At 68.6% G+C, this 227654-nt stretch carries 209 protein-coding genes, 3 tRNA genes and 14 pseudogenes (1 of these 226 cut by a window edge); 112 read left to right on the forward strand and 114 right to left on the reverse strand.

The features are described 5' to 3' along the window. Both SALPAC4_RS28265 and SALPAC4_RS0106475 read left to right on the forward strand, forming a co-directional pair. Window positions 1-422: pseudogene (locus SALPAC4_RS28265) on the forward strand (hypothetical protein); the annotation flags it as partial. 197 nt (window positions 423-619) lie between these two features. Continuing rightward, window positions 620-2005 carry a DEAD/DEAH box helicase gene (locus SALPAC4_RS0106475; protein ID WP_019869624.1) on the forward strand — a complete coding sequence of 462 codons (1386 nt, stop codon included), beginning with the start codon at window positions 620-622 and terminating at the stop codon, window positions 2003-2005. A gap of 37 nt (window positions 2006-2042) precedes the next feature. On the opposite strand, the gene SALPAC4_RS0106480 is transcribed toward SALPAC4_RS0106475, so the two are convergent. Continuing rightward, window positions 2043-3143 (reverse strand): L-cysteine desulfhydrase Cds1, encoded by a 1101-nt coding sequence (locus tag SALPAC4_RS0106480; protein WP_018741137.1) that lies wholly within the window; start codon window positions 3141-3143, stop codon window positions 2043-2045. 178 nt (window positions 3144-3321) lie between these two features. Further along, window positions 3322-3780: an Lrp/AsnC family transcriptional regulator gene (locus tag SALPAC4_RS0106485; RefSeq protein ID WP_018217205.1), complete on the reverse strand. Its 459-nt coding sequence runs from the start codon at window positions 3778-3780 to the stop codon at window positions 3322-3324. 270 nt (window positions 3781-4050) lie between these two features. Between SALPAC4_RS0106485 and SALPAC4_RS0106490 the strand changes: the two genes are divergently transcribed. Continuing rightward, window positions 4051-4323, forward strand: coding sequence for a BldC family transcriptional regulator (locus SALPAC4_RS0106490; RefSeq protein ID WP_019869625.1), 273 nt, complete (start codon window positions 4051-4053; stop codon window positions 4321-4323). Between the two features lie 50 nt (window positions 4324-4373). On the opposite strand, the gene SALPAC4_RS0106495 is transcribed toward SALPAC4_RS0106490, so the two are convergent. From SALPAC4_RS0106495 to SALPAC4_RS0106510, 4 genes are all read right to left on the reverse strand, one after another. Further along, window positions 4374-5003 carry a UbiX family flavin prenyltransferase gene (locus SALPAC4_RS0106495; protein ID WP_018734939.1) on the reverse strand — a complete coding sequence of 210 codons (630 nt, stop codon included), beginning with the start codon at window positions 5001-5003 and terminating at the stop codon, window positions 4374-4376. A gap of 54 nt (window positions 5004-5057) precedes the next feature. After that, window positions 5058-6008 carry a menaquinone biosynthesis prenyltransferase MqnP gene (gene mqnP / locus SALPAC4_RS0106500; protein ID WP_019869626.1) on the reverse strand — a complete coding sequence of 317 codons (951 nt, stop codon included), beginning with the start codon at window positions 6006-6008 and terminating at the stop codon, window positions 5058-5060. Further along, window positions 6008-7468 (reverse strand): menaquinone biosynthesis decarboxylase, encoded by a 1461-nt coding sequence (locus tag SALPAC4_RS0106505; protein WP_019869627.1) that lies wholly within the window; start codon window positions 7466-7468, stop codon window positions 6008-6010. The genes mqnP and SALPAC4_RS0106505 overlap by 1 nt, the downstream gene beginning before the upstream one ends. 81 nt (window positions 7469-7549) lie before the next feature. Further along, the gene (locus SALPAC4_RS0106510; RefSeq protein WP_019869628.1) at window positions 7550-8110 is read right to left on the reverse strand and encodes a carboxymuconolactone decarboxylase family protein; all 561 of its coding nucleotides are present in this window, start codon (window positions 8108-8110) and stop codon (window positions 7550-7552) included. Window positions 8111-8173: 63 nt separating this feature from the next. On the opposite strand from SALPAC4_RS0106510, the gene SALPAC4_RS0106515 reads away from it, so the two are divergent. Further along, window positions 8174-8650 carry a MarR family winged helix-turn-helix transcriptional regulator gene (locus SALPAC4_RS0106515; RefSeq protein WP_019869629.1) on the forward strand — a complete coding sequence of 159 codons (477 nt, stop codon included), beginning with the start codon at window positions 8174-8176 and terminating at the stop codon, window positions 8648-8650. 35 nt (window positions 8651-8685) lie between these two features. On the opposite strand, the gene ccsB is transcribed toward SALPAC4_RS0106515, so the two are convergent. From ccsB to hemL, 6 genes are read right to left on the reverse strand one after another with little or no spacing between them, the layout of a single operon-like run. Continuing rightward, window positions 8686-9678 carry a c-type cytochrome biogenesis protein CcsB gene (ccsB, locus tag SALPAC4_RS0106520; RefSeq protein ID WP_019869630.1) on the reverse strand — a complete coding sequence of 331 codons (993 nt, stop codon included), beginning with the start codon at window positions 9676-9678 and terminating at the stop codon, window positions 8686-8688. Then, window positions 9678-11315 (reverse strand): cytochrome c biogenesis protein ResB, encoded by a 1638-nt coding sequence (gene resB, locus SALPAC4_RS0106525; protein WP_019869631.1) that lies wholly within the window; start codon window positions 11313-11315, stop codon window positions 9678-9680. Before resB ends, ccsB begins: the two co-directional genes overlap by 1 nt. Then, window positions 11315-12172 carry a cytochrome c biogenesis CcdA family protein gene (locus SALPAC4_RS0106530; protein ID WP_018731197.1) on the reverse strand — a complete coding sequence of 286 codons (858 nt, stop codon included), beginning with the start codon at window positions 12170-12172 and terminating at the stop codon, window positions 11315-11317. Before SALPAC4_RS0106530 ends, resB begins: the two co-directional genes overlap by 1 nt. After that, the gene (locus tag SALPAC4_RS0106535; protein ID WP_019869632.1) at window positions 12172-12747 is read right to left on the reverse strand and encodes a TlpA family protein disulfide reductase; all 576 of its coding nucleotides are present in this window, start codon (window positions 12745-12747) and stop codon (window positions 12172-12174) included. The genes SALPAC4_RS0106530 and SALPAC4_RS0106535 overlap by 1 nt, the downstream gene beginning before the upstream one ends. Beyond that, entirely contained in the window at window positions 12747-13400 is a 654-nt protein-coding gene (locus SALPAC4_RS0106540; protein WP_019869633.1) for a histidine phosphatase family protein, read from the reverse strand. Before SALPAC4_RS0106540 ends, SALPAC4_RS0106535 begins: the two co-directional genes overlap by 1 nt. Continuing rightward, on the reverse strand, window positions 13400-14737 hold the full coding sequence (hemL, locus tag SALPAC4_RS0106545) for a glutamate-1-semialdehyde 2,1-aminomutase (protein ID WP_018731194.1): 1338 nt from the start codon (window positions 14735-14737) through the stop codon (window positions 13400-13402). Before hemL ends, SALPAC4_RS0106540 begins: the two co-directional genes overlap by 1 nt. 138 nt (window positions 14738-14875) lie before the next feature. Here hemL and SALPAC4_RS0106550 point away from each other — a divergent pair, with 138 nt between their 5' ends. Continuing rightward, the gene (locus SALPAC4_RS0106550) at window positions 14876-15199 is read left to right on the forward strand and encodes an STAS domain-containing protein (protein WP_018738185.1); all 324 of its coding nucleotides are present in this window, start codon (window positions 14876-14878) and stop codon (window positions 15197-15199) included. 3 nt (window positions 15200-15202) lie between these two features. On the opposite strand, the gene SALPAC4_RS0106555 is transcribed toward SALPAC4_RS0106550, so the two are convergent. Together SALPAC4_RS0106555 and SALPAC4_RS0106560 are read right to left on the reverse strand one after the other, a co-directional pair. Beyond that, window positions 15203-15760, reverse strand: coding sequence for a response regulator (locus tag SALPAC4_RS0106555; RefSeq protein WP_019869634.1), 558 nt, complete (start codon window positions 15758-15760; stop codon window positions 15203-15205). Then, window positions 15757-19299: a HAMP domain-containing protein gene (locus SALPAC4_RS0106560; protein ID WP_020113466.1), complete on the reverse strand. Its 3543-nt coding sequence runs from the start codon at window positions 19297-19299 to the stop codon at window positions 15757-15759. The genes SALPAC4_RS0106555 and SALPAC4_RS0106560 overlap by 4 nt, the downstream gene beginning before the upstream one ends. Window positions 19300-19499: 200 nt before the next feature. Here SALPAC4_RS0106560 and SALPAC4_RS0106565 point away from each other — a divergent pair, with 200 nt between their 5' ends. Both SALPAC4_RS0106565 and SALPAC4_RS0106570 read left to right on the forward strand, forming a co-directional pair. Continuing rightward, window positions 19500-21599: a SpoIIE family protein phosphatase gene (locus SALPAC4_RS0106565; protein ID WP_019869636.1), complete on the forward strand. Its 2100-nt coding sequence runs from the start codon at window positions 19500-19502 to the stop codon at window positions 21597-21599. Window positions 21600-21654: 55 nt separating this feature from the next. Further along, complete coding sequence (locus tag SALPAC4_RS0106570) at window positions 21655-23757, forward strand: S9 family peptidase (protein WP_019869637.1); 2103 nt, start codon at window positions 21655-21657, stop codon at window positions 23755-23757. Here SALPAC4_RS0106570 and SALPAC4_RS0106575 read toward each other — a convergent pair. Beyond that, window positions 23754-24698 (reverse strand): threonine ammonia-lyase, encoded by a 945-nt coding sequence (locus tag SALPAC4_RS0106575; RefSeq protein ID WP_019869638.1) that lies wholly within the window; start codon window positions 24696-24698, stop codon window positions 23754-23756. The two genes, SALPAC4_RS0106570 and SALPAC4_RS0106575, sit on opposite strands and share 4 nt — an antisense overlap. A 44-nt stretch (window positions 24699-24742) precedes the next feature. On the opposite strand from SALPAC4_RS0106575, the gene SALPAC4_RS0106580 reads away from it, so the two are divergent. Next, window positions 24743-24943 (forward strand): hypothetical protein, encoded by a 201-nt coding sequence (locus SALPAC4_RS0106580; protein ID WP_019869639.1) that lies wholly within the window; start codon window positions 24743-24745, stop codon window positions 24941-24943. Between the two features lie 92 nt (window positions 24944-25035). Further along, window positions 25036-25386 carry an STAS domain-containing protein gene (locus SALPAC4_RS0106585; RefSeq protein ID WP_019869640.1) on the forward strand — a complete coding sequence of 117 codons (351 nt, stop codon included), beginning with the start codon at window positions 25036-25038 and terminating at the stop codon, window positions 25384-25386. Window positions 25387-25439: 53 nt separating this feature from the next. Here the strand turns inward: SALPAC4_RS0106585 and SALPAC4_RS0106590 are convergent, their stop codons facing one another. Then, window positions 25440-26705, reverse strand: coding sequence for an MFS transporter (locus tag SALPAC4_RS0106590; RefSeq protein WP_188116864.1), 1266 nt, complete (start codon window positions 26703-26705; stop codon window positions 25440-25442). 182 nt (window positions 26706-26887) lie between these two features. Between SALPAC4_RS0106590 and SALPAC4_RS0106595 the strand changes: the two genes are divergently transcribed. The 4 genes from SALPAC4_RS0106595 (at window position 26888) to SALPAC4_RS0106610 (ending at window position 29083) form a co-directional block, all read left to right on the forward strand. Beyond that, complete coding sequence (locus SALPAC4_RS0106595) at window positions 26888-27571, forward strand: FadR/GntR family transcriptional regulator (protein WP_019869642.1); 684 nt, start codon at window positions 26888-26890, stop codon at window positions 27569-27571. A gap of 82 nt (window positions 27572-27653) precedes the next feature. Further along, window positions 27654-27899, forward strand: coding sequence for a hypothetical protein (locus SALPAC4_RS0106600; protein WP_019869643.1), 246 nt, complete (start codon window positions 27654-27656; stop codon window positions 27897-27899). Window positions 27900-27928: 29 nt separating this feature from the next. Further along, window positions 27929-28285 carry a hypothetical protein gene (locus SALPAC4_RS0106605; protein WP_018731182.1) on the forward strand — a complete coding sequence of 119 codons (357 nt, stop codon included), beginning with the start codon at window positions 27929-27931 and terminating at the stop codon, window positions 28283-28285. Window positions 28286-28363: 78 nt separating this feature from the next. After that, on the forward strand, window positions 28364-29083 hold the full coding sequence (locus SALPAC4_RS0106610; protein ID WP_019869644.1) for a PP2C family protein-serine/threonine phosphatase: 720 nt from the start codon (window positions 28364-28366) through the stop codon (window positions 29081-29083). A 57-nt stretch (window positions 29084-29140) separates the two neighbouring features. Here SALPAC4_RS0106610 and SALPAC4_RS0106615 read toward each other — a convergent pair whose 3' ends face one another. Together SALPAC4_RS0106615 and SALPAC4_RS0106620 are read right to left on the reverse strand one after the other, a co-directional pair. Continuing rightward, the gene (locus SALPAC4_RS0106615) at window positions 29141-30517 is read right to left on the reverse strand and encodes an MFS transporter (RefSeq protein ID WP_019869645.1); all 1377 of its coding nucleotides are present in this window, start codon (window positions 30515-30517) and stop codon (window positions 29141-29143) included. A 198-nt stretch (window positions 30518-30715) separates the two neighbouring features. After that, window positions 30716-32194 carry an FAD-binding oxidoreductase gene (locus tag SALPAC4_RS0106620; RefSeq protein WP_027645106.1) on the reverse strand — a complete coding sequence of 493 codons (1479 nt, stop codon included), beginning with the start codon at window positions 32192-32194 and terminating at the stop codon, window positions 30716-30718. Window positions 32195-32751: 557 nt separating this feature from the next. On the opposite strand from SALPAC4_RS0106620, the gene SALPAC4_RS0106625 reads away from it, so the two are divergent. After that, entirely contained in the window at window positions 32752-33285 is a 534-nt protein-coding gene (locus tag SALPAC4_RS0106625) for a YbhB/YbcL family Raf kinase inhibitor-like protein (RefSeq protein ID WP_019869647.1), read from the forward strand. 97 nt (window positions 33286-33382) lie between these two features. Here the strand turns inward: SALPAC4_RS0106625 and SALPAC4_RS0106630 are convergent, their stop codons facing one another. Beyond that, the gene (locus tag SALPAC4_RS0106630; RefSeq protein WP_019869648.1) at window positions 33383-34096 is read right to left on the reverse strand and encodes a class I SAM-dependent methyltransferase; all 714 of its coding nucleotides are present in this window, start codon (window positions 34094-34096) and stop codon (window positions 33383-33385) included. A 208-nt stretch (window positions 34097-34304) separates the two neighbouring features. Here SALPAC4_RS0106630 and SALPAC4_RS0106635 point away from each other — a divergent pair, with 208 nt between their 5' ends. Beyond that, window positions 34305-36116, forward strand: coding sequence for a hypothetical protein (locus SALPAC4_RS0106635; RefSeq protein ID WP_019869649.1), 1812 nt, complete (start codon window positions 34305-34307; stop codon window positions 36114-36116). Window positions 36117-36165: 49 nt separating this feature from the next. On the opposite strand, the gene SALPAC4_RS0106640 is transcribed toward SALPAC4_RS0106635, so the two are convergent. Next, window positions 36166-36945: a (2Fe-2S)-binding protein gene (locus tag SALPAC4_RS0106640; protein WP_019869650.1), complete on the reverse strand. Its 780-nt coding sequence runs from the start codon at window positions 36943-36945 to the stop codon at window positions 36166-36168. 253 nt (window positions 36946-37198) lie between these two features. Between SALPAC4_RS0106640 and SALPAC4_RS0106645 the strand changes: the two genes are divergently transcribed. Next, complete coding sequence (locus tag SALPAC4_RS0106645) at window positions 37199-38719, forward strand: peptide deformylase (RefSeq protein ID WP_019869651.1); 1521 nt, start codon at window positions 37199-37201, stop codon at window positions 38717-38719. Between the two features lie 94 nt (window positions 38720-38813). On the opposite strand, the gene SALPAC4_RS0106650 is transcribed toward SALPAC4_RS0106645, so the two are convergent. Then, on the reverse strand, window positions 38814-39932 hold the full coding sequence (locus SALPAC4_RS0106650) for a globin domain-containing protein (protein WP_019869652.1): 1119 nt from the start codon (window positions 39930-39932) through the stop codon (window positions 38814-38816). A gap of 143 nt (window positions 39933-40075) precedes the next feature. On the opposite strand from SALPAC4_RS0106650, the gene SALPAC4_RS0106655 reads away from it, so the two are divergent. From SALPAC4_RS0106655 to SALPAC4_RS0106680, 6 genes are all read left to right on the forward strand, one after another. Beyond that, complete coding sequence (locus tag SALPAC4_RS0106655) at window positions 40076-40846, forward strand: CPBP family intramembrane glutamic endopeptidase (protein WP_019869653.1); 771 nt, start codon at window positions 40076-40078, stop codon at window positions 40844-40846. A 103-nt stretch (window positions 40847-40949) separates the two neighbouring features. Then, window positions 40950-41040: transfer RNA gene (locus SALPAC4_RS0106660), tRNA-Ser, on the forward strand. Window positions 41041-41075: 35 nt separating this feature from the next. Further along, window positions 41076-41148 (forward strand) — tRNA-Arg (locus SALPAC4_RS0106665). Window positions 41149-41554: 406 nt separating this feature from the next. Next, on the forward strand, window positions 41555-41956 hold the full coding sequence (locus SALPAC4_RS28270; RefSeq protein WP_223874854.1) for a helix-turn-helix transcriptional regulator: 402 nt from the start codon (window positions 41555-41557) through the stop codon (window positions 41954-41956). Window positions 41957-42325: 369 nt separating this feature from the next. Continuing rightward, the gene (locus SALPAC4_RS26145) at window positions 42326-43060 is read left to right on the forward strand and encodes a DddA-like double-stranded DNA deaminase toxin (RefSeq protein ID WP_080640965.1); all 735 of its coding nucleotides are present in this window, start codon (window positions 42326-42328) and stop codon (window positions 43058-43060) included. Further along, a complete protein-coding gene (locus SALPAC4_RS0106680) occupies window positions 43060-43491 on the forward strand; it encodes an Imm1 family immunity protein (protein ID WP_019869655.1) in 432 nt (143 codons plus the stop codon). The genes SALPAC4_RS26145 and SALPAC4_RS0106680 overlap by 1 nt, the downstream gene beginning before the upstream one ends. Window positions 43492-43737: 246 nt before the next feature. Here SALPAC4_RS0106680 and SALPAC4_RS0106685 read toward each other — a convergent pair. Next, window positions 43738-44238, reverse strand: a pseudogene (locus SALPAC4_RS0106685) (tetratricopeptide repeat protein); the annotation flags it as partial. 3 nt (window positions 44239-44241) lie between these two features. Between SALPAC4_RS0106685 and SALPAC4_RS0106690 the strand changes: the two are divergent. The 4 genes and pseudogenes from SALPAC4_RS0106690 to SALPAC4_RS29100 form a co-directional block, all read left to right on the forward strand. Beyond that, on the forward strand, window positions 44242-45819 hold the full coding sequence (locus SALPAC4_RS0106690) for an ATP-grasp domain-containing protein (protein WP_018741797.1): 1578 nt from the start codon (window positions 44242-44244) through the stop codon (window positions 45817-45819). A 412-nt stretch (window positions 45820-46231) separates the two neighbouring features. Next, window positions 46232-47164 (forward strand): NADP-dependent oxidoreductase, encoded by a 933-nt coding sequence (locus SALPAC4_RS0106695; RefSeq protein ID WP_018728798.1) that lies wholly within the window; start codon window positions 46232-46234, stop codon window positions 47162-47164. Between the two features lie 47 nt (window positions 47165-47211). Next, window positions 47212-47589, forward strand: a complete 378-nt coding sequence (locus SALPAC4_RS0106700; RefSeq protein ID WP_019869657.1) for a glycosyltransferase family protein — start codon at window positions 47212-47214, stop codon at window positions 47587-47589. Between the two features lie 192 nt (window positions 47590-47781). After that, window positions 47782-48234 (forward strand): annotated as a pseudogene (locus tag SALPAC4_RS29100) (glycosyltransferase); the annotation flags it as partial. On the opposite strand, the gene SALPAC4_RS0106705 reads toward SALPAC4_RS29100, so the two are convergent. Then, complete coding sequence (locus SALPAC4_RS0106705; protein WP_019869658.1) at window positions 48232-49581, reverse strand: MFS transporter; 1350 nt, start codon at window positions 49579-49581, stop codon at window positions 48232-48234. The pseudogene SALPAC4_RS29100 and the gene SALPAC4_RS0106705 sit on opposite strands and share 3 nt — an antisense overlap. An 83-nt stretch (window positions 49582-49664) precedes the next feature. Here SALPAC4_RS0106705 and SALPAC4_RS0106710 point away from each other — a divergent pair, with 83 nt between their 5' ends. From SALPAC4_RS0106710 to SALPAC4_RS0106735, 6 genes are all read left to right on the forward strand, one after another. Continuing rightward, window positions 49665-50321, forward strand: coding sequence for a TetR/AcrR family transcriptional regulator (locus SALPAC4_RS0106710; protein WP_223874695.1), 657 nt, complete (start codon window positions 49665-49667; stop codon window positions 50319-50321). A gap of 70 nt (window positions 50322-50391) precedes the next feature. After that, window positions 50392-51096, forward strand: coding sequence for a class I SAM-dependent DNA methyltransferase (locus SALPAC4_RS0106715; protein WP_019869659.1), 705 nt, complete (start codon window positions 50392-50394; stop codon window positions 51094-51096). A 13-nt stretch (window positions 51097-51109) separates the two neighbouring features. Then, complete coding sequence (locus SALPAC4_RS0106720) at window positions 51110-51742, forward strand: aromatase/cyclase (RefSeq protein WP_018728792.1); 633 nt, start codon at window positions 51110-51112, stop codon at window positions 51740-51742. Between the two features lie 5 nt (window positions 51743-51747). Continuing rightward, window positions 51748-52137, forward strand: coding sequence for an ATP-binding cassette domain-containing protein (locus SALPAC4_RS0106725; RefSeq protein WP_239061310.1), 390 nt, complete (start codon window positions 51748-51750; stop codon window positions 52135-52137). Beyond that, the gene (locus SALPAC4_RS0106730; RefSeq protein WP_018728790.1) at window positions 52134-52901 is read left to right on the forward strand and encodes a hypothetical protein; all 768 of its coding nucleotides are present in this window, start codon (window positions 52134-52136) and stop codon (window positions 52899-52901) included. Before SALPAC4_RS0106725 ends, SALPAC4_RS0106730 begins: the two co-directional genes overlap by 4 nt. After that, window positions 52898-53194, forward strand: coding sequence for a hypothetical protein (locus tag SALPAC4_RS0106735; RefSeq protein ID WP_018218312.1), 297 nt, complete (start codon window positions 52898-52900; stop codon window positions 53192-53194). Before SALPAC4_RS0106730 ends, SALPAC4_RS0106735 begins: the two co-directional genes overlap by 4 nt. A 30-nt stretch (window positions 53195-53224) precedes the next feature. Here the strand turns inward: SALPAC4_RS0106735 and SALPAC4_RS0106740 are convergent, their stop codons facing one another. From SALPAC4_RS0106740 to SALPAC4_RS0106780, 5 genes are all read right to left on the reverse strand, one after another. Then, entirely contained in the window at window positions 53225-53857 is a 633-nt protein-coding gene (locus tag SALPAC4_RS0106740) for a DUF3995 domain-containing protein (protein ID WP_223874696.1), read from the reverse strand. A gap of 42 nt (window positions 53858-53899) precedes the next feature. After that, window positions 53900-55663 (reverse strand): S41 family peptidase, encoded by a 1764-nt coding sequence (locus tag SALPAC4_RS0106745; RefSeq protein WP_019869662.1) that lies wholly within the window; start codon window positions 55661-55663, stop codon window positions 53900-53902. A 1335-nt stretch (window positions 55664-56998) separates the two neighbouring features. Further along, complete coding sequence (locus tag SALPAC4_RS0106765; protein ID WP_223874697.1) at window positions 56999-57688, reverse strand: flavoprotein; 690 nt, start codon at window positions 57686-57688, stop codon at window positions 56999-57001. After that, on the reverse strand, window positions 57681-58430 hold the full coding sequence (locus SALPAC4_RS0106770; RefSeq protein WP_223874121.1) for a GNAT family N-acetyltransferase: 750 nt from the start codon (window positions 58428-58430) through the stop codon (window positions 57681-57683). Before SALPAC4_RS0106770 ends, SALPAC4_RS0106765 begins: the two co-directional genes overlap by 8 nt. A gap of 255 nt (window positions 58431-58685) precedes the next feature. Then, on the reverse strand, window positions 58686-59444 hold the full coding sequence (locus tag SALPAC4_RS0106780; protein WP_223874698.1) for a lanthionine synthetase LanC family protein: 759 nt from the start codon (window positions 59442-59444) through the stop codon (window positions 58686-58688). Here SALPAC4_RS0106780 and SALPAC4_RS27330 point away from each other — a divergent pair. Continuing rightward, window positions 59445-59615, forward strand: a pseudogene (locus SALPAC4_RS27330) (IS256 family transposase); the annotation flags it as partial. A gap of 107 nt (window positions 59616-59722) precedes the next feature. Here the strand turns inward: SALPAC4_RS27330 and SALPAC4_RS0106785 are convergent. Both SALPAC4_RS0106785 and SALPAC4_RS28275 read right to left on the reverse strand, forming a co-directional pair. Next, window positions 59723-59977: a hypothetical protein gene (locus tag SALPAC4_RS0106785; protein WP_223874699.1), complete on the reverse strand. Its 255-nt coding sequence runs from the start codon at window positions 59975-59977 to the stop codon at window positions 59723-59725. A 799-nt stretch (window positions 59978-60776) separates the two neighbouring features. Further along, window positions 60777-61928, reverse strand: coding sequence for an acyltransferase domain-containing protein (locus tag SALPAC4_RS28275; protein ID WP_223874700.1), 1152 nt, complete (start codon window positions 61926-61928; stop codon window positions 60777-60779). Between SALPAC4_RS28275 and SALPAC4_RS28280 the strand changes: the two genes are divergently transcribed. The 6 genes from SALPAC4_RS28280 (at window position 61860) to SALPAC4_RS0106825 (ending at window position 69192) form a co-directional block, all read left to right on the forward strand. Next, window positions 61860-62315, forward strand: coding sequence for a 3-oxoacyl-[acyl-carrier-protein] synthase III C-terminal domain-containing protein (locus SALPAC4_RS28280; RefSeq protein ID WP_223874701.1), 456 nt, complete (start codon window positions 61860-61862; stop codon window positions 62313-62315). The genes SALPAC4_RS28275 and SALPAC4_RS28280 overlap by 69 nt on opposite strands. A 56-nt stretch (window positions 62316-62371) precedes the next feature. Beyond that, window positions 62372-65536, forward strand: coding sequence for an ATP-binding protein (locus SALPAC4_RS0106805; RefSeq protein WP_027645108.1), 3165 nt, complete (start codon window positions 62372-62374; stop codon window positions 65534-65536). 212 nt (window positions 65537-65748) lie between these two features. Continuing rightward, the gene (locus SALPAC4_RS0106810; RefSeq protein WP_018741501.1) at window positions 65749-66735 is read left to right on the forward strand and encodes a daunorubicin resistance protein DrrA family ABC transporter ATP-binding protein; all 987 of its coding nucleotides are present in this window, start codon (window positions 65749-65751) and stop codon (window positions 66733-66735) included. After that, complete coding sequence (locus tag SALPAC4_RS0106815; RefSeq protein ID WP_019869668.1) at window positions 66732-67589, forward strand: ABC transporter permease; 858 nt, start codon at window positions 66732-66734, stop codon at window positions 67587-67589. Before SALPAC4_RS0106810 ends, SALPAC4_RS0106815 begins: the two co-directional genes overlap by 4 nt. A gap of 134 nt (window positions 67590-67723) precedes the next feature. Beyond that, window positions 67724-68374: a P-loop NTPase family protein gene (locus SALPAC4_RS0106820; RefSeq protein WP_027645109.1), complete on the forward strand. Its 651-nt coding sequence runs from the start codon at window positions 67724-67726 to the stop codon at window positions 68372-68374. Then, a complete protein-coding gene (locus SALPAC4_RS0106825) occupies window positions 68371-69192 on the forward strand; it encodes an NAD(P)H-binding protein (protein WP_018216016.1) in 822 nt (273 codons plus the stop codon). Before SALPAC4_RS0106820 ends, SALPAC4_RS0106825 begins: the two co-directional genes overlap by 4 nt. Here the strand turns inward: SALPAC4_RS0106825 and SALPAC4_RS25115 are convergent. Then, window positions 69096-69623, reverse strand: coding sequence for a hypothetical protein (locus tag SALPAC4_RS25115; RefSeq protein WP_223874702.1), 528 nt, complete (start codon window positions 69621-69623; stop codon window positions 69096-69098). The two genes, SALPAC4_RS0106825 and SALPAC4_RS25115, sit on opposite strands and share 97 nt — an antisense overlap. 25 nt (window positions 69624-69648) lie before the next feature. Here SALPAC4_RS25115 and SALPAC4_RS0106835 point away from each other — a divergent pair, with 25 nt between their 5' ends. Together SALPAC4_RS0106835 and SALPAC4_RS0106840 are read left to right on the forward strand one after the other, a co-directional pair. Further along, the gene (locus SALPAC4_RS0106835; RefSeq protein ID WP_019869670.1) at window positions 69649-69885 is read left to right on the forward strand and encodes an IS3 family transposase; all 237 of its coding nucleotides are present in this window, start codon (window positions 69649-69651) and stop codon (window positions 69883-69885) included. 32 nt (window positions 69886-69917) lie between these two features. Beyond that, the gene (locus SALPAC4_RS0106840; protein ID WP_223874703.1) at window positions 69918-70793 is read left to right on the forward strand and encodes a nucleotide disphospho-sugar-binding domain-containing protein; all 876 of its coding nucleotides are present in this window, start codon (window positions 69918-69920) and stop codon (window positions 70791-70793) included. Window positions 70794-70850: 57 nt separating this feature from the next. Here SALPAC4_RS0106840 and SALPAC4_RS0106845 read toward each other — a convergent pair whose 3' ends face one another. From SALPAC4_RS0106845 to SALPAC4_RS25120, 3 genes are all read right to left on the reverse strand, one after another. Further along, complete coding sequence (locus SALPAC4_RS0106845) at window positions 70851-71696, reverse strand: ABC transporter permease (protein WP_019869672.1); 846 nt, start codon at window positions 71694-71696, stop codon at window positions 70851-70853. After that, entirely contained in the window at window positions 71693-72667 is a 975-nt protein-coding gene (locus SALPAC4_RS0106850) for a daunorubicin resistance protein DrrA family ABC transporter ATP-binding protein (RefSeq protein WP_027645110.1), read from the reverse strand. Before SALPAC4_RS0106850 ends, SALPAC4_RS0106845 begins: the two co-directional genes overlap by 4 nt. A gap of 203 nt (window positions 72668-72870) precedes the next feature. Further along, the gene (locus SALPAC4_RS25120; protein WP_050564970.1) at window positions 72871-73401 is read right to left on the reverse strand and encodes a Gfo/Idh/MocA family protein; all 531 of its coding nucleotides are present in this window, start codon (window positions 73399-73401) and stop codon (window positions 72871-72873) included. Between the two features lie 275 nt (window positions 73402-73676). Between SALPAC4_RS25120 and SALPAC4_RS25125 the strand changes: the two are divergent. From SALPAC4_RS25125 to SALPAC4_RS26170, 4 genes and pseudogenes are all read left to right on the forward strand, one after another. Continuing rightward, window positions 73677-74809 (forward strand): annotated as a pseudogene (locus tag SALPAC4_RS25125) (DegT/DnrJ/EryC1/StrS family aminotransferase). Between the two features lie 2 nt (window positions 74810-74811). Further along, window positions 74812-75072, forward strand: coding sequence for a cytochrome P450 (locus SALPAC4_RS0106875; protein WP_223874704.1), 261 nt, complete (start codon window positions 74812-74814; stop codon window positions 75070-75072). Next, window positions 75069-77174: an activator-dependent family glycosyltransferase gene (locus SALPAC4_RS28905; protein WP_019869675.1), complete on the forward strand. Its 2106-nt coding sequence runs from the start codon at window positions 75069-75071 to the stop codon at window positions 77172-77174. Before SALPAC4_RS0106875 ends, SALPAC4_RS28905 begins: the two co-directional genes overlap by 4 nt. 41 nt (window positions 77175-77215) lie before the next feature. Further along, window positions 77216-77527 carry an MTH1187 family thiamine-binding protein gene (locus SALPAC4_RS26170; protein ID WP_029127496.1) on the forward strand — a complete coding sequence of 104 codons (312 nt, stop codon included), beginning with the start codon at window positions 77216-77218 and terminating at the stop codon, window positions 77525-77527. A 502-nt stretch (window positions 77528-78029) separates the two neighbouring features. Here SALPAC4_RS26170 and SALPAC4_RS0106895 read toward each other — a convergent pair. Together SALPAC4_RS0106895 and SALPAC4_RS0106900 are read right to left on the reverse strand one after the other, a co-directional pair. Next, entirely contained in the window at window positions 78030-78617 is a 588-nt protein-coding gene (locus SALPAC4_RS0106895) for a hypothetical protein (protein ID WP_019869676.1), read from the reverse strand. Between the two features lie 147 nt (window positions 78618-78764). Beyond that, window positions 78765-78986, reverse strand: a complete 222-nt coding sequence (locus SALPAC4_RS0106900) for a hypothetical protein (RefSeq protein WP_019869677.1) — start codon at window positions 78984-78986, stop codon at window positions 78765-78767. A 215-nt stretch (window positions 78987-79201) separates the two neighbouring features. On the opposite strand from SALPAC4_RS0106900, the gene SALPAC4_RS26175 reads away from it, so the two are divergent. Continuing rightward, window positions 79202-79516 (forward strand): hypothetical protein, encoded by a 315-nt coding sequence (locus tag SALPAC4_RS26175; protein WP_223874705.1) that lies wholly within the window; start codon window positions 79202-79204, stop codon window positions 79514-79516. Between the two features lie 505 nt (window positions 79517-80021). After that, window positions 80022-80821 (forward strand): IS5 family transposase gene (locus SALPAC4_RS26180; protein WP_397538010.1). Its coding sequence is split into 2 segments (ribosomal slippage): window positions 80022-80358 and window positions 80358-80821, totalling 801 coding nucleotides; the frame shifts between segments, so codons are not numbered across the junction. Window positions 80822-81141: 320 nt separating this feature from the next. Here SALPAC4_RS26180 and SALPAC4_RS0106915 read toward each other — a convergent pair. From SALPAC4_RS0106915 to SALPAC4_RS0106930, 3 genes are all read right to left on the reverse strand, one after another. Further along, complete coding sequence (locus SALPAC4_RS0106915; RefSeq protein WP_223874706.1) at window positions 81142-81642, reverse strand: hypothetical protein; 501 nt, start codon at window positions 81640-81642, stop codon at window positions 81142-81144. A 212-nt stretch (window positions 81643-81854) separates the two neighbouring features. Further along, entirely contained in the window at window positions 81855-82148 is a 294-nt protein-coding gene (locus tag SALPAC4_RS0106925) for a hypothetical protein (RefSeq protein ID WP_019869681.1), read from the reverse strand. Continuing rightward, the gene (locus SALPAC4_RS0106930) at window positions 82141-83274 is read right to left on the reverse strand and encodes an IS630 family transposase (RefSeq protein ID WP_027645114.1); all 1134 of its coding nucleotides are present in this window, start codon (window positions 83272-83274) and stop codon (window positions 82141-82143) included. Before SALPAC4_RS0106930 ends, SALPAC4_RS0106925 begins: the two co-directional genes overlap by 8 nt. Window positions 83275-83534: 260 nt before the next feature. Here SALPAC4_RS0106930 and SALPAC4_RS26185 point away from each other — a divergent pair, with 260 nt between their 5' ends. Beyond that, window positions 83535-84980 (forward strand): DUF5937 family protein, encoded by a 1446-nt coding sequence (locus SALPAC4_RS26185; protein WP_019869684.1) that lies wholly within the window; start codon window positions 83535-83537, stop codon window positions 84978-84980. A 57-nt stretch (window positions 84981-85037) separates the two neighbouring features. Here SALPAC4_RS26185 and SALPAC4_RS29105 read toward each other — a convergent pair. Further along, window positions 85038-85148, reverse strand: a pseudogene (locus tag SALPAC4_RS29105) (transposase); the annotation flags it as partial. A 329-nt stretch (window positions 85149-85477) separates the two neighbouring features. On the opposite strand from SALPAC4_RS29105, the gene leuS reads away from it, so the two are divergent. The 5 genes from leuS to SALPAC4_RS0106980 all read left to right on the forward strand — a co-directional run bounded on the left by leuS (window position 85478) and on the right by SALPAC4_RS0106980 (window position 98784). Further along, the gene (gene leuS, locus SALPAC4_RS0106950; RefSeq protein ID WP_019869686.1) at window positions 85478-87955 is read left to right on the forward strand and encodes a leucine--tRNA ligase; all 2478 of its coding nucleotides are present in this window, start codon (window positions 85478-85480) and stop codon (window positions 87953-87955) included. Window positions 87956-88313: 358 nt separating this feature from the next. Continuing rightward, window positions 88314-89054 carry a 2OG-Fe dioxygenase family protein gene (locus tag SALPAC4_RS0106955; protein ID WP_019869687.1) on the forward strand — a complete coding sequence of 247 codons (741 nt, stop codon included), beginning with the start codon at window positions 88314-88316 and terminating at the stop codon, window positions 89052-89054. 28 nt (window positions 89055-89082) lie between these two features. Beyond that, window positions 89083-95241, forward strand: coding sequence for a non-ribosomal peptide synthetase (locus SALPAC4_RS0106960; protein ID WP_223874707.1), 6159 nt, complete (start codon window positions 89083-89085; stop codon window positions 95239-95241). Next, window positions 95234-96748: a serine hydrolase domain-containing protein gene (locus SALPAC4_RS0106965; RefSeq protein WP_019869689.1), complete on the forward strand. Its 1515-nt coding sequence runs from the start codon at window positions 95234-95236 to the stop codon at window positions 96746-96748. Before SALPAC4_RS0106960 ends, SALPAC4_RS0106965 begins: the two co-directional genes overlap by 8 nt. An 896-nt stretch (window positions 96749-97644) precedes the next feature. Then, window positions 97645-98784 (forward strand): BTAD domain-containing putative transcriptional regulator, encoded by a 1140-nt coding sequence (locus tag SALPAC4_RS0106980; protein ID WP_080640860.1) that lies wholly within the window; start codon window positions 97645-97647, stop codon window positions 98782-98784. Between the two features lie 172 nt (window positions 98785-98956). Here the strand turns inward: SALPAC4_RS0106980 and SALPAC4_RS0106985 are convergent, their stop codons facing one another. Continuing rightward, a complete protein-coding gene (locus SALPAC4_RS0106985; RefSeq protein ID WP_223874708.1) occupies window positions 98957-99769 on the reverse strand; it encodes an alpha/beta fold hydrolase in 813 nt (270 codons plus the stop codon). A gap of 295 nt (window positions 99770-100064) precedes the next feature. Between SALPAC4_RS0106985 and SALPAC4_RS0106990 the strand changes: the two genes are divergently transcribed. From SALPAC4_RS0106990 to SALPAC4_RS0107025, 8 genes are read left to right on the forward strand one after another with little or no spacing between them, the layout of a single operon-like run. After that, window positions 100065-101186 (forward strand): amidinotransferase, encoded by a 1122-nt coding sequence (locus SALPAC4_RS0106990; protein WP_223874709.1) that lies wholly within the window; start codon window positions 100065-100067, stop codon window positions 101184-101186. An 8-nt stretch (window positions 101187-101194) separates the two neighbouring features. Then, window positions 101195-102151: a fatty acid desaturase family protein gene (locus tag SALPAC4_RS0106995; RefSeq protein WP_027645117.1), complete on the forward strand. Its 957-nt coding sequence runs from the start codon at window positions 101195-101197 to the stop codon at window positions 102149-102151. 32 nt (window positions 102152-102183) lie between these two features. Next, window positions 102184-103047, forward strand: coding sequence for a hypothetical protein (locus SALPAC4_RS0107000; protein ID WP_019869696.1), 864 nt, complete (start codon window positions 102184-102186; stop codon window positions 103045-103047). A 28-nt stretch (window positions 103048-103075) separates the two neighbouring features. After that, window positions 103076-107743 carry a non-ribosomal peptide synthetase gene (locus SALPAC4_RS25135; protein WP_162562167.1) on the forward strand — a complete coding sequence of 1556 codons (4668 nt, stop codon included), beginning with the start codon at window positions 103076-103078 and terminating at the stop codon, window positions 107741-107743. Window position 107744: 1 nt separating this feature from the next. After that, a complete protein-coding gene (locus SALPAC4_RS25720) occupies window positions 107745-109706 on the forward strand; it encodes an amino acid adenylation domain-containing protein (protein ID WP_223874710.1) in 1962 nt (653 codons plus the stop codon). Further along, window positions 109706-112840, forward strand: a complete 3135-nt coding sequence (locus SALPAC4_RS0107015; protein ID WP_027644813.1) for a non-ribosomal peptide synthetase — start codon at window positions 109706-109708, stop codon at window positions 112838-112840. The genes SALPAC4_RS25720 and SALPAC4_RS0107015 overlap by 1 nt, the downstream gene beginning before the upstream one ends. Continuing rightward, window positions 112840-114096, forward strand: coding sequence for an MFS transporter (locus SALPAC4_RS0107020; protein WP_019869698.1), 1257 nt, complete (start codon window positions 112840-112842; stop codon window positions 114094-114096). Before SALPAC4_RS0107015 ends, SALPAC4_RS0107020 begins: the two co-directional genes overlap by 1 nt. A 3-nt stretch (window positions 114097-114099) precedes the next feature. Further along, on the forward strand, window positions 114100-114798 hold the full coding sequence (locus SALPAC4_RS0107025; protein WP_019869699.1) for an aspartate/glutamate racemase family protein: 699 nt from the start codon (window positions 114100-114102) through the stop codon (window positions 114796-114798). 54 nt (window positions 114799-114852) lie between these two features. On the opposite strand, the gene SALPAC4_RS0107030 is transcribed toward SALPAC4_RS0107025, so the two are convergent. The 4 genes from SALPAC4_RS0107030 to SALPAC4_RS0107045 all read right to left on the reverse strand — a co-directional run bounded on the left by SALPAC4_RS0107030 (window position 114853) and on the right by SALPAC4_RS0107045 (window position 117779). Continuing rightward, a complete protein-coding gene (locus tag SALPAC4_RS0107030) occupies window positions 114853-115803 on the reverse strand; it encodes a PLP-dependent cysteine synthase family protein (RefSeq protein ID WP_019869700.1) in 951 nt (316 codons plus the stop codon). Continuing rightward, on the reverse strand, window positions 115800-116318 hold the full coding sequence (locus SALPAC4_RS0107035; RefSeq protein ID WP_019869701.1) for a Mov34/MPN/PAD-1 family protein: 519 nt from the start codon (window positions 116316-116318) through the stop codon (window positions 115800-115802). The genes SALPAC4_RS0107030 and SALPAC4_RS0107035 overlap by 4 nt, the downstream gene beginning before the upstream one ends. Next, entirely contained in the window at window positions 116315-117211 is an 897-nt protein-coding gene (locus SALPAC4_RS0107040; RefSeq protein WP_019869702.1) for a serine O-acetyltransferase, read from the reverse strand. Before SALPAC4_RS0107040 ends, SALPAC4_RS0107035 begins: the two co-directional genes overlap by 4 nt. Window positions 117212-117566: 355 nt before the next feature. Further along, window positions 117567-117779 carry an MbtH family protein gene (locus SALPAC4_RS0107045; RefSeq protein WP_019869703.1) on the reverse strand — a complete coding sequence of 71 codons (213 nt, stop codon included), beginning with the start codon at window positions 117777-117779 and terminating at the stop codon, window positions 117567-117569. Window positions 117780-118178: 399 nt separating this feature from the next. On the opposite strand from SALPAC4_RS0107045, the gene SALPAC4_RS0107050 reads away from it, so the two are divergent. The 3 genes from SALPAC4_RS0107050 to SALPAC4_RS0107060 are packed head-to-tail and all read left to right on the forward strand — an operon-like array spanning window position 118179 to window position 123141. Next, window positions 118179-119117: an aldo/keto reductase gene (locus SALPAC4_RS0107050; RefSeq protein WP_080640861.1), complete on the forward strand. Its 939-nt coding sequence runs from the start codon at window positions 118179-118181 to the stop codon at window positions 119115-119117. Window positions 119118-119129: 12 nt separating this feature from the next. Beyond that, on the forward strand, window positions 119130-121988 hold the full coding sequence (locus SALPAC4_RS0107055; RefSeq protein ID WP_019869705.1) for a non-ribosomal peptide synthetase: 2859 nt from the start codon (window positions 119130-119132) through the stop codon (window positions 121986-121988). Continuing rightward, complete coding sequence (locus SALPAC4_RS0107060; protein WP_033664990.1) at window positions 121978-123141, forward strand: NAD(P)/FAD-dependent oxidoreductase; 1164 nt, start codon at window positions 121978-121980, stop codon at window positions 123139-123141. Before SALPAC4_RS0107055 ends, SALPAC4_RS0107060 begins: the two co-directional genes overlap by 11 nt. 178 nt (window positions 123142-123319) lie before the next feature. Here the strand turns inward: SALPAC4_RS0107060 and SALPAC4_RS0107065 are convergent, their stop codons facing one another. Next, the gene (locus tag SALPAC4_RS0107065) at window positions 123320-123808 is read right to left on the reverse strand and encodes a glycosyltransferase (protein WP_019869707.1); all 489 of its coding nucleotides are present in this window, start codon (window positions 123806-123808) and stop codon (window positions 123320-123322) included. A gap of 85 nt (window positions 123809-123893) precedes the next feature. Next, on the reverse strand, window positions 123894-124022 hold the full coding sequence (locus SALPAC4_RS28800; protein ID WP_019869708.1) for a hypothetical protein: 129 nt from the start codon (window positions 124020-124022) through the stop codon (window positions 123894-123896). 70 nt (window positions 124023-124092) lie between these two features. Here SALPAC4_RS28800 and SALPAC4_RS27905 point away from each other — a divergent pair. Next, window positions 124093-124695 (forward strand): annotated as a pseudogene (locus SALPAC4_RS27905) (IS6 family transposase); the annotation flags it as partial. 30 nt (window positions 124696-124725) lie between these two features. Next, window positions 124726-125133, forward strand: coding sequence for a DUF402 domain-containing protein (locus SALPAC4_RS28295; RefSeq protein WP_223874857.1), 408 nt, complete (start codon window positions 124726-124728; stop codon window positions 125131-125133). A gap of 192 nt (window positions 125134-125325) precedes the next feature. On the opposite strand, the gene SALPAC4_RS0107085 is transcribed toward SALPAC4_RS28295, so the two are convergent. Next, window positions 125326-125685 carry a transposase gene (locus SALPAC4_RS0107085; protein ID WP_019869711.1) on the reverse strand — a complete coding sequence of 120 codons (360 nt, stop codon included), beginning with the start codon at window positions 125683-125685 and terminating at the stop codon, window positions 125326-125328. Window positions 125686-125821: 136 nt separating this feature from the next. Between SALPAC4_RS0107085 and SALPAC4_RS0107090 the strand changes: the two genes are divergently transcribed. Then, window positions 125822-126697 carry a GNAT family N-acetyltransferase gene (locus SALPAC4_RS0107090; RefSeq protein ID WP_397537984.1) on the forward strand — a complete coding sequence of 292 codons (876 nt, stop codon included), beginning with the start codon at window positions 125822-125824 and terminating at the stop codon, window positions 126695-126697. Window positions 126698-127771: 1074 nt separating this feature from the next. Here the strand turns inward: SALPAC4_RS0107090 and SALPAC4_RS25140 are convergent. The 15 genes and pseudogenes from SALPAC4_RS25140 to SALPAC4_RS26210 form a co-directional block, all read right to left on the reverse strand. Then, complete coding sequence (locus tag SALPAC4_RS25140; RefSeq protein ID WP_019869713.1) at window positions 127772-128101, reverse strand: hypothetical protein; 330 nt, start codon at window positions 128099-128101, stop codon at window positions 127772-127774. A 157-nt stretch (window positions 128102-128258) separates the two neighbouring features. Then, window positions 128259-129512 (reverse strand): MFS transporter, encoded by a 1254-nt coding sequence (locus SALPAC4_RS0107100; RefSeq protein ID WP_019869715.1) that lies wholly within the window; start codon window positions 129510-129512, stop codon window positions 128259-128261. Between the two features lie 45 nt (window positions 129513-129557). Next, complete coding sequence (locus SALPAC4_RS0107105) at window positions 129558-130139, reverse strand: ArsR/SmtB family transcription factor (protein ID WP_019869716.1); 582 nt, start codon at window positions 130137-130139, stop codon at window positions 129558-129560. 91 nt (window positions 130140-130230) lie between these two features. After that, a complete protein-coding gene (locus SALPAC4_RS25725; RefSeq protein ID WP_050564972.1) occupies window positions 130231-130665 on the reverse strand; it encodes a hypothetical protein in 435 nt (144 codons plus the stop codon). Then, window positions 130662-131006, reverse strand: a pseudogene (locus SALPAC4_RS28305) (helix-turn-helix domain-containing protein). Before SALPAC4_RS28305 ends, SALPAC4_RS25725 begins: the two are co-directional and overlap by 4 nt. A 4-nt stretch (window positions 131007-131010) precedes the next feature. Beyond that, window positions 131011-132207, reverse strand: a complete 1197-nt coding sequence (locus SALPAC4_RS0107120) for a nucleotidyltransferase domain-containing protein (protein WP_223874711.1) — start codon at window positions 132205-132207, stop codon at window positions 131011-131013. Further along, window positions 132134-132532: a tyrosine-type recombinase/integrase gene (locus tag SALPAC4_RS28310; RefSeq protein WP_223874712.1), complete on the reverse strand. Its 399-nt coding sequence runs from the start codon at window positions 132530-132532 to the stop codon at window positions 132134-132136. The genes SALPAC4_RS0107120 and SALPAC4_RS28310 overlap by 74 nt, the downstream gene beginning before the upstream one ends. Further along, window positions 132427-132819 (reverse strand): hypothetical protein, encoded by a 393-nt coding sequence (locus SALPAC4_RS28315; protein ID WP_019869720.1) that lies wholly within the window; start codon window positions 132817-132819, stop codon window positions 132427-132429. The genes SALPAC4_RS28310 and SALPAC4_RS28315 overlap by 106 nt, the downstream gene beginning before the upstream one ends. A 152-nt stretch (window positions 132820-132971) precedes the next feature. Continuing rightward, window positions 132972-133559: a TlpA family protein disulfide reductase gene (locus SALPAC4_RS27715; RefSeq protein ID WP_162562143.1), complete on the reverse strand. Its 588-nt coding sequence runs from the start codon at window positions 133557-133559 to the stop codon at window positions 132972-132974. 21 nt (window positions 133560-133580) lie between these two features. Continuing rightward, window positions 133581-134005, reverse strand: a pseudogene (locus SALPAC4_RS25155) (transposase); the annotation flags it as partial. 213 nt (window positions 134006-134218) lie between these two features. Further along, the gene (locus tag SALPAC4_RS27720; RefSeq protein ID WP_162562144.1) at window positions 134219-134560 is read right to left on the reverse strand and encodes a hypothetical protein; all 342 of its coding nucleotides are present in this window, start codon (window positions 134558-134560) and stop codon (window positions 134219-134221) included. Continuing rightward, window positions 134560-135009 carry a GNAT family N-acetyltransferase gene (locus tag SALPAC4_RS0107140; RefSeq protein WP_019869721.1) on the reverse strand — a complete coding sequence of 150 codons (450 nt, stop codon included), beginning with the start codon at window positions 135007-135009 and terminating at the stop codon, window positions 134560-134562. The genes SALPAC4_RS27720 and SALPAC4_RS0107140 overlap by 1 nt, the downstream gene beginning before the upstream one ends. 459 nt (window positions 135010-135468) lie before the next feature. Continuing rightward, window positions 135469-135924 (reverse strand): WapI family immunity protein, encoded by a 456-nt coding sequence (locus tag SALPAC4_RS0107150; RefSeq protein ID WP_019869722.1) that lies wholly within the window; start codon window positions 135922-135924, stop codon window positions 135469-135471. An 8-nt stretch (window positions 135925-135932) separates the two neighbouring features. Next, window positions 135933-136463, reverse strand: coding sequence for a hypothetical protein (locus SALPAC4_RS28320; protein ID WP_019869723.1), 531 nt, complete (start codon window positions 136461-136463; stop codon window positions 135933-135935). Continuing rightward, window positions 136448-136624: an RHS repeat-associated core domain-containing protein gene (locus SALPAC4_RS26210; RefSeq protein WP_019869724.1), complete on the reverse strand. Its 177-nt coding sequence runs from the start codon at window positions 136622-136624 to the stop codon at window positions 136448-136450. The genes SALPAC4_RS28320 and SALPAC4_RS26210 overlap by 16 nt, the downstream gene beginning before the upstream one ends. 50 nt (window positions 136625-136674) lie before the next feature. Between SALPAC4_RS26210 and SALPAC4_RS27910 the strand changes: the two genes are divergently transcribed. From SALPAC4_RS27910 to SALPAC4_RS0107175, 3 genes are read left to right on the forward strand one after another with little or no spacing between them, the layout of a single operon-like run. Next, window positions 136675-137055 carry a hypothetical protein gene (locus SALPAC4_RS27910; protein ID WP_019869725.1) on the forward strand — a complete coding sequence of 127 codons (381 nt, stop codon included), beginning with the start codon at window positions 136675-136677 and terminating at the stop codon, window positions 137053-137055. A 16-nt stretch (window positions 137056-137071) separates the two neighbouring features. Then, a complete protein-coding gene (locus SALPAC4_RS27725) occupies window positions 137072-137353 on the forward strand; it encodes a hypothetical protein (RefSeq protein WP_019869726.1) in 282 nt (93 codons plus the stop codon). Between the two features lie 35 nt (window positions 137354-137388). Beyond that, on the forward strand, window positions 137389-138036 hold the full coding sequence (locus SALPAC4_RS0107175) for a LysE family translocator (RefSeq protein ID WP_019869727.1): 648 nt from the start codon (window positions 137389-137391) through the stop codon (window positions 138034-138036). Between the two features lie 48 nt (window positions 138037-138084). Here the strand turns inward: SALPAC4_RS0107175 and SALPAC4_RS27335 are convergent. After that, a pseudogene (locus tag SALPAC4_RS27335) lies at window positions 138085-138207 on the reverse strand (IS5/IS1182 family transposase); the annotation flags it as partial. An 87-nt stretch (window positions 138208-138294) separates the two neighbouring features. Between SALPAC4_RS27335 and SALPAC4_RS28910 the strand changes: the two are divergent. Further along, window positions 138295-138459: pseudogene (locus SALPAC4_RS28910) on the forward strand (IS5 family transposase); the annotation flags it as partial. A gap of 27 nt (window positions 138460-138486) precedes the next feature. Here SALPAC4_RS28910 and SALPAC4_RS0107190 read toward each other — a convergent pair. The 3 genes from SALPAC4_RS0107190 to SALPAC4_RS0107200 all read right to left on the reverse strand — a co-directional run bounded on the left by SALPAC4_RS0107190 (window position 138487) and on the right by SALPAC4_RS0107200 (window position 142461). Then, on the reverse strand, window positions 138487-140244 hold the full coding sequence (locus SALPAC4_RS0107190; RefSeq protein WP_019869729.1) for an ABC transporter ATP-binding protein: 1758 nt from the start codon (window positions 140242-140244) through the stop codon (window positions 138487-138489). Then, window positions 140241-141893 (reverse strand): ABC transporter transmembrane domain-containing protein, encoded by a 1653-nt coding sequence (locus SALPAC4_RS0107195; protein ID WP_019869730.1) that lies wholly within the window; start codon window positions 141891-141893, stop codon window positions 140241-140243. The genes SALPAC4_RS0107190 and SALPAC4_RS0107195 overlap by 4 nt, the downstream gene beginning before the upstream one ends. A 373-nt stretch (window positions 141894-142266) precedes the next feature. Next, window positions 142267-142461, reverse strand: coding sequence for a condensation domain-containing protein (locus SALPAC4_RS0107200; protein ID WP_019869731.1), 195 nt, complete (start codon window positions 142459-142461; stop codon window positions 142267-142269). Between the two features lie 963 nt (window positions 142462-143424). On the opposite strand from SALPAC4_RS0107200, the gene SALPAC4_RS0107205 reads away from it, so the two are divergent. The 5 genes from SALPAC4_RS0107205 to SALPAC4_RS0107220 all read left to right on the forward strand — a co-directional run bounded on the left by SALPAC4_RS0107205 (window position 143425) and on the right by SALPAC4_RS0107220 (window position 148358). Further along, window positions 143425-145086: an MDR family MFS transporter gene (locus SALPAC4_RS0107205; RefSeq protein ID WP_019869732.1), complete on the forward strand. Its 1662-nt coding sequence runs from the start codon at window positions 143425-143427 to the stop codon at window positions 145084-145086. Next, the gene (locus tag SALPAC4_RS28805) at window positions 145083-145205 is read left to right on the forward strand and encodes a hypothetical protein (protein ID WP_263404814.1); all 123 of its coding nucleotides are present in this window, start codon (window positions 145083-145085) and stop codon (window positions 145203-145205) included. The genes SALPAC4_RS0107205 and SALPAC4_RS28805 overlap by 4 nt, the downstream gene beginning before the upstream one ends. Window positions 145206-145291: 86 nt before the next feature. Further along, a complete protein-coding gene (locus tag SALPAC4_RS0107210) occupies window positions 145292-146206 on the forward strand; it encodes an NADP-dependent oxidoreductase (protein ID WP_019869733.1) in 915 nt (304 codons plus the stop codon). A gap of 396 nt (window positions 146207-146602) precedes the next feature. Beyond that, window positions 146603-147616 carry an aldo/keto reductase gene (locus tag SALPAC4_RS0107215; RefSeq protein ID WP_263404815.1) on the forward strand — a complete coding sequence of 338 codons (1014 nt, stop codon included), beginning with the start codon at window positions 146603-146605 and terminating at the stop codon, window positions 147614-147616. Window positions 147617-147683: 67 nt separating this feature from the next. Then, the gene (locus SALPAC4_RS0107220) at window positions 147684-148358 is read left to right on the forward strand and encodes a dTMP kinase (protein WP_019869735.1); all 675 of its coding nucleotides are present in this window, start codon (window positions 147684-147686) and stop codon (window positions 148356-148358) included. A gap of 129 nt (window positions 148359-148487) precedes the next feature. Here SALPAC4_RS0107220 and SALPAC4_RS0107225 read toward each other — a convergent pair whose 3' ends face one another. Then, window positions 148488-149333, reverse strand: coding sequence for a helix-turn-helix domain-containing protein (locus SALPAC4_RS0107225; protein ID WP_019869736.1), 846 nt, complete (start codon window positions 149331-149333; stop codon window positions 148488-148490). 6 nt (window positions 149334-149339) lie between these two features. Here SALPAC4_RS0107225 and SALPAC4_RS0107230 point away from each other — a divergent pair, with 6 nt between their 5' ends. The 3 genes from SALPAC4_RS0107230 (at window position 149340) to SALPAC4_RS0107245 (ending at window position 152360) form a co-directional block, all read left to right on the forward strand. Beyond that, window positions 149340-149771, forward strand: a complete 432-nt coding sequence (locus SALPAC4_RS0107230) for a DUF2000 domain-containing protein (protein WP_019869737.1) — start codon at window positions 149340-149342, stop codon at window positions 149769-149771. 487 nt (window positions 149772-150258) lie between these two features. Then, window positions 150259-151071, forward strand: coding sequence for a nucleoside-diphosphate kinase (locus tag SALPAC4_RS0107240; protein ID WP_019869739.1), 813 nt, complete (start codon window positions 150259-150261; stop codon window positions 151069-151071). Between the two features lie 86 nt (window positions 151072-151157). Then, complete coding sequence (locus SALPAC4_RS0107245; RefSeq protein ID WP_019869740.1) at window positions 151158-152360, forward strand: metal-dependent hydrolase family protein; 1203 nt, start codon at window positions 151158-151160, stop codon at window positions 152358-152360. A gap of 79 nt (window positions 152361-152439) precedes the next feature. On the opposite strand, the gene SALPAC4_RS0107250 is transcribed toward SALPAC4_RS0107245, so the two are convergent. Both SALPAC4_RS0107250 and SALPAC4_RS0107255 read right to left on the reverse strand, forming a co-directional pair. Beyond that, window positions 152440-152997 carry an NUDIX hydrolase gene (locus tag SALPAC4_RS0107250; RefSeq protein WP_018738430.1) on the reverse strand — a complete coding sequence of 186 codons (558 nt, stop codon included), beginning with the start codon at window positions 152995-152997 and terminating at the stop codon, window positions 152440-152442. A gap of 3 nt (window positions 152998-153000) precedes the next feature. Then, window positions 153001-155922 carry an ATP-binding protein gene (locus tag SALPAC4_RS0107255; RefSeq protein ID WP_019869741.1) on the reverse strand — a complete coding sequence of 974 codons (2922 nt, stop codon included), beginning with the start codon at window positions 155920-155922 and terminating at the stop codon, window positions 153001-153003. Between the two features lie 186 nt (window positions 155923-156108). On the opposite strand from SALPAC4_RS0107255, the gene SALPAC4_RS0107260 reads away from it, so the two are divergent. The 3 genes from SALPAC4_RS0107260 (at window position 156109) to SALPAC4_RS0107270 (ending at window position 158353) form a co-directional block, all read left to right on the forward strand. Beyond that, window positions 156109-156816, forward strand: coding sequence for a DUF4386 domain-containing protein (locus SALPAC4_RS0107260; protein ID WP_019869742.1), 708 nt, complete (start codon window positions 156109-156111; stop codon window positions 156814-156816). Window positions 156817-157012: 196 nt separating this feature from the next. Next, entirely contained in the window at window positions 157013-157342 is a 330-nt protein-coding gene (locus SALPAC4_RS0107265) for an MTH1187 family thiamine-binding protein (protein ID WP_019869743.1), read from the forward strand. A gap of 402 nt (window positions 157343-157744) precedes the next feature. Beyond that, window positions 157745-158353 (forward strand): mycothiol-dependent nitroreductase Rv2466c family protein, encoded by a 609-nt coding sequence (locus SALPAC4_RS0107270; RefSeq protein ID WP_019869744.1) that lies wholly within the window; start codon window positions 157745-157747, stop codon window positions 158351-158353. Between the two features lie 34 nt (window positions 158354-158387). On the opposite strand, the gene SALPAC4_RS0107275 is transcribed toward SALPAC4_RS0107270, so the two are convergent. From SALPAC4_RS0107275 to SALPAC4_RS0107295, 5 genes and pseudogenes are all read right to left on the reverse strand, one after another. Then, the gene (locus SALPAC4_RS0107275) at window positions 158388-159242 is read right to left on the reverse strand and encodes an ABC transporter permease (protein WP_019869745.1); all 855 of its coding nucleotides are present in this window, start codon (window positions 159240-159242) and stop codon (window positions 158388-158390) included. Next, window positions 159239-159424 (reverse strand): hypothetical protein, encoded by a 186-nt coding sequence (locus SALPAC4_RS0107280; RefSeq protein ID WP_019869746.1) that lies wholly within the window; start codon window positions 159422-159424, stop codon window positions 159239-159241. Before SALPAC4_RS0107280 ends, SALPAC4_RS0107275 begins: the two co-directional genes overlap by 4 nt. Window positions 159425-159698: 274 nt before the next feature. Then, a pseudogene (locus SALPAC4_RS25170) lies at window positions 159699-160945 on the reverse strand (MFS transporter). Between the two features lie 136 nt (window positions 160946-161081). Further along, the gene (gene aspS / locus SALPAC4_RS0107290) at window positions 161082-162392 is read right to left on the reverse strand and encodes an aspartate--tRNA(Asn) ligase (protein ID WP_019869747.1); all 1311 of its coding nucleotides are present in this window, start codon (window positions 162390-162392) and stop codon (window positions 161082-161084) included. A 207-nt stretch (window positions 162393-162599) separates the two neighbouring features. Next, window positions 162600-164105, reverse strand: a complete 1506-nt coding sequence (locus tag SALPAC4_RS0107295; protein ID WP_027644817.1) for an MFS transporter — start codon at window positions 164103-164105, stop codon at window positions 162600-162602. Between the two features lie 143 nt (window positions 164106-164248). On the opposite strand from SALPAC4_RS0107295, the gene SALPAC4_RS0107300 reads away from it, so the two are divergent. The 3 genes from SALPAC4_RS0107300 to SALPAC4_RS26230 all read left to right on the forward strand — a co-directional run bounded on the left by SALPAC4_RS0107300 (window position 164249) and on the right by SALPAC4_RS26230 (window position 166658). Next, window positions 164249-164776, forward strand: a complete 528-nt coding sequence (locus tag SALPAC4_RS0107300) for a SigE family RNA polymerase sigma factor (protein ID WP_019869749.1) — start codon at window positions 164249-164251, stop codon at window positions 164774-164776. Then, window positions 164773-165900 (forward strand): TolB-like translocation protein, encoded by a 1128-nt coding sequence (locus SALPAC4_RS0107305; protein ID WP_019869750.1) that lies wholly within the window; start codon window positions 164773-164775, stop codon window positions 165898-165900. Before SALPAC4_RS0107300 ends, SALPAC4_RS0107305 begins: the two co-directional genes overlap by 4 nt. 92 nt (window positions 165901-165992) lie before the next feature. After that, entirely contained in the window at window positions 165993-166658 is a 666-nt protein-coding gene (locus SALPAC4_RS26230; RefSeq protein WP_162562145.1) for a GOLPH3/VPS74 family protein, read from the forward strand. A 69-nt stretch (window positions 166659-166727) separates the two neighbouring features. On the opposite strand, the gene SALPAC4_RS0107315 is transcribed toward SALPAC4_RS26230, so the two are convergent. The 4 genes from SALPAC4_RS0107315 to SALPAC4_RS0107325 form a co-directional block, all read right to left on the reverse strand. Next, on the reverse strand, window positions 166728-167150 hold the full coding sequence (locus SALPAC4_RS0107315) for a DUF6234 family protein (RefSeq protein WP_027644818.1): 423 nt from the start codon (window positions 167148-167150) through the stop codon (window positions 166728-166730). 175 nt (window positions 167151-167325) lie between these two features. Further along, window positions 167326-168246 carry a phosphotransferase gene (locus SALPAC4_RS0107320; protein ID WP_019869753.1) on the reverse strand — a complete coding sequence of 307 codons (921 nt, stop codon included), beginning with the start codon at window positions 168244-168246 and terminating at the stop codon, window positions 167326-167328. Between the two features lie 67 nt (window positions 168247-168313). Next, on the reverse strand, window positions 168314-168484 hold the full coding sequence (locus tag SALPAC4_RS27915; protein ID WP_188116844.1) for a hypothetical protein: 171 nt from the start codon (window positions 168482-168484) through the stop codon (window positions 168314-168316). 134 nt (window positions 168485-168618) lie between these two features. After that, window positions 168619-170220: an MFS transporter gene (locus SALPAC4_RS0107325; protein ID WP_019869754.1), complete on the reverse strand. Its 1602-nt coding sequence runs from the start codon at window positions 170218-170220 to the stop codon at window positions 168619-168621. A gap of 312 nt (window positions 170221-170532) precedes the next feature. On the opposite strand from SALPAC4_RS0107325, the gene SALPAC4_RS0107330 reads away from it, so the two are divergent. Further along, a complete protein-coding gene (locus tag SALPAC4_RS0107330) occupies window positions 170533-170946 on the forward strand; it encodes a histidine kinase (RefSeq protein WP_019869755.1) in 414 nt (137 codons plus the stop codon). Here SALPAC4_RS0107330 and SALPAC4_RS0107335 read toward each other — a convergent pair. Then, complete coding sequence (locus SALPAC4_RS0107335; RefSeq protein ID WP_019869756.1) at window positions 170899-171720, reverse strand: aldo/keto reductase; 822 nt, start codon at window positions 171718-171720, stop codon at window positions 170899-170901. The genes SALPAC4_RS0107330 and SALPAC4_RS0107335 overlap by 48 nt on opposite strands. Window positions 171721-171767: 47 nt before the next feature. Next, complete coding sequence (locus SALPAC4_RS0107340) at window positions 171768-172400, reverse strand: TetR/AcrR family transcriptional regulator (protein WP_019869757.1); 633 nt, start codon at window positions 172398-172400, stop codon at window positions 171768-171770. Here SALPAC4_RS0107340 and SALPAC4_RS0107345 point away from each other — a divergent pair. Together SALPAC4_RS0107345 and SALPAC4_RS0107350 are read left to right on the forward strand one after the other, a co-directional pair. After that, window positions 172379-172777, forward strand: coding sequence for an MFS transporter (locus tag SALPAC4_RS0107345; protein WP_019869758.1), 399 nt, complete (start codon window positions 172379-172381; stop codon window positions 172775-172777). The two genes, SALPAC4_RS0107340 and SALPAC4_RS0107345, sit on opposite strands and share 22 nt — an antisense overlap. An 85-nt stretch (window positions 172778-172862) precedes the next feature. Further along, window positions 172863-173522, forward strand: a complete 660-nt coding sequence (locus tag SALPAC4_RS0107350; protein WP_019869759.1) for a class I SAM-dependent methyltransferase — start codon at window positions 172863-172865, stop codon at window positions 173520-173522. 79 nt (window positions 173523-173601) lie between these two features. Here SALPAC4_RS0107350 and SALPAC4_RS0107355 read toward each other — a convergent pair whose 3' ends face one another. The 4 genes and pseudogenes from SALPAC4_RS0107355 to SALPAC4_RS0107365 form a co-directional block, all read right to left on the reverse strand. After that, window positions 173602-175158 (reverse strand): S8 family serine peptidase, encoded by a 1557-nt coding sequence (locus SALPAC4_RS0107355; RefSeq protein ID WP_019869760.1) that lies wholly within the window; start codon window positions 175156-175158, stop codon window positions 173602-173604. A 101-nt stretch (window positions 175159-175259) separates the two neighbouring features. Next, window positions 175260-176258, reverse strand: coding sequence for an alpha/beta hydrolase (locus tag SALPAC4_RS0107360; protein ID WP_019869761.1), 999 nt, complete (start codon window positions 176256-176258; stop codon window positions 175260-175262). A 60-nt stretch (window positions 176259-176318) separates the two neighbouring features. After that, window positions 176319-176411: pseudogene (locus SALPAC4_RS26235) on the reverse strand (hypothetical protein); the annotation flags it as partial. A gap of 161 nt (window positions 176412-176572) precedes the next feature. After that, a complete protein-coding gene (locus SALPAC4_RS0107365; protein WP_019869762.1) occupies window positions 176573-177664 on the reverse strand; it encodes an alpha/beta hydrolase in 1092 nt (363 codons plus the stop codon). Between the two features lie 578 nt (window positions 177665-178242). On the opposite strand from SALPAC4_RS0107365, the gene SALPAC4_RS0107375 reads away from it, so the two are divergent. From SALPAC4_RS0107375 to SALPAC4_RS0107395, 5 genes are all read left to right on the forward strand, one after another. Then, window positions 178243-179127 carry a fructosamine kinase family protein gene (locus SALPAC4_RS0107375; protein ID WP_019869764.1) on the forward strand — a complete coding sequence of 295 codons (885 nt, stop codon included), beginning with the start codon at window positions 178243-178245 and terminating at the stop codon, window positions 179125-179127. A 128-nt stretch (window positions 179128-179255) separates the two neighbouring features. Then, complete coding sequence (locus tag SALPAC4_RS0107380) at window positions 179256-179795, forward strand: hypothetical protein (protein ID WP_019869765.1); 540 nt, start codon at window positions 179256-179258, stop codon at window positions 179793-179795. Window positions 179796-179864: 69 nt separating this feature from the next. Next, the gene (locus SALPAC4_RS0107385) at window positions 179865-180716 is read left to right on the forward strand and encodes an alpha/beta hydrolase (RefSeq protein WP_019869766.1); all 852 of its coding nucleotides are present in this window, start codon (window positions 179865-179867) and stop codon (window positions 180714-180716) included. Window positions 180717-180848: 132 nt separating this feature from the next. After that, window positions 180849-181628, forward strand: coding sequence for a VOC family protein (locus tag SALPAC4_RS0107390; RefSeq protein ID WP_019869767.1), 780 nt, complete (start codon window positions 180849-180851; stop codon window positions 181626-181628). 138 nt (window positions 181629-181766) lie between these two features. Then, window positions 181767-182150, forward strand: coding sequence for a VOC family protein (locus tag SALPAC4_RS0107395; protein WP_019869768.1), 384 nt, complete (start codon window positions 181767-181769; stop codon window positions 182148-182150). 118 nt (window positions 182151-182268) lie between these two features. Here the strand turns inward: SALPAC4_RS0107395 and SALPAC4_RS0107400 are convergent, their stop codons facing one another. Together SALPAC4_RS0107400 and SALPAC4_RS0107405 are read right to left on the reverse strand one after the other, a co-directional pair. Beyond that, window positions 182269-182739, reverse strand: a complete 471-nt coding sequence (locus tag SALPAC4_RS0107400; protein WP_019869769.1) for a hypothetical protein — start codon at window positions 182737-182739, stop codon at window positions 182269-182271. Window positions 182740-183149: 410 nt separating this feature from the next. Continuing rightward, window positions 183150-183899, reverse strand: coding sequence for an LPXTG cell wall anchor domain-containing protein (locus SALPAC4_RS0107405; protein ID WP_019869770.1), 750 nt, complete (start codon window positions 183897-183899; stop codon window positions 183150-183152). Window positions 183900-184387: 488 nt separating this feature from the next. On the opposite strand from SALPAC4_RS0107405, the gene SALPAC4_RS0107410 reads away from it, so the two are divergent. Beyond that, a complete protein-coding gene (locus tag SALPAC4_RS0107410; RefSeq protein ID WP_033664736.1) occupies window positions 184388-185212 on the forward strand; it encodes a thioesterase family protein in 825 nt (274 codons plus the stop codon). 229 nt (window positions 185213-185441) lie between these two features. Here SALPAC4_RS0107410 and rsgA read toward each other — a convergent pair whose 3' ends face one another. The 3 genes from rsgA to SALPAC4_RS0107425 all read right to left on the reverse strand — a co-directional run bounded on the left by rsgA (window position 185442) and on the right by SALPAC4_RS0107425 (window position 188777). Beyond that, a complete protein-coding gene (rsgA, locus tag SALPAC4_RS0107415) occupies window positions 185442-186449 on the reverse strand; it encodes a ribosome small subunit-dependent GTPase A (protein ID WP_019869772.1) in 1008 nt (335 codons plus the stop codon). Window positions 186450-186758: 309 nt separating this feature from the next. Beyond that, the gene (locus tag SALPAC4_RS0107420; protein ID WP_019869773.1) at window positions 186759-188039 is read right to left on the reverse strand and encodes a CobW family GTP-binding protein; all 1281 of its coding nucleotides are present in this window, start codon (window positions 188037-188039) and stop codon (window positions 186759-186761) included. A 279-nt stretch (window positions 188040-188318) separates the two neighbouring features. After that, window positions 188319-188777, reverse strand: a complete 459-nt coding sequence (locus SALPAC4_RS0107425; protein ID WP_019869774.1) for a GNAT family N-acetyltransferase — start codon at window positions 188775-188777, stop codon at window positions 188319-188321. Between the two features lie 184 nt (window positions 188778-188961). Between SALPAC4_RS0107425 and SALPAC4_RS0107430 the strand changes: the two genes are divergently transcribed. From SALPAC4_RS0107430 to SALPAC4_RS0107450, 5 genes are all read left to right on the forward strand, one after another. Further along, window positions 188962-189801 (forward strand): SAM-dependent methyltransferase, encoded by an 840-nt coding sequence (locus SALPAC4_RS0107430; protein WP_019869775.1) that lies wholly within the window; start codon window positions 188962-188964, stop codon window positions 189799-189801. A gap of 187 nt (window positions 189802-189988) precedes the next feature. Further along, window positions 189989-190483, forward strand: a complete 495-nt coding sequence (locus tag SALPAC4_RS0107435) for a hypothetical protein (RefSeq protein ID WP_019869776.1) — start codon at window positions 189989-189991, stop codon at window positions 190481-190483. 107 nt (window positions 190484-190590) lie between these two features. Continuing rightward, window positions 190591-191064, forward strand: a complete 474-nt coding sequence (locus SALPAC4_RS25175; protein WP_397537937.1) for an ImmA/IrrE family metallo-endopeptidase — start codon at window positions 190591-190593, stop codon at window positions 191062-191064. Between the two features lie 6 nt (window positions 191065-191070). Beyond that, on the forward strand, window positions 191071-192309 hold the full coding sequence (locus SALPAC4_RS0107445) for an MAB_1171c family putative transporter (RefSeq protein WP_019869778.1): 1239 nt from the start codon (window positions 191071-191073) through the stop codon (window positions 192307-192309). Next, entirely contained in the window at window positions 192306-193187 is an 882-nt protein-coding gene (locus tag SALPAC4_RS0107450; RefSeq protein ID WP_019869779.1) for an oxygenase MpaB family protein, read from the forward strand. The genes SALPAC4_RS0107445 and SALPAC4_RS0107450 overlap by 4 nt, the downstream gene beginning before the upstream one ends. Before the next feature lie 37 nt (window positions 193188-193224). On the opposite strand, the gene SALPAC4_RS0107455 is transcribed toward SALPAC4_RS0107450, so the two are convergent. Continuing rightward, window positions 193225-194535, reverse strand: coding sequence for a sugar transferase (locus tag SALPAC4_RS0107455; RefSeq protein WP_019869780.1), 1311 nt, complete (start codon window positions 194533-194535; stop codon window positions 193225-193227). A 186-nt stretch (window positions 194536-194721) separates the two neighbouring features. On the opposite strand from SALPAC4_RS0107455, the gene SALPAC4_RS0107460 reads away from it, so the two are divergent. Next, on the forward strand, window positions 194722-195780 hold the full coding sequence (locus SALPAC4_RS0107460; RefSeq protein WP_449619068.1) for an LCP family protein: 1059 nt from the start codon (window positions 194722-194724) through the stop codon (window positions 195778-195780). Between the two features lie 11 nt (window positions 195781-195791). Here SALPAC4_RS0107460 and SALPAC4_RS0107465 read toward each other — a convergent pair whose 3' ends face one another. From SALPAC4_RS0107465 to SALPAC4_RS0107515, 10 genes are all read right to left on the reverse strand, one after another. After that, on the reverse strand, window positions 195792-197147 hold the full coding sequence (locus SALPAC4_RS0107465) for a glycoside hydrolase family 55 protein (protein WP_019869782.1): 1356 nt from the start codon (window positions 197145-197147) through the stop codon (window positions 195792-195794). Beyond that, window positions 197144-198382: a hypothetical protein gene (locus SALPAC4_RS0107470; RefSeq protein WP_019869783.1), complete on the reverse strand. Its 1239-nt coding sequence runs from the start codon at window positions 198380-198382 to the stop codon at window positions 197144-197146. The genes SALPAC4_RS0107465 and SALPAC4_RS0107470 overlap by 4 nt, the downstream gene beginning before the upstream one ends. Continuing rightward, window positions 198379-199599 (reverse strand): hypothetical protein, encoded by a 1221-nt coding sequence (locus SALPAC4_RS0107475; RefSeq protein WP_019869784.1) that lies wholly within the window; start codon window positions 199597-199599, stop codon window positions 198379-198381. The genes SALPAC4_RS0107470 and SALPAC4_RS0107475 overlap by 4 nt, the downstream gene beginning before the upstream one ends. After that, on the reverse strand, window positions 199599-200654 hold the full coding sequence (locus SALPAC4_RS0107480) for a glycosyltransferase family 4 protein (protein WP_223874718.1): 1056 nt from the start codon (window positions 200652-200654) through the stop codon (window positions 199599-199601). Before SALPAC4_RS0107480 ends, SALPAC4_RS0107475 begins: the two co-directional genes overlap by 1 nt. After that, entirely contained in the window at window positions 200654-201631 is a 978-nt protein-coding gene (locus SALPAC4_RS0107485) for a glycosyltransferase (RefSeq protein ID WP_019869786.1), read from the reverse strand. Before SALPAC4_RS0107485 ends, SALPAC4_RS0107480 begins: the two co-directional genes overlap by 1 nt. Continuing rightward, on the reverse strand, window positions 201618-202688 hold the full coding sequence (locus SALPAC4_RS0107490; RefSeq protein ID WP_019869787.1) for a glycosyltransferase: 1071 nt from the start codon (window positions 202686-202688) through the stop codon (window positions 201618-201620). The genes SALPAC4_RS0107485 and SALPAC4_RS0107490 overlap by 14 nt, the downstream gene beginning before the upstream one ends. Beyond that, window positions 202688-203641 (reverse strand): hypothetical protein, encoded by a 954-nt coding sequence (locus SALPAC4_RS0107495; RefSeq protein WP_019869788.1) that lies wholly within the window; start codon window positions 203639-203641, stop codon window positions 202688-202690. The genes SALPAC4_RS0107490 and SALPAC4_RS0107495 overlap by 1 nt, the downstream gene beginning before the upstream one ends. Before the next feature lie 166 nt (window positions 203642-203807). Beyond that, on the reverse strand, window positions 203808-205193 hold the full coding sequence (locus SALPAC4_RS0107500; RefSeq protein ID WP_019869789.1) for a DEAD/DEAH box helicase: 1386 nt from the start codon (window positions 205191-205193) through the stop codon (window positions 203808-203810). Between the two features lie 278 nt (window positions 205194-205471). Further along, window positions 205472-206248 carry an anti-sigma factor gene (locus tag SALPAC4_RS0107510; RefSeq protein ID WP_019869790.1) on the reverse strand — a complete coding sequence of 259 codons (777 nt, stop codon included), beginning with the start codon at window positions 206246-206248 and terminating at the stop codon, window positions 205472-205474. Continuing rightward, window positions 206202-206810 (reverse strand): RNA polymerase sigma factor, encoded by a 609-nt coding sequence (locus SALPAC4_RS0107515; RefSeq protein WP_019869791.1) that lies wholly within the window; start codon window positions 206808-206810, stop codon window positions 206202-206204. The genes SALPAC4_RS0107510 and SALPAC4_RS0107515 overlap by 47 nt, the downstream gene beginning before the upstream one ends. A 230-nt stretch (window positions 206811-207040) precedes the next feature. Here SALPAC4_RS0107515 and SALPAC4_RS0107520 point away from each other — a divergent pair, with 230 nt between their 5' ends. From SALPAC4_RS0107520 to SALPAC4_RS0107535, 4 genes are all read left to right on the forward strand, one after another. Continuing rightward, window positions 207041-207871, forward strand: a complete 831-nt coding sequence (locus SALPAC4_RS0107520; protein ID WP_019869792.1) for a DUF4397 domain-containing protein — start codon at window positions 207041-207043, stop codon at window positions 207869-207871. Further along, a complete protein-coding gene (locus SALPAC4_RS28090; RefSeq protein ID WP_019869793.1) occupies window positions 207868-207993 on the forward strand; it encodes a hypothetical protein in 126 nt (41 codons plus the stop codon). The genes SALPAC4_RS0107520 and SALPAC4_RS28090 overlap by 4 nt, the downstream gene beginning before the upstream one ends. 127 nt (window positions 207994-208120) lie before the next feature. After that, the gene (locus SALPAC4_RS0107530) at window positions 208121-208951 is read left to right on the forward strand and encodes a DUF4397 domain-containing protein (RefSeq protein ID WP_019869794.1); all 831 of its coding nucleotides are present in this window, start codon (window positions 208121-208123) and stop codon (window positions 208949-208951) included. Continuing rightward, the gene (locus SALPAC4_RS0107535) at window positions 208948-209622 is read left to right on the forward strand and encodes a class F sortase (protein WP_019869795.1); all 675 of its coding nucleotides are present in this window, start codon (window positions 208948-208950) and stop codon (window positions 209620-209622) included. The genes SALPAC4_RS0107530 and SALPAC4_RS0107535 overlap by 4 nt, the downstream gene beginning before the upstream one ends. On the opposite strand, the gene SALPAC4_RS28915 is transcribed toward SALPAC4_RS0107535, so the two are convergent. From SALPAC4_RS28915 to SALPAC4_RS0107560, 5 genes are all read right to left on the reverse strand, one after another. After that, complete coding sequence (locus tag SALPAC4_RS28915) at window positions 209585-210058, reverse strand: M23 family metallopeptidase (RefSeq protein ID WP_275402192.1); 474 nt, start codon at window positions 210056-210058, stop codon at window positions 209585-209587. The genes SALPAC4_RS0107535 and SALPAC4_RS28915 overlap by 38 nt on opposite strands. 528 nt (window positions 210059-210586) lie before the next feature. Further along, window positions 210587-211123, reverse strand: a complete 537-nt coding sequence (locus tag SALPAC4_RS0107545; protein ID WP_027644284.1) for a NifU family protein — start codon at window positions 211121-211123, stop codon at window positions 210587-210589. Between the two features lie 5 nt (window positions 211124-211128). After that, window positions 211129-213072, reverse strand: a complete 1944-nt coding sequence (feoB, locus tag SALPAC4_RS0107550; RefSeq protein ID WP_019869798.1) for a ferrous iron transporter B — start codon at window positions 213070-213072, stop codon at window positions 211129-211131. After that, entirely contained in the window at window positions 213069-213371 is a 303-nt protein-coding gene (locus tag SALPAC4_RS0107555) for a FeoA family protein (RefSeq protein ID WP_018741491.1), read from the reverse strand. The genes feoB and SALPAC4_RS0107555 overlap by 4 nt, the downstream gene beginning before the upstream one ends. A gap of 203 nt (window positions 213372-213574) precedes the next feature. Continuing rightward, window positions 213575-214174, reverse strand: coding sequence for a biotin transporter BioY (locus SALPAC4_RS0107560; RefSeq protein ID WP_019869799.1), 600 nt, complete (start codon window positions 214172-214174; stop codon window positions 213575-213577). 375 nt (window positions 214175-214549) lie between these two features. Between SALPAC4_RS0107560 and SALPAC4_RS0107570 the strand changes: the two genes are divergently transcribed. Continuing rightward, the gene (locus SALPAC4_RS0107570) at window positions 214550-215077 is read left to right on the forward strand and encodes a GNAT family N-acetyltransferase (RefSeq protein ID WP_019869801.1); all 528 of its coding nucleotides are present in this window, start codon (window positions 214550-214552) and stop codon (window positions 215075-215077) included. 36 nt (window positions 215078-215113) lie between these two features. Here SALPAC4_RS0107570 and SALPAC4_RS0107575 read toward each other — a convergent pair whose 3' ends face one another. Both SALPAC4_RS0107575 and SALPAC4_RS0107580 read right to left on the reverse strand, forming a co-directional pair. Beyond that, window positions 215114-215371, reverse strand: coding sequence for a DUF5999 family protein (locus tag SALPAC4_RS0107575; RefSeq protein WP_019869802.1), 258 nt, complete (start codon window positions 215369-215371; stop codon window positions 215114-215116). 219 nt (window positions 215372-215590) lie between these two features. Further along, window positions 215591-216598 carry an ADP-ribosylglycohydrolase family protein gene (locus SALPAC4_RS0107580; RefSeq protein WP_027644285.1) on the reverse strand — a complete coding sequence of 336 codons (1008 nt, stop codon included), beginning with the start codon at window positions 216596-216598 and terminating at the stop codon, window positions 215591-215593. Between the two features lie 86 nt (window positions 216599-216684). Here SALPAC4_RS0107580 and SALPAC4_RS0107585 point away from each other — a divergent pair, with 86 nt between their 5' ends. From SALPAC4_RS0107585 to SALPAC4_RS0107605, 4 genes are all read left to right on the forward strand, one after another. Next, window positions 216685-217092: a nitroreductase family deazaflavin-dependent oxidoreductase gene (locus SALPAC4_RS0107585; RefSeq protein WP_019869804.1), complete on the forward strand. Its 408-nt coding sequence runs from the start codon at window positions 216685-216687 to the stop codon at window positions 217090-217092. A gap of 51 nt (window positions 217093-217143) precedes the next feature. Next, window positions 217144-217800 carry an MOSC domain-containing protein gene (locus SALPAC4_RS0107590; RefSeq protein ID WP_019869805.1) on the forward strand — a complete coding sequence of 219 codons (657 nt, stop codon included), beginning with the start codon at window positions 217144-217146 and terminating at the stop codon, window positions 217798-217800. A 182-nt stretch (window positions 217801-217982) separates the two neighbouring features. After that, a complete protein-coding gene (locus tag SALPAC4_RS0107595) occupies window positions 217983-219299 on the forward strand; it encodes an MFS transporter (protein ID WP_019869806.1) in 1317 nt (438 codons plus the stop codon). 518 nt (window positions 219300-219817) lie between these two features. Then, complete coding sequence (locus SALPAC4_RS0107605; protein ID WP_019869808.1) at window positions 219818-220264, forward strand: GNAT family N-acetyltransferase; 447 nt, start codon at window positions 219818-219820, stop codon at window positions 220262-220264. Window positions 220265-220343: 79 nt separating this feature from the next. On the opposite strand, the gene SALPAC4_RS0107610 is transcribed toward SALPAC4_RS0107605, so the two are convergent. Both SALPAC4_RS0107610 and SALPAC4_RS28325 read right to left on the reverse strand, forming a co-directional pair. Beyond that, complete coding sequence (locus tag SALPAC4_RS0107610) at window positions 220344-220907, reverse strand: GNAT family N-acetyltransferase (protein WP_019869809.1); 564 nt, start codon at window positions 220905-220907, stop codon at window positions 220344-220346. Window positions 220908-220946: 39 nt separating this feature from the next. Continuing rightward, a pseudogene (locus SALPAC4_RS28325) lies at window positions 220947-221117 on the reverse strand (HAD family hydrolase); the annotation flags it as partial. Window positions 221118-221270: 153 nt separating this feature from the next. Here SALPAC4_RS28325 and SALPAC4_RS0107615 point away from each other — a divergent pair. Continuing rightward, window positions 221271-222263 (forward strand): calcium/sodium antiporter, encoded by a 993-nt coding sequence (locus tag SALPAC4_RS0107615; protein WP_019869810.1) that lies wholly within the window; start codon window positions 221271-221273, stop codon window positions 222261-222263. Window positions 222264-222322: 59 nt separating this feature from the next. Here SALPAC4_RS0107615 and SALPAC4_RS0107620 read toward each other — a convergent pair whose 3' ends face one another. Both SALPAC4_RS0107620 and SALPAC4_RS0107625 read right to left on the reverse strand, forming a co-directional pair. Beyond that, complete coding sequence (locus SALPAC4_RS0107620; protein WP_019869811.1) at window positions 222323-223489, reverse strand: RNA polymerase sigma factor; 1167 nt, start codon at window positions 223487-223489, stop codon at window positions 222323-222325. A gap of 83 nt (window positions 223490-223572) precedes the next feature. Continuing rightward, the gene (locus SALPAC4_RS0107625; RefSeq protein ID WP_019869812.1) at window positions 223573-223929 is read right to left on the reverse strand and encodes a YciI family protein; all 357 of its coding nucleotides are present in this window, start codon (window positions 223927-223929) and stop codon (window positions 223573-223575) included. Window positions 223930-224205: 276 nt separating this feature from the next. Here SALPAC4_RS0107625 and SALPAC4_RS0107630 point away from each other — a divergent pair, with 276 nt between their 5' ends. After that, the gene (locus tag SALPAC4_RS0107630; RefSeq protein WP_029126508.1) at window positions 224206-225834 is read left to right on the forward strand and encodes an RCC1 domain-containing protein; all 1629 of its coding nucleotides are present in this window, start codon (window positions 224206-224208) and stop codon (window positions 225832-225834) included. 252 nt (window positions 225835-226086) lie between these two features. Here the strand turns inward: SALPAC4_RS0107630 and SALPAC4_RS0107635 are convergent. After that, window positions 226087-226163: transfer RNA gene (locus SALPAC4_RS0107635), tRNA-Thr, on the reverse strand. Window positions 226164-226470: 307 nt separating this feature from the next. Between SALPAC4_RS0107635 and SALPAC4_RS0107640 the strand changes: the two genes are divergently transcribed. Continuing rightward, the gene (locus SALPAC4_RS0107640) at window positions 226471-227568 is read left to right on the forward strand and encodes an ABC transporter ATP-binding protein (RefSeq protein ID WP_018731481.1); all 1098 of its coding nucleotides are present in this window, start codon (window positions 226471-226473) and stop codon (window positions 227566-227568) included. A gap of 62 nt (window positions 227569-227630) precedes the next feature. Here SALPAC4_RS0107640 and rlmB read toward each other — a convergent pair whose 3' ends face one another. Then, window positions 227631-227654: the 3' end of a 23S rRNA (guanosine(2251)-2'-O)-methyltransferase RlmB gene (gene rlmB, locus SALPAC4_RS0107645; protein WP_019869814.1), read on the reverse strand. Its footprint extends 1125 nt past the window's final position; 24 of the gene's 1149 nt are visible here — the last part of the coding sequence; its start codon lies beyond the right edge, outside the window; the stop codon is at window positions 227631-227633.

Consider the following 227654-nt stretch of genomic DNA (forward strand, 5'->3'; position numbering starts at 1 on the left):
ACCAACACCCACCCACAGCCTCATCCGAAAGCACCCAGGTAATCCGAGGCCCCGGCCACCAACACCCACCCACGGCCTCATCCGAAAGCACCCAGGTAATCCGAACACCCGGTCACCAGCAGCGGCCGGGCACGGGGCGCCAAATCCCGCAGGAGGGTGACCTGAGCAGCCTCTACGGCGACGGGTCGGGCCTGTCCACCATCGCTTTCCCGGTCAATCCGGTGGAGAACTCGGGCTCCCTGACCGGGCACATCCTCGCCCAGGGCCGGACGGAGGCATCGAACGAGCAACGTTCCAGCAATACGCGCGTGCTGGTCGCCCTGGCCGCCTCGCTCGCCCTGCTGGTGGCGATCGGTGTGGTGGCCGTCCTCATCGCCAACAGTGCGCTGGACGGGGCGTTCGAGAGCCTGTCGAGCGGGTGAGCCTGCCCACTGTGCAACGGCGGGTGTACGGCGCGGTGGGGAAGCGCCGTACACTGGCGCGGAAACTGACCTGGCGTGCCCCGTAGCGCGCCCATGGGCGATCTTGCGGGTAATCCGGCGGCATTCCGTCGTGGCGGCCATCGCGAAGATGCGCCCCACTCGAAAGGCCATTCTTGACCACGTCGATCGACCCTGGCATGCCCCCGTCCGTCCCCGAACTCGTCGACTTCGCCGCGCTCGGCCTGCCGCAACCCCTGGTCCGGGCGTTGGCCCGGCAGGGAATCACCACTCCGTTCGAGATCCAACGCGCCACCATGCCGGATGCGCTCGCCGGCCGAGATGTCCTCGGCCGCGGCCAGACCGGCTCCGGAAAGACGCTGGCGTTCGGCCTCCCCCTGCTCGCCCGGCTGGCCGCCGGGGAACGGGCCCGCCCTCGGCACCCCCGCGCGCTCGTGCTGGTGCCGACTCGGGAGCTGGCTATGCAGGTCAGCGACGCCCTGTTCCCGCTGGGCCGGGCGATCGGGGTATTCCTGCGGACCGCGGTCGGCGGAGTGCCGTACGACCGGCAGATCAGTGCCCTACGACGTGGCGTCGAGGTGCTGGTGGCCACACCCGGCCGGCTCGCTGACCTCATTGAGCGGGGCATCTGTCGCCTCGATGACATTGAGGTAACCGTGCTGGACGAGGCGGACCAGATGGCCGACATGGGCTTCCTGCCCGAGGTCACCGAGCTTCTGGCGAAGACCCCCGCCGACGCGCAGCGGCTCCTCTTCTCGGCCACCCTGGACCGAGACGTGGACGCGCTGGTGCGGCGCTTCATGACCGACCCGGTCACCCACTCGACGGCGCCACCGACGGCAGCGGTGGCGACGATGGATCATCACCTGCTGCTGATCCCGCCGCACGACAAGTTCTCGGTCGTCGCGTCGATCGCGGCCCGGGAGGGGCGGACGATGGTCTTCGCCCGGACCCAACTCGGCGTGGACCGGCTGGTGGGGCAGCTCGCGGAGGTCGGGGTGCGCGCCGGCGGCCTACACGGCGGCAAGACCCAACGGATGCGCACCCGCACCCTGGCCGAGTTTCGGGAAGGCCGGACGAATGTCCTGGTCGCCACCGACGTCGCCGCCCGCGGTATCCACGTTGACGGCGTCTCGCTGGTGCTACACGTTGACCCGCCGAAGGATCCGAAGGACTACCTACACCGGGCAGGGCGAACCGCACGGGCCGGCGAGACCGGGGCGGTGGCGACCCTGGCGCTACCGAAACAACGTCGCAGCACCCTCGCGATGCTGGAGAAGGCGGGCGTGGCCCCGGCACAGACCCGGGTGCGAGCCGGCGATCCAGCGCTGGCCGAGCTGACCGGAGCACGGGAACCGAGTGGCGTACCCGTTCCGGACGAGCCCGAGCCACGCCGACGGGCGGGCCGACCTGACGGGGCTCGCCGGTTCCCGGACCGGCACCGCCGCGGCGAGTCGGGGCGTTCCGGTGATCGCCGCCATCCGAGCCGACCGGCGGAAGGCCGGTCGGAGCGGCGGTCGGGAGATCGACGTTTCGGCGGACGGCCGGCCGCGGGCACCCACTGAGCAGGCCGTGCCTCCTGGCCCGGCCTGAGGGCGCCCCTCAGGCCGGCCAGGCGCCGGTGGCCAGAAAGCGCTCGATGGTCGCCAGATGTGGGGCGAGATCGAGCCCCTGGGCGGCCACCCAGTCGTCGGCGTAGTAGGTGTCGGCGTAGCGGTCCCCGGCGTCGCAGATCAGGGTGGCCACCGAGCCGGTCTTCCCCTCCGCGAGCAGGCCGGCGATCAGGCCGAAGGCACCCCAGAGGTTGGTGCCGGTCGAGCCACCGACCCGGCGGCCGAGCACCGCGGAGCCGGCCCGCATCGCGGCCAACGAGGCGGCGTCGGGCACCTGCACCATTCGGTCCACCACCGACGGCAGGAAGGAGGCCTCCACCGTCGGTCGCCCAATGCCCTCGATTCGCGAGCCACGGCCGGTGCACACCGACCAGTCGGAGGTCTGCCAGGCCGGATAGAACGCGGAGTTCTCCGGGTCCACCACGCAGAGCTTCGTGGGCAGCCGACGGAAGCGCGTGTACCGGCCGATGGTGGCGCTGGTCCCGCCGGTGCCGGCCCCGACCACGACCCACGCCGGCACCGGGTGCCGCTCCAACGCGAGCTGCGAAAAGATCGACTCGGCGATGTTGTTGTTGCCCCGCCAGTCGGTGGCCCGCTCGGCGTACGTGAACTGGTCCATGAAGTGGCCGCCCGTGTCCTCGGCCAGCCACCGTGCTTCGATGACCACCTTGGCCGGGTCGTCCACCAGGTGGCAGCGCCCCTCCTGGAACTCGATCTTCGCGATCTTCTCCGGCGAGGTGGACGCCGGCATCACCGCGATAAACGGCAGCCCCAGCATCCGGGCGAAGTACGCCTCGGAGACCGCCGTCGATCCCGAGGAGGCCTCCACGATCGTGGTGCCGGGGCCAATCCACCCGTTGCAGAGTCCGTAGAGGAACAGGGAGCGGGCCAGCCGGTGCTTCAGGGAGCCGGTCGGGTGCACCGACTCGTCCTTGAGGTAGAGGTCGATGCCCCACTGCCGGGGCAGGGGGAACGGCAACAGATGGGTGTCGGCGGACCGGTTGGCGTCCGCCTCAACGGCAGCAATCGCCTCGGTCACCCACCCCCGGATCGCCTCGTCACACCGGTCCAGATGAGTCACGCCCAGCAACCTAGCAAGCCGGGCTGGCGCGGCCTGATCCTGGCCCACGCGCAGTGACCGAACTCCACAAGGCGGGTCGACCGGACTCCGAGGGCCGGATCAGCCCCGGACCCGTGCGCCGGATTGACCCTCTCTACCCGGGCCGGCGGAGCGCCAGCCGGGCCAGGCCTCCGGAGCGCCAGCCAGGTCAGGCCGGCGGCGTACCGACGGGCTGAGGGCGGTTCTCCCACTTGGTCGACAGGGCGATCCCGGTACGGGTAGACGCGACACCGGGAGTACGGTTCAACCGTACGATCAGCGCCTCCAACTCCCCGATGGTGCCGACCCTCGCCTTGAGCAGGAACGACTCCACGCCGGCCATGAAGTAGCAGGACTCAATCTCCGGAATGGCGCGGAACGACTCCAGCACGTCGTCGGTGTCCGCGGCGGACTCCTCAATGATCTCGATCAGGGCGGTCACGCCCAGCCCGATGCTCTCCGGCTCGATCTCGGCTCGGTAGGCACGGATAACTCCGCTGGACTCCAGCTTGCCGACCCGCTCATGCACTGCCGGTGCCGAGAGGCCCACCTGGCGGGCAAGCTCGGCGTACGAGAGGCGGGCGTTGCCCCGCAGCAGTTCGATGAGGTTCAGGTCGATCGCGTCCACGGACTGTAGACCCTAGTAGCACTGACCCGCCCTCGGGTGTCGGGTCCCGATGGTCGACCCCGCGCCCTGCCATTGTTGACGAACCAACCGCAACAGGGCACAGCTGCGGGTACCATTGCCTAACCTCCTGATCAGTGCTTTTCTCGCGTTTGGCGGACACGACCGGTCGCCGGTGCTGTAATTGCCATACGTCCCTCATGACGGCTCTGGGCTCGCACCGCCGGGGGCAGTGTGTTCAGCCGGGGGCTTCGTCGATGCGAGGAGGGGGCTGTGGACACTGGAGATCGCCTGCTGACACCGGGTGAGGTTGCCGCGCTGTTTCGGGTTGATCCGAAGACTGTGACCAGGTGGGCGGCGGCTGGCCGGATAGGCAGCATCCGGACTCCGGGCGGGCATCGCCGATTTCGGGAATCCGAAGTTCGGGCCCTGCTCGAGGGCGAGGGGATGTTGGACGAGGCGGAGGAGGCAGAGCGACCGAGCGACACTGGTCCCGCCGCCCCGACCGGCCCCGGACCGGGTCCGGCCAACGCCGGGATGTACTGAGGTGGTGGCCATCGGGTGATCGCCGCCCGCGCCGCGCCGCAACGGCCGGCTCAGGAGCGCCCCGCTCCCAACTCACCCGCCCAGCGGCGAAAGAGCGTATGCGGCACACCCAGGGCGTCCAGCACCTTCCCAGCGACGAAGTCGACCAGCTGGGCGGCGGAGGCCGCCGCTCCCGCCCCGTAGAAACCGGGGCTGGCGGGGAGCACCACCGCGCCAGCGTCGTGCAACGCGATCAGATGCTCCAGGTGGCTCCGGGTCACCGGCGTCTCCCGGGGTACCACGACCACCGGGCGGCGCTCCTTGAGGTTGACCTCGGCGGCGCGTTGCAACAGGTCCTTGGAGAGCCCGATGGAGATCCCGGCACAGGCTGCCGTACTCGCCGGGACGACCGCCATCCCACGCACCCGATAGGAGCCGCTACTCGGCCCGGCGGCGAGATCGCCGGCCGGCCAGTGCCGGAGATCTGCTCCGCTCAGGTCGCACCCCAGCCAGGCGGCGAGATCCTCCGCCCAGTGCCCGTCCCGGAACGACCGCCCGGTCTCGTCCAGGATGGTCAGCCGGGCCGCCCGGGACACGATCAGATCAACGGCCTCGCCCGCGTCGAGCAACCCCCGCAGGACAGCAGCCGCGTACGGCGTGCCGGAGGCCCCGGAGACACCGACCACCCATGGTTCACGCATGGTCCCAGCCTGCCTGGTCGCCCTCGACCACCCACGGGCGCCCCCGGTCCGGGGTCAGGGCCGCAGCCCGAGGCGTACCACCAGGTCAAGCAGGGCGAAGCCGAAGAGTGCTATGCCGACGAAGCCGTTCGCGGTGAAGAAGGCCCGGTTGACCCGGCTCAGGTCGGTCGGGCTCACCACCAGATGTTGGTAGGCGAAGGCCACCGCGGTCAGCGCCAGCCCGATCCACCACAGCCAGCCGAAGCCGACCAGGGCGCCGAACCAGACGAAGAGCACGAAGGTCACCACATGCGCGACGGTGGAGGCGTGCAGCGCGAACCGCAGCCCGTACCGGGCCGGAACGCTGTGCACGCCGATCTCCCGGTCCACCTCGGCGTCCTGACAGGCGTAGATCAGGTCGAACCCGCCGATCCACAGCCCGACCGCCACCCCGAGCAGCCAGGCCGGCCCGGAGCCGGCGAAGGTGCCGGTCACCGCGAGCCACGCACCGACCGGGCCGACCGCCTGCGCCACCGCCAGGACCGCGTGCGGCCAGTTGGTGAACCGCTTCGCGTACGGGTAGCCGACCAGCGGTACGACCGCGAGCGGCGCCAGCACCAGGCAGAGGGGGTTGAGCAGCGCGGCGGCGATCAGGAAGACCGCCAGGGCGATGCCCGCGCCGGCCCACGCCGTACGCAGGCTCACCGCCCCGGTCACCAGTTCCCGGTTGGCGGTGCGCGGATTCAGCGCGTCGATCCGCCGGTCCAGGATCCGGTTGGCGGCCATCGCGAACGTCCGCGCCCCGACCATCGCCACTGTGATCAGTAACAGGTCGAGCCAGCGCACCTGACCGCCGTTGACCTGCATCGCGGTCAGGGCGGAGACGTAGGCGAAGGGCAGCGCGAAGACGGAGTGCTCGATCGCCACGAGGTCGAGAAACGCTCGGAGCCGCCCGCGCGGGTCCGAGCTGGCCGATGCGGCGCGGGCCGAGACGGCGAGATCCCGCGGATCGGAGGAACCGGACATCAGATGCCGTACTCCTTCCAGCGCTTGTCGACCAGCGACACCACCTCGGGGGACATGGTCATCTCCTCGGGCCAGCCCCGGGTGTAGCCCTCGCTGGGCAGCTTGCGGGTGGCGTCGACGCCGGCCTTACCGCCCCAGAACTGCTGGTACGAGGCGTGGTCCAGGTGATCCACCGGCCCCTCGGTGAGCAGCAGGTCCCGGGCGTAGTCCACGTTGCCGAAGGCCCGGAACGCGACCTCGTTGTAGTCGTGCACGTCGCAGTCCTCGTCCACGATCACGATCAGCTTGGTCATCGACATCAGGTGCGCGCCCCAGATCGCACTCATCACCTTCTGCGCGTGCTTCGGGTAGCGCTTCCGGATCGACACGATCGCGCAGTTGTGGAAGACCCCGGCGGCCGGCAGGTCGTAGTCGACGATGTCCGGGATGAGCAGCTTGAGCAGCGGCTGGAAGATCCGCTCGGTGGCCTTGCCCAGGCCGTGGTCCTCCTGCGGCGGCTTCGAGGTGACGATCGAGTGGTAGACCGGGTTGCGCTGCATGGTCATCGTCTCGACGTGCAGGACCGGGAACGGCTCGACCGGGGTGTAGTAGCCGGTGTGGTCCCCGAACGGCCCCTCGGGCAGCCGCTCACCGGGCTCCAGGTAGCCCTCGAGCACCACCTGGGCGTGCGCCGGCACCTGGAGTGGCACGGTCAGGCAGTCGACCATCTCGACCCGTTCCCCCCGCAGGAAGCCCGCGAACAGGTACTCGTCGATGTCGCCGGGAAGCGGGGCGCTCGCGGCGTACGAGATCACCGGGTCGCAGCCGATGGCGATGGCGACCGGCAGCCGCTGGCCGAGCCGCTCCGCGACCGCGTGGTGGGCGGTGGAGTCCTTGTGGATCTGCCAGTGCATGCCCAGCGTGTTCCGGCTGTGCTGCTGCAGCCGGTAGAGGCCGAGGTTGCGCGCGCCGGTCTCAGGATGCTTGGTGTGGGTCAACCCGTAGTTGTGGAAGACCCCACCGTCACCGGGCCACACCTGCAGGCCGGGCAGCCGGTTCAGATCGACGTCGTCGCCCCGGTACACCACCTGCTGGCAGGGGGCCGTCTTCACCTTGCGCGGCGGCACCGACTTGAGCTGCATGACCTTGCCGAGGCCCTCCCGGATACCGCTCCAGCCGACCGGCAGCTCCGGTCGTACCAGCGCACCGATCCGCGCCCCGATCTCGTCCAGCGACTCGACGCCGAGCGCCATCGCCATCCGCTTCTCGGTGCCGAACAGGTTGATCGCCACCGGCATCTCGCCCCGGGTCGGCTGCTCGAACACCAGCGCCGGGCCCCCGGCGCGGACCGTCCGGCTGACGATCTCGCTCAACTCCAGCGACGGATCGACCGGGACCTCCACCCGCCGTAGCTCACCCGCGCGCTCCAGCGCCGCGAGGAAGTCCTTCAGATCGGAGTACGGAAAGCCACGAGCCGCCATACCCGCAAGTCTCCCCCACCGCCCGGCCCACCACCCCAGCCGGGGTACGGCAGCAGGCGTTGATCAAGGGGCGGCTCGGCGTCAGGGTGCCGGCTGCCAGGCGTACTGGGCCACCGGCGGGTCGAGCGACGCGCGGGTGAGCCGGTTGGCGAAGGTGGAGATGGTGTAAGCCCCCACCCCGAGCACCACGTCGAGGGCGTGCCGGGACTGGTAGCCGGCCGCCAGGAAGGCGGAGAGCTCCGCGTCGGGCACCGCGCCCTGACGGTCGAGCACCGCCTGGGCGAAGCACCGGAGCGCCTCCAGCCGGCCGTCGGGTAGCCGGGTACCGGCCCGCAATGCGCTGATCAGCTCGGGCGCGGCGCCACTCTCGGTCAGGATGGCCGTGTGCATGGCGACGCAGAGGTGACACTCGTTGCGGGTGGCGACGGTCAGCACGACCACCTCCCGCTCAACCGCGGTCAACCCACAGCTCTGGTAGCTGCGGTTAACGGTCAGGAACCCGTTGAGCAGCTCCGGGGATTCGGCCATCAGACCAACGGCACCGGGCAGGTGGCCGAGGGCGCGGTGGACACCGGCCATGGTTGCCCGGGCGGCCGCGGGCGCGGTGTCGAGGGTGTGGGGGGTGAAGGCGGGGTGCGACACGTCGGTTCTCCTCGCGTACGATAGTCAACGTGGTTGACCAAACCGTAAACCAGGTTGTCGAACATGACAACGGATGATCCGGAACGGCCCGGCTTCCTGCTCCCCCTGCTGCTTCTGGCCGGATTCCGTACGCTCATCGATGACCTGCACGCCGAGCTGGCTCAACAGGGGCACCCCGACCTACGCCCGATACACGGTTTCGCGCTCCAAGCCGTCGGGCCCAACGGCACCACCGCCTCCCAACTAGGCCAGCAACTGGGTGTCTCCAAGCAGGCAGCCGGCAAGACGGTGGACCGCTTGGTAGCCCTCGGCTATCTCGAACGCGCCGACGACTCCCGCGACGCCAGAAGAAAACTGATCCGGCTGACCCCACACGGAGTCGACGGACTACGCCGATCGGCGATCATCCTCAATGAACTGCGACAGCGTTGGGCCGACAACCTCGGTGCGGAACGGGTGGCAGCCTTGGAGAACGATCTGCGGGCGGTCACGCCGAACAACTGGCTGCGGCTCGACGGGCCGGGCTGGTTCGCCGGCTAGTCGCCGCCAGAACCGAGCCGTCACCGCTTACGAGATCAGTCGAGGCCGCCGTAGGAGTGCAGCCCCTCGAAGAAGAGGTTCACCCCGAAGAGGTTCATCATCACGGTGAGGAAACCCAGTATCGCGAGCCAGCTGGCCACGTTCCGTTTGACGCTCGGGGTGGCCCGGGCGTGCAGGTAGCCGGCGTACACCACCCAGGAGATGAACGCCCAGGTCTCCTTCGGGTCCCAGCCCCACGCACGACCCCACGCCGCCTCGGCCCAGATCGCGCCAGCGATCACCGCGAAGGTGAAGATCGGAAACGAGAACGCGTGCAGCACGAAGGTCAGCCGCTCCAGGGCCGCCGCGGCCGGCATGCGCTTCGCCAACAAGTAGGGGAAGCTGCGCCGGCCCTGCTCGTAGCCGGCCCGCATCAGGAAGGCGCCCGCCGGGACCACGCCGAGCAGGAAGATGCCGGAGCTGAAGACGATCGTGGCGACGTGGATGATGAACCAGTACGAGTTGAGCGCCGGCACCAATGGCACGATCGGGGTGTAGAGCAGCAGCTCGGCGGTGGCCACCAGGAGCACCATCACCAGCGTCAGGAACAGCCCGAGCCGGCGCAGCGTGGGACGCTTCCAGAGCACGACGAACCAACTGGCGACCCCGATGAAGGAGACCGTCAGGACGAACTCGTACATGTTGCCCCAGGGCATCCGGTCGGCCGCGACCCCGCGGGCGATCAGCGCACCGAGGTGTAGCAGGGCGGCCAGCACGGTCACCGCGACCGCGCCCAGACCAGCCATCCGGGCGCGAGCGGCGGTCCGCTGGGCAGCGGTCCGCTGGGCGGCGGTGGCAGCACCGTCGGCCGGCTCCGGCCCGGAACCCGCACCGCCGGCCGCCCCGACCCCGGCGCCGACCAGCTCGCGGGCGGGCGGGCCGACCCGGACGCGGGCGTTGCCCAGCGCGTACTCGACGGCGTGCACAACCATCGCCACCAGGTAGGCCAGGATCGAGAAGGTCACCAGCTGGTCGGAGAGTACGGACATCACTCGGCTCCTACTCGCGCTCCGGCCGGACCATCAGGATCGGCCCGCCGCCCGGCTCCGCTGACCGCCGTCACGAGCCGGGTGAACTCGTCGGCGAAGCCGGGATGGTCAACGCGCGGCAGACCACCGGCATCGACCAAACTACTACCGGGCGTCGAAGATTCACCCGCGGGGTCAGCCGGGCGCACCCGGAAGAAGACCCGCCGGCGGCGGCCGAAGAGCGAGCCCATCAGGCCCAGCAGCAGCGTGCCGGAGCTGACCAGCAGCAGCGTCGAGCCAGGGTCGTACCGCACGGACAGCACGATGTACGGCTCGGTGCCCAGGAACTCCAGCGTGGTGCCGTCGTCCAGGGTCCAGACCTCACCAACCTGGAGGAGCTTGGTGCCGATCTCCTTGACCCGGCCGGCGTCGACCTGCCGCTGATCCAGCTCGTACACCGAGCCGGGGATACCGGCATCCAGGCCCAGATTGCCCCGGTACGCGACGAGATTAAGCATCGGATTGCGCTCGGTCGGGAACTCGGACCGAACGAACGGGCCCTCCTGCGGGGCGGTGGGCAGGTACAGGCCGGTGAAGGCCAGCTGAAGCTCCGGGTCCCGCTCACCGGTCTCCGGGTCCACGTTCGCGTCCGGGAAGGCCGCCAGCCCCTCCCCGGTCAAGCCGATGTCCCCGGTGGTCAGGAAGGGATTCGGGCTGGTCTGACTCCGCCCGAAGCGATCGGTGTAACGAACCACCGGGGCGTACCCGTGGCCGAGCAGGTAGACGTTCGCCCCGTCCAGCCGCAGCGGGGAGTTCACCGAGAACTCCGCCGGGCGGGGGGCGCCGCCGTTCTCGTCCACGGTCACCTTCGCGTTGAAGAACTCCGGCTGGCCGTTGGACTCGAGGAACCTCGCCTCGAAGTCATCCAGCTGCAGGCAGAACCGGGGCAGATCGGCGCTGCCCACCTGGGGGCCGAACGATGTCTCGGCGTACTGCTGCTGCGTGTTACAGAAGGCGTTGTCCGCACCGGCGACCAGGACCCGATTACCACTCCAGCCATACCAGGAGCCGATGGCCACGCCGATGAGCACCACCACCATTGAGGCGTGGAAGAGCAGGTTACCGGTCTCCTTCAGGTAGCCCTTCTCGGCAGATACCTCGTCGCCGCGTACCTCCACCCGCCAGCGGTGCCGACGCAGCACGGCGGCGATCTCCGGCGCGCCACCGGCCGGGGCCGCGAAGACGGTGTGCTGGGGCAACCGGTCCAGCCGCTTCGGTGCCGCCGGGGGCCGGGACCGCAGGGCGCGGACGTGGTCACGCAGCCGGGGCGTGATGCAACCGACCAGCGAGGTGAAGAGCAGCAGATAGATGGCGGAGAACCAGACCGAGCTGAACGCGTCGAAGGCACCGAGCCGGTCCAGCACCGGCGCCAGATCGGGGTACGCGACGAAGTAGTCCCGGACATCCTCGGGGTTGACGCCGCGCTGCGGCAGAACCGACCCGGGAATCGCGGCGATCGCCAGCAGGAAGAGCAGCACCAGCGCCGTACGCATGCTGGTGAGCTGCCGCCACGAGTTGCGCAGCAGCGCCAGTACCGGGTTGGGGCGGCGCCGGGGAGTCTCGGCCGGCGGCGCCGGCCGGTCGTCGGTGACCGTCATCAGATGCTTACCTGGCCCGTCCCGAAGGTGGTCTGCAGCAGGGTGACGAAGCTGGTCCAACCACCGGTGACAAGCGCGAGGCCGATCAGGATCAGCAACCCACCACCGATCCGGGTGACCCACCGGCTGTTGCGACGCACCGTCTGGAAGACCCCGAGCAGGCGGTTGAACCCCAGCCCGAAGACGATAAACGGTATCCCCAGCCCGAGGCAGTACGCCACGGCCAGCACGACCGCCCGGTTGGTCTGCCCCTCGACGAGGGCCATGCCCATCACCGCGCCGAGGGTCGGACCGGTGCAGGGCAGCCAGCTGAGCGCGAAGACCGCGCCGAGCACGGGCGCGCCGAGCAGCCCGGCAGCCGGCAGCCGTTGGATGCGCAGCTCGCGCTGCAGCCCCGGTACCACGCCGAGGTAACCCAGTCCGAGCAGCACCACCACGCCGCCGATGACGATCTCCAGCGTCCGCTCGTAGGCGAAGAAGACCTGGCCGACCGTGGTGACCAGGACCGCGGTGGCGGTGAAGACGGCGGTGAAGCCGGCGATGAACAGCAGCGTGCCGGCGAGCACCCGGCCCTTGACGGCCGCGGTCACGACCCGGGCGGTCCGCTCCCGCACCGCGACCGCCCCGGCGGCGGCACCCGGGTCTCCCCCGGCCACCGGCGGCGCGCCTCGGGAGTCTTTGCCCGCTCCCCGGCCTTCCAGGTCGGCGCCGGCCAAGCCGGTCACGTAGGAGAGGTAGCCGGGCATCAGCGGCAGGACGCACGGCGACAGAAAGCTGACCAGCCCGGCCAGCGCCGCCGTACCGATGGCGAGCAGCAGGGGACCCGACTGCGCGATCTCCCGGAACGTCTCGCCCATCAGTGGTCGCCGGTCGAGGCGGGCGACTCCGCGGCGACCCGCTCGACGATCGGTTGGAGCCCCTCCTGCTTGACGGCGGCCCGGATCACCGCCGCGATCCGTCCGTCCCGGTCCAGCACGACCGTCGCCGGGATGGTGTTCGGCGGGATCTCCAGCTCCAACGCCAGTCGGCTGCCGGGATCGAAGATGCTCGGGTAGGTGACCCGGCCCTCCTCAAAAGCGATCGCCTTGTCCCGGCTGTCCTGCACGTTGATGCCGAGGAAGGTCACCCCCGAGCTCTTGGTGGCCTGGTAGGTGGCTTCCAGGTCATCGGCTTCCGCCCGGCAGGGCGCGCACCACGAGCCCCAGAAATTGACCACCACGACCTGCCCACGATCCTGCGTCACGTCGTAGCTGCCCCCGGCGAGCAACTCGCCGGCGAGCTCGGGCGCGGCGGAACGCTGATCGGGGGCACACTCGATCACGCCGTCGGAGTTGGTGTCGCAGGCCTTCCCCCAGTCCGGGGTGGCACAGGCGCCGAGCACCACCGCGACCATGGTGGCGAGCAGGCTGGCAGACCACCTCCGGACAGTCATCAGGCGCCCTTGGCCGTCCGAGCCGTCGGTGAGATCGCGATCAGGTGGGCGGCTGGCTCGCTGTAGCCGATCCCGACCACCTTCGACCCCTCGAAGTGAAAGGTGGTGAGGCTGGCCAGCCCGCACTGCCGCTTACGCGGGTCGTGCCAGAGGCGCTTACGCTCGACAAACCGACGCAGCGTCCAGATCGGCAGCTGGTGGGAGACGAGCACCGCCTCCCGCCCCTGCGCAGCCTCCCGGGCGGTCTGCAGGGCGGCGAACATTCGCTCCGCGATGGCGCGGTACGCCTCGCCCCAGGAGGGGGTGACCGGGTCCCGCAACACCCACCAGTTGCGCGGGTCGCGGAACGAACCGTCACCCGGCGAGACCTTCTTGCCCTCGAACCAGTTGGCGCTCTCGATCAACCGCTCGTCCACCCCGATCGGGAGCCCGAACTGCGCGGCGATCGGCTCGGCGGTCTGCTGGGCACGCTCCAGCGGACTGGCGACGACGTGCACCACCTCCCGCTCGGCGAGGCCCTGCGCGGCGGCCTTCGCCATCTGCACGCCCAACTCCGACAGGCGGAAGCCCGGCAGCCGCCCGTACAGGATGCCCTCCGGGTTGTGCACCTCACCGTGCCGCAGCACGTGGACCACAGTCTTACTCACCGTCACTACCCCCCGTGACCTGCCGCGGCTGCAGCTGCCGCCGCCGCTGGCAGCGCCGCGGCGATCTGCTCCAGGGCGGCATCGTCGATCGCCGCCGAGACGAACCACGACTCGAAGGCGCTCGGCGGCAGGTAGACGCCGGCCGCCAGCATCGCGTGGAAGAACGCCTTGAACGCGGGCACCTGCTGGGCACTCGCGGAGGCGTAGTCGAAGACGTCGGCGTCGGTGAAGAAGATTGAGAACATGTTGCCGGCGGAGGACAGCCGGTGCGGCACTCCTTCAGCGGCGAGCGCCTCGCTGGCGAGCCGGCCCACGACGGCCGCCGTCTCGTCCAGCCGACGATAGAGGGCGTCGTCGGCGAGCCGCAGCGTGGCGAGCCCGGCGGCGCAGGCGAGCGGGTTACCGGAGAGGGTGCCGGCCTGGTAGACCGGACCGGCCGGAGCCAGCTGGGACATGATCTCCGCTCGCCCGCCGAAGGCAGCGGCGGGCAGGCCGCCCCCCATGACCTTGCCGTAGGTCCAGAGGTCGGCGGCGCAGGGATCGAGGCCATGCCACCCGGCGCGGGAGACCCGGAAGCCGGTCATGACCTCGTCAACGATCAGCAGCGCACCGTTGGCATGGGCGAGAGCGGCGAGTCGCTGGTTGAAGTCGTCGCGGGGCGCGACCACGCCCATGTTACCGGCGGCGGACTCGGTGATCACCGCGGCGATCTGCGGACCCTCGGCGGCGAAAACCGCTTCGACAGCGGCGAGGTCGTTGTACGGCAGCACAATCGTGTCCCCGGCCGCCGCGCCGGTCACGCCCGGCGAATCGGGCAGGCCGAGGGTGGCGACGCCGGAACCGGCGGCGGCGAGCAACGCGTCCGAATGACCGTGGTAGCAGCCCGCGAACTTGATGATCCGGCTACGACCGGTGTAGCCCCGGGCCAGCCGGATCGCCGACATGGTCGCCTCGGTCCCCGAGTTGACCAGCCGTACCTGCTCGACGGGCGCACGGTTGACGATCTCCGCCGCCAGCTCCACCTCACCCGGGGTGGGGGCGCCGAAGCTGGTGCCGAGCGCAGCGGCGGAGCGAAGGGCCTCCACCACCGCGGGGTGGGCGTGCCCGAGGATCATGGGGCCCCACGAGCAGACCAGGTCGACGTAGCGCCGCCCGTCGGCGTCGTAGAGCCACGGCCCCTCCCCCCGGACGATGAAGCGCGGGGTGCCACCGACGGCACGGAACGCGCGGACAGGGGAGTTCACCCCGCCGGGCACGAGGGCGCAGGCGCGGTCGAACAGGGCCTCGGAGGCCGGCGCGGCGGCCGGGTAGCGGCCGGGTCCGGCAGGGAAAACGTCGGTCACGATGCCGCCATTGTGTCAGCGTCGGCCGGCAGACCGGCAGGCACCCCGGGGCTCCGGGTTACCAGTCTCACCCGGGCCGACGGCCGGGGCAGCTCGCCGTCCTGGGGCGGCACCTCAAGGTCGCGCTAGGCTGACCGGGTGGATCGTGCCGAACTGTCCATCACGCTACACCGGTTGGGGGACGAGGTTGTCCTTCGGCTCGCCGGGGAGATCGACATGATGACGGCCGCCCAGCTCTCCACCGTCGTCAACGAGGTGTTGACCGAACCGCCCCCGCGAATCGTGCTGGACCTGGCCGCCGTCACCTTCTGCGACTCGCAGGGCCTGGGCACGCTGGTCGTGCTCAGCCGCAAGACCAGTCACTCCCAGAGCCTGCTGGTCCTCACCAACGTGGCCGAGTTCCTGCGCCGCGTCCTCGCCATCACGGGCCTGCGTAGCGCCCTGATGATTCGCGACGACTGATTCTCAGCCGGGGTTGCCCCAGCGAGCCTGTTCCAGCAGGCCGATCGCGCGCTGCACCGCCGTCGGGTCGGTCTCGGCGCGAAGCAGCGCGGTGGCCTCGTCGATGGCGTCGGTCAGCAGCCGCCGCTGGGTCTCCCGCTCCTGAAGCCGGGCCGACTGAGCGGTGAGCTGCCCGGTCTTCACCCACAGGTCGACGAAGACCGACACCTTGGCCCGCAGCACCCACGGGTCGAACGGCTTGGTGAGGTGGTCCACCGCGCCGGCGGCGTACCCGCGCATGGCCAGCTGGGCGTCCTGGTCCGCGGAGGTGAGGAAGATGATCGGCACATGCCGGGTTCGTTCCCGCCGCTTGATGTGACTCGCCGTCTCGAAGCCGTCCATCTCCGGCATCTGGGCGTCCAGGAGGATCACCGCGAAGTCGTCAACGAGGAGCCGCTTCAGCGCCGCCTCGCCGCTCTCCACGGCCACCGACTGGACCTGAAGCCCCTGCAGGATCGCCTCCAGAGCCGTCAGGTTCTCCCGACGATCATCCACCAGCAGCGCCTTCGCCAGCTGCGTCATCGGCTCTCCTCGCTCCGGCCTCCGCTGACCCAGGACGAGATGAGCTCGATCAACTCGTCCAGATCAACGGGCTTGGTGATGTATCCGCTGCCCCCGGCCGCGAGCGCGGACTCCCGATCACCGGGCATCGCCTTCGCGGTCAGGAAGACGATCGGGAGGTCGGCGAAGCGGTGGTTACGCCGGATCTGCCGGGTCGTCTCGTATCCGTCCTGATCGGGGATCATGGCATCCATCAGCACGATGTCCGCCTCCGGATGCTCGGCCAGCAGCCGTACGCCGTCGGCCCCGTTATCCGCGTACAGCACGGTCATCCCGTGCAGCTCCAGGGCGCTGGTCAGGGCGAACACGGTACGCACGTCGTCGTCCACGATCAGTACGGTGGCGCCGGCCAGCTGGCGGGTCGCCGTCGCCTCAACGGTGGTGGGCAGCAGCTCCACGGCGGGCATCAGTAACGACGACGGGAGACCGGCTCGGGCGGGTGAGGGCGGCGCCGGCGCCACGACCGCGTCCGGGGCCAGGACGTCGGGGAGGAAGAGGGTGAAGGTCGAACCCTGCCCGGGCACCGACGAGACACCGATCGCGCCACCCAGCAGCCGGGCCAGGTCCCGGCTAATCGACAGCCCCAGGCCGGTCCCCCCGTACCGGCGACTGGTTGTCCCGTCGGCCTGCTGGAACGCCTCAAAGATGATCGACAGCTTGTCGTCGGAGATGCCGATCCCGGTGTCCGTGACGGTGAAGGCGACCACCTGCCGCGCGTTGGTCAACGCCGGCACGTCGAAGACAGCCGACTCCGGCGCGGGGGCGATACCCAACCGCACCGCTCCGGCGTCGGTGAACTTCACCGCGTTGGAGAGTAGGTTCCGCAGGATCTGCTGCAGCAGCTGTACGTCGGTGACGATCTCCTTCGGCAACTCCGGACTGACCTGGACCTCGAAGTTGAGGCCCTTCTCCTCCGCCTGCGGGACGAACGCCTGCTCGACATAGCCGCGGACCTCGGTGAACTGAATCTCGGTCGGTTCGACATCCGTCCGACCAGCTTCGATCTTGGACAGGTCCAGAATGTCGTCGATCAGCGAGAGCAGTTCGGTGCCGGCGTTGTGGATCGTTCGGGCGAACTCGATCTGCTTCGGACTGAGGTTCTGCTCCGGGTTCTGGACCAGCAGCCGGGCCAGCAGCAACAACGAGTTCAGCGGCGTACGCAGCTCATGGCTCATGTTGGCCAGGAACTCCGACTTGTACGCCGAGGCGCGGGTGAGCTGCTGCGCCGTCTCCTCCAAGCCCAGCCGGGCCAGCTCGACCTCCCGGTTCTTGGTCTCGATGTTGCCCTTCTGCTCGGAGAGGAGCTTCGCCTTCTCCTCCAGTTCCGCATTCGTCCGCTGGAGTTCGGCCGACTGCTCCTGCAGCTCGTGGGCCAGCCGCTGCGACTGGGCGAGCAGCTCCTCGGTACGCCGGTTCGCCTGGATGGTGTTGACCGCGACGCCGATGGTGAGGACGAGCCGTTCCAGGAAGGAGAGGTACAGGTCGGAGAGGGGTGTCACGCTGGCAAACTCGATCACGCCGAGTAGCTCGCCCTCGAAGATGACCGGTAGCACCACCAGATCAGCCGGTGGAGTGTCCGCGAGGCCGGAGCGGAGCCGGAGCCGGTTGTCCGCCGACCCGGTAACCCGGATCGTGCGCCGGGAGAGCGCCACCTGGCCGACCAGGCCCTCACCGGGGCCGAACGTCACGTCTTGTCCCCGAGCCACATAGCCGTACGAGGCCGTGAGCCGCAGCCGGAGGTTCCCCTCGACGTCATCCACCAGGAAGAACGCGCCGAGCTGCGCGTCCACCAGCGGAGTCACCTCCATCATGATCATGCGGCAGACCTCGCCGAGGTCCCGCTGCCCCTGCAGCAACCCACCGATCCGGGCCAGGTTGGAGTCCAGCCAGCCCTGCTCGGAGTTCACCGTGGTCGTCTCCCGGAGCGTCCCGATCATCTGGTTGATGTTGTCGGTGAGCTCGGCGACCTCCCCCTGCGCCTCGACCGCGATCTGCTGGGTCAGGTCGCCGCGGGTCACCGACGTGGAAACCTCGGCGATGGCGCGCAGCTGAATGGTCAGGGTGGAGGCGAGCTGGTTGACGTTCTCGGTGAGGTCCCGCCACGTCCCGGCGACGCCCTTCACCTGGGCCTGACCACCCAGCTTCCCCTCGGTACCCACCTCCCGGGCAACCCGGGTCACCTCGTCGGCGAACGACGACAACTGATCCACCATCGTATTGACAGTGTTCTTCAGCTCCAGAATCTCGCCCTGCGCGTCAACCGTGATCTTCTGCCCCAGATCACCCCGGGCGACCGCCGTCGTGACCGAGGCGATGTTGCGCACCTGCGACGTCAGGTTCGACGCCATCGAGTTCACGTTGTCCGTCAGGTCCCGCCACGTCCCGGAGACCCCCTTCACCTGGGCCTGACCACCCAGCTTCCCCTCAGTACCCACCTCCCGGGCAACCCGGGTCACCTCGTCGGCGAACGACGACAACTGATCCACCATCGTATTGACAGTGTTCTTCAGCTCCAGAATCTCGCCCTGCGCGTCAACCGTGATCTTCTGCCCCAGATCACCCCGGGCGACCGCCGTCGACACCTGCGAGATGTTGCGGACCTGGCTGGTCAGGTTGCCGGCGAGCTGGTTGACGTTCTCGGTGAGGTCCCGCCACGTCCCGGCGACGCCCTTCACCTGGGCCTGACCACCCAGCTTCCCCTCAGTACCCACCTCCCGGGCAACCCGGGTCACCTCGTCGGCGAACGACGACAACTGATCCACCATCGTATTGACAGTGTTCTTCAGCTCCAGAATCTCGCCCTGCGCGTCAACCGTGATCTTCTGCCCCAGATCACCCGTCGCCACCGCCGTCGACACCTGCGAGATGTTGCGGACCTGTGCGGTCAGGTTCGCTCCCATGGTGTTCACCGAGTCAACGAGGTCCTTCCAGGTGCCGGCGGCGCCCCGGACATCAGCCTGACCACCCAACTTCCCCTCGACGCCCACCTCCCGCGCCACCCGGGTCACCTCGTCGGCGACGGACGACAACTGGTCCACCACGGTGTTCACCGTGCGTCCGATCCGCAGGTACTCCCCACGCAGCGGTCGGTCATCCAGCTCCAGCGCCACGTGCTGGGAGAGATCGCCCTCGGCGACCGCCACGATGACCCGGGCGAGCTCGATGGTCGGGCGTCCAAGGTCCTCAATGAGCGAGTTGACCGCCTGCGGCCCCTCCGCCCAGGAACCATCCAGGTCCTCGTCGTCCAGGCGCTCGGCGAGCCGCCCGTCCCGGCCCACGATCCGGCTGATCCGGCGCAGGTCGTGGCACTGCCGTTCCTGGAGCGACACCACCTCGTTGAAGGCGTCCGCCAACTCGCCCGCCCGGCCCGACCGGTGCGGCAGCCGAACCTTGAGATCGCCCTGGCGAACGCGCCGCAGCGCCTCGGTCAGCTCGATGAGGACCGCATCGGGTTCCGGCGCGGACAGCTCCACCGCCGGCTGTTTCGCCGTGGTCATCATTCCTCGCTCACGTCGGGGGCCGCGTTCACTCTGGTGCCGCTGGCGCCTGCCGCCGGCAGGCCGGACATCCCACTATTGTGCCCACCACCGCTACCCGCCAGACCGACGCGACGTGAGCTGGCCCGGCTCGGAGCCGACCGGCACCGGCTCGCCGCTGGGTCCGGTTGGCGCCCACCCCGGCAGCGGTGGAGGATACGGGGGTGTCAGCGGAGAGGGGGCCCGCGCCGACCGGAGGCCGGGACGAACACGTCCGGCGAGTCCGGCTCCCCGCCGACCCCCGGACCCCCGCCGCAGCGCGGGCCCTCGTCCGGTCCCTGCTCGCCGAGGCGGATCTGGCGGAGCTGACCAACGAGGCGCTCCTGCTCACCACCGAACTCTCCACCAACGCGGTGGAGCATGCCCGCACCGACCTGGACCTCGAGGTGGTCGCCGACCGAAGAGGTCTCACCGTCACCGTCTCCGACTTCGCCCGCGGCCCGGTCGAGGAGCTGACCATCGGCGTTCGCAACGAGGGCAGCGACATCGCCGACATCGCCGAACGGGGCCGGGGCCTGCTCCTGGTTGACCACTTCGCCAGCCGCTGGGGCACCACGTACCTGCCCGCCGGTAAGGGTGTCTGGTTCCGGCTCGACCGGCCCGACTCTCTCGATCGCCCCGGCCGGTCACCGGTCAACGGCGCGCCGGCCGCGGCGGTGACCGGCGACCAAGCCGCCAGCGAGGGCAGCTTCACGCCGAGCGCCGCGGCGATGAGCGAGCTGATGCAGACCGCGCCCGACCCGTACGCGGAGAACTCCCTGCCAGACTTCGCGACCAGCCTGTTGACCCGGGTGGCCGAGATGGTCGGCGCGGCCGGCGGCCAGGTCCGGCTGGACCGGGGCGACGGGCAGGGCCCGCAGCTACTGGCCCGCTACGGCCGGCAGCTGCGGATCGACCATGACCTGGTACGGGTGCCGCTGACCGTGCACCGGCCGTACGTCGGCGAGTTGGAGCTGGACGCGGCGCCATCCGCGTACGCCCAACCGCTGGCGGTGTTGATGGCCGAGCGGCTCTCGCTGCACCTGGAGAACGACCGGCTGCGCCGGGCCGACCTGCGCCGGCAGGCCTGGCTGACCTTCCTCGCCGAGGCGAGCGAGCTGCTCGCCCAGTCCCTCGATGTCGAGCTGACCATGGCGCTCATCCCGCAGCTCGTGGTGCCCCGCCTGGGGCAGTGGTGCGCGGTGCACACCAGCGACGAGTGGGGGCGGCTGCGCCTGGCGGCGGCCAGCCACGCGGACGAGTCGATGCTGCCCCAGCTACACGCCGTACTGGCGGAGACCGGGCCGGATTCGGTCCAGTCCCGACTGCGGGAGGCCTCCCGCAACGGCACCCAGCTCCCGCTCGGCGCGCCGACCGAGGGCTTCGCCGTCCCGCTGATCGCCCGGGGCCAGCGGCTCGGCACCCTCGCTGTTGGCCGGCACCAGCGGCACCGGCACGACCCGGACGAGGTCGCCGTACTCGAGGATGTGGCTCGGCGCGCGGCGCTGGCGATCGAGAACGCGCGCATCCACGCCGAGCGCCGTCGGGTCGCCCAGGCGCTCCAGCAGTCGCTGCTGCCGCCCGCGCTGCCGGTGGTGGAGGGGATCGGCTTCGCCGCGGAGTACGTCCCGACCGGGGACGACGCGGACGTCGGCGGCGACTTCTACGACGTGCTGCCGCTGCCGGACGGGCAGTGGCTGGTGGTGATCGGTGACGTCTCCGGTAAGGGGGTACAGGCGGCCACCCTCACCGGCCTGGTCCGGAATGTCATCCGGACCCTGATCGGGGACGGCAAGCCACTGTCGGAGACGCTGATCCGGCTCAACGAGACGCTGGTCGAGCGGGGCGGCGGGCGCTACTGCACCCTGGCCCTGGCCGCGGTCGGACCGGGTGCGGGTGACCCGCTGGAGGCGGGTAACCAACTGGAGGTCAGCCTGCACCTCGCCGGGCACGACCGGCCGGTGCTGCTGACGGCCGCCGGTACGGCCCGGTTCGTCGGCACCGGTGGCACCGCGCTCGGGCTACTCGACTCGATCTCCTCGCCGGCCACCGAGCTCACCCTGGACCCCGGCGAGGCACTGATCTTCTACACCGACGGGGTCACCGAGCGGCGGCGCGGGCGGGAACTCTTCGGGGTGGACCGGCTCCGGGAGGCGGCGGCGCCGCTCGCCGGCTACTCGGCGGATGTGGTGGCGGCGCGGCTGCGCTCGACCGCGCTCGGCTTCTCCACCGAGACACCCCGAGACGACATCGCGATCCTGGTCCTGCGCAACGACGGCGGCTAGCCGCGACCGCGCGAGCAGGCGCGTGGCCGAGCGGCCCGGCCGGTAACGTAACGCCGTGACCACCGAGACTCCAGCGCCCGTCGCCAAGCGGATGCCGACCGAGCGAACCCACCACGGCGATACCGTCATCGACGAGTACGCCTGGCTCGCCGGCAAGGACGATCCCGCCACGATCGCCTACCTCACCACCGAGAACGCCTACACCGAGGCCCGGACGGCACACCTCGCGGACCTGCGCGAGCAGCTGTTCGAGGAGATCCGCCGGCGGACCCAGGAGACCGACCTGTCGGTGCCCACCCGCAAGGGCGGCCACTGGTACTACACCCGCACGGTCGAGGGGCAACAGTACGGGGTGCACTGCCGCCGGGTCGTCCGCCCCGGCGAAACCGACCCGCCCGTCAGCCGCGACGGCGCCCCCCTGGCCGACGAGGAGGTGCTGCTCGACGGCAACCTGCTCGCCGCGGGGCACGACTTCTTCGCGCTCGGGGCCTTCGACGTGAGCCCGGACGGGCGTTGGCTGGCGTACTCGACCGACTTCTCCGGCGACGAGCGGTACACGCTCCGGGTCAAGGACCTCAGCACCGGGGAACTGCTACCCGACGAGGTGCCCGGCACGTTCTACGGTACGGCCTGGTCCGCCGACGCCTCGGTGCTCTTCTATGTCACCGTTGACGACGCGTGGCGGCCAAACCGGGTCTGGCGGCACACGCTGGGTACCCCGGCCAGCGAGGACGTGGTGGTCCACCAGGAGGACGACGAGCGGTTCTGGGTCGGGGTCGAGCTGACCCGCTCCGAGAAGTTCCTCCTCATCGACATTCACAGCAAGGTGACCAGCGAGATCCTGGTCATCCCCGCCGGCAACCCGACCGGCGTCCCGGCCCCGGTCGCCCCCCGCCGCCAGGGCGTGGAGTACACGGTCGAGCACCACGGTCACCGGTTCCTGATCCTGCACAACGACGGCGCCGAGGACTTCGCCCTCGCGTACACCTCGGCTGATGCCCCCGGCGACTGGGTGCCGCTCATCGAACACTCCCCCGGCACCCGCCTGGAGGCGGTCGACGCGTTCGAGAACCACCTGGTGGTCACGTTGCGCGCCAACGGGCTGACCGGGCTGCGGGTGCTACCGATCGGGGGCGGCGACCCGCACGACATCGACTTCCCCGAACCGCTGTACAGCGTCGGCCTGGACAGCAACCCGGAGTACCGCACCGGTCAGCTCCGGCTCCGCTACACCTCGCTGGTCACCCCAGACTCGGTGTACGACTACGACCTGGTCAGCCGCCGGATGACGCAGCGCCGGCAGCGTCCGGTGCTGCCCGGGCCGGACGGCCGCCCGTACGACCCGGCCGGCTACGAGCAGCACCGGGACTGGGCGATCGCCGACGACGGCACCCGGGTGCCGATCTCGTTGATCTGCCGGGCCGGTACCCCGCGCGACGGCTCCGCGCCGTGCGTCATCTACGGCTACGGCTCCTACGAGGCGAGCATGGACCCCTGGTTCTCGGTCGCCCGGCTCTCCCTGCTGGACCGGGGCGTCGTCTTCGCCGTGGCGCACATCCGCGGCGGCGGCGAGCTCGGCCGGCGCTGGTACGACCAGGGCAAGCTGCTGGCCAAGAAGAACACCTTCACCGACTTCGTGGCCTCTGCGCGGCATCTGGTCAAGGCGGGCTGGACCGCGACCGACCGGCTGGTTGCCCGGGGCGCCTCCGCCGGCGGGCTGCTGATGGGCGCGGTAACCAACCTCGCCCCGGACGCGTTCACCGGAATCGTGGCGCAGGTTCCCTTCGTTGACGCGCTGAACTCGATCCTCGACCCGTCGCTGCCGTTGACCGTCACCGAGTGGGAGGAGTGGGGCAACCCGCTGGACGACCCCGAGGTGTACGCGTACATGAAGTCGTACACGCCGTACGAGAACGTGCGGGCCGTGGACTATCCCGCGATCCTCGCGGTGACCAGCCTCAACGACACCCGGGTGCTCTACCACGAGCCGGCGAAGTGGATCGCGCGACTGCGGGCCACCGCGCCGCGCGGCGACTACCTGCTCAAGACCGAGATGGGTGCCGGGCACGGCGGGCCGAGCGGTCGGTACGACGCCTGGCGGGAGGAGGCCTTCATCAACGCCTGGCTGCTCGACCAGCTCGGCCGCGCCGGGAGCTAGTCGGCGAGCGCCCCGGCCAACACGGCTGGCTCCACGTTGCCGCCGGTCACCACGGCAGCCGTACGCCCGGCGGGTAGCTCGGCGCGGCGGAACAACCGGGCGGCGACCGCCACCGCGGCGCTCGGCTCCACCACGAGCCGGGCGTCGCGGACCAGCCGGCCCAGCGCCGCCCGAATCTCGTCCTCGGTGACGGTCACGATCCCGTCCAGCCGCTCCAGCAGGTGCGCGAGGGTCAGCTCGGACGGCGGCAGGCGCAGCCCGTCGGCACAGGTCCGGTAGGTGCGCTCCTCGCCCCACGACACCACCGACCCGGCCGCCAGCGAGTCCCGGGTGTCGGCGGCCAACTCCGGCTCCACGCCGATGACCGCCGCCGCCGGCCGCAGCGCCCGGACCGCGGTCGCGACGCCGGACGACAACCCGCCCCCGCCGACCGGCACCAGCACCACATCGACATCGGGCAGATCCGCCACGATCTCCAAACCGATCGTGCCCTGGCCAGCGATGATCCGCCGGTCGTCGAAGGGCGGCACCAGCACCGCGCCGGTCTCCGTCGCGATCTGCTGCGCCGCGGCTCCACGGCGCGGCGGTGGCACGGTCACCACCTCGACGCCGTACGCCCGGATCCGGTCGACCTTGGCCGCCGGCGCCCCCTCGGGTACGACGACCCGGCACGGCACACCGGCGGCGGTCGCCGCGTGCGCCAACGCCAGGCCGTGGTTGCCCGAGGAGTGGGTGACCACGCCGGCCGACCGCTGCTCCGCGGTGAGCCGGGCCACCGTGTGGGTCGCGCCCCGCAGCTTGAAGGAGCCGACCGGCTGCAGGCTCTCCGCCTTGAGCCACAGCTCCGCATCCCACGGGGCCCGCATCAGCGGGGTACGCAGGACCTGGCCGGTGATATCGGCGGACGCACTCCGGATGTCGTCAACAGTCACAAGCTTCATCACCTGATCCTGCCCGGTGGTGATCCCGCCTAGACTTCCGGGGCGTGAGCAGCGAGCGTCCGGTCGCCAGCGGCGACGATGATCCGCCGATGGGCGACCGGCCCCGGCCCGGCCTTCGCGTGATGGCCCGGGACCGACGGGTCTGGGTAATTCTCGGTGTGGTCGCCGCCGTGCTGGGCTGCTGTTGCGCGTCCGCCGCCGGCACCCTGTTCGCCCTCGCCTCCGGCCTCTTCGCCACCGGGTGAGCAGGAGTCGACGAGGGCCGGTAATCAACCTCCTGATCTGCGTTACACCCCCTGGTGCAATACCGTTTTTCTGGTAGCAGGAGGTCCGGCGGATGTCGTTGACGGTGCACACCCAACAGCGCGGCGAGGTCGCCGTCATATCGGTCGTCGGCGAGCTGGATCTGGCCACCGCGCCACGGTTACAGGAGCACATCACCGACCTGTTGGACCGGGGCCGCAGCCGGCTGGTCTTCGACCTGACGCAGGTCTCGTTCTGCGACTCGACCGGGCTGGCCACCTTCATCCACGCGAAGAACAGCTGCGACGAGGCGGGCGGATTCGTACGGCTGGCCGCCCCGCGGCGCGATGTGCTGCGCATCCTCGAGGTCTGCGGGCTCGTCGAGGTGCTGCGGACGTACCCGACGGTCGAGCGGGCCGTCAACCCCACCGCGGCGTCATCGTGACGCCCCCGCGGCACCGACTCGGGGCGCTACCCCGCGTCGGTGACTCGGGGGCGCTACCCCTCGTCCTCGATGTAACGCGGACGGGCGATGACCAGGCCCGCGCAGGTCTGCACCGCAAGCGCCAAGATCAAAAATCCGACCGGCACGACCCAGCCACCGGTGGCCCCGTAGAGGACGCCGACGAGCAACGGCCCCAGCGCCGCGATGAGGTAGCCGGCGCTCTGCGCGAACGCCGACAGCGCCACCGTCCCCTCCGCCGTCCGCGCCCGCAGCCCGATGGTCGCGAGGACCAACGGGAAGGCGCCCTGCCCGACGGCCAGCAGGGCCATCCAGAGCAACGCGCCGCGGTACGGCGCCAGGGCCAGCCCCAGGTAGGCCAGCGTTGACGCAGCGGCCAACGACAGCACCAGCGGTCGCAGCGTCCGCAGCCGACCGGCCAACGTCGGCATCAGGAGTGCGACCGGCACGCCCAGCGCGGTGACCCCGGCGAGCAGGAGGCCCGCCGTGGCCGGGCGGAACCCGGCGTCCCGGTACAGCTGCGCCAGCCAGCCCATGATCGCGTACCCGCTGAGGGACTGGGTGCCGAAGTACACGGCCATGGCCCAGCCGAGCCGGGTGCGCGCCGGCCGCACCCGAACACCGGCGGTGGTCTCGGTCGGCGTCGATCGCCGCGCAACAGAGCGGGCCCGACGGGCCAACAGCACCCATGGGAGTACGGCCAGCGCGGCCAGCCCGGCCCAGACCCCGAGCCCGATCCGCCAGGAGCCGAAGGCCTGCGCGGTCGGCACCGCCGCGGCGGCGGACACCGTCATACCCGCGGTCATGGCCATCGTGTACGCCCCGGTGGCCAGTCCGGTGCGGTGCGGGAAGTACTGCTTGACCAGCAGGGGTAGGAGAATGTTCGCCACCGCGATCCCGGCCAGCGCCAGCGCGCTGGTAAGGACGAAGACCAGCGCGGAGTCGGTGGCCACCCGAAGCACCTGGCCAGCGGCGAGCACCGCCATCGCCACGACCAGCACCCGAGCCGGTGCGACCCGACGGACCAGCCACGGGGTGATCGCCCCGAGCCCGGCAAACGCGATCGTCGGCAGCGTGGTCACCACGCCGGCCATGGTTCCGGAGAGTCCGAGGCCGGTACGGACCTCGTCCAGCAGCGCACCGAGGCTGGTCACCGCAACCCGCAGGTTCGCACCGACCAGAATTATCCCGACCAGCACGAGCGCGGCTCGGCGCGCCACCTGGCGCTCTCCGACCTGAGCCGTGGCCGTGCCATCCGGGGCGCCCTTCGTGGCTGCGCTCGGCGCGCTCTCCGTGGCCACGCCACCCGGAGCGCCCGCTCCCGCTGTGGCCGCGCCCTGCGGGCCGGGGCGGTCGGGCACCTCCGGAAAGTTGCTCTCGCGGGGCGGGCGTGGCCTCATCCTGGTGGACGTCGCGGACGGTGGCGGGGTCATGCCCCCGAACCTACAATCATGGGATGAATTTTCGGCAGGAGATGTAACCAGTGCCACCCGAGGTCGAAACCACCGCCATCCCACCGCGAGGCCAACGGGTCCAGGAGACGATCGCCCAGCTCCGCGACCGGATCCTCGGCGGCGAGTGGCCGGTGGGCAGCCGAATACCGACCGAGCCGCGACTCGTCGCGGACCTCGGTGTGGGGCGCAACACCGTTCGTGAGGCGGTCCGCGCCCTGGCGCACGCGGGAGTGCTGGAGATCCGGCAGGGCTCCGGCACGTACGTGGTGTCGGTCGATGAACTGGCCCCGGTGGTGGCCCGCCGGCTCACCGACGACCGGATGGCCGAGGTGGTCGAGGTTCGGCGCGCCCTCGAGGTGGAGGCCGCCCGACTCGCTGCGCTGCGGCGCACCACCGAGGACCTGGCGGCGCTCGCCGACGCGCTCGCCGCCCGGGAGGCCGCGTGGTACAGCGGACGGGTCGACGAGTTCGTGGCGGCCGACGGCATGCTGCACACCATCGTCGTCGCGGCAGCGCACAACGGCATCCTCGCCGAGCTACACGCCTCCATCGGCGCCGCGATGCACAGCACGGTCGCCGCGACCGTGGGTGAGACCCTCACCCCCGATCGCTACGTGGACCACTCCCGCCTGGTTGATGCCATCCGGGCCAGCGACCCGGAGTGGGCGGCGATCGAAGCAGGCGCCTACCTGAGGCCACCGCCGCCGACCTAGGTCACCCCGAAGCACACCGACACCCGTGGAAATCCCACGGGCACCGACATCATTCGTACACGTGTTCGATAAAGTCCCGGTCATGGAGCAACGAAAGCACTGGTGGAACGGGAAGTGGGGGCGGCTGGCCCGACGCGACGTCTTCCTCCGCGTCAACGCCGACCGGTGGCACGTCGAACAGCGCGCCGGCGGCTCGGAGGGGGTCTCCCAGTTCTACGAGTACAGCAGCGTCGAGGAGGCCGAAGAGACGGTCCGGGCGCTACTCCACGGCGCCGACACGTGGCGTGAGCTCTCCCCCCGACCTCCGGGCGGCTGGGGCGGTGTTTAACGCACAGAACGGCCGGGAACGGCGCCAGCATGAACGAGCAACGTGTCCTCTCTCGGGTCACCACCGGGATGCGGGTGGTTGACGTCGCCGGCAGTGAAATCGGCACCGTGGACCTGGTCCAGCGGGACGACCCGAACGCGGTGACCGTGCAGGCACCGACCACCGACCCGGGCAGCAGCCTAAACGAGTTGATCGAGGCCACCGCGGTGGAGGAGCCGGACGTCCCGGCCGACCTGGCGGCCCGGTTGCGCCACTCGGGCTACCTGAAGGTCTCCACCGACCGGGTCCGCACCGGGGCGGTCTACGTGCCCGCCGACCAGATCGCGGCCGTCACCGACGCGGTCCGTCTGGACGTCCCGCTGGCGGATCTACCCGCCGAGGAGTGACCCCTCCGACCGAGACTTTCCCAACCCCGCGCATCTGTGTAGAGACGAACGGAGGGTGTTCTTGGCAAGCTTGGTCCCATGACGTTGATCCTCCGTTCGGCCATCCGCAACGACATCGGCCTTGTCCGGAACAACAACGAGGACTCCGCCCTGGCCGGTGAGCGCCTCCTCGCAGTCGCGGACGGCATGGGCGGACTGCCCGCCGGGGAGGTGGCGAGCGAGATCGTCATCCGAATCCTGGACGAGCTGACCCCGCCAACCACCCCCACTGCGGCCGCCGACGCGCTCCGCGCCGTGGTCAGCGCCGCCAACCAGCGCATCCACGCCGCGATCGCCGCGGATCCCGCCCGGGAAGGCATGGGGACGACGCTGACCGCCACCCTGCTCGCCGACGACACGCTGGTACTGGCCCAGGTCGGCGACTCCCGTTGCTACCTGTTGCGCGATGGGGAGCTGACCCTGATCACCCGGGACGACACGTTCGTACAGGCGCTGGTGGACCAGGGAGCGATCACCGCCGAACAGGCCCGGCACCACCCCCAGCGGTCGCTGGTGACCCGAGCGGTGCAGGGAGCCGGCGCCCCACCCTCGATCGGGACCCTGACTGTGACCTCCGGCGACCGGCTGCTGCTGTGCAGCGACGGGCTCTCCGACTACGTGGAGCACGAGGCGATCGCCGCCACCCTGACCCAGTACGGTGACCGGCAGCTCTGCGGGGAGCAGTTGGTCAAGCTCGCCCACCAGGCCGGCGCACCGGACAACGTCACCGTCGTGGTTTCCGACGTCACCACAGCCTGAGCGGTCGACCGGCGGGACAGGCCACCGGGCAGGACACCGGGTGGCCGGTTCACCGAGCTACCTCTTCCCCCTGGTGAAGATGTCCGTCAGGGCGGTCAGGAGGGCGACGAGGATGAACGCCGAAATGATCAACAAGGTGGTGCGGAAGGCCGCCAACCAGTCACCGCCGGTACGGTCCAACGTCGCGAACAGCGCGGAACTGACGCCGACTATCCCGGCTGAGATTCCCAGGCGGTGCCCGGTCTGCAGCATCCCGGCCGCGCTGCCGGCCCGCGTGTCGGAGACCTGTGACATCGTCACAGCCTGGTTGGGGATGTTGGTCAGTCCGCTACCCAGGCCGCTGAGGACGAAGCCCGCGCCGAGGCCGGCGAGGAGCAGTGGCAGGGCCGCCGAGTGCGGGCTGTCGAAGGTCGGCAGGAAGAGGTCACCGACCATGACCGCCACTACGCCGACGAGAGATGTCAGCAGTCCGAGGGCTACCACTCGGCGGCCTGCTCGCCAGGCCAGCCGGCCCCCGACGACCGCCCCCGCCGCCGTGCCCCCGGCGATCGGCACCATCACGAGACCGGTGGTGATCGGGCTGTGGCCCATCCCGTCCTGCAGATACAGCGCGAGTACGAAGTACAGCGCGTCATACGCGCCGAACAACACCGCGATGAGCGCGCCCAGACCGTAGGACCGGATCCGCAGTAGGCCCAGGTCGACCAGGGGCGACTCCCGGTGCGGACGCCGCTCCCAGAACCCGAAGCCGGCGAGAACGAGCACGCCGACCGGCACCAGCACCCACAGGACAGGGGTCCGGGCCGTCTCCTCCACCATCGGAATCCAGAGCGCCACCATTCCGACGACGAACAAGACGACGCCCACCGGGTCCGTGCGTCGCCACCAGAATCGATCCGGGCGTACCCGCAACGCGGGAATCACGAGAAACCCCAGGACAGCTGCCAGGAGAGCGACCGCGGCGTCCGCGACGAAGATCAGCCGCCAGCCGTATTCCGGACTGACGTCAACCAGCAGCCCGCCCAGGACCGGTCCGGACCCGAGGGCGACGCCGAACGCCACCCCGAGCAAACCGTACGGACGGCCCCGCTCTTCCTTGCGGAACAACTGCTGGAACAGCCCGAGAATCTGCGGGCTCACCGCCCCGAGCGCACCACCCTGCACCAACACGGAGAGCACCAGCCAGACCGGCGTTTGGGCGAGGGCGGCGGAGAGGGCGGCCAGCCCACCGAGCACCAGGCCGGACACGAAGACCGCGCGCCGTCGCCACACGTCACCGAGCCGGCCAGCGGGCACCAACATCAGGGCGTAGGCCAGCGCGTAGCCAGCGACCAGCCACTGCTGGCCGTCCTCGTCCAGGCCGATCGTCGCGGCGATCTGAGGCACCGCGATGACCAACATCGCGGTGGTGACCGTCCCGAGGAACACGACCACCTGACAGACACCGGCTACCAGCCACCGCCGGGCCCGCCCGGAACGAGGCTCGGAGGCCGTCAACGCGACATCCCGACACACTCACGACTGCTCACGCGACCCCCTTGTCCACCCGGGCGGCGTTACCTCACGCGTGGGGCTCCCGTGAACCAACCCCGCCGCGGCCCGATCAGTTCACGGGAGCGCGGCCGCCTCTCGTCAGTGCGGCCGGATGCTCTGCTCGTACTGGAAGAACTCGTACGGGTCGTACTTGGTCTTGATCGCACGCAACCGGGGATAGTTGTCGCCGTAGTACGCGGTGGCCCAGTCACCGATGCTGCTGTCCGGAACATTGACGTAGGAGCCGCTGACGTAGGGCAGTAGCGCCTGACGGAACCGCTCCGTCCACGACAGGACCGTCTTCTGCTCCTCGTCGTCCTCCCAGTTCCCGCTCCACTCCAGGTAGTACTTCGGGCTCCGGTGATAGAACGCGGTAGCGTCGGTCGCTATCCGGTTCACCGCGCCGCCCCAGTTCAGGCACCAGACCTCGCCGCCGAGGTCGGGAAGTTCGGCCAGGTACCGAATAATTGTGTCGATCCCCTTCTTCGGGAGCAGTTCGTACGCCCAGGAGGAGGGGATGTGGGTCTTCCGCGGCGTGTCCGTCGTGCCGGCGAGCTGGTTCCAGGCGTCCAGGTATGAGGTGGTCTCCGTGATGACCTGAGGGTTTCCGACCTCGACCAGCGGTCGAATTATCTCGCGCAGCCGGTACTCAGAACCACGATAGATTCCGTTACAGTAGATATGGCCGTCCGCTCGGGTCTTCGGGTTGAAAACCGAACCAAATCCGTCGTCCGCGAAGGGCGCTATTCGCTGCCAGCGCTCGAACAGCTCTCCGACGTGTTGCCAATCATCCCAGGTAATCTGATACACCACGACATCCGATACCGGGTGAATGCTGTACGTGTACTTGGTCGCGATGCCGAAGTTGCCGCCGCCACCGCCGCGCGAGGCCCAGAGCAGATCGGCGTGCCGCGTTTCGTCAGCGTGGATGAGCTGGGCCCCCCGCTCCCCCTCCGGAACAACGATATCGAGGCCGGTCAGACTGTCGCTGGTCACCCCGAGACTCCGGCTGAGCTGGCCGATCCCGCCGCCCAGGGTAACCCCGGCCACACCGACACCGACCTCGGCTCCGGTGGGAACGGCGAAGCCCTGCTCCCCCAACACCGCAACGACCTGGTCCTGCGTCGCTCCGGTCTGCACTGTCGCCTGACGTGCGTGCGTGTCCAGCTCGACCGCCTGCATCTCGCTCACGTCGATGATGACGCCGCCGTCCACTGCCGACCACCCCTCCAAGGCGTGCCGACCACCGCGAGCCCGGAAAGCCACATCGTGTCGACGGCACCAGGTGATCGCATTGATCACGTCCTGGGGGTTCTGACAGAAGACGATAACCAGCGGGTAGGGGTTGAACTGCCGGTTCCACCCGAGTCGCGCCTCGTCGTAGTCGGCGTCGTCGGGGAACACCAACCGCCCGGTCAGCCAGCCCGGATCCGGTTGTGGACCTCGCCCTGGCATCGGTTCGCGTAGGACAGCTTTGTCACCGTAGGTTGCCAGAGCGGCGGGGGAGATGGCGGCAGCGCCGGCAACGCCCGCACCTACCGCCAGGAATCGTAGGACGTTTCGTCGAGTGGCTTCCATTTCCTTCTCCTTCAGCGCCGGAAACGACCCAGGGGTCGCCCGGCCCGCGAATTCGGCCATTTTGGGCACCGTTGCTGCCCGTCACTGACAAATCCGGAGTCGTCGGGCCCATGCCGTGCACCACCCGTCGATTTGGGCGCCATACCGCCGTCAACGCACCTCGCGTCGCACTAGGCGCGTTTCAGTCCTGTAGCGCTGGATCGTCTGTTTTGACCGTATCAGTCAGTCCCGCCGACTGAAGGCGCTTGACTGGATCGCCAATAGCCACGTGAAACGCCCGAGGCTGCTGGGAATCCAGTTACCTAATGGGAAATGCGAGTCAGCGACGGCCCCTCCGGCTCACCACCGACCACGTGCGGCCGACGACCAGTGCCAGCGATGTCACAAGACACACCAGCAGGGTGAGGTGCCACGGCTTGATCGCGCCCATGGCCCGACACCGGATCCAGAGCCGGCAAGACCCCGCGCCCAAGGAGACGCTTCCGGTTCACCGGCCGGGCTGGACGAGGTATGAAGGTGCACAGGCGACAATCCGCACACCGGAAGGACCTGGCTCGATGACCTTGGAACGACCGATCGCCCCGGACCCGTACGAACTGCTGCCGACGGTGCCATCGTTCACGCTCACCAGTGCCGACGTCCGCAACGGCGAGCCGATGGACGCCACGTACGCCCACCCGAGCGTCGGCGGCGAGGACCTCTCCCCGCACCTGGCCTGGTCCGGCTTCCCCGCCGAGACCAAGGGCTTCGTGGTGACCTGCTTCGACCCGGACGCACCGACCGGCAGTGGCTTCTGGCACTGGGTGCTGGTCAACCTGCCGGCGGGGGTGACGGAGTTGCCGCGGGGCGCGAGCGGCGACGCCCTGGGCGGCGCCTTCGCGGTTCGCAACGACTACAGCCAGCAGGATTACGGGGGCGCTGCCCCGCCATCCGGTGATCACCCGCACCGATACCTCTTCGCGGTACACGCGCTGGACGTGGAGCACCTCGACGTCACCCCGGACGCCTCCCCGGCGTACGTGGGCTTCAACCTCGCCTTCCACACCCTGGCCCGCGCGGTGATCCGGCCGACCTACCAGGTAACGCAGTAGCCGTCCCCGGTTCCACGACCCGCGTCCGGCCTGGTGGCGTCCACGGGGACGGTGGGGCGACCAGCGCCGGGACGTGGGAAGGCGGGTAACCCTCGGGTCAGGAGGGCGTACGGGCCACCGCGAAGACGGACTGGCCGAACGGGGGACGGGCCAGCTGCTCGGCGACCCTGGTCAGCGGGAGCACCAGGGTGTCGTACACCTTGACCATCGGGCCCTCCTTCGGCATCAGCCGGAAGACCTTTGTCGCCATGAAGTAGCCAATCAACCCGAGCGCATTCGCGTAGTGGATCTTTTCCACGGTCAGCCCGGCTTCGGTCATCGCGGCGGCCAGGGTCTTCGTCGTATACCGCCGGACGTGGCCGGTGGCGATGTCGGCGGGACTCATCGCGAACTCGAACGCTGGCACGATGATGATCACCGGGCTGCCCGGCCGGACCAGATCGCGCATGCCGCGCAGGGCCCCGACGTGATCCTCGATGTGTTCCAGAACGTTGTACGAGACGACGGCGCTGTAGTCGCCACGGTCGGTGTGCGGCAGCAGCATCTCCCGCACCTCGATGCCGGGCTGCTCGGCGCCGAGCCGTTCCTTCAGGGCGACCAGTCGCTCCGGGTCAGCCTCCGTGGCGGTGAAGCGGGGTACTCGCGCGGCCCACTCCAACGCATAGTCACCGAGGCCGCTCCCCACCTCGATCGGGTTCTCACCGAGGTACGGCAGGGCCAGCTCAACGAACCAACGGCGGTGGTTCACGGCGGTCGCGAGGCCTTCCAGCACCTCGGACTGGACGCGCTGATTACCGGTTATTTCTGCCATACGTCGATTCCTCACGGTGTGGCTGTCTTGACCCCGCCTGAACCGACAGAGTGAACCATTCACCTAGAAGGCGGAACAAATCGGGGCACCGGGGTGACCGAAATACGATCGGAGTAGGTGCATGATCGGCGACCGGGAGCCGGCACATGCTACCAATCGCCCAAAACCCGGCACAGTGCGGCCACATCTGACTACTCTCTGAATTGGCATGACTACCGCTGATTCAAGTAGCGCAGCCGACGTCTCCACGGAGGGAGCGCCGGCCCCCCGGCCTGACCAGCCCGGCAAGCGGTGGCGGCTCGACCTGTTGGCAGTACTGAGCTTCGTCCTGCTCGCGCTCTGGGTGACCCTCCGGCTCTGGCTCGACCCAGCCGACGGGCTCCGGGACAACCGCACCGATCAGTCTCAGTTCGAGTGGATGATGGCGCACGGGTCACGAGTGGTGACCGATTTCGCCTACCCGTTCACCTCCGACCGAATGAATGTGCCGGAGGCCGTCAATTTGATGGCCAATACGTCTGTACTATCCGTATCTATACCAATGACGCCGGTCACCCTCCTGGCCGGCCCCCGGATGTCCTTCCTGCTCTTCCTAACCCTGGGTATGGCCGCCACCGCGACATCGTGGTACTTCCTGCTCTCCCGGGTGGTGGTCCGCTCCCCCGGCCCGGCCTGGCTCGGCGCCACGTTCTGCGGGTTCGCGCCCGCGATGGTTTCGCACGCCAACGCCCACCCCAACATCGTCTCCCAGTTCGTCGTACCACTGATCATCTGGCGCACCCTGCGCCTCGGCGAGCCGGGCCGCTGGCTCCGCAACGGGATCCTGCTCGCCCTGGTCATCGTCTGGCAGGCCTTCCTCAACCTGGAAATCCTGCTGATGACCGCGATCGGCCTCGGTGTGGTCATGGTCGCGCTCGCCCTCCGCCGGCCCGACCTACGCCAGCGGGCACGCCCTTTCCTCGCTGGACTGGGTGTCGCCGCCGCAGTCGCGCTCCTCCTGCTGGCGTATCCGCTCTACGTGCAGTTCTTCGGCCCCGGCGCCTACCGAGGGCTCTCCCCCCTCATCCGCGGCTACTCCACCGACCTCGCCTCGTACGTGGCGTACTCCCGGGAGTCGCTGGCCGGCGACGAACCCGGCGCTCGTGGGCTGGCGCAGAACCCCACCGAGGAGAACGCCTTCTTTGGCTGGCCCCTGTTGGTGCTCATCGCCGCGCTCGTCTGGTGGCTGCGCCACAACGTCGTCGTCTGGGCTCTGGCCCTGCTCGCGGTGATCTTCGCAGTGCTCTCGCTCGGCCGGGAAATCCTCTTCAACGGCGAGCTCACCGGCATCCCGGCTCCCTGGGCCGCGCTGGAGAACCTGCCCATCCTGCACTCGGTGGTACCCACACGGTGGGCGCTGGCCATCACCCCGTTGTTCGGGATCCTGCTCGCCTACGGGGCACAACGCGCCCGGACCCTCGCCAACCGGAATCCCGCCGCCCGGCCACAGATCCGCTTCGCCACCGTCACCGTGCTGGCGATGGCGCTCCTGCCGCTCCTGCCGACCCCGCTGCCGGCGGTCCGGCTGGAGCCCACCCCCGCCTTCGTCACCTCCGGCGCGTGGCGGCCATACGTGACCGATGGGCGCAGCATCGTCACCCTGCCGCTACCGGACACCCACTACGCCGACCCACTGCGGTGGTCCGCCGAGACGGGCCTGGACATGCCGATCGCCCGCGGCTACTTCCTCGGCCCGGACACCCGTCCCGGTCGGCACCGAGTCGCCCTCTTCACCGCGCCGGCTCGCCCGACCAACGAATTCTTTGACGAGATCCGACGCACCGGCACGGTGCCACCGATCACCGAGCAAGAACGGACGGCCGCCAAGGAGGACCTACGCTACTGGCGGGCCGGTGCAGTCATCCTCGGTCCGCACGAGCACGCCGACGCGCTCCGCAGCGGCATGACCGAACTGATCGGGATAGCGCCGACCTACACCGAGGGCGTCTGGCTCTGGGACGTGCGAAACCTCACCGCCTGACCGACACCGGCCCGACCAGGACCGGCCGAGCTGACCGACACCGGCCCGGTCAGGACCGGCGTAGGCAGCAGCCCGCGCACGTCGTCGGGCGAGGAAGGGTGAAGGCGAGGCAGCAGGTGTGCCGCTGCACCGTCGGCTCGCCGGCCGGACCCGGCACCAGCTCGACCAGGTCCTGCAGGTCGAGTGCCGTGAGCAACGTGTCGATCGTGGCGTGGGAGGAGCCCGGCAGGCCGTCGGCGGCGCGCAGGGTGGCGTGGGCGATGCCGGCGGCCACCGAACCCAACAACGTTCGGGTGCCGATCCGCACTTCCGCCTGGATCGCCGCGATCATCGGGGCGAGGTGAGCGTCGAGCAGCGTCGCCCGGAGAGTCGCGAGCAGCTCCGCCTCGCCGGCCACCACCTGCACCTCGGGCCGGCCAGCCAGCGCCAGCGGATCACCGGGCAGGACCGCCACCGCGGTCGACCGGCGCAGGCCCAAAGTGAGCAGCGATCGATGATCCGCGAAGTGAAACAAGACATCGGCCGGAACGAGCAGGGGAACCCGCCGGGCCGAGGCCCAACCCAGTACCGCCGGCAGCGCCGCCCAATAGCTGTATGCCTTCCACGCCAGCGCCGCATTGGCGTGCCGGGTGCCACCCCACTGGTCGGTGGCCGCGGCCAGGAGTTCGGGCAGCCGCGTCCCGTCCACCAAGCTGGTGGCGGGTGACCAGCCAACCTCCTCGGCGACCAACAGGCCGCGGGCCAGGCCGGGCACGTCGTCGGTACCGAAGAGCTGGCGAATCGCCATGGTGATCGGAGCCAACGGGGCGGTAGCCGCCGTCTCGGGCATAACTGTTGTCACCCGACGCCCCTCCCGTCTCCCACCCTTCCGATAAGCCAAGGCTAGCCTAACTTGATGCGGGCTCGGTGGCTTCGGCGCATCCCGCGCCTCGGCGTACTACCCGCCCGCCAGCCCGGGGAAACAGTCGCCGCACTATCGATCATCGTCGCTGGAGAGTCAAGACTCATGTCGACAAGGTGGCACTTCTATATCCGACCAATGACAGAACGTGAAACCTGTAGTCCCGGCCCCAAGGAAGCTGATGACGACATCACCGCTCGATCGGGCGGCCAACACCTTCGCCGTCGAACTCGCCCGCCACCGGACCGAGCGAGGGCTGTCCAAGAAACAGCTGGCGACGCTGATGGGATTCGACCCGTCGTACGTGAGCCACGTGGAGGGACGCCGGCACCGGCCCACCGAAGACTTCGCCCGACGGGCAGAGGCCGTACTGGAGACCAGTGGGGCGATCTGGCAACGCTTCTGCGAATACGACGAACTCCGACACACCCGCAGCGACCGGACGACGCACCGCGAGCCACCCACGCTTGGGCAGTGGCTGCCCCCCGGCACCGGCCTGATCGTCGAACGGGAACACGCCAGCCTCACCTACCGAGACGAGACGTACCACTGCGTCATCCGCCGGGAACTACACAACGCCGGAACCGAGCCGATCACCCGCTACCTCATCCGCGTCGCCGTTGACCGCTACCCAGGTGACCCTGGCCGCTCCAACCGGCACCACCGGGCACACCCGCTCACCTTCGCCGAGTTGCAGCTGCACGCGTACCGGCTGGACGGGCCGGAGCGCGAGGCGATGCACTGGCGAACCAAGCACGACCGGGACGCCTTCAAGGAAATCTGGCTGCTCTTCGAGAACTCCGACCGGCGCTTCCCGCTCTACCCGGGCGACCGCGCCACCCTCGAGTACGCCTACCACGTGGGTGCAGACAAGTGGGGTCCCTGGTTCCAGCGGGCCGTCCGGGTCCCCACCCGGCACCTCGCCGTCCGGCTCGACCTGCCGGCCGCCCTCGACCCACAGGTCTGGGGTGCCCAGACCTCGCTCTCCGCGGAGGAAGGTCCGCTGCGCACTCCGGTGGCCCGCCGCGAGGAGGGCGACCGAACAATCTTCGACTGGACGGCGGCCGAGCCGCCGCTGAACGGCCGCTACCGGATGCAGTGGCGATTCCGGTCCCGACCCGAAGGGAAGCCGACAGAGCCCGGCTGGCTGCGACCAAGCGACCGGATGCGGAGCCTCGGCATCCTCCAACACGACGCCGCCCTCCTCCGCCAGCCCACCCGGCCGTTCGACCTACCCTGCGAAGCAGACGTCGCTCAGGAGACCGTGGAACGGCTCACCGCGGCCCTGCTCCGCCTGGACGAGCTACATCCGTTCAGCAAGGGGGTCGGCGTCGCCGCTCCGCAAATCGGCATCGGCCGCGCCGCCGCCGTCGTCCGCCCCCCGGACCGCGGCGGCGAACCCGTCATCCTGCTCAATCCGCGGGTGGTCGACGCCGCACCCGACACCGACGAACAGTACGAAGGGTGCCTCTCCTTCTTCGACCAGCGCGGTCTCGTGCCCCGCCCGCTGCGGATCGACGTCGAGCACACCCACCTCGACGGCAGTCGGGTCATCACCTCCTACGAGTACGCCATGGCACGCCTCGTGGCACACGAGATCGACCACCTCGAGGGGCGCCTCTACGTCGACCGGATGGCCCCCGGCGTGCCCCTGGTGCCGGTCGAGGAGTACCGGCACACCGGACAGCCCTGGCGCTACTGACAACGTTGGTACGGCCACGTCCGCCCGGGGGAAGGAGGGCCGGGCGGACGTGGCCGTTGCGGGCGGTGCCGGTCCGCCCAGTGGGTAAAGTCCGCTACAACTCACCGAAGGTGTCGTACCGAGTACGGTCCGGCGGCACCTCATCGCCGGAGAGCACCCGCAGCGTGGCCCGGACCATCGGCGCCGACCCGGAGACATAGCAGTCATGCGCCGTCCACGGGCCGTACCGGCCGACCACCTCGGAGATGTCGCCCAGCTCACCGTCGAAGCCCTGGTCCGCGCTACACGCCGGGGTCACCGACAGCCACGGATGCCGGGCGACCAACTCCTGGAGCCCGGCCAGGCCGTAGAGGTCAAGAGGCGTACGGGCGCCGTAGAAGACGTGCACCCAGCGGGTCCGGTTGTAGGCCGCCAGCTCCTCGACCAACGCCTTCACCGGAGCCAGGCCAACCCCGCCGGCGACACAGAGGATGTCCCGGTCCGACGCCCGATCCAGGGTCATCGACCCCATCGGCGCCGCCAAGCGCAACAGGTCACCCGGCTTCACCCGACGAACCAACGCGCCGGACAACCACCCCGCACCCGGCGGGGTCCGGACATGGAACTCCAGCACGTTGTCGTCGTTCGGCGCGTTCGCCACCGAATAGGTGCGCCACACCCGTGGGTGGTAGCGGGGCGCCTCGATGCTGACGTACTGGCCCGCCTGCCACCGCAGCGGATGCTGGAGGGCGCGGACCGTCAACACCGCCGTGTCCGGCCCGTACCGAACGTGGGTCAGCACCTCGGCATGCCAGAACGGTGGGTTGTCGTCCGCCGCCGCCCCCGCGAGCATCTTGCCGGAGATGGCCGCGTACGCGTCCCGCCAGGCCTGGTCGAAGGTCAGATTCCAACCGTCACCGGCGGTGCTGCGCAGGGCGTCCAGCAGGGCGACGCCCATGGTCTCGTAGTTCGTCGCCTCGACGTGGTACTTGCGGTGGTCCCGGCCCAGTGAGCGGAGGAACTCGTCGAAGCTCTCCGGGTCGTCCACCGTGTGGGCGGCGGTGATGACCGCCTCCAGCAGCCGATCACCCTGACCCGCCATCTGCGCCGGAAAGAGCGAACGCAGCTCGGGGTCGAGCAGGAACAGCCGGGCGTAGAAGTGCTCGCTCAGCCGGTCCCGGTGCTCCTCAACCAGGGTCCAACTCTCCTTGAGTAGCCGCGCGACATCGTCCACGGGAGCGCGCTCCTTCTCCGTACGGAAAAATGGGCAGCTACAGAATGACCACGGAGCGTGCCGCACGGTCGCACAGAATGTGCGACCGTTCATGAGGTCTCCTCGGTGCCACGATCAGGAGTCGGGTCAGGCACAGTGGTGCGGTGACCCTCGATCTGGACCGACCGCTGACCCGCCGGACGCTGAGCACCGAGACGTGGCTGGTCCTCGGCTTGTCGCTCGGCCAGTCGGCCGTCTACGCCCTGACCTCGATCGTCGCCAAACTCACCGCCGAGGGACCGCTGTCGGCACAGACCGCCGCCCTCAACACCTCCCGGTCCGAGCGGCCCTACCTCGACCTCACGTACCAGCTACTCGGGATCAGCTTCGCCCTGTTACCGGTGCTGCTCGCCGTACACCTGCTGGCGCGCAACCCCGGCGATCCGGGCCGGACTCTCGGCCTGGACGCCCGGCGGCCCGGCCAGGACCTCGTCCGCGGCGCCGGCCTGGCCGCGCTGATCGGCCTGCCCGGCCTGGCCCTGTTCTGGGCCGCGGCGCAGCTCGGGCTCAACGCGACACTGGTGCCCGCCGCGCTGCCGGACATCTGGTGGGCAGCACCAGTGTTGATCTTCGCGGCCGTGCAGAACGCGGTACTGGAAGAAGTGATCGTGGTTGGCTACCTCGTCACCCGACTGCGGCAGCTCCAGTGGCGACTCGGTGCGGTCGTCGCCACCAGTGCGCTACTCCGCGGCTCCTACCACCTCTACCAGGGCTTCGGCGCGTTCGTCGGCAACGCGGTCATGGGCGTCATCTTCAGCCTGTACTTCCTCCGAACCCGACGGGTGATGCCGCTGGTGGTGGCGCACACACTCCTGGACATCGTGGCCTTTGTCGGCTACGCGACGCTGCCGGAGGAGTGGTTCGACTGGCTCTGAGGTCCGCGGCAATCCGACCTCCGGCCGGCCCGCGGGTAGTCGCTTTGCTCCCGGCGGGCGAGGCCCTGTATTCTCAACCCCCGGTGGCCTGCGAGGCCGCCAGGGAGACTTCGCCTAGTCTGGTCTATGGCGCCGCACTGCTAATGCGGTTGGGGTTTTAAAGCCCCTCCCGGGTTCGAATCCCGGAGTCTCCGCGCGAAAGTCGGTCGTGTAGGCTGACCAAGCACCAGCGCCCGTAGCTCAACGGATAGAGCATCTGACTACGGATCAGAAGGTTAGGGGTTCGAATCCCTTCGGGCGCGCAAGATCGTAAGGCGCTTGACCTGCAAGAACAGGGGTCAAGCGCCTTTGCTTTGTCGTCCCTAGTGGACGGTTGGGTGCTCGGTGGGTGCTCGTGCGACGCGCATCCCCTCCGTCCCGCTCCGTCCCGGTGGCAGCCAGTCCTGTACCAATGGGTTTTGATCATGGTTCCCCCCTTTCGGCCTACGAGCCCAGAAACGAGACGGCGAGGTGGGCCCGCACCCTGGTCGGGTGTCGCGGCGCTGGCGGTACGTCTTCGTCAATCTCTCCGGCTTGCGGGCGCCGGCATGTCCCTGTCGCTGACATCCGTTAATGTCAACGTGCCGTTAGAAAATATAGAAAGCGGTGATCCCCTTCCTCCGATCGCGATGGAGGTCCTCCCCCTTGGACCCTCAGCAACTCAAGGACGTGAAGCGGGCGCTTGGACGGCGGCTGGCCGCGTGGCGCAAGACGCGTGGCCTGATTCAGGATGACGTGGCGCGGCTGGTGAACAGCACTCGAAGCACGGTGGCCGGGGTCGAACGCGGCGAGCAGGTGGTCGACCGGGTCTTCTGGGTGCAGTGCGAGTCACTTCTCCACGCCGGTGGCGAGCAATCGCCGGAGGTGATGACCTGGGTGCAGTGGCAGGAGGTTGTCGACCTTGCAGAAAGTGACGGGCCAGCTCGATCTGCTGAGCTTCCGCGCGCTGGTCCTCCGGGTTCTCGACGGGTAAGGGGTCAACCAAAGGCGCGTAGGGGGCTGGCGGAGGTACGTCGCAGGCAGTCGGCCGGTTCGTTTCGCTCCGGCCGACAGTGGACAGCGTTGAGATAGACCGCCTGAGGAGCCCGGCAACGGGTCTCGAGGTCAAGCAACGTGACCGGCCTGCCGCCTCCGCTAGCGAGAGAGCTGGTCAGGGCGGCCACGGGGGAAGCCGCCCTGACCAGCGATTCCGCATACGGTACGAGCAATCTAGTCGAAGAGCAACCGGCGGAGCGGCAGGCTGAGCCAACAGCACGCCCTCGCAGAACGCTGGGGCCATACGGCCCTGACGGGACCACTGGACTGGCTTGTGACCTCCACCGGCAGCACCGGTCGCGTTTCGAAAGGCACCGGTTTCTCCGCCGGGCCGTTGAGGGCGTGTAGCGGCATCGACCGGCCGGTACGCTTTCGTTTCATGTGCCGGGGAGCCGGCCGGTGAGCATGGCCTCGGTCGCTGCCGGGCTGCGCACGGTCCTGGACGGCATCGCCCGGACACGGGCAGGGGCGGCGGCTGGTATCGAGGCGGCGGTCCGGGCCCGCGATCGGCTCACCGCAGTAACCGCGTCCAGTCGGCACGCGCTGGTCGACCAAGCCTTGCAGCACGTCACGGCCGCGATCGAGCGCCTACAGGTGGCAGACCGGGACGCGGCCCTGGCGGCAGCTGCCCTTGTAGCGTATGGCCGCACTCTCGGCATCAGCCTCCCGGCACCACCCCCAGCATCGGCTCCGACGCGCGGCGCTGCCACGCTGCCGTCCTGGATCCGGCAGGCCGGACAGGATCTGCCCACTCGCCCCGACGATCACGGCCCGACCCACGGCCAGGCATTCGACTCGACCGGACGCCCGCTATCGGCCGAGCCCTGGAAAAGCGGACGCAACATCGCATCTACCAGCGACCTACGTCCGATTCCCGGGCTGAAGGGGTTTCCCTGGACTCTCACCGATCACGTGGAGTCACGCGCCGCCCAGCAGATGCGCCGTCCCGGCGCACCGCGCGAGGTCAGTCTCGTGGTCAACAAAGAGCCCTGCACCGACGACCCGTACGGTTGCGATCGGATACTGCGACACATCATCCCGACGGGTTCGCGTCTCACGATCTACGTGCAAGATCCGAACGCTCCGGCTGGGGTGCGAACGGTCGGCCAGTACGAGGGAACCGGAAAGGGGATCGTGTAGTGAGCTACGTCGTCACGTGGGGCCGGGGTAACCGCCGGCCCGGCTCCACCATCGCGGAGGTGGACACCGCCCTCAACGACGCCGCCGCGTCCGGTGTTCCGCACGTCGTCGGGATCTACCCGCCGCAGCACCTAGCTAGTGACGCTTCTCCATGGGACGCACCGCTGCCACCGGCGCTGCAGATCGGCGTGGGACATCCGGACCGGTCGTTTGTACTCTGGCTCGGCCCCGAAGGCGGGATCGGCGTCGAGGCGGGTGCCCCACCCTGGCCGGACGACACCCCGGACATCGCGTTCGACTACGGCGGCGACGCCGTTTTCGCCGGCCCCGACCGAGCGCGGGTCACACCGGACACCGCTCGGCAGGCCGCTCGCGAGTTCGTCCGCACCGGCCAGCGACCGACCTGCGTGCAGTGGACAAGCGAACAGTAGGCTAGAAACGGCCTGCTCTAAGCTCACATCGTTGATGGCTGGTTGCCGCCATTTCACAGTGTCTTTGAGCCCCGTGTGTGCCCGGCAGACTCCTTGACCCCCAGGCAACAACCAAGCCCCTCCCACCAGCCATTACACATCATCGAGCTGGATCCGAACGTCCATCGAAGTCCGTCCACCAGGGTACGACCTAGTCGTCACCCAGTTAGTCACTCGCCAGAGCCAGGGCTGGGCAAGTTGCTGCAATCAGCCCGCATCATTCGAACCAGACCGTCTACGCTGAATTTCTACCTTGACCTCCAACGCCCGCCGCTGCAACGGCAACGCCTCCTCCGCCCGCCCCAGACCCCCCAACGTGCCCGCCAAGTTGTCCATCCGGAGCGCGATGGTGGGGTGTCCCGCCGGCAACACTGCCTCGCTGATCTCCAACGCCCGCCGCTGCAACGGCAACGCCTCCTCCGCCCGCCCCAGACCCCCCAACGTGCCCGCCAAGTTATCCAACCGGAGCGCGATGGTGGGGTGTCCCGCCGGCAACACTGCCTCGCTGATCTCCAACGCCCGCTTGTCAGCTTGGAGGGCCTGGCCGTACCTGGCCTGCGTGCAGTACCTATCAATAGTCTGCTGCGAGACGTGTTCCTCGGCGGTGATCTCCTCAATCCACAGGTCCGCGAGGGTGTTGATGTGGGTGTCCCTGGTGATTTCGTCGTCGTTGGGTGCGATGCGGTCACGTAGCTTGGCCTGCAGAGCGGCTTGGGTAACAGCCTGCTAACCAAGAACCTCGACCGAGGGCTGGTCGACGAGGTCCACTGGCTCAACGACCGCGAGGCGTTCGAGGCCACCGAGGCGCTGGCGCGTGAGCAGCAGGTCTTCGCGGGCAACACGTCCGGCTCGGTCTACCGTGTGTTGGGACACGTCGCGGCACGGGCTCATCCGGGAGAGCGGATCGTCGGGATCTTCCCAGACCGGGGCGATCGTTATGCCGGAACCGTCTACAACCGGGACTACTGGACGGAGAAGGGGGTGGACGCGTTGCCGTCCCGCAGCGCGCCCACCCTGATCGGCTATGGCACCCCCACCGAGGCGTGGGCACGCGCGGAGGTCGCCGTGGACGTCCCGCGGCACCTTCTCTTCGTCGAGGCGAACACCAGCGGCACCGGGATGCTGGCGATGCGCTCCGCACGGGAGCTGGGACTGGTTCCAGTGCTGCTGACCGGTGAGCCGGCTCGGTACGCCGGGCTGGAGCAGAGCGGGTGCCGGGTGCTGACCTGCGACACCAATTCGGTGGCCGGGTTGCGGGCGGCGATCCTCGACGGTTTCCGTCGTGAGGAGATCGCAGGGCTGACCACCACCAGTGACTTCTACGTGCCCACGGCCGCCCGGCTCGCCCGGTGGCTCGGCCTGCCGGCGAACCCGGTCGAGGCGGTGACGCTCTGCCGGGACAAGGCGGAGCTGCGGGAGACCCTGGCTGCGGCGGGCGTCCGTCAACCGCGGTTCGCGGTGTTGACCGACCCTGCCGGACCGGTCGATCAGGTGGGGTTTCCCTGTGTGGTGAAGCCCTCCGACGACTCGGGCTCCACCAACGTCCTGCTCTGTGGCGATGCCGACCAGGCCCGCGCTCAGACTCGCCGGATCATCGAGCTGCGCACCAACGTCCGTGGTCTCCCGACGGCCCGGACGGCACTCGTCGAGGAGTTCCTCGACGGCCCGGAGTTCAGCGTCGAGATGTTCGGTTGGAACGGCCGCACCGAATGCCTCGGCATCACCGCCAAACAGGTGGGCGAGCTGCCGTACTTCGTGGAGACCGGCCATCTGTTCCCGGCCGACCTGCCACCCCGGACGGCTGCGACGATCGTCGATGTGGTGCGCTCCGCCCTCGTCGCCTGCGGCATGCGGCTCGGTCCCTCACACACGGAGGTCAGACTGACCGAGAACGGTCCGGCGATCATCGAGATCAACCCGAGACTGGCCGGCGGCATGATCCCCGAGCTGATGCGCCTGACCACCGGGATTGACCTGATCGAGCAGCAGCTGCGGGTCGCCGCCGGGTTGCCTCCGGTGCTCGCCGCGCGGCCGTCCGGTCACGCCGGCATCAGGTTCCTGCTCGCCGACCGGGAGGGCCTCCTCACGGTGGTCGACGGCGTGGCGAGCGCTGAGCGACTTCCCGGCGTCGAGCGGGTCACCCTCACCACCCGGCCGGGCACCCCGGTCCGTCCGCCCCGCCACGCGTACGACCGCTTGGGTTACGTGATCGCCCGTGGCGCCTCCCCGGAAGAAGTGACCCAGACCCTTGACCTGGCCCTCAAGGAGATTCGTCTGACAGTGGCCTGACTCGACGCCGTGCCTACTTCATGCACGCCGCACGGGACATCAGCCACTGCACTGGTCCTACCTGGTGTCGGTGGCTAGTCGGGGCAGCGCGACACGTCCGTCACCTGGGCGAATTCGTACGCCACTCCCCGTGGGCCCGACCGCGAAATCGGGGTTTGACCTCATCTTAGGTAGAGGTTTTACCGTGGGCCGGCAGGGACCCGAGGGCGTTCTGCCCACCGGGGCACTCCGCGGGGAGGGAGGCGCCGACACGCGTGGGCATGGCTGGCCCAGGCGACACCCGGTACCGCACGGTCGGGGATCCGCTCCAGCGGTTCCAGGTGGACCAACCGGCCCTCCTGTCCCCTGTCAGAACCACATCCAACGAAGCGCCCGGTCCAACAGCTGTGACACGAAGGGAATCAGAACCAGCATGAAGGCAGCAGGTTTCTCCACGTTCGGTGGACCCGAGGTCCTGGATCTGATCGAGGTTCCGGCCCCACAGGCCGGCCCGGGTCAGGTACGGGTACGGGTCAAGGCCGCCGGAGTGCAGCCGTTCGACATCGGCATCCGGCAGGGCTGGGCCCCACCGTCGATCGACCCGACCCTGCCCCGGATCCCGGGCAACGAGTTCTCCGGTCTGGTGGACCAGGTCGGTGATGGTGTGACCGGCTTCCCGACCGGCACCCCGGTGCTCGGCTACAGCCTGCTCGGCAGCTACGCCGAGTACGTCGTCGTGCCGGCTGACCAGATCGTCGTCAAGCCGGAGGTGCTGCCGTGGGAGATGGCGGGTGGCTTCTCCGGCAACGCCCAGGGCGCTCACATGGCTCTCGAGGCGATGACCATCCGGCCGGGTGACACCGTCCTGGTTCACGGCGCCGCGGGGGGGCTCGGCACCTTCGCGGTGCAGCTCGCCCGGGCCTGGGGCGCGACCGCCGTCATCGGCACCGCCAGTGAGGCCAACCACGACTACCTACGCGCCATCGGCGCCATCCCGGTGGCGTACGGCGACGGACTGCTCGACCGGCTCCGCGCGGTGGCACCCGACGGCGCCGACGCCGCGCTCGACGCGGCCGGCCCGGAGGCACTGTACGCCTCCGTCGAACTGGTCAAGGACCGCAACCGAATCCGCACCATGGTCTCCGACGAGGCCGCCGAGGAGCTTGGCATCCCTGCTCTGGGTCCGGGTCGTTCCGCCGCCCGGCTCGGCGAGATGGTCGACCTGTACACGCAGGACAAGTTCAAGCTGCACGTCCGGCACGCGTACCCGCTCGCGGAGGCTGCGGCGGCGCACCGTGACGTCGAGAGCGGACACGGCCGCGGCAAGATCGTGCTACTCGCCGACGACACGGGCAACACGCGGTAAGGTGCCTACTCGTCTTCGAGGGCGGGGCTGGTGGGATCCTGCCCCTGGTGCCGCTGGCCCATGCGCTGAGGAGCGCCGGGCACGAGGTTCTGGGGGGCGCGCACACCGAGTTCACTCCGCTCCTGATCAACGCGGGGGTACCCGCCGTCGGGGCACCCCGCAGGAGCCCACGCGACTACCGGCTGCTTCGCGAGGGAAGACTCGTACCCCTGTCGTCCGACCTGGATGAACGCGCGCAGGTTCTGGGCACCCTCGGCGCGCGGATCGCCGCCGACGGTTACCACGAACTGGTTCACCTGGCACAGAGCTTTCGCCCCGACCTGATCATCGGCGGACCGCTGGCGTACGCCGCACCGTTGCTCGCGACGAAGCTGAACTCTCCGTTCGTCGCCGTGGAGTTCGGCTTCGCCGAGCCCTACAACTGACATGACGAGACGTCGGCCGAGCTCCGCCGGCTCGGCTTCACCGAGCTCGTCGAGCCGACCCTGACGCTGTGCCTGGCGCCGGAGAGCATCCGACCGAGGCCCGGCACCGCTGCCGCCGACCGGCTGCGCTACCTGCCGGCGGAACCGATGCGGCACGTGCCGTTCGCCCCGGCGGCGGCGGTCGAGGAGTGGATGTACGTCAAGGGCGAACGTCCCCGGCTGTGGCTCTCCGGAGGAAGCCGGATCAGCGCCGACTACGCCCTGGAACACCTCATCGGCCTCGTCGATGCGGCGGCCGAGCTGGACGTCGAACTGCTTGTCGCCACCCCACCGGAGATCGCCGAGCAGGTGCGCACCACCTCGACATCCGCGCGGGTCGGCTGGCTCCCGTTCGACATCCTGGCGCCGACCTGTGACCTTGCCGTTCATCTCGGCGGCGGGAGCACGCTGCTCGGTTGCGTGGCCAATGGTGTCCCACAAGTGATCATCCCTTACATGCCGGAGTCCGAGCTCTACTCGGGGCCCCTACGCGACCGTGGAGCGGCGAAGGTGCTGCCAGCGACCACGTACACCCCGGCCGAACTACTCGCCGTCTGCCGGGAGACGCTCGCCGATCCGGTGTACCTGACGGCCGCCGCCGGGCTACGAGCGGAGACCCTCGCCGCGCCGAGCCCGGCGGTGACAGTGACCCGATTGGAACAGCTGGTCGCCGCCGGCCGGGTCCGCCGGCCGGACCGGGAGATGGTCACCGGTCGGCGGATCTGGCGTTCGGCCGGGTGTTTCGAGGCGGCGCACCTGCGGGGAGAACAGGGCGGCGGCGGTGGCGACGATGATGAGTGCGCCGCACCCGAGCAGCGCCGGCCGCGGGCCGAGTTCTTCGGCGAGCGGGCCGGCGGCGAGCAGCGCCAGCGGAGCGAGCGCGAACGAGCCGAATGCGTCGTAGGCGCTCACCCGGGACAACGTGTCCGCGGGAACCTCCCGCTGCATGGTCGTCTCGAAGAGCACGCCGAAGATGTCGAACCCGATGCCGAGCAGGAGGGCGCCGACGATGACGGCGGCCAGCGGTGCGCCGGCTCCGAGGAGAAGGATCGGCAGGGCGATCGTGAACACGGTGAGGGTGGCGACCAGCAGAGGTCTGCGCGGACGGATGCGGATGGAGACCGCGATGCCGAGGAACATGCCGAGCGCGTTCGCCGCCAGGACCGCGGACCAGGCCGGGGCGCCACCGAGCTCAGCCTTGGCCACGACCGGCCCCAGCACCCCGAACGAGGCCTGCAGCACCGCACCGACCACCGAGAACTGTAGGACGATCACCCACAGCCACTGACGGGAGGAGAACGCCGACCACCCCTCGCGCAGCTCGCGCAGGACGGAGGCACCGGCCCGGACCGGGGTGGGGGAGAGCCGGAGCAGCACCATGAGCAGCGCCGAGACGGTGAAGCCTCCGGCGTTGACCAGGAGGGCCCAGCCGGGGCCGACGAGCGCTACCACAGCGCCTGCCAGCGCCAGGCCCAGGACGCGGGCGCCGTTGGTGCCGAGCCGGAGCAGACCGTTGCCGGTCTGCAGCAGGTCGGACGGTACGACGCTGGGCACGATGCCGGTGAGGGCCGGCAGGAACAGCGCGCTGCAGAACCCGATCACCGCCGCGCAGGCCGCCAGAGCAGCGACCGGGGCCCAGCCGGTGAGCAGCATCGCCGCCAGCACGGCGAACGCGGCGGCCGACACCACGTCGGTGACCGCGATGAGTCGGTTTCGGGGCACCCGGTCGCCGATGACTCCACCGAGGAGCATGAACGCGATCTGCGCCACCGATTGCGTGCCGATGACGATGGTCAGGGTCGTCGGCGTCGCGCCGGGCAGCTCCAGCACCCCGAAGGTCAGCGCCACCGGCCCGAAGGCGCTGCCGAGGACGGAGACGGTGCGGGCGCCGAACAGCAGCCGGAACCGGTGGTCACGGAAGAGCGCGAAGTCGCGGATGACGGCTCCCATCATGAGAATGAATTACGGAGCGAATCGTTCCGCGAACTATAGCGCACGCCTCCGGCTCGGGGAGGGGCGCGGATTATGCTGGTCAGGTGACCGAGACGGACCGACCGAGAAGGCGTGGCCGGCACGCCGAGAAGGCGCGAAATGACCGCCGCGTGCTGGAGGCGGCTCGGGAGGTCTTCACCACCCAGGGCAGTGATGCGCCGATCGCGGCCGTGGCCGAGCGGGCCGGACTGGGGATCGGCAGCCTGTACCGGCGATACGGCAGCAAGGAGGAGCTTCTCCAACAGCTCTGCCTGCTCGCCATGCGGCAGACCGCCGACGCGGCGCAGGCGGGTCTGGACATCGAGGACCCCTGGGCCGGCCTGGTCCAGTACGTGCAGCGCTGCGTCGCGCAGCGCAGCGGCGCGCTGGCGCCGGTCGCCGGAAGCATCCCGGTCACCGTGGAGATGGAGCAGGTCAGCGAGCAGGTCTGGGAACTCGCCGAAAAGCTGGTCGCCCGGGCCAAGCGGGCCGGGGCGCTGCGGGACGACGTCACCACACTGGACATTTCCCTGCTGATCGAGATGGTCAGCCGCCGACCGCCCAGCGGGCCGGCCGAGGAGGACGACCTCACCCGGCGCCGTCTGCTGGCGATCAGCCTCGCCGGTCTGCGTGCTCCTGCGGTCGAGCCGCTACCCGGTCCCGCGCCCAGCATCGACGCCTATCATGAACGCTGGGAGCAGGGCGGTGGGGGCACGCCATGACGATTACCAGGCGATGTGCAGTAGACGGGCTCTCAAGTGACCCTCCAACCCGCCGGTCGAGACTTGCCACATGTACGAGAGCGAAAGCGCTGCTGATCTCTATGACCTGGTCTACCAGGACCGGAAGGACTACCGAGCCGAGGCCGGGGCGGTCGCGGAGCTGATCCGCTCCCGCAAACCCGACGCGTCGACTCTGCTCGACGTCGCCTGTGGCACAGGCACCCACCTTGAGGCCTTCAGCCGCCACTTCGAGCAGGTCGCCGGGTTGGAGCTGTCGGAGTCGATGTCTGAGGTGGCACGTCGACGGGTCCCGCAGGCACAGCTGTATCCCGGGGACATGCGCTCTTTCCAGCTCGACGCCGCCTTCGACGCGATCGTCTGCATGTTCAGTTCGATCGGCTACCTGAACACGGTCGACGACCTGAACCAGACGCTGGTCAGCATGGGCCGCCACCTGAAGCCGGGTGGCGTGGTGGCGATCGAACCGTGGTGGACCCCGGACACCTTCCTGGAAAACTATGTGTCGGGTCATGTGGTGACGAAGGACGGCCACACAGTGGCCCGCGTCTCGCACTCGACTCGGGAGGGCGACGTCGCCCGGATGGAGATCCACTACCTTGTCGCCGATGCCCGGGGGGTGCGGCACCGCAGCGAGATCGACCGGTTGACGCTCTTCACCCCCGAGCAGTACGAGTCCGCGTTCACCGGCGCCGGCGCGAAGGTCGAGTTCTTGCCGAACGGTGGGCCGGGATTCTACGTCGGCACCTGGGCGTGAGGAGCGACTGATCATGCCACAACCGGCAGCGGTTTCGGCGGAGCACTCGGTTCGGATCGCCGCCTCGGCGGACTTCGTCTACGAGATGCTCGCCGACGTTGACACCTGGCCGGAGACCTTCGCATCCTTCGTCCACCTCGAGCTGCTGGGTGCGGCGGCCGGGACCGACCCCGAGCCTCAGTGGGAGCGGGTGGCCGTCTGGAGCCACTCGGGTGACCAGCTGCACCGCTGGGTGAAGCGGCGGGCCCTGCGACCCGAGCTGCGTCGGATCGACTACTCCCCCGAGGAGCCGATGCCGCTGCTCACGTCGATGCGACGGTCCTTCGTCGTCGAGCCGGTCGGCGACCAGGCCTCCCGGCTGCGACTGATCCACGAGTACCACCCGGTCGACGACGACCCCGACGGGCTCGACGCGATCGCACAGACCATCGACGAGATCGCCAACGCTGAGCTCGCCGCGGTGCGGGCAGCCGCCGAGCCCCTGGCGCTTCGACCGGAACTGCGGCAGGTCTTCGGGGAAACGGTCTGGGTCGAGGGCAGCGCATCCGACGTATACGACTTCCTCTGGCAGATCCGCACCTGGCCGGCGGCACTGCCGCATGCGTTGATGCCGCACGCACGGACCATGCAGTCGTCGCGGCGTTGACCAAGATGCAGGCGTCGGATCTGGGGTCGCGGCGCATCCGCACCCTCAGCGGTGGTCAGCGTCAACGAATCGCCCTCGCCACCGGCATAGTGCATGATCCGCGGATCGTCATCCTGGACGAGCCCACGGTGGGTCTCGACCCCGGGCAGAGGCTCAAAGCGCGAGAGGTGATCCGACAACTGGGGGCCGAACGGCCGGTGCTGCTGTCGACCCACCTCACCGAAGACGTCGAGCATCTCGCGGACTCCGTCGCAGTCCTGGCCGAGGGCAAGATCCGCTATCAAGGCCCCCTCGCGGGGCTGGCCATGACCCGGCCAGCCGGTGATAGCCGGCCCGGATCGCCGTTCGAATGCGCTTACGACGACCTGATTATGTCGTTCGGTGGTGCCGAGTGAGGCGGCTGCGCCTGCTGCTCGGCTGGCCTGGCCCGTCGTGGGTGTTCCCCGCCGCCGGTGTCCTGATGGCCGCTGCTTCGCTTCTCGCGACCAACAGCTTGCTCGCGGCCGACTACGTCACCTGGGCGGCCGTCTCCGCCGCCTGGCACGAATCGCTGTGGATACCCGGGTCGGTGGCTGCTGCCGCCGCTGCGGCGCTGGGCGCGGCCTACTTCCCGAGATCGTCGCCGCTGGCCGCGCCGCTGCGGCCGAGGATGGGTGACGGCCTGTTCCTCATGCACGGGCTCGCCCTGGCGTTCTGGCTTTGCCTGGGACACGCCACCGGGTTGGTCCCGGCTCACATCGCCGCTGCGCGCCAGGCCACCTCTGGCGCGCTGGCACCGTCAGACGTGATCGTCGGCCTGGCAGGTCTGGCCGCGCTGACCCTGATTGGGTTCTGCCTCGGCGTGGCCCTGCGTCACTGGGTGGTCGCGCCCGCCGTCGGCGTTCTTACCTTCGCAGTCATGGGCCTGCCCAACGCGCCGCTGCGCGTCAAGGGCGGCCCCTTCGACGTGCGCATGTGCGTCGAAGGGGCCGATCCACGGCACGTGCTGAGCACGTCCGCCATAGTGGAAGACCTCGACTTCTCGGTCGGCGCATCGGCTGAGGGGCGCGAGACCGGGGTGCTGGTGATGCGTCAGCCGGGGCGCGTTGACGGCTTGTTGCTGTGGATCCGGCTGTGGGGCCACCGGGAGGACGAGCCGGTCGACGCCCAGAGCAGGTGACGACTTTCGCCCCCGTCTACCTGCCGCTCTGGGACGAGCCGATCCAGGTCGAAGCAGGTGACGTGATGGAGGTCGAGTTCGTGCGCGCTCTCAGCGGTGACGGTGTCCACCCGGACTACTCCGCGGTGGTGCGCCTCACGACCAGCGAGGGTTGTGTCGAGGCGACGGCCTCGTCGCCCTACGAGCCAGCGGGTTTCCGGCAGGGCTGGTTCTACCGTGAGTTGTTCACCGCGCGGCGGCGATCCGTGCAGGGACCCGCCGACGTGGCGGCAGCGGCGGGCCAGACGCCGTAACCGCGTCCGCTCAGGGAGGCCACGGGCCCACTACTCGCTGCCGGATGCCAGCCCGGTGACGATGAACGGCGCGGCGGCAGCCACCAGACCACCGAGGAAGGCGACCACACCGGCGGCGACCCCGATCCGGCGTCGCCACGAGCGCCGATCCGAGGTCCACCGCAGGTACGCAAGCGCCGCGGCGCCGAATAGGACTCCTCCGAGTATGAACCAGGGACCCCAGAACATCGCGTACCAGCGGAGTTCGGTGGTCATCGTCTCGCCCTTGATCAGGGCGCTCAGTCCGAAGCCGACGAACGTGCCGCCGTGCGCCAGCAGCAGAGCGGAGGCACCCGAACTGGGTACGAGCAGCAGCCAGTTCGGCACCCGCCGCTTCGCCACCACCGGCACCCACTGCGGAAACACCACACCGAACGGACGCACGAGCGCCAGACCCAGCACAACGCCGAACAGTTCCAGCACCACTGTCATCCACAGAGCCGCGAAGAGCATCCGGTCGCCCTGCGCGTGCAGGTCCTTGATCCCCTCGGAGAGGGTGGCGAGTCCGACGCTTCCGCCGAGGGCCCAGTAGATGCCGCGGATGGCGAACAGCAGTGCCCAGGTCGCGGCGGCGTAACCCGCCCAGACCGATCTACGGCGAGTAGGAGCCTCAGTGTCAGCCATCAACTGAGTCATTGGCCAGGTACCTGCCTTTCGTCCGGGTTCTCATCCTCGTGGCTCTGGCGCCGGGGCAGAATGATCGATAGAAGCCGATGCGCTCGCCGTGATTCGATCACCGAGCATACGCGGGAAGTCACTCATCGTGGGTGCCGCGTCGATCCGCTTCGCTGCCAGCAGGGCGGCGACCTCCAACTGTGGGTCACGGCCTGCGGCGTGGTCGTCGGGGCTCACGTCCACCTCGACATCCGGTTCGCAGCCGTGGTTCTCGAGTCCCTTTTCGGTGTCGTCGAACACGAACCGGTACTCCGGCTGAGTGGTTACCGTGCCGTCGACGAGTCGATGCCTCGGTCGGATACCGGTGCCGCCGCCCCAGGTCCGCCGGCCCACCACGGTCCCGAGGCCCCGCGACCGGAAGACCTGGGCGAACGTCTCACCGTCGGATCCCGTTCGCTCGTTGATCAGGACGACCTGTGCGGTGGGGGCGGCCCGGTGCGGGTACCCCTGCGTCGCTCCCCGGCGCGCCAACCGGTAGCCGACGCGCCGCCGCGCCAACCGCTCGATGACGAGGTCGGCAGCGTGTCCACCACCATTGAATCGGGCATCGATCAGCAACGCCTCCCGCCGGGCTTCGACCAGTAGGCAACGCTGGAACTCGGCGAACCCTCGCGGACCCATGTCCGGCAGGTGCACGTAACCCACCCGACCGCCGGTCAGCCAATGCACCAGCTTCCGGTTGTCCTCCACCCATCCCCGGTAGCGCAACTGGCGGTCGTCGGCCAGGACAGGTGTCGTCACCGCACGAATCGCGCCATCCGGCTCGACGAGCTGCAGTCCGACGACCCCGTCGGCGCGGCCCACGAGCAGCTCCATCGGGCCGCCCGGACCGACCGGGCGAAGGTCGACGGCGGTGACCCGCTGGCCGGGTTCGACACCGAATGCGGGGCCGGCCGTACCAGGGACTCTCCACACCCGGCCGACGTACCAGTGGCCGTCGCGGCAGTCCCAGTCGATGCCGAGCCGGCCGTACCCGACGGTCGCGCCATGGTCGCCTCCGCGTTCGCCGGTGTGTGAGCTGGAGAGCTCGCCGTGCAGCTCACCGAGGACGTCGGACAGCTCCTCGCGGGTGGTCACCCGGTCAACCAGCGGGCGGTACCGGCGATACGCCGCCGGCCAGTCAACCCCGCCGAGTTCCGGCGACCAGTGGTACTCACGCTGCAAGGTCCAGGCCGACCGGAAGATCTGTCGCCATTCGGCGTACGGGTCCACGGTCACTTCGATGTCGTCGACGGTGACCCGGGCGGCAGGGCCGGGCTGGTCGAGCCGGATGCGGTCGAGCCGACCGCCCGTCCGCACGAGGGCGCCGGACAGGTCCGGCAGGCACTGCAACTCGGTCACCCGCCTCGCGAGCGGGGTGAGTCGCTGAGCCACGGCGTCGTAGCGGTAGAGATCGCCACCACGACCGGTGCCACCGCCGTCGGGCGCCTGAGATGGCCGTACGGGCCGGGCGGTGAGCAGCGCCCCGTCGGAGAGGCCGACCACCATCCCGTACCGGGCCGGTGGGACAGGCAGTGGGGTGACCCGGTCGAACAGGCCGTCCCGGTCGATCCGCACGACCGCGCCGACGTCGACCGTCTCCGGCTGGTCCTCGACCGCCAGTCGCACCGTGTAGGGACGGGACACGGCCGCGAAGGTGAGGTTCGGTTCGATCTCCCCGTAGACCGCGTCCAGGGCGCGAACGCCGATGAAGAACAGCTGCCGTCCGCTCGGATCGAAGCTGGGTGACCGGTCCCGGCTCAGCGGCTCGGTCACCGGGGAAGGTCTCTCCGTCCGACAGCCGGCAGAAGCGGATGCAACTGGTGCTGTCGGTGTCCGGGAAGCTGTATGCGAGCAACGACGCCTCCGGCGACCAGGCGAGGTCGGAGATCTGGTCGTACGGACTCGTGTCCAGCAGGGTCGCCTGCGACCGCACCGCCCCGGTGGCGGGGTCGACGTCGATCCGGACGTCCATGAGCTGGTGCCGGTGATTTGCCACGGCGAGGCGACGCCCGCGGGGTGCCACGGCGAGTTCGGTGACCAGGCCGAGTGGCGGCAGGTCCAGGTCGAATGCGGGTGACCCGTCGACGGGGGCCAACGTCAACCGCTCGTCGGTGCCGCCGTCCCCGGTGGCCACGACCACCGCCGAGCCGTCCGCGAGCCACACCGGCCGGCGGTGCCGTCGGGTCCGTATGCCGTGCCGCCGATACGGACCACCCTCAACCGCCCTGGTCACCAACGCGCCCCGGACCGTCACGGCCAGCGTGTCGCCGGCTGGGCTGAGCGCAGCACCGTCGAGGGCCCGGGTCGCAGCTACCGCCCGTGGACCGCGCCGCCTGCCCCCGATCCGTACGTCGAGCCGTCGACCTTCGGCATCGTTGGGCTCCAGCAGGAACAGCTCCCCGCCGGACTGGTACACGAGCCGGCGTCCGTCGCTGTTCAGATGCCGTGCGCAGTACCGCCGATGCGCCGTGTGCCGTCGCAGGTCAGCACCGTCGAGATCGCAGGAATAGACGTTGCCGGTGCCATCGTGGTCGGAGAGGAAGAACAGGCGGCCGCCGACCAGGTGCGGCGCGGTCGGGTTGCCCATCGGTGTCGGTACCCGTACGAAGCGGCCATCCCCCGGATCCAACCACAGCTCTCCGGCCAGTCCGCCGCGGTAGCCCTTCCAGCCGGCCGGATCAACGCCGCCGCGGCCCAGCACGCGGGCAGCGCCGGGACCGAAGCTGAGCGAGGTGGCGGGGCCGTAGGGCAGACGACGGACGGCGCCGTCGTCGAGGTCTACCTGGTGGAGCCAGTCAACCTCGAACGGCCGGTCGACGCAGCCGGTGTAGACGATCCCGGCCCCGTCGGGAGTCCAGGTGACCGCCTGGCCCCCCTGCCCGTGGGCGAGCAGTTCGCGCCCCGCGCTGGTCAACGCCCGGACGGCCAGCGGTCCGTCACCCACGGCGTACGCGACTCTCCGCCCGTCGGGGGAGAGCTGGGGTGTGCCTACTGTCTCATCCTCGGTGAGTCGTTCGACTGTGTGCCCGCCGAGGTCGGTGCGCCAGAGCGCGTCGTCGCAGCGGAAGACGACGGTCGTCCCCGCGATGGTGGGCAGGTGTGGATAACTCACCGGTGGCCGTCTGCCCCGTTGACCGGTGTGCTCGTCACCAGGGAGTCGGAACCCGGCTCTCTTCGCACGGCGGTCAGCGCGGCGGCGGTACGCAGGATGCTGCCCAGGTCGGCCATCGCACCGATGCCGAGCCGCCCGGAGTGCACCGAGGTGCCGACCTGAGGCGGTACGACGTGGTAGCCGTCCTCGTCGAGCAGCCGCAGGTTTCGCTGGACCGACGGCCGAGAGATCGCCTCCTCGGCGAGCGCCGGCGCGAGCACGACCGGCGCCGAGACGCTCATCACGACACTGAGCGCGAGACTGTCGGAGATGCCATTCGCGCACTTGCCGACGAAGGCGGCGGTCGCCGGAGCGACGATCACCAGGTCCGCCCAGCCGGCGAGTTCCTGGTGCGGCACGCAACCGCTCGCGGTGGGCCAGTCCGGCCCCCATACCGGTTCCTTGGTCGCGGCGGCGATCGCGTCCCGGGCCACCAGCGCTGTGGCCGAGTACGTCAGGCACACCCGCAGGTGGCAGCCGTACCACTTGCGCAGCATCAACGCCCAGGTCGGCAGCAGGTTGACATTGAACGATCCGGTCCCCACCAGCAGCAGGTTCCCCCGGGCTAGATCAAGCGTGGCGGGCACGTTCGCCGGCATGCCGGGAGGCCGCGGGTTGTCGTCGGCGGGGGCGGGCCGGTCAGCCATGACGCACCGCCCTGGAGAGCTCCGCTCCGTTCTCGCCGGCCGGTCGCTCCCGGGGATCGGAGATCCCGGGATGGGGTGCATCGGCCTCGGGCGGCGTCGCGGTCTGCCGCCGCGAGACGATCCGGTGCAGGTGGAGGTCGCCCGTATCGCTCAGGAAGCGTAGGAAGGAGTTCAGCGCCTTCTGTTTCTCCTGAGCCGGCACCGTACTGGTGTGCCGACCGAACGCGCCGCGGGCCAGGAGCGTCTCGTACTCGGTTCGGAGAAGAGAACAGACCGCCACATCCTGGTATTCGCCATCGACGAACGCGTAGTCCCGCAGGATGCCCTCAAGCGTCATCAGCCCACGGGTGACGATCTTCATCGTCTCCTGGTTGTACACCCCGGTGGTGACCTCGACCCGATGCGCGTTCAAGGTATGGAATAGGTGTTGCAGGAGCAGCCCGAACGCGCTGGCAGCGTGGCCGCGCCCCCACAGCTGCGACTCACCGATGATCAGACCGATCGAGAAGTTGCCCGGATAACTCAGTGTCCGCCAGCTCAGGGCACCGACAGGTGTCCCGTCGTTGCTCACGATCATCAGGTGGGTGTGGCCGGTTCTCGTCGATTCCGCCTTGAATTCGGCACCGCTGCACAGGACCGGGCCTCCGTTGGCGTAACCGCCCGCCTGTCCGTCGAGCCACGACACCAACAGCTCGTAGTCGTCGTCGGTCAGCCGACGGAGTGACACCAATTCGCCCTTCACCAGTTCCTCCATGCGCTCGAGCCGTGCATCCAGGGGTGGCGGGCGCGGAACGTCCGGAGACGAACCGCGCCCGCCGGGATGGTCAACGCGACCAGTACTGATTAGCAGTAGTCACTCTTGAAGCTGGCCGTCACCAGATCCGAATCGATCTCAGCGATCTCCAGACCCTGCAGTTCGAGAATCTCCACGATGATTCACCTCCTTCCGGATTTCGATTTGTTACAGCCCGGGACGGGCTGGCCTGAGGCTGGCTCGCTAGGTGACGGCGGCCAGGCTGAGAAAGGGCAGAAAGCTGGTTTTGCGGTGGCGGGCGGCGGTGACCGCGAGCATCACCCCCGCGTTGCCGGTCGCCAGATCCATGGAGAGGCGCAGTTGCTGCCGGCCGGGAAAGGCGAGGTGACCCCGGTAGGACACCGCGTACCAGGACAGCCTCCGGATGTGCTGCGCGATCGCGGACTCGATCGGCTCGCCGGGCGCGCTGAGCGACATCCGGGCGGCGACGGCGAGCAGGCCAGCCCGGCCGTCCAGCAGATTGCTCTCCGCCACGTACTCAGGCAGAAAGACGTTGTGTACCGCGGACAGCGACTCGCGAAGCCGTTCGTCCTCGCGGTGGCGCAGCACCTCGTCCACCACCAGGCCGACACCCGCACTGCCGTTCCGCAGGTACGGCAGAGCGCGGCCGCCCATCTCCCCCGCGAGCATCGTGCCGTCCGGCCGGACGACGCAGCGATCCAGGTCCCGGTGCACCGCGCGGACCGCCAGGTCTAGCCATCCGGAGTCACCGGTCGCCTGGTGCATTCGCACGAACAGCAGGGCTGGACCACTCCAACCGTCCAGCAGACCGGCCGGGCGTGGCTTTCCGGAGCGGGTGGCGAGTTCGAGGGCGTCCGCCACCCGCTGCGTCACGTCGACGGCCATGGCCCGCAGGTCGGCGCTGCCGGTCCGCTGGCTGAGGTGCAGCAGGTTCAGTCCGATGCCGCCGAGGCCTCGGTACAGGTCGGGCTCCTGTACCACCGCGGCCACTTCCCCAACGAGCAGGCCGCGTTGAAGTGTCTGTACCTGGTGACTCGCTCCCTGGACCCCACCGGAGCAGGCAGAACCCGATGGACGATGCGCTGGAAACCCGCGTTGAACGCCTTCGCCATCACCTTCAGCGACCGCTTCCCAGCCGCTGAAACCTACTAACCAAGATCGCCGGAAACACCGCTAGCGAGACAGCCCCAACGGCGGCTGCCGTACTAGGCGGTTCTGGCTGTCCACCACAGCGGACCGGCTCCCCTGTTGCCCCAGGGTCATTGCGTTGTCGGATAGGTGCTGGTCACGGCGGTGATGAGGTCGTGGGGGCGGCGGTTGGCGCGTCGGGTGACGCGGGCAATGTTGGCCTCGCCGTTGGTGCGGTGGTAGCCGATTGAGGTGTTGCGCAGAGCGGCCAGGACGGCGGGTCCGGTGCCGGTGCGGGCTTGGTGGAGGTCTTCACGGAACGTAGCGTCCCGGACGTGGTGTAAGCGGTTCTCGATCATGACGGTCATTTCCGTTTCGGACGTCACCGTCTAGCACCCTCCACGACCCGGTATTGGCGACGTCCATGGTTTGATCGGGAAAGATACCGTGGTCGTTTACAACCCTTACTGTGCACTCCGTGTCACGGTTGCGGATCTGGTCCGCACCATCACGGACCGCACCCTGGCCGCCGGCCCCGGTGCTCACATTGGTGAATGTATAGCTGGTGTGCTGGGGCATCCTCCATCGTCCCAGTGCAGGGACCTCCCGAAAGTGCAGGTGGCCCCCTGAAGCATAGATAGCAATTCGCCGTAGACACGTCGAATCCGCTCCTCGGGGGGCGCGGCGCGTTCCACGGGCATATCCGGCTTCCTACACGACAACTTGGAGCCGACAAACCGTTACAGCCCCACGATTCGGCCTAGCCGATGATCTCGGGGGTGCTCCGTGGGTGCTCGGACGTCGGGGTACTGACCCGGACGTACAGGGATGCAGCCGCATTTGAGGGTCGCAGCGAGGGCGTCCGGAAAATCGAGCAGCGCGGTTATATGGGGGCTGTGGGGCGCGGACCTGCGGGGATCCGGCGGGACGCGAAGGGACTGGGCTGGACGCGGCCGGATAGATTTCCTGATAGAGTTAGAATTGGAGGGCATTGAATTCCACTTCGGACTACGGATCAGAAGGTTAGGGGTTCGAATCCCTTCGGGCGCGCAGAGCAGAGGCCCTGACCAGCGGAAACGCCGATCAGGGCCTCTGGCATATTCGAACTGTCCCCCGAAAACCCCCCGGTAACGCCCGTGGACGGTCAGGTTCGGCGACCTGCTGCGGCCACCGTTGTGCTGGTGTCTACGCGGTCTGGCGCGGCCCGTCGCGCTTTGCGACGGCGCTCGCGCGGCCGGTGCCGAGCTGTTCGAGGATCTCGGAACTGTCCGGGGCGATGGCCGGTTTCTCGATGTAGTGCTTCTTCGTGACCTGCTCGGTGCGGTGTCCGAGCTGGCTTGCGGCCCTCTTGGTGTCGGCCTCCTTGTCGAGGAGCGTGGCGACGGTCTTGCGGAACGTGTGCGGTGTGACCCACTCGAGTCCAGTATCGGCGCGGGCTTGCCGCCACTGGCGTCGCACGTTGTGCGGGGAGAGCCACGTGCCAACCCGGGAGGCGAAGATCGCGTCGAGCGGGTTGTCGACGGCGGTGAGTTTGCGGTCCATCACCACCGCGACGGCGAATCTGGGCAGGACGATCGTCCGGAAACCGGCGTCGCTTTTCGTCCATTCCTGTCGGAAGAAGCCCTTGCCCTTGACGAAAATGATCGTGCCGCAGATAGTCACGGTCGGGTGCAGCGCCACGGTGCGCCAATCCGGCAGGGAAGCGGTCACCGCCTGCGCCACGGCCGGGCTGTGGAACGCCTGCCGGACCCGGGCGTCGCGGCAGACCACTCCGCGGTCGGCCAGGATGCAGCGGGCGCGTTCGAGATGCGGTGTCTCACCGGCGAGCAGCAGTTGCCGGGTGGCGTTGACCGCGGCCAGGTGCACGCCGTCGATCAGCAGGTCACTGACTTCCTCGACAGTCGCGGCGACGGCGAGCATGCCGCCCGGCGGGCTGTCGGCGAACTGCCGCATCCGGGAGCGCATCACCCGTACTCCGTCCTTGAGCGACAGCACGCCGGCCAGTGTGGCGGCCACCACCTCACCGACGCTGTGCCCCAGCAAGCCCGCAGGCCGCATGCCCCAGCTCAGCACGACGCGTCCCAGAGCGTGGTTGACCGCGTACAGCAATGGCTGGGCGACGGTGACGTCTTCGTACATCGGCGAGGGACACTCGGCCAGCCACTGCTCTTGCAACACAGGGCCGTCGGTTTCGAACAGGGCGAACGTCTCGTCCATGACGGTCGTGAACGTCAGGTCGTGGCCGTAGAGATCGGCCGCCATCCGAGGATGCTGCGATCCCTGTCCGGGAAACAGCAGGCCGACGCGGGGGCTGGCCACAGGGGTGCGGGACCGCATGTCTCACCTCTTCTCGCTCGGCGGCATTGTCGGGCCAACGGGTTCGAGATCCGCCGGAGTATCGATGGACCTGGCGCGCTCGTCCGGTATTCGAGCGGTCTGCGAAGTCAGCGAGGCAGGATACGAGCCCATCGTGCCGCCGAATCTCGGACGCCCCCGGATGCAGTTTCAGTTCTTCGAGCCGTTGGGATCGACGCCGCCGACTCGACATGGGGGTGGGGGTCGACGGTGGGGCATCTCGGCGCCGGCGATCAAGCCGCCGGGTTGGCCCATCTACGGGACACGGGCGCGCTGACCGCCGGGCGTCGGGTCGCCCTGCTCGGTGCCGGCGGTGGCTTCGCCTGGTCGACGGCGATCCTTGAGGTGAGCTCCCCAGGCACAGTGTGACCCTGCGCGGACCACCGGTGACGGGCCGGGTGCCGACCCCGTATGTTGGAAGCGCCATGGACGTGACGCCGCTCGTAGGACGCGATCATCCCTTGAGTCTGTTACGTGCTCGCATCGTCAAGGCGAGCCGGCATCAGGGGAGCCTGGTCTTCGTCACCGGCGAGGGCGGAATCGGCAAGACGGCGCTGGTCACCACGGCTGCGCAGACGGCCCGCGAGAGCGGCATGCTCCTCCTGAGCGGATGGTGCGCCGACGGCCAAACCGCCCCCGCCTACTGGCCGTGGATTCAGGTTCTCCGGGATCTGCGCGGCACTGTCACCCGGCAGCAGTGGACGGCGATCCTCGAAGATGACGGTTGCGCCCTGGCTTCGCTGCTGGGCGAGGACCCCAGCGTGCCGGCACCCCGCGAACCGTTCGCCCTCCACGACGCGGTGACCTCCGCCCTGGTGACCGCCACCCGGCAACGCCCGGTCATGGTGGTGCTGGACGACCTGCACTGGGCCGATCCGGGGTCACTGCGGCTGCTGCAGTTCGCGGTGCGTCATTCGTGGCTGGAGCCACTGCTAATCGTTGGCACCTACCGCGACGTCGAGGTGGAGACCGTCCGGCACCCGCTGCGCGCGCTGATGACCTCGCTGGCCGCCAAGGCCACCGTGATCACGCTGACCGGCCTGGCTCCGGACGAAGTGGGACGCCTCATCGTCGACAGCACTGGCAGGAGCGCGGAGGAGAACCTGGTCACCAGGATCCACCAGTGGACCGGCGGTAACCCGTTCTTCGTCGAGCAGGCAGCGAGGCTGTGGCACAGCAGCGGGTCCATCAGCTCGACCCCCACCGAGGTCAGTGACGCGGTACAGCAGCGACTGTCGTTGCTGGCCAACCCGGTCCGGGAGCTGCTGATCGCGGCTGCTCTGCTCGGCCGGCGATTCGGCCGGCAGGCGCTGGCTGCGGCCTCGGGTCTGCCCGCAGGGGAGACAGACCAGTTACTGGAGCAGGCGGTGGCCACCCGCCTGGTCGTACGCGTCGCCGGCGAGGACTTCAGCTTCGTTCACGACCTGGTCCGCGAGACTCTATACCGCTCGCTGAACGCTGCCGAGCGACGGCGGCGCCACGCGGATGTGGTCTGGGGTTTGGACCAGCCGAGCAGCGCGGACCGGGTCCCCTCGGCCGAGCTCGCCCGGCATGCTTTCCTGGCGGGCGAGGATCTCGACGCCCGCTACGTCGTCGACCTTCAGCTGGCCGCGGCCCGCGATGCCGGAGCGTGGTACGCCGCGGAGGAGGCCGTCGGCCACTACCGTCGAGCGCTGGAGCGCATCTCTGCCCCCGAGCGCCGCCTGCGGGCCATCGTCGAGCTGGACCTGGCTCGTGAACTGCAGTCCATCGGTGAGCAGAGCGAGGCGTGGACGCTGTTCCGGCGCGTCGCTGACGCGGCCCGCGACCTCGCCGACGCAGACCTGCTCGCGCGGGCTGCCCTGGTCACGCGAGGGGTCAATGCCCGCGACGGCGAACGCCAGACCTTCACCGCGGAGCTGCTGCACGAGGCGTACACGGGTCTGGTCGGCTCGGCGCCCACCGTCGGACACGACGAGGACCGCATCGTCGCGCAGCTGGCCATCCACATCGCCGAGGTGGCGCGCCGCGACGGCGATGACGACTCGCTGGCGTTCAGCCTGTGGACGCGCCACGACGCCATCTGGGGACTTGGGTCGGCCGACGAGCGCTACCAGCTGGTCGACGAGCTGATCACCCTGGCTCGCCGTCGCGGTGACTGGGCGCTCGAGCAGTTCGCCGCCTCGATGCGCTGGGTTGCTTCGCTGGAGCGCGGCGATCCGGTCTACCTCAACGAGTACCGCTCATTCGTCGCCTCGGCCGAACGGGGCACGCTCCCGCGGTTCGCATTGGCGTCCTATGTCGATCGCAGCATCGTCAACATGCACACCGGCCACTTCGCCGAGGCCGAAGACTTCCTCGACCGGGCGCTGGCGCCGTCGTCCGGCGCGGAGGACCTGCAGTTTCCCTACGTGGGTGAGCACTTGCGCTGGTCGTTGCGTCTGTTGCAGGGCCACCTCGACGAGCTGGACGCACTGCACCGGGGTCTGGAACGACAGGGCCATCCGTATCCGCGGCTGCTGCGCGCGATCACCAGGCTGCACCAGGGCGACGCCGGGCCGGCCCGCGATTACCTGGCCGACGCGGCGGGCGACGAGCAGTGGCAGTCGCCGTTGATCGCGCCGCTGCGGGTCCGACTGCTGGCGCACGCGGCGGCGCTGACCGCCGACCCGGCGCTGTGTGCCGAGGCCCGCTCGGCTCTGGAACCGTTTCAGGGTCAATGGCTGGTCTCCCTGTACGGCGGAGACGTCAGCGGGCCGGTGGACCTGTGGCTGGGTCTGGTCGCGCTCGCCGAGCAAGACGGTGACACCGCTGTCGCCGTGCTTACCAGAGCCCACCGTGATGCGGAGCGGTTACAGGCCAGGCCGTGGTCGGTGCTGGCCCGCGCCCACTTGGCGGCCGCGTTGCTGTGCCGCGCCATGCCGGGTGACGCCGTATCGGCTCAGGTGCTGCTCGACGAGGCCGGCGCTGAGGCCGAACGCACCTGCATGGCTGTGGCGAGCTGGCCGGTCGCCGGCATGACGCCGGATGCGCCGGTCCCCGCCGGCGGGGCACAGCTACAGCGGACCGGGGAGTTCCGCCGCAGTGGATCGATCTGGCGGCTCGGCTTCGCCGACCATACCGTGCAGGTCACCAACGCCAAAGGGCTGGTCGATCTGCATGCGCTGCTCAGCATGCCGGGCGTCGACGTGCCGGCGGTACGGCTGCTCAACCCGCACGGCGGGGAGGTCGCCGCGGCTGCGCGTAGCCTCGGCGCCGACCCGGTCCTGGACGAGACAGCGAAGGCGCAGTACAAGCGCCGGTTGAAGCAGATCGACGACGACGCGGCCCAGGCTCTGGACCGTGACGACCACGCCCGGGTGACCGCTCTCGACCGGGAACGCGAAGCTCTGGTGACCGAGCTGCGGCAGGCCGCCGGGCTGGGCGGGCGGACACGCCGGCTCGGCGACGACGGTGAGCGCGCCCGCAAGGCCGTCACCGCCCGGATCCACGACGTGCTGCGCAAGCTCGACTCGCGTCATCCGGCCCTGGCCGCGCACCTGCGTCAGTCGGTGAGCACCGGCGCTACCTGCCGCTACCTGCCGGAGAACGACATCGCCTGGCTGCTGTGAGCCGGCTGCCGACTTCTGGCAATCCGTGATCTAGCGCGTTCTGGCATCGGTCTGGCGCCTGAGAGGTGAGGACCACCGGCCGGGTCGCCATGCCCCCGGCAGCCACGGCGAATCCTCGCCTCGGGCGGTCCGCGCGTGGCGCCCGCCGCGCCACGCGCGGACCGCCGGCCGCCCGTTACACCTGTTCGCGACACGATCGGAGCCGACGAGATATGGCACATCCCAGCACCGCTCCGCCGGCCGTCGAGACCTCCGGGCTCGTCAAGGTCTTCGGCAAGACCCGCGCCGTTGACGGTCTCGACCTGCGGGTACCTGCCGGCACGGTCTACGGGCTGCTCGGCCCGAACGGCGCCGGCAAAACGACCGCCGTACGCATGCTGGCGACCCTGACCCGCCCCGACGGCGGCGAGGCTCAGATCTTCGGCCACGACGTGGTCCGCGATGCCGACCAGGTCCGCAGCCGGGTCAGCCTGACCGGCCAGTACGCCTCGGTCGACGACGACCTCACCGGAACCGAGAACCTCGTCCTGCTGGCCCGGCTGCTCGGCTACCGCACGCCCGCCGCCCGGGAACGCGCCGCCGAATTGCTCGACGCCTTCGGTCTCACGGAGGCCCGGTCACGGCTGGTCAAGAAGTACTCCGGGGGCATGCGGCGGCGCATCGACATCGCCGCCAGCATCCTGAACACCCCGGACCTGCTGTTCCTCGACGAGCCGACAACGGGCCTCGACCCGCGCAGCCGCAACCAGGTGTGGGACATCGTGCGCGGGGTGGTGCAGCACGGCACGACCGTGCTGCTGACCACGCAGTACCTCGACGAGGCGGACCGGCTCGCGAGCCGGATCGCCGTCATCGACACGGGCAAAGTCATCGCCGAGGGCACACCCGCCGAGCTCAAGTCCTCCATCGGCGCCGGCACCGTGCACCTGCGGCTACGCGATCCGCACCAGCGCGCCGAGGCGGGCGCGCTGCTGACCTCAATCATGGGCGCGGAGGCGCAGAGCGACTCGGATCCGCACGCGCTGACCGTACGCGTGGGCGCCGCCGGCAACGACGCCGCCGCGGACAAGGCCTCTCGGGCGCTGGCGGACCTGGCCCGGGCCGGGATCACCGTCGACAACTTCTCCCTCGGCCAGCCGAGCCTTGACGAGGTGTTCCTCGCCCTCACCGACAAGACGAAGGAGGCGAGCCCGGCATGAGCACCGCGACCACACCTCCGGAGGACGACACCGCCGCCGACTACACGCCCGTACCCGACAGGGTCGGTGCCCTGCTCAACCGGCGCGACGCACCCAACCGCCCCAGTGCCCTGGCCGCGTCGCTGGCATTTTGCTGGCGGGCGTTGCTGAAAATCAAGCACGTGCCGGAACAAATGATCGACGTCACGGTGTTCCCGATCATCATCACCTTGATGTTCACCTTCCTGTTCGGTGGTGCGCTGGCGGGCTCGACCCGGGAGTACGTGCAGTTCCTGCTGCCCGGCATCATGGTGATCAGCGTCCTGATGATCACCATGTACACCGGGATGGGCATCAACACCGACGTCGAGAAGGGCATCTTCGACCGCTTCCGGACGCTGCCGATCTGGCGGCCGGCCGCACTGGTCGGCGCCTTGCTCGGCGATGTTCTGCGCTACGTGCTGGCCGCGACGGTCATCGTCCTGCTCGGGCTGGTGCTCGGCTACCGGCCCAGCGGCGGCGCGACGGGCATGATCGCGGCGATGGTGCTGGTCATCGTCTTCGCGTTCGCCTTCTCGTGGATCTGGATCATGTTCGGGCTGTTGCTGCGCTCGGAAAAGTCCGTCATGGCCGTCAGCATGCCGGTGCTGTTCCCCCTGACGTTCCTCAGCAACGTGTTCGTCGACCCGTCGACCATGCCCGGCTGGCTGCAGGCCTTCGTGAAGGTCAATCCGATCACCCACCTGGTGACGGCGACGCGGCAGCTGGCCGCCGGCACGTGGGACACCGGCGAGCTCGCCTGGGTCCTGGTGTCCTGCGCGGTGCTGATCGTGGTGTTCGGCACCATCTCGATACGGCTCTATAACCGCAAGTAGACCCTCGTCGACATACCTGGCGGGTTGTGTCACGCCCGGCACGGCCCGTCTCTGAGCGGCGAGGACCGCTACCTGCACCCCCGTCCGGGTGGCGGTCCTCGCCCGCCCACCATCGCGCTCACCAGGAAAGGCTGATGACCATTCACGGCGACATCCGCATCCGCGGTGCCCGGGAGAACAACCTCAAGGGTGTCTCTCTTGACCTTCCCAAGCAGAAGATCATCGTCTTCACCGGCGTGTCCGGCTCCGGCAAGTCGTCGCTGGCCTTCGGCACTATCGCCGCCGAATCCCAGCGCCAAATCAACGAGACCTTCCCCGCGTTCGTTCAGCAGTTCCTCCCCCGGTACGGCCAGCCTGACGCCGACTCGCTGCAGAACCTGTCAGCCGCCATCGTCGTCGACCAGCGCCGCCTCAGCGGCAACTCCCGGTCCACGGTCGGCACAGCCACCGACACCTACACCCTGCTGCGCCTGATCTATGCGCGTCTGGGTGAGCCGTCGGCGAGCCCGGCGAGCGCCTACTCGTTCAACGACGCGCAAGGCATGTGCCAGCAGTGTGACGGGCTCGGCCGGGCAGCGGTGATCGACGTCGACGCGCTCGTCGACCGCGACCGCTTGCTCAACGAGCGGTGCGCTGCTGTTCCCGACCTTCGCGGTCGACAGCGCAAACTGGGGCTACTTCATCAGCGGAGGTGTCGAGCACGGTTCTCATTCTCCCACCGATCGCGGACAGAACCTGGCCGCGATCGCCGATACGGTTGTTTCATGACGGAAGGAACCCCATGACCATTCTTGTTGCCGGTGCCACCGGCAACGTCGGCCGGCCCCTGGTCGCTCAGCTGCTCGCCGCGGGGCACCAGGTCCGAGGACTGACGCGTAATCCTGCTAAGGCGAATCTGCCGGAAGGCACCGAGGTTGTCGCCGGCAATCTGTCCGACACTGACAGTCTCGCCAAAGCCTTCGAGGGGGTGACCGCTGCCCACCTGATCACCTTCGGCGACGATTTCGCGCCGCTGACCAACGCCGAGGAGATCGTAGCGTTGGCCAAGAAGGCCGGCGTGCGGAAGGTGACCGTCCTCAAGGGTGATGTCACCAAGAGCCCGCTGGAGGAGGCCGTCGAGGCCGGCGGTCTGGCTTGGACCTACCTGTCCCCGGTGGAGTTCATGTCCAACGTGCTGGAGTGGGCCGACTCGGTCAAGGACGAGGGCGTGATCCGGGAGGGCTTCGCCACCTCCAAGAGCGCGATGGTCCACGACGCTGACATCGCCGCTGTCGCCGCGGCCGCGCTCACCGCCGACGGCCACAACGGCAAGGAGTACTGGATCACCGGGCCCGAGGCGCTCACCCCGCCGGAGAAGGTCAAGGTGATCAGCGAGGTCCTGGGCCGCGACATTAAGTTCATCGAGCTGTCCCGGGACGAGATCGTCAGTCAGTGGCGCGAGCAGGGCTTCGGCGACGAAGACGTCGAGTTCTTCCTGACGATGCGGACCAACCCGCCGGAAGCGGGCTACACCGTGCTGCCCACCGTCCAGGAGGTCACCGGTAAGCCGGCGCGCACCTTCAAGCAGTGGGTGACCGAGAACGCCGCAGCCTTCGGCGGCTGAGAATCAGAGCAGCGAACCGGCCGCCCCGGGGTTTCCCGGGGCGGCCGGTCGGTGTCCGGCACCGGGCAGGCAGCGCAGTGCGGTGCGGCGCCGTGGAACGCCACCATTTCGCGGAAGGACCCGGCAACGTCGATGCGGCCGCCCGGCGGCAGGCCCTGCAGCTCGGCGTACGCCCGGTGCAGGTTGCTGACCAGGCGCTCACACTCGGGCAGCGCGCCGAACGGGCCCGGGTCCGCGGCCTGAGCCACCTGCGGCACGCTGAGGCCCTCGCGCAGGCCTGTTCGTGCCAGATCCTGCACCCGGCGCAAGTAGGCCTCGGTGAAGTCGAGCACCTCGCTGCCGCCGACGCGGCTGTGGCCGGCGACGACCACTGCCAGGCGCAGCCGTCGCATCAGTTCCAGCGCCTGAAGCGATCCGTCGACCGAGCCCATCAGCACATAGGGCGTCAACGCCCTGATGGAGAACTTCTGGTCAACGCTGAAGATCGAACTCGTCTACCGCACCTCGTGGCGCACCCGCGACGAGGCCGAGAACGCGATCTTCACCTACATCGACGGCTGGTACAACACCCGCCGCATCCAACGCGAGCTGGGCTACCTCAGCCCGAACGAGTACGAGACCACCTGGCACACCCGCCAGACGCAACCAGCCGAACCACCTATCGCCATCCCGGCACCAGCCGGAAGCAGGTAACCACCGCTCCATCAAAGCGGGGGGAACTCAGCATGACGATCTCGGGAGCGGTGGCGGCGCGGGCGTGCGGTGCCGCCCACGCCCGCTTCCTGTTCGGCCAGGACCTGATCGGTCGGATGCGTGCGAACTTCCTCCGGCTGTTACCGGAACAGCCGGAGCACCTGCGGCAGGACCCACTGGCGGACTGGTTGGGCGCGGCGGTCGCCCGAAACGGCGGCACCTTTGCCGAGGATCTGGTGACGGGACAGTGGAGCCTCGACACGACCCTGCCGTGGCTGCGCCTCAACGACACCGGCCTGGACTACCTGCCGATCCGGTATGTCCCGTACACAGGGGCCGCACGGGTACCGGAGTGGCTGCCGGAGCGGCCGGAGCGGCCCCGCGTCTGCCTGACCGCCGGTCTGGGCGGGCGCGAGGTGACCGGCGAGGACTGGATCCCGTACCAGGAACTGTTCGACGCGGTCGCGGACCTGGACATCGAGGTGGTCGCCACGCTCAACGCCGACCAACTGGACCCGGCGGCGAAGCTTCCGGACAACGTACGGGTCTTCGACTTCTATCCGTTGAACGTGCTGCTGCCGACGTGCTCGGCAGTGGTCCACCACGGCGGTTCGGGCGCGTACGCGCTTGCCCTCGCGCACGGTGTGCCGCAGCTGGTGATCTCCACCGAGCTGTGGTGGGACGCGGTCGACAAGGCTCGGTCGCTCGTCGAGCGAAACGCCGCGATCTTCCTGGAGCCGCCCGCCCTCACCGGCCGGATCCTTCGGGAGAGTTTGGTCCGGCTGATCGAGGATCCGTCCTTCCGGGCCGGCGCCGAACACGTGCAGGCCGAGTTCAACGCCACGCCCAGCACAGTCGACGTCATCGCGGACCTGGAGCGGCTCACCGCCGTACACCGGTCCCGCTGAAGGCCGCCGGCGCGTGCGCCGCTCCAGGGGGCGGCACACGCGCCGGTGGTGGGGCGATCAGCCGTTCTTACGCTTGTGGTAGAGCACCATGGTCAGCGGTCCGAAGATCACCAAGAGCGCACCGATCGAGAGGCCCACCAAGCCGAGTTGGCCGGCGGTGACGGTGCCGTGCACCAACCCGCGTACCGCCGTGGAGAGGTGGCTGATCGGGTTGGTGTCGACGATGGCCCGGATCACACCGGGCATCGTGCTGGAGTCCACGAAGATGTTGCTGCAGAAGACCACGGCCATCAACAGCATGCTCTGCGCCTGGATCGAGTCGGGGCTGCGGGTGAGTAGCCCGATGGTGGTGAAGATCCAGGCGAAGGCGAAGGAGAACGCCAGGATCAGCAGGATCGCCAACGCCATACCGCCGACCCCGGCGTCCGGCCGGAATCCGAGCGACAGGCCGAGCGCGGCGGTCAGCACCAGGGTCAGCAGGTAGCGGCCCAAATCGGTGATCATGGCGCCGACCAGACTGGCAGGCTGCCAGAAGGGCATCGTCCGGAAACGATCAAACACACCTTTGGCGATGTCCAGGCTCACGGTATGGCCGGTAGCCAAAGTCTGCATGACGGCAGCCATGACGAGCACCCCGGGAAGGAAGAATTGCAGGTAATTGTCGACCGATCCGGCGAAGGCCCCGCCGAACAGATAACTGAAGATGAGAAGAAACACCACCGGCATCATCAAAACGTCGAATAGTTGCACCACTACTTCGTTCTTCATCCTGATCGCGGCCCGCCATGCCAGGGTGAGCGTCGCGGACAGCGGGCTGGGCCGCCGCGGACGTTCGGGTGCCAGCAGCACCGTGTCCAACCCCCTGTCGGCGGGCGTGGTCGTGGTGGCGGATGTGGTGGTCACGGGACCAACTCCTCGGTGCCGTTGGTGTCCTCGGCGCGATGGCCGGTGAGGGTCAGGAACACCTCGTCCAGGCTCGGCTGGTCGAGCGAGAAGGTGGCGACGGCTATGCCCGAGGCGGTCAGGGCGGTCAGTGCCTGGCCAGCGAGAGCGGGATCGCCGGCACCGGCCGAGAGGATGGCCGAGTCCGTGGTGGGACGCACGGACGTTCCGAGTACCCGGGTGAGCACCTGCTTTGCCTGCTCGCGCTGGGTGGAGTCGGTGAGCCGGACGTGCAACGCCCCGCCGCCCACCGACGACTTGAGCTCGGCCGGCGTACCCTCGGCGATCACCCGGCCCTGGTCGATCACGGCGATCCGGTCCGCCAGTTGGTCGGCCTCCTCCAGATACTGGGTGGTCAGCAGGACCGTGGTGCCGCGGGCGACGACGGCCCGGACCGTGTCCCAGACCTGGTTACGGCTGCGGGGGTCCAGCCCGGTTGTCGGTTCGTCGAGGAAGATCAGCCGAGGTGCGCTCAGAATGCTCGCGGCGATGTCCAGGCGGCGCCGCATCCCTCCGGAGTACGTCCGGGCGATCCGGTCGCGGGCGTCGGCCAGGTCGAACGCCGCGAGCAGGTCGTCGGCCCGCTGCCGGGCGGCAGGGCGGGAGTAGCCGGTCAGCCGTGCCAGCAGGACGAGATTCTGGTAGCCGGTGAGGCCCTCGTCGACACTGGCGAGCTGGCCGGTGAGGCTGACCATTTCGCGGACGGTTTGCGCCTGCTCGACCACATCGTGGCCGAATACCTCGGCGGTGCCGCTGTCCGGTCGCAGCAGCGTCGCGAGCATTCTGATCGTCGTGGTCTTTCCGGCGCCGTTGGGCCCCAGTACGCCGTAGACCGTGCCCTTCTGCACGGTCAGGTCGATGCCGTTCACCGCTATGGTCTCGCCGAACGACTTCCGTAGGCCCCTCGTGCGGATGGCAGGGTCGGAATTCACATGCAACTCCCGTACGTGGATGATTGGAAGGAGGTGGAGGCACTCCCGGCCGGCACATTACTCGAACCCTTCCGGGATTGCACATAAGATGTCCCGTCCGGATTTCATGGGCGGATCGGGGCATCCGCTTGACAATCCAGAATCATGCTATCTCGGGAAGCGTAAATAACGCGCGTACGCGAATACGTATTCAGGTACCGATGTCACGCCGCCGCCGCGGCACGCACCTGCTCCACGAGCATGGCCTGCTCCAACAGCGCCTGGTCGAAGGCGGGCCTCTCGGAGTCGGCGGAGGTCGCCGCGGCCACGAACGCGGACAGCGTGTTGCGTACCTGGTGCAGGAACATGTAGTTCTCGGCGAGCACCCGGTCGTGTGCGCGCGCGAGCCGCACCAGGTCTTCGGTCTGCTGGTAGTTCACGGCCAGCGGCTTCTCGGAGAGCACGTGCTTGCCGGCGCGCAGGGCCCGGCCCACCCACTCGTGGTGCATGCTGGGCGGCAGCGGGATGTACAGCGCGTCGATGCCGGGATCGTCGATCAGGTTCTGGTATCCGCCGACACCGGCGCACCCGAACGTGGCCGCTACCGCGGTGGCCTTGGCGGGGTCCCGACTGGCGACCGCGACGAGCTCGGTTGATTCCAGTTCGACGAGCGCGGGAAGGATCCGGCGGATGGCGATGTCGGCACACCCGACGACCCCCACACGCAGTACCCGCCCGGTATAGCGTTCCGACATCAGCCACCTCACCGTATCTATGGCAATCGGCTGGGCCCGGGTGCCCGCGCGACGGCGTTCGGCGGGAGCCCTGCCGGGTCGATCGGCCGAACGTAGCGCCACCGGGCAGAGCGGCACTTGAAAATCGCTACACCGGCGCCACCCGGCTGGCGCGACCCGGTTCACCCGCCGCTTTAGCCGGATCCGAGTGCGCGCTGCGACATTCGGAAGCCATGAGCGCACCTTCAGCGGACGGGCCCGCGACAAGGCCAAAAATGATCAATGTGTTCCAGCCGATGCTGGGCGAGGAGGAGCTCGCTGCCGTCGGGGAGGTCTTCGAGAGCCGCCGAGTCGGCAAGGGCCGCAAGGTCGCGGAGTTCGAGACCGCCTTCGCCGCACATCTCGGTGTCCCCCGCGAGCACATCACCTCGACCAACTCCTGTACGGAGGCGACCTTCCTGGCGATGGAACTGCTCGGTGTCGGCCCGGGTGACGAGGTCGTCCTGCCCACCGTGACGTTCGTGGGCACGGCCAACGCGGTCGCCGCGCACGGTGCGCGGCCCGTCTTCTGCGACGTCGACCCGCGCACGCTGAATCCGACTGTGCGCGACGTCGAGACGGCGCTGACCCCCGCGACGAAGGCGTGCTGTTGCTGCACTACGGCGGCTACCCCGGCGAGGTCGCGCAGATCGCGGAGCTGTGCCTGGACCGCGGGGTGAAGCTGATCGAGGACGCGGCGAACGCTCAGGCATCACGCGCCGACGGGCGGGCCTGCGGCGTGTTCGGCGACATCGGGGTGTGGAGCTTCGACCACGCCAAGATCGCGGTGTCGGCCGATGGCGGCGTCCTCTACGCCCGCGACCCGGAGCTGACCGCGCGGGCGGTGCGGCTGGCGTACTTCGGGCTGGAACAGACGACCGGGTACGCCGAGGCGATGCGCGGCAACACCCGCTGGTGGGACTTCGAGGTGTCGTCGTTCTCCCGTCGCTCCATCATGAACGACGTCCTGGCCGCCGTCGGCTGCGTGTAACTGGGGAAGCTGGCAGGCTTCGTCACCCGCCGGCGAATGATCGCCGACCGGTACGATGCCGCGCTCGGTGACGTACCCGGCCTGCTGCTCCCGCCGCCACTGCCGCCTGGCCACCAGAGCTCCTACTACCTGTACTGGGTGCAGATAGATCCGGCGATCCGCGATCACGTCGCCCGGGCCCTGTACGAGCGGGGGATCTACACCACCTTTCGCTACCCGCTACTGCACCAGGTACGGGCGTACGGCGCTGAGACCCGGCTACCGAACGCCGAGCAGGCCGCCGAGACGACGCTCTGCCTCCCCTTGCACCAGGGCCTGAGCGATGCCGACGTCGATTTGATCACCACTGCCCTGGCCGAGTTGGTCGCCGTCCGCGGCGCGACCCAGGTTCTGGCCTGACGATGATGCGGAGTGCCATGCAATACGGACACCGCCCCGGCCGGCCGGTCTCCCCGGACCGGCCCGTGTTGCTGCCCGGGCGGCCGGCCGGGCCGGTGCTGCCGCTGGCCCGTGCCCAGACCGTCACCGCGTTGACCGAGCTGGCCGGCCGGTTCCCCGTACTCGAGGCGGCGGGACCGGTGATCCGAGAGGTACGGGCGCCGGTCACCCGCGCCATCCGCGAACTGCCTGCCCGGGCCGACAGGAGAGTGAGACGTCCGTGAAGGTGTTGTTCACCTGTTTCGCCGCACCCACCCACTACTACTCCCTGGTACCGCTGGCCTGGGCGTTGCGCACGGCCGGCCACGAGGTTCGGGTGGCCAGCCAGCCCGACCTCGCCGACACCATCACGCAGGCGGGCCTCACCGCCGTCCCGGTCGGCCCGGCCGGCTGGTTCGGAGTGGACGCGTGGGCGCCAGAACTGCTCGGGCAGACCTTCATGGACAGCCTCGACTTCGTCCGGGTCTTCGACTACACCGGCAACTCCGCGCAGGACTGGAGCCTGCGGCAACTGCTGGAGCTAAAGCACGTCGCCAACTCGGGGCTGTACGCCACGACCAACAGTGACCCGATGATCGACGGCCTGACCGAGTTCGCCACCGAATGGCGACCAGACTTGCTGCTTTGGGAGATGTACACGTTGGCCGGTGCGATCGCGGCGCGTGTCTCGGGCACCGCGCACGCTCGCTTCCTGTGGGGTCCGGACATCGCCGTCCGGGCCCGCCGCGCCATGCTGCGGCTCGCCGAGCGCCAGCCGCCCGCGCACCGGTTCGATCCCACCGCAGAGTGGCTGGAGGCGACCTTGGCGAGGTTCGGCAGTCACTTCGACGAGGAGATCGTCACCGGTCAGTGGAACGTCGACATGACACCGCCCAGCATGCGGCTCGATGTCGGCCTGCGGACGGTGGGCATGCGCTACATCCCGTACCACGGGCCGTCCGTGCTACCGGACTGGCTGCGTGACCCGCCGGAGCGGTCGCGCGTCTGCCTCACCCTCGGCCTCAGCAGCCGCACCGACGGCCAGCCGATCAGCGCTCTCGACCAAGTGCTGGGCTCGCTCTCGCTGGGCGGCCTGCTCGACGCGGTCGAGGGCCTGGACGCGGAGATTCTGCTGACCATCGAACCGCAGCTGCTCGCCGGAATCCGGCTGCCCGACGACGTCCGGCCGGTCGGCTTCGTGCCGCTCAACGACCTGCTGCCGACGTGCTCAGCGGTGCTGCACCAGGGCGGCAGCGGCAGCCGGTCCACCGCGGAGGTGCACGGCGTGCCGCAACTGATGCTCACCGACCCCTGGGACGCCGTACGCGGGCAGGCAGTGGCCCGCGCCGGAGCGGGGTTGACCATGCCACGGGCGGACCTGACCGCCGACCGGCTCCGGGACAGTCTGCACCGGTTGCTCGACGATCCGTCGTTCGCCGAGGGAGCCCGGCGCGTGCAGCGCGAGGTGCTGGCCGAGCCAACCCCGAACGATCTGGTGCCGATCCTGCAGAGGCTGACGGCAGAACACCGTTCGGGAGGCGCCGGTGGCACCGACCACGAGTGCACGCGCTGCCTGTCTCATCGCGGCAGATCCTTCCATCGGTTGGGCGGTGTTGCTGACGCGGCATGGTTGCACCGCTCATGCAACCATGAGGCGATGCAGGACTTTTCGGTATGTCGCATTGATTTTGGATATGTCATTCGACCGAGTGCTGAGACCGGCGGCTCGCCTGCCGCCGTACCCGTGCTCGGGTACCTGCTTGAGAATGACGAACGCCGGATCCTCTTCGACAGCGGCATGGGCACCCATCCGTCGGTCGAGGCACGGTACCAGCCGCGGCGGCGGGACGTCCGAGCCGCGCTCGCCGACATCGGACGGTCCATCGACGACATCGACATGGTGGTCAACTGCCATCTGCACTACGACCACTGCGGCGGCAATCCGGACCTGGCCGGTCGGCCGATCTTCACGCAACGCACCGAGCTGGAAACCGCCCGGACCACCGAGGACTACACGCTTCCGGAGCTGGTCGACGCGCCGGGGCTGACGTACGAGGTGCTGGATGGCGAGACGGAGATTGTCCCCGGCGTCACCGTCCTGCCGACGCCGGGCCACACGCTCGGACACCAGTCGTTGGCGGTGCGGCATTCCGACGGCACGCTGATCCTCGCTGGACAGAGCCACCGGGACGCGAGTGCGTTCGCTGGCGACTTCGCCAACCTGCGCGCGGACGCCGACGGACACCCGGAGACGCTGGATCCGGCGCCGGCCTGGGTACGGCAGATAGCGCGGCTCGACCCGGCCCGCGTGATGTTCGCGCACGACCGGTCCGTCTGGCTACCCTAACCGCGGCACGTTCACCAGGCCGAACCTCGGAGGATCTTGCCATGTCGGTTCTTGTCGCGTTCTCGGTTACTCCACTTGGCGTAGGCGAGGATGTGGGGGAGATTGTGGCTGAGGCTATACGCGTGGTCCGCGAATCGGGCCTGCCGAACCAGACTGACGCGATGTTTACCCTCGTTGAGGGTGACTCATGGGATGACGTGTTCGAGGTGGTACGAAGGGCGGTCGATGCGGTGGCAGTCCGAGCACCCAGGGTCAGCACGGTTATTAAAGTGGACTACCGACCAGCGGCTACCAACGCACTGACAGACAAGGTAGAGGCGGTCGAGCGGTACCTTGCGGATGATCGGGCGTAGCAGCGCAATAGCGCCTACTTCCTCCCGGCATGTCTGGCATGTCCGGCATGATTTTGCTGCTCGACGTCACGAACCAGCTCGGCGCAAGCCCGCATCGTGGGCAGTATCCGCACCTTTTGGGGCGCTCAAAATTATTCGAGACGCTGCAGCTGTGAAGATTGTCGCCTGACGCTCGAGGGGTAGAGCGTCTAGGGTGGCGCTGATCAGGTCAGCGCCACGACCTGCGTCGCCGCGAGCGATTAAAGCAGCAGCTCTGTCAAGATTAATAATCGTCCTATCGCCTACAACATCCTCGGGATAGAGTTCCAAGGCTTGGCGGCGAGCGGTCTGAGCCGAGGGATAGTTGCATCACCCGGCTGCGGGTAGGCCCAGATGAGCAAACAGTGGCCGCTGGCGATGTGGACGGATGGCTAGTAGGTATGACTGCGGCCCACGATGAGATTCTGTCACTGCCGTCCTATTGCTGGCCCCGGGCGTGAGGCCGCGGCTGCGGCGAAGGCGGTTACGGCAGGTCGTTGATGCCCTGCAACGCGCGCAGTACGGAGCTGGCCAGCATGACCGCGATGAGCGCGTTGCTGTCGGTGTAGTGCCCGGCGTCGGCCTGGTGCACGCTGACGTGGCGGCTTAGCTCAGCCGGCGGTGGAGCACCCGTGTGGGGAAACCACTGGGTGTAGAACGGGCGGATCGGTGCGAGGGCGGCTCTGAGTCGCACCTGCCCGATCGGCAGGTTCGCAGGCTCGACTTTCACCATGTCGCGGACCTTGTGATACTGGTGGTGGATGGTGCGGGACACCGCTGTCTCGGTGACCACCACGGCCAATACCTGAGCGGCTTCGGTGTGTCCGCCGTCGAAGGCGTCGATGGCCTTGTGGGCCAGTGGCACCTGGCTGGTCACATCAGAGTTGCCGCTGGCGTGGTGTAGCGCGTCGCGGCAGTCCTGCATCACCTCACCGGACGGGGCGAGTAGGATCTTGATACGTGCCTGCCGGTCCGGTGCCGCGAGCACGTCACTCACGATTTCCCCTCTGGGCACCCACACCAGCGGTATGCCTTCGTCCTGGACCACGGCGAACAGGTCCTTGTCACTCACGCTGCTCAGACCATCGGGCCAGTTCGGTGGCAGGGTTTCCAAGAGGCGGGTGAAGGCGGTCAGGCTGGTTTCGGAGAACCGGATGGCCGTCTCGATCGAGGCGAGGCTCTTTCCGATCTGATCGAACGAGGCGAGGCGCTCCGCCAGCTAGCGGGTAGCCGCCCCAACCGACCAGGACCAGGGCGCGATTCCGATGCGTGTCCAGTTGGCCATCACGGGCTGAGCCAGCCCGGCGAGGTGCTGCCCGGTCCAGGCCAGGTCCGGGAAGTCGGACCCGACAATGGTCACGTCGACAGGCTCCCTCGGCGGGGGGACCGCCTGGTGGGCAGCGGCCTCGCCGCTGGTGTCCTTGTCGGCATGGTCGGTCATCTGATTCTCCCTCAATCGTGAGGCTCGCCGGCGCGGCGCAGGCGAGGGTAGACGCTGGGTCCGACGCACATCGATAGCGTCGGCGACACGGCGGGCGGGGGAGGTCCTTATGGGTTTGGTCAAGTCCCGGAAGAGGCCGAGGGTTAACCGGCGGGTCAGGTCGTCGAGGCAAGCGGTGAGATCGCCTGACCGACCCCAACGAAAGGACTCCGCCGATGTCCGCGCCCCGCCTGCGCATCACCTGCTGCCTTTGCCGCAAGCCCGTCCCGCGCAAGTCCGACGTGTACGCCCTTGACCTCGAATGGCAGCGCCGCTATCCGCAGATGGCCGGCATTCTCGCCTGCGGCACCTGCGCAGTCAGCAGCACCTACTTCTTCCGCTGCCGTCGCACCCACAACGACGCGTACGTCCCGGGCCACCTACCGGTGGCCGACCAAAGCGAGTCCAGGGCTACACCCGCGGGGAACATCCGGCTTCCTACACGACAACTTGGAGCCGACAAACCGTTACAGCCCCACGATTCGGCCTAGCCGATGATCTCGAGGGTGCTCCGTGGGTGCTCGGACGTCGGGGTACTGATACGGACGTACAGGGATGCAGCCGGATTTGATGCCCGTAGCGAGGGCATCCGGCAAATCGAGAAGCACGGATACCTGAGGGCTGCGGGGCGCCGACCTGCAGGGATCCGATGGGACGTGGAGGAACTGGGCTGGATTCGGCCGGGATAGATTTCCTAATAGGGGAAAAATTGAAGGGGATTAAATTACACTTCGGACTACGGATCAGAAGGTTAGGGGTTCGAATCCCTTCGGGCGCACTTCACGATCAAGGCCGTGAACAGCGGAAACGTTGGTTACGGCCTTGATCGCTTCTACGGCTTGGGACGGATTGTCCCAGAATTTGGAATCTGGTGCTCCGATGGTGCTCCGTTGTCACTGTGCTGCTTAGAGGTCCTAACGAAATGATGTTGGGCGTGTCCTCGGGACGTGAGGCTCGTTCTGTCTGAACGTGAGGAGGGGTCAGCAGCCGCCGTGGATCGTCTCGGACGAGCTCTGGGCCGAGATCGCACCGCTGCTGCCACCCCGACCACCACGCCGGCACCGCTACCCCGGCCGTAAGCCCCTCGACGATCGCAAGGTGTTGTGCGGGATCCTGTTCGTGCTCTACACCGCGATCCCGTGGGAGTACCTACCCCAAGAGCTCGGCTTCGGGTCAGGAATGACCTGCTGGCGCCGGCTGCGGGACTGGAACGACGCCGGCGTCTGGCAGCAACTACACGAAGTCCTGCTGGGCAAACTCCGGGCCACCGGGCAACTCAATCTGTCGCGGGCGGTGATCGACGGCTCCCACATCCGGGCGCTCAAGGGCGGCCCAAAACCGGCCCGAGCCCGGTCGACCGCCGCAAGCCAGGCTCGAAACACCACGTCATCACCGACGCGGGCGGCATCCCCCTCGCCACGGCACTGACCGGCGGCAACCGCCACGACGTCACCCAACTGATGCCCCTGGTCGACAAGGTCCCTCGGATCAGGGGCATCCGCGGCCGCCCTCGGCAACGACCACAGCGGCTCTACGCAGACCGCGGCTACGACTACGACTGCTACCGACGCCAGCTCCGCGCCAAGGGCATCACCCCGGTCATCGCTCGACGCGGCACCGCCCACGGGTCCGGGCTCGGCACCCGACGCTGGGTCGTCGAGCAGACCATCGCCCTGCTGCACTGGTTCCGCCGGCTACGGATCCGCTGGGAGATCCGCGACGACATCCACGAAGCGTTCCTCACCCTCGCCTGCGCCATCATCTGCTGGCGCCGACTCCAACACTCAAAGAGTTAGGACCTCTTAGGCGGGATCCGTGCCGGTCGGTGCTGACCAGGGCGTTTGCGTGTCAGCTGGTCTAGATCATGGTCGGGACGCCGGTGCCTCCGGGTGGAGTCAATGTCCATTGTGGTTGGTGTTGTGGGACTTCTGTGCTCAGGTGGATGCCCGGGTGGTTGGTCGCGGTTGACCTGGGCTGGGGCAGGGTGGTGAGCGGAGGTCGGGATGTCACCAAGGCGGATCATCGGCGGTGACGGTCGAGTGATCCACGCATCTGACTACCCACTACGGTGAATTGGGCCGCTGACCGACGCCATCGAAGACTGCCGTCGGCGCGCCTACGACCTGTCGATGATCTTCTTGAGTCGCTGGATGCTCGTCTCGGACTTGGTCTGACGGGCGTAGGCGAGCATCAGTTCTCTGTCGTAGGCGCCGGCGTTGGTCAGGTCTTCGAGGTGGCTTCGCGTCATCCGGGCGGCGATGTCGTCGTGCCAGCCGTTGTAGCCCTCGTACACGATGCCTTCAAGCGCTTTGATCGCCTCCGGTCGGAGACCGAAGTCCATGACCTGACGGGTCACGGCGTTGTACGCGCCGCGTAGCTTCGCCCATGCGTCGAACTCGCCGGGAATCCACTCGACCAGGACCACCACGCTCTTCTCCAGGCGCTGGACCTTCTCCATGACCTTGTAGGTCGGACACCAGGCGAGAACTACTCCCCCGTCTCGTGGAGAGCCGCTCCGCTCGGTGACGATCTCCAACTTGGCCAGCTCGGGGTGATGGGTGGCCGAGTTCTTCTGGGGTGCGACCACGGTCAGGCGAGCGCGGCGACTTCGCGCCACGGCGAGGCCGAGCCGCTTACCCGGCTCGATTGTGTCCTTGGTCTGGCCCCCCCGGCACGTAGATGTAGCGGTGCTGCAGCAGCTTGTCGAGTTGCTCCGACATGGGCCACATTCCTCCTGCCATTCTTCGTCGTGAGGGTAGGTGGGAGGACCGACATTTTCGGACGCCGAACCGTTGCCATGGTGGTGACGACGCCGAGCTGCGGTTCTAATTAGTTGCGGAGCTCACGGCGGGCCGCCCAGAGAGCGGCGACGAGGCGCTGGCTCCACGGGCGGTGACGGGTGCCAGCCGCAGGCGCGGCGACGGCGGCTCGGACAGTCTCGACATCCCGGGTTACTGCGCGGTCGGTGGTGAGCAGGATCAGCACCGCGCCGGCCCGAAGTGCCAAGGCAGCCTCGATGGGGCCGACGTTGCGGGCGAACCCGTGAGCGATGAGGTTGCGGACGTTCGCGCCATCGTTGAGCAGGAAGGTCCGTAGGAAGCGTTCCCATGCCGCATCAGGCAACGTTCGCCCTGTTGACTACCTCGCGTAGGCGTTCATCGGCGGCGTTCTTGTTCCGCCAGATGATGTAGCGGCGGATCATGCTGCCCTGCTGGCGGTGGCTGGCGTGGTCGGTGCCGTCGAGGGTGAAGTAGCGCAGGGCGGTGAACTGGGCCTCGATGCGGTTGAGCCAGGAGCTGTTGGTGGGTGTGTAGGCGAACTCGACGTTGTTGGCCGCGGCCCAGTCGCCGACGCGGGTGTCCTTCTTCGTGCTCAGGTGTGGGGAGTAGTTGTCGAGCACGATCGCGATCCGGGTCTGGGGCGGGTGCAGGCTGCGCAGGTACCGGCAGAACTCCAGGAACCGGGTGCGGGTCTTCGTCGGTTTGATGTGGCCGTAGAGCTGGTCCTTGCCCAGGTCGTAGGCGGCGAACAGGTGCCTGATCCCGTGCGGTCGGGTGTAGGTCGCCCGCCGGCGTGCCCGGGGTTCCCGGTCAGGGCTCTTGTGTCGTCCGCCGCGTTCGGCCCACTGCCGCCCGGGATGAGGTTGGAGATTCAAGGGACCGAACTCGTCCAGGCAGAACACGACTTCGGGCTCGTCGTCGTCGGGTATGACCTCGCCGTCAGCGATCGCGTAGAGGTGCTCGACGCGGGCCTTCTTGGCGGCGTAGTCCGGGTCGCGGGAGGTCTTCCAGGTCTTCACCCGTTGAAACGACACGCCCTCCTCGCGGAGCAGGACCCGCAGGCCCTCGTGGCTGATGTCGTCGACCACCCCCTCAGCGACCAGGAAGTCGGCCAGCTTGGCCAGGCTCCAGGTCGAGAACGGCAGGCCATGCTCGGCCGGCTTGGACTTGGTGATCTTCTTGATCTCACGCCGCTCCGGCAGCGTGAACGTCCTCGGCCGGCCGCCCTTGTACTTCGGATAGAGCGAGTCGAAGCCGTCGGCGTTGAAATTGTGGATCACATCCCGGACCCGATCCGCGCTGGTGAACGTCACCTCCGCGATCTTCGGCACCGGCATGCCCTGCGCGGACAGCAACACCATCTGCGCTCGCCGCCAGGTCACCACCGAACCGGTGCCCCGGCGGATGATCCGCCGCAGCCGCTGCCCCTCGTCGTCATCGATCTCACGCACACGTACCCGCTCTGCCACCCGAACAGCCTGGCGACACCGCACCGCCCGGACCAGCACCCCCACGGCGCGTCGTCACAAGGCAAACGTTTCCTGATGCGGCACTAGCTCTGCTGAACGTCGCCGCGCCGAGCCGCGGCCACGGGCCCGACTTCCTGTGGCCGAGCCCGACCGGCCCGCGCACAACCATTGAGGACGATCTCGCCCAGGTTCGGGCGACCGATCCCCGCGTCGTCGCCGCGGAGCTCGCCGAGCACGCTCGTCGCCTCGACCCCCGCACCGTGCCCGCCGACGTCTACCGCGCACTCACCGGCGACCCCGTCACCGCCCGGGACATGCTGGTCGCGCAACAGCGACTCGCCTGGCAGGCGCTGGTCGCGCCGCTCTGGCGCCGGATGCGCGGCCTGCTCGACGCGGACATCACCGCCCGGTCTCGGCAGCTGGCCGATGGCGGCCTGGAGCGGCTGTTCGCGGATCTGCACCCGCGGGCGACGTGGAGGAACGACGAGCTGCACCTCACCGGCTTCCGGCGCGGGGCCGTGGATCTGCGCAGCCGCGGCCTCGTTCTCGTCCCGACCGTTTTCGGATGGCCGAATCTCGGGATCGGCCCCACCGACGACAGTTCCGTGACTGTCCCGGTGCTGGTGTATCCGATGCTCGACGCAGCGCAGCTCTGGGAGCCCGCCACACAGCCACCCGCGATCGTGCGACTCCTCGGCGCTGGGCGCGCATCCGTGCTGGCCGAAACCCTCATCCCCAGCACAATCGGCAGCTTGGCCCAACGGGTGGGCCTCGCCCCGGCAACCGTCTCGCAACACCTCGCCGTTCTCCGCGACGCCGGCCTCGTCACCGCCAGACGACGCGGCCGTGAAGTGCTCTACTACCAGACACCGCTTGCAGCCACGCTCGCGGGGAGGGCATCGAGGCGGTCGACGTGCTTGCCGTGTGGGGGTCACCGGGAGCGACGAACGGTAGTACGCTGCGGCTCCATGGGCATCTCCCACCATGGCCGCACCGAGCGGCTCGACTTGGCCGATCCCTCACTGCGCGAGTGGACGTGCCGGGTCCTACACGTCGACCCCGACCGCGGCATCGTTCTGGACCGGTCCGCCTTCTACCCCGGAGGGGGCGGGCAGCCGCCCGACCATGGTGTGCTGCTCTGGCAGGGTGTGCAGACCCGGATCGTCGGCACGCACAAGGGCGACGACCTGTACCTGGTCCCCGCCGAGAGCGACCCGGTGCCGCCGGTCGGCATCGAGGTGCGGGGCGCTGTGGAGGACGACCGGCGCACGATGCTCATGCGCACGCACTCCGGGCTGCACGTGCTGTGCGGGGTGGTGTTCCGTGACTTCGACGCGCTGGTCACCGGCGGCAACATGGAGCCGGGCGAGGCACGGATGGACTTCAACCTACCGCAGGTCCCCGTCGGGTTCAAGACCCTGCTGGAGGACGCGGTCAACAAGGAACTGGCGACCGATCGGCGGGTGTCGGTGCGGGTGCTGCCCCGGGAGGAGGCTCTCGCCATCCCCGACATCGTGCGGACCCAGACCAACCTGATCCCGCAGGACGAGCAGGAGGTCAGGATCGTCGACATCGAGGGCCTCGACGTGCAGGCCGACGGTGGCACGCACGTCGCGTCCATCGGGCAGGTCGGGCGGGTGCAGGTGGTCAAGGTCGAGAGCAAGGGCCGGCAGAATCGCCGGGTCCGCATCCGCCTCAGCAGCTGACCGGCGCGACCCGGGCGGTGCCCAGTCCTGCCAGCACGCGGCGAGGACCCGATCGGTCGCACCACGCCGGTTCCACCGTGTGAAGTGGGAGTACCCGGTCTGCCAGGGCGGGAAGTCCACCGGCAGGTACCGCCACGGGCAGCCGCTCCGGCCCGCGAGCGCCAGCAACGCCGGTCCGCACCACGTACAGGATGCCGTCGACGATCGCCCGCCGGGGATGCTACTCCGGTCTGCCCATCCACTGCGGCGACGGCGGCATCGGCTCGACGATCTCCCACTCGGCACCGGTCAGGTCAGCCGGATACCGCCGCATTCGATCCATGCCCGTCTACCGACCGGACCCGGGTCGTCGGTAGCACCCACTGTGCGCACGCCCGACCAGCACACATTTCCAACGCGATCTCAGGCGGGCGCATCGGCGCGCTGTCGGCAGGGCACGCCCCACATACGGTGTGACAAACTGTCCCCCGCCGTATTCGACTGTGTGGAGATCCTTGATGATCAACGACGAGGCCCGGTCCGAGGTCTACGACCCGAACGCCATCATCGACAAGTGGATGACGGTCTGGGACGAGCTCCGCACGTTCGAGGCGCGCGATCTCACCAGCGGATACGAGGAACAGCCACGGTCGTACGTGGTGAGCATGTTCCCATACCCCTCAGGTGACCTGCACATGGGTCACGCGGAGGTGTATTCGATCAGCGATGCACTCGCCCGCTACCTCAGGATGCGCGGCGCGAACCTCCTCAACGGAATCGGCTGGGACTCGTTCGGCCTGCCGGCGGAGAATGCCGCGCTCAAGCGCAACCTCGATCCACGTGAGTGGACCTACACCAACATCGAGACCCAGGCGGAGTCGTTTCGCAGGCTCGGCGTCTCCTTCGACTGGCGTACCCGGTTCCACACCTCCGACCCGGAGTACTACCGCTGGAACCAGTGGCTGTTCCTGCGACTGTTCGCCGCCGGCCTGGCCTACCGCAAGGAGGCGGCGGTCAACTGGTGTCCGACCGACCAGACTGTGCTCGCCAACGAACAGGTTGTCGCCGGCGCGTGTGAGCGCTGCGGGACGAGGGTGATTCAGCGCCCACTGACGCAGTGGTTCTTCCGGACCACGGCGTACGCGCAGCGGCTGCTCGACGACATGGCGCAGCTGGAGGGCAAGTGGCCGCACGAGGTCCTCGCGATGCAGCGCAACTGGATCGGCCGGTCGTCGGGCGCGCACGTCGACTTCGCCGTCGAGGGCCGGGACAGGCCGGTACGCGTCTTCACCACCCGACCGGACACCCTGTTCGGAGCCACCTTCCTCGTCGTCGCGGTCGACTCGCCGCTCGCCGACGAGCTGTGCTCACCCGAACAGCGGGAGGCGTTCGAGGCGTACCGGAAGGAGACCGTGACCAGCACGGCGATCGAGCGGCTCGCCAACGACCGGCCGAAGACCGGGGTCCCGCTCGGCGTCTCGGCGGTCAACCCGGTCAGCGGTGCGCGCATCCCGGTGTACGCCGCCGACTACGTGCTGGCCGAGTACGGTACCGGCGCCATCATGGCTGTTCCCGCGCACGACCAGCGTGACCTCGAATTCGCCCGCGCTCTCGGGGCGCCGGTGCGGGTCGTCGTCGACACCGGCGCGCCAGACCCGACCGAGACGGGCGTCGCGACCACGGGCGCCGGGCGGCTGGTCAACTCCGGTGACTTCACCGGGATGGACAACTCCGAGGGCGGCGCTGCGATCATCGAGTGGCTGAGCGGGTCGGGGCTCGGTGAGCGGGCGGTCACCTACCGGCTGCGGGACTGGTTGCTGTCCCGGCAGCGGTACTGGGGAACCCCGATCCCGATCGTGCACTGCGACGCCTGCGGGCTGGTGCCGGTGCCCGACGACCAGTTGCCGGTGCGTCTGCCGGAGACGGGCTACACCCTCCGTCAGGAGGGTGGCAGATCGCCGCTGGAGAGTGCCGAGGAGTGGGTCGCCACCAGCTGCCCGAGCTGTGGTGGTTCGGCCCGCCGAGACACCGACACGATGGACACCTTCGTCGACTCCTCGTGGTACTTCCTGCGCTACCCGAACCCCGGCTACACCGACGGCCCGTTCGACCCGGCCGGGGTGGCCCGCTGGCTACCCGTCAACGAGTACATCGGTGGTCGGGAGCACTCAACGGGCCATCTCATGTACGCCCGCTTCCTGGTCAAGGCCCTCTACGACCTGGGCATGCTGTCGTTCAACGAGCCGTTCGAGCGGCTGACCAACCAAGGTCAGGTGATCATGAACGGCAAGGCGATGAGCAAGAGCTTGGGTAACCTGGTCAACCTCCAGGAACAGATCAGCCGGTACGGCCCGGACGCGGTCCGCGTCACGATGGTCTTCGCCGGACCAGTCGAGGAGGACATCGACTGGGCGGACGTATCGCCCACCGGCGCGGTCAAGTGGCTGTCCCGGGTGTGGCGTCTCACCGGCGACCTGCCCGACCAAACCGCCGGGGAGGCCGATCCCGGCTTGCGGCGGGCGGTGCACCTGCTGATCGCCGGCGCTACTGCCGCCATGGACGACCGGCGGTTCAACGTCGCCATCGCCCGGTTGATGGAGCTGACCAGCGCGCTGCGCAAGGCCACGGACAGGGGTCCGGGTGCGGCCAACCCGGCGGTTCGCGAGGGCACCGAGGCACTGGTACGGATGTTGTCCTGCTTTGCGCCGTTCACGGCGGAGGAGGGGTGGCAGCGGCTGGGCCACACGCCGTCCGTGAGCGACGCCGGTTGGCCCGAGGCCGACCCAGCCCTGCTGGTCGAGGAGACGATCACCTGTGTCGTTCAGGTCAACGGCAAGGTTCGGGAACGGCTGGACGTGCCGACGGGCATCGGGGAGTCCGAGCTGAGGGAGTTCGTCCTGACGTCGGACAGGATCCGTGCCCTGATCGGCACCGCCACCGTCGACCGCGTGATCGTGCGGGCACCGAAGCTCGTCAACATCGTCTCCGCCCGCTGAGGGCCGACCAGCCGGTCCCGGGTCCCCGGCCGCCCGCCGGGTCCCGGGTCCGCCCGTACGTCGACGCCGCAGGCCGGTGCGGCCGGTCCCGACGGTAGTCGCCCGGTACGGCAACAGGCAGGCGCCACACCGTGGCAACCGCCCATCGGCGTGCCACGACGGAACCATCTGACCGAGGTTCGGGCCTGGCGGGGTATCACCCGCCGTCTACTAACCGTAGCGGGTCCATCATCTCCGCGTTGGCCAGCGCTCCTAGCGGCGTCGGCGTGTCACGGACATGTCCGCGTTCGGACAAGCGCTTCCGTCAGCATGATCCGTGAATCGCAGCTTCGCCCGAACAGCACCAGGAAGGATGGCCATGTCCAGCAGCACGGTTCTGAGCGTTGACGCTCGTGCCATCGTGGCGGCTCTCTCCGACACCCACGAGTGCCTGGTGTCCGCCGCCGATCTTTCCAGGATTCTCGATGTCGACGCCGACGATTGGGCGCGCTTCGCGCGTAACTGGGACGACCTCGAACAAGACATGTTCATGGCCGATGGCGGTACGTACCGGCATCGCCGCTACGGGCAGTTCATGCTGGACCCGCATAGCGGCGAGTTGACCGCACTGCCCCACGAGCCGTACCGGCAGGAACTCTTCTTCAACCGGCTCAACGGCGGCGTCGACCGGATCTACGAACCGCTCACCGAAGTGTTCGCCGGGGACCGGCTGCTGCGAAACCTACTCGTCGCGCTCGGCCGGATCTTCACCGCGATCGACGACACCCAACGCTGGCTGATCAAGCTGCACCCGGTACGGATCACGGCCGGGAAGGAGATGGGCAAGCCCGCGCCCGAGGGCCGCCACCGTGACGGCGTCACCTTCGTCGGCTCCCTCATCATCGACCGCCTCAACATCACCGGTGGCGAGAGCAGCACCTACAACGAGGCCGGTGAGCGACTGCGGACGGTCACCCTCGCCGAACGCGGCGAACTGCTGCTCAACGACGACCAGCGCACCTACCATGCGGTCACCCCGATCGAGGCGATCGACAAGGACCAGCCGGCACACCGTGACGTTCTGGTGCTCAACTACTCCGCACTGCCCGGCCGGCTGTAGCCCGGAACACCCGGACACCCGAAGGAGGATGGGTCATGATCGTCCGAACTCCGGGCGGCTCGGTGCCGGCGCAGACCACCCGAGTGCCCGCGTAATGGCCGGGGATCAGCAGATCAGCCACCGACAGCGGTTGTTGGACCTGCTCAAGCAGCGGGATGGCCTCACGCCTGCGGCGCTGCACGCCATCGAGCGGGCCGATCGGACTTCTCCGCTGCCCCTCTCGTACGCCCAGCAGCGACTCTGGGTCCTCGACCGCCTGCTGTCCCGGCGCTCCGTCTACACCGCGCCCATGGCCTACCGGCTACTCGGCCGGCTCGACGTGTCGGCGCTGCGTGCGGCCTTCACCGGGGTCGTCGCGCGCCACGAGGTCCTGCGGACGACTTTTGCCGTCCGCGACGGCGTGCCGGTGCAGGTCATCGAACCTGCCGCCGAGGTTGCCGTCGACCTGGTCCGCCTGACATCACTGCCACCGGACGAGGTCGAGGCGGAGGCGCTCAGGCTGGCCCGGGACGAAGCGGCGGTGCCGTTCGACCTCGAGAAGGGTCCGCTGCTCCGCGTCAAGCTGCTCGAGCTCGGCGTGGACGACCATGTCCTGTTGCTCACCATGCACCACGTCGTCACCGACACCTGGTCGATGGGGGTGATGTTCCGGGAGCTGCGCGTGGTGTACGAGGCGGCCGGCCGAGGGCTGCCGTCGGGGTTGCCTGAGCTGCCGATCCAGTACGCTGACTTCGCCGCGTGGCAGCGTTCCGCCGCCAGCCGAGAACGGCTGCGCGGTGACCTTGAGTACTGGACGGCGGCGTTGCGTGGCGCGCCGCAGATCGTGACCGTCCCTCCGGACCGACCGCGGCCGGTGGTTCCCCAGTTCAACGGCGGTGAACACCTCTTCACGGTCGGGGCGGGGACTGCCGAGTCGCTGCGGTCGATCGCGGTGGCCGAGAACGCGACGCTGTTCATGGTCCTGCTCGCCGCGCTCATGGTGCAGTTGGCCCGGTACACCGGGGAGGACGACGTCGTGGTCGGCTCCCCGGTCGCCGCCCGGGGGCGGGTGGAGCTGGAACCGCTGATCGGCTTCTTCGTGAACAGCGTCGTGCTGCGTACCGACCTCAGTGGCAATCCGACCTTCGTGGAGCTGGTGCGTCGGGTACGACGCACCGCCCTGGACGCATATGATCACCAGGAGCTGCCGTTCGACTGGCTGGTGGAGGAGCTGCAACCGGTGCGGCAGCTCAGCGTCCATCCGCTGCACCAGATCAGCTTCCAGGTGGTGCGGCCCCGGGACGACGAGCCGTCCGGCCCTGCCGTGGCGGTCGAGGGCTCGGTGGCCGAGGAACCACTGAGTCTCCCCGGGCTGTCCGTCCAACCCTTCCCGACCGGGACCGCGACGAGCAAGTTCGACCTCGCCATCGCCCTCGCGGAGAGCCGGACCGGCCTCGCCGCCCGGATCGAATACTCCAGCGATCTCTACGAGGCCGAAACGATCGCGCGGTTCAGCGCGAACTTCCAGACCCTGCTGGACGCCGCCGCCACGGATCCCACCACGCCGATCGCCTCGTTGCCGCTGCTCGGCCCCGATGAGCGGTTCCGGATTCTGGAGGAGTGGAACGACACCACGCGCGACGACGTCCCACGAGCCTGTCTGCACGAGCTGATCTCGGCCCAGGCGACCCGGGACCCAGGCGCCGTCGCGATCCGGGCCGAGGGGCGGTCGGTCACGTACGGCGAGCTGGAGGAGTCCAGCAACGCCCTGGCCCACCACCTACGCGACCTCGGTGTCGGTCCCGAGGTGATCGCGGCGACCTGCGTCGAACGGTCGATCGAGGCCATCGTCGGCCAGCTCGCCGTGCTGAAGGCGGGCGGCGCGCTGGTGTGCCTGGACCCGGACCAACCCGGCGAGCGGCTGAGCTATCTGGTTGGCGACACCGCCGCCGTGGCCGTGATCACCCAGACCCACCTGGTGTCCCGACTACCCACCGGCCTCGCGGCGGCGATCGTCGTCCTCGATCCGGAACTCTCCGTGGTCAGGGACCGCCCGACGACCGCCCCGGAGACCGGTGTGGTCCCGGAGAACCTGGCCTACGCCATCTACACCTCAGGCTCGACGGGCCGGCCGAAATGCATCCTCACCCCGCACCTCGGCTTCGTGAACTTCATGGAGTGCGACCGCGAGGCGTTCCGGCTCGGTCCGGGCGACCGCGTGTTGCACAAGGCTCCGTACAGCTTCGACGTGTCGCTCTGGGAGACCTTCTGGTCTCTCAGCGCGGGTGCCACCGTCGTCATCGCTCGTCCCGGCGGACAGCGGGATCCGAAGTACCTGGCGCGACTCGTCCAGGACGAGCGGGTGACCACGATCCACTTCGTGCCGGTCATGCTCCGCGCCTTCCTGAACGAGCCGGAGACCGCCGCGTGTACGACGCTGCGGATGGTGCACTGTGGCGGTGAGGCGGTCACCACCGACCTGGTGGACCGCTGCTACCGGGTGCTGCCGATGGCGGTGCTGCAGAACCAGTACGGCCCGGCCGAGGTGTCGGGGCAGACCACCTACGGACCCCTGTCGCCCGGCAGTCCCCGGATCGCTCTCGGCCGGGCCACCTGGAACACCCGGCTGTACATTCTCGATGCCAACGGCATACCGGTGCCCCAGGGAGTGACCGGGGAGCTGTACATCGCTGGCACCCAGGTCTCCCGTGGCTACCACAACCAGCAGGCGCTGACCGCTGAGCGGTACGTACCCGACCCGTTCGGTGCCCCCGGCACGCGGATGTACCGATCGGGCGACCTCGTCCGCTGGCACTGCGACGGCACCCTGGAGTACGTCGGGCGCACGGACCACCAGGTGAAGATCCGGGGCTTCCGGATCGAACCGGGCGAGATCGAGAGCCACCTGCTGGCCCACCCGGCCGTCCAGGACGTCGCGGTGGTGGCCCGAGTGGGGCCGACGGGCGACAAACGGCTCGTCGGCTACGTCGTCCCCGGCGTCGAGGTGCCGGACGAGGACCGGCCGGGCCTGGTCGGCGCGCTGCGAAGCCACGTGACCGAGCGCCTTCCCGAGTGCATGGTGCCCAGCGCGATGGTCGTGGTCGACGCGCTCCCCCTCAACGCCAACGGGAAGGTCGACCAGAACGCGCTGCCGATGCCCTCGGCCCTGCTGGCGGAGCGGACACCCGTGCCCCCGGGCACGCGGGAGGAGCAGATCCTGAGCGACGTCTGGTGCGGTGTGCTCGGTCTCGACGAGGTCGGTGTCCACGACAACTTCTTCGCGCTCGGCGGTGACTCGATCCGAGCGATCGACATCGCCACCCGAGCGGAGGCCGCCGGGCTGCGCTTCTCACCGAACCAGGTGTTCCAGCACCAGACCCTGGCTGAGCTGGCCGCCGCGGCCACGCCGCTTGACGCGGTGACGACCGCCGCCGCCCCAGCGGCCGAGCAGGAGACGATCACCGGACCTGTCCACCTCACGCCGATCCAGCGCTCGTTTCTCGACGTCGGGGTCCCAGAACGCGACCATCTGACGCAGTACGTCGTCCTCGCGGTCGCGGCCGAGCTGGACGCGGCCACCATCGACCGCGCGATCGACCGGCTGATCGAGCACCACGACATGCTACGGGCCTCCTTCACCTCCGTTGCGGGTCGGTGGAACCAGGATGTCCAGCCGTACCGACCGGCCGCACGGCTTGAACGCCTGTCGCCGGTTGTGGCCAGCGGTGTACCGGCCCACGACGCTGACCGTGGGCTGATCGACGCCGCGGTCGAGCAGGCGCACCGACCGTTCGATCTCGCGGCCAGTGAGGTCGTCCGGGCCGTGCTGGCCGACCGTCCGACCGGCGGTGCGTTCCTGGTCATGGCGATCCACCACCTGTGCGTGGACCTCGTCTCCTGGCGGGTGCTCCTTGACGACCTCGACCGTACGTGCCGGCGACTCGCGGCGGATGCCGAGACGTCGTTGCCGCCGAAGACGACCTCCTACCGGGCTTGGGCCCGGCGACTGCACGAGTACGCGGCCTCGCCGGAACCCACCGCGGAGATCGAGCTGTGGCGGCGGATCGTGCCCCCGGAAGTCGCCCCGCTTCCCCGAGACCACGACGCCCGTGGAACACGGGAGGCAATGCGGTCCGTCACGGCGCAACTGTCGACGGGAGACACCCGGTCGCTGCTCACCGTGTTCCCGGTGGTGTTCCGGGCCGAGGTCAAGGACGCGGTCCTCACCGCCCTCATGGTCGGCCTCCGGCGCTGGACCGGTACCAACCGGCTGCTGGTCGACGTGGAGGGCCACGGCCGCGAACCGATCTTTCCGGAATTCGACCTGAGTCGGACGGTCGGCTGGTTCACCGCCGTGTTCCCGGTCTGCGTGGAGCTGCCAAATCCGGACGACGTCCAGCGATGCCTCCGAGCGGTGAAGGAAACGACCCGGGCGATCCCACGGCGCGGAGTCGGCTACGGCCTACTGCGCCACCTGCGCGAGGACGACCGGCCGCTGGACGGCCTGCCCAAGGCGGAGGTCTTGCTCAACTACCTCGGACGGGTGGACCCGACGCCGGAGCGAGACGCACTGTTCACCCCGGTGGGCGACCCGCTGCGGGCGGCCAGCGCCGGCAGCCGGCCGCGCGACCACCTCATCGAGGTGGTCGCGCAGGTCCGGGCGGACCGGATGGAGCTGACCCTCTCTTACGACGCCCAGTCTCTCGACGCGCCTACCGTCGAGGCGCTGGCTGACGCTGTGGTCGAGGCGCTGGAGGAGATTGCCCGGGCGGCGCAGCAGCCGGACGCCGGTTTCCGGATCGCAGCGGACTATCCCCTCTCCGGGCTCTCCACCGCGGAACTCGCACGCCACTTCGGCACGGGCCGCTCGATCGAAGACATCTATCCGTTGTCGCCGATCCAGGAGGGCATCCTCTTCCACACCGTGCAGACCGCGGACATCGGCTTGTACACCACCCGTCTGAGCTGGGAGACCGGGGACATCGCCCCGGAGGTGTTCAGGGCCGCGTGGCAGGAGGCCGGACGCCGCAATCCGATCCTGCGTACCCGGTTCGTGTGGAAGCTGATGAGTGGCCCGGTACAGGTCGTGGAGGAACAGTCGCGGCTGACCGTCACCGACCTGGACTGGTCCGACCTGTCGCCGCAGGAGCGCGAGACCGCGCTCGACGAACTGCTGCGCGACCGCCGCGAGCGCGGGATCGCCATCGACGACGCACCCCTGGTTCGGGTGACCTTGATCCGCCTCGACCCGGCGAACTGCCGTGTCCTCCTGGAGTCGCACCACATCCTGATCGACGGCTGGAGCATGGCCATGCTGCTCGGGGACGTCCTCGCGCTCTGCCGGGCGATCAGCGAGGACGAGCCGGCGCTGTCGCCTCCGCGGCGTCCCTTCCGGGACTACATCGCCTGGCTGCGGGAACGACCCGTGGCACCGGACCGGGAGTTCTGGACCGCGTACCTCGCCGGGTTCAGCGAACCGACCGCGCTGCCCCTGGAGAGGTCGACCGGACACCCGCAACTACACGTCCTGCACGAGGTGGACCTGCCGGTCGACTTCACCGACCGTCTCGGGCGCTTCGTCCGGGACGCCGGGATCACCCGGAGCACGGTGTTCCAGGCGTTGTGGGGGCTCGTACTGAGCTGCTACGCGGGCACCGCTGACGTCGTCTTCGGTGCGACGACGTCCGGGCGGGCCGGCCTTCCCGGGATCGAAAGGATGATCGGCATCTTCATCAACACCCTTCCGCTGCGCGTCCGGGTCGACCCCGGACGCACGCTCGTCGCCTGGCTGCGCGAGTTGCAGGAGGACTGGGGTCGCGTGCCGTCGGAACACACCTCACTGGTGGACGTTGCGGGCTGGAGCGAGGTGGATCGCCGAAAGCCGTTGTTCACGAGCATCGTCGTCTTCGGGAACTATCCAGTGGAGGAACCGGTGCGCTCCGCGCTCGGCGGACTGTCGCCCGACAAGCTGCGGGTCGACGAATCCAACCACTTCGCACTCAGCCTCGTCGTCGACGACGGTCAGCCACTGGTGGTGCAGCTCATGTACGACACCAGCCGCTTCGATCCGGAAGCGGTCAGCCAGATCGGGCAGAGCCTCGCAGCCGCGCTCACCGCGATCGTCGACCCGGCGACCGCATCGCCCGCCGACGTCATGGCCCACGTCGACGCCGTCCGCGGATGGGGCCGGGGGAAGAAACTTGCTTGACGATATCGCCGAAGCGATCAACGAGGTGCTGCCGCACGTGATGGCGGCGACCGGTACGCCGGGTGTGGCCGTGGCCCTCGCGACCAGCACGGAGTTGCGTACGGTGGCGGGCGGTTACGCGGACCTGGCCCGACGGGTGCCGATGACGTGTGCGACCGTGGCACCCGCCGGGTCGTTGAGCAAGCCGGTGCTGGGGCTGGGGCTGATGCAGGTCGCCGAGTCCGGTGACATCGACCTCGACGCGCCGATCGACGAGTTCCTCCCGCCGGGTACCAGGACGGGGATTCCGATGGGCGGCGGGCCGGTCAGCTCGGTGATGCTCGCCTCGCACCAGGGTGGATACCGGATCGACACGATCGACGCGCTCCTCACCCCACCGGGTCCGATCAACGACTACGTTCGGGAGCGGCACGCGGTCGGCCGGACCCGGGAGTACGGGGGTGTGGCGTCGCTCTTCGTCGAGCCCGGCGTGTACTCGTATTCGAGTTTCGGCATGTCGCTGATGGGCTGTGCGATGGAACGGGTCACCGGACAGCAGTACGCGTCATACGTCGACCAGATGATCTTCAAGTCGGCGGAGATGTACGACTCGGCGTTTCCCACGGGATCGTCGGAACCGTCACGGTGGGGCGATTTGAGCGCCGGCGGAAGTTTCGGCACCGGGTACATGTCGTTCGGCGGCTGGTGTGTGCCGACACCCACGTTTCACTCGGGCACCTATCCTGCCGCCGGACTGCTCACCTCGCCCGCGGACTACGCGCGGCTCCTGCAGAGGCTGCTGCGCACGGCACACGGCCAGGATGGAATCGTCACCCCGGCGGGACTCGCCAGGATGCTCACGCCACGGATCGCCCGGTCCAGTCCGGTCACCTCCGGGGAGACGGCCGCGGGGATCGCGTTCGAGCTCGGCGATCGGCGTCTGGGCGAGGACTGGTGGTGGGGGCACTCCGCCGCGTACCCATGGGGTTACTGGTGGGACGCGCGGGTCTATCCGCACCGCGATCTGGTGGTCGTGGCGCTGGGTAACAAATGGGACATGATGCGGTACGCGAATCCGATCGGCTGGAGTGCTCCGGGAATCGTGAGTCGACTGGTCGGCCGGTGGGTGGCAGCGGAAATGCCGTCGGTAGGCAAATTCGTCAGTGGTCACCGGAAATGGCCCGATCCCAGCACATTGGCATCGGGCTGGATGGGGGCGATTGCCGGGGAGCGCATTTACGGGACCCTGGGAGTCAGCGAGAGGTTGGCCGTTGAAACGGTCCGGGAAATGATTCAAGGAGCACGCCCGGTGGGTGAGACCGACCCGTCGGGTTGGGATGGCGCGGCGTTCGAACGGTGTTTCGATGCGATGGCCGGGGTGGCTCCGGATCCGGATGCAATCGCGCGGTTCGTTGACGGGGAGGGGCTCGCCGCAGGGCTTTGGGCACTGGAATGCGGTGCCAGCTCGGCGGACTTCCCGATGCCCATCGACGGCTTTGCCCGACCGCAACAGCGGAGGCGGCGCTAACTAACTGGTACTCCAACGGTAGCGGTGTGATCGGGGGTGTTGCCAGCTCTATCGGCAAGAGATCCCTGCCGAGTTGCCGCCGGTGGGGCGGCTGTCGACGTCGACGCCAGGTGCACGGCCGACTGGGCGGTCGCACCTCGATCTAGTGTGGTCGCTCGGCGGCCGGGCAGGCTTCCTCGCCTACGCCGCCCCGCATGGTCGCACCCGGGCCGACCGGGAGTCGTGCCTGCCGCGCGGCTGGTGCGACGACACGGCCCGCCGTGCCGGGGCCGCGATCGGCCGCGAAGGTCCCCGCGACCCGCGACCCGCCGACGGGGCCTGCGGCCAGGACTCGAAGTTCCGCACACGATTGGAGCAGCACAGGATCGACTACGTCCTGGCCGGGCCCGCAACCAGCGCGTCTTCACGGTGACGGGTAGCTCCCAGCCGGCAGAACAGCCGGCGAACACACCGGATCCACCAGCTGCGGCTGGAGTGCCAAGGGATGTCTCGTAACTGGCTGGAGGCGTTGCCCAGGTCTGGACCGGTGATCGGCCAGCGATGATGAAGTCGTGGAGCTTGGTGACAACGAAAGCGGCGTCGATCAATAATGTGTGGGCAGTCGCGCCGACGCGGATCCGTCCGCGCTGACCGTGGGCATCGAGACCGGCCGCGGCCCGTGGGTGCGGGCGTTGATCGGTGGCGGCTGCCGCAAGGTAGCGATCGACCCGATGCAGGTTGCTCGCTACCGGAGAGCGGTGCCCCACGTCGGGCGCAAAGTCCGACGCCGGCGATGATCGAGTACTGGCGGAACATCGCCGCAATTTGCATAGATCATTCTTATGTGTAAGATGGCGTTAAGGCTGGACGACCTACACAGCATAGTCTTCGGTCAGTCTCAACGGGGGAGTCGGAGCATGCCCTGGAAGAATCGTGCCCATGAGCGGCGAGAGCTGACAAGTGCAGAATCGGTGGGGTTGCAGGTACGGACGCTTCGCCGACGCGCGGGTCTGACCCAACAGGAACTCGCCGACACTGCGCGCGTGAGTCTCGGCGGATTGCGTGACATGGAACAGGACAGGGTCAAGCATCCGCGAACGGCCACGCTGCGTCGCCTCGCGGGGGCCCTGGGACTGTCCGCAGGCCAGACCCGGGATCTGATCCGGCTGGGCCAGGAAGGCCCCCTGCTGGCACGCGACCTGCAGATCGGGGTGCTTGGTGTGCTCGCCGTGCAGGTGGACGGCGTTTCAGTGGATCTCACCTCGGAACCGCAACGGATCGTGCTCGGCAGCTTGGCCATGTCGCTGCGGGTACCGGTCGGCATCGACTGGTTGGTGGACCTCATCTGGGGACATCGGCCACCGCCCAAGGCGGCGAACCTGGTGAGAACGCACGTGTCGCGGTTGCGACGTAGGCTCCAGTCCACCCGGTCGCCGGCCCGAACGAGCGGCGTGCTGGTCGCCGCCAGCAGCGGCTACCTGCTCGCGGTGGAGGACGACCAGCTCGACCTGTTGGCCTTCCAGCGTCTGATCGACCGTGGCAGGCAGGCCCGCGACGCTGGACGGCTGGAGGCGGCGTTCAGCGTCCACCAGCAGGCGATCGATCTCTGGCGGGGCAGACCCCTGGAGGATCTTCCCGCCCTCCAGGGGGAGCCGGCTGTCGCCGCGTTGACCCGGCAACACCAGGCGGCCGTGCTCGAGTACGCCGACGCGGCGATCGCGCTGAACCGCCATGGTGAGGTCTTGTCGACGCTGTACCGCCTAACCGAGGAGAATACGTTGCACGAGCCCGCGCACGCCCGGCTGATGGTGGCGCTCGCTGGCGTGGGCCAGCAGGTAGAGGCGCTGCAGGTGTTCACCCGGTTGCGCGACACTCTGGCCCACGACCTCGGTCTGGAACCCACCGCCGAGTTGCGCGACGTCCACCAGGCGATCCTGCGGGGCGGCTTCGACGGGTTGCACCACCGGACCGGTGTGTTCGCCCCGGTGCCGCTGTCGCGCACGCCCTTGCCCGTCGAGGTGGGTATGCCGGCCCAGCGGTACGGCTTCGGCGGTTAGGACGACCTCCGGGGCGCCGGCACGGCGGCCGGGCGGTAGCGGGCCGGGGCGATCCCGAACAACGCCGCGATCGGCGGGGTCGATGCTGATGACGTACCGGGCGGTGCCGGGCCGCTACGTGCCGGCTGTCGTAGCGGTCCGGACCGACCTGGGCGCTGGTGAGCGGACCCGGTCATGACCCGAAGGCGAGGCGCAGGCCCGCCGACCTGAGGGCCTCCCGCTCCTCGGTGAGGAACTCGAGGATGAGGCGGTTCACCACTTCCGGTTTCTCCATGGGCATCTCGTGCGACGTGCCGGGGACCACACCGAGCTGGCCGTCGGCGAGCGCGTCGCGCACTGCGGCCGCGTGCGCGACGGACACGCTGTCGTTGTCGCCGACGAGCACCAGGGTCGGTGCGGTCACCCGGCTGAGTTCGTCGAGTGAGACGCCCGTCGGGCCGCACCACAACCGCTTCAGCTTCTCGAGTACGACCGGAAAGTGCTCCACGCCGTTGGGTGAGGTCGCCGCGTACGCCCGCTCGAAGCTGGGGTTCAGCGTTCGTACGGTGAGACTGCTCAGGTAGGCGAGTGACTCCGGACGGGTGCCCTCCAGGGTCGCAGCCTGCCCCATGAAGACCAGGCGGCGGACCCGCTCCGGTCGACGTAGGGCGACCAGCAGACCGACGAGCGCGCCGTCGCTCCATCCGACGAGGTCGGCCGAGGCGATACCGAGCGCGTCCATGAACACGACCGTGTCGTCTGCCATGGCCTCGTAGGTGATCGGCCCCTCCACGTCGGCGGTCCGTCCGTGCCCACGCCGTTCTGGGACGATGACGCCGTAGGCGCCGGCGAGCGCTGACGCCTGCGGCTCGCAGGACTCGGCGGTACACAGCCCGCCGTGCAGCAGGATCACCGGCTTTCCGGCACCACGCGTCTCGTAGTAGGTGCGCGTGGGTCCGGCGACGACGTATCCGCTGGTCGGGGAATGTCGCTCTGCCACTGCCATTCGCTCCTCCACGTCACCACCGCCGCTGGCCGCACAGGGCACCGAGCGTAACCGCCAAGCTAGCCCCGGTCACCTGCGAACCTACGCAATCACGTGACGAGGACCGTAGTCCTCCCGCTGGAGGACCACATTCTCGGCCGTGACCAGCGCCATTGCGCGAGCAAGGAAAGCGGCGCTATGCCCCTGCCATGACAAACCCGTCGGGCAGCATGGGGTTTCGCCGCGCACCGCACCCCTGCGCACCTTCGTCGAACGACCACCTGTTCGGGTCGGGCGCGACAGACTAGGAGCATGTGTGACATCGGATGAAATGAACGCTGGCGAGGTCGCACCGACGTCGGTCGCCGACCAGCGGACCTGCGGTCCCGTTTCCTCCTTCAACGAATGGGACCCACTAGAGGAGGTAATCGTCGGCATCGTCGACGACGCGACCTTTCCGCCGTGGCATGTCGCCCTCCCGCCCGTGTTGCCGACCAACCAGCACGCTACGTTCCGCGCCTGTGCGGGCCGGCCCTTCCCGCCGGAGGCGGTCGAGGCGGCCCGCCGCGAGTTGGCGGAGTTCGTGCGGATCCTCACCGGCGAGGGGGTGGTCGTCCGCCGACCGGAACCGATTCCGCAACGCGTGGAGTACCGCACGCTGGACTGGTCCAGCAGCGGAATGTACGCGGCGATGCCACGGGACGTGCTGCTCGTGGTCGGCGACGAGATCATCGAGTGCCCCACCGCGTGGCGCTCCCGCTATTACGAGACCCTGGCCTACCGGCCGCTGCTCAAGGAGTACTTCCGGGGCGGTTGCCGGTGGAGCGCCGGACCGAAACCGGAACTCAGGGACGAACTCTACGACGCGGATTGGAGTGACCCCGGCGCGGACGGCCCGGCGCGGTTGGTGATAACCGAATTCGAACCGACCTTCGATGCGGCCGATTTCATCCGTTGCGGTCGGGACATCATCGCCCAGAAGAGCAACGTCACCAACGAGTTCGGCATCGAATGGCTGCGCCGGCATCTGGGTGACTCGTACACCGTCCACGTGTTCGAGTTCGACGACCCGCACCCCATGCACATCGACGCGACACTCGTTCCGCTGGCTCCCGGGAAGCTGCTCGTCAACCCGGAGCGGGTCACCCGGGTGCCCAACCTGTTCAAGAGCTGGGATGTCATGTACGCGCCGGCTCCGATGATTCCCGACGCGCACCCTCTCTATATGACCAGCAAGTGGATCAACATGAATGTCCTTATGCTGGACGAGGAGCGGGTGGTCGTCGAACGACAGGACGAGCCGATGATATCGCTGATGAAGAGGTACGGGTTCACCCCGATCCTGTGCGACTTTCGCAATTTCAACAGCTTTGGTGGATCGTTCCATTGCGCCACCCTCGACGTGCGTCGTCGGGGTGAGTTGCAATCCTACTTCTAGGAGCCGGCATGCGAATCTGGCACAGGTCTCCAATGGATGGCATTCTGCTCGGGTACGGCGTCGCACAACTGGCCGTGATGCTGTGGCTGGCGGCCCGCTGGGACCGGCCCACGGCGCTTGGAACATCCTTTTCGATCGGCGTGATCGCCGTCATGGTCGCCTACAACATCATCGTCGTCAGTCACCTGTTCACCCACTCACCGTGGTTCGTCTCGCGCAAGCTCAACGCGGCTGTCTCGGTGCTCAACTCGATCAACATCGGCCAGTCGGTGCAGGCCTACCAACTGACGCACGTGCGCAACCACCACCGGTTCAACAACGATCAGATCGGCCCGGACGGCACCACCCGGGACCTGTCGTCGACCTACCGGCACGGCAGGGACGGGCGGCACACCCCGCTGCCGCATTACGCGATCGGCGGTGCGGTGCGGTCGCTGATGGACCGCGGCGGGGAACTGCTCGCGGTGACCCGGCTCTGGCGGGTGGGCCCGCACGAGGAGAACCTACGTGCGCTGCTCGCCCCACGGCAGCCGCGCCGCGCCCGCGAACTACGCCAGATGCAGGCCGACCGGGCGGCGCACTGCCTGTCGCTCGCGTTGTTCGCAGCCATCTCGTGGCAGTGGGTGCTGTTCTGTTATCTGCCGGGGTTCTTCCTCGCCTTGGTGATGGTGAACGTGCAGAACTACTACCGCCACTACGGCGCCAACCCCAGGGACCGGGAAGCCGACGCGGTCAGCCACTACGGCTGGCTGTACAACCTCTTCACCTTCAACGACGGATACCACCAGGAGCACCACCTGAGCCCGGGCACGCACTGGTCGAAGCTTCCGGAGGTGCGTAGGAGCCGCCGGGCCAGCCTGGAGAACCGGCGCCGCATCATCAGCCCGCTGCCAGCGATGCTCGGCTTCCTGCACTTCAACCGTCCTCAGTTGCATCTGGAGACCGAAAGCGCCGAAACCCGATGAGACCCCACCCGAGCAGACTGGAGAGTTCGTTGGTGCCCGACGCGACGACCCGACCGATCACCGGTGGCACGCTGCCGGGCGACGGGTTCCGGTTGTACGAGACGTTCCGGGACGTAGACCCCGACGCCGCCCTCGCCGTGCTCGGGGGGGAACTGGCGGCCTATCGGGTACGCGACTTCGTCGCCCCGGACGCCTGTCGGCGCATCACCGAGAACTTCTGGGCGTCCACGATGCGCACCCCCAGGCGCGGCGAGGGCGAGGACGGGGTCGAGGGCTACTTCGTAGGCGCGTCGCACATCGAAAAGACGACCGACGAGTACATCACCGAGGTGGGCCGGTACGCTGACGCGCTCGCCGCGCTCTACCAGGGCACGGTGGACCCGGTGGCGCTGCTGCGCCAGCGACTCAACGACCAGCCGGCCGTGACCCGGGTACGGGCGGCGACCCACCGCGGGCGGCCGGCCGGGGACTCCAAGGCGGTGTGCTGGACCGGGACCGGTCCGTTCCTGCTCATGCCGCACGACGACCTGGCCCAGTTGAGCGACCCCCGGCAGGCCGGGTTCGAGATCCAGCGGGTACGCCGGGTCATGGCGGTGAACATCTATCCACAGGCGTACCCGGGGACGGGCCAGATAAAGCTGTGGAACATCGAACCGGACAAGCCCTCACGCGAGCGGTTGGGGCTGACCTACAGCGGTTTTCCCTATCCGCCGGACTTGCTCGACGGCCTAGCCAGCCTGGTCGTGCCGGTCGCCGTCGGCGATCTCTGTCTGATCAACGGCAACCTGGTGCACGCGGTGCTCGGCGGCCGGACCGCCGTCGGTGGGGGCCGGAGGTTGCTGTTGACCTGCTTCACGGGGTTCGTCGGCCAGGGCGATCTCGTCTGGTGGACCTGAGCTCCGCTCGAACGACAGGAGGACGACAGTGCCCGACGCGCAGCAGTCAGCCTTGGGAGGGGGTTCGCCGACCGCCGACGGGCCGGGGACGAAAGCCATCCGCTCGGCGCTGCTCAGGCAACGCGTCAGTGCGATGCAACAGCGGGCTGCCGCTGCGGGCGGGGCGATCCCACGACGGGCCGGCGGTGCGCCGTCCTTGTCGTACGCGCAGGAGCGGCTGCTGCTGACTGAACGGTTGACCGACCAGGCGTCCCTCTACCACGTGCCCTTCGTCTTCCGGCTGAGCGGCATCGTGCACCCGTGGGCTCTGGAGCGGGCCCTCACAGAGGTGGTACGGCGACACGAGGTGCTGCGTACGGTCTTCCCGGAACGGGACGGGCGGGTCGTGCCGCTGACGACACCTCCGGCACCGGTACCGGTCGAGTGCTCGGACGTCCGCGACGCGCAGCCGGACCAGCGTCTCGACCGTGCCCTCACGCTCGTGTCCGACTTCGCCGGGGTGCCGTTCGATTTGGTGGCGGGTCCGTTGGTGCGTGGGTTGTTGGTGCGGTGGGGGGTGCGGAAGTGGGTGTTCGTGTTGGTGGCTCATCACATTGTGGTGGACGGTTGGTCGGTGCCGGTGTTGTGGGACGAGTTGGGCACGGTGTACGCGGCGTTGGTGGAGGGGCGGGAGCCGGAGCTGGTGGCGTTGCCGGTTCAGTATTCGGACTTCGCTGTGTGGCAACGGGAGTGGCTTGCTGGTGGGGTGCTGGATGAGCAGTTGGGGTATTGGCGGGATCGTTTGCGGGGGCTGGAGGCGGTGCGGGTGCCGGTGGACCGGCCGCGTCCGTTGGTGCGGTCCGGGCGGGGTGCGGTGGTCGAGTTCGAGCTGTCGGCGGAGCTGACCGGTCGGTTGCGGGGTCTGGCTGGCCGGTGCGGGGCGACGGTTTTCATGGTTTTGCTGGCTGCGTGGTGTGAGTTGTTGTGCCGGGTCGGTGGTGACACCGATATCGCGGTGGGTACCCCGGTCGCGGGTCGGGGACGACCCGAGTTGGAACGGATGATCGGGTTTTTCGTCAATACGTTGGTGGTGCGGGTCGACGGGTCGGGTGATCCGTCGTTCGTCGAGATGATCGCTCGGGTGCGTGAGGCGGCTGTCGGTGCTTTCGCCCATCAGGAGGTGCCGTTCGAGCGGTTGGTGGAGGAACTGGCGCCCCGGCGTGAGGCTTCCGGTGACCCGTTCTTCCAGGTGGTGTTCTCGTTCGACGAGGACGGTCCGGGTGTTCCGCTGTTGCCCGGTGTCGAGGTGACTCCGGTGATCCTCGAGGTCGACCAGGCGAAGTTCGAGCTCGCCGTGGGTTTGGCCGCTCGCGGCGATCGGATCGTGGGGCACCTGAACTATGCGGTGGATCTGTTCGACCGGCCTACCGTCGCGCGCCTGGCCGATCATTACACCCGACTTCTCACCCTCGCCACCGGAAACCCCCGGCGGTCCCTGGCCGACCACGACCTGCTCACCACCAACGAACGCCGACAACTGCTCCGCCAGGGCGGGGGCGACCCCGTCGACGGGCCACAGCCGTTCGTGCACGAGCTGGTCATGGCCCAGGCCGCCCGCACCCCCGATGCCGAGGCCGTGCGTACGGAAACCGAGTCACTCACCTACCAGGAGCTGGACCGCCGCGCCGAGGCGGTCAGCCGCTCGCTGCGTGCGCTCGGCCTCGGTCCCGAGAACGTCGTCGGCGTCATGGTGGACCGTTCTCCCCACCTTGTCACGGCGATGTTGGCGGTGCTGCGGACGGGTGCCGCCCTCCTCATGATCGACCTGACCTACCCAGCCGAGCGGATCCACCGCATGCTGACCCTGGCCCGAGCCGACGCCGTGCTGGCCGAGCCGTCTCCGGCCCTCGCCGGGGTGCCGGACACGGTGCGGGTGATGGACATCGACAGCGGGGGCACCCCACCGCCCGGAGCCGCCAGGCCGGCCCACCGCACCCTGCTCGCCGGCAACACCGCATGCGTCGTCTTCACCTCGGGATCGACCGGGGAGCCCAAGGGCGCGATGATCACACACGCGGCGCTCACCAACACCATCGTGGACGGCTGGCGCCGACTGCAGCTGACGGCCTCGGACACGGTGGGGGCGGTCGCCTCGCCCGCGTTCGACGTGGCGCTCTTCGAGATCCTGGGTGCCCTCGCCCACGGCGCACGACTCGTACTGCTGCCCAGAGAAGCCGCATCCGACGGAGAGCGGCTCGCCGAAGCCGTGGACCGGCACCACATCACCGTCGTCGACGTCACGCCGACGACCGCATCGACCCTGCCGGAACGGTGGCACGCCCCTGGGCTACGCCTCGCCTCGGGCGGAGAGGAACTCTCCGCCGAACTCGCCCGGAGTCTGACCGCTCGTCTCGCCGGCGTGTGGAACGTGTACGGCCCGGCAGAGGCCACGATCAACACCACGGTGCACCGGTTGCGCGCCCCGGTGGCCGGTGACCTGGTGCCCCTCGGTCGCCCGGTTCGAGGAGCGACCGTACGGGTGCTCTCCGAGCGGGCCGGGCTGGTGCCGATCGGCGTCCCCGGTGAGTTGTTCATCGGCGGGATCGGACTGTCCCGGGGATACGTCAGCCGGCCGGCCCTCACCGCGGAGCGTTTCGTTCCCGATCCGTTCGGGCCGCCGGGCGCCCGGATGTACCGCACCGGGGACGCCGCGGCGTGGCGTCCGGACGGTTCCCTGGTGTTCCTCGGTCGCCGGGACCAACAGGTCAAGGTACGCGGGCAACGCCTCGAGACCGGTGAGGTGGAGGCAGCTCTCACCCGGCATCCGGCGGTCGCGCACGCGCTCGTCACCGCCCAGGGCGGACAGCTCGACCGGAGGCTGGCCGGATACGTGGTGTGGCGGCCCGGCCTGACTGTGCCGTGGGCCGACCTGCGCGGCTTCCTGCGCGAGTCGCTGCCGGAGTACATGGTGCCGGTCGTCTTCACGGCCCTGGAACGGCTGCCCCGCACCTCGAGCGGGAAGGTGGACCGCAGGGCGCTGCCCGAGATCCCGCTCGGTCCCGCCGGTCGCACCTATGCGGCACCGCGCGACGACATCGAGGAGCTGGTCGCCTCCGTCTGGGCCGACGTCCTCGGCGTCGACCGAGTGGGGCGGGACGACAACTTCTTCGAGCTGGGCGGACATTCGCTACGGGTGGCGCGGGTGGTGGCGAGCCTTCGGAAGGCCCGCGACGTCGAGCTACCGCTCCGGGCGTTGTTCGAGCGTCCGGTGTTGTCCGACTTCGCCGACCTGGTCCGCACCCGCGACGGCGGTCCGGAGCGGACCCGCATTCCAAGGCGACCGGCCGGTGTGACCGTGCCGCTGTCGGCGGTGCAGCGGCGGCTGTGGTTCCTGCACAATCTGGACCCGACCCGGAGTGACTACAACAGCTATTTCTTACTGTCGCTCTCCGGGGCGGTGGAGGAGTCGGCGTTTTCCGGCGCGTTGTCCCGTCTCGTCGACCGGCACGAGATCCTGCGGGCCCGGATCGGTGGCGCTGCGGATGCGCCGACCCTGGTCGTCGGGTCGTCGGGCGAGTTCACCCTCGATTCGGCCGACGTGTCGCATCTGCCGGCAGCCGAGGCGGAGGCGGAGGCCAGGCGGCTGGCCCTGCGTTTCGCCGGGGTGCCGTTCGATTTGGTGGCGGGTCCGTTGGTGCGTGGGTTGTTGGTGCGGTGGGGGGTGCGGAAGTGGGTGTTCGTGTTGGTGGCTCATCACATTGTGGTGGACGGTTGGTCGGTGCCGGTGTTGTGGGACGAGTTGGGCACGGTGTACGCGGCGTTGGTGGAGGGGCGGGAGCCGGAGCTGGTGGCGTTGCCGGTTCAGTATTCGGACTTCGCTGTGTGGCAACGGGAGTGGCTTGCTGGTGGGGTGCTGGATGAGCAGTTGGGGTATTGGCGGGATCGTTTGCGGGGGCTGGAGGCGGTGCGGGTGCCGGTGGACCGGCCGCGTCCGTTGGTGCGGTCCGGGCGGGGTGCGGTGGTCGAGTTCGAGCTGTCGGCGGAGCTGACCGGTCGGTTGCGGGGTCTGGCTGGCCGGTGCGGGGCGACGGTTTTCATGGTTTTGCTGGCTGCGTGGTGTGAGTTGTTGTGCCGGGTCGGTGGTGACACCGATATCGCGGTGGGTACCCCGGTCGCGGGTCGGGGACGACCCGAGTTGGAACGGATGATCGGGTTTTTCGTCAATACGTTGGTGGTGCGGGTCGACGGGTCGGGTGATCCGTCGTTCGTCGAGATGATCGCTCGGGTGCGTGAGGCGGCTGTCGGTGCTTTCGCCCATCAGGAGGTGCCGTTCGAGCGGTTGGTGGAGGAACTGGCGCCCCGGCGTGAGGCTTCCGGTGACCCGTTCTTCCAGGTGGTGTTCTCGTTCGACGAGGACGGTCCGGGTGTTCCGCTGTTGCCCGGTGTCGAGGTGACTCCGGTGATCCTCGAGGTCGACCAGGCGAAGTTCGAGCTCGCCGTGGGTTTGGCCGCTCGCGGCGATCGGATCGTGGGGCACCTGAACTATGCGGTGGATCTGTTCGACCGGCCTACCGTCGCGCGCCTGGCCGATCATTACACCCGACTTCTCACCCTCGCCACCGGAAACCCCCGGCGGTCCCTGGCCGACCACGACCTGCTCACCACCAACGAACGCCGACAACTGCTCAATCAGATCCAAGCCGGACGGAGGCTGTGACGTGGCGACTACTGGGTCCGACGTGATCGAGGCGGCGAACTCCACCGAGGTGGTGTTCCCCGACGGCGAAAGCCTGCTCCATCTGCCGTTCTACTCCTGGGCGGATCGCGGCCCGGACCGGATCGCGGTGGTGCATCCCGGAGGGACTCTCACCTACGGTGAACTCCGCCTCCGGGCCGACGCACTGGCGGACGCCCTACGGGAGCGGGGAATCGGCCACGACGACATCGTGGCGATCGCTCTTGACAAGGGGTGGGAGCAGGTCGTCGCGGCGATCGGCGTGCTGGCTGTCGGAGCCGTCTTCGTGCCGGTCGAGCCGAACTTCCCGACCGAACGCTTCCACTACCTGCTGGACCACTCCACGGCCCGCTGCGTGGTCACCCACAGGGACGTCGAGGCGCGCGTTCGGTGGCCCAAGGAACTGCCCCGGATCCACGTCGACCAACTGAACCCGCTCGCCCGCCCGTCCCGCGCCATGCCCCGCAGCGAGGCGGCACCCGACGACCTCGCCTACATCGTGTACACCTCCGGCTCGACCGGTACCTCCAAGGGCGCGATGATAACCCACCGGGGAGCGGTGAACACCATCCTCGCGATGAACGCCGAGTTCGAGGTCGACCCGGACGACCGGGTGATGGCCGTCTCCTCGTTCACCTTCGACTTGGCGGTCTACGACATCTTCGGCACCCTCGCCGCCGGCGCGACGATCGTCATGCCGCCCCGTACACCCCTGCCCGACGCCGGTGTCTGGCTGGACGTCGTCCGCAACGACCGCGTCACGGTCTGGAACTCCGTACCCACCTTGATGGAGATGGTCGTGGAGCTGGCCGGTGGGCGCGGCGAACGCGGCCGGATGCCGACGTTGCGGGTGGTCCTGCTCGGTGGCGACTGGATCGACCTGCGGCTGCCGGATCGCATCCGGGCCCTCGCACCCAACGCGCTGGTGTCGAGCACGGGTGGCGCGACCGAGGCGTCGATCTGGTCCATCACCTACCCGATCGGAGAGATCGATCCCACCTGGCGGAGCATCCCGTACGGTAAGCCGCTGGCGAACCAGCGGTTCTACATCCGCGACGAAAAGGGCGATCCGTGCCCTGCGGGCGAGGCCGGAGAGCTCTACATCGGGGGCGTGGGGGTCGGTGCCGGCTACTGGCGGGACCCGGACCGCACGGCGGCGAGCTTCGTCCGCGATCCGCGTACGGGCGAGAGGCTGTACCGGACCGGCGACCAGGGGCGGTACCTGCCGGACGGGAACATCGAGTTCCTCGGCCGCAAGGACTTCCAGGTGAAGATCCAGGGCTTCCGGGTCGAGCTGGGCGAGGTGGAGGCCGCCTTGCGGGAACACCCGGGGGTGAAGGAGGCGGCGGCCGTGGCCCGGCCCGACCCCGTTGGCGACCGGCGGCTGTTCGCCTACGTGACCGCCCGGTCGGCGGAACTCGGCAGCGACGACCTGCGGGAGTTCGTACGCGGCAAGCTGCCGCACTACATGGTGCCGGACGCCGTCGTCGTGCTCGCCGCCATGCCGCTCACTACCAGCGGCAAGATCGACCGGAAGGCCCTGCCGGAGGTGGCCGTGGCACCGGGCCCCCTGGCTGTCGACCTGCAGGGGGTTGGCGATCCACTCCAGGTCGGCGGGTTGGCCCCGGCCGCGCCGACCGGGCCGGTCGAGCAGGTGCTGGTGAGCATCTGGGAGGACGTGCTCGGCCGCGAGAACCTCGGCGCGGACTCGGACTTCTTCCTCCTGAACGGCAACTCCCTGCGGGCGCTGCGGCTCATCGCGGGTGTGAGCACCGTGCTCGGCGTGGAGGTGAGCGTCGCTCAACTGTTCGACGCGTCGACCCCAAGGAAGTTCGGTGAGCTGCTCAGCGCTGACCCGGACACCTGGCAGCGGATTCACCGGACGGCGGAGAGCCTGGTGCGCGAGGTGGACGGAGCAGACCCCGCAGCCGGCGGGGCCTGGTGATGGGAGACGGTCGGGTGCACGACGGCGTACCGGCCAACGGCATTCACGAGCTGGTCGAACAACAGGCGGCACGCACACCGTCCGCACCGGCGGTGCAACTCGACGATGAGGTCTGGAACTATGACCGGCTCAACGAGCGGGCCAACGCCATCGGTCATCGCCTGCGCCAACTGGGTGCCGGTCCGGGGGACCACGTTGCGGTCACCGCCGCCCGTTCGCCGCAGCTCGTCGCGGCCGTGCTCGGTGTGTGGAAGGCCGGTGGGGCGGTCATCGCCCTGGAATCCCACCAGGACATCGTCCGGATGCACCGGTCGGCGCCAGCCGCAGCCCCGCGGATCGCCATCCGGACCGGCGAGCGGCCTGAGATCCCCGGGGTCGAAGTCTGGTTGGACCTGGGTACGGAGACCGGCCCGCCGACCGGGAACCCCGCCGCCTGCACCCGACCGGACGACGCGGCCTACGTCGTCTTCACCTCGGGCTCCTCGGGCACGCCGAAAGGGATCGTCGGCACGCACCGGGGCGTCCTCAACTACTTCGACGACCTGCGGCGGCGGAACCACCTGGCCGAGGGTGACGCGGTGGTCCAGCTCTCGGCTGCCTCGTTCGACGCCATGCTGCGGGACATGTTCTTCCCGCTCACCGTCGGCGCGCGCACGGTGATCGCGCCGCGCGGTGGCCGGGACGTGGCCGCAGTGCTCGATCTGCTCGTCGGCTCCGGGGCCACCGCCGTTGTCGCGATCGTCCCGTCGGTGCTGCGCGAACTCGTACGGGAGGCAGGGCGGAGCGGCGTCACCGTCCCCCGGGTCCGCACCGTACTGGTCAGCGGGGAGCGGCTCTACCACGCGGATGTCGAGGCGGCCCGCGAGGTCCTTCCGAACGCCCGGCTCCACAACCTGTACGGGCCGTCGGAGTGCACGATGACCACGACGACGCACGACGCGGACGACGGTTCGACCACCGGTGGCGGGGTTCCGATCGGCCGCCCGATCTCGGGCACGACGGCGTACGTGCTCGACCGGGCCCTCAACCTCACTCCGCCTGGTTACGTCGGTGAGCTGTTCATCGCCGGAGCGGGAGTCACCCGCGGATACTGGAACCGTCCGGCGCTCACGGCGGAACGCTTCGTCCCCAACCCGTACGGACACGCCGGGGAACGCATGTACCGCACCGGCGACCGGGCACGGCTGCGCCCGGACGGCGTGCTGGAGTTCCTCGGCCGCACGGACGACCAGGTGAAGATCCGTGGCCAGCGGGTCGAACTCGGGGAGGTCGAGTCGGCACTGCTCGGCGTTCCCGAGATCCGGGAGGCGGCCTGCCGGGTGTGGGACGAGACGGGAGCACTCATCGCCTACCTGGTGTGGACGCAGGGGCACGAGCCCGTCACGGCCAGCGAACTGCGCGCGCGCCTGGCCCACCTGCTGCCGGAGTACATGCTTCCGGACCTGTTCCTGTCCCTGGACCGGCTGCCCCGGACCACCAGCGGGAAGGTCGACCGTCGAGCGCTGCCGGATCAACGTACTCTGCCGCGCTCGGAGACGCTCGGTGACGCCGTCGCCCCCCGCGACGCCGCCGAGGAACGGATGGCCGGCGTGTGGCGCGACCTGCTCGGCGTCCGGTCGCTGGGTGTGCACGACAGTTTCTTCGAGCTGGGCGGTCACTCACTGCTGGCGATGCGCCTGGTCGCCCTCATCGCCGACAGCTTCGGCGTCGAGGTCCCGCTGCGGGCGGTCTTCGCCGCCCCGACCATCGCCGCCCTGACCGGGTACGTCGCCCGCCGTCCCGCAGACGGTCGCCGCCGACCGGGGCCGACACCCGCTCCGCGGGGACCTCGGCAGCTCTCACCGGCCCAGGCGCACGTATGGTCACTGGAACGCCTCGCCCCGGGGGGATCCTGTTACAACGTCGCGGGCATCATCCGGCTCCGTGGCGTGCTGGACGTGGACGCGATGTCCCGGGCGACCACCGAGATCGTCCGGCGCCACGAAGCTCTCCGCACGACGTTCCCGGAGGTGGACGGTGTGCCGATGGTACGCGTCCAACCGCCCGGTCCGGTCCGGCTGTCCGTTGTCGATCTGGGTGTGGCCGGCGGCGAATCCGCGCTACGGGCTGCGGTGCGCGAGCTGGCGCTCACCGGGTTCGACCTCGCGAACGGCCCGCTGGTGCGCGTCGGGCTTCTCCGGATCTCCCCGGTCGAGCACGTCCACTACCTGGTCGTGCACCACATCGTCTTCGATGGCTGGTCGATGGCGACCTACCTGCGGGAGTTGACTGTCCTTTACCAGGCGTTCGTCGAGGGCCGGCCGTCACCGCTGCCGGAGCCACCGCTTCAGTACGGCGACCTGGCGACCTGGCAGGCCGAGCAGGTGGCATCCGGGGCATGGGACGACGACATCGGCTATTGGCGGGCTCAACTCGCCGGTGCGACACCGATTGTGCGCATACCCGACGGCTATCCATTCATCTCGGAAGCGCACCGCAACCGTGGTCAGCGGATGTGCACGATCGATGCTGAGGTCACCCGCCGTCTGGCGGAACGGGCGGCCGATATCAAGGCAACCCCGTCGATGATGTTGATGGCGGCCTATCAAGTGGCGCTGCATGTAACGTGTGGAGCCGTGAACTTCCATGTCGCGATGCCGGTGGCAAACCGGATCTCCCCCGAGACCGATCACATGATCGGTTTCGTCGCGAACACACTCCTCATTCGCGCTGACCTCTCCGGCGACCCGACTCTTTCCGAGCTGGCCCACCGGACGAGAGAGACCCTGCTCGACGGCTACGCACACGCCGACGCTCCACTCGAGGACGTCGTCCGGCGCCTGCTGCCGGACGCCGCGACACCGGACCTGCTCCTCGCCCAGGCGATGTTCAACATGCAGGAGGTTGCGCTCGCATCCGTCGAAGCCGGCGCGCTCGCGCTGGAAGCGGCCGACACCGCCGACGTGTGGTCACGTCATCCCGTGGCGCTCTTCGTCAACCAGGAGCCGACGGCGACGAGACTCCACCTCGTCTACGACAGCGCGCTGTTCGACGGGGAGTGGGCGGACCGGTTCACCGTCACCCTGCGTGCCGCAGTGGACGCCATCGCAGGCGGCCGTGATGATCGGGTCGGTGCACTCCGGACGGCAGCGTGATGAGCGCACACAGCGCCGTCCGGTCGCGCCGTCCGCTGATCGCCCTGCTCGCCGCGCACGGTATATCGCTGACCGGAAACGCGATGACCCTGCTGTCGGTGCCGTGGTTCGTGCTGCAGGCGACCGGTAGTCCCGTTCAGACCGGCCTCGCGGCCACCGCGACCTTCCTGCCGATCCTGCTGTCGACGTCGCTGGGCGGGGTCCTCATCGACCGGATCGGCTACCGCCGCGCGGGCATTGCGTGTGACCTGATCAGTGGCGCGATGATCGCCCTGATACCGCTACTGCATCTGCTGGACCTGCTCCCACTGCCGGTCCTGCTGGCCCTGGTCTTCCTGAGTGCTCTGTTCGACGCGCCATCGAGCACCGCTCGCCTCGCGCTGCTGCCGACGCTCGCGGAGCACGCGGGGACCACGATAGAACGTGCGAGCAGCGCCATGGGTGTCGTCGAGCGGGTGTCCCGGATGATCGGCGCGCCGATCGCCGGCGGGCTCCTCGTCCTGATCGGCCCGGCGAACGTGCTTCTCGTGGACGCCGGAACGTTCGTGGCGTCAGCGCTGATCCTCGCCCTCTCGGTCGTTCCCGGCAGGGGTGGGAGAGCGGCGGCGGACACCTCGTTCGGGCGGGGCTTGAAGGCCGGGTTCGCCCATGTCTGGAACGACCGTCTGCTGCTCGCGATCACGCTGCTCATCGCGGTGACGAATGTGCTCGACGTGGCCTACGTGGGTGTCGTGCTGCCGGTGTACGGAGACCAGGTGCTCTCCGGAGTCTCCGCTGTCGGCCTGGTGATCGGCACCTCGGCGGTGGCCGCGGTGATCGGCGGGCTGGTCTTCGGCGCGGTCCTCTTCCGGCTGCCCCGTCGGGCTCTGGTCACCGTGGCCTTCATGCTCGTCGGGCTGCCTCGCTGCCTCATTCTGGCACTCGAGCCCGGCCTGCTCTGGGTGCTGGTGACGGCCGCGGCGACCGGCTTCTTCGCGGGGATGCTCAATCCGATTCTGAACACCGTGCAGTATAAACGAGTCCCGGAGGAAATCAGGGCCCGCGCCCTGGGGGCGATGTTCGCGGCCACCTACGCCGTCGCGCCACTCGGTCCACTGGTCGGTGGTGCGCTGATCGCCAGTCAGGGATTGACGGTGACCCTGCTCCTCTTTGCGGGCGTCTACGCGATGGCGGCGCTGAGCCTGCTGCTGCCCCTCAGGGTGTGGCAGGGATTCGACGAATCCGCAGACCAACCTCGTGAGAAAGCGACGGTCTAGTCGATGACCACCGCCGGTGTCGGAATCGTGGGCGGGCTCGGACCGCTCGCGGGCGCACACGTCTATGAGCGTTTCGTCCGGATGAGCCCAGCTGCCTCGGATCAGGAACATGGTTTCGTGATTCTGATCAGTCGCCCCTTTCCCAGTCGTATCGCTCATCTGAGCGGCCTCGCCGAGTCACCGCTGCCCTACCTCGTCGACACCGTGCGGTCGTTGCAGTCCATGGGCTGCAACGTGCTGGCGCTCGCCTCGGCGACGACACACGCCTACCGCCGGGCCATCCAGCAGCAGACCGGCGCGATGATCGTCGACGGAATGCGGGCGACCACCCAGGCGCTGACCGACCGTGGCGCCACCGCCGCTGTCGTCTTCTGCACCCGGCTGACCCGACAGCTTCGGCTGTACGAGGAGTCGTGGCCGGAGAACGTGCGGCTCCATTACGCGACCGAGGAGGAACAGCGGACCATCGACGAGTTGATCGATGGCGTCAAGGGTGGACGGACCGGTCCCGTCGAGTCGGCGGCCCTGCACCGACTCGTCCACCGTTATGCGTCCGTGGGTATCACCCCGATTCTCGGCTGCACCGAGCTGCCGCTGCTCTGGGCGCCCGAGGAACCGACCGTGGAGGTGGTCTCCGTTTCGGACTCCATCGCGTCCGCCGCCATCGCCGCCGAGGCCGACCAGCGGCTGGAATTGGCCTGATCCGGACGACCCCGGGGTGGCGAGGGCCGACCGGACCGGATGGCTGGGCGTGCGCTACTCGGTCGAGAGGTAGTCGTGCGCGGAGTCGTAGGCGAAGGTGAGGATCCGGGTGCCCGGCACCGACCGTTCGCCGTAGTCGATGGCGGCGACCACGTTCGCCGCCGAGGAGAGTCCGACGGCCAGCCCCTCGCTACGCATCAGCGTCTCCATCATCGCCCTGGCCGAACTCTCCTCGACCTCGATCTCCTCGTCGATGAGCGACACGTCCAGGTTGGCGGGCACCAGCCCGACGGCGAGCCCCTGCATGTGGTGGACGGCGAACTGGTTGCGCAGCATCGAGCACCCCTTCGGGGTCACCGCGACGATACGCAGGTCTGGCTTGTGGCGACGCAGCACGCGGCCGACACCCGAGAGATGCCCACCGGTGCCGACACCCGCGATCATGACATCGGGGAGGTCCCCACCAAGGTCGTCGAGGATCTCCAGAGCGGTCGTCCGTTCGTGGACCGCAGGGTTCGCCGGATTCGCCTGTTGGTTCAGCAGGACCCAGTCGGGGTTGTCGAAGAGCAGCTCGATGGCTTTCTCCCCGTGCGAGTTCCCGCCGCGCCGGTGGTCCGAGAGCACGATCTCCGCGCCGAACGACCGCAGCGTGCGCTGCTTGGCCGGGCTGTAGTTGTCCGGAATCACCAGCACCAAGCGATAGCCGAGGACGGCGGCGGCCATGGCCAGGCCGAGCCCCGTGTTGCCGCCGGTCGGCTCGATGATCGTCTGACCACTCCCGCGAACCAGCAGTCCCTCGTCCTCCGCGGCCAGCACCATGCTCAGCGCCACCCGGACCTTGTGGCTGCCGCCGGGGTTGAGCATCTCGAGCTTCATGAGGATCCGGTGACCGGTGGCCGCGTGCAACCGGTTCAGATTGATGATCGGCGTGCGCCCCACCAGGTCGAGAATCGAGGCCGCGACCGGCCGGGTACCCGTGCCGTGGCCCATCACGTCGCTGTTCATCCTGGATGACCTTCAATCGGTGGGAAATCGTCGGGCGGCATCGGGTTGCCGTAGGTCTGGATGGGGACGTAGCGGCGGGTGCGCGCGCAAAAGCCGAACTTCCTGGCGCCCCGGACGCCTGACGGGGTCACGTCCACCACGAGGTGGTCAACCGGATAGGTGGGGCTACCGTCGGTGACCGCGTACCGCTGGTCCTCGGCGCTGAAGTACGCGCCGACGTTCGGGTGGGAGTGATAGATCACCAGCACCGGATCGTCGGTGTCCAGCGAGCGCGCCAGTTCCAGTAGGTCGGCGGCCGTGAACGCGTACCCGGTGGTCACGGTACGGTCGAAAGTTCGGCTTCCGTCGGCGTGGCGTCGTTCGACCGCGTTCTCGCACTCCCGTACCCCGGACCGGCGCACGAACCCGCACGCCTCCGCCGGAAAGGCACGCACCGCCGCCGCGAAGATCCGGGCGAGATGTTCCCGGGTAGGAATACCGCCACCGGGCGCGGGACGGTCGTCGACGTGGGTCATCGGTCCGCCGTGGCCTCGGGACCCGCCAACTCCGACCGGCGGGCGGTGTGGGGTGTGGTCAGCAGAAGGCTCACGCTCGAACCGTCCGGCGCGTTCAGCCGCATGTACGTCCGGCGCTCGCCGGTGACGCCGGGCAACTCGACGAGCAGGTGGTCGTCGGCCCGCTCGATGATGGAGACGGGTTGTCGGTCCGAGTTCCAGTCGCGCTTCTCCACCCACAGGGCCGGGCTCTGCAGTCCTCGGCCGTACAGCCGGAACCGGTCCCGTCCTGCCGGTTCGACGCCGGTGACGGCGAGGTCGGTGCGCCCGGCTACCACCTGGTAGTGGTGCAGCACGCTCACCCGGGAGAGTTCCGGGACGTCGTCGCGGACCAGGACATGGCTGCCGATCCGGACGTCGTCGCCGATGCGTACCGGACCGAGGATTCTCGCGTACGCGCCGACCTCGACCCGGTGACCGAGCATCGGGTGCCGGCGACCGGTCGGGTTGTCGGCGACCCGGAGGGAGCCGAGCACCACGCACTGGAGCAGGTAGCAGTCGCTGCCGATGACGGTGGTCTCGCCCACGACGGTGCCCATACCGTGGTCGACGACGAACCTCGGACCGATCCGCGCCGCCGGATGGATCTCCACACCGGTCTCCGACTTCGCCTGCTCGGAGATGTCGCGCGCGAGAATCCGCGAGTGCTCGACGCAGGAACCGCTCAGCCGTGCCGTGGTGAGGATGGAGTGTGCCAGGCGGTACGCCAGCACCGCGCGGAACGCGCGATACGTGCCGAGCACCTCCCGCCAGGAGCCGTGGGCGGCCGGATCGCGTCTGGCCAGGGCGAGCAGGTCACCCTCGACCAGTTCGAGGAGCTCTGCCGAGGCCGGGTCCCAGTCGGGTCCGCACATCAACCGGATCCGTGACAGGCGCGGGCGCGTGTACCCCCACAGGAGCGCGGCCAGCTGGCTGCGACGTCGCGTAGCCTCGGGAAGGGCGTCGTCCGCGTCCTCGCCGGGACAACCGCACCTGCGCACCGCAACCATTACATCCGACCTCCGCATCACTGCACGTCAATGTGGCGAGAACACGTTGTTCTTTTCGGTCGGCGATCGCACGTCGTGGCGGTCACCCCTGCGTCCACTGTCACGACACCGCTGACCCGTCCGCACCTCGCTGTTGCTCGGCCCCCGTGTACACGCCTGGTCGGGTGGGCTGCAGCGGACGGTGCAGGGAGGACTACGGTTCCGTTACGGGGCGTCCGCGTCAGGAGACCGGCGGCTGGTCCATCGCCAGCCGGAGACTCTTCGGCCTCATGTCGGTCCATTCCTCCTCGATGTGACGCAGGCAGTCCTGGCGGGGGCGCGCCGGCCCCGTCGCGTGCCAGCCAGCCGGCAGATCGCGGTGCGCCGGCCAGATCGAATATTGCTCCTCGTCATTGATGACAACGAAGTATTCGATGGTTTCGTCGTCGAACATGGTTAATTGCCTCCCCGTATGCGGCGCTCGCGCCGCGAGTGGCGACAGAACGATACCGGCCTTGCCGGAGAGATGGAATATGGAATGAGGTCGGCGGTTGAATTGTTGGGCAACTCTAGATCCGAGTGTGAGGAATGTCAAGGATTGGCTGGGCCGTCCACCCCTTCGCGGGAGGAGAACTGATCGATGCGCGCCCTTTTCCGTACCATACCCGTAGCATGCCCGTTCCTGACCGCAGGAGCGCAGTCGACCAGGGCTTTCACGCCCTGATTGACGCCGCCAGAATTTGCGGCCGAAGAACATGGGGCGGCCATAATGACCTCCAGGAAAGACGAACAGGAGGGCGAAGGGCCGATGATGGCGCGAACGCTGGGAGCCGGAGGACTCACGACCTCTCCGATGGGGCTCGGTTGCATGGGAATGTCCCAGGATTACGGCCCGGCCGATGACGACACGTCCATCGCAACCATCCAACGCGCCCTGGATCTCGGGGTCACCCTGATTGACACGTCCATGAGTTACGGTGCCGGGAACAACGAGAGGCTGGTGGGACGCGCCATCGCCGGACGACGTGACGAGGTGGTCCTGGCCACCAAGTTCGGCATCAGGCGTGACCGACCGGGGGAACCGGCACGGCTCGACGCGCGTCCCGAGAACATCCGTGGTTTCTGTGACGCCTCCCTGTCCCGGCTGGGCGTCGACCACATCGACCTGTATTACCTGCACCGGGTCGATCCCGAGGTGCCGGTCGAGGAGAGCGTCGGCGCGATGGCCGAGTTGGTCGCCGCCGGTAAGGTCCGCTATCTCGGCCTCTCCGAGATGGAGGTCACGGAACTGGAGCGCGGTGCTGCGGTGCATCCCATCGCCGCCGTGCAGTACGAGTGGTCGCTGTGGTGGCGCGAGGTCGAGGACGACGTCGTCCCGGCGGCGCGGAGGCTGGGTATCGGACTGGTGCCGTTCAGTCCGCTCGGACGGGGCTTCCTCACCGGTTCCCTGACACCCGACATGTTCTCCTCCGACGACGACCGGCTTCCAGACCAGCGCTTCCACGACGAGCACCTGGAGCGGAACCTCGCGCTGGTGCGGGAGCTGAAGAGCCTGGCGGCCGAGTACGGCGTCACTCCGGCGCAGCTCGCGCTCAGCTGGCTGCTCGCCCAGGGCGATGACGTCGTGCCCATCCCGGGTACCAGGTACCCGGATCGGCTCGCGGACAACGTCGGGGCCGTCAAGGTCTCGCTGTCGGCGGCCGACCTGGCACGGGTGGAGAGGGTCGCACCACGCGGGGCGTGGTCGGGGGACCGGCACTCGTTCGCCGTCCCGCGCACCAGCCGAGCCTGAGGGCGACCCGACGTGGACGGCCCAGGGCACTCCGGCTTCCGGCCCTCCCGGTTAGCCGAGCGTGTCGAGTACTGGCGAGGGCTGCTCGACGGCGTGCCCCCCGCCCTGGACCTGGCCACCGACCGCGTCCGGTCCGCCGAGCCGGGCCGGCCCCGGGGTCGGCACCAGTTTCGGGTGGGCGGCCGGCTACGCGATCGACTTGACCGCATCGCACTCGACGAGCGGTCAAGCTTGCACACGGTGTTACTGGCCGCGTTCACCGTGTTGCTCGCCCGACACACCGGGCAGACCGACCTCGTCATCGGCACCCTGATCGAAGAGGCGGGCGGCAGGTCGTCCGAGTCGGGCCCCACCGATGCCGGGAGTTTCGTACCGGTTCGCATGGATCTCTCCGACGACCCGTCGTTCGCGGCAGCCGTCCGGCTGACCGCCGACGCCGTGCACGACGCGGGAGAGCACAAGGTGCCGCTGGACGTCCTCGTCGATGCGCTGTGGCCGGAACGCGACCCCAGTCTGCACCCGATCTTCCAGGTCGTGTTGGCGCTGCGGTCGGCCGGGACGACGCCGGGCGCGCCGTCGGCGGGCGGCGCGGAGCCGGTGGTCGCCCGCCCCGCCGCCCGACGCGGCGTCGACCTGCACCCGACCCCGGAGGCGGACCCGACCGGGGGTGCGCCTCCGCAGGTCGCGGAGTTCGACCTGGCTCTGCTGATCGACGAGGACGCCGACGGCCTGGGTGCTGTTCTCCGCTACCGCACCGACCTGTTCGACCACGACACCATGGTGCGCGTCGCCGGCCACTTCGGCACCCTGTTGGCGGGTGTCGCCGACGACCATCGGAAGGCCATCTCGGAGCTGCCGCTGTTGACCCGGGAGGAGTACCACCGGCAGGTCGTGGCGTACAACGCCACCACGAAGCGGACACCGGGTCGGAGCGTCGCGGAACTGGTGGCGGACCGGGCCGCCGCCGTTCCGGACGTGGTCGCTGTCGTCGACGGGCAGCGGTCGATCACCTATCGCGAACTCGACGAGCGGGCCGGTCTTCTGGCCGACGAACTCCGTCGCCTTGGCGTCGGCCCGGAGGTCGCCGTCGCCATCAGTCTCCCTCGGACACCGGATCTGGTCGTCGCGATGCTCGGGGTGCTGAGGACGGGCGGGGCGTATGTGCCACTGGACCCCGACCACCCGGCGGAACGCGTGAAGTACATGCTCCAGGACAGCGGCGCCGCTGTGCTGGTCACCATGGGTGACACCGGACAGCGGTCGGCTGGCAGCGCGGCGTGCCGGCTGCACCGTCTCGACCGGCACGCACCCCGGCGCGGTGATACCCGGGCCGACGACCGGCCAGTGACCGTGGTACGGCCCGACAACCTCGCCTATGTCATCTACACCTCCGGGTCGACCGGCCGACCGAAAGGGGTGGCCGTATCGCAGGCCGGGCTGAGCAACCTCGTCTCGTGGCATCTCGACCGCTATCAGCTCGGCCCCGGCGACCACACCGGACAGGTCGCGTCGATCGGGTTCGACGCGTCCGGCTGGGAGATCTGGCCGGCGCTCGTCGCGGGCGCGACGATCCACATCGCGGGCGACGAGGAACGCCTGCGGCCGGATCGGCTGCCCGCCTGGTTGGTCGAGCAGGGGATCACCGTGACCTTCCTGCCCACGCCGTTGGCCGAGGAGGTGCTCCGACTGCCCCTGCCGGTCGGCGCGCCGCTCCGAACCCTGCTCACCGGAGGTGACCGGCTCCGCGGTCGACCGCACGGCGACGCCCGTTACACCCTGGTGAACCACTACGGGCCGACAGAGGCGAGTGTGGTGGCGACAGCAACGCCCGTCGAAGCGGCCGGTCCGGCCAGCCGGCTACCCACCATCGGCCGACCGATCGACAACACCCGCGCTTACGTGCTGGACGGTGACCTGCGACCAGTGCCCGTCGGTGTCATCGGCGAACTGTACCTGGCAGGCGTCGGGCTGGCCCGGGGATACTGGCGGCGGCCGGCCCTCACCGCCGAACGATTCGTTCCCGACCCCTTCGCCGCGCAGCCGGGCGGTCGCCTCTACCGTACGGGCGACCTCGTCCGGCTCGGCCCCGACGGCGAGCTCGAGTTCGTCCGGCGTGCCGACACCCAGGTGCAGATCCGTGGCCTCCGGGTCGAGCCCGGTGAGATCGAGGCCCGGCTCCGGGCGCATCCGGCCGTACGCGAGGCGGTCGTTGCCGTCCGGGAGGACACGCCCGGGGAGATTCGCCTCGTCGGCTACTTCACCCCGGTCGCCGACCAGCCGACCGACGTGGAAGCGCTGCAAGCCTTCCTCTCGCGTCACCTGCCCGCGTACATGGTGCCGGCGGTACTCGTGCCGCTGGACGACCTACCGCTCGGCCCGAACGGAAAGATCGACCTTGCCGGTCTTCCCGAACCGGGGGCGATCTCCGGCGGGGCGGACCCGCACGGTCCACGGGACGCGGTCGAGGATGTCGTCGCCTGGATCTGGGCCGAGGTGCTCGACCTGCGACCGGACGAAATCGACGTACACCGTAGCTTCGTCGCGCTCGGCGGCCACTCCCTGCTCGCACATCAGGTGATCACACGGGTCAATGCGACTTTCGACCTGGACCTGAGCGTGCAGACCCTCTTCCGGGCGCCGACGGTGGCGGCTTTCGCCGCCGCGATCCAAACCACCGATGACGGCGCCCGGATCGCGGCCGTCGCCGGGCTTGCTCGGCGGATCGGGGAACTCTCTGACGAGGAGGTCGAGCGGTTGCTCGCGGAGCAGGTGGAAGGACAGCCGTCATCAGCCAGCGAGCCGGTGGCAGCGGTACCGGAGAAGAAGTTCGTGGCGGTGACCGAAGAAGGGCGGGCGGATCATGGAGACTAGTCGTCGACTCCCCGGCTTCGCTCGAGTAGTCGTCATCGGCGGTGGGGTGACCGGCATAAGTACGGCATACCACCTGGCCGCCGCCGGTGTCACCGACGTGGTGCTCGTCGAACGGGGTGCTCTCGGCTCGGGTTCCACCGGCAGGGCGGCGGGCGGCGTACGGACGCAGTTCTCCGACCGGGCCAACATAGAGATGGCCGTACGGAGCCTGAACACGTACCGCCAGTTCGGTGAGCGGTTCGGCCAGGATATCGATCTTCGCCAGACCGGTTACCTGTTCCTGCTCGACTCCGCGGCCACGGTCAGCGCTTTCGAGCGCAACGTCGCCCTGCAGAACGAACTCGGCCTGCCCAGCAGGATGATCTCGGTGGCGGAGGCGAAGCGCCTGACGCCGCTGATCGACACTGACGGGCTCGTTGCCGCGGCGTACTCACCGACCGACGGATACTGCACCCCGGAGTCCGTCGTCCTCGGCTTCGCCGGAGCGGCCCGACGGCACGGCGCGCGGCTGCTGACCCACTGCGCGGCCACTGGAATCGACATCAACGCGGACCGCATCGTCGGGGTACGCACGGAAGGCGGCCGGATCGAGACCGACACGGTCATCTGCGCGGCCGGTGCCTGGTCGCGCCAGATCGGCGAGTGGACGAGCACCGAGCTGGCGGTCACTCCGTTACGGCGGCAGCTCCTGGTCACCGAGCCGATGGCCGATCTTCCGCCGGACCTGCCGTTCACCATCGACTTCGGCACCAGCTTCTACCTTCGGAACGAAGGCGCGGGGCTGCTGCTCGGGGCGTCGGACCTGGGTGAGACACCGGGCTACCACCTTGGTCCGACGGAGGACTGGCTGTCACAGATCAGCCACGCCGTTCAACATCGTGCCCCCAGGCTGGCGGAATCCGGCGTTGCACATCATTGGGCGGGTCTCTACGAGATGACGCCCGACCACAACGCGCTGATCGGCGAGGCCGATGGTCCGAGCCGGTTCCTCTACGCGGGCGGCTTCTCCGGCCACGGTTTCATGATGGCCCCGGCAGTTGGTGAGATCATGCGCGACCTGTTCCTCGGCCGGCCGCCATTCATCGACGTCAGCCAGTTCCACGCACGGCGGTTCCAGCACGCCGCGCCCCACCCGGAGTTGAACATCGTCTGACCATCGGTGTGGGACGTCGAAGGTGAGACCGGCACCTCGTCGGCGGGGCGATGGGCCATCTCCGCGCCTCGGCCGAGGCCAGCGACCCGAACTGGGCTTCGATCGGGTTGGCCCAGGAGGCGTAGGACGTGGGTCCCCGCTCACCTTGCCATGGAGGCTCGAGGGCCGGGTGCGTGGGTCACGGTCCGGAGACGGCGGCCAGGTCGGTGACCAGGGTCGCGGCGGCCTGGGCGGGCGGAGCGAGGGCGGCGACGTCGTCAGCGAGCCGCCGGGCCGCGACCCGATACGCGGGGTCGTCGTGGACGGCCGCGACAGCGTCGGCCAGGTCGCCCTCGCCCAGGCGTTGCCAGCCGACCAGGCGACCGCCGATCTGCTCGACCCGGTCGGCGTTGAAGTCCTGGTCCACGTTGTAGGGCAGCACGACAGTGGGCAGCGCGTGGGCGAACGCGGTGGTCAGCGAGCCGAACCCGCCGTGGCAGATCATCATGGTGCACGCGGCGGCGAGCGCGGCCAGGTCGGTGAAGCCGACCACCTCGACGTGGCCGGGCGCGGTCGCGGTGACCTCATCGTGCCGGTCACCGGCCGCCAGGACGCAGGGCACGGGCAGCCGGGCCAGGTCGTCCATGATCCGGGCCAGCAGGTTCTCGGAGGTCAACAGTGTCCCCATGGTGACCAGGGCGCGGGGACGGTCAGCCGGCGTACCGGCCGGGCGGCGGACCCGGTCGACCAGCCCGTGGTACGAGGAGCGGGAATCAGGCGGGGAGCATGGTGTTGGCGGCGAGCAGCAGACGCCAGCGCCCCTGCTCGTAGGTGAACGTCTGCGCGGTGACGAAGTGCTGGTCGAGCCCGATGGCCGGGGCGGTGAAACGGGAGTCCAACACCAGCAGGGGTCTGTTGCGTTGGGCGAGAGCATGATCGATTTCGGCTTGGCCGGTGTGGTCTGCTAAGCCGGTGAGGTCGTCGTCTCGTGTCCGGTCTTGGTCCCCGCCGTCGTCGGCGTTCGTCGGGTTCCGGTTCCCGCCCGAGGTGATCGTCCTGGCGGTCCGTTGGTACCTGCGGTTCAACCTCTCCTACCGAGACGTGGAGGAGCTTCTGGTCGAGCGCGGTGTCGAGGTGGACCACGTCACGGTCTACCGGTGGGTGCAGCGGTTCACCCCGCTGCTGGCAGACGCCGCCCGGTTCGCCCGCCACTGTCCTGGTGACCGTTGGTTCGTGGACGAGACCTACGTCAAAGTCAACGGTGTCTGGAAGTACGTCTACCGGGCCGTCGACCAGCATGGTCAGGTCATCGACGTGCTCGTATCGGCACGTCGGGACGCCGCCGCGGCCCGACGGTTCCTCCACCGGGCGCTGACCACGCTGAAGGTCACGCCCAGCGAGGTCGTGACCGACGCCGCGCCCGCCTACGTTAGGGTGTTGGAGGACCTGATCCCGTCGGCGTGGCACCACGTCGAGCGGCATGCCAACAATCCGACCGAGGCTGATCACAGCCAGCTCAAGCACCGGCTCAGACCGATGCGCGGGCTCCGCACCGACCGCACCGCCCAGACGATTCCCGACACCTGGCGACTCGACGGCGCGCTGATCTACCAGCCGGCGCAGAACGACGCGCAATCCGTCTGGTGGATCTTCGGGGCGGACGGCGGCTTCAGCGGCTGGTACGTCAACCTCGAGCGGCGCGTCCACGACGGTGCCGACATCGACGTGTTCGACGCCGAACTCGACCTGCTCGTCACCCCCGACCACCAGTGGCGCTGGAAGGACGAGGAGTCGTTCGCGCAGAAGACCGGTCATCCGAGGTTCTGGTCGACGGCGGAGGCCGTCGCGATCCGGGAGCGGGGGTTACGGCTCGCCCGTCTCGCGGAAACGCGCTCCTTCCCCTTCGACGGCACCTGGTGCGACTTTCGGCCCGATCCCGCCTGGGAACCGCCGCCCCTACCCGCGTCGGACGGGGCGTACCGGGGGGAGCACGTAGGGACGGCACGGCACTAACTTGATCTTTAACCTGTGCGGCGCGGCCGGGGATTTGGTCGAATTCTTCTTCGAAGAGGTTGTCTTCCCGGTCGCGCTGCTGGTGACGATGTGGACGTCATAGCGGCGGGTGGGATGGCGGTTGGATCGTCCTGGGCGGCCGGGTCCTGGTCCGCATCGGTGTGCGCGGACCCGATGACGCTTCTATGTTCGTCAAGTCGCGGGCGCGAGTGCGTTGATCCTGGTCAGGATTCTGAAGATCTTGCGGGTGAGGTATCGCTTGAGCTGGCGGCGGATCTCGCGTGAGGTGTTACCTTCCCGGGTGCGTTTCTGCATGTATGAACGCGTCTCGGCGTGGTCGCGCATACGGACCATGGTGGCGATGTGCAGGGCCTTGTTCAGCCGCCGGTCGCCGCCGCGGTCGAGCCGGTAACGGTCCGGCTGGTTCCCCGAAGATGCGGGGATCGGCGCGGTCCCTGCCAGGCGGGCGAACGCGGCCTCGGAAGGCACTCGTCGCGGATAGGACCAAGCCGCGAGGATCACCGCAGCGGTGTAGGACCCGACGCCGGGCATGTCGAGAAGTTCAGGTGATGCCCGCAGCCCCGACGGTGGCCCTCGGGCATCTGCGCTACCCCAAGCCGAATATGGCCCTGCTACGCACCCTTCTGGGCCATGGCATCGAAACAAGCTTCTTCCCGAAGTCGCGGCTGTGGGACTTCGCGACCCGCCTAAAAAACCCGAAAGCGCTTGGAGTGGCACAGTGATCTATGACGTTGTCGTCAATGACGAAGGCCAGTACTCGACTTGGCCGGCGGACAGGGAGCTGCCCGAGGGCTGGAAGCCGACCGGATTCCGGGGCGGCAAGGAGGAATGCCTGCGCCATATCGAGCAGGTGTGGACCGACCTGAAGCCGCTGTCGCTGCGCGGGCTCATCGAATCGGAGACCAACTCGCTCAGGACGGCGCACTTGACGCTCCGGGAGCTGACGCCCGCTGAGGTGGCGGTACTTCTCGACGGGAACGCCACCTCTGATGACTGGGTCGCCGACTACCCGCTGCCCGGCAGCAAGAACGCCGCCACTGGTTTCGGGCGCCGAAACGCCGACCAAATGAGGTACGGGTTCGGCATGTATCACCTCGTCCGCGACTCGGACGGCCTTGTGATCGGCGAGATGGGCTTCCACCAGCCGCCGAACGGCGGCGCCGTCGAAGTCGGATTCGGCCTCGCTGAGTCCTGCCGTGGTGCGGGCTACGCCACCGAGGCCCTGGCCGAGCTCGTCCGCTGGGCCTTCTCCCAGACGGGGGTCGACCAGGTCGTGGCTCGCACGCTGGACTCCAACATGCCTGCCCAGGGCGTGCTGACCCGGACGGGCTTCAAACACGTCTCCCGTGACGGGGACTTCGAGCGCTTCATCCTCGTCGCGGCAGATCTCGCGCCCTTCTCCGAGCCCTTCGACCTCGACGACGAGGGCCGCGCCGTGGTCGCCGAGGTGAGCGAGGCACGCCTGTCGGGCGAGCGGCGCCATGAGCTGGTCTTTGTGCCCGGGACCGACCCGCTGATCCGGTCGATCTCCGAGCCGGGCTGACTGGCTTTGGGTCCGGAGGCTGTTGCCACGGACGACAGGATTAGATGGGCTGGAGTGGTCTGCGGGCGCATCCGGCTTCCTACACGACAACTCGGAGCCGACAAACCGTCACAGCCCCACGATTCGGCCAAGCCGGTGATCTCGGGGGTGCTCCGTGGGTGCTCGGACGTCGGGGTACTGACACGGACGTACAGGGATGCAGCCGGATTTGAGGGTCGCAGCGAGGGCGTCCGGCAGTTCGGAAAGTGCGAATATATGAGGGCTGTCGGGCGCGGACCTGCGGGGATTCAGCGGGACGCGGAGGGACTGGGCTAGACGCGGCCGGATAGATTTCCTGATAGAGCAAGAATCGGAGGGGATCCGATTCCACTTCGGACAATGGATCAGAAGGTTAGGGGTTCGAATCCCTTCGGGCGCGCAAGATCGTAAGGCGCTTGACCTGCAAGAACAGGGGTCAGGCGCCTTTGCTTTGTCGTCCCTGGTGGACGGCTGGGTGCTCCGTGGGTGCTCGTGCGACGCGCATCCCCTCCGTCCCGGCGGTAGCCCGTCCTAGTACCAATGGGTTTTGATCATGGTTCCCCCTCTCGGCCTACGAGCCCAGAAACGAGACGGCGAGGCCGGCCGGGCTCCTTGGTCGGGTGTCGCGGCGCTGGCGGTACGTCTTCGTCAATCTCTCCGGCTTGCGGGCGCCGGTATGTCCCTGTCGCTGACATCCGTTAATGTCAACGTTGCGGGTGCCGAAAACCTCGTCCGTCCTGCGCAGGGATCGCCTTGATCACGAGGATGAGGTCACGGATGCGCTGACGAGCGCTCTCCTGGACGCGTCGGTATCGACGTCTGCGCACTGCGCGAAGATGACCAGTTGTGCTCCCTCAACTGGCCGGGAGTTTCCTCTGGCTCGACTGGCTCTACTCTGTGACGTCCTCGCCATACTCGTGGCCCGGTCATACGCTCACAGCGCGGCGGCTGTCCTCCGGTCCATTGTGTCCACACAACTCAGTGGGTCTACCCGGGGGCGGCCGCCGTTTCCACGACCGAAACGGACACCTCGACCCCCTTCGCTGTCACACAACGTCACATCGATGGCTGCGGGTCGCTAATCGGCAGACCCTTTTGGGAAGTCCTCCCGTGTTCGTGGCACACCTTTTCCATGATCACCAGAGCTGCTTCGGTCCGCACCAGGCGCCGCGGGGCGACGTCGAGTTGCCGCCGCAGCCGGGCCAGCTCGACCTGGTCGGCGTTCGGCCGGCCCACCACCGCGCTGGCCGTGCGGCCCCGCAGCAGCCCGGCGTCGCGGGTCCGACGCCGATCACTGATCAACGACGAGTACAGGCCGTTCTCCCGCAGGAACCCGTTGCCGCCACCGACGTGCACCGCGGCTTCATACGCAGCGAGTAGCCGCACTTTCTCCGCCGGGCTGAACGTCCGCCGGCGGGTCGGTCCGATCTCGGTGTCTTGGCCATGACCTCATCGTCCCCGACCATCGGTCTGGACATGCTGATCGTCATCTGGGTTGGTCCGTCCTCGCCCCGGGAGGGCCTTCGATTGTGAACCGCTGGTCTCACTCAACCCTGACACCCAGGGGCCCGCACAGTGTTTCCGGCCGGGCCTCACGCCGCACGGCGCGTCGGACGAACGGTATGCAGGTCACTACGGCGATCAGCCCGGCGGCCCCGGTAGCGGCGACCAGCGCGCGGGGGTCGAACCAGTCGACGAGCACGCCTCCCAGTAGGAAACCTGCCATTCCGGCTCCCTGGACGGCGGCGCCTAGTACGGCAAAGGCACGGCCTCGTGCTTGGGCAGGCACCCGGCCGGCCATGACGACCATGGTGAAGACGTTCAACCCGCCGTTGCAGATGCCGCCGAGGAGCCAGAGCGGGATAAGGAGCAAGGCGTCATGCGCTGCGGAGCCGGCGAGGACGGCTACGCAGGCACCCGCAAGCAGGAGCAGGACGCCTTGGACGAGTTGGCCTGGATCGGTGAACCGGCGGCCTAGCCGGCCGAACAAGACTGCGCCTAGGAGCATGCCAGCGCTCCACGCAGCACTGACCAGGCCGTATGCAGTTGTAGAGGCGGCGAGTGTGTCCCGGATAAAGAAGACATCAATGACGTTGATCGCTCCGATGGCACTGACGACGACGGCCAACGCCGCGATCATCACAGCTAGTAGCCGGTCCCCGCGTATTTTCCACATGCGGCCGGCGGTGATTGCGGATGGCGCGGCTATAGAGGTTTCGTTGTGTGGACTCCCGGAGTTTCTCCGAGTTCGTAGCAACATGCCAGCCACGACCAGCGAGAGGTAGCTGGCGGCGTCGAGCAGCAGGGGCAACCGGGTGCCGAACTCGCCGACCAGAATCCCCGCGACTGCGGGAGCCACCAGCATGCCGATCATGCCGGCACTCTGGTTGATGCTGCTGGCCTTGGCTAACTCGTCCTTACGCACCATATCTGGTAGTAGAGCGGTCAATGTCGGTTGTGTGACCGAGAGTCCGCACGCCAGTAGCGCCACCAATACGACGATCAAGACCGGCTGGCGGGCAAAGGCCAGGCACAGACACACCGCTGCTTGGGCCAAACCCGCGACCACCAGAATCAGGCGGCTGTCGACCCTGTCGGCGATTCGGCCAGCGACCGGGGCGAGGAGTACCAACGGCAGGCTCGCCGCCAGGAGGAGGCTGGCGACGGCCTTGCCGCCGGCCCCGCTCTGCTGGAACGCGAGTGCGAGCACGGTGGCAGCGAGGAAGTCCCCGCAGGTCGAGATAGCCCGCGCGGCGGAGGCTAGGTAGACATCACCCCAGCGATTTGTGAAGGACATACTTCGAAGATATTCCTTCACATCGTGTAGGCGCAAGAGCGACCGCTAGTCGACGGGGAAGGCTGCGTAGTGCACAGCCACCGTCCGCGCCCCCTCGGGCGGGTCTGCCAGACGAGAGCGGCGCCGGTACGGGGAAAGCACCTCTCGCACCGCCGCATTGACCTCGCGGAGTTCATCTGCGGTGAGCAGGAGAACCTGACCGGTGAGTTCGCTCACCTCCCGCCACTGCGTCGGCGCGTCCGGTTGCGCCACGAACCAGTTCCGAATTCGAGCGAAATCGCGGGCCAGGTACACGTCGATCAACCCCTGCTCGGCCGCCCGCGCCTCCGGCTCCTTGAGGTCACCCCCGACGCTCCAGCCCTGCGATGTGCTGTGCCAGACACGTTCCCGGGCGTCACCGCGGCTGGGCGCTTGCTCGATCAGCCCGTATCTGGCCAACTCACGCAGGTGATAGCTGGTCGCGCTCGGCGACAGTCCAACGAGTGCGGCGCATTCGGTGGCGGTCACCCCCTCACCCGTGCTCCCGAGGTATTCCATGATCTCCATCCGCGCCGGATGAGCCATCGCTCGCATGACCTGCGGATTGGTGATTTTCCTGGTGGTCGACGCCGGACGCTCTTCAGCCATACCCCGTATGATCCCGCACCGTTCTGCTTGCGGCGCCATCGCCATTGCGCGCGGACGGCACGCGACTGTGGTGTCAACGCCGGCTGAAATTTCAGCCGGCGTTGACAGTGTTGGGCCAGGTCGTCGTCGGGTGGTTGAGGTAGGCGGCCAGCCGGATCAGGACGGGTTCGGCGAGTGGGATCCCGGCAGACCTGGCGTTCGTCGATGGGACGTGCTGGCGGCAGTACAAGCAGGTGCCGTAGGTGTTCCTGGTTCGCCAGTTGACGCAGCCCCAGCACAGGTACTTGGTGTGCCGGGTGACGCCCCAACCAAGGCAGTGCTTGCAGGAGGTGACGTACTGCGGCGCGGCCGGGTGGCAGCGGTCGCAGAGTCCGGCCGAGTAGTAGCCGTCGGTCGTGGCGCAGGCTCGGCAGGGCGGCGGGGTGAACGGCCCGCCGGGCAGGCACCGGTAGCAGAAGTCGACGCGCGGGTTGGTGAACGCGACCGGGTTCGTGCGGCAGACCGGACAGGGCTTGGGTGGACTCACGCCGGTGGTGCGGAGCGGCGGCGGCCGGGCCGAGGAGTTACCGCTGCGGTCCGGTTGGCCGTGGTTTCGCCCGACACGGCGCATGACGCCGGCGTCTGGGCGGCGGGTTTACGAGCGGCGACCTTCTCGGGTTCGCAGATCAGCAGATCCGCAGGGGTGCAGTCGAGGACCGTGCAGATGACGTCGAGGTCGTCGAGCCGGATCATGGTTGGAGTGCTTGTCTACAGCGCCGACATCTTCCCGGCGCTGATATCCAGTCCCGCGTCCAGCAGGCGGCGGCGTAGCTCGGTGGACTTCCAGATGCCTTGCTGGGCGGAGTGCAGGCGCAGGTTCCAGCGCATGGAACTACCTCCCTGCTTCCGCGGAGCCGTGCCGGGTGATCAATTCGTAGAGTTCGGCGAGGTGGGTTCCGAGGGCCGGGTCGGGCGTGACGGTCCACGGGCCGTCGAGGTCGGGACGGTGGTTGACGACGTGGACGGCGAAGGCGGCGATCTGGTCGCGGGCGTTTTCGGCCCAGGTCACCTGCTCGCCGACGGCGATGCGGGCGCCGTAGCACAGGTCGATGCGTTCTTGCAGCCATGGCGGGGCGAGATCGGCGCGAAGCGCCGCAGTGCTGGTGTCAGCGGCGGCCAGTACGGCGATCCGTTGAGCCAAAGCACGGTGGCCGTGACGCTGCGCCATGCGCTCGAAGCGGGTCCATTCGCGGCCCATGGAGCCGAGCCGTTCCCCCCACTGCTCGATGAGGACCAGACGCAGCGCGCGGGCCGCGACCCGGAGCAGCCTCGTGGCCTTGACTGCGTCGTCGGTCTGCACCCGGGTCGCCTCGGCCAAGGCGTCGGTGGCCTGCTGCCGCCAGCTGTCGATGCGGGCGGTCACCACCGTGGGGTGGAACCGGGCGGCGCTGATCCACTGGGTGAACGAGACAGTGTGTTCGTCGTCGGGATCGGCGGCGTGCCCGCCGAACGCCTTGTCCAGGCCGTGGAACCAGCGCGGATCGCCCAGGCGGCTCGCGGCCTGCTCGGGACCGGCGGCGACCGCATCGCTGATTTCGGTGGTGGTGAAGGCCAGCCAGCCGACGTCGAGGGTTTGCGCGCGACCGGATGCCGCCCACCAGTCGACGAGCTCCGCGCGGCGCTGGTCGAGCTGCGCTGCCGCCTCCGCAGGATCGGTGGGGTCGTAGATGGGTAGGAGGTCGATGTCCGACATGGGCCAGGGTTCGCCGCGCCCGACGCTGCCGGCGACGATAAGTCCGTGGACGCCTGGCGTCTGCCCGAGCACGGTGACGGCCTCGTGCAGTCTCTGGTCCAGCAGCTGCCTCCACCGATTACTGGGCTTCATCGACGGCAGCTCCTTCTCCTCGTTCGGATGGTCGGACGTCAGCAGGGGCGACGGAGCCGAGCCGGCCGCGCGGACACTCCCCGCGGACACCAGCAGTTCGGGCTCGACACCTCGATCTTGGCGCATGCCGTTACCTTCCATGGGGTTGCAGGCGAGCAGCGACTCGCTCGTTTGCGGCCGCCCAGGCCCGGTCGATGTGGCCATCATGAATATGGATATAACGGGTCGTAGTGGACAGCCATTCGTGGCCGAGCAACTCCTGGATGGCTTTCAGGTCTATACCTCGGGCATACAGCGCGGAGGCGCAGTGGTGGCGCAGCCCGTGCGGCGTGAGTCGTCCTGTCCAGGCAGGAAGCCACCGTTTGACGGCCTGCGCCAAGCCGGAGCGCAACGCGTCGTCGCCGACCCGGGTGCAGCGGCCGGTCAGCCGGTCGTAACGTTCGCTGGGCAGCAGCGGCGCGTCCGGGTCGGTCGGATGTCGCCCTGGTAGCGGTCGATGACGAACTCGTAGAACCGGGCCAACGTCCATGCCTTGCTTTGCACGGTGCTGCGCGCGTTGCCGCGATCGCGCCGCTGGAAGACCAGGAACCAGTCGGCGTCCTGGGGTCCGGCGGTCCACAACGGGCGGCCGAGGAAGCGCAGGAACTCGAACACGGTCGAGCGTTCCTGCGCGATGTGGCCATCGGTCAGCCCAGCGCCCACCGCCGCAAGCGCGTACTGGTCGACCAGTTCCTGCTCGAGCTCCTCCACCGCCCGCGGCGACGGGTTCTTGAACCGCTCAGCGGACCCGATCGAGCGCACCACCGCCAGACCCATGAGCACTCCGCTTCAACGAGATCAACGAAGTCACGAAGATACCCGTCAAGCTTCAGGAATTCCAATGTCTCATCGAGATTTGGTCCGAAGGCAGCGAGATGCCACCTACCAGGAAGAACCTCGCCATCAGCGAAGAAACCCAGAGAGCGAACTCACGGGATGCCCTGCAAGGGGGAAGGAGCCTCCTCGGAAACATGCCGAATAGAGTTTAATAGGGTTTCCTTCTGAATGGCACCGTTAACTATGCCTGCGATTCTTCCGGTTCTATCAATTATCAACGTTGTGGGGGTGTATCCGGCGATCTGCCCCTGAAACCCGAGAGTGGCTTTTCCTGATGGGTCGAAGATGCTCGGATAATTTGACTGAAAAGCTCTCTCGAATGCCTGAGCTTTGTCCCGGCTGTCCCGCACATTAATGCCTAGGAACCTCACGCTCAGCGGCTCAGTTTCCTGCGCGAGCTCATTCAGATCGCGAGCCTCTAGCCTGCACGGAGCGCACCACGAAGCCCAGAAATTAAGAACGATGATATGCCCCTTGTAGTCCTCATAGGAAATATGATCTCCGTCTAAACCCTCGCCGCTGAAAGATGGGGCTGCTACCCGGCTCTGCGCTGAGACTAGAGGTACGCCACCCGCCACTTCGACTGTAGGGGGCGGCTTGCTGCTGCACCCGGCGCTCGCTGCGAGGAGGAGAAGGAGCGTCACCGCTGCACGCGACGTGTTCCGAATGTGGACTCTCACGCGATGACGATACCCTAGCCGGTGTCCTGCGCCGGGAATTCGTTGAAGATATAAGGCGAGCCGGTCGAGGATATCGTCGGCGGTCTTGGTCCAGATGAACGGTTTGGGGTCGTCGTTCCATGCTGCGGTCCAGGCGCGTAGGTCGTTCTCCAGTGCCCGTAGGGAGGTGTGCGTGGCGCGGCGCAGTAGCGTATCGGTCAGCAGCCCGAACCACCGTTCGACCTGGTTGAGCCAGGACGAGTAGGTGGGGTGAGGTGCATGTGGAACTGGGGATGCGCGGCGAGCCAACGCTTCACGGTGGGGTGTTTGTGGGTGCTGTAGTTGTCGCAGGTCAGATGTACGTCGAGGTCGGCGGGGACTTCGTTGTCTAGCTTGGCCAGGAGCTTCTTGAATTCCACAGCCCGGTGTCGGCGATGCACTGAGGTGATCACCTGACCGGTGACCACGGAAGACATTGGCGACCTCGATGTAGCCCGGCCTGGCGGCATGCGCTCGTCACCCACCGCCAGACGGCGCCGGGCCTGCCGTCGAATTCATGCCCCCTTTTACCCCCGAAAACCCCTTCCGGGCATTGATAGTCGGCGACAAGCAATGATCACGAGATGGCGGCGTTCGTGCAGGTCAGTGCAAGAATTCGGTAGCTAATGACAAGTTCCAGATCATAACGGCCGGTAACAGAAGGTTAGGGGTTCGAATCCCTTCGGGCGCGCAAGATCGCAAGGCGCTTGACCTGCAAGAACAGGGGTCTGGCGCCTTTGCTTTGCCGTCCCTGGTGGACGGCTGGTGCACAGAGTCTCCCGGGTCACGACGTCGTCGAACGCCCGGCGCAGTGCGGCCACGTCGAGCTGACCGCACACCCGGATCGCGATCGGGATGATGTACCGCGCGCCGGTGCCAATGCGCTGGTCGTGCAGCCAGACGTTGAGCTGCCCGCCGGAGACGATCGACTGGGAGCCGTGCGGGTAGGGGCGCAATTCGGGGCGAGTGGAGCCACCCGCCATCAGGCGCACCCCTGCCAGACATACGTCATGTCGGGCTCGTTCTCCTCGTTGCGGCTGCCGTCGTTCTCGTCGACCTGACGGAAGCCGTGCCGCTCGTAGAAGGCCCGGGCGTCGGTGTTGCGGGTGAAGACCCGCAGGGTGAGGCCGGTCGGGCTGGCCTTGCGCACCTGCTCCAGCAGCTGCGTGCCGATGCCCTGCCGCCGGGCGCCGGGGCTCAGGTAGAGGTGTTCGAGCATGGCGCCCTCGAGGGCGGCGAAGCCGAGGATCTCGCCGGTCTCCGGGGCCTCGACCACCCAGGTCTTGCACTGGGGCAGGACCACGTGGGTGATGAAGGCCCGGGTCTGCTCGTCGTCGTAGAGCCGCGGCAGGTAGGGCATGGCCGCCACCCGTGATGCCAGGAACACCTGGGTGATCGCGTCGGCGTCCTTGTCGTTGGCGTGCCGGATCACAGCTACCTACCCTCCCCCACGTGACTATCCCCGCTGATGGCCACGGAGTGAGCGGTAAGCAGCCCCTGACACCAATAACGATCTTAGTCGATCGCGGGGACCAACATACAGGCCGCCCGCAACCGAATGCGAGCGGGTCTCAACCGCGATCTTCACCGTGCCATATTTCGCCGGCCCGTTGCGGGGCAGCGCGGCCACTACGCCTGTGGCACAAGGCTTTCACGGGTGCAGACGCCCCACTCAGGGCGCTGTCCGACCGGTTCGGACTCCCCCGCGGCACCTTCACCGCTCAGCCCACCCGGGAGCCGGCGGAAGTACGGCAGCCCGTACCCGACGACGGTCATCAGGCCGGCGGTACCGAACGGGTGGCGCTCCTCCAGAGCGGTCAGTGCCCCGGCCAGCTCCCGCTGGTCGGCGAACGCAGCGCCGCCTGCCGGTTGAGGCCGGAGGCCGGCTCGGTCATGGAGAACCCAGCACCGGGTAGGCTGCCTCGATCCCGTCCAGCGCCTCAACGATCGCCGGTAGGTAGGACAGGTCCAGCCCGTCCACGGCGAACCGGAGCGCATTGCCGCCGCCCGGTTGGTCCTTGGCCAGCCCGGTGATCGCAAGCCGGCCCCGGGAGGCGACCGCGACGGTGAGAGAGAGCCACTCCTCCATCGAGGTCAAGGTCGCCTCGCCGGACATCTCGGCGTCGATCCGCGCCAAGCTCGCGCGAAACGCCCGCAGCTCCTCGGCGCGCAGCCCGGCGTCCAGGTCGGCCCGGAACCCGCCGGCGCTGATCTCCACCGGGCTCATCAGCCAGTTGCCGTCCCAGTAGTCGTCGGCACCGGGGTGCAGCCGGCCGAGCACCCGGATCAGCACGCTGTCCTCGCCCGGATGTCCGATCAGGACCTGCGGGTGGTCGGAGTCCGTCACAGCTCCCGCTATCTCCCGAGTATCACGGTGACCACGTCACCGTTGGAGTTTAGGATCACCCGCACCCCGGTGGTGCCCGGGTGCCGGGTTGCAGCCCCTCCCGCGAGGCCCGCTCCAGGGCCCGGAGTTCGAGCAGGGCCATCACCTCGGGGGTACGCGGTGCCATCCGCTCCAGCGCGTGCTCGGTGTACCACCCGGCCGCCGATGTTGCTCCCCCGCCACCCTGTGCGGCAGCACCCAGCCGCCGCCCCGGGCCGCGCTGGCACCGGGGCGGGCCGCCTGGCCGAGCCGCCAGGACCCGCGCCGGTCCTGAGCCAGGCACCGGCGCCGCCGGTTACCGCCCCGATGGCACCGGCGATGGCGAAGTCGCGCAGCCCGTTGTTGACGGTGTACTTCCGGCCGGTGAACGCCGCCGTGCCCCAGCCGATGCCGACGCTGGTGCCGCCGCCGACCAGCGCTCCGCTGATGATCGGTACGCAGTTCGGGCAGTCGCCGTTCGGGTCGGCGAGGTTGACCGGGTCGTTCAGGGCGACAGGCATAGGTTGGTGCTGGCGCCGCCGAATCCGGCCGGGTCCTCGCTGATGAACCGCCCCAGCCCCGGGCTGTAGTCGCGGGCCCGATTGTGCAGCAGGCCGGTGTCGGTGTCGTACTCGCGGCCGGTGAAGCCCTGAAACTCGCCGCCGGTGGCAGGGGCCGGCACGCCAGCCCCGCCGCACCCGCGCGGGAACTGTCGACGGTCCAGACACCGCGATGGGTACGCCACAGAGGCAGTTCCGTCCACTGCTGCACACCCCGCCCGACAAGCCAGTCGGGATCAGCCCAGACTGGCACGGTGTCAGCGCCGGTCACCGCGACGCAGGTATCGACGAGTTCAGCGAAGGTGGCATGGCCGATCGGGGCGGTGACGTTGACCGAGCCGTGGACCTTCCCATCCTCCGCGCAGGCCAGGGCGAACACGGCGACGTCGCGTACGTCAACCGGCTGGATAGGCCGCTCCGCTGGGCCGGGCGCCAGGAGCTGGCCACCACGGGCGGCGCGGGTCAGCCACCAGGTCAGGCGGCCAACGTATTCGTTCGGGCCGAGAATCACGCCGCGACGCAGGACGACGGCCCGCTCCTGGCCGACGGATGACGCCTACCAGTGCTTCATGCGTACGAACATCGACCTGCTCGCGCTCGGCAACTTTCTCCTGAACAAGGCCGACCAGCCGGCATGGCATGAACAGGGCAACTGGCGCACCGGGATCGCTCTGGACCGGTCGACGACCACTAGAGACGTGAGGACTGATCATGAAATTCCTGTAGTCCTGGTCTACTTCCTGGTAATCTTGCCGATCGGCATCCTCTCTCGGGTGTTCCGCGATCCGCTGCACCTCGAACTGCGCCCGGAGCTGAGCACATATTGGATTTCTGACAAGCGACGGGCTTGATTCCGACCGTCAGGGACACAATAGGAAGGCCGCACGTGATCGGTATCGACGCAGGACTGGGAATCGCGGCCGTCGCTCTGGCGATGGTGCTTACCCCGGGTCCGAACATGATCTACCTGGTTTCCCGGTCTATCACCCAGGGCCGTCTGGCGGGCCTGATCTCCCTGCTCGGCGTCGCGGCCGGCTTCTTCCTATACCTACTCGCCGCGGTGACCGGCGTCTCCGCGGTGTTCGCGTTGGTCCCGGCGATGTACACGGCTCTCAAAATCGCGGGTGCGTGCTACCTGCTCTGGTTGGCGTGGAGTGCTGTCAAGCCTGGCGGCAGGTCAGCGTTCGCGCCCAAGGACCTGCCCGTAGACGGACCGAGGAAGCTGTTCACGATGGGTCTGGTGACCAACCTGCTCAATCCCAAGATCGCGGTTCTGTATGTGTCGCTGCTCCCGCAGTTCATCGACCTGGACAAAGGCGGAGTCGGCGGGCAGAGCCTGGCCTTGGGACTGATTCAGATCACGGTGGCTCTGACAGTCAACTGCCTGATCGTGCTTACCGCGGGCTCGGTGGCCTCCTTCCTCGCCCGCAAGCCGGCGTGGCTGCGGGCGCAGCGCTACACGATGGGGGCCGTCCTCATCGGTCTGGCGGCCAGTATGGCCTTCGACCGCACGCACGCATCAGCGCCTCGCTAAGGGATGTCTCGTAACTCGGTGGAGGCGTTGTCTGGCAATGGCGCCGTGTCACCCCGCGAGGATGATGTTGTGGAGGTGGGCGACGCCGGATGCGGTGTCGGTCACTGTGTGGGCGGCGCGGCGGTAGTCGCGCAGGATCTTGAAGGTCTTCATGCGGGCCGGGGCGTGTTCGGTAGCTTTCGTCCGATGTGGGCTTGGATTGGCATGTGAATGTGAGCCGTGGTCGTAACCGGGAGGCGCGGCCGCGTCGGGCTGATCATGAGTGGACGTGCGGCGTATCCGAGTGACCTGACCGATGACCAGTGCGCGGTGGTCGGGCCGTTTCTGCAGGCGTGGAAGGACCGGCATCCGTCGGTGTCGGGACATCAGGGCCGCTACGAGTTGCGGGAGATCGTGAATGTGATCTTCTACCAGAACCGGTCAAAGGGGTCAAAGGCAATGGGGCGTGCCTCAAGCGCCGTGCCAGGACTTCCACAGTGCGGCATAGCCTCCGCCGGCCGCCAATAGCTCCTGGTGGGTGCCGAGTTCGGTCACCTGGCCGTTGTCCATGACTACCACCCGGTCAGCGTCGTGGGCTGTCTGCAGGCGGTGGGCGATGGCGATGACGGTGCGTCCCGTGAGCACGGCCGCCAGCGCACGCTCAGTGTGCCGGGCCCTGGTGGGATCGAGCAGCGATGTCGCCTCGTCCAGGATCAGCGTGTGCGGATCAGCTAAGACGACTCGAGCCAGAGCGAGTTGCTGGGCCTGCTGGGCGCTCAAGCGGTGCCCCCCTGGGCCGAGCTCGGTATCCAGCCCGTCCGGCAGCTCGTCCACCCAGTCGATGTCAACGGCGGCCAGTGCCGCGAGCAAACTCTGGTCAATCGCGTCGGGTGCGGCGATCAGGAGGTTGTCCCTGACGGTGCCGAGAAAGACGTGATGCTCCTGTGAGACCAGGACGACGTGCCGACGGAGCTGCGCCGGGGCGAGCTCGGTGACGGGCACCTGTCCCACGGTCACCCGTCCCGTGCGGGGAGGCTCCGCCCCGGCCAGCAGCCGGCCCAGGGTGGACTTTCCGGCTCCGGATGGGCCGACGACCGCCAGCCGCTCGCCCGGGCGGACGGTGAGGTCGACACCGTGCAGGACATCCCGCTCGCCTTGGTAGGCGTACCGGACATCGACCACGTCGATCCGGTCGTCTTCGGGCTGCCCGCCGCCGGTCACGGCCCGGGCATCCACCTGACCGATGCCCTCGACACGGGCAAAGGAGGCGTTGCTGCGCTGGAGTTGGTCGAGCCAGAGCAGAACTTTATCCAGCGGCTCGGACAGCTTCCAGAAGTAGAGAGCGCAGGCGACCACCGACCCGGTGGTGACTGCGCCGGTCTCCCGCAGGGTGATCCCGAGCAGCAGGATGCCGGCGACCGGGGCGACGTACGAGAACTCGACAATAGGAAAGAGCACCGTGCGCAGGTTGAGGGTGTGGGTACGGGTGGCCCGGCAGTGCTCGACCGCCTCAGCGGTGGCGGTGACCCGGCGTTCCTGGAGGCCCAGTGCCTCAACGGTGCGGGCCCCCGCCGCGGTGGAGGTGAGGATCTCGACAAGCGCGGAGTGGGCGGCGCCCTCGGCGAGGTAGCCCGCGTGGGCACGACGAAGGTACCAGCGGGTGGCAAACCAGATTCCGGCGAGGCAGAGCACCCCGCAGATGCCAAGGAACGGGTTGACCGCGAGCATGGCGACAAGGATCAGGAAGACCTGGACGAGCGCCACGGAGACCTCCGGACCAGCGTCGCGCAAAGTGGTGCCGACTGCGGCGACATCGGCTGTGCCGCGTGTCAGCAGGTCACCAGCTCCCGCGCGTTCGACTACCGCGGCCGGCAGGGCAAGAGAGCGATCGACGAACCGCTCGCGAACCCGCGCAAGAGTTCGCTCGCCGAAGCGGTGGGTAGCGTAGCGGGCGAAGCGGCCGAGGATCAGCTGCGCGACCGCGAAGCAGAGGATCCCGAGGGCGAGCCGGTCCACGTGCCCGACCGCGGCACCACCCCGGACGTCGTCGATGATTCGGCCGACCAGCCAGGGACCACCCAGGCCAGCGGCCGCGGCCAGTCCGTTGAGGGTCAGCATCATGGCGAACGCACGGCCGTCCTGTTTAATCAGGCGTACGACAGCTCTGCGGACCTCGGCGGGGCCAGCGATCGGGAGATGCCCAAGGACGGTCTCGGTCTGAACGGTCATCGGAAAGCCTCCTCGGCGGGCGTGGAATCGGTGACGGATTCGTGGATCCCGCGAGCCACCAGGGCGCGGTAGCCGGGTGCCGAGGCGAGCAACTCCCGGTGTGGGCCAGCCGCCACCAGACGGCCGTTAACGAGGTAGCAGACGGTGTCGGCTTGTTCGAGCAGGACAGGGGAGGTCGAGGTGACGACGGTGGTGCGCCCGGCCCGCGCCCGGCCCAGTCCGGCGGCCATGGCAGCCTCGGTGTGGGCGTCCACGGCGGAGGTGGGCTCAACTAGCAGGAGTACCTCCGGGTCCGCCAGCAGGGCACGGACCAGCCGCAGCCGCTGGCGTTGGCCGCCGGAGAGATTGCTGCCCTGCGCCTGGATCGGGGTATCGAGACCGTCGGGCAGGGCCTGCACGATGTCCTCCGCCGCGGCATCCTGGAGGGCCTGTGCCACGGACCGACCGGTGTGCTCGGACCGGCCCCCGACCACACTACGAAGCGTGCCGGAGAAAAAGTCGGCGTCATTGTCCGCCACCATGATCCGGCTGCGGATCTCGGCCAGGGCAATCTCGGCGAGCGGCACGCCGCCCCAGGTGGCTGCGGATGCGCTATACCGGCCGAGCCGGTCGACCATGGCCGCAGACTCGGCCGGGCGGACGCTCACGATCGCGGTCAGCCGACCTGGAGACAGTTCCACGCCGGTGTCAACGTCGTGCAGGGTTGCCGGTGCGGCAGGAGCCGGCCGGAGCTTCGTGACATCCTCGACTGAGGGCTTCAGGCCGAGTACCCGGACCACCCGTCGGGCGGCCACCAGGCCCCTGGTGAGGTCGTATCCACCCTCGATGAAGTAGGAAACCGGTACCACCAGCACGGCCACATAGCCGTAGACAGCGACCAGTGTGCCGATGGTGATGGTGCCCTCGGCGGCCATCCGGGCGGCCAGCCAGGTCACCAGCGCGAGGAACAGGGCGGGCAGGCCGACCGAGAGCGACTGTATCCAGCTAGTCACGGCACCGACCCGGTAACCCTCGGCCTGCAGGGCCTTCGATCCACGTAGGTAACGGCCGGCCAGCATCTCCTTGCCGCCGATGCCGTTGAGCACGCGCATGCCGCCGACGATGTCCCCGAGCTGGGCGGTCAGCGCACCCTGCTGCCCACGGTACTTGTTCTCCGCGCCCTGCAGGCGCCCCAGCAATGGCCCCACCACCGCTACAAGCAACGGCACCCCCAGCAGGACCACCACTGCGAGCGGGACAGAAACCGACAGCAGCACCGCAGCCGCCACCAGGTACGCAACAACCGAGCCGACGCCGGGGCCAGTGATCGTCAGCGCCTGGCTCATCTGCGCGACATCGCCCGCCCCAATATTGGCGACCTCGCCGACCGACACCTTCCTGGGCAGTTCCGCCCCCAGTCGAGTGGAGTGCACGACCACGACCTCGATGGTCCGGAAGGTCGCGTCCATCCGGACCCGCGTCATGATGCGGTGGCGCATGATGCCCAGCCACGCGTTGAGCAGCGCGACGCCGACGAGTGCGCCCACCCACGCGACCAGAACTCCGGTTTCCCCCGGCTGGAGCCCGTCGTCGATCGCGCGCTGCATGAGGTACGGCGGCAGCATCAGGCAGACCATCCAGAGAGTGCCGATGACCGCGCCGCCCGCCACCCGCCGACGCTGACTAATGGTCAGCCACCATAGGTAATGCGCGGCACTCCGGTGGTCCGGAGTTTCCGGGCCGGAATACGAATCCGTCATGAGCGACACCCTGATCCTCTTTCCTGGTACGTACCAAGATCTTGCCACCTGCCGGCCTCGTGTGGCTATAGTCACCGACGAACTAAGGAGGTGTTATCAGAAAGAAGCGGCTTCGCGGAATCCGCGCAGGCTTCTAGAACTGACCTCGACCCAATTGCGAATAGATGGCATGCGGGGGAAGGAGAAGCACTTCCCCACATTCTGCTACCCCCTCAAAAAAGCCACCTCAGGTTATCCGGCGCAACCTCGGCCAGGGAACTCTCGAAGCCCTGGGAGATATAAATCAGACTCCAGCACCCCGCAGCGCACCGTTGTCGGCCACCATGTGGTGGATCACGGTGACCAGGTGGAGCACATCCCCCTGGTAGGTGGTGACGAATGCACGCCACGGCAGCCCCGCCTCAATGTCGATCGGTTCGGCGGCCGCCTCAGCACCCAGCCGGAGGGCCGCTGCGAAGCCGTCCTCTGCCAGTTCCACCGCTGCCACCCGAGACGGGCGGTATGGATGGACCGTCTGGGCAGGTGCCGGGCCGTTCAGGTCTTAGGTGGTCCGCACTCGTGCGCCGCCACCAGCTGACGCCAGGCATCCATTACTTGAGCTGCTCCGACGCCGAACGGCACCTCCCAGACACTGAACAGGTTGGCAACCGACCGGTGGCCGGGCCCGTTCAATAGCTGCCATCATTTCGACGACGGGTGCGCGCGGCCAACAGCGTGACGGCCAGGACCGTCAACGAGATAACCCCGACGGATTGACCTATCCGGTCAATCCGTATCGAGTTGCAGGTCCGAAACGCCGTTTCCCAATAGTTGGCGTTTGATTCGAGTCCCCTCCAGGGGCGTAGATCGGTTTCCAACACGTTTCCGCAACTTATCTTCTCATGGTCGCCTGGCGCGAAAATGTTAATCGGCCAAGCCAATATAAGTGCCACCAAAGCGGTTCCCAGCCAGGCAACTTTGGCTGGTGTCACCCAACCGAGCCTCCGGCGATTCCGCTCAGTTCCAGCTGTCATCTAACGAATAGTACGGCATGCGTAGCGCATCGACCCAGCCCGGCTGAATACCGGTACGCCACCAGCGATAGGGCGTGCGCGTTTCGGTTCGACGGTCTCAACTGGAGGCACGACTTTATATGCATTTGTGGTTTTAGGGAATTCTCGCCAGTTTGGGGCATTTTCGGCGGTGAGGCGTTTGGTGAGGTCATCTATCACGACAAGAGTGATCATGCTGTCCGCGGTTGAAGCCGGTAGATGTGGATGGTCGGGGCCTTCACGGTGGACGCTTGCTGGACGGCGACTTCGTGGACGAATGACGTCCCGTGCGCCCCGATCGGCCCGGCCTCGGCACCGACTTGACCTCAACCAAAGATGAGGTTGAAGACTTGGCCGCGGAATCGCACGGGCACGCGATTCGCGAGGGGCGCATGGGAGGAGTGCGAGGCATGGCGTCGACGGATGTTTCCTCGGCGGAGTCACCTCAGCTCAGCCGGACGGCCGTCCGCGCCATTCTGGTCGGTCTGCTCACCGGCGTCTTCATGTCGGCACTGGACGGCATGATCATGGCCACGGCGATGCGGACCGTCGCGGACTCGCTGCACGGACTGACCGCCCAGGCATGGGTCAGCACGGGCTATCTCATGACGATGACGATCACCGCACCCCTGTACGGCAAGCTGTCCGACATCCTCGGGCGCAAGCCGCTCTACCTGGCCGCGGTCGCCGTGTTCGTGATCGGTTCCGTGATGTGCGCGATGGCGCAGTCGATCTACGAGCTCGCCATCTACCGCGGTGTCCAGGGTCTCGGCGCGGGCGGACTGGTCTCGCTCGCGCTGGCCGCGATCGCGGACCTGTTCCCGCCGGCGGAACGCATCCGCCATCAGGCGAACGTAGGGATCATCTATGGCGTCGCGAGCGTCGCGGGCCCGGTGGCCGGCGGGCTGTTCGCCGGTGCGGACACCGTATTCGGCATTGCGGGATGGCGGTGGATCTTTCTGATAAACGTCCCCATCGGCGTCTTCGCGCTGGTGGTGGTCACCAAGCTCTACACCGTCCGGTCGGTGCGGACGGCGCACCGCATCGACTACTGGGGAGGTGTCGGGCTGGTCTGGTGTCTGGTGCCGTTGCTGCTCGTCGCGGAGCAGGGCCGGGAGTGGGGCTGGGCATCACCCGCGGCGTTGGCCTGCTACACCGCCGGGCTGCTCGGGCTAGGTTTCTTCCTCGCCGTGGAACACGCCATGGGCGAGAATGCACTGATCCCATTCGACCTGTTTCGCATCGGCGCCTTCGCCCAGGTGAACGTGGTTAATTTTCTCGGCGGCGTGGGTGCTTTCACCGCCCTGGCGTTCATCCCGCTGCATCTTCAGATCGTCACGGGCCTGTCGCCGACCGCCGCCGGTCTGCTACTGCTGCCCCAGTCGGTGGCCACGACCGTCGGCGCCAAGCTCTGCGGCCCAATGCTCGCCCGCGGCATCCACTACCGATTCCTGCTGGGGCCAGGTCTGGGGATCATGAGTCTGTCCTACCTCGCGCTGGCCTTGGCCGGTGTCGACACCCCGGTGTGGGTGATCGCGGTGGTGGTCACCGTCATGGGTCTCGGTCTGGGCCTGTTCATGCAAACCGTGATCACCGCGTTGCAGAACAGCGTGCCACCGGCCAGCATCGGCGTGGCCAGCGGGATGTATGGATTCTCGCGTCAGCTCGGTGGCATCTTGGGCACCGCGGTCTTCCTGTCCCTGCTGTTCAACCTCGCCACCAACCGGATCATCGGCCACTACCGGTCGGAGTCCACCACGCCGGAGTTCACAGCGGCCGCCCGTGATCCGGCGGTCCTGGCGAACCCGGCCGACCAGGAGGTTCTCACTGGGCTCCGGGCCGGGACCACGGGCGTCGACCTCAACGACACCTCGACGCTGGACAGCCTGGACGAGCGCGTCGCTCGGCCCATCCTCGAGGGAATGTCCAGCGCCATGAGCACTGTTTTCCTGATCATCGCCCTGCTGGTGGCGGCCGCCGCTGCACTGGCGCTGGCGGTCAGGGCACCAGCCGACGGTCGTCTTACCTCCATGAGCAGCACCACGACAGCGAGAGGAAATCGAGGGAGATGAAAGCTGCCGCCTTCCACTCCGACGAGCGCCACCGGCGGGCGCGGTCCCCGCGTGCGGCGGCCAGCGCGCTGCTCACCGAAAATCGCTGGCTGGACGGGGCTCTCACCGATCTATGTTGACCTCTATCTAGGTTGAGGTTGCAGGATGACACGGCCGTTTCAATGCCGGATGTGCGGCACGAAGACATCGTCGAACGGAGACCATCATGAGCAGAGCAGCAGCCTTTCTCGAGCCGGGCGGCCCGGAGGTGCTGCGGCTGATGGACGTGCCGCAACCGCAGGCACAGCCCGGACAGGTGCGGGTCCGGGTCAAGGCCGCCGGGGTGCAGCCGTTCGACGTCGCGGTCGTGGCGGGGATCATCCACAAGTCGGCGGACCCGTCGGTTCCGCAAATTCCGGGAAACGAGTTCGCCGGTGTGGTCGATCAGGTCGGTGCCGGCGTGGAGGGCTTCGCGCCCGGCGACGAAGTCCTTGGTTACGGCACCCTGAATAGCTACGCCGAGTACATCGTGGTCGGACCAGACCAACTCACCGCCAAGCCGGCGGCCATGCCCTGGACAGTGGCCGGCGGGTTCAGTGCGGCGGCCCAGACGGCGGACATCGGCCTCAAGGAGATCAAGGCCGGTGCGGGCGACACGGTCCTGATCCACGGCGTTGCTGGGGCGGTCGGCACCATCGGTGTGCAGCTGTGCCGGCTGTGGGGCGCCACGGTGATCGGCGGCGCCCGGGAGGCACAGCACGAATACGTGCGTTCGCTGGGCGCGACCCCGTTCGCCTACGGCGAAGGCTTCGTCGGCCGGTTGCGCGAGCTGGCCCCCCAGGGCGTGGACGCGTGCATGGACGGCATCGGCGGCGAGGCCCTTGATGCCGCCCTCGAGTTGGTGCCCGACCGCAACCGCGTGCTTACGCTGGTTGACCACGGCCGTGCCGCGGAGCTCGGCATCCGGACGACTCCACTGGCCCGTTCGGCGGAGCGGCTGGCTACCCTGGCGCAGCTCTACGCGCAGGGCGACCTGCACCTGCCCATCCTCGCCACCTTCCCGCTGGACCGCGCCGCCGACGCCCAACGCGCTTACCAGGCCGGGAACATCCGCGGCAAGATCGTCATCACCATTGATTGACCGCGCCGCCGGGCATTGAGGTGCCACCCGCCCGTCACACCTGAGCTCCCCGGAGCTTCTCCGCAGCCCCGGTGGTTACTGGGGACGCCGAGTGCGGTGGCAGCGTGGAAGATCCTCGCCACGCCTAGATGCACCGGTATGCCGCGTGCCCGGGCGATGGCCTTGACGGCGGCCTGGTCGGAGTCCGTCAGCCCGCCGCCACCGGGCCTCCACGGTGCGAACGGGGAGGTCGGGCGCGAGCCGCCGTAGTGCCTGCCGGTCCAGTTAGCCGTCTCGGAAACCGGTTGGCATCCGACCCTGGGTTCGTTGCATGCTTCGATCCACGAGATAGGTCACCGTGGCTCCCAGAACCCGTGCGGACCGACAGGTTCCCACTTCGAAAAGGTGATGTGGACGATGGAACTGCGCAAACTAGGTGCTGGCGGGCCGAGGGTGTCGAGGTTGGCGCTGGGCTGTATGACCTTCGGGCAGGAGGCCGACGAGGACGCGGCGTATGCGATCCTCGACGCCTTCGTCGAGGCCGGCGGCACGCTGATCGACAACGCCGACGTCTACGCCGACGGTCGCAGCGAGGAGATATTGGGCCGTTGGATGCGGGACCGCCCGGAGCACCGCAAGAACCTGGTCCTCGCTACCAAGGGACGCTTTCCGGTGACCGGGCAGCCGGGTGCGGGTCTGAGCCGGGCCTATCTGCACCGGGCCCTGGACGCCAGCCTGCGGCGACTCGGTGTCGAACGAATCGACATCTATCAAGCGCACGGGCCTGACCCCCGAGCACCCCTCGACGAGTTCGCTGCCTTCGCCGTCGAGGCCACCGCGGCAGGCAAGGTGGCGCACATCGGGGTCAGCAACTTCGCTGGGTGGCAGACGGCAGTGCTGCACTCCGAGATGCTGCGGTCCGGGGCTGCCGCACCGGTTTCGCTGCAGCCTCAGTACAGCCTGCTCGTGCGCGAGCCCGAGTGGGAGCAGCTTCCGGCGGTTCAGGCGCTCAACATGGGCACCATGGTGTGGGGCCCACTCGGGGCGGGCTGGCTGACCGGCAAGTATCGCCGCGATTCCAACGCGCCTTCGGGAAGCCGGCTGGGCGACAACCCGAACCGGGGTCTGGAGGCTTTCTCCCGGCGGGGCACCGCGCGGTCCTGGCGAATCGTCGAGACCCTCGCCGAGGTTGCGGCACAACACGGCCTCGCCTCCGCGCACGTCGCGCTGGCATGGGTGATGGACCGGCCAGGCATCACCGCTGCTCTGGTCGGTGCCCGCACGGCCGACCAGCTACGCACAAGCCTCCAGGCAGCGAACCTGCACCTCGATCCCGCAGCCATGGAGGTTCTCAACAAGGTCAGCGAACCGGCGACTCCCGACTATCCCTACACGTTCCTCACGGAAGTGTCGGCGTGGAACGAACGCTGACCCATGTGGACGGCGCAGTGCGGCGGGGCGGGCGATGCTCTCTGGCCCCTCCAAGAAAGGCTGATGCGTGTTTGACCTGAACGTTCCCGGCCGACTGATCGCCATCGTCGGCATCGACGGAGCAGGCAAAACGACACAGGTGGAGGAGCTCACATCGTGGCTGAGATCGCTCGATGTTCCCGCACGTCAACTGCCGCATCAGACCCTTCTCCCGGTCCGGCAGTCCCTCGACGAGATCGCACGGGAAGATGGCTTCGAGGATCACCTCGAAATGTTGGGTCCAGATATGATCCGCCTGATCTCGGCGTGCTGTAAATTTGTTGCGCTTTCCGCGCTGAAGGAAACGGCAGCCGATCCGGAGTCGGTCACGTTGATGGATCGCTACACTTACTGTCAATATGCGGCGGTTCGGTTGCAGCGGGCGGACAACGAGGAATTCCTGCGACGCCTGAACCGCGCGCTCCCCGCTCCCGACCTGACCATCTTCCTCGATGTCGATCCGGCTGCCGCCCAACGACGTATCGAAAGTCGCGGCATCGATCGGGAGAGCATCGACTTTCTCGCCGGCTATCGACGTGCCTATCGGTCCTTGCCAGAGTTCGACAGCTTCGTCGTTGTGGACGGCAACGGTCGGCGGGAGGCGGTACAGCGAGCTCTGCGCGAGGTCGTCGCCAGCGCCCTCAACATTCGGCCGCCCCTCCCCCAGGCGCCGCCGGTCACGAACCCAACCGATAGCCACTGACGTGGTTGCGGGAGTCGGACCGGAACTCGGCACAGTCCCACAAGGACCATCGCTCCCACAACTGTAGCCTCGCGCCGGCCGTCATCTCATCGCGTTCGTCCGGCTGCCCTTCCATCGGCCTCGGGCGGCTCAACCCTTGCTGAACGCCTTCGGACTCACGCCAATGATCCGCTTGAAGTGGCGGCTCAGGTGCGGCTGGTCGTAGAAGCCGCTCGCCCCGGCGACCGATCCCAGTGGCTCCCCGCTCAGTATCAGCCGCCGGGCCAGGTCGACCCGGCGAGAGATCAGATACCGGTGCGGCGACATGCCGAACTCGCGGGTGAATGACCGCACCAGATAGGCCGGGTGAAAGTGCAGCACGCGGGACGCCTCGTCGAGCGAGACGCCCGGCACGACGTGCTCCTCCAGCAGGTCCCGCAGCCGGTACGCCGGGGTCTGGTCGAGCCGCTCGGGCCGGCCCGCGTGGCCGAGCCGGGCGCGCAGCCGCTCGGTGATCTCCGCGAGATGGGTTTCGGCCTCGAGCTCCTCGCCGGCCTGCCCGATCACCGCGTGTAGGGCTGAGATCCGGCGACGCAGCACGGGATCGACGAACGCTGAGTTATCCACAGCGGCCCCGATCAGACCGGTGGGCAGTCGGTCCGACTCCAGATAGAACACGCGCTTGCGCAAGCCGTGCGGGTGGGCGGCGGTGCCGTTGTGCGGTACGTGCGGCGGGAGCAGTGTGACCAGGTCCCCGAACGCGCCGCGCTCGTGCTTGTCGAGGTCGTACCGCACGGCGCCGTCGTCAACGATCAGCACGGTCCAGTTGTCGTGCGCGTGCATCGGATAGGCGTGACCGGTGAGATGGGCGCGCAGCACCTCCACCACACCGCCCAGGCGCGGACGCCAAGCGGAGATCGCCATGCCCGCCGCGCCAGCGCTGGTCACCGACACGTCAAAATCGTACAAGACCGCTGGCCCGGCACGGCCGATCATCGGATCATGCGATCTGACACCACACCCGTACGCTTCGACACCAAGATCGCCGTTCTCCTGCGCGACGACCTGCTCACGTGGCAGCGCCTCAACATCACGGCGTTCCTGGTCAGTGGCATCGGCACCGCGGTGCCCGAGGTGATCGGCCAGCCGTACGAGGACGCCAGTGACGTGCGGTACCTGTCGATGTTCCGGCAGCCCGTACTCGTGTTCGTGGGTGACAAGGAACTGCTCCAGGCGGCACATTCCCGCGCGATCGGCCGTAACCTGCCGGTGTCGGTCTTCACCTCCGACCTGTTCGCCACGAACAACGACCGGGACAACCGGGCCGCTGTCCGCGCCGTCACGACCGAGCAGCTGGACCTGGCCGGGATAGCCACCTACGGCCCACGCAACGCGGTGGACAAGGCATTCAAGGGGGCGAAGATGCATCACTGACCGGCGGCCTCGAAATTGACGCTCGGACCCGACGCCGCGGTCTTTACCTCTACCTTCTTCGGCCCGCCACCCGCGTCGGAATTCACCTGGAACGGGCCACCGGGCAGAGCCACATTGGCGCCGCCGCCACCGGTACGCACGCTCCATCGTCTCGGTCACCTTGACCGGGCCGTCGCCGACCTTGATCTCGATATCACCGGCGCGCTCGTCCACCCGCAGGCTGGTCAGCGCGTCGGAGATCTCATAGGACGATGAGGCTCTATTTCGCCGAACCCGACTCACCGCAGGCGGAGGGCGCCGTCACCACACCGATCGCCGCCACCATTCCGCTACGAATCAGGTCGCAACTTATAGAGCAACACTTTGCGAAACACAATCACTTGTCCTAAGATCTGACTCCTTGGTGGAGCGCGCAGCGACATTCCCGCTTTCCTGCACGACGGTGCGGGCCGAGATTGAGAGTGGATAAGGTTCGAGGAGTAGGTGCGTGGACGACGACCGGCTAGCACTGGTCATGCTGAAGCCTGACGCGGTCCGGCAGCAGCTGACCGGCCCGATACTGCGCTGGCTGACCGACCGAGGGTTCGAGCTGGTCGGATTCCGGCAATTCCTGCTTTCCGCGGAGCGCCGGGCCAACCTCTATCGCACAACCCGCCGGGGCGGTCGGCTCGACTGGCAGCTCAACGCCGTCCTGTACACCCTGGGACCGGTGCAGGGCCTCCTCCTGCACGGTCCGGCCGGAGACCTGCCGGCGGCGAGCGTCGTGTCCGGGCGCCTCAAGGGCGACTTCCGTCCGTCCCGGGCGCAGCCCGGCACGATGCGGGCAGATCTCGGTGCGTTGAACCCCATCTTCAATCTGGTGCACTCCGCGGACGACCCGGCGAGCGTCCGGAGGGAGTCCCGCGTCCTCTTCAACGACGGCCCTGTCTTTGATGAGCCTGAGCTGTCGGCTGCTGCCGCTCGGCCGCCCGCTCCCTTCCCCCTGTGGAGCATCGTCGCCGGTGTTCTCCTCCGGTGGGCGGCGGAAGCAGGCGTGGCTGAGGCGACGCTGGCAGGGGTGGACTGGCCGGCGGACTCGGATGGTCCGCGACTCGATGCGCTGCGGGTGGCGACCCGGGCGGTCGAGGAGATCGCGGCCGCGTCGTCGCCGGGCACGGCCCGGATCCTGGCTGGCATCCGCACGGGTGAGACGACGTGGGACGGATGGCGAGATCGGACCAGAATCGACGACGACCCCTGGCCCTCCTACCTCACATACACCACCCTGCGCTACCTCGATCTTTGTCTGGAGACCCCGTGATGCATGCCCGTCCTGGTGGAGAGCGCACAATCCCGGTCCCGGAACGGGATCTGTTCGCCGGCATCCGAGCCGGTCGGAGCTGACCGATGGGCTTGGCGACGACTCAGGTAGAGGCCATTGGTGATTCACGGCTGGCGATCCGTGCGGCCCGCCTGTTCGATGGTCACCTGCTGCACGACGGACCGGTGCTGGTTTTGGTGGCCGGCGGGAAGATTACCGACGTGGACGTTAGCGGCGCCTCGCCGCCAGACGGGGTGCCGATAGCCGATCTCGGAGCTGTCACGCTCCTGCCCGGTCTGGTGGACGCGCACACCCATCTGGCGTTCGATCCGCAGGGGCGCACCGAGCACCAGATGGTGCACGACGACGACGCCACGGTCCTGGGCCGGATGCGCGATCACGCTGCCCGCGCGCTGCGCGCCGGCATCACCACCGTCCGGGATCTGGGCGACCGGGGCTACCTCGGGCTGCGGTTGCGGGCCGAGTACGCCGACGACGCCAGCGGTCCGCAGGTGCTCGCCGCCGGGCCACCGATCACCCGCAGCGGCGGGCACTGCTGGTATCTCGGCGGCGAGGCAGATGACACGGACCAACTGGTCACAGCTGTGCACGCCCGAGCCGACCGCGGCACCGATTTCCTGAAGATCATGGCGACGGGTGGGATGAGTACCAGCGGCTCGAACGCCGCAGCGGCGCAGTACACCCTCGACGAGCTACGCGCGGTCACTCGGACCGCCCACGACCGGGGCCTGCCGGTCATCGCCCATGCCCACGCGACCAGAGGGATCGCCGACGCTGTCGCGGTCGGGGTCGACAGCATCGAGCACTGCACGTTCATGACCGCCGACGGGCTGAAACTCGATCCGGCGACGGTCGACGCGATCGCCGCGGCCGGGATCTTCGTCGGGTGCACGGTCGTCCGGCCCAGAGACGGCATGCCCGAGGAGGTGCTCCGGACCATCGCGCCCTACTGGGAAAATCAGGCGTACCTGCGTCGCCGTGGCGTTCGCGTCGTCTGCTGCACCGACGCGGGGATCAACCCGCACAAGCCCCACGACATCCTTCCGAGCGACGTCGGATACTTCGCCAGCCAGGTCGGCACCAACGCCGAGGCCTTGGCTTCAGTGACCTCGCTGGCCGCACAGGCATGCCGCCTCGGCCACCGCAAAGGGCGGGTGGCGGTCGGCTACGACGCCGATCTGCTGGCCGTGGCGGGAAATCCGGTCACGGACATAACGGCGATGGTCCAGGCTCGCGCGGTCTTCCGCGCAGGACAGCGCGTACGCTGAGTGTCTATTCAGCGTCAGAGTGGTGGATGGATCGATCCGGCCCCGGACACCGCACCCGCCGGTTTCGCCGCTGGCGGCCTTACTGGTCGAAGAGCTCCGCCACGCGAGCGAGCAACTCGCGCAGGTTCGGCTCGGTGGTTTTGGCGTGTGCCTCGGGCAGGCTCAGCCAACGCAGCGTGGCGGTCGGGTTCTCCGGTCGGGCCCGCTCAGGTGTCTCGGTAGCCAGCACGAAACGCAGGTCGGCGTGCTCGTGAGCGGGTTCGTTCGGGCTGGCTGGCACCGGCAGGACCGCGACCTGGCGGACCACGGCATCCGGCCAGCACACCAGGTCGTCGAGGTGGGTCTCCTCCCGTCCCTCGCGCAGCACGACTTCGATCGGGTCGTACTCACCGGGGTCGCCGTGCCCGCCGATCTGCAGCCACGACTGCATGCGGGCATGCCAGCGCAGCAGGACCCGCCGCGTCGGCGGGTGGACCACCAGCGCCGAGGCGGTGACATGCAGCGGCAGGTCGCGCGACCACGGGTCACCGGAGGTCAGGAGATCCAGAAGTCGCACCACGTCGGAGGCCTCCGTGGCGTTCCGGGGCCGATACCCGGCGAGGAGCGCCGCGATCGGCGCGGTCGTGGAGTGACGCACCTATTACTCCCCCAAAGAAATTAGTGTGTCGGAGGGCCCCTGAGCGGGCCCCGGGAAGTGGTCCACCTGTTGTGGAGCCCTCAGCACCTGGCGAGGCTGTTCTGTTCTACACAGTAGGTCGTCGAGGGTGTCGCCGATCGTGGCGAGGGCTTGCCGGTAATTGACGATGGCAGTTTTGTTCGGTCTGGGGGTGACGGCGGCGAGCTTGTCCCGGGCGTCGGCGACCATAGCCGCCCAGGCGGCGTTGTCGAGCGCGCCGGTGGTGTCGAGGAAGGCCAGGATCCGGGCGCCGTCGGCGAAGCGTGCCACTGCCGGCATCATCGTGACGAAGCCGACCAGGACAGCGCAGGAGGCGTGCATGTTGTCGGCCTCGAGCAGTTCTTCGACGTGGGCACGGAGTAGCTGGTAGGCGGCTCTGCGCTCGCCGCGCCGGAACAGCGCCTGGGCGCGCACCGGCTGGTTCGGCGAGTGGGTCCGTGCCGGCAGCGGCACGTCGAGCGCCTGGTCGAACAACGTGTCCGCGGCCTCTTGTCGGCCTTGGAAGGCGGCGGAGAAACCGAGCAGCATCAGCGTCCAGTGCAGCAGGGTCGGCGGGCCATGGCTACGAAACCGGCCCACGAGCGGGGTGAGCTGGGCCTCGCCGCGTGCGTACTGTCCCTGAAAGATCAACGCTACGCCGAGGTCGACCTCGATCTGCGCGGCGAGGTCGTCGGCGCCGAGCCGGCGCAGCTCGGCCAGCGCCGGCGGCGCCGTGTGGATCTGCGCGGCGTAGTCGTCGTGGACGTTGGCCCGTAGGTGCCGGGCTACCGGGTCGTCCGGATCGCAGTGCTGCCGGACCAGGCTGTCGAACCCGGCGGGGTCCTGACGGACGTGATAGCGGGACGCGGCGGCGATCAGGCCGGCCACGACCCGCGGCCGGTCCTCGACCCGCGGCCGGTCCTCGGGCGGTGCCTGTTCGAGGAGGCGTTGCGCCCACTGCCCGATCTCGTGCCGGTGCCGCCGGGCGGCCTCGGTGCAGATCGGCCGGAACAGGTCATGGGCGAGGCGGTAGTCGCCGCAGGCAAAAGCCCGGTCAACCGTCACCCGCAGGTTGGGCCAGAGCTCGTCCAGCCGGGCGACCCCCTGGACTTCCGCCGCTCCGGTGAGCTGGTCGTGCAGCGAGACCACCCGTTCCCGCACGTATCGGATGAGCGCTGCCTGGGCAGGTGCGGCCGTCGGTCCCGCGGCGAGGTGTTCGGCGGCGAACTGGCGGACTGGTTCCAGCAACCGGAACCGCTGGCCGAACGGGCCGGGTTCGGCGGAAACCATCGAGCGCTGCACGAGGCGGTGCAGCACGTCGTTGACGTTCAGGCCGCTGCCGGCGGCGACGGCCGCGGCTCCGGCCCGGTCGACTGGGCCGACGCACACCGACAGCCGTTGCAGCAGGTCCCGTTCGGCCGCGGTGAGCAGTTGGTAGGACGATTGGATCGTGGCGCGCATGGTGCGGTGCCGGTCCGCCCCGGTCCGCCGCCCGCCGACCAGCAGACCGAGCTGATCGTCGAGACGCTCGCGGATCTCCTGCGGGGTGTGACTGACAGTTTGGGCGGCGGCCAGCTCGATGGCGAGGGGAAGCCCGTCGAGGCAGCGGCAGATCTCCTCGATCACCTCCCGTGCGGCACCCGTCGCGCCCGCGGCGGTCAGCGCGTTCGCACGTTCGGTGAACAGGTCGGCGCCGGCCCCGGCCGCGGGTAAGGGTGGCACGGCGATCAGCCGTTCGTGACCATGGCTGAGGCCGAGCGGTTCCCGCGCGGTGGCCAGCACCCGCACCTGCGGGCAGCCGTCAGCGACGGCCTGGGCCAGGCGGGCCGCGCCGTCCACGACGTGTTCGCAGTTGTCGAGCACCAGCAGCGCCCGGAGCGAGTTCAAGGCCAGCACAATGGACTCACGCAGCGACCGGCCTGGGCCCTCCTTGACGCGTACCGCCGCGGCGACGGCTTGGGGCACGTCCTCGTCGCTCGTGATCTCGGTCAGGTCAACCAGCCAGGCGCCGTGCTCCAGCCGGGCCTGTTGGGCGGCCGCAACGGCGAGCGCGGTCTTGCCGATGCCGCCCGGCCCGACCAGGGTGACCACCGGACTCTCCGCCAACGCCCGGCCGATGCGGTCGAGGTCACCGTCACGGCCGAGCAGTCGTACGGCGCGCCGGGGCAGCCGGTCGACCGGCTCAGGCCGCCGCTCGCCGCCGATGCGGTGGTCCTGGCCGAGAATCGCCAACTCCAGGCGGCGCAGTCGCGGCCCGGGCTCCACACCCAGGTGCTCAATCAGCCGTTGCCGGGCAGTGCGGTACGCGGCCAGCGCGTCGGCCTGCCGGCCCACCCGGTACAGCGCCGTCATCAACAGCGCCCAGATGCCCTCCCGGAACGGATACCGCGCGCTCAGCTCGGTCAACGGCCCCACGGTCGCTGCCGCGTCCGCGTCCACCCGGGCGGCGAGATCGGCCTCGACCGTGCCGAGCCACCGCTCGACCAGGCCGTCCACGGCCGCCGCCAGGCCGGGCACCGGCACCCCGGCCAGCGGGTCGCCGGTCCACTCGGCGAGCGCACCGGCGAGGTCGCCGGCCTCGACCCGCCGGCCGAACCGGATCACATCGACCGCGTCGGCGGGCACATCGAGACGGTACGCGGCACCCGAGCGCACAATCCTCGTCGCGCCCAGACCGCCCCGTAGCCGAGCGATGTACGACTGCAGGGTTCGGACGGCGGTCCGGGGTGGTTGCTCGCCCCACAGCAGATCGATCAGCCGCCAGTCCGGAACCGCCACGCCGGGCTGCAACGCCAGGGCCGCCAGCAGCGCACGGCACTTACCCGCCCCGATGTCGACGGCCACTCCGTTGCCGTCCACCACCTCGACGCCGCCGAGCAACCGTATGCGTACCGCCGGCCCTGCCATAGCCACTCCCGCGTCCGATACCCCGCCCCGACCCGCAGCTCAACATTTTCGCAACGCCCGCACAACGCCGGCCCAACGTCTGCCCGGCACGATCGGTCCACCTCGATCGCGGGAGGCAGGTCGCCGCCCGCCACTCGAACCTGCCGCAGCCCGACCCGGGGTTGCCACGATACTGCTGGAGGAACGATGTCCGAACGGTCCGCCGCCCGCCTCGCCGGTGCCCTCTTCCTACTGGTCATCGCGGTCGTCCTGGCCAGTTCGGCTGCTGCCGGCGGCGGCGCCGGCGGGATCGCGGAACGGCTCGACGACATCGCCACAAACCCGTCCGGGCTACGGCTCAGCATCGTGCTGCTGGCCGTCGCCGGCGTCGCCACGCTGGGCCTGGCCGCCATGCTGCACGCCATCACCCGGCGACAGGACCCGTCCCTGGCCGCTTTCGCCCTGGCCTGCCGGGCGGTGGAGTCGGGACTCTACGCGGTGCAGATCCTCGGTGCCATGCTGCTCCTGTCGCTCAGCCGGCAACGAACGGACAGCGCCCGGGACCTGGGTGCGGCGACGGTCGACATCGCCGCGTGGAGCACGAACGTCGGCGCCTGCTTCTTCGCCGTCGGTAGTGCCGTGTTCGCCTACCTACTGCTGCGGTCCCGCGCGATCCCCCGACCACTGGCCAGCCTCGGCCTGCTCGCGTCGCTGCTGCTCGCCGTCAGCGTCCCCGTGCAGAGCGCCGTCGGCGCCGTCACCGCCGACGGTGCCGGAATACTGCTGTGGCTGCCGATGCTCGCCTTCGAAATCACCGCCGGCGGCTGGCTCCTGATCAAGGGCCTGAGGTCCACGGACCCCGTCGTCTCACCTCTCGCTGGCGCGCAGGAGAGCGACGAAGTGAGAACAGCATGACGAAGCAGCTCAACTTGATCATGAATGAAGGTTGACCGTATTCGATTCGGCCCAGCCAGCACCCGGGTTGCCCGGGGATACTCCAGCGCGGATCCACCCCAGTAACACCGGATTCAGTCTGCGCTTCAGCTTCCCCACCGGCTCGCTGCAGATAGGCTGAGCAGGCCAGCTTCGCCAGATCTTGGAGGGTGCAGCCATGCCCGTTCTGGTCGCGTTCTCGGTCACTCCACTCGGCGTCGGCGAAGACATCGGTGAACTTGTGGCTGAAGCCGTACGAGTGGTCCGTGAGTCGGGTCTACCGAACCACACCGATGCGATGTTTACCCTGGTCGAGGGCGAAACCTGGGATCAGGTGTTCGAGGTGATCAAAAACGCGGTCGATGCGGTGGCAGTGCGATCGCCGCGCGTCAGCACAGTCATTAAGATGGACTATCACCAATATAAGTCGAGCGCCATAACGGCCAGGATGGACGCCGTCGAGCGATATCTTGCATCTGGTCACGAAGAAAAGTCATCAGCTCGCTGATCATCCGCCCGCCAGTCGCACGCGCCCGGGCCGAGGCACTGATGAGGCGGGCCATCGGTGCTTGGTCCCGCCGAGGCGGGGGCGCTCGTGGTGGGTCTGCAGTCAGGCCGGGCGCCTCCAGCACCGTAGGGTCGGCGAGGTCGGCGAAGGCCCCAGCGGTTCGTTGCCAGTCCTCAACGGTGACCGTCCGGTCGCCGGCCGGGCTGATGTTCTCCTCGGACTTCCGGCGTAGGTACCCTCGTTGCGGGACAGCCCGAGACTGGCGGCTGCGGCGTCGATGCGATCCACGGCTTCTTGACTGGGTTCGCGACCGAGGATGCTGGCACGTGTCAGCATTCAGCGGCGCACGCGAAGCTACGGCCATGCTGCGGTCGTTGGATGGTACGAAGAAGGTGCCCGGTGATGGATCGGTCAGTGGACTTCTGGTTCGACCCGAGCTGCCCGTACACCTGGATCACGTCGCGATGGATCGTTGAGGCGGCGACGGTACGCCCGCTGGAGATCCGATGGCACGTGATGAGCCTCTCGGTGCTCAACGAACGCCGAGAGGTCGACCCGGAGGGTGACACCGAGGGTTACCTGTGGGGGCCGGTACGCGTCTGCGTGGCTGTCGAGCAGCGGCACGGCCAGGACGGCCTGGCCCGCTTCTTCACCGCGTACGGAAAGCGGGTCCACGTGGGCGGCGAGTGGGCCGAGTTCGGCGACGTCCTGGCCGACGCCGGACTCCCGGCGGACCTGGCCGCGGCGGCCGGGACGAGCGAGTTCGACGAGGCGGTCCGGGCGTCGCACGCGGCGGGCATCGCCCTGGTCGGCGACCACATCGGAACCCCGATCATCGCCGCCGACGACACAGACGGGAACCGGGTCGCCTTCTTCGGACCGGTGATCTCGCGGATCCCGCGGGGCGAGGAGGCGGGCCGGCTCTTCGACGGCGCGGTGCTGGTCGCCAGCGTGGCGGGCTTCCACGAGCTGAAGGGGCGACCGCACGCGGAGCCGCAGTTCGGCGGGTAGCGCCTCCACCGCGGCCCGCTAGCGTCACCGGTGCTCAGCCGACGCGTTTCATGGCTTCCTGCTTACTATCCTGCATCTTCGAACCTGACTCACGGCGTGCGGCGCGGCTCAACACGATCGGCGCCAGCAGAAGGCCGATGACGGCCCAGGCGGTCAGCGCCCCCGCCGTTTCCAACTGCCGCCAACTGCCGGTGATCTCCACCGCGGCGGCCGAGTCGGGCAGGAAGACCGACCGGGTGCCGAGCCCGAGCCAATAGACCGGAAACACCTGAGCGATGTTCTGCACCCAGACGGGCAGGCTCTGGATCGGATAGAGGATGCCGGAGATGCCGGCCAGGGCCATCGTGGGGAAGGTGACCCAGGTGTACGCCTCCCGGGGGCCCTTCACCAGCGACCCGACGATGATGCCCAGCGGCATGGTCGCCAGCAGCCCGAGCACGAACACCCAGAGCAGGGTGAGCCCGCTGCTGACGTGCAGAGATGCCAGCCCATCCACCAGCAGCAGGCTGGGCACCAGGATGAGGACGAGCAGGGGCAGCGTACCCACCGACAGGCCGAGCACCCGTCCGCTCAGGTAGCCGAGGAGGCCCTGCGGGACGGTCTTGGCCCGTAGCAGCGTGCCGTCCTCCCGGTCGGCCGCCAAGGAGTACGCAGCGCCGCCCACCGTCTGGAAGGCGAGCAGGCCGCCGAGCAGGCTCGGCATCACGACGGCGGCCAGCGACAGATCGGTCCCCTCGACCGTCGAGTCGCGCTGGAAGAACAGGACCGTCAGGAATACGGCCGCCAGTAGCAACCAATAGACAATGTCGCCCACGTTCGTCAGGCTCTGCCGGAGCTCGATCCAGCCTCGGCGCAGCCCGAGGCGCACGGCGTAGGTCGTCGGATTCACGCCCGAGCCTCCTCGCGGGACGCTGCCGCCTCGGTCAGCACCTCGGGGCGCCCGACGGCAGCCCCGGCGAGGGCATCATTCTGCCCGTACCACGTACGTAGGTCGCGAGCTTCGATCGGGGCCGTCTCGTCCGGCGGACCGACCGTCGGCGCTGCCTCCTCTAGTTTCTGCACGCTCGGCATAAGCTACGCCCTCCGTGAGGCATCACTGTACGAAGAATAGTACATCTACTATATACCGTGGTCACCCTAGTATCTTGCGCCAGCACGACGAGTTACAACTCTTCGGCAGCACCGGCCTTGCACAACTCAACAACGGACCCTGGCCCTGCGGTGACGGCAGCCTCCACGGCAACCCCGTCCGCATTTGAGTCAGGCGGCGACCCCGGTCACCGCAGTGGCCCCCGGGACTTCCCGCACCCCGTCCTGCTCGGTGCGGGGCCCGCGTCGGCGCCCATCACGGATGATCGGGACTGTGGAGCGAAGCCGATGCGGTAGCGGCCACGACCGGGCCGGTGCCGGGGATCGGAGTGGACCGGGGCCGGAGGCGACGGCGCCCGAGAACAGCCGCGAGCGCCCCGATGAAGCCACCCACCACCGCGAGCAGGAAGCGGCGGTGCTGTCGGTCGCGTCAACCACCTGGCCGCCGGCGGCAGCTCCAGCGGCCAGGCCGACCGTCACCGCGCTGGACAGCCAGGCGAACCCCTCGGTCAACGCGGCGCGGGGCACCAGCGACGCGGCCAGCGAACTTCCGGAGATCAGGATCGGTGACACGACGACACCCGCGAGTGCGATGCCGACGGCCAACACCGGCACGGTGTCCGCGAACACCATCGGCACGGCGACCACGCAGAGCGCGGCGGCCGACCCCAGGAGGCGTTGCCGGGACGTGATCCGGTCGATCGGCACCGACCCGTACACCAGCCCGGCGACGAGGCTGCCGACCGCGAACAGCGCGAGCAGCACGCCCACGGCACCGGTGGCGCCGCGCTCGGAACTGAACGACACCACAGCGACGTCGACCGCACCGAGAAACACCCCGAGGCCGACGTAGATGATGAGCAGGACGCCCATACCGCGGGCCCGGACCGCACTAGCCCGCCGCTGCTGGGGCGCCCGCGGCGGTTCGGTGCGCCGCTGGACGGCGAGCGCAAGCGAGCCGAGCACGGTGAGCGCCAGGGCGCACAGCAGCCCGGCCGCCGGGGACCAGCCCACCGCCAGGGCGGTGACCAGCACCGGACCGGCTACGTAGATGACCTCGTCGAGGATGGACTCGAAGGCGTACGCCGTCGGTACCTGGGCCGAATCGACGAGCATCGTCCACCGGGCCCGGACCAGGGAGCCGAGTGGAGGGGCCGACGCCCCCACGAGCGCGGCGGAGCCGATCAACGTCCACGCCGGGGCGGATCGGCCGGCCAGGACTACGAGCGCCACCATCCCGAAGGCGTGTACGAGCACCGAGACGGCGATGACGATCCGCTGCCCGAACTGGTCGGTGGCCCGCCCCAACACCGGGGCGGCAATCGCCTGCGCCAGCGTGAGCGCCGCGGTGACCACGCCGGCGACGCCGTACGAGTCGGTTTGAATGGAGATCATGAGCAGGCAGCCGAGGCTGCGCATCGCCATGGGCAGCCGACCGACGAAGCCTGCGGACACGAAGAGGACAGCACCAGGCGTGCCGAGCAATTCGCGGTACGCGCGCAAAGCCAATCACCCTTTCCTCAGTATCGTCGGCAACGCCGTCAGGTTTCGTCATCGCTCGCAAGCTCGGGCGGGCCTGAGTGACGAGCCGTGGCGCCGGCAAGCCGGCCCAGCCGAGCGCCCCAACGCACGCGCAGCCTCAGGGCGTGAGCCGGTTCGGCCCCCGGAACAGGAACATCGCGTCCCGGATACTCTCCAGCCCGAGCAGAACCATCAGGATCCGGTTGAGGCCGGCCCCGAAACCGCCGTGTGGAGGGGTGCCGAAGCGGAAGCAGTCGGTGTACGACGTGAGTGGCTCGAGCGCCATCCCCTTCTCCTCGGCCTGCTTGAGCAGCACGTCGTACCGGTGCTCGCGCTGGGCGCCGGTAGTGATCTCCAACCCCTTCCAGAGCAGGTCGAAGCTGGCCGTCACGTCGGGGTTGCCTGCGGGGCGCAGGTGATAGAACGGGCGTACCTCCACCGGGAACTCGGTGACGAACACGAACTCGCTGCCGTGCTCCTCGGCGGCGACCGCCGAGATCAGCCGCTCGCCCTCGGGATCCAACTCCTCCTTGACGCCCTGCGGGTCCCAACCACGGGACCGCAGCAGATTGATCGCCTCCGCCATGGGGTACCGGGGGAACGGGGTCGCCGGAACGTTGACCTCGACGCCGAAGATCTCCCGGATCGCCTCGCCGTGCCGCTCCTTGATGCGGCGCAGCATCTGGGCGAGCATCTTCTCCTCGAAGCTCATCACGTCATCGACGTCGTCGATCCAGGCGATTTCGACGTCCAAGCCGGTGAACTCGGTGGCGTGCCGGGAGGTGAAGGACGGCTCGGCTCGGAACACCGGACCGATCTCGAACACCTTGTCGATGCCGCCGGCGATCGCCATCTGCTTGTAGAACTGCGGCGACTGCGCGAGGTAAGCGGTACGCTCGAAATACTTCACCGCGAACACCTCGGAGCCGGACTCGGACGCCGTGCCCATCAGCTTCGGGGTGTGCAGTTCGGTGCAGCCCTCGGCGTATGCGAACTCCCGCAGCGCCTCCTCCAGCGTCGTCTGCGCCGCGAAGGTGAGCTGGCGCTCCGGCTGGCGTACGTCCAGGAACCGCCAGTCGAGCCGCTGGTCGATTCCGGTCTGCCGGTCGATCGGCAGCGCCTCGGAGCGGGACACCACCTCGATCGCGGTGGGCTGGATCTCCAGGCCACCAAGCTTGACGTTGGTCGCCGAGATCACCACACCGGTGACTTTGACGGCGGACTCCGGAGGCATCCCGTGCTCGATCAGCTGCTCCAGCTCACCGGGCTCCTCAGTGCGCTTGTTCGTGATCTGTACCAGCCCGGTGTGATCGCGCAGGATCACGAACTGGAGCTTGCGCTGCAACCGCAGGGCGTTGACCCAGCCGTAGACGGTCACCTCCTGACCGACGGCCGCCGCGAGTTCACGGATCAGCGTCCTGGAAACCACAGGTCCCTCATCTCTCAGCAGGTACTCGAAGGTGGCCGTCCAGGAGTCTAAAGATCCAATGTCTACCGTCGAAGGTATTTTCGCCGCCAAGAAAGGAGCCACATCCGCCCCCGGCGGCGACGGAAACCGGTTCCTGGCGAAGCGATTCCCGCAGGTGGGTTCGGCGCTCGAGGCCGGCCCGCACCTCGCCGGCATCGGTAGGCGCCCTCACATTGGCTGTGATTCACGCTCTTGCCGGTGGCGGAGCAGGCGGGTCCAGGTCCACATCGAGTCGACCAAAAAGATGATCAGCCAGATCCTACTGGCGCCCAGTTGCCACGGCGCGTCGCCAAGGTCACCGTTGAGTGCCTCCAGCAGGGTGTACCGGCCGCTCGCGACCGCCACGAGCCAGGAGTGGCCGAGTGCCACGAAGGCCACCTGCCCGGCGATGAACACGGCCGCCCGGACGGCCCAGCGACGCCGCAGCTCGACCCGCGGGCGGCGGCGCTGCGGTGGCGGCGCCGGTGGCACGGTCTCCGCCGCCGGCGTCGCCACCAGGTCCGCAGACTGGGGCGGTGGCCGGTCCGGGACACCGACGCGGCGCAGTGCGGCGGGGACGAGCGCCGCTCCCACCACGAGCACGACGGCCGCGCCGACGCAGGCCCCACGCCAACCACCACTCTGGTAGAGCGCGCCGGCACTCAGCGGGCCGAGGACCGCGCCGAGCAGGGTCGCACTCTGGTAGATACCCATGCCGCGCCCGAGGCTGCCGTCGGAGGCCTCGGCGGCGACGGTCTGCTCCACCGGGATCGCCGCAGCCAGGCAGGCAGCGGAGACCGCCCACAGTGCCCCAATGACCACCGGGTTGGCCGCGAAGGCCAACCCGACGGCGACGATGGCGCTCGCGACCAGCGACGAGGTCAGGGTTGCCGCGCGTCCGATCCGCCGTACGACTGCGTACAGGCGCAGTGGCAGTGCGGTGAGGATGACGAAACCGGGCAGAAATACCAGTGCGATCTGACCGACGGTGAGTCCGAAGCCCCGCTGTAGGTGCAGCAAGAGCAGCAAAGACACTCCGAATTCGACGGTGGCGGTGACCGCCACCACGACGAGCAGTGGGCGCAGCCGGCGGGTGACCTGTCGCAGGTCGGCCTGGGCGCGCGACCGCCCGCCGGTCTGCGTCGGGGTGGATAGGAGCAGCACCGCGGCCAGGAGGCAGGCAACCCCGGCGGTGGCGAAAACCAGCTGGTACCGGTTGTTGTCGAGAAGTGTCAGCGCGATGAGGAAGCCGATCCAGATGCCGGTCCCCTCGGCAGACAACAGCCGACTGAAAATCGCCGCATCGTCGCGCAGGTGCTCACCGACCCGCGCTCGCAGCGCCACCCAGAACAGCGCGCCACCGATTCCGCCGCAGACAGCAGCGCCGAACGCCACGCCAAGGTTGTTGGCGAGCGCGTACCCGAAGAGTGAAAGCCCGAAGAGGATCGCACCGACCGCGGCCACCCGCGCCCGGTCGAAGCGATCGGACAGGACCCCGGCGGCCGGCCGACCCAGCAGGGACAGCAGCGCCTCGGTCGCGGCCAATGCGCCGACCTGGCCGGCGGTCGCGCCCATCGCCGCGCCGGCCCACAGCGGCAGCAGGAAGTCCAGCACCTCGGCCGGGCCTCGGGCCAATCCCGCCGCAGCCAGCACCCGCGAACTACGACGGTGGCCTGCGGCCTGAGCCGGGGACATGAACGCTTCTTACCATGATGCGACCACGGCCGCGCGCCCAGGACACTCGCCCACACCGAATTCCATTCGTGAAGTCGCACGACTCAACCCACCTCCCACCGACCGGCGTTAGACAGGTAGCGGATACGGGTCAGGGGGCAGAGATGTCGGGTCAGGACCAGTACGCGGGATTTCGGGAGTTCGTTCTGTCGCGGGGGCAGGCGCTCTCCCGGGCCGCCTACCTACTGACCGGTGACCACCAGGCAGCCGAGGATCTCCTGCAGGAGGCCCTGGCCAGGACCGCGCGGCACTGGCGGCGGATCGAGCGGGACGGCCGCCCCGAGGCGTACGTCCGGACGGCGATGCTGAACCAGCTCCGTTCGTGGTATCGACGGCGGCGTCCGATCGAGCTACCCAGCGCCAGCGTGCCGGACCGGTTGGGCGGGCCGGATGTCGCCGACCACGTGACCCAACAGGCCGCGCTGGCTCGCCTGCTGGCGCTGCTTCCGCCCCGCCAGCGGGCAGTGCTGTACCTGCGGTACTACGAAGATCTGTCGGAGGTCGACACCGCTCGACTACTGCGGTGTTCGGTGGGCACGGTCAAGCGACACGCGCACGACGCACTCGTACGCCTCCGAAAACAGCCGGCGCACCTGTTGGATTCGCATCCCTCATCGGAGGCAAGGAGATGAACCAAGACTTCCGTAGCGCCTACCGTGAGCTCGCCGAGGAGGCCGGTAGCTACGCCGACCCGGAACGGGCGATCGCGGTCGCGCGTCGCCGCCGGCGAAACAGCATCCTGGTGTTGCCGGCGGTGCTGACGGTCGCGATCACGATCGGCACCGTCCTCGCGGTACGCCCAGATTCGGGCCCGGCACCCGCACAGCCCCTCGGACCCGGTGTCACCGCGTCAGCCCAAGCACCGGCGGCCGCAACGCCCCTACCCGCGACCGCGGTCGGTCCCGCCACATTGGCGTACGCGCCGTGTCGGACGTGCGCGACCCAGATCGTGCTTGCTACCGGCGCCCACCACCTCGTGCCCTCGGACAGCGGCATGACCTCGATCGGCACATCGCTCTCCCCAGACGGCCGGTGGCTCAGCTACCCGGCGGGCCGAGACATGAAGATCCGCGATCTGACCGGCGACCGCGTCTGGACGGTCGCTTCGTCCGGGCCGCAGCGTCGGGTTGGCATCTGGGCCTGGTCGGTGGACTCGTCCCGGCTACTCCTCGGCGACTACCACGACGGCCAGGACAACAGGTACACGGTGCTGCGACTCGACACCGGCACCCGCACCGCGGTGGACGTCGCCGAGGAGGACCTCATCGTCGGGTTGCTGCCGACCGGTGAGGTACTCACGACGCCGGACCTACTCGGCCCAGACCGGCAACGCAGCACTCGAATCACCCTCACTGTCGGCACCGGAACGGCAGCACGCACGATTGACGTCGACGCGACCCGATGGCTCGACGCCACCGAGACGGTGGTGTGGCACGACGCCGTGCACCCCGCCGCTGGCGGCGGATACTCGCTGGTCGTCGCCACCTATCCCGGCGAGGGGCCCGACCCCACGGCAGTGCTGCGGGTCAACGCCGCCGGAGAGATCACCGACCGCCAGGACGTCCCGTCCCGGGACAAGGGGTTCCAATACTGGTACGTGGTCGGATCGGATGGATCCGATGTCCTATTCGGCAAGGTGGAGACCCTGATAGGTCAGCAGGCAACCACGCTCATAGCCGTCCAGCCGGACGGACACCTCCGGGAGATCACCACGCTACCCCAAGAGGCGGTCATCAAGGCACCCGGCGCCCGTTAACGCGGAATCCGTTCCCACACCTGACTGACGGCAGTACGGGGTGCCTTCTACCGGTGATTGTCCGCTACCGACACCGGCGGCATTATTGCCGGGTGGCTGCACTTTCGCTAACTGAGGAGCTGGCATTACTTGCCTTGTGCGAAGACGGCGCATTTCGTGGCCCATCAGAGTATCTTGAGCTTGGCCTGGCGGCCGGGCTGCTGGCAGACCTGTCCGTCGCCGAAAAACTCGATCACGTCCAGGGCAACGTCGTGGTCAGGAGTGTGGAGCCAACCAGTAGCCCCCTGAACGATGCGGCACTTCGCGAGGTCGAGCAAGACCGGAAACCTCGCGCCCCACGGCACTGGATCGTTCGTTTGACCAAAGATATACAAACCCGCGTGATCGCCAAGCTGACACGAGATGAACAACTGACTCGAGCGAGCCGAAAGAGGTTTTCCCTACCTCCGGCTAACCGCTATAAAATGACCACCCTGGGTGAATCCTCCCTAGCCGAGGCGCGGCAAAGCCTCAGGCTCGCAGCACTTGGTACCGAAGATATCGATCGAAGAACTGCGAGCCTCTGTGCGCTGGTTAACGCCCTGGGCTGGAGTTCGGGCCTGGTGCCTGATTTACCCGCTCAAGACGTGGACCGCCAGTTCACCGCGATGCGCCGTTCATGCTGGCCAGCTAGCGCATTATCGGAACTGATGAGCGAAAAGCGGGCCGGGCCATGGGGCCCGACCGTTGCCAAGATGGTCACGAACCTAAATGACTAGCCACCCATCACCGGTAAAATACGACCGATCCGGAAAGGTGAATCTCCTGGGGCACGCGGGGAGCACCCGCTACCCACCGGGACAGCTGGCCTCGCCGCCGCTCCGCTCCTGGCACCTCGTTGGTGCTGGAGGTGGAGGCGAGGGCGAGTTGATATCCCGGTACGCCTCAGGGGCCACCGGTACTGCGAGTAGGCAGAACCCAAACGCGATCAACAGGTAGACAGCGGCAGTCCGGCGTAGTTGCCCGCAGACGGCCACGGCGGCGATCACCATCGGGCCGGCCACCACCTCGACCGCCAAGAGCAGCAGTGCTGTGTTGCTCTTATGCGCCCGTTGGTCAGCACCGGCATCCTGGGTGCTGTCGGAATCGGGCCAAAATTCGACGCTGATGTCGAACCACCACTGGAGCAGCACCAGCGCGCCGAGGAGCCATGCCACCGTCAGCAGCACGACGGCGCTTGGCGCCCAGGGTGCCGCAGGCCGACGATCCATGCCGACAGGTTAGCCACGACCAGCAAGGGGTGGCGGGGGCGACGGCCGGTGGCGGCAGCTGCGGACGCCCGACCGGAGTGATCGAGACAGCACACTGGAGACACCGATGGCACGGGACCGACCGGGAGAACCAACCGGCTCTGCCCCGGCCCGCACAAGAGAGCTACGGCCCGGCTCAGGCCGACGCGGCCGCAAGGTTGCGGGTGAGGTACTTCAGCGCAGCGGCGGCGTCCGCACCGTCGGCGTGCGGACGGCGAAGGTCGTCGAGGAAGGCAGCCACGTCGGCGAGGGGCCACCAGAGCCGGTAGAGGGCGATCCCGACCGGCGACACGGCGCGACCGCTGAATCGGTGGTACCAGGAGCGCACCTGCGCGTCCACCCCCGTGGGCTTCTCCCGGAGCATTCCGGTGAACGCGTCGGTGAGCATCCACACGTCCCGCTCCGGGGGCGCCAGCTGCACGGTGGCCCAGTCGATCAGCCAGGCGCCCGTGGGTGAACGCAGGATGTTGCCGGGATGCGGCTCGCCGTGGGTGACCACCCAGTCGGACCCGTCACCGTGAACCTCGGCCACGAGCTGGTCGAACCTCTCCAGCCACTGCCGTACCCGCCTTTCGTGTAGGAGCAACAGATCCCGGGCAGCCTCGGAGTACGGGCCACCGATCCAGGGTCGCCCCAGGTCGGCGAGGGCGGCGTTCAGCCCGTCCCTGCCCGGCAGCAGCAGGTCGGCGCGGGGCGCCAGGTGCGCGACCGCGGGGGTGGCCCGGTGCACCTCGGCGACAAGCCCGGTCACCTCGGCGAGTTCCTCGCGCCGGTGGGGGCCGAACTGCCCGGCGGCGCCGGCGATTGTCGGAAACACCGACAGGGCGTACCGGGGCGACAGTCTCCACACCGGCGCTCCGTTCTCGGCCGGAACGGGCGCGAGCACGAATCCGAGCCCCGCGTCGCGGTGCAGGGTCAGTGCGGTCTCCTGGGAGCGGCTGAGCCGGCCGAACTCCTCCTCCCGTCCGTCCGCCACGAAGCCTAGGTCGTCAACCTTGACGAACCACCTCGAGCCGCGCTGATCGGTCGCTGACCAGTGGTGACTGCCGAAGCCCACCGGAAGGTGGGCCAGTGCGTCGGCACGGATGCACCATCCTGCACGTAGCGCCGCGCGTAGTTCATTCTCAGCAAGGCTTTCTGGCCTGTCTCGCATGCGTGTCATCCTTCGCGGAGCGGGCTGCGCGGTCGACGTGCGCCCGGAGCTTGGCCCTCTTGGGTTCCGGTGCGACGATGAGGTCGAGGCAGATGGCGACCGGGTCGGGGTAGTCGAAGCCGCCGGGTTCGAGCTTCGTCACACCCGGCGCCCCACTGGATACCTCTCCGCCGAGAACATCCGCCCAGAACTGGCCAACGCGGCTTCGCCTCGTGCCTTCACGTGGAACTGCGGCAGTCGCGTCGCCACGAAGACAAGATTATGTCCTGTGTGGAGTTATAGCATCGGAAATTCGGCTTCCGGTGCTGACCTGCCACTTTTTCCACTACCGGACCGTTGAGCCGCCTCCTGCTTTTCGCCCCCGTCTCGATGCGGCCGACGTAGCAGGATGCCGACGGCGATTGCCAGGGCGATCAGCACCCCACTGCTGATCGCCGACGTCACCGCCATTCCGGTGGTGAACGCCTGCCGAGCAGTGGCGAGCAGTGCGTCGCCGAGCCCGCCGGGCAACTCGGCCGCAACACTGACCGCCCCGCCCAGCGTCTCCGCCGCTACCTCCATCGACTCGGGCGGGGTCGTGGCGGGTGCGGACCCGGTCAGGTCCTGGCGGTAGATGGCACCGCCGATGCTCCCCAGCACCGCGATGCCCAGGGCGAGGCCGAGCTCGCTTCCGGTCTCGGAGATGGCCGACGCCGACCCGGCCCGTTCCTCGGGAGCCGCCCCGACGACCAGGTCCGTGCTCAGGGTCATCGCACCGGAGATGCCGAGGGATGCAGTCACCATGCCGATCACCAGCAAGGTGAACCCGGTGGCCGAGCCGATTCCGGCCAGAGCACCGAACCCCACAGCACCGAGCGCCAGACCACCCGCCAGCACTGCCGCGTGCGACCGGCGGCGGGCGGCGAGCGGCGCCAGCATCGCCCCGGTGACGCCCACCAGCGTCCACGGCAGGGACCAGAGTCCGGCTCGCAGCGGGGACATTCCGAGGACGAGCTGAAGGTACTGGCCGGCGAAGAACTGCACGCCCGCCATCGCGAAGACCGCCAGGGTCTGCACGGCGACGGCCACCCCGAACGTACGGCGGGTGAACAACGCCAGTTCGAGCAGGGGATCCCGCAAAGTCCGCTGCCGGTGAACGAAGATCCAGCCGAGGCCGGCCCCCAGGGCCATGCAGGCCCACGGCAGCGGACCACTGGCCCCCTCGGCGAACTGCTTGAACCCGAACACCACGGCCAGAATCGTGACCAGCGAGACAAGAACGCTGAGCAGGTCCGGGCGACCGGCGCCCGGATCCGCCACCTCCGGGAGGAGCACCGGACCGATAATCAGCAACAGCACCATCACCGGCACGCCGAGCAGGAACACCGACCCCCACCAGTAGGACTCAAGGAGAACCCCACCGACCAGCGGCCCGATCGCGGTCCCGGTGACAAAGCTGGTCATCCAGACACCGACCGCCACTCCGCGCTGCGCCGGGCTCGGAAACATGCTGCGGATCAACGCCAGAGTCGAGGGCATCAGCGTTGCCCCGGCGACCCCCAGCAGCGCCCGGGTGAGGATCAGCATCTCCGGGGTGGTGGAGAGCGATGCCAGCAACGACGCGACACCGAACCCGAACGCGCCGATCAACAACAACCGTCGACGACCGATCCGATCGCCGAGCGACCCCATCGTGATCAGGAAGCCGGCGATGAGGAAACCGTAGACGTCAGTGATCCAGAGCAGTTCCGAACTACTCGGCTTGAGCGTTTCACTGAGCGCCGGCACCGCCAGGTGCAGCACCGTGAGGTCCATCGCCACCAACAGCGTCGGCAGGGCCAGGGCAGCCAGACCCCACCACTCTCGCCGCCCCGCCCGCTGCGACTCCTGAGCCGTCATGACCCACCTTTTCATTGATGTAACGGGATTTCGTAGTCGATGTACGACTTCATTGATCACCACCACCGAACCTAGAAGTTAAAGAAGACTTCAAGTCAAGGTGGCTGGCCGGGCAAGGGCGGCTGCGCCCAGTCAGAGCGCCCATCGACTTGCTCTTGTCCGGATAGGACAATCGCGGCCGCTGACGCGCAGCACGGTCCCTGGCATCTCCTCAGCCGGCCGGCCTGAACCGCCGTGATGTGATCGTCGCCGGGACGTGCATCAGTGGGGCGGCGGTCTTGACCGCCCTCGGCGCCAACCTCGGTCACCGGCGTGCTGCTGGCTATCGCGTTACTCCTGCCGGTGTGGAGCGGCATCTCGAGTCGCGAGCACCGCGATCGCTCCGAGGCCGAACGACGCAACGCCGAGCAGGTAGCCCGGCTCGCCGAGTTGGACAACCGACGGGCGGTGGCGGCCGAGCGTACCCGGATGGCACGCGAGCTGCACGACGTCGTCGCCAGTCACATCGGGATCATCGCCATTCACTCCGCCGGTGCGCCCTCGCTGGCCGAGGACCGCCACGACCAGCGGCGCCAGGCACTCACGGTGATCCGGGAGAGCGCCGTGCGGGGACTGGCCGAGCTGCGTGAGTCGATCAACCTACTGCGCATGAATGACGACGGCGGGACCTGCCCAGAGCTACGGGATCGGTACGGCGTCGAGCTGGCGCAGCACCGCTTCCGGTAGCTGCAGGTCGGCTGCGGCGAGGTTCGTCCGGGCGTGGCTGACCCGCGTGGTGCCGGGTAGCGGAAGGACGGTGAGGCCGTGGACGCGTTCGCGGTGGTGGACCCACGCCAGCGCGACCTGTCCGGGGGAGGCGCCGAGTTGTTGGGCGAGACGTGTCAGGACCATGCCGGGGTGGTGCGGCGGCGTGTCGTCGCCAACCGGCCGGTGGTGGAGCAGGCCGTGGGACGTCGGTGAGTGCGCCACGACGGTGACGCGGTGCTCGGCGGCGGCGGCCAGCAGGCTGCCCTCGATGCCGCGCTCGGTCAGGGACCAGCGCTCCTGCAGTGCGGTGATCGGGTGCACGTTCTGGGCGCGGTGCAGGTCCGCGGCGGTGACGTTGGAGAGTCCGATCGCCCGCACCAGCCCGCGGGCGACCAGGTCGGCCAGAGCGCCGACGGTCTCCTCAATGGGCACGGTGTCGCTGCGGTGATGCAGGTAGTACAGGTCGATGACGTCGGTGCCCAGTCGTTGGAGGCTGGCCTCGCAGGCGTTCCGAACGTACGCGGGATCGGCGCGAACCTCGAAGCCGCGGGGGAGGTCGGGGCGGAGCCGGAGGCCGCATTTGCTGGCCAGGGTGACCTGCCCGCGCCGGGAGCGGATGGCGCGGCCGACGAGTTCCTCGTTGCCGTACGCATCGGCGGTGTCGATCATGCGTACCCCGTGGTCGAGGGCGCTGTGAATGACAGCGACGGGATCGCGGTCCGGGTCGGCGGGGGCGCTGTCCCGGAGGCGCATGGCACCGAAGCCCTGCCGCCCGAACGCTTCCGTGGTCAACGGTGGCGTCATGCGTGGTACCCGTGCAGGAAGGCCCGCACGCCCGCGGTGATCCAGTCTTTCCCTCCGCGCGTGTTGGTAGGGGTGCCCGGCGGACCGGGTGTCGCCGAGATCAAGCGCGCGAAGTGTACGGCGGCCCGCTCGGCGTCGTCGATGCGCAGCAGGTCAGCCTCGGCCCAACGACGCAGGCGGGCGGCGAGTTCGGCGCGAACGCGGGCGGGACCCGCCTGCCACCAGGCGGCGACCGCCTCGGCGCTGAGGTGGTCGGTCTCAGTGTCGACCTGCCGGATCAGTGCGCGGTGCGCTTCCGGCTGCCGGGTGTCGGAGAGCCACGCGTGGGCGAAGGCCGCAAGTGCCGGTTCGACCTGGTCGCGGGCGGCGACGGCGTCGAGGTGGCGTTCGACCAGCGCGGTGTGCTGCGCGGCGACGGTGGCCGCGGACTCGGTGATCACCGTGGTGAAGAGCGTTGCCTTATCCGTGAAGTGCTTGTAGATGGTCCGGGTGGACACGCCGGCCTCGTTCGCGATCGTGTCGATGCTGGCGCGGCTGAATCCGTCGCGGGCGAACGCCTGTAGCGCTCCACTCAGGATCGCGGCTCGCTTGACCCCCCGGAATTGACGTGCCCGCCCTGGCCGGGCCACTACTGACCATCGGCGTGGGGGTCGGACTGGCCATGGGCGTCACGGACGCTCAGGCCGTGAACCAGGTCAACACCGAACGCGCCGGCATGGCCGCGGGCATGCTCAACACCGTGCGCGGCGCCGCCAACGCGGCGATCCTCGCTCTCTTCGGCGGCGTCCTCATCACCCTCGTCGCCGGCCGACTGGAATCGGCGGACCTCGCGGGACGCGTCGTCGCCGGCAACATCGACGCCACCCCCGACGCCGGCCGGCTCGCGGCCCACCTGACCGACGCCTGGCGGATCGCCCTGCTCGGCGTCGCTGTCCTGGGTGCGGCCCTGGCCCTCATCACCGGTCTGCTCGTCCGCTCGACCACCACGCCCGGTACCGAGCGATAGCCGCGACGCGGTGCGCTGATGGCGTTTGCCGGGGGTCCTGGACTAGGTTCGTGCCTCAACGGCCGACGACGGGGAGGTCAGCGGGATGGACATCGGTACCGAGGAGTTACGGGACGCACACGACGTGTTGTCGGAGTGGTATGCGAAGAACCTGGTCGGGGTACTGGAGAGGATGCCGGTCGAGCGGGCGATGCTCGACCTGTTCGCCGAGCTGACCTTGTCCCTGGGCACGGAGGTCGCGGACGTCGGTTGCGGTACCGGACGGCTTCTGCCGTACCTCGCGGGTCGGGGCCTGTCGCCGTCTGGGGTGGATCTGTCGCCGGGAATGGTGGCGGTGGCGCGGCGGGAGCATCCGGGCTTCGGGTACGAGGTCGCCGATCTGCGGGAGCTACCGTTCGCCGACGCGTCGCTGGCGGGGGTGGTGTGCTGGTACTCATTGATCTTCCTGGCACCGGACTCCCGGGCGAAGGCGTTCGCTGAACTCGCCCGGGTCGTACGGCCGGGCGGCTACCTGGTGGCAGCATTCAAGTACGGGGACGGGACCGGACACCGTAATGCTCCCGGTAGCCCCGTCGAGAGCCTCGGAGTCGACTTCGACCGGTACTGGCTCTCGTCCCGGGAGATGGAGGACCGCTTCACCACCGCCGGATTCACCCTGGTGTTCCAGGGCAGCGCCCCGCCCGAAGAGCCCGAACCCGCTTACGGATACATGTTGGTCCGCAGGAGCAGTTCCGCGAACACGTAGGGCGCGGAGCGCAGACCTCCGGACACCTCCGCCCCGCGAGGCCCCTTCCAGGTGGCGCGGAAGGGGCCTCGGCTGTGGCTCAGAGGTTCAGCGTCCAGGTGTTGATGTAGCCGATGTCGTTGATCCAGACGTCGCCTACCCGCAGTAGCCAGGTGCCATCCGCGGCCTCGCCGGAGAGGTCGACCGTATAGGTCTCGTTGATGTGGTCAACCCGGTCGAAGAAGTCCCAGTTCTTCAGCCGGTAGGCGGAGCCGTCCGGAGCGACCAGGTCGATCTCCACGTCGCCGCGGAAGGTGTGCCGGATGTTCACTGCGACGGTCGAGGTGGCCGAGGCGGCCCGGCCGCAGTCCGAGAGGGTGATCGAGCTGCTGGCCACCGCCAGATCCGGAATCGCGACGTCGCTGTCGTTGGTGCCGGTACAGCCCGACGGCGTAGGCGGGGGCGTGGTGCCGTCATCGACAAAGAGCAGCCGGTTCGGCGAACCGCTGCCCGGGTTGCCGACAACGCCGCTGGTCGCGTTCGCCACCAGGGTGTCCCGGACCTGCTGCGGGGTGTACTCGGGATTCTCGGCGAGCAGCAGCGCGGCGGCGCCGGCCACGTGTGGCGCGGCCATCGACGTACCACTGGTCGTGGCGGTCGAGGAGTCGCTGCTGGCCCATGCCGAGGTGATCGACGAGCCCGGCGCGAAGAGGTCCAGACAGCTGCCGTAGTTCGACAGGATGTACCGGGCGTCGGTGCTGTTGGTCCAGCCGACGGTGATCGCCGCCGGGGTCCGGGCCGGGGAGAAGAGGCAGGCGTTGACGCCCCAGTTGCCCGCCGCCACCGTGTACGTCACACCGGAGTCGATCGAGTTGGTGACCGCGCCGTCAAGGGCGCTGCTCGGCAGGTTAAAGAGGCTCATGTTCGCCACCGCCGGCTTGACCGCGTTCGCGGTGACCCAGTCGACGCCGGCGATCATCGCTGCCGTGGTGCCCGCGCCGGCGCAGTCGAGCACCTTGACCGCGACCAGTTTGGTCGCTTTGGCCACGCCGTGCACGGTACCGCCGACGGTGCCGGCGACATGCGTGCCGTGACCGTTGCAGTCGGTGTCGTTGTTGTCCACCGTGTTGGTGCCCCAGGTTGCCCGCCCACCGAAGTCGGTGTGCGTCGTACGGACACCAGTGTCGAGGATGTACGCCGTCACATCACCAGCCGTGTTCGGGTACGTGTACGAGCCGTCCCGCGGCCGGTACCGCTGGTCGATGCGGTCCAGACCCCAGGACGGTGGGTCCGGTTGGATGCCCGCGATCGACACGGTGTGGTTCTGTTCGACGTACGCCACCGCCGGGTCGGCGGCGACCCGGGCCGCCGCCGCGGCGCTGAGCCGCAGCTCACCACCCCGCACGGCCGTGGTGTACGTACGCGCCACCGTGCCACCGTGCCGGCTGCGTAGTCGGGTCAGCGACGACCCGACGGCTGACCGGCTGACCTCGCTGTCCTTGAAGACCACGAGGTAGCTTCCCGGTATGGCCGTGGCCCCACCGGCGTTGCGGACCGTACCGGCCGGCTCGGCGGCCTGGGCCTGGGCCGCGGTCGGGGTCGCGACCATGGCCAGGGCGACGACACCGACCAGGACTGATCTGCGGTGCTTACCCATCTCCTACCTCCCCGTGGACGGCAGCCGGCCGTCCACCCCCGTTCGTAGCGGTTAGCTCGTTCGATGAGTTCGACGTGGTGGACGCGGGATTCTCGTCCGGGTCAGCCGGCTCGGCGGAGACGGCCCAGCATGCCGTTGAGGTCGTCCCTGAAGAGCTCGTGCCGGAAGATGTGCCCGCCTGGCTCTTCGCGTCCCTCGTGGGGAATACCGGCCTGACTGAGAGCGGCGCGGAACTCGCGTTGTCCGGCGAGCACCTGGGTCTCGTTGATGACGTCCCACCAGTTGACCGGCTCTGGTGAGGTGCCGGCGACCAGGAAGACCCGTTTGTGGTGGTAGCTCGGAATGCGTTCCATGGGGTTGTCCGCGGTGACCCGAGCCTGGTCGAAGAACGGCGCGCCGTAGATGGTGCCGCCACCCAGCTCCACCGCGGCGGAACTGAGGTTGGCCCAGTGCGCGACGAGGTGACCGTCGCGACGCAGGCTGGCGGGCCCGGAGTGGGAACTGACAGAGCAGAAATGTCCGAAATACTTGGCGGCGTACTTCAGCGCGCCGAAACCGCCCATCGAGAAGCCGGCCACCGCGCGTCCGTCGTACTCGGCGAAGGTGCGGAAGTTCGCCTCGATCCACGGCACCAGTTGGTTCATGTGAAAGTTTTCCCAGTTTCGCGGGCCCACGAAGGTGCTGACCGGGTTGCAGTACCAGCCAGCGGCGCCGCCGTCGGGCATGACCACAATGATCTCTCGGCCGGCGGTCAAATTCATGATGTTCTCGTGCATATGGAAGTGACGGAAGTCCTGCTGGCCACCGTGCAGCAGGTACAGCACGGGGTAGCGTTTGCCGCTGGTGTGGTAGCCGTCGGGCAGCAGGACATTGACGGCGGGGTCCCATTCGATTTCGTTGGTGGCGAAGCGGAAGTACTGCAGCCGTCCGGTGTGGTTGTTGGGGGGGCTGACGATACGGAGGCCGAACCCGTCACCGACGGCGTGGGCCGGATTCGGTATGAGGGCGGGGCCGCCGAACGCCCCGACGGCGGCTGCGGCTGCCGCGCCGGTGAGGAGGCGGCGGCGACTCAGCGGGGTCGGCTGCGTATGCGGGGTCATGATTGCTCCCTGAGGTAGGTGGCTTGCAATTAGATTGGGGAACGGGACTGGTTACGCCGCTCAGGTAGGGGTAATCCAGGTGCCCTGGTCCGGGTGCCAGCGAATGGTGGCCTGTTGGAAGCGTTGGTACTTGCCGTCACCGTCGTCGAGCTCGGAACCTCCTCTGCTCGGGCTCGTCGGGAACGGAGCGCATCACTGCGGGTGGGGCTGGTTGCCACGACACCAACAGCTGGTGATCCGGCCTCAATGGCTGACCTTTTGGCCTCAGTCGCCGATGTTCTGGCTTCAGTGGCCGACGTTCCAGCTGGCCAGCGTCAGCTGGCCGAATCGAACGACGCCTCGAGCTGCGGGAGGTAGTCGGCGATCGCCGGGGCCCAGCAGCCATAGTTGTGACCGCCGTCGCACGTGGGGGCCAAGGTGGAGCCGTCTTCGTAGTTGACGGTGTCGTGGGGAATGCCGAGGTCGTTGAGGCGCTCCTCGACAGTCGCGGTGGCGATGGCGGTGAAATAGTCGATGGTGCCCTGGTCGCCGGTGTAGAGCGCGATGGTGGTGTCAGCCAACCTGGCGAGGTTGGCCGGTGCGGCCGGGTCGACTTCGTTCCAGATCCGGTCGGCGTTGAAGATGGGATACGGAGAGCCGAAAATAGCGTCGCTGTCGACGTACGGGCCGTAGTTGGGGCATGGGCCGGCCGGCACGGAGCTGCACGGCAGGCCGGGGAGGTTGAGCTCCGTGGCCAGGACGACCGCGCGGATCGGCGCCATGCCGAAGTCGATCCCACCGGACAACGAGGCGACGTGACCGAACAGGTCGGGGCGGGCCTGCGCGTAGTGCAGCGATCCGAAGCCCCCCATCGACAGACCGATGACGGCCCGGTGGTTCCGGTCAGTGCGGGTACGCAGGTTGGCGTCGATGAAGGGAACGACCTGTTCGGTGTGGAAGGTCTCCCAGTTGGCCGCGCCGAGGGCGGTGTCCTGCATGACCCAGTCGGCGTACCAACCCTTGAGCCCGCCGTTCGGAGCCACCGTGATCATCGAGTTCGAGCGCAGGGCCGGGACGGCCGCCACGTCGTGCGGGCCGCCGGCCCCGCCGTGCAGGAAGTACGCGACCGGCCAGCGCTTGTCGGGTTCGGTGGCGTAGTCGGCGGGAAGAAACACACGGATCTCGTGTTGGCCGGACAACTGCGCGGTGGTCACGGTGAGGGTCAGGTCGGTGCTGGAGTGGGCCTCGCTGTCGACGAGGGTCAGGCCGTGGCTGTCGGTGAAGCTCGGGATCTCGACGGGTTGGGCCTGTGCCGCCGATCCGGCGGCAGCGACCGCCGCTACCGCGGCCACGGTGGCGGCCACGGTGGCGGCGGCGGGAAGCCGCAGGAACGACCGGGTTCGGTCGGAGAACAGCCGGGTTCTCATCGGGTGTGGTCCCTTCCTCGAGACGGTCACCGGCCTCGGTTGCTGGCAGTCGGCTACCAGCAACGCCGAGCGATCGGTGGATGCGTCGATTCCTCGTTCAGGCACCGCTGATGGTGGTATTCGGGCAGGTGCGGAGGACAGGCCACAACACCGGCCATCCGTGACCGCCCGTCTGTGACCGGCCGGAACCACGACAACACCGCCCCTCGCGACGACGGAGCCGGTGCGGTTCAGACGGTGCCGACCAGGGCGACCCGACCGAGCAGGAGCGTCGGGTCATGACCAGAGCTGCACCTCGGGCAGGACTCGCCGCGATTCTCGCGGTGTGCCTGGTGGCCGCGGGCCTTTCCCTGCGGTCGTCCCACCGCACCGGTCGCGGGGCGGGCGTTCGGGTTCGGCGGCGGTCAGCACTGTGACGCGCCAGAAAAGGGACTCCACCTGGTGGTAGTAAAAGCCGTTGATGCCGTTGCTCACCGCGGCGGCGAGCAGGGCGATTCCGTTCGCTCGCCCCACCACCGACCGACAGCGAGCAGGCTGGATACTGCATCCTGCAGGTAGGTGTGTGAGAGGAGTTGATCATGAATTCGGACGAGGTGAGCCCGGCCGACCCGCGTACCGGGACGATCGCGTCGATACTGGACGGTGCTACCGGCTGGGAACCTCTCTCCGGGGGGCTCGCCCACCACGTGCAGCGGGTCCGGCTCGCCGATGGCCGGCCGGCCGTGGTCAAGCAGACCCCGGCGTCCTCGCAGAATCCGCCCGGCATGTTCGGTCTGGAAGCCGCGGGGCTGCGCGCCCTCCATGAAATCGGTGGCGTTCCGACTCCCGAGGTCTACGAGGTGACCGAGCGCCATCTCGTCCTCGCCGCTCTGGCTCCCCGCCCCGACACCGACCGGTACTGGGAAGAAGCCGGCCGTACGATCGCCCGGCTGCACTCCGTCCAGGGCAGCACCTTCGGCTGGCCCGAGGACGGCTGGCTCGGCCTACTCCCCCAGTACAACAAGCAGTCCAGCGACGGCCACGAGTTCTTCGCCACCCACCGGCTACTGCGTTACGCGACCGAGCCGAAGGTCCAACAGGTCCTGGACCCGACCGACCTGGCCCGGCTGGAACGCATCTGCGAACGGCTACCCGAACTACTCCCACCCGCCCCCGCCGTGCTCACCCACGGCGACCTCTGGCGCAACAACCTCATCGCCACCGACCAGGGCACTCCCGTACTCATCGACCCCGCGGTGCACTGGAACTGGGCCGAGGCCGACCTCAGCATGATCTACAGCGTTGACCGCCCACCCGAGCCCTTCTTCGCCGCCTACGAGGAGGCCGCCGCCCCCCAACCGGGCTGGCGGGACCGCATGGACCTGCTCAACCTCCGCGAACAGCTCAGCGTCCTCGCCCACTTCGGCTCCGACCTTCCGGACTGGGTCCGCGACACCAAAACTGTGCTGCGCAAATACAGCTGAACAGTGAACTTCGGCCGGCACCGGGCGCCGCGACGGCCAGAAGAAGCTAGCTGGCACCTTGTCCGACCCCGGAGGCTGGAGGAGTGCCCCGAACTGCCGTAGCTTGTCCTCAGCGGGCAGGAGGCGCCATGTTTGCCGAGCACGTGCGGGACTTTGCGGCAACTGCCGTGATCTTCGGATTCTTCGCTTCGAGTTGGTTCGGCTGGGCGCAGGAAGCCCCTCCGGGCAGGTGGCGCGGGCTCCTCGCCGCCGGCTCGGTGACCGGCCTCCTCACCGCGATCGCCGGTGCTCTGCTGACCTGGCGGCTCTGGCACAACGGCACCGCCTTCGACGAGGCCACCAGCCGGGCGTTCGGGGTCGTGGTCGCCATCGAGTTCGGGGCCGCTGGCCTCGGGGCGGTCCTGCTCGCGCGCCGCGGCCGACGGGACCTGATCTCGATGTGGGTCGCCTTCGTCGTCGGTGTCCACCTCTTCCCAGTCGCCACGCTGATCGGCTATCCGATGATCCACCTGGTCGCCGCTCTCATCACGGTCGTCTCGGTCGCCGCGATCCCGGTCGCCCGGGCCCGGAAGCTGTCCGTGAGCGCAGTCGTCGGTGCGCCAACCGGGCTGGTCCTGCTCACCGCCGCCCTCTTCTCCGTGGTCTCCGCAGCCATCCTCGGCTTCTGAATCCCCGCTCCGCTGGGCGGGCCTAATCTCGCTTGCCGCGGTCATGCGGTTGTCCTTTAGGTTGCCCAGGTGACTGTCGAGATCCCCTACCGCCCGCTCCCCCTCAACCAGTCGAACGTCCGGTACGCCCATGGCCCGGACTCGAGCGCGCAGCAGGGTGTACCCGCCGGCGAAACCATCGAGTTCGACTGGCGTGAGAGCCACGCCTACCCCGGAACATCTCGCAAGTTCTGGGTTCACCTCCCGGCGCAGTACGACCCCACCAAGCCAGCGGCGCTGATCGTCTTCCAGGATGGAAAGTTATACTTCGACCCAGAAGGAGAGGTCCGGTGCGGAATCGTTCTGGACAATCTCATCCACCGCGGGGAAATTCCGGCCACCATTGGCCTGTTCGTGGACCCGGGAACAATCGAGGGGGCCGCGCAGCCGAAAAACCGTAACCTCGAATACGACGCCTTCAACGACCGGTACGCCAACTTCCTCCTGGACGAGATCATCCCTCAGGTAGCCAACCGCTACTCCATCACCGAGGACCCTGAACTATGGGGCATTGGCGGCGGCAGCAGTGGCGGTAACTGCGCCTTCACTGCCGCGTGGTTCCGCCCGGACAAGTTCCGTCGGGTCTTCGGCTGCCTGTCCAGCTTTGCGCAGATGCCCGGCGGTAATCCATACCCCGAACTGATTCCCCGCGTTCCCCACAAGCCGCTACGCGTCTTCTTGCAGGCAGGCCACCGAGACCTGCGCTGGAACGAGCCCGAGCGAAACTGGCTGGCCAACAACCTCCGGGTCGCGGCCGCTCTGGCCGAAGCCGGCTATGACTTCCGTCTTGTGCTGGGCGATGGTGGCCACAGTCCGAACCATGGCGGGACCCTGATCCCCGACGCACTGCGGTGGTTGTGGCGACCGGCCGACAGCCTATGAGCGAAGCTTCTCCTTTCCCGGACACCACCGGGTCGTCCCGCTGGCCGCACCGCGAGTGTTACTACCCTCCGCGCAAGCGTGCTGGTCGTAGAGTGTCGGGTGGGAAACTGGACCCAGGGAACGGGAGATCCCATGAGTGACGTTGACGGCGCGTACGCCTCCGGCACGCCGTGCTGGTTCGACATGACGGTGCCCAGCCGGGACACCGCAATGGACTTCTACGGACCGGTGCTGGGCTGGACCTTCCAGGGCGACTTCTACACGATGTGCCAGGTTCGCGGAAAACCGGTAGCGGCGATCGCCGAACCACATCCGGGCGAACCGGCGCCCGCCCAGTCGAACTGGACGATCTACCTCGCGACGGCGGACTGCGCAGCGGCCCTGCGACGGGTCACCGATGCCGGTGGCAAGGTGGTGAAGCCGCGACAGGACGCCATGGTCGGCTGGATGGCGATCGCCCAGGACACCACCGGTGGCGTCTTCGCCCTGTGGCAGGGCCGCGAGCTGAGTGGGTCGCAAGTGGTTGACGAGGGCGGAGCGCCATGTTGGAGCGAGGTGACCAGCGCCGACCTGGCCGCCACCGTTGAGTTCTACCGGCGGGTCTTCGGCTACGACACCGAACCGCACGAGGACGCGCCCTACGTGACGCTCAACTCCGGTGGTCGACCGGTGGCGGGAGTCTTCGCCGGCGCGGAGCAACGCCCACACGAAGGGCACGCGGCGTGGCTGGCGTACTTTCAGGTCCCCGACGCGGAGAAGGCCGCGGAGCAGGCGGTGTCGCACGGTGGTCGGGTGGTGACGGCTCCGCAGGAATCGCCGCACGGACGCGACGTCCTCCTAGCCGATCCGTTCGGAGCCACCTTCGTGGCCACCGAACGCCGCGGCCCGTTCCGCCTCGGACATACGAGATAAGCCCTGGCGCCGATCCGTCCGCACCTCGCAGCCCCGGTCCTTTCCCTTTGACGCTCCCGGCCGATAGGATGCGATTAAGGAATACGTCGATCTTCAACCAGCACGGTCGGGATTGAGTGCGAAGGGAACGGACACCAAATGAACCAAACCAAGGTAGGCACAATCGCGGGCTTCGACCTGACCGTCCAGAATGCAGACGGCATACGCGACTTCTACGCAGACGTGACTGGCTGGAAGCCGGAGCCGCTGAGCATGGGCGACTACGACGACTACATGATGCTCGCACAGGACGGTAACCCGGTCGCTGGCATCTGCCATGCCAGGAACGGCAACGCTGACCTACCGCCACAGTGGATCACGTACATCGCGGTCAGCGACCTTGCCGCAAGCCTGGCGCGGGTAACCAAAAAGGGCGGTGAGGTGGTACGGCAGCCCAACGGCACCGGTCCGGGCAATTTCGCGCTGATCAAGGACCCCGCGGGCGCGGTCGTCGCACTGATGCAGGACCCCCACCCAAGCTGAGCCGCACACGACCTCAGCTATCGGGAACCCACCGAGCCCGGCGGAGCACTTTCCCACGTTCCGGCAGGCGCCGATCGAGTCGTTGCACCTCCCACAGCGCCCTGGTCAGGGAGCACCTTCAGCTCGGGCTGATCGCTGCACGAATCCCGACAGCGACAGCAATCAAGAGGAGGTACGAGACGACGCTGACGCCAACCATGCCCATTGCCTTGGCAGCCGATCCGGCCTGAATCCGGGCGACATGCAGGTTCGCCCATAAGCCCAGCGCTCCGACAAGTCCACCGAGAGCACCCCCAATCGCTATCAGCAGGAGAGGCAGCGGAGCCAACACCCGCAGCATGACTGGTATCGAAGGACCGGTCCGGTGCCGCACGCCGCTGACCTCCACCGTCGGGTAGGGATCGGCAAACGCGATGCGTACGGTGGCTTCGACCGAACTACCGTCTGTGGCCGGCAACGTGTACTGACGCCTGCCCGACCGGGGGGCGGATACTCCGCCCACGGTGACTTTCGGGTTCCCCAGAAGGGCGTTGGTCGTGACAACAATCGGGCCGGCCACGCCGTCGATGCTGATGGGTTCCGTGTTCACCGGTGTGATCTTAGAGAAGCCTATTCAGCTTCGTCCAATCCGTCCCGAGGAGCACATCGCCGCCCGGTCCGGTCCCTAGCTCGCGACCCGACGAACACAGTCAGCACACCAGGGGAACAGCATGGCGATCATGCGACCGGTCAGCCACTGTGACACTGCCGCGATCAGCCCATTTCGGTGCACTGACAGGGTCGCGTGGTAATCACCCTCAGCCCGGCCAGACCTGCGGGAGTAGCGCGTCGCGGCGCACCTCGCCAAGCACGACGCTGGTCGCGCCCGGACTGACAGGGTCGCGTGGTAATCACCCTCAGCCCGGCCAGACCTGCGGGAGTAGCGCGTCGCGGCGCACCTCGCCAAGCACGACGCTGGTCGCGCCCGGCCCGACGAAAGTGTCGAGCCGGGCGCGGTCACTATGCCTGGAAACGGGTACGGCGTCGACGTCCGATCACGTATCCCGCACCGCCGAGGAGCAGCAGCGCACCTCCAATGCCGGCCGCGGTCGCGGTGGCGGCACCCGTCACGGGCAGCCCACCGCCTTCGCCGCCGGTGGCACCCGGGTCGACCGGGGGAGCAGAGGTCGGCGTACCAGTCGGCGCACCGGTTGACGTAGCAGTTGGCGTAGCGGTCGGGGTAGCAGTCGGCGTAGCGGTCGGGGTAGCAGTCGGCGTCGGTGTGGGCTGAACGGCGCAGTCAAGCTCGCGTGCGGCGTACAGACCGTCGTTGAGGTAGTCCAGATACACATCGACGTCTGTCTGGTTCAGTACCTCCTGGGTAGCCGCGTCCACGTTGGGACCAGCGTCGACCAACGTCCGGGTCACCGAGATCGACAGATCCGCTGACCAGGCCTGCTGCATATCCTCCTTGAGGAATGACCGAAGTTCCCCCGCGTCCCTCAACCGCTCTTTAATCTCGCGCGGCACAACAATCAACAGATCAGCCTCGGCCGCGGAGAAAATCTGGGTGGCCAGCACCTGCACCTCCAGATCGGTGGCGGTGTCCAGGTTGATGTTCACCAACTCACGGATGTCCGTGTATACCTTGCGCTCAATCGGCTGGCAGGACGGGTCCAGCCCGGGCGGTTCGACCTGAGCCGCCGCCGGTGTCGCCGGAATCAAAAAGGCCGCCGCCGTTAGGGCAGCAGCCAGGAACTTCCATCGCATGCGGTTTTCCTCCCGTAAATCAAACACCGAGATATTACCGCTGACCAACGGAAGTACAGGGGATGGGTCGCGCCGAGATCACTTTGCTGGAATGCTGACCACTAGGGGGGGTTAGGGCGAAATTCGGTGGTTAGTCACAGTTGGCCATTACCCGGACCCCATCAACCCGAGAAAGCGCCAAGATCTACGCGGTTTCGCCGCCTCGATGCCCCGTTCGGAAGTTCCACTCCATCCAGTAACATATTTCCCCTTAAATATGGACGAGAGCGGCAAAAAGATCGACACAAAGCGAAGCAGCCGCGATCGGCCGCATGGCCATTGACAGCTGGCACTACGCTCGCATCGCCGACGCAACAGACGACCCGCGCCACATCACCCAGAGACACCTGCGAGCAACCGCTCAGCGGTCCGAAAATGACTGTTTCGCTACGACTAGACCCATGGCCCCCTACACGGCAGCTTCTACAAATAGTCCGGAAGGAGCGATTATGCAGCGGACCGAGCTATCGGAAGCGCGGACTGATACGCGCCAGGTCGAGGTGGAATCGGGTTGGGACACCGTCGGTGGGGTCCCGAACGGCGCTTACCTGATCGCCCTGGCCTTGCGGGCGGCGGAAGAAAGCCTGCCCGGGTCCGTACCGTTGACCGTCACCGGCCACTTCCTGCGTCCGGGTGCTCATGGGCCGGCAGGCGTCACCGTGGAGGTGGTCAAGCAAGGGCGGAGCACCAGCACGGTGACAGCTGTTCTGGAACAGAAGGGTAAGGAGCGGCTCCGCCTCCTAGCCACCTTCGGCGCGCCAGAGCTACTCGAAGGGCCAACGATCTTCGCGCCACATCCCCCCGAGATCCCCAGGCCGGACCAGTGTGTGGTGCCTCCGCGGGCAGCCGCGGCCGCGCTCGGTGCCACCTTGGCCGACCGGTACGAATACCGCCTGGTCCCGCCGTCGCGGTGGTTGGGAGCTGAGGCTGGCGAGCCGAATCTGGACGCATGGATCCGGTTCGCCGACGGCAGTGACGTGGACCTGGTGGCGCTGGTGCTGTTCGCGGACGCGTTCCCGGGGGCCGTCCTCGAAGCGGTGGACGGAATGGCGCCGACTCTGGAACTCACGGTGCACCTGCGGCACCAGCCCACCGCCGGTTGGATTCAGGTGCGCACCAGCTGCCGCATGCTCGCCGGCGGACTGGCCGAACAGGACGTGGAGCTCTGGGACTCCCGAGGGCAGCTGGTGGCTATGTCCCGACAGCTGATGGCCTACGTCGCCCCGGACGGGCGTGCGGGAACGGATGAGCTGGTCCGCGGCAAGGTTGGCTAACCCGCCGCGCAACGGGTGTGCCGGACGGGTCCACCGGTTCGCCCGGCGGACCCGTCCGGCGCACCCCAGCACCTGTACCTACGGCCTCGGCGTCGTGGCGCTTAACAGACCCCCACCGTCAACCCGAGTGCCGCAGGGCCTGGGACGCGGGGCACCACGGGCTTCTTCAGTCGCCACGATCTCGCCGTCCGCGCCCAAGGTAGGGCCCGTGGGCGAGGATCGGAGCGGGTCAACGCCGCTTCGCCCGCTGGGCATCCTTGATGACCCGGGCGAGTCTCCGACCCGCGCGGCGCTGGGCCGCAGGATCCGCGCGGAGTTCTGCCCACGCGGCCTCCCGGCACAGCTGGTTCCAGGCCCGCAGTCGTTGCTCGCTCAGCCTCCCGTCGGCGACGGCCGCGAGCACCTCGCAGCCAGGCTCGTTGGCATGGCTGCAGTCGCCGAAGCGACAGCCGAGCGCCAACTCCGCGAGGTCGTCGAACCCCGCGTCAACGGTGGCAACGTCGGCATGAACGCCGACCTCGCGCATGCCGGGGGTGTCGATCAGGCAACAGCCGCCCTCCAGCGCGAAGAGCTGCCGGGCAGTGGTGGTGTGCCGGCCCTTCGCGTCCGAGCTGCGGACCTTTCCGGTGGCACCCAACTCCCGACCGGCAAGGGCGTTGAGGAGCGTCGATTTTCCTGCCCCGGACTCGCCGACGAGCACCAGCGTGCGCTCCGCGCACCGGCCGAGGAGGTCGGATACCCCGGTGGCGGTCACCGCCGCCACAGAGATGATGTCGACGCCGGGATGCTGCTGGAGCAGACCGTCTTCGATGGCGGCGGTGGAGCCCACCAGGTCGGCCTTGGCGAGGATCACCAGGGGTACCGCTCCAGCGTCCCAGGCAAGCGAGGTGAAACGTTGCAGCCGGCCGTGGACGACCGGCCGGTCCAAGCCGCAGACAATTCCCACCACGTCGACGTTCGCGGCGATGAGCTGGCTCCCTCCGGTGGAGGGGTCGCGACGGCGTAGTAGCGAGGCCCGTGGCAGCAGGTCGAGGACGCGATCGTCATTGACGACGACCCAGTCACCGACGGCGAGCGCGGGCGCCGAGGACCGTACGGGGAAGTGACGGGTGTCACCTTCGGTGCTGATCAGGACGGCTGAACCGTCGTGGCGGACAACCCGCCCCGGACGGCCGGCACCGTGTGCGGCAAGCGCCGCCTGCCATCGGTTCGACCAGCCTAAGGCGGTAAGAGACAAGGATGATTCTGGGGTCGCCGATGGACCCCGATGGGGAAAAGACAACTGAGGAACCCTCTGTGTGAAGGAGTGAGATCCGATCGGGTGAACCGATCGTCACCTGATGTCGCTCAGGCGCACGAAGCGTGGCGGTTCTCAGCAGTCACATGCATGAAAACGCCACCTCCTCCTTCAGGTCCCGCAGCCTCGAGGTGAGGCCCCCGAACACTTTACGCCATCCGTTCGCCCGCGTCACGGCCGAAGGACTTCCGCTCGACCGGGATCGACGGCCGATGGTCAACGGGTTGCAACAGAGCGCTGCGGCCTGGCTTAGGTGGCACCACCTTCGGTGGGGGGAACGTCGACGGCCGGGAAGCACCCAGCTAACGGGTCGTCGTAGTGCCGCCAGGCGTCGCTGCCGTCGGCGAGTTCGTCATCGGTGAGCAGACAACTGGTGAGGGTGTGGCACAGCGAGACGGGGTCGAGGCCCAGGCCGATGAAGACCAGGTGCTGGTGGCGGTCGCCGTAGTAGGGGTCCCAGTCGAGTGCGGCGGCGAGCCGGCGGTGGTCGGACACGTCCTCCCAGCAGGAGTCGGGAAGGGCAACCAGCCAGTGGCCGAGGGAGCCGAGGCGGAGTCCACCCCCGGCGAAGTTCCAGGCGATCACCGTGTCGGGCTGGCTGGCGAGCCAGAGGTGCCCGCGAGAGCGTACGACCTGGTCGTTGAGGTCCTCAAACGCGTCGTGGATACGCCGCGGGTGGAACGGGCGGCGGGCCCGGAAGACGACCGAGACGATGCCGCAGTCCGGGTCCGGCTCGTGCACCCCGAGGACGTACCCCTCAAGGCCACGGGTGAGGATGCCGGGGGTCTCGGGCCGGTGCCGGAGGGTGCCGCGCAGTTGGCGGGTCAGCGCGGCGGCGTCGAGCTGGTCATCGTTGACGGTCACCTGCATCGCCCACGGCGCCATCCGCTCGAGCAGCACCGACAGGCGACTGGTGCCGTAGGCGCCGGCTCGGGACCGGCCCCAGAGAACGAGGGTGTCGGCGTACTCGATCTGTCGGACGATGACGTCGGCCAGCGCCCGGTCGTCGTAGTCCGCCGCCGCGATGCCGAGGTGCTTCAGGTCGTCGGTGCTGACGAGCCCGTCGAGCAGATGTTCGGCATCGACGACGGTGACATAGGAATCGATCCGGATCAGGTCGGTGATCGGCGCGCCCTCAACGGGGCAGTGCGCGCAGACGGCGGCGACCGCCTCGGGCTCGACCACCTCGGGCAGCATCAGCAGCAGGTCGCGGTTGGGCTGCGCGCGGGCCAGCCGGGCGAGGGTGGGCAGCACATCTTCCCGCAGCGTGCAGGGGACGCATCCGTGTGCGAGCTTGATCCGCTCGTCCTCGAGTACGCCCGCACTGTCGCGCACGACCCGCCGCACGGTGCCGACGCTCAGGTCGGCGAGGTCATGCTGGACCAACAGCAGGGTCGGATCCGCCACCAGCAGCGTACGGGCGACGGCGTACGTCGCGGACGGCCAGGAGCCGCTGAGCACGGTCAGGGACGGCCGGGTGCCGGCTACCGCGGCACCGGGGTCGGTGGGCGCGAGTGGAGACGTTGCCATCACAGTCCTCTCAACTCTTAATGAAAACGATTGTCAGTCTAAGCCCATCGGACGTGCCGGGTGGGCAGGGCGTCGACATCCAGCCCACGGAACCCGGTAAGACGACACTTGTTAAAAGCCCCAGGGATCGCGCTAGTCCCGACGCGGTGCTGCCACCGACGCGAAGCCCAACTTCGGCGACACCGGTCACACTCACACCGCCGCACCTGCCGCCGACGGGTCCCGACCGACCGGACCGTCTGCCCCCCACCCGAGAGCGACCCGTCGCGCGCCCAATCCTCAGGAGAGGCCGCGGACACCTACCGTCTGTCCGCCGCTCTCCTCTCCGGTCGGCCGAAAGCCCAACCTCAGGTAGAAGCCCGCCGGTCCCCCCGCCCCCGGCTCCCAGGTGACGTAGGCCCGGTCACCACCCCTGGCCCGGATTTCTCGACATACGGCGTCAACCGCGAACCGACCGTAGCCGCGCCCCTGGGCGTCAGCGGCGATATTCAGCCGCCACAGGCCCGACCTCAGATCGTCGACATCATGGTCGGGCCCCCACGGAGTATCCAAGAAGGCCATAGCGAAGCCGACCAGTTTGTCGCCGTCATAGATCAACCTTGGCCAGGCGTAGTCGGGCCAGACGTACGCCTCCGCGAGCGACTCGGCCACGGACTCGACAAGGTGCTCCTGATCGGGCCGCACCGAGAGCGCGAGAGCCGCTTCAAGATTCTCTGGGGTGATCCGCTCCAGCCGCATGCGGCGGACCGTAGCCGACCAGAGGCAGAACTGCCGACCGTTTCCCCGACGTAGTGCGGCTTCACCTGCGCGCGAGAGGTACGCCCCGATCTCGTCCCCCACAACGGACAGACGACAGCCGGTTTCGTTACCCCTGCTACGGTGTGGGAGAAGTCACCCATCGCGAGTCGAGAAGAGATTCCCAGTGACAAACACCCCTTCGGAAACCACGCGACCGGCCGCCAAACCGAACGGGTCACTCTCCTCGAAGATCGACACTACGATTGCGCACCCGGCCCGGATCTGGAACTACTGGCTGGGCGGCAAGGACCACTTCGAGGTGGATCGTGAGGTCGGCGACCACACGATCGCCGCCTACCCACACATCCTCGAACTGGCCCGCAACCAGCGATCCTTCCTGGTACGTGCGGTCACTCACCTGGCCAAAGAGACCGGCATTCGCCAGTTTCTGGACATCGGCACCGGCCTGCCGACGGCGAACAACACCCACGAGGTCGCCCAGTCGATCGCACCCGAGTCGCGCATCGTCTACGCCGACAACGACCCGCTGGTCCTGGTGCACGCCCGGGCGCTACTCACCAGCCACCCCGAGGGTGCCACCGACTACATCGACGCCGACCTGCGGGACCCTGACAAGATCCTCGCCGCGGCGGCCAAGACACTCGATTTCACCAAGCCGATCGCCATCACCATGCTCGGCATTGTGATCTTCCTGGCTGACGACGACGAGGCCTACCGGGTAGTCGACCGCCTGGTTGAGGCGCTTCCGTCGGGGAGTTACCTGGCGATGACACACACCACCAACGCCATCCACGGGGCCGCGACCGACGAGGCGGTTCGGATCTGGAACGAGGGCGGTTCAGACCCGATGGTGGTGCGTAGTCTCGACGGCATCGGCCGATTCTTCCGCGGCCTTGAGTTGGTCGAGCCGGGCATCGTCTCGCTGACCCGATGGCGACCCGACGCCGACACCGCCGCCGGGCCCGAGGTTGACGAGTTCTGCGGGGTGGGCCGCAAGCCGTAACCGGCAGGCAGGACACCGCAGACGGCTACTTTCCGGCTTCCGGCGGCGCGACCGGCGGCACCAGCGGATCGACTCGCGGCAAGAAAGTCGTAGGCGTCATAGATAACGGTAATGTGTCGACACCTGTCGTACCGGGCATCGGCGGTGTAACACTGCTGCGGATCGGTCACGGGGAGGGTGAGGACCATTGGTTGCGGAGCACCAAGGCCGGCAGGAATTGCCGCCCCTCGACACCCTCGCCGACCGCTTGGAGTACCTGTTCGAGACCATCCGCCCCACCCCGGAAGAGCTTGGGCGGTCCGAGGAGCCCGGTCGGAGGTACACGAACAAGGAAATCGCTGACAAAATCAACGGGCAGCAGGCGGAGACGGGAGTATCCATCAGCGCCGCCTACATCGGAGAGCTACGCCGAGGCGTGGCGCGTGATCCGCGCACCTCGCACGTCCGCGCCCTGGCCCGCGCCTTTGGCGTCCACTCGGGATATTTTGTGGATGACGCTGCCGCGCATCGGGTTCAGGAGCAGATCCGACTCCTCAGCGAGCTGCGACGAATGGGAGTCAAGCAGGTAGCACTGCGGCAGGTTCTCACGGACACCGGCTTGTCCTCGGCCGATTCTCGGCTGGTGGAACAGATGGTCGCCCGCCTGAAAGCCCTCGGTGACAGCCACCGGAACGGCCCTTGACAGCCCTGCTTGTCCTGCGGTGGAGGCATGTGGATTACCGGGGGGAAGCTGACGTGACACCGCGCCAACTACGTAAGCGCTGCGAACGGCTGGTCGCCGGGCTCGCCATGCCCGATACATTTGATATGCCGGATCTGTGCCGGTTCCTAGGAGGGCGGCGGGGACGACCTATCCACCTGGTTCCGATCAGCCTGCCAGTGCACACCGTGTGCGGCATGTGGGTCCCGACGGGCACCTTCGACGCGGTCTTCTATGAGCGGGACACCTCGCCGATACACCAAATGCTGATCATCGGGCACGAGCTGGGTCACCTGCTCGCCGGACATCGGCCCGCTGCCGTCTTGGACCCTGATGCTGCCAAGCTGCTCCTGCCAGACCTCGACCCCCAGACCGTGCAACGCTTCCTCGGCCGGAGCAACTACGCCGCCGAGGAGGAGCGGGAGGCGGAGATGATCGGCTCGCTCCTGCTGCGGCGGCTCCGCGACAGTTCGAACCCTGCTGAGCCGGAGCCCCCTCGAGACGATCCCGAGGCCGACCTGTGCGACCGGCTACGGCAGTCGCTAGAAGACCCCGGCCGGTAGCAGCCGATGGATACCGTGCTCTACGGCCTCTGCGCCGGCGCTGGCTGGGCGACCTTCGCCTACGCCCTACGGCTGCTGCGACGACACCCCACGCCGGCACGCCGCGCGCTCTGCATCGCGTTCGGCGCCTTCGCCATCGGCGTCACCCTGGCCATCCCACCGCTCGCCACCGGCATTGAGACCGGCTTGGGGCTACCAAATTTGGCCAAGGTACTCGCCCACGGCTGCGCCATGACCATCGCCGCCTCCGCCGAACACATGCTGCTCTACCTCGCGCTGCCCGCCGCCCAGGCGGCCACCCGCACCCGACGGTGGGTCTGGATCACGGCCGGCGCGTACCTCGTCATGGTCGCCCTGTATGCCCACACCCTCGGCTACGACCAGCCGGTTCAGTTGACCGTTGAGTACGCCACCGACCCGGCGGTCTCGGCATATCTACTGATTCTCATGGTGGCGGGCTTCTTCGCGTACTGCATCGAAATCGCCCGGCTGTGTTGGAAGTTCGCCCGCATCTGCGACCGACCCTGGCTCCGACGTGGCCTGCGCATCACCGCCGCCGGCGCCGCGGTGGCCATGCTCTACAGCACGAACAAGGTCATCTACTTGGTCGCCTACTGGAGTGGGCTACAGCCAACCGGCGAACGCGAGATCGCCGCGGTCCTGGTCACCATCGGCGCACTACTCATGATGATCGGCCTGACCATGCCCGCCTGGGGTCCACTGATACCCCTTCCCCGGTGCTGGGACCACCTGCGCGCCTACCGTCGCCTCGGGCCGCTGTGGCACGACCTCACCGCGGCGCTGCCCGAGCTTGAGCTGGACCCACAACTCCGCCGGCCGCTCGTCGCCCTACGTGATCTCGACTACGCGCTGACCCGTCGCGTAGCCGAGATCCGCGACGGACGGCTGGCGCTGCGCCCCTTCCTGGACGCCCGAGTCACCCAGGTCGCAGGCGCCCTCGCCGAGCAGGCGGGCCTCGCCGGCGACGACCGGCTCGCCGCCATCGAGGCCGCCCAGTTGGCCTTCGGCCGGCGAGCGCACCGAGCCGGCGTCACCGCCACCCAGCCGCATCCGGCCGAGGCCCCACCCCGACCGGCCGACGGCTACGCCGGCGAGATCACCTGGCTCACCCGAGTCGCGACCGCGTACCACCAGTCCCCGGTGGTGGCCGCCACCCTCGACGTCACCGAGCACCTCACCGCCACCGGCCCTCGGCCACAGCCTGTTGGAGACCCACACCCGTGAGAGACCGCCTCGTTCACCTGCACCGGATCCGCTCACTCGACCCCGACGACGACCACCTGACGATCTACCAGACCATGCTGCGGTACGAGTTCCCGTGGGACATGAAGCTCGGACTCAACCTCGCCTTCAACCGCTCGTTCTCAATCCCGGAGATCGCCGCGGTGCACACCGCCACCGGCGAACTCACCGAACGCACCCAGCAGCGGATCGACGACACCGGCCTGCTCATGTACGAGCTCGTGCTCAACGGCTTCGAGCAGCCCCGCGGACGCGACGCCCTCCGCCGGATCAACCAGATCCACCGCTCCCACCGAATCAGCAACGACCACTACCGCTACGTCCTCGCCTGCCTGATCGTGATCCCCACCCGCTGGCTGGAACGCTACGGCTGGCGCCGCCCCTGCTGCCACGAGCGGCGCGCGACCTGGCGGTTCTACCTGGAGTTGGGCCGCCGGATGGGTATCACCGACATCCCCGACTCCTACCAGGCGGTCGAGGCCTGGTTCGACGAGTACGACCGGGCCCAGCTGCGCCCCAACGACGACGCGGCCGCGATCGAGCGCGCTACCCGGATGCTGATGCTGAAACGGCTACCCGCTGCCCTCGCCCCGGTGGGCAATGCACTGGTCAGCGCCATCTACGACCCAGCCTTACGCACCGCGACCCAGGTGGCGAACCCACCCTGGCCGGCGCGGGTCGGACTGCACCTGGCCCTCCGCGCCCGCGCGCACACGCAACGCTGGCTCGGACGACCCCCGGCGGTCCCCCTGTTCGCCGACGGCATCAAGACCAAGACCTACCCCCACGGGTACGACATCAGCCAGCTCGGACCCAGCCCACCCGCCGCGGCCGACGACACCCCGGCTCAACGCCGATGAAGTTGAACACCTATAACCCCAACGCACCCACTGGCCTTCAGCGGCCGCCGCCACGCACCACTTCGATGACCGTTCGCACGATGACCTTGATATCCAACCAGAGCGACCAGTTCTCGATGTAGTAGTTGTCAAACCGAGCCCGGTCGGAGATCGGCGTATCGCCGCGCAATCCACTGACCTGCGCCAGCCCCGTCAACCCGACCGGCACGCGGTGCCGCATGGCGTACTCGGGGTAGTCCGCCGAAAAGCGATCGACGAAGTATGGCCGCTCCGGACGCGGCCCCACCACAGTCATGTCGCCGCGGAGAATATTCCACAGCTGGGGTAGTTCGTCGAGCGACGTACGACGCAGGAAGCGGCCAACCGGACCGATCCGGGGGTCGGCGGCGACGGACCACGTGGTCTGCGACTCGGTATCGTCTGCAAGTCGCATCGACCGGAACTTCAGCAGCTCGAACGGGCGGCCGTAACGTCCAATCCGTTCCTGGCGGAACAGGATACCGGGGCCGCCCCCGATCCGGGTGACAATCGCGCACAGTAACAGGACGGGGCTCAGGAGCAGCAGTGACGTGGCCGCGATGATGACGTCGAAGACACGTTTCAATGCGAACTGCGGACCGGTCAGCGAGGGACGAGTGACTCTCCGGACGCCGATCGCACCGATGTGGTCGGGAATGCCGTGGCGGGAATGGAACTCCCGTAGCCGAGGGACGACCCACAGGTCACAGGCGGCAACACCGGGTAGGCGGGCGACCCGCAGGAGCTCTGCGTCGCTGCAGGCGACATCGGCGATCAGCACCACCTCACAGTGAAGTATCCGGATAACTTCTTCGAGGTCGTTCAAGTCACCGATCAACGGCTGGCTGTCACTACGGTCATGGCTGGTGGACGTCACGTCGACAAAGCCAGCAAAATGCAGGCCATACTCGGGGTATCGGCGTAGCAGACGAGCCAGCTCGGTAGCTATTGGGCCGCCACCGACAATGATGGTGGAGTGTTCGACCCAGCGCCGCCGACGAGCGGTCAGCACCGCCATCCGGGTCAGCATCCGCCCGGCCAGGACTAGCGCAGCCGCAATCGCCACGACCCGCATGAAGCCCGCCACGTATTCGACGGAGTCGTGGCGTGCGGCCGCGATGAGTGCGACGACCGCGGCGGCGGCGAGCAAGCGGACACATAGTTGGGGCAGCTCATCCAGGAAACTGATGTGTCGCCGCCCAACATAGAGGCCCCCCAGGGCAAATATGGACACGGTGACCGACCCGGCAGCAATCATGCCTTTCCAGTAGTCCTGGTTCCACACCAGCGGTACCAGGAAGGCACTGAGGTCGACTGGAAGCGTGAGCATCCAGGCCCGAAGCGCCCGGGTACGTTGAGAGGAGGGTGACCTCAGGTAGGGCAGCACCGTCGTCGATGCCGAACGCTGCCGTGGCACAGTCCACACCTGCGGCATGAAATCTCCCGAGTCCCCGCTCCCGCCACTGAGGATGATACGACGACTATCGAGTTTGTACTGCCCGTTAAAATCGCCGTCATGTCCGTCGATTCACCCCCCGCTGGCGCCGACCCGTCGCCCGGAGACCAAATCCAGCCACCCCGTCGGCGTCGATGGCGACGAGTGGTTTTGATTGTCCTGGCAACGCTTACCCTGCTCGGTGGCGGCGGCGCGCTGGCCGTGACGTTGTACGCGCGTGACATTGACAACGACATACCCCGGATTGAGGCATTCGCCGAGGTTCCGCAGGAGGCCCGGCCGGCGAAGGACACGGCTGCCGGCGACGCGATGAACTTCCTGATCCTAGGCAGCGACACCCGCGACCCGGAGAGCACCGGCGGCTCACGGGCCGACACCATCATCCTCATGCACCTGCCGGCGGACCGCTCCGGTGCACAACTGGTGTCGATCCCCCGTGACACCTGGGTGCAGGTGCCGCGAAGTGCGGACGGACAGCGTGGCGGCACGGAGGCCAAGATCAACGCTGCCTACGCCTGGGGCGGCACACCGCTGATGGTGCAGACCGTCGAGAGCTACACCGGCGTACGAATCGACCATGTGGTGATGGTCGACTTCGCCGGCTTCAAGGAGATCGTTGATGCACTGGACGGGGTCGAGATCGACGTGGAAAAGGCGTTCACCTCGACACATTCCCTGAACCCGGACAGCATCCGCGAGTTCATCGCAGGGCCGCAGACCATGGATGGTGCCGCGGCGCTGGACTACGCACGGGAGCGCTACGCGTTCGAGGACGGCGACTTCGCCCGGATCCGGCATCAGCAGCAGGTGATCAAAGCGATCATCAACAAGGCGGCCTCCGGTGGCGTCCTGACCAGTCCCCGTAAGCTGAACTCGTTCCTGCGAGCCACCGCCGACGCGGTCGCCATCGACGAAACGCTGAATATTCTCACCACCGCTCGTGACCTGCGCCACCTACGCAGCGACAGTCTGGGCTTCTACACCAGTCCCACATCCGGCACCGGAACCCGCGGCAACCAGAGCGTCGTACTGCCCGATCCGGCCAAGGCAGAGGCGTTCTACAACGCGGTACGCCGCGACGACACTGCGCAGATCGCGGCGATCGGAGCGGCCAGATAGCAGGCTGCCGGTCAGCCCTCTCCCGCCAGCACTCGCACCGTGCCGTCAGGAAATCGGACGCAGAGCTGCGTGGCACCGTTCACCTCGCGGGCGAACATGCGGACCGAACCCTCGCCCGGCGCGTCCGGAGTCTCCTGGGCCCGCAGGTCAAATGCGGGTCGCACCACGAGATTCTTGCTGGGGTGGCTCAGTCCGTGGGTGACGGCCACCTGTGAATTCGATGCTGGCTCTCCAATCCACCCACGCCCGGTGCCGGCGACACCGGGCAGACCCGGCTGCGAGAGGGTGGCTCGGATGCTCGACATCCCCCGGTCCGCACCGAAGTCGATCGCGGCCGTGGCGCAGTTACGGATCTGGGTGTCTATGGTGGCCGAGGCGGGTTCCTCGGGTTTGGCGCCGGCCACGAACTGAATACCTATCTCGGTGCCCGGGCCGGCGTGGTTGGCACCCTGCACATAGCCGGCCAGCCAGCGGCAGTCGTTGCGTGAGATACGCACACCGACCCCACCGGCCAGGTCGGCATAGCAGTTCACGCATCCGATGCCCGACGCGGCGAGCTCGAAGGAGACGTCCTGTCGGATACCCCAGGCATGGCAGTTGACCATGAGGGTGCCGTAGGAGTTTCCGGCCAGATGAAAACCGGTACCGGCATTCTGGAACGAGATGCAGTTGAGAAACATCGAGTCATGCGGCCCGGTGAAGTTGATGCCGTGACCCCCGTTGTCGTGGGTACGGAGGCCGGTGATCCGTGCTTCCATCTGGTGGGACGGGGCGGGTAGGTCGGCGGCGGTACCCCAGTCACTGACCACGCCGTCGGCACCACAGTTGAAGACGGTGAGGTCAGCGAGCTCGTAGCCGTACCCGTAGAGGCGAAGGCCAAAGCCGACCGGATTGTCCTTCGCGCGGTTTCCGTCCAGGGTGAGGTCACGGATGCTGAACATCGTGCTGCCAGCGTTACTGCGACTTTTCGTCTCCTGCTCGAAACGATCGGACTCGAGGATGGCGGTGTTCGCTCCGGGCGCCAGTCGGAGCACGGTGGCGTCACCGCCGGAGCCGCGCAGGTGCACCCGGGAGTACAGGATGAGCCGGCGGGTCAGGTACGTGCCCGGCGGAAAGAAGACGATGCCGCCGGTAGCGCGGGCGGCATCGATCGCCTGCTGCAGCCCGGCGGTGTCGTCGGTGGTGCCATCACCCGTGGCGCCGAACTCGCGCACGTCGTAGTCACGGCCTGCGGACGCGGCATCGCCCCTGCCGTAGGCCAGGGCTCCGACTCCACTGACAGCGAGGACGGCGCCGACCGAGGCGATGGCCCGGCGGCGAGGCAGGGCGCCACGGGCTGCTCTGGCACCGGGCAGCTCGGGATTCATCGCTTCTCCTGTGGCTGACGTGGCCGGACGAGAGTAGGGGAGGGAGCCCGTGGCGAGGGTAGCTCTGGGGGCCGCGCCGCCGGGTCGCCGGTCAGCCGGAGCCGCAGGACGAACCACGCTACGACGAGCAACTCGCCCACGGCGAGCAGCAGGAACAGATCACCGGTGGTATGCAGCCACAGCAGCGCGACGACCAACGCCGTGAAGGTGATCGCCCGGGACCCAATCGCAGAGGCGAGGTAGGTCGCGGGCGTCGAATAGATCATGTGTCGAGTGGAGAGCCAGGTGGAAACCATCAGCGCCGCCTTGTAGGCGCAGTAGAACGCCACCGTGCCGAGACTGGCGGCGGCGAGGGCGTCGGCCAGTAGGCCACGTACGTCCGGGCTGGTGACAACGGTGGCGGATATGCCCACCAGCAGCACCACGGTTAACAGCCGAGCCCCGGTCCGGAACCGACTCCCTCGTCCCACGACCAGGTCTTCCCGGGTAGTGGCCGCGAGCGCCACGTGGAACGGACCGAAGGCCAGGTCCATCGCGCGTAGCACCACGATCGCGTCGGCGCCGGCCAGAACCCCGGCGACGGCGGGCAGTGCGATGACGTACAGCAGGTCAGCCGCCGCCGCCACACAGTAGGTGACGCCGAGTCGTACGCCGGTCAACGGACCCGGCCGGATTCGCTCGGCGTGCGGCTGCCGCCGACTCAGGGCCCAGGCCAGCACGGCGAGCTGGGCGGGGACGGCCGCGACCTCCAGACGTAGGCCCGCGGTCGCGAATGCCGCCGTGGCCAGCGTGCCGGCCGCGACCAGCTGCGGCACCAGGTTGGCCCGGCGGCGAGACCGGGTTGCCGACATCGACCAGAAGAGCGCCTCGATCGGAAGTTGCAGCAGCACCGGCAGGACGACCAGGAGTCGGTCGAAGATGCTGCTCTCCGGGAATGTCACGGAGACGGCCGTGAAGCCGATCGCGGCGACCGGCAACGTCACCACTGCTGCGGTCCGCGTCGCCCACGCTTCGCGGTCCCAGCCGGCAGGAACGATTCCGGCCGACTGCGGGCGGCCGATCAGGGCCTCGATGAGGGTGTACGGAATGGCGAGCAGAACACCCTGGAAAGCCACGAAGGCGACATGCTCGCTGTCGAGCCAGGATGCCAGCAGGAATACTCCGACGTTCGCCAGCCTGGTCATCACCTGTACGGACAGCTGCGACTGCTGGAGCCGCCGGAGCAACGCGGTCATGACGAGGGACGCAGCGCGCGATAGCCGAAGAGGATCAGAATCAGCATCGCGGCCGTGAACTCCCAGGAGTCCAGGGTCAGGGAGGCGGCGGCCAGGCCACTGACGAGCGCGATGGGCATGACCAGCTCGGGCCGCCGAGTGGAGGCGCGCGCGAGCCACACCAGTGCGAAGACCGTCGCACCGACCAGCAGCACCATCACCACGGGACCGAACTGCAGGCCGATGTTCAGGAAGTAGTTGTCCACGAACTGCGGCGGCGAACTGGCCACCCGGGAGTAGGACGCCCCACCCGCGGCGCCGATCCCGTCACCGAACAGTGGCGCCGCCGCCAGTAGGTCACGCCAGACCACGAAGCGCTGGAACAGACTGCTGCTGCCGCCCGCCCCGATCAGCACGAACATGCCGGCAGCCCCAGCTGCGATCAGTCCCATGAGCGCCATGGCCACCAGTCGCCGGCTCCGGGAGCGGGCGTGCGGCAAGATGAGCGCGCCGGCCAGGCCCCCCACCACGAGCAGAGCGCCGGACCGACTGGTGCTCAGCATCAGACACAGCACCGCCGCCGCAGCGGCCAGGTGCCACAGCACCGCCCGCGGCCGCACCCGGGGGGTGATCCAGCAAGCCAGGTAGCCGAGCAGGTACGCCCCAGCGAGCATGCCCAGTTCGGCATTGACCTCGGTGAGCCCCGGAACGCGGAAGACGCCGTCAATGTAGCGGACGTTGTGCTGCGGGCTGAACCCCCAGCGGACCAGCGTCGCGGGCCCGATCAGCACCTCCGCCACACCCGCCGCGGCGTTCGCGATGACCAGTACGGCCACTGCGGTGAGCAGCCGCGACACAGCGCCCGACATCAGCGCGCCGACAATCACCAGGAACGCCACCGGAATCAAGATCAACCGTAGGCCGGTGACGGTCTGGGCGAGGCCGTGGTGGGCGACGCCGATGGCGCTCCAGACTGTCAGCACCAACGCTGCGGCGGCACCCACCTCGACCCACCGCACCGGCAGGCCCCAGCCGTGCCGCAGCACCGCGGTGACCGCCAGGACACTGGTGATCACGGCGCTGGCCAGACTGAAGGCCCAGGGCCGGCCGTCAAAGAGCAGCCAGGACAATCCCTCGAGCGGAAGCGGGGCCATGCATGCCACGAGGACGAAGAGCAGTCCGTACTCATGGACCGAAGCCCAGCGGGACGGGGTACGGATCGCGGGTTGTTCGATCATCATCGTGCCTCGTAAGCGTCGAGCACCTTACTGACGTGCTCATCCCAGTCGAGTTCCCGACCATCGGCGGCCGCGGACTCGGCCATCCGAGCGTATTCGGCGGTCGGCATTTCGGCAGCTCGGCGCAGGACCGCGCGGAGCTCGTCGGCTCCGTTGAAGAGCAGCGTGGAGCTGCCGGCGGCCATCACCGGCGGCGCGTGCGCGCCGGCGATGATCGGACGGCCAGCCATCAGGGCCTCCGCGCACACCAGGCCATACGTTTCCTGCCTGCTGGGGAACACCAACCAGGCGGCTCGGCCGAACGCCTCGCGCTTGCCCGCCTCGTCGAGTCGGCCCAGATACCGCACGTCCGGTGCCGCGGACTCGACCCGCTGCCGCAGCGGTCCTTCCCCGGCCACGAGCAGGGTCCCCGGGCCGTCCCATGCGTCCAGCAGCAGATCGAGACCCTTGTGGGCGCTGAGGGCACCCAAGAACAGAAACGTGGTGGGGTCGCCCGGCAGCCAATCCCGCCGGTTCCAGTCCAGCGCCACGGCGAGGGGCACGATACGACTCGACGGGTGCCCGACAGAACGCGCGCTTCGCCGTACGGTGTCACGTACCCGTTCAGTGGCGTACAGCAGCAGTACGCGCCGGAAGCGCCGCAAGATCCACGCCGAGCGTGCCCGCAGCAACACGTCCAAGACCCGGGAGCGCCCCAGATTCAGCATCGCGTTGTTCGGATCCACCACCGCGTGGTCGTGCACCGTGTGCACGGTCGGGTAGGCGCGCGAGATGCGGGCCACCGCGGGCACCCCAAGCCCCTGCCAGTTGTGCACATGCACCACGTCAGGCGCGAAGTCGCGTAGGTCGCCCGGGCCGAAGCCGGTCGGGTCAAGCAAGTCCGCCACGTGTACGGCGGCCTTGCCCGGCAGCCAGGCCGAAAGCCGCCGGCGATCCGCGGCGGTGAAAATGCGCACCTCGTGCCCGCGCTCGCGGAGGCTGCGGCTGAGGTCATCAACGTAGAGCTCGGCACCACCCCGGACGGCGAACGAGGCGTGCACCATGGCGATCCGCATCAGGGCCACAACCCTCCGACGAGTTCCGCGGTGGCCTCCCGCCAGGTCCGAACGGCGGCCGGATCCGGCTTTTCCAGCTTGTGAAGCGCTTCGACCAAAGCTTCGGCGGTCCAACTTCGCATCCGGATCGCGGCACCGCCGGTGGCCTCGTGCAGGGCGGGGTCAGGCGAGACGATGGTGGGGGTACCCAGGGCGAGCGCCTCGGCGGCGGGCAGGCCGAAGCCCTCGAAGTGACTCGGCATCAGGAATGCGGCGGCGCCGGCCACCGTCGCCGCGTACGCCCCGTCGTCGAGCCGACCCAGGAACACTGTCCGTCCGCTGACGTCGGAGAAGTGGCGGGTACCGCCGGTGAAAACGACCAATGTGTACCGGGGGTACGCCCGGAGCGCCTCGATTGCCAGCTCGACGCCCTTGTGCGGCGCGTGTCCGGCCACCACGACGTACTCGGCGGGCAGCACCGGCGGTACGCCCGGGCTGGGCAGATCACTGCCCGGGTGCCAGACAGCGGCTCGACCGTCGTCCACGTTGTAAAGACCCAGCAGGTCGTGGCGGGTACGGGCGCTGACGCACAGCAGCTTGGTCGAGCGGCGGATCGCGGTGGCGTAGCTGACCCGGCGGTACTCGCGAACGGACCGCGACAGCCCGCGCGGCCAGAGCCGGAACGCGAGGTCATGCACGATCGTGGTGACTGGCAGGCGAGCCCCGGCGAGCGCGAGGGACGGGCTGAGCGACAGGATCTGACCGTGGCGCTCCCGGCGCAGGGCGCTGGTCGCGGCGGCGATGGTGCGCGCGCGGCCCCCCGACTGGTGGCTCACCACGATCTCCGCCGGCCCGTGGAAACCCGGCGGCGCCCCGACGAGACGGAGGTCGTGGCCGCTCGGCCAGTGCCGGACCAGCTCGTTGAGGACCCGAGTGATGCCTCCGGGCCCGACCCCACTGCCGTCCAGCACGGTCAGCCGACGCTCAACGGACGGCATCGGTGATCCACCTCATCATGTGCTCGGCGAATCGAGCGGGGCCGAAGCCCTCCGCGTGCCGCCGGATCCGGGTCCGGTCCAGGTCCCGGAGGCACCCCAGCAACCGGGCGTGAACCCGCGGGTCAGACGATTCGGTAAGCAGACCCGTCTCCCCGGGCACGACGGTCTCCAGCAGGCCTCCCCGAGCCAGTCCAACCACGGGAGTGCCGGCCGCCTGCGCCTCGACCGGAACAATGCCAAAATCCTCGTGAGCGGGGAAGAGCAGGGCGGCAGCGCCCGCGTACAGCTCGCGCAGCCGCTCCCGGGAGGGGCGTACCTCGAATCGGACGTGGGGTCCGGCCCGCCGGCGCAGGTTCGCCTCGTCCGGGCCAGACCCCGCCAGGACCAGCGGCATCCCGGCCTCAGCGGCAATATCGATCATCAGATCGAACCGCTTGTACGGGATCCACCGCCCGACACCGAGCAGGTAGTCGCGGTCGCCGTCCGGCGCGGCACCGAAGTACTCCACGTCAACCGGCGGGTTGATCACTACTGCGTCCCGGCGCCAGAACCGACGAATTCGGTCGCGGACCTCCACCGAGTTCGCCGCGTACGCGTGCACGTGACGCCCACCCCACCGGTCTACTCGCCGCAGCAGCGCACGGGGCAGCGCGAGGAGCGGGTTGGCACCGCGCCCGTCGAAGTCAGGGCTCCACACGTACCGGGCGGGGGTGTGCACGTAGCTGAGGTGGCGGGTACGCGTGGGATGGCCGAGCTTGACCGTGTGCGCGAAGGCGTGGCTGGACGAGATCACCACATCTGGGCTGGGTCTACCCGCGGTGCGCCACACCAATGGCATCACCGGAAGGGCGAGTGCCTTGGACCGACTCAGCGGCGTGCGGGCCAACCACGTCTCCCGCAGGCCGGTACTGTCGGCGTCCGGTTCGGCCCACAACACGTGCCGGGTCGCGTGGGGGATCAGCTCAGCGATCGCCAGGAAGACGTTCTCCGATCCGCCGACGGCACTGAACCACTCGTGGACCACCGCCACCGACCGATCGGCGAGCAGGTCCGCCATCAGCTGTGTCGCTGCCAAACCGCTCGCAGCGAGTCCCACCCGCCACCGAGACTGTCGCAGAGTACATCCACATAGACAGCCGCATCGGTGTCGTCCCGGTTCCACCAGAAACCACAGAGCGCCGGGGCATCGCCGGCGGGGGTGGCGTACTCGACGTACGTGCCCGGGGAGTCGGTGGCAACGCCCAGCTTACGGCCGGGCTGATCGGCACCGGCGAGGATGCTCCCGGAGTTCAGGGCGAGTTGCTTCCGGTAGTCCAGGTCGGCGGCCTTCGCCTCGGCCGACTCGTACGCGACGAAGTGCAGGTACATACCGCCGTCGCGGCACAGCACATGGGAGCGCTGGCCGACGCCGAGCTCCGGGCCGCCGGTGTCGGTGTTCGCCACGCAGCCGCTCATGTCGGCGAGCCACGGCTCCGCCAGGGGGAGCAGGTCACTCGGGAATTTTGCGCGGTTGGTGGCGACCAATTCGGACAGCATCCCCGGCTGCGGGGCGGCAGCCGGGCCCGGGTCACGGTCGGGGGCGGTCGCCCGGCCAAGGAAGAACGCACCGACCCCGGCAACCAGCGCACCGGCGAGGACACCGAGGAGCAGGCCGCGCAGGAGATTTCCCCGCTGTGGGGGCGGAGATGGCACGATCCGTCGCTGCAGTCCGGGTGCGGCGAGCGGCGCCGCGGAGAACGAGCTCGGCTGCGTGCTCAGGCCGTACTGGTCTTGCCCATACGGGTCACCGCCCGCCGGCCCAACTCCCGACTGCGTGCTCAGGCCGTACTGGTCCTGCCCATACGGGTCACCGCCCGCCGGCTGGTTGGCCTGCGGCCAGTAGGGCGGTGTGGATGAGGCAGGAACGTCGCGCTGGTCGCCCGGAGCGCCTTGCGCGTGCCCACTGCCGGGCGAGTGCCCCCGTTCACTGGCCGCTTCATCAGTCACGAGCGGCACGATATCAGCGCCCATCGAGCATTCGCGGGCCCGGTGACACGGCCGTCATCACCTTACCGGGAATCCCACAAACTCCCTGTCCGTAAGGCCCCCAGCGAAATCTACAACACAGTGGACGAAAGGTCGATCCCGCCGACGAGCGAACCCGACCTGCTCGGCGCCGGGCTTCGCCCGACCAGGACTACCGTCCCGTTTGGCGCGCGCGCGGACGGGCCCGGGCAGAGAACGCCGCCGCACCGGATCGTCGCGGGCCAGATCGGGTCGAGGTGGTTGGGGTCGGCTTGCCGCCGCGCTGACCCGGGCCGCCGGCAGTGGGTCGCCCCTCGTGCCGTGAACCACCGGAGGGCGGTACGGGCGGGGGGACCAACCGCCGTTCGCCCGGGGCGATCTCGCGAAGCAGCGCGGCACCCGGCCGTAGGCGGGTGGTGGTCGCGGTGATCCCGGCCTTGCGGGTCAAGGCCCGCACCTCGGCCACCTGCGCGTCGGTCATCAGGGTCACGACGGTTCCGTCCGCACCAGCCCGAGCGGTACGGCCCGAGCGGTGCAGGTACGCCTTGTGCTCCACCGGCGGGTCGGCGTGTACGACCAGCGCCACGTCGTCGATGTGGATGCCCCGGGCGGCGATGTCGGTGGCGACCAGCGTGTGCGCCTCCCCGGTGGCGAATGCCCGCAGATTCCGGGTGCGGGCGCCCTGGGCCAGGTTGCCGTGCAGTTCGACCGCGCTGACCCCAGCTGCGGCCAGCCGCCGAGCCAGGGTCTTCGCACCCCGTTTGGTACGGGTGAACACCACCGTACGGTTCGACGTGGCAGTCAAGTCGACCAGCACGGCGAACCGGTCCTCGGCCTGAACGTGCAGCACGTGGTGGGTCATCGCGGCGACCGGCGACAGCGTTGAGTCGACGCTGTGCACGACTGGTTTGGTGAGGAACCGCCGCACCAGGACGTCAACGCCGGAGTCCAGGGTCGCGGAGAACAACAGCCGCTGCCCGCCGCGCGGGGTGCGCTCCATCAGCCGCCGTACGCCGGGCAGGAAGCCGAGGTCGGCCATGTGGTCGGCCTCGTCGAGGACGGTGATCTCGACGGCGTCCAGGTGGGCGTGTCCGGCTTCGACGTGGTCGGTGAGCCGTCCCGGGCAGGCCACCAGGACATCGACCCCGGCTTTGAGACCGGCGATCTGGGGCCGGGCAGCGACGCCACCGAAGATGGCCATCGTGCGAAGCGACAGCGCCTGGGCCAGGGGCGCCATTACGCGGTCAATCTGGGTGGCCAACTCGCGAGTCGGTGCGAGGATCAACGCCCGGGGACGCTTGGCCCGACGGGGCGTCGTGGTCGCGGCCAGGCGGGTCAGCACCGCCAGCACGAAGGCATAGGTCTTACCCGAACCGGTACGACCCCGGCCGAGCACGTCCCGCCCGGCGAGCGCGTCCGGCAGGGTCGCGGCCTGGATCGGGAACGGCCGTTCCACCCCGGCCGCAGCCAGCTGGCGGGTGAGCGGGTCGGGCACGCCGAGGTCGGTAAAGGTCGGCGTGTCGGGCAGGCTGTTCTGGCACGGGCGGCTGGCCGCCATGAAGGCTCCGAGGGTTGAAGGGGGCGTCCCGCCTGGCGCTGACCGTTGTGGTGTCGGCGAAGGAGGTCAACGCGGGGTCAAGCGGCAGCTGCGTCGCAGCGCGCGACGTGGGCATCGAGCCCGTTGCCATGTGGGAAGGGCCGCAGGAGCAGTCTACTCGACCCCGCTACCGAGACGTGCTGCCCGCTGCACCCAACCGCGATCATCGACAACCAGCTGATGGTCGGGCACCGCTACCGCCGCCTGGGTCTCCACCTTTACCACCTGCGGTGGAGAGGTCAGCCCGTCAGAGTGCCCCGCACCAGGCTGTCGCCGGAGTGGGCGGTGTTGTTGTCGTACCGCTCGGCGGAGATGTCCACCACCGAGTACCGCTCGAGGTCGGCGTTCGGGGGCAGCGGCAGCAGCGCGTCGGTGTCGCCACCGAGCACCCCAACCGAGAACATCTCCATCGTTCCGGGGTCGATCAGCCACACCTCGTAGTAACCCGACACGTCGGGAAGATTCACCACATGCAGGTGAAGACGTCCGTTGTCGAAAACCCGGGCCTCGCCGTTCACCTCTGGCGGGGTCGCACCGAACGCCGCGAGCGACGCACTGGCCCGCACCGTCTGCTGCTGCGGCGACGCGGGCTCGGGCTCCGTCCCGCCCAGCACGGCGACAGTGCCCACCACACCGAGGACTGCGGCCGCCGCTGCGGTCGCGACCGTCGTCATCCAGCCCGACCAGCGGACCCGCTTCCGCACCGATGGCGACAGGACCCGCGCGGGTGGATCGTCGGAGGTCTCGGGGGCGGTCACCGGCCGACGCGGCTCCACGAGCGTCGGCAGCTGCTCGGCAGCCCGGATCTCCGCGACGATGCCCTGCCACAGGTGGTCCGGGGGCCCGGGTAGGTCGTGTAGACCCTGCCCCTCGGCGCCCAGGTCGGCGACCCGCCGAAGGTTCTCCAACTCAGACCGGCAGTGCTCGCAGCCCTCGAGGTAGGCGCGCTCTCCGTCGTCCGGCTCACTCTCACCGAGCGCCAGAAAGACCAGCCGGTCGTGGTCCAGGTGCTGCACCGTCCACCTCCCATCTGCGTTTCAGGCACTGCATGCCGCGCCGGATGTGACTCTTCACCGTGCCGAGCGGCACCCCGGTCATGGTCGCTATCTGATGGTGGGTCAGGTCGTCGAAGAACGCCAACTCCAGCATGCGTCGTTGCTCGCCGGGGAGGCGCGCCAACTCGTCGGCCACCACCAGTCGGTCAACCACGGTGTCCGGGTCGGAGCGGGGCGGGGTCGGGTCCGGATGCTGACGCACCGTCTCGACCACCCGAGCCTCCCGGGCGGAAGCCCGAAGCCGGTCGATCACCTTGCGGCGGCCGATGCCGAGCAGCCAGCCGATCAGGGATCCCTTCGTCGGGTCGAAGGTCTCCCGCCCCAGCCAGGCGGCGACGAACGTCGCCTGCGTCACGTCCTCGGCGTCGCTGCGGTTCGACAGCGTGCTGACGGCCAGGTGCAGCACCGCCCGACCGAAACGGTCATACGCCTCCCGCAGTGCCGCCTCATCGCCGGCGCGGAAGCGGGCGGCCAGGTCGTCCTCCGGTGGCCCCGGGGGCTCCTGTGGTGCCGCCGCCGTCACCGGACGGGTCGCCTTCTGTGGGGCATGCCTGACTGTAACCCCCACAGCCCTCGCCTCCCTCCCCTAGCACCTGTCTTTCGCAGGTCTGTTCGTCGACTCAGGCACTCGTGGATGCGGCGACGCCGAAGAAAACAAAGTTTCCTCCGGCCGCATCCGGCTGGTGTGGAGCCGACGTAACCCGTTTCGTACACCGAGCCTGACTAATCAGCACCAATCACCAGGAGGCAGACATGCAACGCTCGTACTTTCGTCAGGTAGCCGCGGGCGGCGCGGTCGCCGCGCTGACGTTCGCCGGAGTCGGCGCGCTCACCGCGGCCCCGGCGTACGCGGCGACGGCCGAGGTCTCGGTGGTCCACGGCATCCCGGACACCCCGGTTGACGTGTACGTCAACGGGGAGAAGACGCTGGAGAGCTTCGCTCCCGGCGACGTCGCGGGCCCGCTGAGCCTGGCGGCAGGCGCGTACGACATCGCGCTGACCAAACCGGGCGAGCCGGTGGCCAACGCGATCCTCACGGTTGACGACGCGGAGGTGCCGGGCGGAACCAACATCAGCCTCGCCGCCCACCTGGATGCGGGCGGTCAGCCGAAGATCACGCCGTTCGTCAACGACACGTCGAAGGTGGACGCCGGCAAGTCCCGACTGATCGTCCGGCACACCGCTGCCGCTCCGGCGGTGGATGTCCGGGCCGGCGGCGCCCCGGTCTTCACCGAGCTGACCAATCCGAACGAGGCGAAGGCGGACGTGGACGCCGGCAGCATCAGCGCCGATGTCGTGCTCGCCGGCACGGAGACCGTCGCGATCGGCCCCGCCGACCTGGACCTGGGTGAGGGTACCGCGACGATCGTCTACGCGACCGGCTCCGCTGAGGCGGACAACCTCGACGTCGTGGCGCAGACCATCACCGGCCTGCACTCCGCCCCGGCCGGGGTGCCCAGCGGCTCCGGCGGCCTGGCCGACACCGGGGCGAGCACCTGGTGGTACCTCCTGGCCAGTGCCGGCGCCCTCCTACTGGTCGGCGGGGGAACTCGGGTCGCCACCACCCGGAGGAACAACCGGTGACCGTGCGCAACCGCGGGGCGCTGGCGGCGGTGGCCGCCGGCGCCACCGCCCTCACCGTCGCCGCTGTGGTCGCCGTTGCCGCTCGGCCCGCGACGGATTCAACAGGGTGGCGCATCGGCTGAGGCCCGCGTGAATACGGCGACGTCGAAAGACAAAGCTTTTTTCGGTCGCATCCAGCTTGTGTGGAGCGAGCGTAACGCTCTTTACCAGCTAGCCTGACCAATCAGGACTAATCACCAGGAGGCAGGCATGCAGCTCTCGTACTCCCGCCGGGTGGCCACAGGTGGCGTGCTCGCCGCGCTGACGTTCGCTGGAGTCGCTGCGCTCACCGCGACCCCGGCTTACGCGGCCACATCCGAGGTCTCTGCGATCCATGGCATCCCGGGCACCCCGGTCGACGTGTACCTCAATGGGGCGAAGACGCTGGACAACTTTGCCCCCGGTGAGGTGGCGGGCCCGCTGAGCCTGGCGGCGGGCGCGTACGACATCGCGCTGACCAAACCGGGCGAGCCGGTGGCCGACGCGATCCTCACGGTTGACGACGTGGAGGTGCTGGGCGGAACCAACGTCAGCATGGCCGCCCACCTGGATGCGAGCGGCCAGCCGAAGATCACCTCGTTTGTCAACGACACCTCGAAGGTGGACGCCGGCAAGTCCCGGTTGATCGCCCGGCACATCGCTGCCGCTCCGGCGATGGACGTACGGGCCGGCGGCACTTCGGTCTTCACCAACCTGACCAACTCGAACGAGGCCAAGGCCGATATGGAAGCCGGAACAATCAAGGCGGATGCGGTGCTCGCCGGCACGGAGACCGTCACGATCGGCCCCGCCGACCTGGAATTGAGCGAGGGTACCGCGACGATCGTCTACGCGTTCGGCTCGGCCGATGCCGGCACCCTCGAGGTCGTGGCGCAGACCATCACCGGCCTGCACTCCACCCCGGCCGGGGTACCCAGCGGCTCCGGCGGCCTGGCCGACACCGGGGCGAGCACCTGGTGGTACCTCCTGGCCGGTGCCGGCGCCCTCCTGCTGGTCGGCGGGGGAACTCGGGTCGCCACCACCCGGAGGAGCAACCGGTGACGGTGCGCAACCGCGGGGCGCTGGCGGCCATGGCCGCCGGCGCCACCGCCCTCACCGTCGCCGCTGTGGTCGCCGTTGCCGCTCGGCCCGCGGCGGATGTCGGCGCGGACGAGGTGGCCGCCCTCGCCGACACCGCCCCCTCCGCAGCAGGAAGCCGATCGCCGGTGCCGGTGCGCAAGGGTGAACTGCCGGCCGGCGCCGAGATTGTTCCGCCGGTCGGCCTGCGGATCCCGGCAATCGGGGTGACCGCCACGGTGAACGCCGTCGGCACCAACCCACAGACCAATGAGTTCGAGGTACCGCCCAGCGTGGACCAGGTCGGCTGGTATCGCTACGGGCCGGGGCTGGCGGCACCGGCGGGCTCCGTGGTGATAGCTGGTCACGTGGACAGCTCCACGCAAGGCGAAGGTGCGTTCTTCCGGCTCCGGGAGTTGGACCAGGGCGACCGACTGACCGTGACCGGCAGCGACGGCCAGGACCGTGCCTACCGGGTGATCGCCCGGGAGGAGTACCAGAAGACAAAGATTCCGCTGGAGCGGTACTTCGCCCGCGACGGCGACCAGCGGTTGACCCTCATCACCTGCGGCGGCCCCTTCGACGCCGACACCCGCCGCTACCGCGACAACCTCGTGGTCACCGCGGTGCCGGCAGGACCGGCAGCGGCGCCGTGATCCGTTCACCGGCGCCCGCGTGGAATTCCCGCCACCTCGGCTGGAAGTAGTCACCGTTCTTGGGCACTCCGCGATGCTCGACCCCGTCATCGTCGCGATAGCACCACGCAAAGGGTAGGCCGTGCGCGAGCTCCGGATCCGGACCGCTCATGAGTTGAAAATGCAGGTGAGGCTCGGACGAATTGCCGGAATTGCCACAGTCAGCCAACTGCTGACCAGCCACGACCTGGTCACCGGCGGAAACTCGAATTGACCCCCGCCGCAAATGCGCAAAGGCCGCGTAGACGCCCTCACCCAGGTCGAGGATGAGGTGATTACCCAGCAGGTGCCGAGGCTGGCCCAGGCTACGTACGATGCCCTCCACAAGGAACAGGTAAACCAAGCCCGGCAGCGACGTACGGGATAGGTGATCGCGCTGGCCGTCAACGGTCGCCACCACCACACCAGCTCCGGGCGCGAGGATCGGGCTACCGAAAGCCGGGTACTGGCCGGGGCGTCGGCCGAGCGGCCAAAGCCACCGGAAGGCAGGCGCGGGAGCGTCAGCGGGGTGATGAGTCAGGTCGATGGCGTACGTCTGGGCGTAGCTGTGGGTCTGATGGCTGGGCACCTTCGTGCCCGGGCCGTTCAGGGCCAGCCACCGGCCCGCGACGGGAACGTCGACCAGCGCCGGAGCCTGCCCCTGCGGCGGGCGCTGTCTGCGCCGCACGGTCCAGCCTGCCAACAGAACAACAGCCCCGACCGCTACCCCCACCCACCACAGGGGACCGAAACCACGATGATTGACCACCAAGATGACCAGGCTGACCCCGAAGAACAAAACCCTGCGCTTCCATATGAAGCTCCACAAACTCACGCCTTGCTCCGATTTGTACGGTCAGCCATGGGGTGGAGGATAGCCGAGCGGTGCCACCACATCGCCTGCCGTAGTGGTAGAAGCGAACGCGTCGCCGAGGACGGATCGAGTTCACCGCGCCGCGTGGTCGACGACCGCGCGCAGCGCCGGATAGCGCTGACGGAGGCGACGTTCCAGCTGTCCGTGCAGGGTGCTGCGGGCGGCCGGGCAGCCGTTGCACGCGCCAGCGAGCCGGACGGTGACCACGTCATCCCGCGCGTCCACCAGGTCGATCCGGCCGCCGTGCGCGGCGGCGAACTGCCCGACCGGCCCGTCAAGGAGCTGCTGGGCCAGCGTACGCAGTGCCGCGTCCCCGCCCCGCGCACCGGAATCGGGTACGACGTGCCAGCCGCCGGTTTCCTCGAGCGCGGCGTGCAGCGCGCCGCGTACCCGTGCCCCCTGGTCTCCCCAGCTGTGCCACGGACCGAGGCGGGTGAGCACGGCGGCGGGTTCCAGCCGGAGCTCGGCGAGAGTCCCGTCGGCGAGCAGCCCCGCCAGCGGTGGCGGGGCCGCGGCGACGACGCCGACCGAGTCGAACAGGTCGGCGGGGATGACCCAGCGCAGCAGATCCGGTTCGTCGGCGCAGCGCTGCGGGTGCAGGGGAACCATCGAAGTCACCCCACGAAAAGGGCGGTGACGGTCCGGGCAAGGTAGGCCATCAGCCAGGCCGTCACGGTGAGGTAGCCGAAGGCCACCAGCGGCCACCGCCAGGTGCCGGTCTCCCGCCGGATGACCCCGACGGTCGCCATACACTGGAGGGCGAAGGCGAAGTACACCAGCAACGCGGCGATCGTCGGTGCGGTGAAGATCGGCTGTCCGGCCCGAGGGCCGTCCGAGTAGGTCATCCCACGGAGCGCGTCGCCCGGGTCTTCGGGGTCTTCGGCCGCCGCGACCTGGCCGAGGGTGGCGACGAACGTCTCCCGGGCCGACTGGGCGGACAGCACGCCGACATTGATCCGCCAGTCGAACCCCAGGGGGTCGAAGACCGGCGCCACCAGCCGGCCGACCCCGGCGGCGTAGCTGTGGTCGACGACGTAGGCCGAGACCGCCGCCGAATCAGCGGTGTCGACTCCCGCCGCCTGCATCTGCTCGGTCGAGTGCAGCGGCAGGTTCAGCAGCAGCCACAGCACCATCGTGGTGGCCACAATGATGGTCGAGCACTTGCGGAGAAACGAACTCGCCGCACCCCACACCGCCAGCAGGACCGCCCGGGGCGAGGGCAGCCGGTACGGCGGCATCTCGAGATAGAAGGGCGTCGGCTGGCCACGACGGTCACCGAACTTCTTGAACGCCCACGCGGCCAGCATCGCCGAGACCGCCCCGAGCAGGTACAGCCCGAACATGACCAGACCCTGCAGACCGAACGGGCCGAACGTGGCGGCGGGGTCGACCAGCAGCCCGATCAGGACCACGTAGACGGGAAGCCGCGCGGCGCAGGTCATCAGTGGCGCCGCCATCATCGTGGCGATCCGGTCCCGGGCCGAGGGCAGGGTGCGGGTGGCCATGATGCCGGGGATCGCGCAGGCGAACGAGGACAGCAGCGCCACGAAGGCGCGCCCCTCCAGCCCAGCGCGGCCCATCACGCGGTCCATCAGGAACGCCGCGCGGGACATGTAGCCGACCCCCTCGAGGAGGGAGATCAGCAGAAACAGCAGCATGATTTGCGGCAGGAAGACCAGGACGCCGCCGACGCCGCCGATCAGGGCGTCCCCGAGCAGGCCCGACAGCCACGGATTGGTGACGTGCACCGACACCCAGCCCGACAGTACGCCGAAGAACGCCTCGACCCCTTCCTGGAGCGGAGCGGCCAGGGTGAAGACCGTCTGGAAGAACAGCACCATCACGGCGAAGAAGACCACGGTGCCCAAGATCGGGTGCAGCAGCACCGCGTCGAGCCGTCGGGTGCGGCCATGCGGTTGAGCCGCCCCGTACCCGGCGTACGACAGGACGGACTCCACCCAGGCGTCCCGCTCACCCGGGTCCTCCGGTGGGGATATCACCGGAGTCGGCCAGTCGCTCCAGTCGAGTAGCTGTTCCCGCAATTCAGCGATGCCGTGACCCCGGTGGCCGACCACCGCGACCACCGGCACTCCCAGGGCCTGGCTCAGCGCGTCAACATCCACCGCGCCCTGGCGGCGGAGCAACTCGTCGGTGAAGGTCAGCACCACGCAGCTGGGAAGACCTCGGGCCAGCACCTGCGCGACAAATCCCATCGAGCGCCGCAGGGTCGTCGCGTCAACCACGATCAGCAACGCGTCCGGCGCCCGCATGCCGTTGCCGTCCAGGACGTCAACCAGAACCTGCTCGTCCAGACTGACCGGGTCCAGGCCGTACGAGCCGGGTAGATCTTCGACGGCGAACCTGCGGTCACCGACCCGGCAGGTCCCGGCGAAGCGGGACACGGTCACCCCGGGATAGTTTCCGGTCTTGGCGTGCATACCAGTGAGGGCATTGAACACGCTCGTCTTGCCCGCGTTGGGAGCACCGACCAGGGCCACCTGCGGCAGCTGGGTCAGCGGGGCCGCGGGCTGACCGCTCTCGTGGCAGGCGCTGCTCACCGATCCACCTCGACCACGTTCACGCACGACGCCTGCGCCCGGCGTAGGCAGATCTCGTAGTCTTTAACCAGGTAGATCATCGGGTCGCGCAGCGGTGCCCGGCGCAGCATTCGGACCTCCGTGCCGGGCGTGAAACCGAGGTCGGCCAGGCGCCGCGCGACAGCTGGCGAGTCGGGCACCGAGACGCTCACCACCTGCGCCGTGGCGCTCGGCGTCAGGTCGGCCAGCGTCCTTTCGCCGCACCGGCCCTCCGACCGGGGCCGACCGTCGGTCCCCAGTTCGAACGTCCTGCTCGTCATGCACGCCCCCAGCCAGACTCACCTGCAGATTAGGTAAGGCTAACCTCAGAAAAACTTCCTGGGGATGTGACCTTTGGCCCCTGTTCTCGGGACAATCGCCGACCAGCGCACCGGGCAGAGGCTCCGCGCCGCAGCTCCGGGCCAAGCTCGAGGGCAGCGGAGCACCACCCGGCCCACGAGCTCACTCACGCACTGCTGCTCACTCACGCACTGCTGGAAAGCCGACGCACCAAGCGCCACGAGCCCGGCAGCAGACCAGCGGCGAGCAGGGCCTTGAGCAGGTCACCCGCCAGGAAGGGAACGAGGCCCAGCAGGAGCGCGGCCGGCACGTCCACTCCGGTGGCAACCATCAACCAGGGAACACCGACCGCATAGATCACCAGGTTCCCGAGCACCATCAGCCCGAACATCCGCCCTGGCCGCCGGTCCGCGCCGACGGCGGCCAACCGGCCGACAACCGCCGCGGCCAACACGAAGCCCAGCAGGTAGCCCATGGTCGCAGCCGGCCAGCCGTGCGCACCGTCGGCAAACCACGGCACCCCCAACACTCCCGCCACCACATAGAACAGCATGCTCGCCACCCCACGGGCCGACCCGAGCGCCGTCCCGGCCAGGAGGACCGCGAAGGTCTGCCCGGTGACGGGAACCGGAGAACCGGGAATCGTCACCGACACCTGCGCGGCGGCACCGACGACAGCGGCACCACCGACGACCAGGGCGACCTCCCGCGCCAGGGAACCACCCCACGCGTCCGCCAGCACGCCGATGCGGGGGCCGGAGGCCATCACCAAACCGTCTGCCATCTCATCCTCCTGTTGTCGCCACCGACGCCGGTGGCGTCCCTACAGATCATGTCGATCCTCCCAGCACTGCCGCCGGCCCGGGCGTCCGCCCACGGGCCCGAGACCACATCGGAGCACACGAGTAGTCAGGCTCCAACCGAAGGTGACCGGATGACCAGCAACCCGACCGCGGCGGTGCTCGGGATTCCGGTCAGGTCAGCGACACGCGCACTCTCAACCCCGTCCTGCGGCGCAGCCAAGATGATCATGCATGCACGGGACAGTAGACGACGAAAACACCCTCGACCCGGGCCATCCGTCCTGCTCAACGCCCATCCCCACACCACGCTCGAAATACGGGTGCGCCGAAACAGCCGATTCGATATTGATACCGCCATGCCCCAACTGAGCCGGCCCACCGAGCGGGTACATCAATCGTTCATTGCCGCCATGGCCGAGTTCCGCGCCGAGGGACGTGGCAGCGCGGAAGATGCCAGCATGATCGGGTCTGAGCTGCGCATGTTTTCGCGCCACTGGTCGGCTCCCGCCGGGTTCGCGGCGTACGTCGATTGGCTACGAAAGCAAAGCCTCGAGGACTCCCCGCGCCCGGACGGGCACGTGCCGTCGACCACGTTGTGGTGGGTGCAGGACGACGCCTATCTCGGCCGCCTCGCCATCCGGCATCGCCTGACCCCGTACCTACGGGAATTCGGCGGTCACATCGGCTATGACGTGCGACCAACCGCACGGCGGCGGGGCCACGCGACCGCGATGCTGACCGCCGCGTACCACCTGGACATCACGTCTGCCCTGGTGACATGCGACGTGGACAACGTCGCCTCCCGGAAGGTGATCGAGCGCAACGGCGGGATCTTCGCCGACCAACGCAGCGAGAAGCTTCGGTTTTGGGTTCCGACCGACTGACCCGGCCGCTCGGACGGCGGATCAGCGGCATCCGGGTCACTCTCCGCGGTAGCTCTCCCAGTGCGGAGCCGGGCCACGGTGCGGGGCGACCGGGCTGTTGTCCGGCATCAACTCACCGGTGTCGTCGAACACGATCACACCGTTGCAGCGCAGGCTCCAGCCCTGCTCCGGATGGGACGCGATGATGCGGGCCGCCTCGTGGTCGACCGCGCTCGCGGTGGGACACGTCGGCTGGTGGTTGCACGGGGTGTTGGCGTTGGGCCGGGCTCGGAGGGCGAGGTCGACGGTGTGCATGCCGGTTCTCCTCTCAACTGGGCGACTCAGCCGCGCTGGCACTCGGAACGGACGGGAGTGGCCGTCACCTACCAGTTCGCTACGTCATCGCTGAACAGATGAGACGGCACACCCCCGGGCTGATACACGTACGGCAAAATACTGACGCACATATTGATAGATCATAAAAAATAGGGTACATGGGGTAAGGAAAATTGAGCCTGCGCACGAACTGAAGGATCAGTCCCAGGCTTCGCCCATCGTGGCGAGTTCGCCCGCGTACTCGATCTGATCGCGCCAGGGCTCCGGCCACGCGGCCATACCGAGAGCGACACCGAGGAACGCGCCGGTCAGACAGGCGATGGAGTCGGAGTCGCCGGAGGTGGTGGCGGCGCGGGCAAGGGCGGACACCGGATCGTCGACATGCCGGATCGCGCAGAACAGTGCGGTAGCCAGGGCCTCCTCGGCGATCCAACCGGCACCGGTGATCCGGCAGGCGTCCGCGCCGTCGTCGGCCAGGGCGAGCGCGAGATCGAGCCGATCCAGTACGTGCCGGCACTCGTCCCAGCCAAGGGCGAGGTAGTCGGCGGGATTGGCCACGCCGGGCTGCTGCCACAGCGCACCCAACCACTCGTCGCGGTAGACGGTGCGCTGGTCGTGGGCGCGGGCTCGCAGCAGCGTGGGCAGGGACGGCAGCTCCGCGCCGTCGCGCAGCAGCCGCACGGCGTACGCGGTCAGCTCACTGGCCGCGAGCGCGGTGGGGTGCCCGTGGGTCATCGCGGCCTGCAACTGCGCCACCCCGGCGAGGGTGTCCAGGTCGTAGCCGGCGACGAGCCCGACCGGCGCGACCCGCATGTTCGCGCCACAGCCCTTCGAGCCGATCATCGTGGCCTGGGTCCACGGCTGGCCGAGGGCGAGGTTCCCGCAGGCACGCAGGCAGGTCATTCCCGGTGCGCGGTTGTTGTCGGGGCTGGCCGCCCACTGCACGAACCGCTCCCGAAGCAGCGGTTCCAACACCTCGGCCGTCGGCGCGGGCGCATCCAACAGCGCCATCCCGACCGCCAGGGTCAGCTGGGTGTCATCGGTGACCGGTGCGGGGTCGCCCGCCAACTCGCGCGGGCCATCGGGCCCGTAGCGGGCCTGGATGTCCGGGACCGTCATGAACTCGGTCGGGCCGCCCAAGGCGTCGCCGTAGGCCAACCCAAACAGGCAGCCGGACGCCGCATTCGACGTAGTCGGCTCTCGCATATCGGGTGGATGGTAGCCCAACGGAAGGCACTGCGGGGGGTACCAGCTTGACGATAATGGGGCCGGCACACGAGCAAGGAGAGATCATGGATGACTGGAACGCCAAGATCATAGAAGAGTTCCGCGAGAACGACGGGCGAGTCGGTGGCCAGTTCGCAGGCGCGCCAATCCTGCTGTTGCACACCGTGGGCGCCAAAAGTGGGCAGCCTCGTTTGAACCCGATGATGTACCAGAAGTTGGATCGTGGTTACGCCGTGTTCGCCTCCAAGGCGGGCGCCCCCAGCCACCCCGACTGGTACCACAACCTACGGGCCCATCCGCAGGTCAGGGCAGAGATCGGCACGGACACCCTCGACCTGGTGGCCAGAGTCGCCGCTGGAGACGAGCGGGAGCGCATCTGGAGCGCGCAGAAGGACGCCTTCCCAGGCTTCGCGGAGTACGAAGCCAAGACGACCCGGGAAATCCCCGTCGTCGTGCTGGAAGCCGCCTCGTAACGCGCCGGAAACTCCTTTGCTCCACGTCAGACGATCGATAGGTTGCTGCCCATGGGCAGCATCCTCTCGGTCAACCTGGCGGTTCCGGAACGCAGCACCGCGACGCGAGTCGGGATCACCGGCATCAACAAGCAGCCCGTTGACGGACCCGTGACGGTCCGAGCCCCCGGGCCGAAGACCACCGGCCTACACAGCGGCCTGGTCGGCGACCAGATCTTCGACATCAAGCACCACGGCGGCGACGACCAGGCCGTGTACGCGTACGCCCGGGAGGACTACGACTGGTGGGAAGCCCACCTCGGGCGGGTGCTACCGGGCGGAATCTTCGGTGAGAACCTGACCACGGCCGGCGTCGACGTCAACGGTGCGGTGATCGGCGAGACCTGGCGCATCGGCGACCAGCTCGAACTCCAGCCGACCTTTGGCCGCATTCCGTGTGCGACTTTCCAGGCCAAGATGGCGGAGCCGCGGTGGGTGAAGCGGTTCATCCGGGAAAACCGCCCTGGCGCCTACCTTCGGGTCGTCACACCGGGAGAGGTGCGAGCCGGAGATCCGGTTTCGGTGCTCCACCGGCCAGCCCACGGCGTAACAATCGCGGCGGCCTTCCACGCGTACCTGACCGAGCCGGAGTTGCTGCCAGCGCTGGCAGAGGTCGAGGGCCTCCCCCACGACCTCCGGCAAACGCTAATGGAACGAGCGCCCAGCTGAGGCAGCCAGCAACTTGATCCGCAGCCGGGGCGAACCGAAGCTGCCCAACGCCGATCCGACCATCCACTCCTCCCGCTTATTACCAGAGATACCCCGCCTGAACCAAGATCTGTCACCAATGCTGACGCCCTGGTAAGTTCAGCGGCCGATCATTATTCCTTTAATTGGGAGGGGCGGATTCAGTGACGAGGTTGCGGGGTAGTGGGCTATCGCTGCTCATTGACAACCGCGGCTTCCGGACGCTCTGGCTCGCCCGTACCACCTCCTACCTCGGTGATGTCATCACTGCCACCGCCGTGGTTCTCTACCTCTACGACATCGGGGCAACCCCGACCGAGCTTGGCTTGGCGCTCGCCGCGAAGGCACTGCCCCAAGGGCTCGGCCCGGTGACCGGCACCCTGGCCGACCGCTGGGACCCCCGCCGTATCATGATCACCGCTGACCTGATTCGGTTCGGGACAGTCGGCCTGATCGCGGTGGCCCTGCCGCCCTTTCCGGTGCTCATCGCCCTGATCCTGCTCAAAGGCACGCTGACCACCTGCTTCCTGCCAGCGGGCAAGAGCTGCGTGCCACGGCTGGTGGAGCGGTCCAGCCTGGTGCAGGCCAACTCGCTGCTCGGGCTTTCGCGCAATGTGGCGTTGGCCGTCGGGCCGGTCGTCGGTGCGGTACTCATCCAGGCTGCCGGAGCGCGAGCCGCCTTCGCCCTGGACGCGGCCTCCTACCTACTCTCCGCCCTGGTGCTGTTCTTTCTGCCGCCGGTCGGCAACGATCATGGCGCTTCGCGGCGGACCACGCGGTTCGTCGCGGACCTCACGGCCGGCCTCCGTTACGTGGCCGGGCACGCCGTTGCCCGGGCGGTGGCGCTCTGCCTCTTTCTCGGTGTCTTCTTCGCCGCTTGGGACAGCGTGGCGCTGGTCTTCCTGATCAAGGACGACCACGGCGGCACCGATACCTGGGTCGGGGTGGCGACCGGCGGTTACGGGCTCGCAATGGTGCTCGTGCCGTTGCTGCTCGCGCTGACCCGTTGGCAGCCCTCCGGCCCGCGGCTGCTCCTCATCGGCCTGTGCTGCTCGGCCCTGGGCCTCATCGCCGTGGGCATCGCCGGCCAGCTGATCCTGATCGTACTGCTCTACACGATCGCCGGTGCCGGCAACGGCCTGGAGAACATAGCCACCGACACCGCCATCGGCCAGAGCGTGGACAGCGACAAGCTGGGCCGGGTCTTCGGTGCGATCTACGCCCCGGTCTTCCTCGCGGAGACCGCGGCCTACCTGATCAGCGGCCCCCTACTCGAGGCGACCTCGCCGGCCGGAGTGTTCCTCATCGCCGGCACGGGCCTGCTTGGGGTGGCCGCTGTCGCCTGGTGGCTGCTCCGCCGGGCCGAAGGGCCGCCACCGTACCCACACGCCAGGACGCCACGCCGAACCAACCCTCCGGCCGGAGTCGTCACTGCTCGATCCGGAGGGCCCAGCGCACCTCCACCGACGTCTCCACCGTGACCCCCAGCTGCTGCGTCTGCGAGGCGGAATCGATCTTGTCAAGGCTGTGGTGAACCTCTGAGCCACACAGGACGGTGCTCTCGGAAGCCGAGCCGATGGTGAGCACAAGTGAACCGTCGCCCTGGCAGTTGAGGCTGATCCACAATGCGCCCGGACCAGGGGTGATGCGCCCGGCTATCGCCGCGCCAGACTGGGGCCCAGCAGCCAGGAGCGTGGTTCGTCCTGGCGCGGCGGAGGGTAGTCCCACCTTGTCGGCGACGGATGGGGGCACTGAGGACGGGCTTGCGGCGGAGCCTACGTTCGGGGATGCGGTGGAGTCCGCGGTCGGGGTTGCGGCGAGGCCCGAACTGGCATTCGATCCGGCTGTGCAACCGGGCAGAGCAAGAGCACCGACCACAAGCAGCGCCAGTGAAGTCCGAGACAGCGACACAGTAGCTCCACTTCCAGCACGGCCCTACTGGTCGGGCCGGGTAGGTCAACGACAGAGAGGAAGCATGATAATGGTGAAGACAGATCCCATGGTTACGATCGACCGGCTGGACGAGGCCAACGTCAACGACGTGGTCGAGCTGTTTCTCGGTTACCTCGACTTCTACCAGCGGCCGAACACCCGCCCAGCGGCAGCAGAGTTCCTGCGCGCGCGACAGGCACGCCAGGAGTCCATCCTCTACCTTGCGCGAGGCGAGGAGGGACCGATCGGATTCGTTCAGGTGTACCCGACCTTCTCGTCCGTCTCGTTGGCATCCGTATGGATCCTCAACGACCTCTTCGTCGCGCCCCACGCTCGCGGCTCAGGGGTGGGGCGTGCCCTGGTCAACCGGGTCATCTCGGATGCGGAGGCCGCCGGCGTGATCGGGGTTAAGCTCGCGACGGCAGCGGACAACACGTCGGCGCAGGCCCTGTACGAAGCTGCGGGATTCACCACCGGCCACTCCGTGCGCCACTACCTGAAGCCGACGCGATGAGCGGATGACGCAATCGCCTACCGGCTGGCACAGTCACAACGGCACGCCCCGAGGGACATCGATTTGAACCCTGCCACCGTTACCCGAGACCGCCGACGCCGCCCGAGAGGGCGGCACCCGCACGCCTGCCGGACCAGTTGGCACCCTCGATCCGGTAGCAGACGTGGGGCGTCCCACCTCGATCCTGGCCCGGCCCGGCCAGGACCCCACCGAGCTTCTCCACCGCCCGCCGAGAACGGAAGTTTTCTATACCGACAAGAAAGACAACGGTATCGACGAACTGAAAAGCATGATCCAGCATGAGCTGCTTGAGTGTCTTGTTGTAGACCCCACCCCAGTGGGAACGCGCAAGGAAGGTCCAGCCGATTTCGACCTCGCGACGATCCGCATCGTAGCCGTGATACCGAGATGAACCGATCAGGCGAGACTCCCTGGCGTCGACCACCGCGAACGCGCCGCCGGAGGCGAGCGCATCCCGGAAGAAGGCGCGAAAAACCTCCTCGCGGCACCGGTCCGACTGCGGATGCTGTTCCCACAGCAGCGGGTCAGCGGCGACAGCGAACAGCTCATCGAAATCCGCTGGCCGGAGGGGCCTTACCGTAATCAGCTCGCTGGTCAGGACGGGCTGGAGTTCGAACGGCATCGCGAGGGCTCCAATCGCTAGATGGGGCAACCCGTGGCCTCATTCACCCAGTACGGCGAGCCGCCGGGGAAGATCGGCGAGGTTCGGGATCCGGTGCACACCGGCCGGCACCGGCACGGTCGACCTCGACGTCGCCGTGGCTGTTGATCGTGCACGATCAAGCCAGATTCCGACAAGACCCGCCTCCCGAGCCGCCGCCGCATCCGTGTCCGGCTAAGCCCGCTCCGAGACCGGCCGGAGCGGGTCGCGTCGCCGCCGTACCCGCCCCCACCCCACACGAGGCGATCAGGCAGTAGGTTGGGCTCCGGTACGCCCGGCGCCGGTCAACGGGATAGCGAGGACAACGCCGCACATGAGCCCGTCATGATCTTCCGAATTCTCCTCGCCGTCGCCGGTCTGCTGCTGCTCACGGTGGCCGCCGACCACCTCGTGCTCGGGGCCTCCCGGCTCGCCCACCGGCTACGGATCAGACCCGTCGTCGTCGGCGTCGTGGTGATCGGTCTCGGCACCTCGGCACCGGAGCTGCTGGTCTCCGGAGTGGCTGCGGCCCGAGGTGACACGAGTATCGCCCTGGGCAACATCGCGGGTTCTAACATTCTCAACCTGACCATGGTCCTCGGCGTCGCCGCACTGGTCGCCAAGGTCACCGTGAAGTCGACGGTGATCTACCGCGAGGCACGGCTCGCGGTCGGCGCCGTGCTGCTCTTCGGCCTCCTGGCCTGGACCGGACTGACGGTCGTGACCGGTGCGGTGCTGCTGGTCGCCGCCGCTGGCGCGCTGTGGCTGCTGATCCGGTGGGCGGGTGAGGGTGAAGCGACCCCGCTGGCCCGGGACGTGGTGGAGCACGTGGAGGGCGAGAACGTCGCCGTGGTGGCGCCGGCCGGTCGAGCCGAGCCGACACAGCGGCAACGGCTGGCCCGGTGGGAGCCGGTCCGCACCGTACTTGGCCTCGTCGGGGTCCTGGCCGGGGCGCAGCTGCTGGTTGTCAACGCCGCCGCGATCGCCACCGACCTGGGGGTCCCCCAGTTGATCATCGGGATGACCCTGGTCGCGGTGGGCACCTCGCTGCCGGAGCTGGTCACCACGATTCAAGCCCAACGACAGGGTGAGTCAGACCTGCTCGTGGGCAACCTGTTCGGCTCCAACCTGTTCAACAGCCTCGTCGGCGGCGCCGTGATCGCCCTGGCCGCCCCGAGCGGTGTCCCCGGCACCAGTGTCGCGCTCGTCCTGGTGATGGGCCTGGCCGCAGTGGCGGCCTGGATACTGCTCCGCCGGAGCTATTCACTCACCCGCCCGGAAGGCTCGGTGCTGCTCGCGGCATATGTGCTGACGATACCGCTGCTGTTGTCCACGTAGCCGGCGAGACCGCCACGCACAGAAGAGCGCCGGCCACCCAGCCGGCGTTGGACGGATTCCTACGAGGTGGGTGCCGACACCTCACGCAGGCGTCGGCGTAGGTAGCGGTGCTCGGCGTCGGTCCCGCACAGCTCAAGCGCCCGACGATAGGCGGCGGCTGCCTCAGCGGATCGCCCCAGCCGGCGCAGCAGGTCGGCCCGGGTCGCCGGCAGCAGGTAGTAGTCATTGAGCTCCCCGGTGGCGGCCAGGCGATCCACCAACGCCAGTCCAGCTCCGGGTCCGTCGGCCATCGCCACCGCCACCGCCCGGTTGAGCTCGACGACCGGGCTGGGTGCCAGGCGGGCGAGTTGCGCGTACAGGCCGACGATCTGCGGCCAGTCGGTCGCCGCCGCCACAGGCGCCTCGGCGTGGACCGCGGCGATCGCCGCCTGCACCTGGTAGGCACCGGGGCGGCGCCGCGCCAGTGCCTGCTCGAGCAGGACGACCGCCTCGGCGATCTGGGTGTGGTCCCAGGCCGAACGGTCCTGGTCGGCCAGGGTGACCAGGTCGCCGTGCTGGTCAACCCGGGACGGGCGGCGGGCGTCGTGCAGCAGCATGAGCGCGAGCAGTCCGCGGGCTTCGGGTTCAGCCGGCATCAGGGCGGTCAGGAGTCGGGCCAGCCGGATCGCCTCGCCGGAGAGACCTGCGGTAACAAGGTGTGTGCCGGCGGTCGCCGCGTAGCCCTCGTTGAACAACAGATAGAGCGCCGCGAGTACGGCCGACAGTCGCTCTGGTAGCAGCTGAGCCGGCGGGACCCGAAACGGGATCCCCGCATGGCGGATCTTATTCTTCGCGCGGAACAGCCGTTGCCCCATGGTGTGCTCCGACACCAGGAAAGCCCGGGCGATCTCCGCTGTCCGAAGCCCGGCGAGGTAGCGCAACATGAGCGCGACCTGCGCCTCCCTGGTGAGCGCCGGGTGCCCGCAGGTAAACATCAACTCGAGGCGTTCGTCGGGAAAGTAGCCGACCGGAGCCGGCTCCCCCAGCCGGGACAACTCGCGCAGCTTTCCGGCCTCCACGGCGGAGCGACGAAGCCGGTCCACCGCGCGATTGCGGGCCGTGGTGGCGAGCCACCCCCCGGGGCGATCCGGAATCCCCTCCGTCGGCCAGCGGGTGAGTGCCGCGGTGAACGCGTCCTGGGCGCACTCCTCCGCCAGCTCCCAGTCCCCAGCGAGCCGGATCAGCATGGCGACGATCCGCCCCCAGTCGTCGGCGTAGGCGGTGGCGATCGCCGCGCTGACCCGGCCCGCCTCGATGTCGGTGCTCAGTCCTACTCCCAGAACGGCCTCAGTTCGACCACATTGCTACGCGCCATCGGGTGCTTCGACGCCACCTCCACCGCCTCGTCGAGGTCGACGCAGTCGAGTACGTCGAATCCGGCGATCACGTCCTTCGTCTCGGCGTACGGGCCATCGGTGAGCAGAACCTTGCCATCGCGTACGCGAACCGTCGTCGAGTCGCTTCCCGGACGGATCGCCTCGCCCAGCAGCCGTACGCCCCGGCCGTCCATCTCCTCGACCCAGGTGTCAACGTCCATCTCGTTCGATGCGGCACCGACGGGACGGCCAAGGTCGCCCGCTCCCTCCTCGGCCGGCCGGTTGACACACACCAGCATCAGGTACTTCATCCGCCTACCTTCTTCGCCTCGTCAGCCACCCGCGCCGGGTGGCTGGCCCCTACGACGAACGGCCCGCCCTGATTTCTACCGCGCGCCGCGACTTATTTCAGCCCGGGCAGTCGGGGCGTTGCCACCCGAATGTCCCCTCAAGGGCGTTTCTCCGCATCTATACGGGATAGCTGGTTGACACTGGCGTCTGTCCTGATGGCGATAGATGCCGGCGTGGAGGTCGGAGTGATGCGGAGAATCTGCCAGCGGCCAGGCCGGAGCGCCGGAGTGGACCGGATGGGTCGGGCCATCGTCGGCTTGTTCTTTCTGGTGTTGGCGGTGACAGCCACGCAGGCAGTCGCCGGCGCGTGGCCGGCGGCGGCACGGAACACGCCCGCACCGTCCGGCACCGCGTCGGACACCCTCCTGGCCTGGGGGGAGAACAATGACGGCGAGTTGGGCGACGGAACCACCACCAACCGCAGCACACCCGTCAACACCAACCTGCCCCCGGGCACCGAGGCCACGGCCATCGCCGCCACCGGCGACCACAGCCTGGCGCTGACGTCCACCGGCACCGTCCTCGCCTGGGGCGAAAACCTCGACGGCCAGTTGGGCGACGGAACCACCACCAGGCGCAGTACACCCGTCAACGTCGACCTGCCCCCAGGCACCGAGGCCACGGCCATCGCCGCCGGCGACGACCACAGCCTGGCGCTGACGTCCACCGGCACCGTCCTCGCCTGGGGAGATAACTCCGAGGGTCAGCTGGGGGACGGAACCACCACCAACAGCAGCACACCCGTCAACGTCGACCTGCCCCCAGGCACCGAGGTCACGGCCATTGCCGGCGGCGACGACCACAGCTTGGCGCTGACGTCGACCGGCACCGTCCTTGCCTGGGGCGAAAACAACGACGGCGAGTTGGGCGACGGAACCACCACCAGCAAGAGCACACCCGTCAACGTCAACCTGCCCGCCGGCGTCACCATCACCGCCATCGCCGCCCACGGCGACCACAGCCTGGCGTTGACCTCCACCGACGCCGTCCTCGCCTGGGGCGCCAACTTCGGGGGGCAGTTGGGCGACGGGACCACCACCAACCGCAGCGCACCCGTCAACGTCAACCTGCCCGCCGGCGTCACCATCACGGCCATCGCCGCCGGCGACGAGCACAGTCTGGCGCTGACTCCCACCGGCACCGTCCTCACCTGGGGCGACAACTCCGAAGGGCAGTTGGGCGACGGGACCACCACCAACCGCAGCACACCCGTCAACGTCAACCTGCCCGCCGGCGTCACCGTCACCACCATCACGGGCGGCAACCTCTACAGCCTGGCGGTCACCTCCACCGGCGCTCTCCTTGCCTGGGGCGCCAACTTCGGGGGGCAGTTGGGCGACGGAACCACCACCAACCGCAGCACACCCGTCAACGTCGACCTGCCGCCGGGAACCATCATCACCGCTGTCGCCGCCGGCGATGCCCACAGCTTGGCGCTGACCGCACCACCGACATCCACCACCACCCTGCAGGTCACCCCAGCCAACCCGGCGGCGGATCAGAACATCACCCTCACCGCCACCGTCACCTGCAACGTCGACACCCCCACCGGAACCATCACCTTCCGCACCAACACCACCACCCTCACCACCACACCCCTGACCGCCGACGCCACCGCCACCCACACCGCCACCCTCCCACCGGACACCCACACCCTCACCGCCCACTACACCAGCACCAACACCTGCCCCGACAGCCAATCCCCACCCACCACCATCACCATCGCCCCACCACCCGACGAGCCCGACCTACCCATCACCGGCCCCAACCTGACCACCACCACCGGCGCCGCCGCCCTCTCCATCCTGGCCGGCGTCATCCTCAGCTACGCCGCGCGCCGACGCCCACCACACCGGGCCACATAGAACAAGGTGCCACCAGCCCACACCACCCCTCCCGCCCGACCTGCCGGAGCCAATCGAGGCGTACGCCCTGGTGGCCGCCCCGTCACCGTGGCGGTCTGGGGGCGGGGCGGGTGGCACCCGCGACACAACAGGCATCCGAATGACGACCCCCCGCCGTTGGCCTCACAGCCGGGCGGGGCGTCATTACCTGGGGCAGGTCAGAGGTTGTCGGCGGTGCAGGTCACGATCGTGAACTCGCCGGGTAGAGCCAGGTGGAGCCCCCGGCCGGGATCGAACCGGCGACATCTCGCTTACAAGGCGAGTGCTCTGTCCAGCTGAGCTACAGGGGCGTGTTGCCGACGCCAGCATAGCGACTGACGTCCAGTTTCCCCGCGCGGCAGGCCCGGTCAGCACGACCAACGTCGGCAGCCCGCAACGGCCGGTGGTGTTTCCTGCCCGGCACTGCTCACCTGACCGTTATGTGTATGGCCCCGGTCCCACCAGCTGCTCCCGTTCTTGGCACGCGGAGGAAACCGATCTACCGTTCAGGGACGCGGTCGACGCCTGTCGGCCGTGGGCCGGGTCGCAGCTGCGGGCCGGTCCGCTCCTTCACTCGGATCGTCCGGCACGTTCCTGCCGGTGAAAGGAAGCACCCTCATGGCCACGGTTACCTACGCCAAGGCGTCCCGGATCTACCCGGGCACCGAGCGGCCCGCCGTCAACCAGCTTGACCTGGAGATCGGCGACGGCGAGTTCCTGGTCCTGGTCGGCCCCTCCGGTTGCGGTAAGTCCACCAGCCTGCGCATGCTCGCCGGCCTCGAGGACGTTGACCAGGGTTCGATCTCCATCGACGGCCGGGACGTGACCCACCTGCCGCCGAAGTCCCGCGACATCGCGATGGTCTTCCAGAACTACGCCCTCTACCCGCACATGTCGGTGTACGAGAACATGGCGTTCGCCCTCAAGCTGCGCAAGACCCCAAAGGCGGAGATCGACCGGCGGGTCAAGGAAGCGGCGACGCTGCTGCAGTTGGAGGAGTACCTCGGCCGCAAGCCGAAGGCGCTCTCCGGCGGCCAGCGCCAGCGGGTGGCGATGGGGCGGGCGATCGTCCGCGAGCCGCAGGTCTTCCTGATGGACGAGCCCCTGTCGAACCTCGACGCCAAGCTTCGGGTGCAGACCCGTACGCAGATCGCGTCCCTGCAATCCAAGCTCGGTGTGACCACGGTTTACGTCACCCACGACCAGGTCGAGGCGATGACGATGGGGCACCGGGTGGCGGTCCTGCTCGACGGCGAGCTCCAGCAGGTCGACACGCCGCGGGCGCTCTACGACACCCCGGCCAACGTCTTCGTCGCCGGCTTCATGGGCTCGCCGGCGATGAACATCAAGACCGTGCCGCTGACCGACAAGGGCGCCGAGTTCGCCGAGATGCACATTCCGCTGACCCGCGAGCAGGTCGAGGCGGCCCGCGCCGACGGGGCCGGCGACACCGTCGTGGTGGGCTTCCGTCCGGAGGACTGCGAGCTGGTCAGCCCGACCGAGGGCGGCCTGCCGGTCACCGTTGAGCTGGTCGAGGACCTCGGGTCGGACGCGAACATCTATGGTCACGCCGCGCTGGAGGGCACCAACGAGCGGTTCGTGGTCCGCACCGACCGGCGCACCATGCCGACCATGGGCGGCACCGTGTTCGTCCGGCCGCAGCCCGGCCGCAGCCACATCTTCAACTCGAAGTCCGGCCTCCGGATCCCGTCCTGACCTAGCGCAAAAGAGGGGGCGGTCCGCTACTGCGGACCGCCCCCTCTTCTCGGGTGCGGAAACTAGGCCTCGACGGCCCGGCGGCG

Origin of the sequence: Salinispora oceanensis, assembly GCF_000383575.1 — a bacterium.
Lineage (GTDB): Bacteria > Actinomycetota > Actinomycetes > Mycobacteriales > Micromonosporaceae > Micromonospora > Micromonospora oceanensis.

What these genes read in the sequence shown, in the direction of transcription:
- SALPAC4_RS0106475 (WP_019869624.1), top strand. Translation starts at nt 620, where the DNA reads ATGCCCCCGTCCGTCCCCGAACTCGTCGACTTCGCCGCGCTCGGCCTG.
- SALPAC4_RS0106495 (WP_018734939.1), bottom strand. Translation starts at nt 5,003, where the DNA reads ATGCGTGAACCATGGGTGGTCGGTGTCTCCGGGGCCTCCGGCACGCCG.
- mqnP (WP_019869626.1), bottom strand. Translation starts at nt 6,008, where the DNA reads ATGTCCGGTTCCTCCGATCCGCGGGATCTCGCCGTCTCGGCCCGCGCC.
- SALPAC4_RS0106505 (WP_019869627.1), bottom strand. Translation starts at nt 7,468, where the DNA reads ATGGCGGCTCGTGGCTTTCCGTACTCCGATCTGAAGGACTTCCTCGCG.
- SALPAC4_RS0106515 (WP_019869629.1), top strand. Translation starts at nt 8,174, where the DNA reads ATGACAACGGATGATCCGGAACGGCCCGGCTTCCTGCTCCCCCTGCTG.
- ccsB (WP_019869630.1), bottom strand. Translation starts at nt 9,678, where the DNA reads ATGTCCGTACTCTCCGACCAGCTGGTGACCTTCTCGATCCTGGCCTAC.
- resB (WP_019869631.1), bottom strand. Translation starts at nt 11,315, where the DNA reads ATGACGGTCACCGACGACCGGCCGGCGCCGCCGGCCGAGACTCCCCGG.
- SALPAC4_RS0106530 (WP_018731197.1), bottom strand. Translation starts at nt 12,172, where the DNA reads ATGGGCGAGACGTTCCGGGAGATCGCGCAGTCGGGTCCCCTGCTGCTC.
- SALPAC4_RS0106535 (WP_019869632.1), bottom strand. Translation starts at nt 12,747, where the DNA reads ATGACTGTCCGGAGGTGGTCTGCCAGCCTGCTCGCCACCATGGTCGCG.
- SALPAC4_RS0106555 (WP_019869634.1), bottom strand. Translation starts at nt 15,760, where the DNA reads ATGACGCAGCTGGCGAAGGCGCTGCTGGTGGATGATCGTCGGGAGAAC.
- SALPAC4_RS0106560 (WP_020113466.1), bottom strand. Translation starts at nt 19,299, where the DNA reads ATGATGACCACGGCGAAACAGCCGGCGGTGGAGCTGTCCGCGCCGGAA.
- SALPAC4_RS0106575 (WP_019869638.1), bottom strand. Translation starts at nt 24,698, where the DNA reads ATGAAGCTTGTGACTGTTGACGACATCCGGAGTGCGTCCGCCGATATC.
- SALPAC4_RS0106585 (WP_019869640.1), top strand. Translation starts at nt 25,036, where the DNA reads ATGTCGTTGACGGTGCACACCCAACAGCGCGGCGAGGTCGCCGTCATA.
- SALPAC4_RS0106600 (WP_019869643.1), top strand. Translation starts at nt 27,654, where the DNA reads ATGGAGCAACGAAAGCACTGGTGGAACGGGAAGTGGGGGCGGCTGGCC.
- SALPAC4_RS0106605 (WP_018731182.1), top strand. Translation starts at nt 27,929, where the DNA reads ATGAACGAGCAACGTGTCCTCTCTCGGGTCACCACCGGGATGCGGGTG.
- SALPAC4_RS0106610 (WP_019869644.1), top strand. Translation starts at nt 28,364, where the DNA reads ATGACGTTGATCCTCCGTTCGGCCATCCGCAACGACATCGGCCTTGTC.
- SALPAC4_RS0106620 (WP_027645106.1), bottom strand. Translation starts at nt 32,194, where the DNA reads ATGGAAGCCACTCGACGAAACGTCCTACGATTCCTGGCGGTAGGTGCG.
- SALPAC4_RS0106625 (WP_019869647.1), top strand. Translation starts at nt 32,752, where the DNA reads ATGACCTTGGAACGACCGATCGCCCCGGACCCGTACGAACTGCTGCCG.
- SALPAC4_RS0106630 (WP_019869648.1), bottom strand. Translation starts at nt 34,096, where the DNA reads ATGGCAGAAATAACCGGTAATCAGCGCGTCCAGTCCGAGGTGCTGGAA.
- SALPAC4_RS0106635 (WP_019869649.1), top strand. Translation starts at nt 34,305, where the DNA reads ATGACTACCGCTGATTCAAGTAGCGCAGCCGACGTCTCCACGGAGGGA.
- SALPAC4_RS0106640 (WP_019869650.1), bottom strand. Translation starts at nt 36,945, where the DNA reads ATGCCCGAGACGGCGGCTACCGCCCCGTTGGCTCCGATCACCATGGCG.
- SALPAC4_RS0106645 (WP_019869651.1), top strand. Translation starts at nt 37,199, where the DNA reads ATGACGACATCACCGCTCGATCGGGCGGCCAACACCTTCGCCGTCGAA.
- SALPAC4_RS26145 (WP_080640965.1), top strand. Translation starts at nt 42,326, where the DNA reads ATGGCCTCGGTCGCTGCCGGGCTGCGCACGGTCCTGGACGGCATCGCC.
- SALPAC4_RS0106695 (WP_018728798.1), top strand. Translation starts at nt 46,232, where the DNA reads ATGAAGGCAGCAGGTTTCTCCACGTTCGGTGGACCCGAGGTCCTGGAT.
- SALPAC4_RS0106705 (WP_019869658.1), bottom strand. Translation starts at nt 49,581, where the DNA reads ATGATGGGAGCCGTCATCCGCGACTTCGCGCTCTTCCGTGACCACCGG.
- SALPAC4_RS0106715 (WP_019869659.1), top strand. Translation starts at nt 50,392, where the DNA reads ATGTACGAGAGCGAAAGCGCTGCTGATCTCTATGACCTGGTCTACCAG.
- SALPAC4_RS0106720 (WP_018728792.1), top strand. Translation starts at nt 51,110, where the DNA reads ATGCCACAACCGGCAGCGGTTTCGGCGGAGCACTCGGTTCGGATCGCC.
- SALPAC4_RS0106725 (WP_239061310.1), top strand. Translation starts at nt 51,748, where the DNA reads ATGCAGGCGTCGGATCTGGGGTCGCGGCGCATCCGCACCCTCAGCGGT.
- SALPAC4_RS0106740 (WP_223874696.1), bottom strand. Translation starts at nt 53,857, where the DNA reads ATGGCTGACACTGAGGCTCCTACTCGCCGTAGATCGGTCTGGGCGGGT.
- SALPAC4_RS0106765 (WP_223874697.1), bottom strand. Translation starts at nt 57,688, where the DNA reads ATGGCTGACCGGCCCGCCCCCGCCGACGACAACCCGCGGCCTCCCGGC.
- SALPAC4_RS28280 (WP_223874701.1), top strand. Translation starts at nt 61,860, where the DNA reads ATGCTGCGATCCCTGTCCGGGAAACAGCAGGCCGACGCGGGGGCTGGC.
- SALPAC4_RS28275 (WP_223874700.1), bottom strand. Translation starts at nt 61,928, where the DNA reads ATGCGGTCCCGCACCCCTGTGGCCAGCCCCCGCGTCGGCCTGCTGTTT.
- SALPAC4_RS0106805 (WP_027645108.1), top strand. Translation starts at nt 62,372, where the DNA reads ATGGACGTGACGCCGCTCGTAGGACGCGATCATCCCTTGAGTCTGTTA.
- SALPAC4_RS0106810 (WP_018741501.1), top strand. Translation starts at nt 65,749, where the DNA reads ATGGCACATCCCAGCACCGCTCCGCCGGCCGTCGAGACCTCCGGGCTC.
- SALPAC4_RS0106815 (WP_019869668.1), top strand. Translation starts at nt 66,732, where the DNA reads ATGAGCACCGCGACCACACCTCCGGAGGACGACACCGCCGCCGACTAC.
- SALPAC4_RS0106820 (WP_027645109.1), top strand. Translation starts at nt 67,724, where the DNA reads ATGACCATTCACGGCGACATCCGCATCCGCGGTGCCCGGGAGAACAAC.
- SALPAC4_RS0106825 (WP_018216016.1), top strand. Translation starts at nt 68,371, where the DNA reads ATGACCATTCTTGTTGCCGGTGCCACCGGCAACGTCGGCCGGCCCCTG.
- SALPAC4_RS25115 (WP_223874702.1), bottom strand. Translation starts at nt 69,623, where the DNA reads ATGGGCTCGGTCGACGGATCGCTTCAGGCGCTGGAACTGATGCGACGG.
- SALPAC4_RS0106835 (WP_019869670.1), top strand. Translation starts at nt 69,649, where the DNA reads ATGGAGAACTTCTGGTCAACGCTGAAGATCGAACTCGTCTACCGCACC.
- SALPAC4_RS0106840 (WP_223874703.1), top strand. Translation starts at nt 69,918, where the DNA reads ATGACGATCTCGGGAGCGGTGGCGGCGCGGGCGTGCGGTGCCGCCCAC.
- SALPAC4_RS25120 (WP_050564970.1), bottom strand. Translation starts at nt 73,401, where the DNA reads ATGTCGGAACGCTATACCGGGCGGGTACTGCGTGTGGGGGTCGTCGGG.
- SALPAC4_RS0106875 (WP_223874704.1), top strand. Translation starts at nt 74,812, where the DNA reads ATGATGCGGAGTGCCATGCAATACGGACACCGCCCCGGCCGGCCGGTC.
- SALPAC4_RS26170 (WP_029127496.1), top strand. Translation starts at nt 77,216, where the DNA reads ATGTCGGTTCTTGTCGCGTTCTCGGTTACTCCACTTGGCGTAGGCGAG.
- SALPAC4_RS0106900 (WP_019869677.1), bottom strand. Translation starts at nt 78,986, where the DNA reads ATGACCGACCATGCCGACAAGGACACCAGCGGCGAGGCCGCTGCCCAC.
- SALPAC4_RS26175 (WP_223874705.1), top strand. Translation starts at nt 79,202, where the DNA reads ATGTCCGCGCCCCGCCTGCGCATCACCTGCTGCCTTTGCCGCAAGCCC.
- leuS (WP_019869686.1), top strand. Translation starts at nt 85,478, where the DNA reads ATGATCAACGACGAGGCCCGGTCCGAGGTCTACGACCCGAACGCCATC.
- SALPAC4_RS0106955 (WP_019869687.1), top strand. Translation starts at nt 88,314, where the DNA reads ATGTCCAGCAGCACGGTTCTGAGCGTTGACGCTCGTGCCATCGTGGCG.
- SALPAC4_RS0106960 (WP_223874707.1), top strand. Translation starts at nt 89,083, where the DNA reads ATGGGTCATGATCGTCCGAACTCCGGGCGGCTCGGTGCCGGCGCAGAC.
- SALPAC4_RS0106980 (WP_080640860.1), top strand. Translation starts at nt 97,645, where the DNA reads ATGCCCTGGAAGAATCGTGCCCATGAGCGGCGAGAGCTGACAAGTGCA.
- SALPAC4_RS0106985 (WP_223874708.1), bottom strand. Translation starts at nt 99,769, where the DNA reads ATGGCAGTGGCAGAGCGACATTCCCCGACCAGCGGATACGTCGTCGCC.
- SALPAC4_RS0106995 (WP_027645117.1), top strand. Translation starts at nt 101,195, where the DNA reads ATGCGAATCTGGCACAGGTCTCCAATGGATGGCATTCTGCTCGGGTAC.
- SALPAC4_RS0107015 (WP_027644813.1), top strand. Translation starts at nt 109,706, where the DNA reads ATGGGAGACGGTCGGGTGCACGACGGCGTACCGGCCAACGGCATTCAC.
- SALPAC4_RS0107020 (WP_019869698.1), top strand. Translation starts at nt 112,840, where the DNA reads ATGAGCGCACACAGCGCCGTCCGGTCGCGCCGTCCGCTGATCGCCCTG.
- SALPAC4_RS0107025 (WP_019869699.1), top strand. Translation starts at nt 114,100, where the DNA reads ATGACCACCGCCGGTGTCGGAATCGTGGGCGGGCTCGGACCGCTCGCG.
- SALPAC4_RS0107030 (WP_019869700.1), bottom strand. Translation starts at nt 115,803, where the DNA reads ATGAACAGCGACGTGATGGGCCACGGCACGGGTACCCGGCCGGTCGCG.
- SALPAC4_RS0107035 (WP_019869701.1), bottom strand. Translation starts at nt 116,318, where the DNA reads ATGACCCACGTCGACGACCGTCCCGCGCCCGGTGGCGGTATTCCTACC.
- SALPAC4_RS0107040 (WP_019869702.1), bottom strand. Translation starts at nt 117,211, where the DNA reads ATGTGCGGACCCGACTGGGACCCGGCCTCGGCAGAGCTCCTCGAACTG.
- SALPAC4_RS0107045 (WP_019869703.1), bottom strand. Translation starts at nt 117,779, where the DNA reads ATGTTCGACGACGAAACCATCGAATACTTCGTTGTCATCAATGACGAG.
- SALPAC4_RS0107050 (WP_080640861.1), top strand. Translation starts at nt 118,179, where the DNA reads ATGGGGCTCGGTTGCATGGGAATGTCCCAGGATTACGGCCCGGCCGAT.
- SALPAC4_RS0107060 (WP_033664990.1), top strand. Translation starts at nt 121,978, where the DNA reads ATGGAGACTAGTCGTCGACTCCCCGGCTTCGCTCGAGTAGTCGTCATC.
- SALPAC4_RS0107065 (WP_019869707.1), bottom strand. Translation starts at nt 123,808, where the DNA reads ATGGGGACACTGTTGACCTCCGAGAACCTGCTGGCCCGGATCATGGAC.
- SALPAC4_RS0107085 (WP_019869711.1), bottom strand. Translation starts at nt 125,685, where the DNA reads ATGCCCGGCGTCGGGTCCTACACCGCTGCGGTGATCCTCGCGGCTTGG.
- SALPAC4_RS0107100 (WP_019869715.1), bottom strand. Translation starts at nt 129,512, where the DNA reads ATGTCCTTCACAAATCGCTGGGGTGATGTCTACCTAGCCTCCGCCGCG.
- SALPAC4_RS0107105 (WP_019869716.1), bottom strand. Translation starts at nt 130,139, where the DNA reads ATGGCTGAAGAGCGTCCGGCGTCGACCACCAGGAAAATCACCAATCCG.
- SALPAC4_RS0107120 (WP_223874711.1), bottom strand. Translation starts at nt 132,207, where the DNA reads ATGGCCACATCGACCGGGCCTGGGCGGCCGCAAACGAGCGAGTCGCTG.
- SALPAC4_RS28310 (WP_223874712.1), bottom strand. Translation starts at nt 132,532, where the DNA reads ATGGACGTTGGCCCGGTTCTACGAGTTCGTCATCGACCGCTACCAGGG.
- SALPAC4_RS28315 (WP_019869720.1), bottom strand. Translation starts at nt 132,819, where the DNA reads ATGGGTCTGGCGGTGGTGCGCTCGATCGGGTCCGCTGAGCGGTTCAAG.
- SALPAC4_RS27720 (WP_162562144.1), bottom strand. Translation starts at nt 134,560, where the DNA reads ATGGCGGGTGGCTCCACTCGCCCCGAATTGCGCCCCTACCCGCACGGC.
- SALPAC4_RS28320 (WP_019869723.1), bottom strand. Translation starts at nt 136,463, where the DNA reads ATGCCTGTCGCCCTGAACGACCCGGTCAACCTCGCCGACCCGAACGGC.
- SALPAC4_RS27910 (WP_019869725.1), top strand. Translation starts at nt 136,675, where the DNA reads ATGGGTACGCCACAGAGGCAGTTCCGTCCACTGCTGCACACCCCGCCC.
- SALPAC4_RS27725 (WP_019869726.1), top strand. Translation starts at nt 137,072, where the DNA reads ATGCGTACGAACATCGACCTGCTCGCGCTCGGCAACTTTCTCCTGAAC.
- SALPAC4_RS0107190 (WP_019869729.1), bottom strand. Translation starts at nt 140,244, where the DNA reads ATGACCGTTCAGACCGAGACCGTCCTTGGGCATCTCCCGATCGCTGGC.
- SALPAC4_RS0107205 (WP_019869732.1), top strand. Translation starts at nt 143,425, where the DNA reads ATGGCGTCGACGGATGTTTCCTCGGCGGAGTCACCTCAGCTCAGCCGG.
- SALPAC4_RS28805 (WP_263404814.1), top strand. Translation starts at nt 145,083, where the DNA reads ATGAAAGCTGCCGCCTTCCACTCCGACGAGCGCCACCGGCGGGCGCGG.
- SALPAC4_RS0107210 (WP_019869733.1), top strand. Translation starts at nt 145,292, where the DNA reads ATGAGCAGAGCAGCAGCCTTTCTCGAGCCGGGCGGCCCGGAGGTGCTG.
- SALPAC4_RS0107215 (WP_263404815.1), top strand. Translation starts at nt 146,603, where the DNA reads ATGGAACTGCGCAAACTAGGTGCTGGCGGGCCGAGGGTGTCGAGGTTG.
- SALPAC4_RS0107225 (WP_019869736.1), bottom strand. Translation starts at nt 149,333, where the DNA reads ATGATCGGCCGTGCCGGGCCAGCGGTCTTGTACGATTTTGACGTGTCG.
- SALPAC4_RS0107230 (WP_019869737.1), top strand. Translation starts at nt 149,340, where the DNA reads ATGCGATCTGACACCACACCCGTACGCTTCGACACCAAGATCGCCGTT.
- SALPAC4_RS0107245 (WP_019869740.1), top strand. Translation starts at nt 151,158, where the DNA reads ATGGGCTTGGCGACGACTCAGGTAGAGGCCATTGGTGATTCACGGCTG.
- SALPAC4_RS0107255 (WP_019869741.1), bottom strand. Translation starts at nt 155,922, where the DNA reads ATGGCAGGGCCGGCGGTACGCATACGGTTGCTCGGCGGCGTCGAGGTG.
- SALPAC4_RS0107260 (WP_019869742.1), top strand. Translation starts at nt 156,109, where the DNA reads ATGTCCGAACGGTCCGCCGCCCGCCTCGCCGGTGCCCTCTTCCTACTG.
- SALPAC4_RS0107265 (WP_019869743.1), top strand. Translation starts at nt 157,013, where the DNA reads ATGCCCGTTCTGGTCGCGTTCTCGGTCACTCCACTCGGCGTCGGCGAA.
- SALPAC4_RS0107270 (WP_019869744.1), top strand. Translation starts at nt 157,745, where the DNA reads ATGGATCGGTCAGTGGACTTCTGGTTCGACCCGAGCTGCCCGTACACC.
- SALPAC4_RS0107280 (WP_019869746.1), bottom strand. Translation starts at nt 159,424, where the DNA reads ATGCCGAGCGTGCAGAAACTAGAGGAGGCAGCGCCGACGGTCGGTCCG.
- SALPAC4_RS0107295 (WP_027644817.1), bottom strand. Translation starts at nt 164,105, where the DNA reads ATGTCCCCGGCTCAGGCCGCAGGCCACCGTCGTAGTTCGCGGGTGCTG.
- SALPAC4_RS0107300 (WP_019869749.1), top strand. Translation starts at nt 164,249, where the DNA reads ATGTCGGGTCAGGACCAGTACGCGGGATTTCGGGAGTTCGTTCTGTCG.
- SALPAC4_RS0107305 (WP_019869750.1), top strand. Translation starts at nt 164,773, where the DNA reads ATGAACCAAGACTTCCGTAGCGCCTACCGTGAGCTCGCCGAGGAGGCC.
- SALPAC4_RS0107315 (WP_027644818.1), bottom strand. Translation starts at nt 167,150, where the DNA reads ATGGATCGTCGGCCTGCGGCACCCTGGGCGCCAAGCGCCGTCGTGCTG.
- SALPAC4_RS0107325 (WP_019869754.1), bottom strand. Translation starts at nt 170,220, where the DNA reads ATGACGGCTCAGGAGTCGCAGCGGGCGGGGCGGCGAGAGTGGTGGGGT.
- SALPAC4_RS0107335 (WP_019869756.1), bottom strand. Translation starts at nt 171,720, where the DNA reads ATGCGCCTCCGGGACAGCGCCCCCGCCGACCCGGACCGCGATCCCGTC.
- SALPAC4_RS0107350 (WP_019869759.1), top strand. Translation starts at nt 172,863, where the DNA reads ATGGACATCGGTACCGAGGAGTTACGGGACGCACACGACGTGTTGTCG.
- SALPAC4_RS0107355 (WP_019869760.1), bottom strand. Translation starts at nt 175,158, where the DNA reads ATGGGTAAGCACCGCAGATCAGTCCTGGTCGGTGTCGTCGCCCTGGCC.
- SALPAC4_RS0107360 (WP_019869761.1), bottom strand. Translation starts at nt 176,258, where the DNA reads ATGACCCCGCATACGCAGCCGACCCCGCTGAGTCGCCGCCGCCTCCTC.
- SALPAC4_RS0107365 (WP_019869762.1), bottom strand. Translation starts at nt 177,664, where the DNA reads ATGAGAACCCGGCTGTTCTCCGACCGAACCCGGTCGTTCCTGCGGCTT.
- SALPAC4_RS0107375 (WP_019869764.1), top strand. Translation starts at nt 178,243, where the DNA reads ATGAATTCGGACGAGGTGAGCCCGGCCGACCCGCGTACCGGGACGATC.
- SALPAC4_RS0107380 (WP_019869765.1), top strand. Translation starts at nt 179,256, where the DNA reads ATGTTTGCCGAGCACGTGCGGGACTTTGCGGCAACTGCCGTGATCTTC.
- SALPAC4_RS0107390 (WP_019869767.1), top strand. Translation starts at nt 180,849, where the DNA reads ATGAGTGACGTTGACGGCGCGTACGCCTCCGGCACGCCGTGCTGGTTC.
- SALPAC4_RS0107395 (WP_019869768.1), top strand. Translation starts at nt 181,767, where the DNA reads ATGAACCAAACCAAGGTAGGCACAATCGCGGGCTTCGACCTGACCGTC.
- SALPAC4_RS0107405 (WP_019869770.1), bottom strand. Translation starts at nt 183,899, where the DNA reads ATGCGATGGAAGTTCCTGGCTGCTGCCCTAACGGCGGCGGCCTTTTTG.
- SALPAC4_RS0107410 (WP_033664736.1), top strand. Translation starts at nt 184,388, where the DNA reads ATGCAGCGGACCGAGCTATCGGAAGCGCGGACTGATACGCGCCAGGTC.
- SALPAC4_RS0107420 (WP_019869773.1), bottom strand. Translation starts at nt 188,039, where the DNA reads ATGGCAACGTCTCCACTCGCGCCCACCGACCCCGGTGCCGCGGTAGCC.
- SALPAC4_RS0107425 (WP_019869774.1), bottom strand. Translation starts at nt 188,777, where the DNA reads ATGCGGCTGGAGCGGATCACCCCAGAGAATCTTGAAGCGGCTCTCGCG.
- SALPAC4_RS25175 (WP_397537937.1), top strand. Translation starts at nt 190,591, where the DNA reads ATGCCCGATACATTTGATATGCCGGATCTGTGCCGGTTCCTAGGAGGG.
- SALPAC4_RS0107445 (WP_019869778.1), top strand. Translation starts at nt 191,071, where the DNA reads ATGGATACCGTGCTCTACGGCCTCTGCGCCGGCGCTGGCTGGGCGACC.
- SALPAC4_RS0107455 (WP_019869780.1), bottom strand. Translation starts at nt 194,535, where the DNA reads ATGCTCACGCTTCCAGTCGACCTCAGTGCCTTCCTGGTACCGCTGGTG.
- SALPAC4_RS0107460 (WP_449619068.1), top strand. Translation starts at nt 194,722, where the DNA reads ATGTCCGTCGATTCACCCCCCGCTGGCGCCGACCCGTCGCCCGGAGAC.
- SALPAC4_RS0107465 (WP_019869782.1), bottom strand. Translation starts at nt 197,147, where the DNA reads ATGAATCCCGAGCTGCCCGGTGCCAGAGCAGCCCGTGGCGCCCTGCCT.
- SALPAC4_RS0107470 (WP_019869783.1), bottom strand. Translation starts at nt 198,382, where the DNA reads ATGACCGCGTTGCTCCGGCGGCTCCAGCAGTCGCAGCTGTCCGTACAG.
- SALPAC4_RS0107475 (WP_019869784.1), bottom strand. Translation starts at nt 199,599, where the DNA reads ATGATCGAACAACCCGCGATCCGTACCCCGTCCCGCTGGGCTTCGGTC.
- SALPAC4_RS0107480 (WP_223874718.1), bottom strand. Translation starts at nt 200,654, where the DNA reads ATGCGGATCGCCATGGTGCACGCCTCGTTCGCCGTCCGGGGTGGTGCC.
- SALPAC4_RS0107485 (WP_019869786.1), bottom strand. Translation starts at nt 201,631, where the DNA reads ATGCCGTCCGTTGAGCGTCGGCTGACCGTGCTGGACGGCAGTGGGGTC.
- SALPAC4_RS0107490 (WP_019869787.1), bottom strand. Translation starts at nt 202,688, where the DNA reads ATGGCGGACCTGCTCGCCGATCGGTCGGTGGCGGTGGTCCACGAGTGG.
- SALPAC4_RS0107495 (WP_019869788.1), bottom strand. Translation starts at nt 203,641, where the DNA reads ATGGGCGCTGATATCGTGCCGCTCGTGACTGATGAAGCGGCCAGTGAA.
- SALPAC4_RS0107500 (WP_019869789.1), bottom strand. Translation starts at nt 205,193, where the DNA reads ATGGCGGCCAGCCGCCCGTGCCAGAACAGCCTGCCCGACACGCCGACC.
- SALPAC4_RS0107520 (WP_019869792.1), top strand. Translation starts at nt 207,041, where the DNA reads ATGCAACGCTCGTACTTTCGTCAGGTAGCCGCGGGCGGCGCGGTCGCC.
- SALPAC4_RS0107530 (WP_019869794.1), top strand. Translation starts at nt 208,121, where the DNA reads ATGCAGCTCTCGTACTCCCGCCGGGTGGCCACAGGTGGCGTGCTCGCC.
- SALPAC4_RS0107545 (WP_027644284.1), bottom strand. Translation starts at nt 211,123, where the DNA reads ATGGTTCCCCTGCACCCGCAGCGCTGCGCCGACGAACCGGATCTGCTG.
- SALPAC4_RS0107555 (WP_018741491.1), bottom strand. Translation starts at nt 213,371, where the DNA reads ATGACGAGCAGGACGTTCGAACTGGGGACCGACGGTCGGCCCCGGTCG.
- SALPAC4_RS0107560 (WP_019869799.1), bottom strand. Translation starts at nt 214,174, where the DNA reads ATGGCAGACGGTTTGGTGATGGCCTCCGGCCCCCGCATCGGCGTGCTG.
- SALPAC4_RS0107570 (WP_019869801.1), top strand. Translation starts at nt 214,550, where the DNA reads ATGCCCCAACTGAGCCGGCCCACCGAGCGGGTACATCAATCGTTCATT.
- SALPAC4_RS0107575 (WP_019869802.1), bottom strand. Translation starts at nt 215,371, where the DNA reads ATGCACACCGTCGACCTCGCCCTCCGAGCCCGGCCCAACGCCAACACC.
- SALPAC4_RS0107580 (WP_027644285.1), bottom strand. Translation starts at nt 216,598, where the DNA reads ATGCGAGAGCCGACTACGTCGAATGCGGCGTCCGGCTGCCTGTTTGGG.
- SALPAC4_RS0107585 (WP_019869804.1), top strand. Translation starts at nt 216,685, where the DNA reads ATGGATGACTGGAACGCCAAGATCATAGAAGAGTTCCGCGAGAACGAC.
- SALPAC4_RS0107590 (WP_019869805.1), top strand. Translation starts at nt 217,144, where the DNA reads ATGGGCAGCATCCTCTCGGTCAACCTGGCGGTTCCGGAACGCAGCACC.
- SALPAC4_RS0107605 (WP_019869808.1), top strand. Translation starts at nt 219,818, where the DNA reads ATGGTTACGATCGACCGGCTGGACGAGGCCAACGTCAACGACGTGGTC.
- SALPAC4_RS0107610 (WP_019869809.1), bottom strand. Translation starts at nt 220,907, where the DNA reads ATGCCGTTCGAACTCCAGCCCGTCCTGACCAGCGAGCTGATTACGGTA.
- SALPAC4_RS0107615 (WP_019869810.1), top strand. Translation starts at nt 221,271, where the DNA reads ATGATCTTCCGAATTCTCCTCGCCGTCGCCGGTCTGCTGCTGCTCACG.
- SALPAC4_RS0107620 (WP_019869811.1), bottom strand. Translation starts at nt 223,489, where the DNA reads ATGCTGATCCGGCTCGCTGGGGACTGGGAGCTGGCGGAGGAGTGCGCC.
- SALPAC4_RS0107625 (WP_019869812.1), bottom strand. Translation starts at nt 223,929, where the DNA reads ATGAAGTACCTGATGCTGGTGTGTGTCAACCGGCCGGCCGAGGAGGGA.
- SALPAC4_RS0107630 (WP_029126508.1), top strand. Translation starts at nt 224,206, where the DNA reads ATGGGTCGGGCCATCGTCGGCTTGTTCTTTCTGGTGTTGGCGGTGACA.
- SALPAC4_RS0107640 (WP_018731481.1), top strand. Translation starts at nt 226,471, where the DNA reads ATGGCCACGGTTACCTACGCCAAGGCGTCCCGGATCTACCCGGGCACC.